This is a genomic window from Desulfuromonas versatilis, from assembly GCF_019704135.1.
GTDB lineage: Bacteria > Desulfobacterota > Desulfuromonadia > Desulfuromonadales > NIT-T3 > Desulfuromonas_A > Desulfuromonas_A versatilis.
Window position 1 is genome coordinate 3,595,023 of sequence record NZ_AP024355.1, and the last position, 223,364, is coordinate 3,818,386.

Consider the following 223,364-nt stretch of genomic DNA (forward strand, 5'->3'; position numbering starts at 1 on the left):
TGCCGGGCGGGAGATTTCCGTGGAAGAGATGGTTTCCAGAATCGCCGCACCTCTTGATTCGGCCTAGCCCGGCGCGGGATAATGCAGGTAAGGGACGATTGGAATATCGGCCCGCCTTGGCGTCCACAAGTGAGAGTGTCAATGGAGTTGGGGGTTGAAACTCGGGCGCTCTGCAGCCTGCTGGCCTCGAAACAGGTTAAACATGTCGGGGCGGCGCCAAGGAACCCTCCCGATAATTGAAAAGCCCGGCGGTTTCGCCGGGCTTGGTTGGTTATTTAAGGTCTTATTCGTTCTGGTCAAACGTCAAAACCGGCGGGACTCGCCCCGTCAGGGCGAGTTACTTTTCTTGCATGCCCAAGAAAAGTAACCAAAAGAAGGGCACCCGGCTCCTGGCCCGCCTGCGGCGGGTTCCCTGCGCCGCGCAGACGTTTTGCGGCCGGGCAAAAACTCGCTTCGCTCAGACATTTGCCCGGCTTTTTCGCAAAACGTCCACTCCGCTCCGGCTGCGTCACACGGGGGAGATAGCCCAACCACCAGGAATCACTCCCCCACCGGCAGGTTGACCGTCAGCAGCACCAGGTCCACATCCCCGGTGTTGCGGTAGCCGTGGGAGGTTCCCGCCGGGACCTGGGCCACGCGGCCTGGGGAGATGGCATAGGTTTTGTCGCCCAGCCACCCCACCCCCTCCCCCTCCACGAACCAAAACAGGTGGTGATAGGGGTCCGCATGCCGCGCAAACTCGCCGCCGGGCTCAACCCGGGTCAGCATGAGTTTGAGGCCTCCCGCGGCGGCAGCGTGCAGGGGCTTGGCGCTGACCCCGGTGGTAAGATCCTGCCGCAGCCGCTGCCAGCCCAAGTCATCGAGATCGAAAACCCTGGCCTCCATGCTTTGCCTTCCCCTTGGCCGCTCAGCCCATGAAGGTTTCGCGGTCTTTCTCGAACAGCTCCCTGAATTCCAGCAGAGCCTGGTTGACCTGCTCGTACTCCAGACCCAGGGCCCGAACCCCGGGGATCGCCCCCAGGTCGATGGATTTGTCCGGGGCCCGACGACCGAGTCCCAGGCGCAGACAAAAATTGTCGGCGATGTTGACGGTGGCCATCAGCCGGTATACCGCCGGATCCTCCCCGGGAACCATCGCCATGTCGGAATGATGACGCACCGCATAGACCAACGATTCGGCGATGTGCCATTTGCGCAGCACCGCCTCGCCGATCACCGCGTGCGAATAGGGGAAGTAGCGCCGCTCCAGCTCTTCGAGGGACCCTTCCCCATTGTAGGCCTCCTGGATCATCTGCAGGAATTTGACGCCGTCCATGTTGTTCATCACCAGCTTGCCGATATGCCGGAACAACCCGCCCAGGAACGCCTCTTCCGGATCGGCGGCGCGAAAGCGCAGGGCCAGCAGCCGGGCGGCAATGGCACCACCGATGGCGTCTTCCCAGAGCATCTTCTCCATCAGGCCGAAGGAGCGGTTGAGCCCTTTCATGCTCGAGGCGAACACCAGGCTCTTCAGGGTGCGCTCGCCCAGCACCACGATGGCCCGGCGCAGGGTATTGACCTGCTTCTGCATGCTGTAGAAGGAGGAATTGGCTATTTTCATCACCCGGGCCGAGACCGCCGGATCCAGGGAAATGGCCCGGGCCAGGTCCTCGGCGCTGGAGTCGGGGTCCTGGGTGATTTTGACCACCTTTGCCGCCACCACCGGCATCGGCGGAAGATCGCTTACGGCGTTGACGACCGATTGAAGTTCGCTCTGCATGGTCGGCGCAAATCCCTCCGGAACATTGATGTGGTCCTCCTCGAACCCACCCGGGACTTCGGGGGGGGGCGATCCCGTGGTCAAATTTCCGACCGACCTGGGCCGTAAGGGGGCCTGCATTTGGATTTGCAATTTTACTGCCAAAATGCCGTATTATTTTCGCGGATTTTGCCTGTCGGCATCAGGGCCTGGTCTTCGCACCGGCCTGGGTCTGCGCCTCCTTGGGCAGCAGCACCCAAAGCCAGCCGGCCTGCTTGGTGCGGCCGGCGTAGCTGCCCGCCTCTTCGCCCAGTCCCCAGAAAAAATCGGCCCGCACCCGGCCCTTGATCGCCCCGCCGGTGTCCTGAGCCGCCATCAGGCGCCGCAGCGGACCGCCGCCGCCCGGCCAGGTTGTGGCGATAAAGACCGGTGCCCCCAGGGGGATAGTCCGCGGGTCGACGGCCAGGCTGCGCCCCGGGGTGAGCGGCACCCCGAGGGCTCCGGGAGGCACCTGGACCCCGGGGTCCAGTTCGCGAAAGAACACGTAGCTGGGGTTTTCACCGAGCAGTCCGGCGACGCTTTCGGGGTTTTGCCGGGCCCATTCCTTGATGTTCTGCATCGACATCTGGTCGCGGGTCATGGCTCCGCGCTCGAGCAGCAGCTTGCCGATGGAGCGATAGGGGTGGCCATTCTGGTCCGCGTAATTGAGCATGATCTTCTCGCCGCCCGGCAGGCTGATGCGCCCCGACCCCTGGATGTGCAGGAAGAACAGCTCGACGGGGTCCTCGACCCAGAACAGTTCCTTGCCCGCCAGGGGCTGTTGCGGCCCGTCGATCACCGTCCGGTCCCAGTAGGGCACCACCTTGCGCCCCACCACCCGGCCGCGCAGCCGGTAATCGCCGAGTTCGGGGTAGACGCTGCGCAGATCGATGACCAGCAGGTCGTCGGGCAGCCCGTAAAGCGGGTACTTATGGCGGGCTGTGGGCATCCGGCTCCCTTTGAGTTCGGGGACGTAATAACCGGTGATCAGCCCAGAACCCGTCCCGTCGACATTGCGCACCTGGTGGGGGGTGAAATACTGCTCGAAAAACCTCTGCACCGCACCCGGATCGACGACGTTCACCGCCTTCGCCGCGCTGCAGGCCGACTGGAACTGGGGGCGGGACTTCAGCCCCTGGCAGCTTTTCAAAAACGCCTCCAGGGCCGGACCCGGTTCCGGGTCGGGCCAGCCGTCGACCAGCTCCCAGGGGACCGGGGTAAGGGCCGGCACCACCACCTGCGGCACCGGCGGTGGCGGCGGCGCAGGCGGAGCCACCTCGGGAGCCAGGGTGCAGGAGGCCAGGCACAGCAGCACAAGGGCAGGAAGAATCGCGATAAACCGGGGGACGGGACGACGGCCACAACCAGCGGGCATGCAGGGAGTCCTCGCAAGGCAAAGGGTTCACGAGGGGAAACAATAGCCGCTTTTCAGGAGCCCGTCAAACGGATCGACTCGTGACTCGTGATTCGTGATTCGTGACTCCTGTCTTTCAAAGCATATCTACCGGGTCGACGTCGACGGCCAGGGCCACCCCCGCGGGGATCTTGCGGCGCAGGACATCGAGGCGTACCAGCAGACGGCGCAGCGGGGGGCGGCGGGGGGCCTTGAGCAGCACCTGCATGCGGGTCTTGCCCCGCAGCCGGGCCAGCGGGCAGGGGGCCGGGCCGAGCACCTCGGCCTCCCCGGCGTCGTCCGCCAAGGCCTCGGCCAGGGCAGTCGCCGCCGCATTGACCCGCCCCGGGTCGTTGCCGGCCAGCACCAGGTTGACCAGGTAACCGAAGGGGGGGTAGCCGAGCTCCTGGCGAAAGGCGATCTCCTGCTCGTAGAACCCCTGGTAGTCGTGCAGGGCGGCACACTGCAGGGCGTAATGCTCGGGGGCAAAAGTCTGGATATAGACCCTGCCGGGCAGCTCGGCGCGCCCGGCGCGGCCGGCCACCTGGGTCAGCAGGGCGAAGGTCCGCTCGGCGCTGCGGAAATCGGGGAAGTTCAGCGACGAGTCGGCCCCCACCACCCCGACCAGGGTCACCCCGGGAAAATCGTGTCCCTTGGCGATCATCTGGGTGCCGATCAGGATATCCACCTCGCCCCGGCTCATCCGCTCCACCAGCTGCTGGTGGGAGCCCTTGCGCGTGGTCGAGTCGCGGTCCATGCGGGCGATGCGGGCCTGGGGAAACAGCGCCTCCAGCTCCTCCTCGAGCCGCTCGGTGCCGGCCCCTTCGGGGGCGAGGCCGCCGCCGCTGCAGCGCGGGCAGAGCTCGGGGGGCGCCTGGCTGAAATCGCAGTAGTGGCAGCGCAGCCGCCGGGACTTCTGGTAATAGGTCAGGGTGATTTCGCAGTTGGGGCAGCGGAAGCTCTGGCCGCAGTCGCCGCACAGCAGGTAGGGAGAAAAGCCGCGCCGGTTAAGCAGCAGCAGCGCCTGCTGGCGCGCCTCCAGCACCTCGCCCAGGGCCGCCACCAGCGGGGCCGAGAGCACCCCTTCGGGGCGCTGCTGGACCAGGTCGACCAGCTCAACCGCAGGCAGGGGACGCTCCTGGGCGCGTGCGGCCAGCGGCAGATAGCCGCTTTGCCCCTCGCGGGCCCGGTGAAAGGTGGTCAGCGCCGGGGTGGCGCTGCCGAGCAGCACCAGGGTCTTGCTCATCTGGCCGCGCAGCAGGGCGAGGTCCCGGGCATGGTAGCGAAACCCCTCGGCCTGCTTGTAGCTCGCCTCGTGCTCCTCGTCGACGACGATGACACCGAGCCGCTCCAGGGGGGCGAAAACCGCCGAGCGGGCGCCGATGACGATATCGGCGGCACCGCGGGCGATGGCCCGCCAGGCATCGTAGCGCTCGCCGTCGGAGAGCCCCGAGTGCAGCACCGCGATGCCGGTGCCGGCGGCGGCGAAGCGGGCTCGGAAGCGCCCCACCAGCTGGGGGGTCAGGGCGATTTCCGGGACCAGGACCAGGGCCCGGGCCCCCCGCTGCAGGGCCGCGGCGATGATCCGCAGGTAGACCTCGGTCTTGCCGCTGCCGGTCACCCCGTGTAGCAGAAACGGCGCGAACCCATCACCCAACTTGGCCCGCAGCTGCTCCAGCGCCCGGGCCTGGTCGGGGGTCGGTTCGAGTTGCGAATCGGGCGGCGGGGGCTGGTCAAGGAACGGGTCGCGCAGCCGCTCGCCGCTCTCCTCCTCGAGAAAGCCCAACTCCACCAGCCGCCGCAGCGGCGCGTGGGGCGCGGCGAAGTGTTCGCGCAGCTCGCTCAGGGCGACCTGCCCCCGCTCCCGCACCAGCTGGCAGATCTGCCGCTGCCGGGCCCCCGGCGGCTCGTCGCCGCGCGGCGCGGCGCGGTAGAAGCGCTCCTGCAGGATGCTGACCTCGGCGCCCCGCCCCGATAGCCCCGCCGGCAGGGCGGTGCGGATCACCTCTCCGGGGGGATGGCAGTAATACTCGGCGGCGCGCAGGAAAAAATCGATCATCGCCGGCGGGAACAGGGGCGCCTCGTCGAGCACCTCGGCGACCGGCTTGAGGCCCTCCGCCTCCCCTTCGGCCACCCCCAGCAGGTAGCCGACCACGCTGCGCCGGCCCAGCGGCACCCGCAAGCGCACCCCGACCCGGGCCCGCTCGCGCAGCTCGGCGGGCAGCAGGTAGGAGAGCAGCTTGTCCAGTGGCGCCGCCACGGCCACGGTGGCGACGAGCGATGGTTTCACCAAGGGAAGGTCCTCGAAGGGGCTGGGCAGACCGGCGTGAAATTATGCACCGGGGGCGAAAAAAATGCAAAAGCCAAGGGGCCGCCCCCGTGGACGGCCCCTTGGCCTTGCAGTCAGCGGCGATGCGGCGGCTCAGGCCTGGGTCAGGGCCTTGCCCACCTGCTCGCCGAAGTCACGGCACTCCTGGATGTCATGGTCGGTGGGCTTGAAGCGGTAGGTCAGCCCCGGCACCGGCAGGGAGTACTTGAGCCCCTTGAGGCGCTCCTCCACCAGGTTCACCGCCTCGCCGCTCCAACCGAAGGAACCGAACACGGCGCCCAGCTTCCCCTTGGGGGTCACCGAGGAGAGCAGCGACAAAGCGTTCCAGACCGGCGGGGGCGCGTCGCGGTTGATGGTCGGGGTGCCCACCACCAGGGCGTCGCAGCGCTCCAGCTCGCTGCGCAGCACCTGGGTGTCGGCATCGATCAGGCTGTACTCGGCCACCTCGACCCCCTGGGCCTGCAGGCCGGCGGCCACCGAGCGGGCCATCTGCCGGGTGTTGCCGTGGGGCGAAAGGGTCAGCACCAGGGCCCTCTTGGCCGCCGAAGCGGGCGGGGCGGCGGCCAGTTCCTTGTAGCGGGCGATGGCCGCCTTGGGGTGGCTGCGCAGCACCGGCCCGTGGGAGGGGCAGACCAGCTCGATGGGCAGCCCTTCGACCTTGGCCACCGCCTCGCGGATCTTCTCCTTGAAGGGGCGCATGATGGTGTCGAAGTACTGCTCGAACTCGGCGGTGAAATCCCCGGCTTCGTCGTTGTAGAGCTTGTCGCTGCAGTAGTGGGAGCCGAAGGCGTCGCAGGAGAAGAGGATGGCGTCCTCCACCAGGTAGGTGAACATGGTGTCGGGCCAGTGCAGCGAAGGGGCGAGGATGAAGCGCAGCGTCCGGCCGCCCAGGTCGATCTCCTCGCCTTCGGCCACCGGGTGGGTCTTCATCGGCTGCTCGAAGAGCTGCTTGAGAAAGTTCTCCCCGGGGCGCGTGCAATAGACCTCGATCTCGGGGTTGAGCTCGAGCAGCCGCCCCAGCGCCCCCGAATGGTCGGGTTCGGTATGGTTGACCACCACCAGGTCGATCTGCTCCAGCGGCACCAGGCTGCTCAGGTTCTCGATAAAGGCCTCGGTATAGGGGGCCTTGACCGTGTCGATGAGAGCGGTCTTGCTGGTGCCGCGCACCAGGTAGGAATTGTAGCTGCTGCCGTGGCGGGTGGGGAAGAGCTCGTCGAATATGCGCAACTCGGGGTGGCGTGCCCCCAGCCACGTCACCCCCGGTTTGATTTCGATAGGACCGGCCATGAGAAACATCCTTTCTGTGTCATTCAACTAAATGACCGCTTTGGTCATTATGAAAGATTACCCCAGAAAATCGAGGCTGGCAAGCACCTGGCCGCTACCAGATCGCCCCGGACAGGGTTGGGTTAATAGCCCAGGTATTTGAGCAGGCCCTCGACCTCCCCCATCAGGCTGGCGAACCCCTCGCCGCTCAGGCTCTGCGCTCCGTCGCACAGCGCCTTTTCCGGCTCGGGATGAACCTCGACCATGATCCCGTGGGCGCCGGCGACCAGCGCCGCCTTGGCCATCACCGGCACCAGCGGGCGCTTGCCGGTGGCGTGGCTGGGGTCGACGATGATCGGCAGATGGCTCATCTGGCGGATCAGCGGGACTACCGACAGGTCGAGGGTGTTGCGGGTGGCCCGCTCGAAGGTGCGGATGCCGCGCTCGCAGAGGATGACCCGCTCGTTCCCCTCGGCCAGCAGGTATTCGGCGGCGGCAAGAAACTCCTCGATGGTGGCGCTCATGCCGCGTTTGAGCAGCACGGGGAAACCGCTGCGGCCGGCCTCCTTGAGCAGGTCGAAGTTCTGCATGTTGCGGGCGCCGATCTGCAGGATGTCGGCGTGGCGGCAGACCGCCTCGAGCTGGTCGATGCGCATCACCTCGGTGATCACCGGCAGCCCCTCGGCGTCGCCGGCCTGGCGCAGCAGTTTGAGCCCCTCGACCCCCAGCCCCTGGAAGGAGTGGGGCCCGGTGCGCGGCTTGAAAGCGCCGCCGCGCAGCACCTGCCCGCCGGCCGCCTTGACCTGGCGGGCGGCGTCGAGCATCTGCTTTTCGTTCTCGATGGAGCAGGGCCCGGCGATGACCACCGGCCGCTGACCGTCGCCGAAGCGCACCCCGGCGGCCTCGACCACCGTCGACTCGGGATGAAAATCCCGCGAGACCAGCTTGTAGGGCTTGCTCACGTGGATGCACTCGCGCACCCCGGGCAACTCGCGGATGGTGGCGTCGTCCACGTAGCCCTGGTTGCCGAGCACCCCGATGGCGGTGCGTTCGCTCCCCGGGATCGGCTTGGCCTCCAGGCCCATGACCTCCACGGCCTTCTGCACGGCTTTGACCTGCTCTTCGGTGGCGTTGTGGTCCATGACGATAAGCATGGTTGGTAGCTCCTTTTGGCGGTAACGAATCTTATTTGCCAGGCTGAAAGCCCGTGGGCCGCGACCGATCGGACAGATCAGACCGATCGGTCGGATCTGTCGGGTCCGCTGCGGCCCGGTTCGCATCCCCCGAGCAGGGCAGTCACTCAGCGCCCCTTCAGGTATTTCTCCAGCCTTTCGGTGGCCTCGCGCAGCTTTTCCATGGAATTGGCGTAGGAGAAGCGCAGGTAGCCCTCGGCGCCGGGGCCGAAATCGATGCCCGGGGTGACGGCGACCCCGGTCTGCTCGAGGATCTCGCGGGACAGGGCCAGCGAATCGCTCCCCAGGTGGCGGGCGTCGGCCAGCACGTAGAAGGCGCCGACAGGCTCGAAGCCGATCCCCAGGCCGAGCTGGCGCAGCCGCTCCACCAAAAAGCGCCGGCGCCGGTCGTAGGCTTCGCGCATCTTCTGCAGGTCGGCGTCGCAGCGGGTCAGCGCGGCGATGCCGGCGCGCTGCACGAAGTTGTTGGCGCAGATCAGGAAGTTCTGGTGCAGGCTCTGCAGGGCGCGCATGCAGCCCGGCGGCGAGATCAGGTAGCCGAGCCGCCAGCCGGTCATGGCGTAGGCCTTGGAGAAGCCGCCCAGCACGAAGGCCTCGGGGGTGAATTCGAGGATGCTGCGCTCCTCGCCGGCGTAGGTCAGGCCGTGGTAGATCTCGTCGGAGATCACCGGCACCGGCAGCTGGGCCAGCTCTTCGAGCCAGGCCGTGGGCATCACCGAGCCGGCCGGGTTGGAGGGGGAGTTGATCAGCACCCCGCGGCTGCGGGGGCTGAGCATGGCGCGGACCTGTTCGGGGCGGGGCTGGAAGCCGTCCTGTTCGCGGGTGCGCAAAAACCGCGGCACCCCGCCGGGGAAGCGGATGAAATTGGCGTAGCAGGCGTAGCCGGGGTCGGAGAGGATGATCTCGTCCCCCTCTTCGAGCAGCGCGGCGAACAGCAGCAGCATCAGCGGGCTGGTCCCCGAGGAGACCAGCACCTGGGCCGGGTCGATCTCGACCTGGTAGCGGCGCCGGTAGAAGCGGGCGATCTCCTGGCGCAGCTCCAGCAGCCCCAGGGAGTGGGTATAGGAGGTCGCCCCGCCCCGGATCGCCGACACGACCTCCTCGGTCACCACCTCCGGAGTGGGAAAGTCGGGCTCGCCGAGGCACAGATAGATGATGTCCCGGCCTTGGGCCTCGAGTTCCTTGGCCCTCTCCATGAGTTCCATGGCCAGAAACGGCTTGACCTCCCGGGCCCGCCGGGAAACAGGGATCGCCATCAGCATCCTCCATCGTCTGCCAGGATAAACAGGCATCAAGAGTAGCCCCGGCCGATCCAGAATTCAACCACTTTCGCAATCATCTTTTTCCACCGGCTTTTGCATCTGCGGCTTTGCCTCGGGAAAAATTTTCCTGTATCCTGAGTCCTGCTGCCAGCCAGCCTGTGAATGGATTTTGCCCCGGCACCTGCCGGGGGATATTGCCGAAAGGAGCTTCACCCCTATGAACCTGAAGAGTTTTGCGGCCGTCTTCGCAGCGGCCGGACTGACCCTGGCGCTCGCCGGGACGGCAAACGCCGTCGATAACGAGGCCCGTGCGCGGGAACTGATCAACGCCCTCGGCTGCAAAGGGTGCCACCAGTTCAACGGCGAGGGCGGCAACCTGGGCCCGGCCCTTGACCAGGTCGGCGCCCGCCTGACCAGCGGCCAGCTGCGCGCCAAGCTGGTCGACCCCAAGGCCAGCGTGCCGACCTCCATCATGCCCTCCTTCAGCCACATGGCCGAGGAAGACCTCAAGGTCCTCACCGAGTACCTGGCCGGCCTCAAGTAACCCCTTGCCGGGCCGGGGGAAACCACCCCCGGCCCGGCCCGCTCGCGGTTGCACAATTCCGCGGTTCGTGGTACTTTCCGCGCCGAAATTCCCAGGAGGAACCCGCACCATGACCCAGCGGATGCTTGAAATCACGTCCCCCAACTTCATCCCCGAGGAGCGTCTCGCAGAAATCGACGATTTGCGAACCCTCTTCGGCAACGACCGCCCCCTCGTCCTGGAGATCGGCTGCGGCATCGGCGATTTCATCGCCCAACTGGCCGCCGGCGACCCGGGACGAAACTACCTGGCCATCGACATCTACAACAAGGGGTGCCTGAAAACCTGCCGCAGGATCGACGAAGCCGGCCTGCAGAACGTGCGGGTGCTGCGCATGGAGGCCCGCTTCCTGCTGGCTCGCCACCTGAGGGCGGAGACCCTGAGCGCGGTCTACATCAATTGCCCCGATCCCTGGCCGAAAAAACGCCACCGCGGACGGCGCCTGGTCAACCGCGAATTTCTGCAGACGCTGCTCTACTACCTGGTGCCGGAGGGGAACCTTTTCTTCTGCACCGATTTCGTCGACTACGCCGAGGACGTGGCGGCCCTGCTGCCGACGCTGGAGGGCTACCGCAACGTGCTGGCGGAACCCTTCGCCCTCGAGCTCGCCGGCTATCCGCATTCCAAGTACATGCGCCGCTTTCTCGAGCTGGGCCAGCCGATCCACTTCGTGCATCACCGCAAGGCTCCCGGGTTCAGGGCCGACGAATCCCTGCTGCCCCCCGTCACCCAGGGGTTCAGGGTCCGCTGGCAGCAGGTGGAAAATGGATAGGTATCTCAGCAAGGCGGTGGCCGGCACCGGCGGCACCATCAAGGAGAGCCCCGAAGACTTCCGGGTCGAGGAAATCCCTCTCTACCTCCCCTGCGGCGAGGGCGAGCATCTCTACATCGAGGTGGAAAAACAGGGGCTGACCACCTTCGACCTGCTGCACCAGCTCTCCAGGGCCCTCGGCGTCAAGGAGCGGGAGATGGGCTACGCCGGGCTCAAGGACGCCCGCGCCACCACCCGACAGACGGTCTCGGCTCCCGGAGTCGCCCCCGAACGGGCGCTGGAGGTGCAGATCGAGGGGGTGCGCATCCTCTCCGCCAGGCGTCACCGCAACAAGCTGCGCCCCGGCCACCTGGCCGGCAACCGCTTCGAGATCCGCATCCGCGACCCCCGCGAGGGGAGCCTCGAGGCCGCCCGGGATGTCCTGCACATCCTCGAGAGCCTCGGGGTGCCCAACGCCTTCGGTGAACAGCGCTACGGCAGCTTCGGCAACTCGCACCTGATCGGCCGGGCCATCCTGCTGCGCGACTTCGCCGAAGCCATTCGCCAGATCATCGGCGACCCCGCACAGATCAAGAACCAGCGCTGGCGCGAAGGGGCCGAGCGCTTCGCCGCCGGGGATCTGCGCGGAGCCCTCGAGGCCCTGCCGGGCAGGCTGCGCGACGAGCGCCGGTTGGTGCACATCCTGCTCGAAGGGGGCAGCGCCGAGGCGGCGGTGATGGGCATGCCGCGCAAGCTGCTGCGGCTCTACCTTTCGGCGATCCAGTCCCACCTCTTCGACCGTATCGTCGCCATGCGCCTGGACAGCCTGGAGACGCTCTGGCCGGGAGATCTGGCCTACAAGCACGACAACGGGGCCTGCTTTGCGGTGACCGACCCGGCGGCCGAACAGCCGCGGGCCGAGCGTTTCGAGATCAGCCCCTCGGGCCCGCTGTTCGGCTGCAAGGTCACCCTGGCCCGCGGCAAGGCGGGGATCCTGGAGGAAAGCCTGCTCGAAAAGGAGGGGCTCGCCCTGGAAAGCTTCCGCATTGGCCAGGGGCTGACCATGGAGGGCGAACGCCGCGCGCTGCGGGTCCCCCTGCAGGAGCCCGGCGTTCGCCTCGATGGAGCCGACCTGGTGCTGAGCTTCGCCCTGCCCCGCGGCAGCTACGCCACCAGCGTGCTGCGCGAAATCATCAAGCCCGGACAGGAATCGGCCGCGACCTAATCTTCGGCTTGGCCTTTCTGCGACAACCTGCTAAGATCACAAAGCAAACAAGGTTCTGAAACAGGCTCGAAGAGGGTAGCGACGCTCGGACAGCGGAGTCCCGGAACCAGAATTCAGAATCCAGCAGAGGCCGCCTTTCTGCTTTTCATCTGACTGCTGGCTCCTGACACCCCCTGGATTCTGATTTTCAAGCCCGCGCTCGGATGTCAAGGAGGGGACCATGGACAAGCAGCAGGCGCCGCCCGACCCACCCGCCAAGGACTACCGCGTCAATTTCTTCCGCCCCCGCCCCGGCTTCATGCGCCAGAAGGTGCGCTACACCTGGATCCTGCTGATAAGCTGGGCCTTCTTCACCTTCGGCTTCCAACTGTTGCTGCTGCTCACCCAGCGCAAGGCGGACGGCACGGGGCGGCTGACCGAGACGGTGGTGCTCGGTTTCCCCCTCCACTACCTGTTCTCCGGGCAGTTCATCATCGTCTGGTTCATCGTCCTGTGCCTGCTGTTCAACCTGTTCGTCGACCACCTCACCAAACTCTACCGAAAGCGCAAATAGGGAGCGCCCATGGACGCTGAATCCGTCAAGCTGGTTCCGGCCCTGTTGCTGTTCGCCACCCTTGCCCTGTTCGTCCTGGTCGGCCTGGCCAGCCGCTCCTCCCGGGGCGAGTATTACCTGGTCAGGGGCCCTTCCATCGGGCGCATGGGGATCGGCGCGGCCATCGCCTCCAACTGGATGAGCGCGGCCTCGTTCCTGGGGATCGCCGGGGTGTTCTACCTCAAGGGCTACCTGGCCTTCGCCTATGTCATCGGCTGGACCGGCGGCTACGTGCTGCTGCTCATCCTGATGGCCTCCCAGATCCGCCGCTTCGGCAAGTACTCGGCGCCCGATTTCGTCAGCGCCCGCTACGAATCGGGCGCCGCCCGCGCCCTGTCGGCGGCCATCACCATCCTCATCTCACTGGTTTACTGCGTGGCCCAGTACAAGGGGATCGGCCTGGTCTTTTCCTGGATGTTCGGCATGGACTACAGCGCGGCGCTGCTCTTCGGCACCGCCGTGGTCATCTCCTACCTGGTCCTCTCGGGCTCCCTGGGGGCTTCGCGCAACCAGCAGTTCCAGTATGCGGTGATCATCGTCTCGTTTTTGCTACCGCTGATGCTGGTCGCGAAAAAACTCGGATTCTCCTGGACGGATCCCCAGTTCGGCTACGGCGGCGCCCTGCGCGAAGTTGCCGCAGGTTCTTCGGCGTTCGCCATCGCCCCCTGGGCCTACGACAGCGCCTTTCACTGGATGGCCCTGTGCTTCACGCTGATGGTGGGGACCGCCGGACTGCCCCACGTCCTGTCCCGTTTCTACACCGTCCCCAATCCCCGCGACGCCCGCTGGAGCGTGGTCTGGGGGATCTTCTTCATCGGCCTGCTCTACTGGAGCGCCCCGGCCTATGCCACCTTCGCCCGGCTCTGGGAAACCAGGCAGGGCGTCGCCGTCGCCCCGGAAACCGCCGCGGCGATGGCCGACCTGGTCGTCGTCAAGGCGGTGGAATGGGTGGGCCTCTCCCCCTGGCTGCTGGGAGTGATCGCCGCCGGGGCCATGGTCGCGGCCTTTTCCACGGTCACCGGCCTGCTGATCACCGGGGCCAGCGCCTTTACCTACGACATCTACTACCGGATGATCAACCCGCGGGCCAGCGAACGCGCCCGCATGCGTATCGCCAAGGGCACCACCCTGGTGCTGGCGGTGTTGGTGCTGGCCGGCGCCGCCAACCCCCCGGGGATGATCGCCGAGATCACCGCCGTGGCCTTCGCCCTGGCCGGCAACACCCTGTTCCCGGTGTTCCTTCTGGGAATCTGGTGGGATCGGACCAACAAGCAGGGAGCCATCGCCGGCATGGCCACCGGCATCCTCATCACTTTCGGCGCCCTGCTGCTGGGCGACGCGATCCCCCTGATCGGGAACCTGTTTCCGCCCACCGGCTCGGCCCTGCTCGGGGCTCCGCTGGTGATCCTGGTTATGATCGGTGTCTCGCTGGCCACCCCGGCGCCCCCGGAGCAGATCCGCAGGTTTCTCGCCGAGGAGGTCCACGGCCCCTGAGATGCGCCGCGGCGCATTGACAGCGAAGCGCCGCTCTGCTAAAAAGACCTCGCCCAAAATGTTGTTTTATGCCTGGAGAGCCTTTGGCAATGAAACTGGTCCTGTCAGCCGGCAGCCTCTATACTCTGCCCCTGGAGAAGGCGTTTGAAATCGCCCGGGACACCGGTTTCGACGGCCTCGAGGTCATTATCAACCACGACTTCGGGCTCTCCGACAACGTCGGCCTGATCCGTGCCGTTCAGCAGATCCTTCCCGTCTGCTCGCTGCACGCCCCCTTTTTCGAAATCGACGGCTGGGGCAACAAGATCAGCCAGCTGCAGCGCACCGCCGAACTGGCCATCGAAACCGGCATCCCGCTGATCAATTTCCACCCCCCCTCGTGGATGGGGATGGAGTTGGGATTCTGGCGCTGGTTCAACAGGGTGAAGGACTACCAGGCCGAGGTCGGCCAGGGTCAGGTGATCATCACCCTGGAGAACATGCCGAGCACCGGCATGTTCGGCAGCAACCCCTACCTGCTGGGCCACACCTCGCGGATGATCCAGTTCATGGAGGAGAAAAATCTCTACCTGACCTTCGACACCGCCCATATGGGTTCTTCAAAGGCCAACTTCCTGAACGATTTTCATCAGTTTTACAACTCGGGAAAAATGCGCAACATCCACTTTTCAGACTATGGATACGGCAAGGAACACCTGCTGCCCGGCCACGGCGTGCTCCCGCTGACCCGCTTTCTCAACCATCTGCGCGAGACCGGCTACAACGAAACCCTCACCCTCGAACTCTCCCCCCATGAGTTCCCCGACAGTGAAGCGGGGATTCGCGAGAGCCTGGCGGAAATTTTCGAATACCTGTGCCAGGAGACCCGTTTCCAGGAGCGGCCTCGGCACGGGATCGTTCACCAGGCGGCAACAGCCGACTGAGCCCCGCAGCGGCGGATAGGCACGCCGAAAACAAAAAGCCCGGCCGGACGGCAGGGCTTTGGCGGGCAAACGCTGAGGAAGGGGTAAATCAACGCACGATGTAAACCGAGCAGCGCGCCTGGGAAGCCACCTTGGCCGAAACGCTGCCGAGCAGAGCGCGCCGCACCCGCCCGGAACCCGAGGAACCGATGACGATGACGTCCATCTCGTGCTCTTCGGCAAATGACAGGATCTCTTCCGCCGCCTCGCCGTATACCACTTCGCTGACCAGGGGGACGTCGGCTTCCCGGGCCGCCTTCTCCACCACATAGAAGATTCGCTTGCGGGTCTCTTCCCAGTCCGGCCGTTCGGTAGCCGGGGGGGATGGGAAAAAATCGGTGAATGAGGGGGTGCGCATGCTGGGGAGCACCAGCATGGCATGGACCTTGCTTTTGAAGCGCGTGCCCGAGGCCGCCGCAAGGCGTACCGCCTCTTCTGCGGCCTTGTCCGACTGGGGTGAGCCATCGATGGCGACCAGGATTTTTTTGCTGAGGTTGAGCATCATCCCCTCCCGGGCTGGCAGTGCCTGCTAATTTAATGGATCGGAACCCGCCTGTCAACGGCAACGCCTGCGCCCGGATGGCGGAAAACGGAGGGATAAGACTCCACAGATATTGACTTTTTTAAAACAACATTTTATAGTTCTTGGGCCGAAGGAAATCCAGGACCGGCGTATCCCGCCGGTCCCCGGGCATCCGCCAGGCAAAACGGTCATCACATCTCGCAAATAATCCCATTACACTTGACATTAAAGGTGAAATCAATAAGATGAAGGCGGCCGATCTGCTGCAATAATCCAAAGAGGGAAGATATCACCATGGCTAAGAAAGATAAATCGGAATATATCATCCAGGCGGTCTCCCACGCCCTCGATCTTCTGGAGCAGTTTCATGGCGATGTGGACGAGCTGGGGGTCACCGAACTGAGTAAACGTCTCAAGCTCCATAAAAACAACGTCTTCCGCCTGCTGGCCACCCTCGAGTCACGCGGCTATATCGAACAGAACAAGGCTACTGAAAACTACCGCCTGGGGCTGAAATCCCTTGAGCTCGGCCAGACCTTCATCAAGCAGATGGGGCTGTTACGCCAGGCCAAGCCGATCCTCGACCGACTGGTGGGCGAATGCAACGAGACCTCTTACGTCGCCATCTTCAAAGAGGGGCACATCGTGTACCTCGACGTGGTCGAAACCGACCTCACCGTGCGGGTGGTGTCCCGGGTAGGCTCCCGACTGCCGGCCCATTGCACAGCCGCGGGCAAGGTCCACCTGGCCAACCTCTCCGACGAGGAACTCGAAGCGACGCTGCCCAGGGGGGAGCTCAAGGCCTTTACTTCGAGCACCTTCACCGACCGCGCCAAGCTCAAGCAGGAGCTCAAAAAGGTCGCCGACCAGGGGTATGCCATCGATGACGAGGAACTCGATCCGGGCGTGCGCTGCGTTGCCGCCCCGATCCGCGACTACACCCGCCGCATCGTCGGCGCGGTATCCATCTCCGGGCCATCGATGCGCTTCTCCGACGAACGCATCGAGAAGGAGCTGATCCCCCTGGTGCTCCAAGCCGGTGAAGACCTCTCCACGCGACTCGGCTTCCATAAATAGCCAGCCGAAAAATCCCCCTGCCTGCAGGGGGATTTTTTTTGCCTGCCTCCTCCCCCATCCCCCTTGCCGACCCGATCGACGGTTATTGACAAGCCCTGCCGAACTGCTAGAATTTTTTCAAAATCCTTAAGGATTTCAGAGCGAAAGGGCGTTTAATGTCCCTTCGGGAGGGGGCTGCGGCCCCGCAAGACAGGCCGGCGGCCACTATCAGCATTGAAAATGAACGGCGCAAGGGCCTGGCCGCGGGGGTCACCCGGGAGGAGAACCTCCCCTTCCTGCGAACCCCCTCCGGTTCGGCGCGAGGCGGGGTGCTTCTGGTTCACGGCTTCACCGCCTCGCCCTGGGAAATGCGCAGCCCCGCCGAGGCCTTGGCCCAGGCGGGCTTTCTCTGCCATGCGGTGCGCCTGCCGGGACACGGGACCACGCCGGAGGACCTGGCGGGCCGCAGCTGTGAAGAGTGGCAGGAGGCGGTGGAGCGCGGCTATCGATTGCTGGCCGAACAGACCGACCGGGTTTACGGGGTCGGCATGAGCACCGGCGCCCTGCTGTTGCTGACCCTGGCCGAGATCCGGCCCCTTGAAGGGGTGGTGCTGCTCTCGCCTTTCCTGCGGCTTCGCCATCGCCTCGCCCCAGGCGCCGGGCTGCTGCGGTATTTCCTGCGCTTCCAGAAACGCAGCCTCCCTGCCGAACTTGCTCCGTACTACTACGAGCTGCGCCCGGTCAACGGGGTTTACCAGCTCTACCGCCTGGTGCGCAAGGTGCGGCGTCTGCTGCGCGGGTTGCGCCTTCCGGTTCTGGTCATCAACGCCAGGGGCGACTCGACCATCGACCCGGCCAGCGGCGCAGAGCTTTACCGGCGCCTTGGCAGCACCACCAAGGAGCATCATTTGCTCGGCGAGGAAGTTTCCCACATCCTCACCACGGAGGAAAACCCGCGGCTGGCGGAAACGCTGAAACTGATCAGCGGTTTTCTCGATCGGCTGGACCGGCTGCGGGGCCCCGGCCGGTGAGTTGGCTCCAGAGCGCCTGGACCTGCTGCCTGAGCTGCTCGAGCGAGCCGGAATTATCGATAAGGTAATCCGAGCGCGCGGCCTTTTCGGACTGGGGCATCTGGGCAGCAATCCTCGCCTGGGCAGCCTCAGGGCCGCTGCGGTCCCGGGCCATCAAGCGATTCAATTGCAGGCGCTCGTCGATGATTACGCTGAGCACGGCATCGACCCGCCCTTCGGCGCCCGCTTCGAACAGCAGCGGCGCCTCGTAGACGACCAGCAGGGGATTTTGCCGGCGCAGTTCGGCAAGGCGTTTTTCCGCCAGCGCGGCGATGGCCGGATGGGTGATGCGGTTCAGGTCCTGCCTGGCGCGGGGGTCGGCGAAGACGATGCGGGAGAGGGCGGCCCGGTCGAGGGTGCCGTCGGCGCAGAGGACCTGGGGGCCGAAGCGCTCGACCAGCTGCCGCAGGGCGGGCGTCCCGGGCAGAACCGCCTGGCGGGCCAGTTCATCGGCACTCACCACGATGGCCCCCAGCTCCCGGAATACCTGCGCCACGGTACTTTTGCCGCTGGCTATGCCGCCGGTAACGCCAAGTATCATGACCACTCCCACCTGCAGGCGCCGCTCTTCGTCGGGGTGACCACCCGGGGCGCCGCAACTTCCGAGCATCATAGCAGAAATGGGATCAGTGAAAAACCCTTCTCCGAGCGAGGTGACTCATGAGTGAATTCAGGACTATTCCCCAGATGGTACTCGGCCTGGCCGCCCGCCGGAATGAGCGCACCGCGCTGCGTTTCAAGCGCGGCGGCGCCTATCATGACGTCTCCTGGAGGGCGCTTGAGCAGAGCATCCGGGCTTACGCCCGGGGGCTGGCGGCCCTGGAGGTCGCTCCGGGCGAGCGGGTCGCGATCATGTCGCCCAACTGCCCCGAGTGGATCTATGCCGACCTCGGCGCCATGTCGATAGGAGCCATTACCGTCCCCGTCTACCATACCGAGGGGACCTCGGCCATCGTCTACATCCTGCAGAATTCGCAGAGCCGCATCCTCTTCGCCCACTCGGCGACCGCCGCCGCCGAGCTGGCAGCCAGGCTCCACGAGGTTCCGCAGCTGCAGCGAATCGTCCTGCTCGAAGGGGAGTTCGAACACCCCCGGGTCACCCCCCTGGAGCGCTTTCTCCGCGACGGCGAGCAGCAGAAGGCCGAACGGCTCGAACAGCGTATGGCCGCGCTCGACCCGGAGGCGGTGGCGACACTGGTCTACACCTCCGGAACCACCGGCCAGCCCAAGGGGGCCATGCTGACCCATCGAAACATCCTGGCCAACGTCGAGGCCGCCCTCTCGGTGTTCAAGATCACCGACCAGGATCAATGCCTATCCTTCCTCCCCATGTCCCACGTCTTCGAGCGGGTCGACGGCTACTACCTGATGCTGCAGGTGGGGACCGTCATCGCCTTCGCCGAAAGCATCGACACGGTGCCGGCCAACCTCCAGGAGGTCCACCCGACCTTGGCGATCAGCGTGCCGCGGCTGTTCGAGAAGATGTACGCCCGGGTCATGGAACGGGCCCTGTCCGGGCCCTGGCTGAAGAAGCAGCTGTTTTTCGGCGCCCTCAAGGCGGGTCGGGCCTACGTCCGCCAGACCCAGGCGGGGCAGCAACCGAGCGCGCTGCTGGCCCACCTGGTGGATCTGGGGCGCAAGGTCGTTTTCTCCAAGCTCAGAGCCCCGCTGGGCGGCCGCATCCGCTTCTTCATTTCCGGCGGCGCCCCCCTGAGCCGGGACATCGCCGAATTCTTCCTGGCGGCCGACATCCCCATCTACGAAGGGTATGGCTTGACCGAGACCGCCGCAGGCATCGCCGTGAACACCCCCGAGGCCCATCGCCTGGGAACCGTCGGCAGGCCCTTTCCCGGGACCGAACTGCGCATCGCCGACGACGGCGAGATCCTGGTCAGGGGACCGGGAATTTTCAAGGGCTACTGGGAGGACCCGGAACGAACCGCGGAAGCTTTCGAGGGGGACTGGTTCAGGACTGGGGATATCGGCAGCGTCGACGAGGACGGCTACCTGAAGATCACCGACCGCAAAAAGGACCTCATCGTCACCGCCGGAGGCAAGAACATCGCCCCGCAGTTTCTGGAGAACCTGGTCAAAGCCGACAAGTTCTTCGCCAACGCCATGGTCTACGGCGACCGTAAGCCGTTTCTGACCGCGCTGCTGGTGCCGAACCTGGAGAATCTCGAGAAATATGCCCGGGCCAACGACATCCCCTTTCTGAACCACTGCGACCTGGTGACCCACCCCAAAATTCTCGAGCTGGCGCGCACCCGCCTCGAGGCAAAGCAGGAGAACCTCCCCGGGTACCAGCAGATCAAACGTTTCACCCTTCTCTCCGGGGATTTTTCCAAGGAGCAGGTAACGCCGACCCTGAAGGTCAAGCGCAGGCTGGTCACCCAGCACTACCACCAGGTGCTCGAAGAGATGTACCAGGCCAAGGACCACGGGGTCCACGACAGCGGATTCTGCATTGTCGATGCCGAGCGCGAGACCAGGGGGTGAGGTTTCGGGGCGGAGCGGCTGCCGGAAGCTAAGGTGTTTACTTTTGTTCGGCGGAAGGATATTTTAATCCGCATATGAAAGAGGATTTCACAGGGGCGGACGGCGAATCGGCCAATCAGGAGTGGCTCAAAGGGGTGGAGAATGCCCTGGCGGGGCTGGTCAAGCTCGTCAAGGCAATCGGTTACTACCCCCCGGGGCATCCGGCGCTGAAGGCGGCCGTCCAGGCAGCCGCGGGGCTTTTCGAGCCGCTGCTGGGCGCCGGGGAGAACCTGGCCCTCGGGGTACGTCGGGAGGGCTTTTTGCTGGGCGAGCGCCCCCTCACCCCGCAAAACCCGATGCTGGCCAAACTCGCCTCCCTGCTGTTTGCCCGCCGCATCCAGCGGCTCACCATCCTGCCCGATCTCACCCCGGAGGACCTGCGCGCCTTCGCCCGCTGCATCAGCCTGGAGAGCGCCGAGATCCAGCGGCTGGGGGGGATTCAGGAACTGCTGTACAACGCCCGGGTGTCCACCCTCTGGGTCAACGAAACCGACCTGGCCAAGATTTTGGCGCAGAAGGAGATCCTGGAAGCCCAGAAGAAGCTCCACGGCGAGCAGCAGGATGAAGAGCCCCTGTCCGCCCGGGGGCCAACCCCTGCCGCCCGGAAACGGGATCTGCAGACGGTCCTCGCGGAACTTCGCACGGCCACCTCCGACGCCCGCTATCGCCAGCTGCTGCAGGAGTTGGTCCCCCTGCTGCGCATGAGCCTGAGCGAAGCCCCCCCTTCGCTGGTGGTGGGGGCGCTTGTGCTGCTCTGCCGGAACAGCTCCACCCCGGCGGCCGGCAAGTCACGCAGGGAATATTCCTTGCATGCCCTGAATCAGCTCCTGGGCAAGGAGCTGACGGACTTCTTGCTCGACCAGCTGTGCGGCCGCAGCACACCCGAGAAACTACGCGACGCGGTCTTCCACATCCTGGTGTATCTGCGCGAGAAGGTCGTCCCCGAGATCATGGAGCGGCTGACCGAGGAAGGCGAGGCCCGCGCGCGCAAGATCCTCTCTGCCGCCCTGGTCCGCCAGGGCCGCGCCGCCGTGCCGATCCTGATCGAGCATCTTGCCGATCCGCGCTGGTTCGTGGTGCGCAACGCCGTAGGCATCCTCGGCGAGATCCGCGACCAGGGATCGGCAGCGCACTTCGCGCCCCTGCTCCACCACAAGGAGCCGCGGGTGCGCAGGGAGACCCTGCGGGCCCTCACCCGCATCGGCGGCCGCAATGCCATCGACATCCTGCTGCACACCGTCGATGAGGAGGAGGGGGACCTGCGCCGCCAAGCCCTGCTCTGCCTGGGGGCGATTAAAGACGGCGAGGCGATCCCCACCCTGGTCAAGCTCGTCCAGAAGCCGGACCTGATGCTGGCCAGCATCGAGGACAAAAAAGCCGCCATCCGGGCCCTGGGGGAAATCGGCCATCGCGACGCGGTCCCGACCCTCTCTTCCATTCTGCGCCGACGCAGATTTTGGCGCCGCTCCCGCTGGGACGAGCTGCGGCTCTACGCAGCCCAGGCCCTGGGGGGGATCGGTGACCCGGAGGCGAGCGCCGTTCTCGAAACCGCAGCCAACGGCCGTCCAGCCGAGGTGGCACGGGCAGCCTCCCAGGCGCTGAAGCAGATCCGCCCACTGAGCGAACATGAATCCTGAACTCTGCCGACAAATGGTCCAGGCGATGGCCGGGGCCTACAAGGGGCTGCGGCTCTATCCGCTGCAGCACCCGGCGATCGAACGCCTGCTCGAAGGGCTGCTGAACAGCCTGGTTCCCCTGTTCGCCGAGGAGCGACCGGTGCGGATGGGGCTGCTCGAGGGAGTGCTGTTTCTCGAAGACCAGCTGTTCAGCGAGGGCAGTCCGGCAGCCGAAGAACTGGCTCGGCTGCTGCAGATGCTCGAGCTGGAGGGGCTGGAGTTTCACCCCAACATCGGCATCGGCGAACTGCGCAGCTTTCTGGGCATCCTCAAAGATGGCGGCGGCAAGGGCGAAACCTTCCAGGACACCCTGACCGACCGCGGCATCCACAACATCCGCGCCTGCCTGCCCCAGTCCACCGAAGAGGACGAGGAGGATCAGGCCCCGCGCAAGGTCTACGGGCGGGCCCTCAAGGTGGTGGACAAGATCTTTCAGGACATGCGCCTGGGCAAGATCCCTTCCTCCACCGAGGCGCGGCGGGTGGTCAAGAGCATGGTCAAGCTCACCCTCGCCGATCCCCATGCCCTGTTCGCCCTGTCGATGCTCCGCGATTACGACAACTACACCTTCAACCACTCGGTGAACGTCTCGGTCATCGCCCTGGCGGTGGGCCGGGCCTGCGGCCTGGACGAGGAGCAGCTGCGCACCCTCGGGCTGGGCGGGCTGCTGCACGATCTTGGCAAGCTGATCATCGACCGGCGGATCATCACCAAACCGGGGCGCCTGACCGACGAGGAGTTCGCCGAAATTCGCAAGCACCCCCAGTCGGGGGCGATCATCGTGCGCCAGATGGAAGGCATTTCCCAGGAAGTCATCGACATCGTCCTCTGCCACCACCTGCGCTACGACCGGAAAGGCTACCCGGAAGACGCCCGCGGCCGAAGCATCTCCCCCCTGGCCGACATGGCCGCCATCGCCGACACTTACGATGCCATGACCACCCTGCGCTCCTACCAGCACCCCATGACCCCCCGCAAGGCCACAGCCAGGTTGCGGGAGCTGGGGGGAACGGTTCTGCATCCCAGGTACGTCGAACTCATGATCAATGCCCTGGGCCCCTACCCGGTGGGGAGCCTGGTGCGCCTCGACAGCAACGAAATCGGCCTGGTCATCCGGGTCGACACCCGACAGCCGGACACCATCGACCTGAAAGTCCTCTTCGACGGGGATGGCGAGCGCCTGGCCGAGCCCGTGGTTCGCCACCTCCCCGGCTCCCAGTCCAAAAGGATAATCGCGGAAGTCGATCCTTTCTCACGCGGCATTGAGGTCGGGGAATTCTTCTGAGCCCCCCTTCAAGGGCCCCAGGAAACAGAAAACCCCGCCTCCGAAGAAGCGGGGTTGGCCTTTGATCCAGCGCCGGGCGCGCCCGGCGGCATCCTCCACAGCGCCTCTGCGGCGCTCTCTCATCCCTCGATCCTGAGCTTGCCCAGGGCCCTCACCGCCTCGCGGCGCACCGCGGGACGCGAATCCTTGGCCAGGGGAATCAGGAACGGCTCCGCCTCGCCGGCGCCCAGGGCACCGAGGGCGCGGACGGCGCTCTTGACCAGTTCGAGGTCCGAGGCTTTCAGGGCGGCGCCCAGGTAGGGCACCAGCCGCGGGTCTTCAAAATGCCCCAAGGCCTCGGCGGCATGCACCCGCACGGCCGGGTGGGGGTCCTTCAGGTGCTTGACCAGGCCCCCGAGGGTCTTGGGGTTCTTCTTTTTGCCCAGCACCTGGATGGCCGCGGCCCGGATATCCGGATCGGCATCCTTGAGCTGCTCCATCAAGGGAGCGAATACCCGGGGCGAGGCGACCCGCTCCAGGGCGAGGATGGCCTTGACCCGCTGGCCGCGGTTGTCGGACTTCAGCGCCTCCAGGACCTGCCCCAGGCCCATGAGGGCCTCGAGCTGTTCCAAAGCGCCGGCAGCGGCCAGGCGCACGCCATCGTCCGCGTCGGTCAACGCCTCCTTGAGTACTTTTCGCCGTGCATCAAGCGTGCTCAACGTTGCATCCCTTTCATGTCAGGGATGAACGTTAGCAGAATTGGCCCCTGGGCGCAACGAATTTGGCCCCGGCAGGCTCCTGGAGCCTCCTTGCGCCGGCCGCTTTTCGCTTCGGCGCCCGCAGTCCATGCCCGGCTACCCCTCCCAGAAATGGTAATGGGTGTTTTCCGAGAGAAACTGCACACATTCCCGCAGGGTCCCGCGAAAATCGATGCTCTCCCAGCGCTCCCGGTTGTGGAAATACTCCAGACGCCAGACCCCCTGCTTGTCCGTCGGCAGCAGCCTGGCGAACCGATCGTCACCCACCAGCAAATGCAGTTCCCCCTCGTCGGCGCTCACCCGCAGCCCTGCCAGCCGCGGGTCGCGCTTGAGGATCTCCCTCGTCTGCCTGAGAAGCTCTTGCATGGCCATCGCTCCTTGGTCGCCCCGCAAAATCGTTGAGGACCTGTTGAAAGCTCTGCCAGGTCAACGGCTTGCGCGCCCACCCGTTTGCAACTCACGAGTTCATAATCAAGTAAAACCCCCAACCGCGGAGGGGTCAAGGGGGCCCCGAAAAAAGCGTCCGCGCCCTCGGTCGACCAGCTTCGGCACCGGCTGTCGCCATGCGGCTACGCCGCCGGCAAACGCCCCCCTGCCCTCCGCCCGGGCAGTTCGGACACCGCCAGGCGATTACCACGGCCGTAAGTCTGTCGGCCAAAACCGACGGTTTCTGGACGGAGTCGGAGCCAGCAAGGATCAGCGGAAACGGTCCAAAGAGCCAAACCACTGAAATAGTTTGCAAATACCATCCGGCACATGAGTTGCTATTGAAAAACGGTCAACCCAACACCTCCATCAGCCAAAGGATGACGCCATGCGCCTTAAAACCCTTCTGTCCGTCCTGCTCGCCCTGCAGCTGCTGAGCGCCGGCGCCGCCCTGGCCGCTACGCGCTACGTTTCCGATGAGCTGACCATCACCCTGCGCCGCGGCAAGGGCAATGATTTCAAGATCCTTAAAATGCTCAAGGTCGGCACCCCCCTCGAGGTGCTCGACGACGACGGCCAGTGGGCCCAGGTGCGCGAACCCGGCGGCACGACGGGCTATGTGCTCACCCAGTTCCTGACCGGCGAACCCCCCAAGGCGATGGTCGCCGCCAACCTGGAGAAAGACAACGCCCGGCTGGCCGAAGAACTGAAGCAGGTCAAGGAGAGCTACAAGGACGTCGACACCCTGGTCAACCGCTTCAAATCCCAGATCGGCGAACTTGAGACGGGCAAGGGGCAGGCGGAAAAAGGCCTGGAGGAATACCGGGGCAAGTACGAGAAGCTGCGCGAGGAGGCCCGAAACGTGGTCAAGCTGCAGGATGAGCGGGACCAACTGGCCAACGAAAACCAGCAGCTGACCACCGAAGTCAACGCCCTGCGCGCCGAGCGCAACTCGGTGCTGCGCACCGCGATGATCAAGTGGTTCCTCGCCGGCGGCGGGGTGCTGTTCTTCGGCTGGATGGTCGGCAGCATCTCGCGGAAAAAGGCCAAGAGATCATCGCTGGGATGGTGAGAATCGCAGATTTTTCCTGACGACCCTGCCTGCGAAAAACAGAAACGCCCCCCGAGTGCGGGGGGCGTTTCTGTTTTCGTTTTCGGGTGATCGTACTGCCGCGTCTCAGAACGGAATATCGTCGTCCGGGTTGAACGGCGGCTCTTCGTAGTCGTTGCGGCTGGGCTCGGAGCGCTGCTGCTGAGGGCGCTGCCCCTGGCCGCCACCCTGGCCGCCTTGACCGCCACCGTAGCCGCCCTGGCGGGACTCGCCGCCGCGCTGATAGTTGTTGTTGCCGCCGCCCTCTTCGCCGGCGCGACCGAGCATCTGCATCTGGTCGGCGACGATTTCGGTAGTGTAGCGCTTGTTGCCGTCGCGGTCGTCGTAGGAGCGGGTCTGGATCTTGCCCTCGATGTAGACCTGCTTGCCCTTGTGCAGGTACTTGCCGCAGATTTCCGCCAGCTGGCGCCAGGCGACGATATTGTGCCACTCGGTCTTGTCCACCCACTCGCCGTTGCGATCCTTGTAGCGCTCGGAGGTGGCCAGTGAAAATGTGGCCACGGCGGCGCCGGAGGGGGTGTAGCGCAGTTCGGGGTCTTTGCCGAGATTTCCTACCAGAATTACCTTGTTGACCGACATGGGGGTCGCCTCCCTTGCATAAATTGACCCCGAGTCTAACCTGAATCCTTCGGAACTGTAAAGCCCTTTCCCCCCGGCGGCCGGCGAGGCCGGCGAAAAGGTTTGACTCCCCCCCATGACTTCCGTAGACTAACTGTTTTCAACAGCTTGCGGAGAACTTGCGGATGTTGCGCACGATTTTCTTCTTTGTCACCTTCATACCCTGGACCCTGTTCGTCATTTTCACCGGCGTGCCCCTCTCCTTTCTCAGCCCCGACTACCTGCACAACTACGCCAGGTTCTGGGCGCAAGTCGGGCTGCGCCTGGCCGGGGTGCGGCTCAGCGCCGAGGGGCAGCAGCACCTGCAGCAGGGGCAGCCGGTGATCTACATGCCCAACCACCAGAGCAACTTCGACATCCTGGCGCTGTTCGCCAGCCTGCCCGGGCAGTTCCGCTGGCTGGCCAAGGAGGAGCTGTTCCGGATCCCGCTCTTCGGCTTCGCCATGCGCCGCAGCGGCTACATCCCCATCGACCGTTCCGACCGCAAGAAATCGATGCTGAGCATGAAGGAGGCCGCCCGGCGCATCAGCGAGGGGGCCTCGGTGATCGTCTTCCCCGAAGGGACCCGCTCCATGGACGGCAAGCTGCTGCCGTTCAAGAAGGGCGGCTTCATGCTCGCCTTGCAGGCGGGGGTGCCGGTGGTGCCGGTGGCCATCACCGGCAGCCGCGACATCAACCCCAAGCACAGCCGCTGGATCCAGGGCGGCCATATCCAGGTGCGGATCTTCCCCCCGGTAGCCGCGGGCCAGCAGGCCGCCGCCGATCGCGATGCCTTCATGGAGGCGGTGCGCCACCCCATCGCCACGGCGGTGGGGGAATAAAACAGGATCAAGGCCAAAGGAAAAAGGTTCAAGGTGGAACAGAGCGAAGCAAAATCAGGGCTCGCTGCGGAGCTGCATCCCGACGCGGTGCGGGTGATCGCGCTGGGCGGGCTGGGGGAGATCGGCCTGAACATGATGGCCATCGAGTGCCGGGGGAGCATCCTGCTGATCGACTGCGGGCTGATGTTTCCCGAGGCCTACATGCTGGGGGTCGACCTGGTCATCCCCGACATCTCCTGCCTCAAGGAGCGCACCGGCGACATCGTCGGACTGGTGCTGACCCACGGCCACGAGGACCACATCGGCGCGATCCCCTTTCTTCTGGAGAACCTGGGGTTTCCCACGGTCTACGGCACCCCGCTGACCCTCGGCCTGGTCAAGGGCAAGCTCGAGGAGCACGGCCTGCTCAGCCGCTCCAGCCTGCAGGCGGTCTCCCCCCGGCAGAGCGTAGAGTTGGGCCCCTTCTCGGTGGAGTTCTACCGCGCCGCCCACTCCATCGTCGACGGCGCCGGCCTGGCCATCCGCACCCCGGCCGGGCTGATCGTGCACACCGGCGACTTCAAGCTCGACCCGACCCCGGTGGACAACCAACCCACCGACTTGGGGCGCCTGGCGGCCTACGGCGAAGAGGGGGTTCTGCTGCTGATGTCGGACTCGACCAACGTCGAGCGCGAGGGGCACACTCTCTCCGAGCGGGTGGTCGGCGAGGCCTTCAGCCAGATTCTTCCGACCTGCCGCGAGCGGGTCATGGTGGCAACCTTCTCCTCCAACATCCACCGCATCCAGCAGGTAGTCAACGCGGCGCTGGCCTGCGGCCGCAAGATCCTGGTCAACGGCCGCAGCATGGTGGCCAACATCGCCATCGCCCGCCAGCTCGGCTACCTGTACATCCCCGACGATGCCCTGATCGACCTGCGGCAGATGCGCGAGCTGCCCCGCGACAAGGTGCTGATCATCACCACCGGCAGCCAGGGCGAGCCGCTGAGCGCCCTGTCGCGCATCGCCATGGACGACCACAAGCAGCTGCAGCTCGAACCGGGGGACACGGTCATCCTCTCCTCCAAGTTCATCCCCGGTAACGAAAAGGCGATCTCCGACCTGATCAACCACCTCTACCGGCGCGGCGCCGAGGTTTTCTACGAGACCACCAGCGAAGTGCACGTCTCGGGGCATGCCAGCCAGGACGAGTTGAAGCTGGTGCTCGGGGTGGTCAAACCGCGCTACTTCGTGCCGATTCACGGCGAGTACCGCCACCTGGTCAAGCACGCCGCCCTGGCCCGCGCCATGGGCATCGCCGCGGAAAACGTCGTGGTACTGGAAAACGGCCAGCCGCTGATTGTTTCCGACAACGGCCTGCGCCGGGAGGAGAAGGTGGAAACCGGCCGGGTCTTCGTCGACGGCAAGGGGGTGGGGGATGTCGGCGTGATGGAACTGCGCGACCGGCGCCACCTGGCCAACCACGGCATGGTGCTGGTGTTTCTGGCCCTCAACCAGTCGAGCGGCGAGATCCTCTACGGCCCCGAACTGCTCACTCGCGGCTTCGTCCCCGAGGAAGAAAGCCAGGCGTTTCTCGCCCAGGCCCGCGACGTGGTGCGGGAGATGCTCACCGAACACAGCCTGGAGGCCCTCTCCGACTGGGAAGAGCTGCGCATCGAGGTGCGCAAGGCCCTGCGCCGCTTCTTCAACCGCACCATTCAGCGCCGACCGCTGATTTTGCCGGTGATTCTGGAATTGTAATATAGGGGCAGACCTGTGTGTCTGCCCCACCGTGGGCGCACAAGCAGGTGCGCCCCTACCCCCGAACAGGCATTATTATGACCCTTCTCCAAGCGCTGTTCCTCGGCCTGCTTCAGGGCCTGACCGAGTTTCTCCCCGTTTCCTCCTCGGGACACCTGGCCATCGCCCAGCATTTCATGCCGGGCTTCGAACAGCCGGGGGTGCTGTTCGACGTAATGCTGCACGTCGGAACCATGGTCGCGGTGCTGCTTTATTTCCGCCGTGAAGTCGGCAACCTGCTGGTCTCCCCGTTTCGCAGAGACGAACAGGCCAGGCTCTACCGCCGGCTGCTGGCCCTGCTTGCCGCCGGTTCGGTCCCCACCGCGGTCATCGGCCTGACGTTCAAGGACTTTTTCGAGGGGCTGTTCCACAACCTGACGGTGGTCTCGCTGATGCTGCTGGTGACCGGGACCCTGCTGTTCCTTTCCGAGCGCTTCCGCCGCGACGGGCGCAAGCAGGATCAGCTCACTCTGAGCGACGCCCTGGTGGTCGGCACCGTGCAGGGTATGGCCATCGTCCCGGGGATTTCGCGCTCGGGCTCGACCATCGCCGCGCTGCTGCTCAAGGGGGTGGACGGCGAGACCGCCGCCCGCTTCTCTTTTCTGCTCGCGTTGCCGGCGGTGTTCGGCGCCGCCCTGCTCTCGCTTCGCGACCTGCACGCGGTTGCCGATGGGCAGCTCCCCGTCTACCTGGCTGGAACGGGTATTGCATTTCTCGCAGGGCTGGCCTCCATCCACCTGCTGCTGGGGGTGATCCGGAAAAAGCGGCTGTTCACCTTCGCCCTGTACTGCTGGGCGGCGGGAAGCCTGTTTTTCTGTCTGTCGATGTGATAAAAAGGCGGGAAAAAGGAAAAAGGCACAAGGATAAAGGGCAAAACCAGAAGGGTGAGTCCTTTGTCCTCGGGCCTCGATCCTTTATCCTTAGAGGTTTTCATGGCTAAAGAACCGGCACCATTTCTGCGCGAACACATCAAAAAGGAGATCTGCGGGGTCTGCTGCCTGGCCCTGGGGATCTTCCTGCTGCTGTGCTTCGTCTCCTTCAACAACAGCGACCCCTCCTTCAACAACAACCTGCATCCCCAGGCCGTCAAGAACTTCGGCGGGGTGGTCGGAGCACACCTGGCCGACCTGCTGTTTCAGCTTTTCGGCCTGCCGGCCTATCTGCTGACCCTGGCCTTTCTGCTTTTCGCCTGGCGATTGCTCAAGTTCCGCGACGTCAAGATCCGCTTCTACAAGGTCGGCGCCTTCCTCATGCTGCTGGTCTCCCTCGACGGCCTGGTGGCGCTGCGCCTGCACAAGGTGCAACTGGGGTCGCAGACCATTAACGAAGCCGGCGGCGCCGTGGGGCGGCTGCTGGTCGACACCCTCTCGGCCTGGCTCAACCTGACCGGGGCGGCGATCTTCCTGAGCGTCTTCTTCCTGGTCTCGCTGATGCTGGTCGCCCGCTTCTCCATGGTGCTGTTCCTCGAGGGGGTGCTGGGGCGCTTCGGCGGCTTCCTCGAGCGGCGCCGCGAGGCCCACGCCGCGTTCAGGGCGCACCGCAAGGAACAGAAGCAGAAGAAAAAGGAACTGGAGATTTCCGCCCCCATCATCATCCAGCCCGAACCCAGGCACCTGCCGGCGCCGCCCAAACCGGCCAAGAAGAAAAAAGGCAAGGAGAGCGAATCGCCCCAGGAGTCCTTCGAGTTTCTCGAGGTTTCGGGCAGCTACCACAAGCCGCCCACCACCCTGCTCGACCACGATGGTGACCCGCCCAAGGCTGTGGACAAGGACAGCCTGATGATGAACGCCCGCATCCTCGAGAGCAAGCTCAAGGACTTTAACGTGGAAGGCGAGGTGGTCGAGGTCAAGCCCGGGCCGGTGGTCACCATGTACGAGTTCTCGCCGGCCCCGGGGGTCAAGGTCAACAAGATCGCCAACCTCTCCGACGACCTCTCCATGGCGCTTAAAGCCCTGTCGATCCGCATCGTCGCGCCGATCCCGGGGCGCGGCGTGGTCGGCATCGAGATCCCCAACAAGGACCGCGAAACGGTCTACCTGAAGGAGATCATCGATTCGGAAGAGTTCCAGAAATCCGGCGGGCGGCTGCCCATGGCCCTGGGCCACGACATCTTCGGCCGCACCGTGGTCGCCGACCTGGTAAAAATGCCCCACCTGCTGGTGGCCGGCTCCACCGGCAGCGGCAAGTCGGTCTCCATCAACACCATGGTGCTCTCGCTGCTCTACCGCGCCACCCCCGAGGACGTGCGCATCATCATGGTCGACCCCAAGATGCTCGAGCTCTCCATCTACGAGGGGATCCCCCACCTGCTGCTGCCGGTGGTGACCAACCCGAAGAAGGCCGCCCTGGCGCTGAACTGGGCGGTGCGGGAGATGGAGCGGCGCTACAAGCTGATGAGCGACAAGGGCGTGCGCAACATCGACGGCTACAACAAGAAGATCGCCAAGGAAGAGAAGGAAAAGGAGAAGTTCAAGGCCGAGGGGAAGGTGCTGGTCGAGACCGTCGAGGCCGAGTTCGAGGAGGAGCTGCCGCCGGTGGAGATCGCCGAGGGCGAAGAGCTCGACCACGGCCACCTGCCCTACATCGTGGTCATCGTCGACGAGCTGGCCGACCTGATGATGGTCGCCGGCCGCGAGATCGAGGAATCCATCGCCCGCCTGGCGCAGATGGCCCGCGCCGCCGGCATCCACCTGATCCTGGCCACCCAGCGCCCGAGCGTCGACGTCATCACCGGCCTGATCAAGGCCAACTTCCCGACCCGGATCTCCTTCAAGGTCTTCTCGCGCACCGACTCGCGCACCATCCTCGACTCGATGGGCGCCGAGACCCTGCTCGGCATGGGCGACATGCTCTACCTGCCGCCGGGAACCGGGGCGCTGCAGCGCGTGCACGGCGCCTTCGTCTCCGAGATCGAGGTGCAGCGGGTGGTCGACTTTCTCAAGAAGCAGGGCGAGCCCGAGTACGACAAGAGCATCCTCGAGGCCCCGCCCTCGGGCGACGGGGGGAGCGGCGACGAGGACGAGGAGTACGACGAGAAATGGGACGCGGCCCTGGCCCTGGTCGCCGAGACCCGGCAGGCCTCCATCTCCATGCTGCAGCGACGCCTGAGGCTGGGCTACAACCGCGCCGCGCGGATGATCGAGAAGATGGAGCAGGAAGGGATCGTCGGCCCCTCCGACGGCACCAGCCGCCCCCGCGAGGTGTTCGTCAACAACATCCCGCAGCCCTGAAAAATCTTATTCACCGCGAAAAACGCCGAGAAGGCCTGATGAGGGATTTCTTGGCGTTTTTGTGTTTTCGGGTAAAAGAAAAAACTTAAAGGCAATTGGCCACGGATCAAATCTGATAAAATCTGACTTAAAAACAAAACCTTGAACCTTGGTTTTTGATTTAGTTCAGGCCTTATCAGATTTGATCAGACTTTATCCGTGGCTAAATAGATTTTTCGGGGTTCCCCATGAACCGCCTGCGCGACATTCTTAAACGCATCGACGGCAAGGGCTACAAGGCCTACAAGGACTTGACCGGCAGCTACGATTTCGGCGAGTTTCGGCTCGGCGTCGATCACGTGCAGGGCGACCCCTTCGCCGCCCCGTCGCGGATTTCGGTCTACGTCGCCGCCGCCCAGGCGGGCCTGCCGCCCGAACTGTTCGCCACCCCTGTGCGCCGAATCGCCCTCGAGGATTTTCTCGGGCGGGCGGTGGCCGCCGCCATCCGCCAGTGCGTCCGGGGGCGGCGCGGCATCGGCAAGAGCGGCGAGATGGCCATCGCCACCAGCGGCCAGCAGGTGCTGGTGCGCAACGCGGTGCTGATCGCCGAGGGCGCCGTGGAAGCGCGGCTGACTCTGGGCCTGCCCGCCGCGGGGCGCACCATCCGCGGCCGCGACGCCGAGGAGATGCTGTTTCGCGAGCTGCCCGAGGTGGTGCGGCGGGCGCTGTTCTATCCCAGCCTCGATGCGGATAAGGCGCGCCGCCACGTCGAGTCGGTGGAGGACCAGCAGGCCCTGCGGGACCAACTGGCCAAGCAGGGGCTGGTCGCCTTCGTCGCCGACGGGGCGATCCTGCCGCGCCGCTCGGGGATCGATGACCGCCCCCTGCCGCAGGACGCAATCCCGTTTCGCGCACCCGAATCCCTGGCTCGCACCCTGGTTCTCCCCAATGCCGGGGAGGTGCGCGGCATGGCCATCCCCGCCGGGGTCACGCTGATCGTCGGCGGCGGCTTTCACGGCAAATCGACCCTGCTGCACGCCCTCGAGCGCGGGGTCTACGACCACATCCCCGGCGACGGCCGCGAACGGGTCGCCAGCGACCCGGCGGCGGTGAAGATCCGCGCCGAGGACGGCCGTTCGGTCTGGGACGTCAACATCAGCCCGTTCATCGACAACCTGCCGCTGGGTCGGGACACGGTGCGCTTTTCCACGGAAAACGCCAGCGGCTCCACTTCTCAGGCGGCCAATATCATGGAGGCGCTCGAATGCGGCGCCGGCGTGCTGCTCATCGACGAGGACACCTCGGCCACCAACTTCATGATCCGCGATGAGCGGATGCAGCAGCTGGTCACCAAGGACAAGGAACCGATCACCCCCCTGCTGCACCGGGTGCGCGAGCTCTATGACGAGCACGGCGTCTCCACGGTCATCGTCATGGGCGGCTCGGGCGATTATCTCGAGGTGGCCGACCGGGTCATCATGCTCGACAGCTACACCGTCCGCGAGGTCACCGCCGAGGCGCGGCGCATCGCCGGCGCCCCGCGGGTCAGGCCCGAAACCGCCGGGGCGCCGCCGCTCGACCTGCAGCCGCGCCGGGTGCCCACCGCCGCCATGCTCAACCCCGCCCGCGGCCGCCGGGAGGCGAAGATCGACACCCGCGGCCTCGACACCCTGCTCTACGGCGAGCACAATATCGACTTGGGCAACGTCGAACAGCTGGTGGATCTCGGCCAGGTGCGGGCCATCGGCCTGCTGATCAAGTTTTTCGCCGAAAACCAAGCTCAGGCGAGCACAACCCTGGCCGAGGGCCTGGCCAGCGCTCTGGCCGCGATCGAAGAGGGCGGACTGGACCTGCTCCCCCCCTGGAAAACCGGCGACCTCGCCCTGCCCCGGCTTTTCGAACTGGCGGCGGCGGTCAACCGCATCCGCCCCTGAGGCAGCCATGCATTACCTGGCCTACGGCTCGAACCTCCACCCCCTGCGCCTGCAGCGGCGCATCGGCGACTGCCGGCTGCTGGGCACCGTCGAACTTGCCCGGTGGGACCTGCGGTTCCACAAGCGGGGCCAGGACGGTTCGGGAAAGTGCAACCTGCTGTTCACCGGGGCCCCGGGCGACAAAGCCTGCTGCGCCCTGTACCGGATCGCCCCGGAGATGAAAAAAACGCTGGACTTTTTTGAAGGGCTGGGTAAAGGGTACGAGACGGGGACTTTTCACCTCGAATTTAAGGGACAACCCATCGAGGCCTTTACCTACCTGGCGATGGATGGCTACGTCAACGCCTCGCTGCGCCCCTTCGACTGGTACCTTGAGCTGGTGCTGCTGGGGATGGAGTACTGCGCTTTTCAGTCTGACTACACCGAACGGTTCGCGGGGATCGAAACCATCGCGGACCACGATCTGGTGCGGGTGAAGGAGCACCGGAAACTTTTGCAGCAGATCAAGGAATTCAACAAGAATTCATCCCCGAATCTTCTCCCGGATGGGCTCTGAGCAGGGGGGCACTGCCGGGAACAGAATCTCACCACGAAGAGCACGAAGAAAAACAACCTCTAAATTTTTCCATGTCCTTCTTCGTGCCCTTCGTGTCCTTCAGCGAGCCAAGCGAGCGGGTGGTGAAACCAGGCTCCCAAGAGACTTATTGCCTGTGTGCGATGGCCGAAATTGGTTGGCCGAGCTCTCCCGAAACCTCTATCTCTAGCCCATCTTACCTGTTGAGCTAGGCTCACTTGCCATGCAAAGGAGGTATCCATGACCACGAAAAAGACCGTTTTCATCACCGGCGCCTCGGCCGGGTTCGGCGCGGCCTGCGCCCGGGCTTTCGCCGGGCAGGGGCACAAGCTGGTGCTGGCCGCCCGCCGCGAGGAGGCCCTGCGGGAGCTGGCCGCGGAGCTGGGCAAAAAATGCCAGGTCCACACCCTGCGTCTCGACGTGCGCGACCGCCGGGCGGTGCAGGCGGCGGTGCAGGGACTGCCGGAGGACTTTAGCGAGGTCGACGTGCTGATCAACAACGCCGGTCTGGCCCTGGGCCTGGAGCCGGCCCACCAAGTCAACCTCGACGACTGGGAGGTGATGGTCGACACCAACATCAAGGGGCTCATGTACTGCACCCGCCTGCTGCTCCCCGGCATGGTGGAGCGCAACCGCGGCCACATCGTCAACATCGGCTCCACCGCCGGCTCCTGGCCCTATCCCGGCGGCAACGCCTACGGCGCCACCAAGGCCTTCGTCGAGCAGTTCTCGCGCAATCTGCGCACCGACCTGCTCGGCAAGCGGGTGCGGGTGAGCTGCATCGCCCCGGGGATGGCCGAGACCGAGTTCTCCAAGGTCCGCTTCAAGGGGGACGAGCAGAAGGCCGCCGGGGTCTACGCCGACACCGAACCGCTGAGCGCCGAGGACCTGGCGGGAATCATCCTCTGGGTGACCAGCCTGCCGCCCCACGTCAACATCAACACCCTGGAGGTCATGTCGGTTTTCCAGAGCTGGGGCCCGCTCGCGGTGCATCGTCAAAGAGAATAGCCATTCCCGCAATTTACGTTGACCTTTCCGAAGCAAGGCCGGTAGTATTCACCCATGCCGCATTCGCAGCGGGCACCGCAATGCGTTTCGCAAAAAAAGCCGGGTCAAAGGCAATGGAGCACGGAGCAGATCTGAAAAGGCGGGATAAAATCTGAGTTTCAGGCGAAGGCTGAATATTCTCACTCAATTCGCCTTCAAGGGCTGTTTTCAGGTTGCGAACAGGTTGCTTTAAAAAATTCAAAGGGGAGATGAATGCCTGAATTCGGCTTGCAGCACCTGGCCATGCTGGCGGTGCTGCTGTTGGTGATCTACGGCGTTATCATGACCATCGACGCCATCCGGCGGCCCGGGCGCCAGTTCAAGGTCGGCAGCAAGTCGTTCTGGATCATCCTGCTGGTCATCTCCAACCCGTTTATTTCGAGGTATTTCGGCAGCCAGTTCCTGCTGCCGGGGCTGGTGGTCTTCCTCGCCGCCAGCATCGGCTACCACGTGGTCAACCTGTGGAAAAACCCCGTCAGCCGCGGGAAGAAAAATTCATCCGGGAGATGAGCGACTCCAGGAAGCCAGGTGCCAAGCCCATGAGCCAGAGCATTTCCCTGCACTACGAATTGACCGAAAAAACCTGGCGCCAGTTCTACGAAGCGCACTACGCCGCGGATCATCACCTGAAGATCCGCTTCTATTTCGGCGCCGCCATGGTCCTCATCGGCTCCATCGGCCTGGGGGGGCTGTTCCCCAACAAGTGGGTGAGTCTGGCGACCCTGCTCTTCGGGTTGTACTGCGTGCTTTCCCGGCAGATCTTCGCGGCGAAATCCATGCGGGGCCTCAAAGGAAACCAGGAGCTGCTCGGGGAGATGTCCATCCGCATCGATGAAACCGGCATCTCCGGCCAGGGACCGGCCTCGAAATTCAAACAGTCGTGGACCAGCATCATCGGTTACCGTCGGGCCAGGCCCGGCTTCATGTTTTACCTGGAAAAAGACCTGTTCTTCTTCATCCCCCGCGCGGCCCTGGCGGGCGACGATGAGCCCCGCCTGCTGGCGCTCATCGATGCCGTCAAGCTCAAGCGGCTGCCGGGCTGAGTGCCGGCCCTTTTTGCGGGCCCGCTCCGCCTCGTGGTATCCTGGCGGTGTAACAAACCACGGACGCGGAGGACCCAATGTTGGAAGGAATCATCGCGGGGCTCCTGATCTGGACGCTTCCCGCGGCCATCGGCTGGACTTGGCACTTGTTGAGCCTGGCCCTGCGGCAAACCAAAAACTGAACCACCCGGCCCCGAGACCTGGCCGGCCCCTTCAAGGCCCCTGGCGCGGGGGAAACCACGGGAACCACGAGCTTTGAATCAGCCGACCGATACCGACATCCCCAAGCGTGACCCCGGCTTGAAAAGCCTGCGCCGTCGCCGCTGGTTTCTTTGGGGGACGATCCTGGTCTACCTGCCGGCGATCTGGACGACGCTCGAACTGACCCACTCGGATCGCGCCGCCGGCAAGGTGTTCGCGGTGTGGCTGGTGCTGGTGCTGGTGGCCAGCGTGCAGGCCGCCTTCGCCCGCTGCCCGGCTTGCGGCAACCATTTTCACATGAACGGCTTCACCCCGCTCTACCTGCGCCGCTGCCTGCATTGCGGGCTGCACATCAGCGGCAGGGTCCGCAACAAGAAGTCCTAGCACGGAGGAAATTTCCCTTGCCCCTGACTTGGCTCATCCTGCTGGTGCTTGCCGGAATCGTCAATTTTGTCTTCAGCTTCCTGATCCTGAAAGAGGTGGCCGGAGAGAACGCCAAGGTGAACTATTTCGAAATCCGCTGGCAGGTGCACAAGCATCTGAAAACCTACAAATCGGCGACCCGTGCCAAAACCGGACGCGTAGGTTCGGCCTACTACGGCTACCTCGGCAGCCTGGGGCTGCTCATCGCCTTCGCCCTGCTGCTGCTCAACTCGCTGGGTCGCTGAAGGGTCGAGTCCGGCCTCCCCGGGAACACCTCTTTGGAGAAACAACCATGCAGATTTGGGTCGATGCCGACGCCTGCCCGAAACCGGTGAAGGAGATCTTGTTCCGCGCCGCACAGAGGGTGCGGGCCCCGCTGATCCTGGTGGCCAACAAGCCGCTGCGCACCCCTGCCTCGCAGCACATCCGCACCATCCAGGTGGCCGCGGGATTCGACGTCGCCGACCAGCGGATCGTCGATCAGCTGCAGGCAGGCGACCTGGTCATCACCGCCGACATTCCCCTGGCGGCGCAGGTAATCGAACGCGGCGGGCACGTGCTCGACCCCCGCGGCGAGGCTTACACCCGGGACAACATCCAGGAACGCCTGACCCTGCGCAATTTCATGGACGAGCTGCGCGGCAGCGGTGTGGATACCGGCGGCCCCGCGGCCTACAGCCAGAGCGACCGCCAGGCCTTCGCCAACCGGCTCGACAGCTTTTTGACCCGCCATCTCGGCGCCTGAAGCGCCGCCCCCCTCCCCGGACCCCATGGACCGCTCGTCGAAAAACCGCCTGACCGAACGCCAGCTGGAACTGTTTCCCGGCGCCACCCTTTTCGAGCGCATCGCCAGGGCCGTCTGCCACGCCGGCTGCCTGCCGCGCAAGGAACTCTACGAGGCCTGGGAGGTGGCCCGCCGGGTGCGGCGCCGATTCCGGGGCGGGCGGGTGGTGGACCTGGCCTGTGGTCACGGGCTGCTGGCCCACATTCTGCTGCTGCTCGACGACAGCTCCCCCGAAGCGCTGGCCGTGGATTGCCGCATCCCGGAAAGCGCCGCCAGGCTTGCCGGCGCCCTCAGCGCCCAATGGCCGCGATTGGCCGGCCGGGTGCGCTTTGTCCAGAGCCCCCTTGAAGATGTCCCTCTCCAGGCCAACGACCTGGTCGTTTCGGCCCACGCCTGCGGCCCCCTCACCGACCTGGTGCTGGGCCGGGCCGCGGAGGCCGGCGCGCCGCTGGCGGTGCTCCCCTGCTGCCACGACCTGGAGCGCTGCGACACCGGCGGCCTGCTCGGCTGGCTCGAGGGCCCGCTGGCCGTCGATGTCGTGCGAGCCGCCAAGCTCAGTGCGGGGGGATACCAGGTCGTCACCCAAAAGATCCCCGGCGACATCACTCCGAAAAACCGCCTGCTCATGGCCTGGCGCCCCTGAGGAAGGGGCCGCGTCTTGCGGCGCCCGCGCAAACGCGCTAATCTTGGCCGATGAAACCCTGGCTGGTCTACATCCTGCGCTGCGCCGACGGAACGCTTTATACCGGCATCACCAACGACCTGGAGCGTCGCCTGGCCACCCACGCGGCAGGGCGCGGCGCCCGTTACACCCGGGGGCGGCTCCCGGTGGAACTGCGCTATTGCGAGGCGGCGCCCTCGCGCGGCGCGGCCACCCGCCGCGAGGCCGAGATCAAAAGGCTGCCCCGGCGCGCCAAGCTGGAGATGACCGCCGCTCCGGCACCAGGCCGAGACAGGTTGGAATATCCCCCCCTTCAGGAGGCAGACATGTTCCGCAAACAAGACTCCCGGGGCTACTCGACCCCCATCGCCAAAATCCGCCAAAAAACCCTGGTCCACGGCGAAAAGACGCTGCTGGCCGAGTTCCGGCTCGACAAGGGGGCGGTGCTCCCCGACCATCGCCACCCCCACGAACAGACCGGCTACCTGGTGACAGGACGGATGGAGCTGACCATCGGCGGCCAGCCACACCTGGTCGAACCGGGCGATAGCTGGTGCATCGCCGGCAACACCCCGCACAGCGCCCTGGCGCTGGAGGATTCCGTCGCCGTCGAGGCCTTCTCGCCGGTGCGCGAGGACTACCTGCCGCAGGGAGAATAGTGTCCCGCCCCGCTACTTCTGGCGCAGCAGTTCGCCTACCGCCCTGTCGATGAAGAACACGCCGCTGCCGGCCTCGCCGATGATCTTGATCTTGTCGAGCACCTGCTGGAAGAGGTACTCCTCCTCGTGCTGCTCGGCCACGTACCACTGCAAAAAGTTGAAGGTGGAGAAATCCTGCTCCTTAAAGGCGGCGGCTACCAGTTCGTTGATCTTGCCGGTGATGAAGCACTCGTGCTCGTAGACCTTCTGGAACAGCTCGCCCACCGACTTGTATTCGCTCGGCGGCGCCTTGATCTCGCCGATCAGGGCCATGGCGCCGGTTTCGTTGACGTAGTTGAACAGCTTGTGCATGTGCCCCATCTCCTCCTCGGCGTGGGCGCGCAGAAAGGCATGGCAGCCGTCGAGCCCCTTGAGGTCGGCCCAGGCGCTCATCTGCAGGTAGAGGTTGGAGGAGTAGAACTCGAGGGTGATGTGCTCATTGAGCCGCTTGACCATGTTCTTGCTCAGCATAATACGCTCCTTTCGTAATGCCTGATTCCGCGGGTTCAAGGCGGGAAAAGAGGGGAAGTGCGCTATTGCCGGGTCCAAATGCACGGATCAGGTAATCGTCGTTCCCGCCTGTCAGTCCAGTATACGCGGCATTCGCCTCCCCGCCAGCGCGGGCCTGGCGAAGCCGACGAGCAGCGGCCTGAGCCGCCACCCGGACAGCGGCCCTTCCGCCACGTCTTGACTTTTCGGCAACCGCCGCAGGAAAATGACGAGAGTTGCCCTGGGCCGTTAACTTGGGCCAGTCATTTTTTCTTCCGCCCGGCGGACCTGTTTAACCTAACCCCCTATAGACAAGGCATCTGGCTCCATGCTCGATTTCGAAGAACTGGAAAAAGGCTTCACTGAAGAGGAGGCGATCGCCGAGGCGAGTCGCTGCCTGCAATGCAAAAACCCGCTCTGCGTGCAGGGCTGCCCCATCCATAACCGCATCCCCGAGTTCATCCAGGCGATCCGCTCGCGCAACTACGCCGAGGCGATCAAGCTGATCAACGAACGCAGCAACCTGGCGGTGATCTGCGCCCGGGTCTGCCCGCACAGCGACCAGTGCGAGGGGGCCTGCGTGCTCGACAAAAAGGGCAAGGGGATCAAGATCAGCAAACTGGAGCGGTTTCTCGCCGACAAGGAGATGGAACTCTCCCTCAACCGGGTCATGGAAAAGGTGGCCGTGATCGGCAGCGGCCCCGCGGGCCTGACCGTCGCCGGCATCCTGGCCAGGGAGGGGTACCGCGTCACCGTCTTCGAAGCCCGCCCCCTGCCCGGCGGGGTGCTGCGCTACGGCATCCCCGAATACCGGCTGCCCAAGCAGATGGTCGACAAGCAGATCGAGATCATCCGCAACCTGGGGGTGCGCATCGACACCGGGGTGGTGATCGGCGAGGCGCTGACCCTCGACCAGCTCTTCAGCATGGGCTACAAGGGGATCTTCATCGGCACCGGGACCGGCCTCTCGCGCAAGCTCGGAGTACCGGGCGAGGATCTGCCGGGCTCCATGCAGGCGATCTACTTCCTGGAGACGGTGGAGCTGGTGCGCGAGAGCCGCCTGCCGGCCAGCCACCTGCCGATCCGCGAGGGGGACCGGGTGATCGTGGTCGGCGCCGGCAACGTGGCGGCCGACGCCGCCCGCACCGCCCTGCGCATCGGCGCCGCCTCGGTGGACGTGGTGGACATCATGGCCGAGAGCGAACGGCGCGCCAGCGACAAGGAGTACTTCGAGGCCCTCCATGAGGGGGCGAAATTCCAGTTTCAGACCAGCGTCGCGCAGATCCACGGCGACAGCCGGGTCACCGGCGTCACCCTGCAGGGCTTCGCCCCGCGCCAGATCGTCGACGGCCAGAGCCGGTTTTTACCGATTCCCGGCAGCGAGCGGGAGCTGCCCTGCGACAAGATCATCGTCGCCATCGGCCAGAAACCCTTCGCCCGCATCGTCTCCACCACCACCGGGATCAAGACCAACGAGCGGGGATATGTCCACACCCAGGCCGAACCCCACTACGGCATGACCACCCGCCCCGGAGTCTTCGCCGCCGGCGACGTGGTCCACGAACCCCAGACCGTCATCCTGGCCATGCGCGAAGGGCGCCGCGTCGCCGAGGCGATGGACACCTACCTGCGCAGCCTGCACCTGTAAAGCGCATCGCCGCGGCAGCCCGGAAAATTTCACCCCATCCCCACCACGACCCTCCCCTTGAAGGGGAGGGAGCTCAACCAAGCAGCGCTGGTGAAGACCTACAAAAAAAGCCCGCACGCGGCGGGCTTTTTTATTTGGTTTCGACTTACGGCTTACGGCTCACCCCTCGGTCAGCACGTGCTCCTCGTAGAGCTGTTCGACCTTGACCTTGTGCCCCTTTTCGACGTCGGCGAAGACGCGCAGCACCTTCTCCAACTCGGGGTCCTGGGCGGCATCGGCGGCGGCGGTATAGAGCTGAAAGGCGTTTTCCTCGGCCTTCATGGCGAAGATGAGAATCTGCTGGTAGTTGAGGTTCGGCTGCAACTCCACGTCGACCAGGTACTTGTCGATATTCATCGCGGGAATGGTGACCGCCTTGTACTGCTGGGCCTTCTCGACGCTCATCTGGCCGAACACTTCCTTGTGCCTGGCCTCTTCGGCGGCCATCGACTCGAACATCTTGCGCGCCGCGATGCTGGTCGACATGCCGGCGGCGGTTTTATAGAGCTGGAAGGCCTCTTCCTCCTTCTTGACGGCGAAGCGGATCACTTCATCAAGGGTCACAAACGCCATGGAGTTCTCCTTCGGCAGTCCCCCGAAAATCGGGGGCCGGTGATTCTCACTACAGGGGAAATGGCTTCCCGGGGCGAAATGCAAGGTTACCGCATCTGCGGCGAATGGCAACCCTGGCCGGCAAAATGGCCCGGTGGCCAACATGGCGCTTCCCCTGGCCCCGCTGAGGCTGCTACTATGGAGCAGTTGCAACGCCGCGATTGCCAACCGCCCCGAACCAGCCCACACACGAGGATCGCCCCGACCATGGACCCCCATCTGCTGGCCACCTACCTGCTCGCCATCACCGTGCTGACCGTCACCCCGGGGCTGGATACCCTGCTGGTGATCCGCAACACCGCCAGGGGCGGCCTGCGCGACGGCGCGGTGAGCAGCCTGGGCATCTGCTCGGGGCTGTTCGTGCACGGCGCGGTCTCGGCGGTGGGCATCTCGGTGATCCTGCTGCAGACCGCCTGGGCCTTCAGTTGCCTGAAACTGGCCGGGGCCTGCTACCTGGTCTGGCTGGGGGCGAGCAACTGGCGGGACGTCCTGCGCCGCCGCTCGGCGCTGGCCGGCAGCATCGAGGCCGCCAGGGCCGGGGAGTTCAAGGCCCTTCGCTCGCTGAAGGAAGGGTTTCTGTCCAACGTGCTCAACCCCAAGACGGCCGTCTTCTACCTGGCGTTTCTCCCCCAGTTCATCGACCCCTCGCGCTCGGCCCTGGCCCAGTCGCTGCTGCTGGCCGGCATGCACTTCGCCATCGCCATGCTCTGGCAGTGCCTGCTGGCGCTGATGGTCCGCCAGGCCCGGCAGTGGCTGCTGCGCCCCGCCGCCAACCGGATGTTCGGCGCACTGACCGGGTCGGTGCTGATCTTTCTCGGCCTGCGCCTGGCCGCGGCCCGCTGACCAGCCAAGGAGCTTCCATGACCTTCGAACCCATCGGGGTGGTGCACAGCCCCTTCAAGACCATCGAGGAGATGCCGATTCAGCCGGCCGGGGCCGACGCCGTGGCCGGGACCATCGAAATCCGCCCGGATCTGGTCGAAGGATTGCGGGATCTCGACGGCTTCTCCCACCTCTTCGTCATCTATCATTTCCACCAGGTCCGCCAGACCCAGCTGACCGTGACCCCCTTTCTCGACACCAGGCCCCACGGCGTGTTCGCCACCCGGGCCCCGAAGCGCCCCAACCCCATCGGCCTGTCGGTGGTGCGGCTGGCAGGCATCGAGGGGAATTTGCTGCATATCGAAAACCTGGACATGCTCGAGGGCACGCCGGTGCTGGACATCAAGCCCTTCGTCCCCGAGTTCGACCAGCCCGAGCAGGTCAGGACCGGCTGGCTGGAGGCCGCGCGCGGCCGGGTGCTGAACCAGAAATCCGATCGCCGCTTCGAATAGGCCCGATCCCCCTCTCCCCGGAGAAGCCGCCCATGCCGACCCGTGCCGAGACCCTGGAGAGCTGCCGCGACGCCCTGACCGCCAACGGCTTCGAGGCCTTCCTCGCCCCGTCCCCGCAGCAGGCGGCCGAGCTGTTCTTTCAGGAAATCCTGCCGAAACTGCGGCCGCAGACGGTCTCCTGGGGCGATTCGCTGACCCTGGAGACGACCGGCGTGCTGCAGCGGCTTGAGGGGCGGGCGGGGATCGAGCTGATCAAAAGCTTCGAGCAGGGGGTGCCCTGGCGGGAGATCATCGAGCGCCGGCGCCGGGCCCTGCTCAGCGACCTGTTTCTGACCGGAAGCAACGCCGTTACCGGTTGCGGGCAGCTGGTCAACCTCGACATGATCGGCAACCGCACCGCTGCCATCGCTTTCGGGCCGAAGAAGGTGGTCATCTTCGCCGGCCGCAACAAGCTGGTTCCCGACCTCGAGGGCGCCATGGCGCGGATTCGCCACCACGCGGCACCGGCCAACGCCGGCCGTCACCGTTTCGCCACCCCCTGCGCCACCACCGGCCACTGCCACGACTGCACCTCGCCGCAGAGGATCTGCAACAACTGGTCGGTGATGGCCAAATCCTATCCGCAGGGGCGCATCAAGGTCGTTCTCATCGACGCGGAGTTGGGATTGTAAGCCTGCCAAAATCGCCCGGGAGGCCTTATGAAAAAGCTCTCTGCCAGCCTCGGCCCGTTCATCGCCGGCGCCGCCCTGGTCGCCGCCCTGGCGGCCATGGTCGCCATCTGCCTCCATTCCCTGGAGGAGATCCACTACCTGAAGCGCTTTTTCCCCCGTGCATTTACCGTCCAGGAGGTCTTTTACGCCAGCGCCGTGGAGTTGGTCAAAGTCCTCATCCTGCTGATCCCCCTGCTGACGGTCATCGGCCTGGCGCTCTATTTTCTGCGCCATCGGGGCGGAAAATAACCGCGGCGGCGCCCCGGAAAACGCAAAAGGGAGAGGCCTGGGCCTCTCCCTTTTGACGTTTTGCAGCGAATCGAACCGATTACATGAATTCGGCGCGGCGGTTTTTGGACCAGGCGTCTTCGGTGCTCCCCTGCAGGGCGGGGCGCTCTTCGCCGTAGCTGATGATCTGGATGCGGTCGGCGCTGACGCCGAGGGTCACCAGGTAGTTGCGGGTGGCCACGGCGCGACGCTCGCCGAGGGCCAGGTTGTAAGCGTCGGAGCCGCGCTCGTCGGTGTGGCCTTCGATGGTGATGCGGGAGCCGGCATTGGACTTGAGCCACTGGGCGTTTTTCTGCAGGGTGGCGCGGGCCTCGTCACTGAGCAGGACCGAATCGAACTCGAAGTAGATCGCCTGCATGCCGGTCTGGGCGTTGCCGACCATCAGGTCGCCGGTGGCGTTCTGGTTGAAGTTGCTGTTTTTGCTGCTGTCCTGGGTGTCGGCGAGAGCCGGCTGAGCAGTGGGCAGGGTTTCGGTCACTTTGGGTTTTTTGGCGCAACCACTGGCCAGCAGGGCGCAGCAGAGGGCGAGAACCAGGGATACAGTCGCTTTTTTCATTGTGATGCAGTCCTTTCTTTTCTGTCGTTCGACGGTTGAGTTGGCGGCCTTGCCGCACTGGAAAACGGGTTTGTATATTATCGGGCGAGACGTTCCGGCGGCGACAATCGCGCGCGTCCAGGAACGACGACGGCCGGCGGCGGCACTGCCGCCCGCCCGATGGGTAACTCTGTCTGTCGGTTGAAATGGGGCGCCGATTTCACGGCGGTCCCTGGCCGGAGGGGCCTAGGCTGGTGGTATGAACGATTTGAGATAGACCTCGGGAAGGGCCTCCACGGGGGCGGGGAGGTAGACGGTCGGGGTCTGGGGGACGAACAGGGGGGGCGAGAATATTTCCACCACCACGGGCGCGTCGCTGAGAAAGCGCTTGTGCTTGAAGCCGGGGGCACCGGGCTTGATGTCACCGTCCGCGATATAAGCGGTCTGCGAGATGTACTGCTGAACCGGTTCAACAAAAACCGGATGGCTCACGCTCCCCAGGCGAATCGCCAGCAGAGCGAGGACCAGAATCAGTGCACAACCTTTTTTTGACAGCGGACGAAAATGCATGGCAACGATACAGTAAATATAAGGGGCATGGCGGCAATCGGCGCATAATAAAATCCCTTTTACAATCTTTGTCAACAGGAATTTTACAAGCCGCATCCTGCCTGCATTCGCGGCCGCAAAAAGTGTCCGGCAGCGGGCCGCCGCCGGACAAACTCGTCTTTTCCCGTGCCCCGCAGCCAAGTGCCCCCGGAGCAACCCCCGAGGGGCACTGGAAAAAAATGGGCCGGCTCCCCTGCCCGGAGCGGGCCCGTTTTCCCTCCTGCATTCAATCCGCCTACCTTCCTGTCACGGCAAACCACGACCCAGTGGGCGAGGTGACAAACACCAACGGCGCGAAGCAGGGATCGGGCAGATCGAGCAGGGCCCTGATCTTGGCATCCCCGTTGCGCGGGTCACCGATCATCCGGGTGTCCTGCATCTGGGTGAACACATTTTCCACCACCACGGTTTCATCCTCGCCGAAAGTCAGGCAGCTGACCGCCGCGAGGAAGAATGCCGCCGGGTTGAACCCGAAGCCGGGCTCGGTGTCGGGGATGATCAACCCCTCCACCTCGACTTCGAGCATGCCGTTGGCCTTCAACTCGCCCTCGGCTTCCTCCAGCACCCAGGGGCGGCCCCCACCGTTGATCTCGCGGATGGGGTTCAGGTCGCCCAGAAACGGTCCGCTCACCCCGACCATGGATTCAAACTCGAGGATTTCCGTGTCATCATTGAACTCGTCGTCCATCTGTGCAAATGCTGCCGGTCCGGCGAATGCCAGACAAAGCAGCATCGTACCTACCCAGAACATCAAGCGTCTCATGATTTTCCTCCTCTCTTCAGCACGTGCCCGGTTGAGGAACGTTCCCAGGCGCATAACCTGCCGGGCAGGCGTCCTGATTCACATTCTACACCCGAAGGGATTTCTAATACAGACCAGGAGAACCCACCGCCGGGAAACAGGTGCGCCATTTTTTTGACTTACCCCCTGCAACCGGCCTCCCAGGGCAGCCAGCAGCCGTCCGCGGGGCGAATTCTGGAAAAATCGCCTACCGCTTTTCAGCAGGTGCAATTCTTGCTTGTCATTGAATACCGTTTCCCCGAATCTAATTCCAATCCCCCGAAGGGGCCCGGCGAGGTGGGCGCGTGGAGCAAAATATCATCATCAAGTTCCTGGACGGCCAGACCATCGAGGCGACGCTGGCCGAGCCGTTGAAATCATCCAGCAGCGACGCCGAGGTGACCCTCAAAGAGAACGGCATCCGTCTCTGCTATTCTCTCTACGACATCTGCTGCATCTATCTGCTGGGCAAGGCCAACTGGTCGATGCCCCCGCAGCCGAACGAGGTCCTCGAGGAGGTGGAAACCACCACCGGCGACTACTACCAGGTGCGCACCCACGGCAACAAGAAATCGCCCAACGGTTTCTACGGGTTCCCCACCGACCGCGACGCCCCCTTCAAAAGCATCTTCTTCTGCACCAACGGCGTGCGCATGCGGCACCAGCAACGGCCGCTCGGCGACATTCTGCAGGAGCAGGGGGCGGTGACCCCCAAGGCCGTCAAGGAGGTGCTCGAAGAACAGAAAAAGCTGCGCGAGAAGAAAGTCGGCGAGATCCTCGCCGAGGCCAACAACCTGCCCCAGGAGGCCGTGGAGAACACCCTTTCGAGCGCCAATCAAAGCGGCAAGATCCCGAAAAACGCGCGCATCGGCGACATCCTCATCGCCGCCGGCCTGGTGACCCGCGAGCAGGTCGAAGAGGCCTTGTCGAGTCAGCAGCAGGGGAAGAAAAAACGGGTCGGCGAACTGCTCATCGACAAGGGGCTGATCACCGAGGACCAGCTGCTCACCGCCCTGGCCACCAAGTTCGGCATGCGCATGGTCGACCTGGAGAAGGTATCCCCCAGTCCCGAAGCGCTCAACGCCATCCCCTTCGAAACCGTCCGCCAGCTCAAGATCCTGCCCCTCGAGGCGCACCGCAACCGCCTGGTGGTAGTCACCTCCCAGCCCACCGACCCCACCATCGGCGACAGCCTGCGCTTTTCCACCAACCGCAGCATCGAACTGGTGGTGGCCAACAGCAAGCAGATCGAAGCGGCGATCCAGAACTACTACGTCAAGAGCGAGGACCAGGTCCAGGACCTGATCAGCGAGATGTCCGACGACATCGTGACGGTGGAGGAGGAGGCCTCCGACGACGCTCGGTTCAGCGAATCGGACTCGCAGATCATCAAACTGGTCAACAAGCTGCTGCTCGAGGCCTACCAGAGAGGGGTTTCGGACATCCACGTCGAACCCGGCATGGGCAAGCAGCCGGTAAGGGTGCGCTACCGCATCGACGGGGTCTGCCAGATCGCCCACCAGATCGCCGCCACCTACCAGAACGCCATCATCTCGCGCATCAAGATCATGGCCAAGCTCGACATCGCCGAGCACCGCAAGCCGCAAAGCGGCAAGATCCTGCTGCGCCAGGAAAGGCGGATGCTCGAATACCGCGTCGAGGTCACCCCCACCGTGGGCGGCAAGGAGGACGCGGTGCTGCGCCTGCTGGCCAACTCCAAGCCGCTGCCGCTGGACAAGATGGGCTTTTCCACCCCCAACCTCAAAGGGTTTCGCGAGATTCTCGCCAAGCCCTACGGCATCATCCTCTGCGTCGGCCCCACCGGCTCGGGCAAGACCACCAGCCTGCACTCGGCCCTGGGGCACATCAACACCGCCGAGCGCAAGATCTGGACCGCGGAGGACCCGGTGGAGATCACCCAGCAGGGGCTGCGCCAGGTGCAGGTCCATCCCAAGATCGGCTTCACCTTCGCCGAGGCGATGCGCTCGTTTCTGCGCGCCGACCCCGACGTGATCATGATCGGCGAAATGCGCGACCCCGAAACGGCCAAGACCGCCATCGAGGCCTCGCTCACCGGCCACCTGGTGTTCAGCACCCTGCACACCAACAGCGCCCCGGAAACCGTCGTGCGGCTCATCGAGATGGGGATGGACCCGTTCAACTTTTCCGAGGCGATGCTCGGCATTCTCGCCCAGCGCCTGACCCGCCGGCTCTGCCCCGACTGCCGCGAGAGCTACCAGCCCAGCCGCGAGGAGTACGACGAGCTGGTGCGCGCCTACGGGGCGCGGCGCTTCATCGAGCACGCCATGCCCGACTACAGCGACGAACTCACCCTGATGCGCAGGGTCGGCTGCCCCAAATGCGACAAATCGGGGTACCGGGGGCGCATCGCCATCCACGAACTGATGCTCGGCAGCGAGGCGATCGGCGACGCGATCAAGAAAAACATGCAGGTCAACCAGCTGCGCACCCTGGCCATCGACGAGGGGATGCGCACCCTGCGCATGGACGGCGTCACCAAGGTGTTCCAGGGGCAAACCGACCTCGAGCAGATCCTGCGCGTCTGCGCCTGAACCCGGCTCCCGACAACCCTTCCCGGCGGCCCCCGTGGGCCTGCCCGCCCCCGGTCCCCTTGCCGGGGGCTTTTTTTTTCGAAAAATTTTTTGAAATCCCCCTTTGGGTTCGCCCCCATTTCCCCCTTTGAAATCTCCCCAATCACCTGTTATCCTTTCGGTTCGCCAGAGCTTTTTTCATCCGGAGCACTCAATGAATGCCAACGAGCTGAAAACCCTGCTGACCGCCCTGAGCGCCGGAGAGATTTCCGTCGCCGAGGGGCTGGAAAAGCTGCGCACCCTCCCCTTCGAGGATATCGGCGTGGCGATGATCGACCACCACCGCGAACTGCGCCAGGGGGTCCCCGAGGTGGTGCTGGGCGAAAGCAAGAGCGCCGGGCAGGTCTTTTCCATCGTCGAGTGCATGGCCGAGCGGGGCCGCAACATCCTGGTGACCCGCCTCGGCGCGGATAAGGTCGAGCCGCTGCTCACCCGCTTCCCCGACGGGGAGTACGACCCCGACGCGCGCACCTTCTGCCTGGTGCAGAAGCCCATCGAACCCCTCGGCGCGGGCAAGGTCCTGGTGGTCTGCGCCGGCACCTCGGACCTCCCGGTCGCCCGGGAGGCGGCGGTCACCGCCCGCATGCTCGGCAACGAGGTGGACGAACTGGTCGACGTGGGCGTGGCCGGCATCCACCGCCTGTTCGCCCGGGCCGACCGGCTGCGCGAAGCCACGGTGGTCATCGTGGTGGCCGGCATGGAGGGGGCGCTCCCCTCGGTGATCGGCGGCCTGGTCTCGGTGCCGGTGATCGCCGTGCCCACCTCGGTGGGCTACGGGGCCGCCTTCGGCGGCGTCGCCGCGCTGCTCGGCATGCTCAACTCCTGCGCCAGCGGGGTGACCGTGGTCAACATCGACAACGGCTTCGGCGCCGCCTTCGCCGCCAGCCGCATCAACCGCCTCGGGGGGCCGAAACCTTGAGCATCCTGTATCTTGACACTTTTTCCGGCATCTCCGGCGACATGTTCCTCGGGCTGATGACCGATCTGGGCGTATCGCTGGAGCAGATCGAGGCCGAGGTGAAAAAACTCCCGGTCCAGGGCTACCGGCTGTCCTGCCGCCGGGAACAGCGCACCGGCATCGAAGGGACCCGCGTCGAAGTCGCCTGCGAGGAGCAGCACCACCACCGCACCTGGGCCGACATCGACCGCATGCTCGCCGAAAGCCCCCTGCTGCCGCCGGTGCGGGAGCTGGCCCGGCGCATCTTCCGGCGCATCGGCGAGGCCGAGGCCAAGGTGCACGGGGTGCCGGTGGAAAAGGTCCATTTCCACGAGGTCGGCGCCGTCGACTCCATCGTCGACGTGGTCGGCGCTGCCGCCGCCCTGCAGCTGCTGGGGGTCGAGCAGGTGCTCTGCTCGCCCCTGCCCATGTCCCGGGGCATGATCAAGACCGCCCACGGCATCTTCCCCCTGCCCGCCCCGGCAACTGTCGAGATCCTGAGCGGCTGCCCGGTCGTCGACGGCGGCTCGGACCGCGAACTGGTCACCCCGACGGGAGCGGCCATCGCTGCCGAGATCGCCGGCTTCGGACCGCTCCCCGAGATGACCCTGGAGCGGGTCGGCTACGGGGTCGGCGGCCGCAAGCTGGCCGACCGCCCCAACCTGCTGCGTGGCCTGCTGGGCAGGGCGAACCCCGGCGCGGAGCTGGAAACCGACCGGGTCACGGTGCTCGAGACCCATCTCGACGACGCCAACCCCGAATGGCTGGGGGCACTGCTCGAGAGCCTGCTCGCCGCCGGCGCCCTCGACGCGGCCTTCGCGCCGCTGCAGATGAAGAAAAACCGCCCCGGGGTCCGGGTCACGGTGGTGGCGCCGCCGGCCGAAGCCCCGGCCCTGACCCGGCTGCTGCTGCGCCAGAGCAGCGCCATCGGCGTGCGCAGCTACGAGACCCGCCGCTTCAAGCTGCGCCGCGAAGCCCGCACCGTCACCACCGACCTGGGCGAAGCCGAAGTCAAGCTGCTCTTCGAGGGCGAGAAGCTGGTGCGGGTCACCGCCGAGTACGAAAGCTGCCGGGCCCTGGCCGCGAAGAGCGGCCTTCCCCTGCCGGAGGTCTACCGCATCGTCGAACGCGCCGCGGACCTGGCCTTCCCGACCACTGACCACTGACCACTGGATACTGCCTTTATGCGCCGCTTCATCCTGTTTCTCTCCAGCAACGCCGGGCTCGGCTATTCTCCCTTCGCCCCCGGCACCGTAGGCACCCTGGCCGGCATCCCGGCCTTTTTCCTGCTCGCCCCCCTGCCGCCCTGGCTGTACCTGACGACCTGGCTGGGGCTGCTGTTCCTCTCCTTCTGGGCCGCGGGGGAAGCGGGCAAGATCTACGGGGTGGTCGACGACGGGCGCATCGTCATCGACGAGCTGGTGGGCTACCTGGCTACCGTAGCCTTCCTGCCCTTCTCCTGGAGCGCGGCCCTGCTCGGTTTTTTCCTCTTCCGCTTTTTCGACATCGTCAAGATCCCCCCGGCCCGCTGGTTCGACCAGAAGCTGAAAAACGGCTACGGCGTGGTCCTCGACGACGTGGCGGCGGGCATCTACGGCGCGATCGCACTGCGGTTGGTGCTGTATTTCATGGATTGATGGCCCGTGCGGGGTGGATACAACCAGGGGCCAAGGGCTGGGGGTAAGGGGTTGGTGGTTTTACGCTTTACGCCTCACGCTTTACGCCTCACGAGGCCTTTAAAAAGGGACGAACATGGGTGATCGATTCGCGGTACTGACCATCGGCGACGAACTGCTCAACGGCGAGATCGCCGACACGAACACGGCGCTGATCGGCCGGATTCTCGGCAGCTGCGGCTACCTGCTGCGGGACTCGCTGACGGTCGGGGACGTGGAGCCCGACATCGAGGAAGCGCTGCTGTACCTGGCCAGTTGCCGTGACGTGGTCATCGTCAGCGGCGGGCTGGGCCCCACCGAGGACGACCTGACCGCAAGGGCCGCCGCCGGCGCCTTCGGCAGGCGCCTGGTCCTGAACGACGAAGCGCTGGGCCTGATTCGCGACCATTTCCAGGGGCTCGGACTGGACATGCACCCCCGCAACGAAAAGCAGGCCCTGCTCCCCCAAAAGATCCGGGTACTGCCCAACGCCCGGGGAACCGCGCCGGGGTTCCTGCTGCAGCATAACGGCAAGGACCTGTTCTTTCTGCCGGGGGTTCCCGAAGAGATGGAAGCCATGCTGCAGGCCTCGGTCCTCCCCCTGCTGCGTGAGCGGGGCGGCGGCTCGCTCCCCATGCAGGAGCGGGTGCTCAAGGTGTTCGGCCTCTCGGAACCCAAAACCGAGGAACTGCTCAGCCGCGCCGGGCTCCCCGAGGGGGTGCAGGTCGCCTTCGGGGTCGACTTTCCCCTGGTGGCGGTGAAGCTGCGGGCTTCGGGCAAGAGCGCCGAGGAGTCGCTTGACCGGGCCGAACTGCTGGCCCGCAGGGCGCTCGACGAGTTCGTCGTCGCCGTGGGCGAAGAAACCCTGGCCGGAAACGTCGCCCGAATGCTGACCAATGCCGGACTGAGCCTGGCGGTGGCCGAATCCTGCACGGGGGGGCTGATCTGCAGCATGCTCACCGACATCCCCGGTGCCTCGGCATTTCTGGAGCGGGGCGCGGTGACCTACGCCAACTCGGCCAAGCAGCAGTGGCTGCAGGTCCCGGCCCAGACCCTGGCCGAGCAGGGCGCGGTCAGCGAGGCCACGGCCCTGGCCATGGCCCGGGGCATTCGCCTCGCCGCCGGTACCGATCTTGGCCTGGCCGTGACCGGCATCGCCGGCCCCGAAGGGGGAACTGCGGCCAAGCCCGTGGGGACCGTGTTCATCGCCCTCGATGCAGAGGACCAGCCCAAGGTCAAGGGATACCGCTTCGCCGGAGGAAGGGAAAAGATCCGCCGGCTGAGCGCGATCATGGCCCTGGAATGGCTGCGGCGCTTTGCCGCCAGCCGGCGGGCGGACATTTGACCAAACCCTAATTCCTATCCCTGGCAGGCACTTGCAGGCTTTCCCCGACCCGAACCCAGAGTTGCAGGTAAGGGAATCGCCCCCCCGACGCTTGACCGAAAGAACTTTTCGTGGAAAAATTCAAGCCTTAGCCTGAATCGGAATTCTCTTCCGCCCCCCTCGACCAACCTCCGGGACGGCAAGCGGGCAGCAGGTGAGATGGAGAAGCTTTGATGGCCAGCCGACGGAAGGACTACCCTCTGCGCAGGATTCTTGCGCTGTTCGCCGCAGGGGTGGCGCTGGCCGGGTGCGTGCTGTTCTACCTCCATCGCAGCGAACGCCAGGAAACCATCCGCAACCTGACCCGCCAGCAGGAGTTGATTGCCACCCAGGCGGGCACGTCCATGGGCCAGCTCCTGCAGCGACTGCAATCCGGCCTGCACCGGCTTTCCGCCCATGAGGAGCTGCTCGCTGATCCACGCCAGGCAGCGGCTCAGCTGGAAATTCTCGCCCAGAACTACCCCGGCAGCGTGCTCAAGGCCCTCTGCCTCAGGGACCAGCAGGGCAACATTCTCGCCGAGGCTCCCCCCAACATTCTGAGTTCGAGCGGTTTCCCGGTCCACCTTCTGGCAGGCACCGACGGCCCAAACCTGCCGCCGAATCCGCTCCAGGTGAACGGCGAAGCGATCCTGGTGCTCAACCAGCCGATCACCCGCCCCAACCAGCCCCCGCTGGCGCTCAAGGCGCTGGTTGACCTCGCGGGGCTGAAAAACGCCGGCCTGGCCAGCCTGGGCCTGACGGCATCCCCGGGCTTTCTGGTGGACCATTCGGGGATCTTCCTGGAGCACGCCGAACCCGAGCTGGTGGGCAGACTGGTCTCGGAGATCGTCTCTGCCCGGGACAACCCCCAGCTGTTCCATGCCCTCTCGGCCATGGTGCAGGGCGAGCGGGGGACGGCCCTGATCCGGGAGAACACGCCCATTGTCGCCCGAGTGCTTGGCCAAACCGGCGCCCCCAGGCTGCTGACCCACGTTCCCCTGCAGATCTCCGGGCGAAGCTGGTCCCTCGGCCTGACTCCGCCCCGGGAGATCCTCGACACCGTCGGCGGCGGCGCCAGCCTGTTCGGATCGGCCATCTTCGCGGTGCTGGGCCTGATCACCCTGTTGACCATTCCCCTGTGGAAGGTGCTCGGCGAAAACGGCCGCCTGGCCCTGCAGAGCCGCCAACTGCGGCGGGAGAACCTGCACCTGCAACAGGCCCTCGAGAACACCGAGCGACGCTGCCAGCAGCTGCTCGACAACGCCGGCGACGCCATTTTCTATATCGACCCGCACACCGGCGCCCTCAGAGAAATCAACACCCGGACCGTGGAACTGCTCGGCTACACCGCCCAGGAGATCCGCGCCCTCTCCCTCTCGGTGCTGTTTCCCGGCTCCCAGCACCGACGCTATTTGAGGCTGGTGAAAAAAGTCCTGACCCATGGCTACGGGGAGGAGAGTTCCCTGGTATTCCGTTGCAAGAACGGCCGCATGTTCACCGGCGCCGTCCATGCCCGGCTCGGCGAACTGGGCGACGAGCAGGTGGTGCACGGCGTGCTGCGCGACATGACCGAATTCAAACGCATCGAGCGGGAACTGCGCCAGCGCAACCAGGACCTCACCCTGGTCAACGAAATCGCCCATCGTGCGGCGGGCAGCCGCGAACTCAAGGAGATGCTCGACATCATCCTGCAGGAGGTGATCCGCAACTTCACCGGGGAAGGCGGGGGGGTCTACCTGGTGCGCCACGAAGGGACCGACCTGGAGCTGGTCTCCCACCAGGGGATCGACGAGTCGGTCCTGCAGGAGCTGCGCAAGCTTGCCCCCGGCGAGGGCCTTGCCGGCCTGGTCGCGCGCAGCGGCCGGCCGCGCTCTTCGGTGGATCTGCAGCGCGACAACCGGCTGCGCAGCGAGGCGGTGCGGGCCGCCGGCTGGCGGGGTTTCCAGGCGGTCCCCCTGGTGAGCAACGAGAAAACCGTCGGCGTGCTGTTCGTCTTCTACCGGGCGCAGCGTTTTTTCAGCCGTGAAGAACTCAACCTGCTCAAGGCCATCGGCAACCAGGTGGGCACCGCGGTGGAGGGGGCGGGGCTCTTCGATGCGCTGCAATGGCAGAACCGGCTGACCCAGGCGAGCAACCGCGAGTTGGAACTCTCCCGGCAGCAGCTGCGCCACCACCTGCGCAGCCTTGAGGAGGCCAACCGCAAGCTGGCCCAGGTCGACCAGATGAAGAGCAACTTCCTGACCCTCGCCTCCCATGAACTGCGCACCCCGCTGACCTATGTGCTGGCGGGGGCCGAGCTGCTCGAATCGCTGCTCGGTTCCCGCCTCAATGGCGAGGAAGTCCGCGTGCTGGAGGCGGTCCGCCAGGGGGGCAAACGTCTCGAGGAGATCGTCCAGGATCTCCTCGAGGTGGCCCGGGTCGAATCCCAGGACATCAACCTGAGCCGGGAAGCGGTCAACCTGCCGCTGCTCATCGAAGACATCAGCAGGGAATTCGAGCCGGTGTTCAGCAAACGCGGGCTCTCCTTCAGCGTTGCCGATATCCCCTGGCCGCTGGAGCTGCGGGGAGACTCCCAGCATCTGGGCAAAACCTTTCGCCGGCTGGTGGAAAACGCGGTCAAGTTCACCCCCGAGGGGGGGCACATCGAAATCCGCGGCGCGCTCTGCAGCTCGGAGGAAATCAAAGGGCGCGAAAAGGACCTGCGCTGCTTCTCTCCGGTTTTTTTCCAGGGGGTCCCCGACCGGCCGCTGCTGCAGCTGACCGTGCAGGACACCGGGGTGGGGATCAATCCGGAGGACCAGATCAAGGTGTTCGACAAGTTCTACGAAGTGGGAGACATCAGCGGGCATTTCACCTCCCGGACGCGCTTCGGCGGCAAGGGGGTCGGCCTCGGCCTGGCCCTGGTCCGCGGAGTCGTCGAGGCCCACGGCGGCATGGTCTGGGTGGAAAGCGGCAATCCCGGCCCCTCGCGTGGCAGCGCTTTCCATGTTCTGCTGCCTCTGGCTACCGAACCGGCCATGGTCGGGTCGCGCAGCTGACCCTCAGCCGCCGGCTATCCGCCAAGGAGACGCACCAATGCGGATGATCCGTTCCTTCGTTGCCATCCCGCTGCCCGAGACCCTCACCCGAGAGGCGGCCCAACTCGGCAGCAAACTGTCCGGCGAGCTCCGTGGAATCAGCTGGGTCAAGCCCGAAGCCATGCACCTCACCCTGCGTTTTTTCGGTGATATTCCCGAAGAATCCCTTGAAAAAATAGGGAAAGTTATGCTATCGGTAGGGAGTTTACACGCCCCCTTCCACATGGAGGTGGGCGGGCTCGGCGCCTTCCCTTCGGCATCCCGGGCCAGGGTCTTCTGGCTGGGGATCGAGGCAAGTTCGGCACTGGCCGATCTTCACACAGCCCTGGAAGCAGGCTTCTCCGACATCGACATGCCCGGGGACGGCCGGCCCTTTACACCCCACCTGACCCTGGGACGCAATCGCGGCCGCCCTTTGCCAGCGCGGGAAATCCTTGAGAAATACGCGGATTTCTCCTGCGGGTCGGTGACCGTCGACCGGATAGTCCTCTTCGAGAGCCGGCTCCACCCCACTGGGGCCAGGCACCTGCCGGTCAAAACCGTTTACTTGGAAGAGCCGCGCGCAGAGTGACGAGGGGGGCGCCTTGTCCCCTTCGTCCCACACCTTATCCAGCAGGGAGATCGCAGTTATGGCGGACAAAAACCGCAGTCAGGCCATTGACCTGGCCATGAGCCAGATTGAAAAACAGTTCGGCAAGGGGAGCATCATGCGCCTCGGCGAGGATTCCGCCCTGCCCAACGTCCAGGCGATTTCCACCGGCGCACTCTCCCTCGACATCGCACTGGGCGTCGGCGGCGTCCCCCGTGGCCGCATCATCGAAGTGTTCGGCCCCGAATCCTCGGGCAAGACCACCCTGGCCCTGCATATCGTGGCCGAGGCGCAGAAGAAGGGGGGTATCGCCGCCTTCGTCGATGCCGAACACGCCCTGGACATCCACTACGCCAAGAAGCTCGGCGTCAAGACCGACGACTTGCTGGTCAGCCAGCCCGACACCGGCGAGCAGGCCCTGGAGATTACCGAGGTGCTGGTGCGCAGCGGCGCCATCGACGTGCTGGTGGTCGACTCGGTGGCCGCGCTGACCCCGCGCGCCGAGATCGAGGGCGAGATGGGCGATTCGCACATGGGCCTGCAGGCCCGGCTCATGTCCCAGGCGCTGCGCAAGCTCACCGCCATCATCAGCAAGAGCAACTGCTGCGTCATCTTCATCAACCAGATCCGCATGAAGATCGGCGTCATGTTCGGCAACCCCGAGACCACCACCGGCGGCAACGCCCTCAAGTTCTACGCCTCGGTGCGCATGGACATCCGCCGCACCGCCTCGCTCAAGCAGGGCCAGGACGTGATCGGCAACCGCACCCGGGTCAAGGTGGTCAAGAACAAGGTCGCTCCGCCCTTCAAGGAGGCCGAGTTCGACATCATGTACGGCGAGGGGATCTCGCGGGTCGGCGACCTGGTCGATCTCGGCGTCGAGTGCAACGTCATCGACAAGAGCGGCGCCTGGTTCTCCTACGGCAGCGAGCGCATCGGCCAGGGGCGCGAGAACGCCAAGCAGTTTCTGCGCGAGCATGCCGAGACGGCGGGGGAAATCGAGGCCAAGGTCCTCGAGCATTACGGTCTCGGCCAGCCGGTTGCGGCCGTCGAGGGCGCTTGACGAAAAGGGGGTCTGCGCATGGAGCTGAATGAAATTCTCGCCGTCGCCCTCAAGGCCAAGGCCTCGGACATCCACCTCAAGGCCGGCCTGCCGCCGATCTACCGCATCGACGGTCAGCTGCGGCCCCACCCCAAGGCGCCGCGGCTCAGCCCCGACGCGGTGCGCAGCATGGCCTTCGGCATCATGAACGAACGCCAGCGCTCGCGCTTCGAGGAGGTTCACGAGGCCGACCTGGCCTACGGCGTGCCGGGGCTGGGGCGCTTTCGCGTCAACGCCTTTTCCCAGCGCGGTACGGTCTCCATGGTCCTGCGCACCATCCCCTTCGACATCCTCGGCCTCGAAGAACTGAACCTGCCGCCGGTGCTGAAAAAGATCGCCGCGGAAAACCGCGGCCTGGTGCTGGTGACCGGCGCCACCGGTTCGGGCAAGTCGACCACCCTGGCGGCGATGATCGATTTCATCAACGCCAACCGCAGCGCCCACATCGTCACCATCGAAGACCCCATCGAATACCTGCACCGCGACAAGAAGAGCATCATCAACCAGCGCGAGGTCGGTTTCGACACCGAGGGCTTCGACGTGGCGATGAAAAGCGCCCTGCGCCAGGACCCCGACGTCATCCTGGTCGGCGAGATGCGCGACTACGAGACCATCGAGACGGCGCTGACCGCCGCCGAGACCGGCCACCTGGTGCTCTCCACCCTGCACACCATCGACGCCACCGAAACCGTCAACCGCATCGTCTCCACCTTCCCCCCCTACCAGCAGAGGCAGATCCGCCTGCAGCTCTCGGCGGTCATCCGCGGGATCATCTCCCAGCGCCTGGTGCCCCGGGCCGACGGCAAGGGGCGGGTGCCGGCCATCGAGGTCATGGTCTCCACCGCGCGCACCCGCGAGCTGATCGACGACAAGGAAAAGACCAAGCTGTTGCGCGAGGCGATCCAGCAGGGGTATGTCTCCTACGGCATGCAGACCTTCGACCAGTCGCTGATGCAGCTGCTGAGCAAGAAGCTGATCACCTTCGACGAAGCACTCCTGCAGTGCTCCAACCCCGACGACTTCAAGCTCAAGATGTCCGGGATCTCCTCCACCTCGGACCTGTCCTGGGACGACTTCCAGAAGGAGGAAGAGGCGCCCAAGACCGAGGAGGAGCCGCAGATCGAACGGTTCTGATGGAAGGCAGGGGCGGCCCTGAGCCAGGCGCGAAACGCCAGGATCCCTACGCCACGGCCCTGCGCCTGTTGGCCGCTCGCGACCTGAGCAGCTTTGAACTGGCCGCGCGGCTGCGCCGCAGGGGGCATGCCGACGAGCAGATCGACCAGGTGCTGAAGCGCTGCCGGGAACTGGGCTACCTCGATGACCGCCGCTACGCCGAACAGCGGGCGCGCAGCCTGCAGAGCAGCGGCAGGGCGGTGGGCCGGCGACTGGTGGCCGAACTGAAAAACCGCGGCCTCAGCGATGCCGAGGCCCAGCGGGCCCAGCAGGCCGCCGGGGAGGAATTCGCCGAGGCGCAAGTGCTGCGCGAGCTTTTCGAGCGGCGCTATCCCCGCTTCAGCTACCATCAGGCCGACGAGCGCGAGCGACGCCGGGTGGTGAATTATTTTCTGCGCCGGGGCTTTCCCCTGGCGCTGGTGCTGAGCACCTTACAAGACCAAGACGAGAGGTAGGCGACACACCCCATGATGACCGGTAAAGAAATCCGCAGCCGTTTTCTCAAGTTCTTCGAGGACCGGGGCCACACCATCGTGGCATCTTCTTCGCTGATCCCGCACAACGACCCCACCCTGCTGTTCACCAACGCGGGGATGAACCAGTTCAAGGACTGCTTCCTCGGCAAGGAAAAGCGCGCCTACGTACGCGCCGCCACATCGCAGAAATGCGTGCGCGCCGGCGGCAAGCACAACGACCTGGAAAACGTCGGCCGCACCGCCCGCCATCACACCTTTTTCGAGATGCTGGGCAACTTCTCCTTCGGCGATTACTTCAAAAAGGAAGCCATCGCCTACGCCTGGGAGTTTCTCACCGTCGACCTGGGCCTCGACAAAAGCCGCCTCTACGTGACCGTGTTCACCGACGACGACGAGGCGGCCGACATCTGGCACGAGCAGGAAGGGGTGCCGCGCGAGCGCATCTACCGCTTCGGCGAGAAGGACAACTTCTGGTCCATGGGCGACACCGGCCCCTGCGGTCCCTGCTCGGAGATTTTCTGGGACAACGGCCCCGAGGTCGGCTGCGGCAGCCCCGATTGTGCCGTGGGCTGCGATTGCGACCGCTACATGGAGATCTGGAACAACGTCTTCATGCAGTTCGACCGCAGCGCCGACGGCAAGCTCACTCCGCTGCCCAAACCTGCCGTCGACACCGGCATGGGGCTCGAGCGGATCACCACCGTTTTGCAGGGGGTCAAGTCCAACTACGACACCGACCTGCTGCGCGGCATCATCGCCTTTATCGAAGAGCTCTCGGGCAAGCGCTACGGCGCCCAGGCCGACAACGACGTCTCGATGCGGGTCATTGCCGACCACAGCCGGGCCACCGCCTTTCTCATCGCCGACGGCGTACTGCCCAGCAACGAGGGGCGCGGCTACGTGCTGCGGCGCATCATGCGCCGCGCCGCCCGCCATGCCAAGATGCTCGGCTTCAACGAGCCGGCACTGTACCGCTCGGCCCGCTACGTGATGGAGTCGATGTCCGGCGCCTACCCCGAGCTGATCGAGCGCATGGACTACGTCGCCAAGGTCGTCAGGAACGAGGAGGAGCGCTTCATCCTCACCCTCGACAACGGCCTGCGCATCCTCAACGACGAAGTCGCCAAGCTGAAAAAAGCCGGGCAGAAAGTCATCCCCGGCGAGGTGGTGTTCCGCCTCTACGACACCTTCGGCTTCCCCGTCGACCTGACCGCCGACATCGTCGAGGGCGAAGGCTTCACCCTCGACGAGGCTGGCTTCGAAGCCTGCATGGAAGCCCAGCGCCAGAAGGCCCGGGAGCACTGGAAGGGCTCGGGAGAGGAGGCGGTTTCCGGCATCTACCGCCAGCTGCGCGAGCAGGGGGTTGCCAGCGAGTTCAGCGGCTACGGCAAGCTGACCGACTACGCCCCGATCAAGGCCATCCTCAAGGACGGCGCGCCCGTCGAGGAGGCCCGCCAGGGCGACAAGGTGGAGATCGTCACCAGCGTGACCCCCTTCTACGGAGAATCGGGCGGCCAGGTGGGCGACCGCGGCGAAATCAGCACCGGCGCGGCCAAGGTCCGGGTGAAAGACACCCGCAGGCCGCTGCCCGACCTCATCGTCCACATCGGCGAAGTGGTCTCCGGCACCCTGAAAAACGGCGAAGCCGCCGACCTGAGCATCGACGGCGCCTCGCGCCAGGCCACCGCCCTCAACCACACCGCCACCCACATTCTGCAGGCGGTGCTCGTCGAGGTGCTCGGCGACCATGTCAAGCAGGCCGGTTCGCTGGTCACCCCCGAGCGGCTGCGCTTCGACTTCATCCACTTCTCGGCACTGAGCGCCGAGGAGATCGCCCGCATCGAACGCGAGGTCAACCGCCGCATCCGCGAAAACCAGCAGGTGGAAACCGAGGAGATGGAGACCGAAAAGGCCATCTCCGCCGGCGCCACCGCCCTGTTCGGCGAAAAATACGGCGAAGCGGTGCGCGTGGTGCGGGTCGGCGACTTCAGCATGGAGCTGTGCGGCGGCACCCACGTGCACGCCGCCGGCGACATCGGCCTGTTCAAGATCCTGCAGGAGACCGGCATCGCCGCGGGGGTGCGGCGCATCGAGGCGGTGACCGGCGCCCGCGCCCTCGAGCTGGTGCAGCACCAGGAAGAAGCCGTGGGCCGGATCGCCGCGCTGATCAAGAGCGACCGCAATCTCATCGAAACCCGCCTGCAGAAGATGCTCGAGCGGCAGAGGGAGCTCGAGCGCGAACTCGAGTCTCTGCAGAGCCGGCTCAACGCCAATGCGGCCGGCGACCTGCTCTCCGGCGTCAAGGACGTGGCCGGCGTCAAGGTGCTGGCGGCGCGCATCGAGGGCGGCGACGCCAAGGGGCTGCGCGAGCTGGCCGACCAGCTGCGCGACAAGCTCGGCTCGGGCCTGGTGGTGCTCGGCTGCGCCGAACAAGGGCGGGCCAACCTGCTGGTCGGCCTGACCAAGGACCTGGCCGGGCGCCTGCACGCGGGGCAGATCATCAAGCCTTTGGCGGAAATGGTCGGCGGCAAGGGGGGCGGACGCCCCGACCTGGCCCAGGCCGGCGGCAGCCGCCCCGAGCAGCTGAGCCAGGCCCTCGATTCCGTGGCCGAGCTGGTCGCGGGCATGCTCGCGGGATAATTGCCGGTCCCGAAGCAATTAACCTCGAACCTGCTATACTGAACATCCCCGAGCCCGGCTCCACGGTGGCGAAGTCCTGGCGACTTCAGCGCCACCGCCTGGCTGCCGGGCCGGCACCTTCAGCCACCGATCAAGGAGACCCGCTTGCGACTGGCAGTTGAGAGAGAACTGCAGCTCCAGCAGAAGATCGAGGACAAGACCATTCTCGTTGTCGACGACGAGGCGGTGATCCGCGAATTGTGCAGCAAGGTGCTCAAGGGCTATCGGGTCCTGCAGGCCGAGGATGGCGAGGCGGCGCTCGGGGTACTGGAGGGCGAACGGGTCGACGTGGTGCTCACCGATGTCATGATGCCGCGGCTCAATGGCCTCGACCTGCTCAAGGCGGTCAAGGACAAGGATCCGAACAAGGCGGTCATCATCATGACCGGGTACGCGGAAAAGGACATCATCCTGCGGGCGCTCAAGGCCGATGCCGACGATTTCATCAGCAAGCCCATCAATCTGCTTCAGCTCAAGACCACCATCGAAAAGGTTCTTGAGAAGCTCGCCCTTAAGGAGGAGCTGGTCCACCTCAAGCGCATCGACCAGTTGAAGACCGACTTTCTGGGGCTGATCTCCCACAAGCTGAAAACCCCGATAACCGCCATCTCCCTGTTCATCCAGAACCTGGCCCGCGGCCTGGATGCCCCCCAGGACCCCGGCTTCCAGAAGACCCTCTCGCTGATCCTCGAGGAGTCCAGGTACCTCGGCTACCTGATCAAGGACTTGCTCTACTACAGTGAAACCGTCCTCCAGGAGGGCCCCCCGTTCCTGAGCCGGATCAACCTGCGCGACCTGGTCAACACGGCGCTCAACCAGCTGGCGTTTTCCGCGGCCAACAAGCAGCTGGCTCTGACCAGCGAACTGGACGGGGAGTTGCCTGAATTGGAGGTGGACCGGCGGAGAATCGGCTTTGTGCTGCGGGCCCTGCTGGAAAACGCCATCAAGTTCACCCCCGCCGGGGGGGCCATTTCGGTGAGCACCCAGGTCAGCGAAGACCGTATCAAGGTCATCTTCCGCGACACCGGCGCCGGCATCCCCCAGGATGAACTGCCCAAGATTTTCGAAAAGTTCTACCAGGTCGATCCGGAAAAGACCGGCCAGGTGCGGGGCTTCGGCCTCGGGCTGTTCTATGCCCGCCAGTTTGCCCAAAGTCACGGCGGCAGCATCCAGCTGACCAGCGAACCGGGACTCGGCACCGAAGCGACCCTGGTCCTGCCGCGCTGAGCGATAGCTGGAACCTCCCCCATCCGCAGGGCTGAAACCAGGGTCCAGAGCTGAAATTCACCGGGTCGGGCCGGACCAAAACAGGGAGCAGGATCGAAATGCCGCAGCCGCGGCATTTTTCTTTTTTGGATTAGAGTTTGGTGCTATATATGCTATATTTCCCTTTTTGCCCGGGACAAGTTTAAGTAATCCAGCAAAGGAATCAGGATGTTCAAGGGAACCACCATCGTCTGCGTGCGCAAAAACGGTGAAGTCGCCCTGGCCGGGGACGGCCAGGTGACCCTCGGCAACACGGTTATGAAGCACACCGCCCGCAAGATCCGCCGCATGAGCGGCGACAAGGTCCTGGCCGGCTTCGCCGGCAGCACCGCAGACGCCTTTACCCTGTTCGAGAAATTCGACGCCAAGCTGCAGGAGTACCGCGGCAACCTGGCCCGAGCCGCGGTGGCCCTGGCCAAGGACTGGCGCACCGACCGCATGCTGCGCCGTCTCGAGGCGCTGCTGGTGGTGGCCGACGCCGAAACCACGTTGATCCTCTCGGGCACCGGCGACGTCATCGAACCCGACGACGGCATCGCCGCCATCGGCTCCGGCGGCGCCTTCGCCCTGGCCGCGGCCCGCGCCCTGCTGCAGCACTCGGAGCTGCCCGCCCGGGGCATCGTCGAGGAGGCGATGAAGATCGCCGCCGGAATCTGCATCTACACCAACGACCAGATCCTCGTGGAGGCCCTGCCGTGACCAATTTCACGCCCCGGGAGATCGTCTCCGAGCTCGACCGCTACATCGTCGGCCAGAAGGACGCCAAGCGTGCCGTGGCCGTGGCCCTGCGCAACCGCTGGCGCCGCCAGCAGGTTGCCCCGGAGCTGCGCGACGAGATCGCCCCCAAGAACATCATCATGATCGGTCCCACCGGGGTCGGCAAGACCGAGATCGCCCGGCGCCTGGCCAAACTGGCCCAGGCCCCCTTCGTCAAGGTCGAGGCGAGCAAGTTCACCGAGGTCGGCTACGTCGGCCGCGACGTCGAAAGCATGGTCCGCGACCTGGTGGAGCTGGCCATCATCATGGTCAAGGAGGAAGAGGCCCAGGCCGTGCGGCTCAAGGCCGAGGATTTGGCCGAGGAGCGTCTGCTCGACCTGCTGCTGCCCGGCGAAGCCGCCAGCGCCTCCAGCGAGGGCAAGCCCGTCGAAGGGCGCGAGGCGACCCGCGAGAAGCTGCGCAAGCTGCTGCGGCTCGGCTCGCTCAACGACCGCTACGTCGAGGTGGAGACCCAGGAGTCGAAGATCCCCATGATGGATGTCCTCACTCCCCAGGGTTCGGAGGAGATGGGGATCAACATCAAGGAGATGTTCGGCAACATCTTCCCCAAGAAGACCAAGCGCCGGCGCATGAAGGTGGCCGAGGCCCGCGAGATGCTCATCGCCGCCGAGGCCGAGAAGCTGGTGGACATGGAGAAGGTCCAGGCCCTGGCCAAGGAACGCACCGAGCAGAGCGGCATCATCTTCATCGACGAGATCGACAAGATCGCCAGCCGCGAGGGGGGCCACGGCCCCGAGGTTTCCCGCGAGGGGGTGCAGCGCGACATCCTGCCCATCGTCGAGGGGAGCACGGTCAACACCAAGTACGGCCCGGTCAAGACCGACCACGTCCTGTTCATCGCCGCCGGGGCCTTCCATGTCGCCAAGCCCTCGGACCTGATTCCCGAGCTGCAGGGGCGCTTCCCTATCCGCGTCGAGCTCGAGAGCCTCGGCGAGGACGACTTCGTGCGCATCCTCTCCGAGCCGAAGAACGCTCTGGTCCGCCAGTACATGGCGCTGATGGAGACCGAGAACATCCGCCTGGAGTTCGGCGAGGATGCGGTGCGCGAGATCGCCCGCACCGCCGCCGTGGTCAACGAGCGCACCGAGAACATCGGCGCCCGGCGCCTGCACACGATCATGGAGAAGCTGCTCGAGGATCTCTCCTTCGACGCCCCGGAAATCCGCGACGAGCGCATCGCCATCGACGCCGAATACGTGCGCAGGCGCCTCTCCGAGATCGTCAAGGACGAGGATCTTTCGCGCTACATTCTGTAAAACCGTGAACTGTGGACTGTGGTCAGTGGTCAGTCTGGTTTCCTGCCCTCCCCGTCCACTGAGCACTGATCACTGACCACGAGGTTTCAAACATGCAGGAAATCATCAACAAGGCCAAGACGCTGATGGAAGCGCTGCCGTGGATCCGCAACTTCTACGGCAAGACCATCGTCATCAAGTACGGCGGCAACGCCATGGTCGAGGAGCACCTCAAAGTGGGATTCGCCCGCGACATCATCATGATGAAGTACATCGGCCTCAACCCGGTGGTGGTGCACGGCGGCGGGCCGCAGATCGGCAAGGTGCTCAAGGCAATGGGCAAGGAGTCGCGCTTCATCCAGGGGATGCGGGTCACCGACACCGAGACCATGGACGTGGTCGAGATGGTGCTCGGCGGCAAGGTCAACAAGGAGATCGTCGGCAACATCAACCGCCACGGCGGCCGCGCGGTGGGCCTCACCGGCAAGGACGGCAACCTGATCGTCGCCCACAAGATGGAGATGACCGCGGTCAACCCCGACACCCTGACCCCCGAGATCATCGATGTCGGCATGGTCGGCGAAGTCGAGTCGATCAACCCCGAGATCATCACCGGCCTGGAGAACGCCAACTTCATCCCGGTCATCGCCCCGGTGGGGGTCGGCCTCAGCGGTGAGACCTACAACATCAACGCCGACCTGGTGGCCGGCCGCGTCGCCGGCGCCCTCAAGGCCGAGAAGCTGATCCTGCTCACCGACGTCGAAGGGGTCAAGGGCAAGGACGGCAGGCTGATCTCCACCATCGACGTGCAGAGGGTCCCCGACCTGATCAACGACGGCACCATCACCGGCGGCATGATCCCCAAGGTCAACTGCTGCGTCGACGCCGTGGAGGAAGGGGTGAAAAAAGCCCACATCATCGACGGCCGCATGGAACACGCCTGCCTGCTGGAGATCTTCACCGACAAGGGGATCGGCACGGCGATCGCGAGGTTTTAAAAACCAGGTATCAGGTTTCAGTTGTCAGGCCTCAGGTTTTTCTGAATCCTGATTCCTGCCTCCTGAGACCTTCTTTATTTCATATTCAGGATTCGTCTATGAGCGCATCGAATGACTGGATCGCCCGGGCCGACCGGCGCATCATGAAGACCTACGGCCGCTACCCGCTGGTGGCGGTGCGCGGCGAGGGATGCCGGCTGTGGGACGCCGACGGCAAGGGCTACCTCGACTTTCTGGCCGGGGTCGCGGTGAACAACCTCGGCCACTGCCACCCCAAGGTGGTCGCCGCCCTGCAGCAGCAGGCGACGCAGTTGCTGCACTGCTCCAACTACTACCACATCCCCAGCCAGATCGAGCTGGCCGAGATCCTCTGCGAGCACTCCTTCGGCGAGCGGGTGTTCTTCTGCAACTCGGGGGCCGAGGCCAACGAGGCGGCGATCAAGCTGGCGCGCAAGTTCAGCCGCGAAAAACACGGCGAGGAGCGCTACGAGGTTATCACCGCCGTGGCCTCCTTCCACGGCCGCACCATCGCCACCATCAGCGCCACCGGCCAGGAGAAGGTCAAGGCCGGCTTCTCGCCCATGCTGCCCGGCTTCAAGTACGTCCCCTTCGGTGACATCGAGGCCCTGCGCGCGGCGCTCACCCCCAGCAGCTGCGCGGTGATGCTCGAGCCGATCCAGGGCGAGGGTGGGGTCAACGTCCCCCCGCCCGGCTACCTGCGCGCGGTGCGCGAGCTGTGCGACCAAAACGGCCTGGTGCTGATCTACGACGAGGTGCAGGTCGGCTGCGGCCGCACCGGCAAGCTCTTCGCCCACCAGCACGAGGGGGTGGAGCCCGACCTGATGACCCTGGCCAAGGCGCTGGCCGGCGGCCCGCCCATCGGCGCCCTGGTCGCCCGTGAGGAGCACGCAGCGACCCTCGGCCCCGGCACCCACGGCTCGACCTTCGGCGGCAACCCGCTGGTCACCGCCGCCGGCGTGGCGGCCATGAAGGTGCTGCTCGAGGACGGCGTGCTGGAGAACTGCGTGACCATGGGCGAGTACCTGCGCGGTCGCCTGGAAGAGATGAAAAGCCGCTACGGCTTCGCCAGGGAGGTCCGCGGCCAGGGGCTGATCCTCGGCATGGAGCTCTCCATCGAGGGGGGCGAGATCGTCAAGACCGCCCTCGAGCGCGGGCTGCTGATCAACTGCACCGTCGGCAGCGTGCTGCGCTTCGTGCCGCCACTGACCGTCACCCGCGCCGAGATCGACGAGGCGCTAGAGATCCTCGACGGCATCCTTGCCGAGATTGAGAACTGATAGATTATTCACCACGAAGGGCACGAAGTTCACGAAGAAAACCTTTTTATGACTTTAACTTCGTGTCCTTCGTGATCTTCGTGGTCCTTGAAATATCGGATTAAGACCACAGGAGCATTTCGTGAAAAAAGACTTTCTCTGCCTGACCGACTGGAGCCTCGAAGAACTGGAACAGATCTTCGCCCTGACCCGCGAGCTGAAGGAAAAGCAGAAGCGCGGCGAGGAGCACCACCTGCTCAAGGGCAAGACCCTGGCGATGATTTTCGAGAAAAGCTCCACCCGCACCCGCGTCTCCTTCGAGGTGGGGATGTATCAGCTCGGCGGGCACGCCCTGTTCCTGCACTCGGGCACCACCCAGCTGGGCCGCGGCGAGCCGATCAAGGACACCGGCCGGGTCATGGCCCGCTACTGCGACGGTATCATGATCCGCACCTTCTCCCAGCAGGGGGTCGAGGAACTGGCGCGCTGCTCCGAAGTGCCGGTCATCAACGGGCTCACCGACATGTATCACCCCTGCCAGCTGATGGCCGACCTGTTCACCGTCATCGAGCACAAGGGCAATTACCGCGACCTGGCCTACTGCTGGATCGGCGACGGCAACAACATGGCCAACAGCTGGATTAACGCCGCCACCGTGTTCGGCTTCGAGCTGCGGGTGGCCACCCCCAAAGGGTACGAAGCGCACCCCGAGGTGGTGGAGCGGGCGAAGAAGCTCGGCGCCAGGGTCCTCTACACCAACGACCCCGCCGAGGCCGCCCGCGGCGCCCATGTGCTCAACACCGACGTCTGGGCCAGCATGGGCCAGGAGGCCGAGCAGAAGCAACGCGAGCAGGCTTTTGCCGGCTTCCAGATCAACGCGGATATCGTCAAGCTGGCCGATCCCGGGTGCATCGTCCTGCACTGCCTGCCCGCCCACCGCGACGAGGAGATCACCGACGAGGTCATCGAGGGGCCCCACTCGGTGGTCTTCGACGAGGCCGAGAACCGGATGCACGTGCAGAAGGCGATCATGGCCACGCTGCTGGGGTGATTATCGGCACCGGGAGTTGGCGACCTTTCAGCAGACTCCCATTCACTGACCACTGACCACGGCTTTTCATGACCATCACCTGCCCGCACTGCGGATTTTCCAAAGAGATCGCCCCGGAGACCGTCCCCGAGCGGTCGGTCAAGGTGACCTGCCCCAAGTGCCGGCAGGCCTTCACCTTCGAGGGGCGCCCCCAGCCGGCGCAGCAACCTGCCGCATCGGCCGAGCCGGAACAAGGGGCCGGCCCGATCCGCCCCGAGGAGGACGCGGCCGCCCCCGGTCCGCGGCGCACCTGCCCGGCCTGCGGCCTGGAGCAGCCCGAGGGCGAGAGCTGCCTGGGCTGCGGGGTGGTCTTCGCCCGCTGGGAGCAGCGCCGGCAGCAGCTCGGCAGCGAGGCCGCCGCACCGCCGGGCGCCGAGCCCCACCTGGAACCCGCGCCGGAAATGCTGCCCAAGGCCGGCTTCTGGATCCGCGTCGGCGCCGCCCTGATCGACTCGATCCTGGTCGGGGTTCTGCAGTTCACGCTGACGCTGCTGTTCAACCTACTGATCCGCAACGCCGGCAACGGCACCTCCGAGTTCCAGGTGGCGATGGCGACCATCGTTTCGCTCTTCACCATCGCGGTGAGTGTCGGCTATTATGTGTTTTTCACCGGCTACTGTGGGCAGACGCCGGGCAAGATGGCGGTGCGCATCAAGGTGATCCGCACCGACGGCAGCGCCCTCAGCTACGGCCGGGCCTTTTTCCGCGAGGTGCCCGGCAAGTTCATCTCGGGGATCCTGCTCGGCATCGGCTACCTGATGGTCGCCTTCGACGCCCAGAAGCAGGGACTGCACGACCGCATGGCCGACACCTATGTGATAAAGCTGTAAGGAGATGGGAGCTGGGAGTTGGGAGTAGGGAGGTTTTCTCCTGGCTCCTGACTCCTGGTTCCTGGCTCCTGATTCTCAACCAAGGAGACAATCATGTCCAGAAAAGGTAGCGTTCAAAAGGCCGTCCTCGCTTATTCGGGCGGACTCGACACCTCCATCATCCTCAAGTGGCTGGTCGAGGAATACGGCTGCGAAGTCATCGCCTACTCGGCCGACCTCGGCCAGGGCGAAGAGCTCGATCACATCCCCGAAAAGGCGAAGAAAACCGGCGCCAGCTCCTGCCACATCCTCGACCTCAAGGAAGAGTTCGCCCGCGACTTCGTCTTCCCCATGTTCCGCGCCAACGCCATCTACGAAGGGCGCTACTTCCTCGGCACCTCCATCGCCCGGCCGCTGATCGCCAAGGCGCAGATGGAGATCGCCGCCAAGGAAGGGGCCGACGCCGTCTCCCACGGCGCCACCGGCAAGGGCAACGACCAGGTGCGCTTCGAGATCGCCTACTACCACTTCAACCCGGGGATCAAGGTCATCGCCCCCTGGCGCGAGTGGGACATGAAGAGCCGCACCGCCCTGGAGGACTACGCACGCAAGCACGGCATCCCGGTGCCGACCAGCAAGAAGTTCCCCTGGAGCTCGGACCGCAACCTGCTGCACATCAGCTTCGAGGGCGACATTCTCGAGAACCCCTGGGCCGAGGCCCCCGAAGAGATGTACGTGCTGACCAAGCGCCCCGAGGACGCCCCGGACCAGCCCGAATACGTCGAGGTGGAATTCGAGAAGGGCAACGCGGTGGCCGTCAACGGCGAGCGCCTCTCCCCCGCCAAGCTGCTGGCCAAGCTCAACGAGTTGGGCGGAAAGCACGGCATCGGCCGGGTCGACCTGATGGAAAACCGCTTCGTCGGCATGAAGAGCCGCGGCGTCTACGAGACCCCCGGCGGCACCATCCTCGAGGAAGCGCACCGCGGCGTCGAGTCGATCACCATGGACCGCGAGGTCATGCACCTGCGCGACTCGCTGGTGCCGCGCTACGCCGCCATGATCTACAACGGCTTCTGGTTCTCCCCCGAGCGCAAGGTGCTGCAGGCGCTGATCGACGAGAGCCAGCAGACCGTCAACGGCAAGGCCCGCATCAAGCTCTACAAGGGGCACTGCCGGGTGGTCGGCCGCGACTCGGCCAGCGACAGCCTGTTCAACGTCGACTTCGCCACCTTCGAGGCCGACGAGGTCTACAACCAGGCCGACGCCGAGGGCTTTATCAAGCTCAACGCCCTGCGACTGCGCATCGCCGCCATCCAGAGGCAGAAAAAGTAAGTAAGGAGTTAGGCGTGAGGGGTAAGGCGAATCGGTCTTACTCCTCACTCCTCACCCTTCACGCCTCACGAGTTGTAAATGGACTTCTCCAAGCAGCACATCAAAACCTCGGTCGTGGCGGTCGTCATCGATGAGAACGAGCGCGTGCTGCTGACCCGCCGCTGCATCCACCCCTTCTGCAGCCTGTGGGTGATGCCGGGGGGGAAGATCGACCACGGCGAATCGATCCTCGAGGCCCTGCACCGCGAGGTGCGCGAGGAGGTCGGCATCGAGGTCAAGGTGGAGAAGTTGGTCGACGTCTACGAGCACATCGGCGTGGGCGAGAAAAAAGACCACTTCGTCATCCTCTACTACCGCGCCCTGCCGCTGAGCTTCGAGTTGACGCCCAACGGCGCCGAGTGCACCGAGGCCGTCTGGGCCGCCAAGGAGAGTCTGCCCGCCATGCCCATGCCCCCCGGAGGGCGCCACATCCTGACCAAGCTCTTCCCCGAACTGCCCTGGGGCGAGGTCGCCTTCCCCGAGGGGGCGCTGGAAGAGGAGATCCCCGGGGCCCCGCTGCGCGCCGCCGAAGACGCCTGAAGCGATGTTCGAAATCGTCGAAAAACCGCTCAACCTCCAGTTTCCCCTCGGCCACCATCTGCACTGCATGGTCAGCCAGATCCCCAACCACCTGGGGATGGCGGATTTTGCCTGCCGCCTGGAAGACCCGGAGGAGAAATGGCGCCAGGTCCGCTCGATCCTCGAACTGATCGCCGAGGGTGCCGGCAACCTGAAGAAATGCCACTTCCTGGTGCTCCCCGAGTCGGCCATGCCCTCGGCCCGGGTTGCGGATGCGCTGGAACTGATCGACGGGGGCTTTCCCGCCAACACCGTCACCATGTTCGGCGTGGAGCACGTGCGCCTGGCCGAGTACCGCGATTTTCTGCAGGAACACGCCGAGGACAACGCCGAGGCCCTGGCCTCGGTGCTCAAGGACCTCGACTCGGGCGACATCGAGGACATCCCCGTCAACTGGGCGGTCACCGCCGTCAAGGAGGCCGATGGCAGGTTGCGGGTCTTCCTGCAGGCCAAAAGCCACCCCTTCGTCGGCGAGGAGAGTCTCGATTCGGTCCACGACCTCTACCGTGGCAAGGTTTTTCCCCTGTTCCGCTGCCAGCCGGTCTGCTTCAACTTCATGCCGTTGATCTGCCTCGACTATGTTTACCGCGACCTCTACCAGTCGAACATCAGCGCGATCATCGAGAAGGCCAACGAGCTGTTCTTCCAGAGCCGCCAGCGCCTCGACCTGCTGGTGGTGCTCGAGTGCAACCCCAAGCCCGAGCACCCGGCCTTCCGCGACGTGGTCAACGGCTTCTACGGTGAATACCTGGCCTACACCCCCGGGGTGCGCGACACCATCACCGTGTTCTGCAACACCTCCGAGACCACCCGGGGGCTCAAGGGGAGCGAGACCTCCAATTTCGGCTACTCGTCGGTGATCATCCACAAGAGCCACAAGATCGGCCCGGTGGAGCACCCCGAGTTCGCCAGCGACGATTTCGGCGGTCTGCCGGTCTGCCGGCTGCGCTTCGGCACCCGCACCCGCCTCTACTATTTCAACCTCCCCCTGTTCCACGAGCTCGACCCCCGCACCACCCGGGTGCCGCTGAAAATCCACGGCATCTACCAGCCGATCGGCGAGTCCTGGCGGCGGGTCGAGAACGAGGACGAGGAGGAGTGAACGGGAAACCACCCTCACCCTGACCCTCTCCCTGAGGGAGAGGGGACTTTTTTACGGAGCACACAGCATGAGCGAAAAACCCTGGGCTGGCCGCTTCACCCAGCCGACCGACAAGTTCGTCGAGGAGTTCACCGCCTCCATCGATTTCGACAAACGCATGTACCGCTACGACATCCAGGGCTCCATCGCCCACGCCAGGATGCTCGCCAAGCAGCAGATCATCGCCGCCGCCGAGGCTGAGACCATCATCGGCGGGCTCGAGGGGATCCTCGCCGACATCGAGGCGGGCAACTTCGAGTTCAAGGTCAGCCTCGAGGACATCCACATGAACATCGAGGCGCGGCTCATCGAGCGCATCGGCCCAGTGGGGGGCAAGCTGCACACCGCCCGCTCGCGCAACGACCAGGTGGCCACCGACGTGCGCCTCTACCTGCGCGACGAGCTCAAGGAGATCCTCGGCTACCTCGACAGCCTGCAGGAGTCGCTGCTCGGCCAGGCCGAAGCCAACCTGGCGGTGATCATGCCCGGCTACACCCACCTGCAGACCGCCCAGCCGGTGCTCTTCGCCCACCACATGCTGGCCTACTACGAGATGGTCAAGCGCGACGCCGGGCGCATGGCCGACGTGCTGAAGCGCCTCAACGTGCTGCCGCTGGGCGCCGGCGCCCTGGCCGGCACCACCTTCCCCATCGACCGCGAGTTCGTCGCCGAGCAGCTCGGCTTCGACGGGGTGACCCGCAACAGCCTCGACTCGGTCTCCGACCGCGACTTCGCCCTCGAGTTCTGCTCCGGCGCGGCGATCCTGATGATGCACCTCTCGCGGCTCTCCGAGGAGCTGATCCTCTGGTCGAGCGCCGATTTCAACTTCATCGAGCTCACCGACGCCTTCTGCACCGGCAGCTCGATCATGCCGCAGAAGAAAAACCCCGACGTCCCCGAACTGGTGCGCGGCAAGACCGGCCGGGTCTACGGCAACCTGATGAGCCTGTTGACCCTGATGAAGTCGCTGCCGCTGGCCTACAACAAGGACATGCAGGAGGATAAGGAGCCGCTGTTCGACACCATCGACACGGTCAAGGGCTCGCTGAAGATCTTCGCCGACATGATCGCCCAGATGAAGGTCAGGGCCGAGAACATGCGGGTGGCCGCCGCCCGCGGCTTCTCCACCGCCACCGACGTCGCCGACTACGTGGTGCGCAAGGGGATCCCCTTCCGCAACGCCCACGAAATCGTCGGCAAGACGGTGCGCTACTGCATCGAAAACAACAAAGACATCCCCGAGCTGAGCCTCGAGGAGTTCAAGCAGTTCTCCGAAGCCATCGAGGCGGACATCTACGACTACGTCACCCTCGAGGCCTCGGTCAACGCCCGCCGCGCCACCGGCGGCACCGCCCGTGAAGCGGTGGAGCGCGAGATCAAGCGGGCCCGGGACGAGCGGAAAAAGTAGTAGAACACTCCAGGCGCTCTGTGCGCCTTTGCGTGAGATGGATTCCATGGCTTTTCGATTACCCCTCCATTTATTGCTGCTGTCGCTGCTGCTCTCGCTGCTGCTGACGCTTGCCGGCTGCGGCAAGAAAGGCCCGGTGCGGCCGCTGCGCCAGCCCCTGCCCGATGCCGTGCAGCGCTTCGAGGTCCGCCAGCTCGGGGCGCGGTTCCTGCTTGCCTGGGACCTGCCGAAGATCAACCAGGACGGCTCGGAACTGACCGACCTGGAGGGTTTCCGGGTCTTCAAGATGAAGTTTAACCCCGCCGATGACTGCCCCGAGTGCCGCGACACCTCGGTGCTGATGCAGGAGGTGGACATCGACTACCTGCGCAAGGCCACCCGCATCGGCGACCGCTTCTACCTCTGGGACACGGAAATGGAGACCGGCTCCGGCTACCAGTACCGGGTGGCCCCCTTCAACCGCAAGGGGCGCGAGGGGCAGCCGGCGCTGGTGCGCGTGCTGTTCCTCCCCTCCCCGCCGAGCCCCATCAATCTCGAGGCGGCGGGCAAGGACAAGCTGGTGAGCCTGCGCTGGCAGCCCATCGACGACCCGCGCCAGGGGGCCGAGGCCCTCGGCGTCAACCTGTATCGGCGCACCCCCGATGCCCCCTTCCCCCCCACCCCGCTCAACCGCGAGCCACTCAAAGAGGGGGCCTTCGACGATTTCGCCGTGGAGAACGGCCAGCAGTATCTGTACGCGGCCAGAAGCGTGGTGCGCCTGGGGCGCAGGGTGCTCGAAAGCGGCCTTTCCGCCACCGCCTCGGCGGCCCCCCAGGCAGGCCGCTGAGCGGCAAGGCGGTCTTTGACATTGCCTGGGAGGTATGCTACCAATGTCTTTTTACCGGCCCGGATAACGCCTTTTTAACCGGCCCTCGACTTCGTTAATTGCAACGCTTCACATAGTTTTCAATCACTCTGGAGGAGACACCCATGTTCACAGGTTCCATGGTCGCCATCATCACCCCTTTCGACAGCCAGGGGCGGTTCGATGAGGAGCGCTACCGGCAGCTGATCGAGTTCCAGCTCGAAAACGGCACCGACGTCATTGTCCCCTGCGGCACCACCGGCGAGTCGGCCACCCTCAGCTACGAGGAGCACGACCGGGTCATCCAGGTCTGCATCGAGCAGGTCAACAAGCGTGTGCCGGTCATCGCCGGCACCGGCTCCAACGCCACCGCCGAGGCCATCGAGCTGAGCCAGCACGCCAAGGAGATGGGCGCCGACGGCGTCCTGCTGGTCTCCCCCTACTACAACAAGCCTTCCCAGGAAGGGCTCTACCAGCACTACAAGGCGATCGCCGAGGCCGTCGCCATCCCCCAGGTGCTCTACAACGTGCCCGGGCGCACCGGCATGAACATGGAGGCCAAGACCACCATCCGCCTGGCCGAATTCGCCAACATCGTCGCTATCAAGGAGGCCTCGGGCAACCTCACCCAGGCCAGCGAAATCCTGGCCCAGGCCGGCGACAAGATCGACGTGCTCTCCGGCGACGACTTTCTCACCCTGCCGCTGATGGCCTGCGGCGCCAAGGGGGTGATCTCGGTCACCGCCAACATCATGCCCAAGCAGGTCAAGGCCATGGTGGCCGCCGTTGACAAGGGGGACTGGGTCACCGCCCGCAAGCTGCACCTGCAGCTGCTCGAGATGCACAACACCATGTTCATCGAGTCCAACCCGGTGCCGGTGAAGACCGCCGCCGCGCTGATGGGCAAATGCGGCGAGCAGGTTCGCCTGCCGCTGGTGGCCATGCAGCCGGCCAACCTGGAGAAGCTCAAGGCCGTGCTGAAGAAGTACGAACTGATCTAATATCCGTGACTGGTAACTGGTGATTGGTTATTGAAAAACCTATTACCCATTACGAATTACCCATCACGTTTCTCAAGAGGATTTCCATGATCAGAGTTGCCGTCACCGGCGCCGCCGGGCGGATGGGCGGGCGCATCGTCACCGCCATCAAGGAGGCCGATGGCCTGGAGCTGGCTGGCGCCGTCGAGCGCCCCGGCCATGACATGATCGGCCAGGACGCCGGGCTCATCGCCGGCTGCGGCGCTTCCGGAGTCAAGATCTCCGGCAGCCTCGAGGAGGCCCTGGCCAACGCCGACGTGCTCATCGACTTCACCTTCCCCGAGGTCACCCTGAAAAACCTCGAGGTCTGCGCCCGGCTGGGCAAGCAGGTGGTGATCGGCTCCACCGGCTTCACCCCCGCCCAGCGCGCCGAGGCCGAAAAGGCCGCTGCCAAGATCCCGGTGGTGCTGGCCCCCAACATGAGCGTCGGCGTCAACGCCTGCTTCAAGCTGCTCAAGGAGGCCGCGGGCATCCTCGGCGAAGGCTTCGACGTCGAAATCGTCGAACTGCACCACAACAAGAAAAAAGATTCCCCCTCGGGCACCGCCGTGCGCATGGGCGAGGTGGTCGCCGAAGCCCTGGGGCGCGACTACAACAAGGTCGCCAACTTCCACCGCGAGGGGATGTGCGGCGAGCGCACCAAGGAAGAGATCGGCATGCAGACCGTGCGCGGCGGCGACATCGTCGGCGAGCACACCGTCTACTTCATCGGCATGGGCGAGCGCATCGAAATTTCCCACCGCGCCATGAGCCGCGACATGTTCGCCCGCGGCGCCGTGCGCGCCGCCGGCTGGCTCAAGGGCAAAGCGGCGGGGATGTACGACATGCAGGATGTGCTGGGGCTGAAATAAATAATTCGCCTTTGCCCCTGATTGCGCTTTTGACCTTCCCCCCCCTTTGAGTGCAGCCGAACGGAAGTCTTTTAATCCGAGGCATTCGGGGACGAATGTCCGAAGCCCGAAGGGCAAGTTTTCGTCCCCGTCGGATTAAAAGACTGGAGTGAGGGAACCCCGAAGGGGCAAACGGTGGGGGTGCCCTTCTTTTGGTTACTTTTCTTGGGCAAGCAAGAAAAGTAACTCGCCTGGCGGGGCGAGTCCCGCCGGTTTTCCGGCAGAGCTCCTCCCCCGGGAGCCGGAACCGGAAACCGCGGGCGCTGCGCCCCGCTCCCCGCCTTCCTTTCTTTTGCTCGCCCAAAAGAAAGGAAGCAAAGAAAAAGGCGTCTCCTGCGGAGGGCATGACTGGCGCGGCCCTGGTACCACGTATCAACACAGGTGGAGATGGGATCGACGGTACTTCGTGGCACCTCCCCCCGGCCGAACCAGTGAGCAACCTTGGACCGGTCATCCACACCGGGACAGGCTGCAGCCGGGTTGTCGGTTCTAAAAACCTTTTAGCTATTTACACGTTAATCGTCATGCCGGTTTCTATTGAACCGGCAATCAGTTTCGAATCGGACGTTTCTGAATCCAACATAAAAGGAGTTTTTGAATGGCCCGCATCAACGACAACTATCTCAAACTCAAAGCCGGCTACCTGTTCCCCGAAATCGGCCGCCGCGTCAAGGCTTTCGCCGCCGCCAACCCCGGCGCCCAGATCATCCGCCTCGGCATCGGCGACGTCACCCGCCCCCTGGCCCCGGCGGTGCTCAAGGCCTTCCACGACGCCGTCGACGACCTGGGCACCAGCGACCGCTTTGCCGGCTACGGCCCCGAGCAGGGCTACGACTGGCTCTCCCAGGTCATCATCGACAAGAGCTACAAGCCCCTCGGCGTCGAGCTGAAGGCCAGCGAGATGTTCATCTCCGACGGCTCCAAGTGCGACTGCGCCAACATCCTCGACATCTTCGCCCTGGACAACGTGGTGGCCATCGGCGACCCGGTCTACCCGGTCTACAACGACACCAACGTCATGGTCGGCCGCACCGGCGAGGCCGACGCCAAGGGCTACTACAAGGGCATCGTCTACATGCCCTTCACCGAAGAGAACAACTTCGTCCCCGACCTGCCCAAAGAGAAGGTCGACATCATCTACCTCTGCTTCCCCAACAACCCCACCGGCACCGTCGCCAGCAAGGACGAGCTGAAGAAGTGGGTCGACTACGCCAACGCCAACGACGCCATCATCTTCTTCGACGCCGCCTACGAGGCCTTCATCACCACCCCGGGCATCCCCCACTCAATCTACGAGATCGAAGGGGCCAAGAAGTGCGCCATCGAGTTCCGCAGCTTCTCCAAGACCGCCGGCTTCACCGGCGTGCGCTGCGGCCTGGTGGTCGTCCCCGAAGAGCTGATGGGCACCACCGCCAGCGGCGAGAAGTACAGCTTCAACAAGCTGTGGAACCGCCGCACCACCACCAAGTTCAACGGCGCCTCCTACCCGGTGCAGAAAGCCGCCGCCGCCGTCTACTCGGATGAAGGCTGGAAGCAGACCAAGGAGATCATCGACTACTACATGGACAACGCGCGGATCATCCGCGAGGGCCTCAAGGCCGCCGGCATCACCTGCTACGGCGGCGTCGACGCCCCCTATATCTGGCTCAAGACCCCCGAAGGGCTCTCCAGCTGGGACTTCTTCGACAAACTGCTCAGCGAGTGCCACGTGGTCGGCACCCCCGGCTCGGGCTTCGGCCCCTCGGGCGAAGGCTACTTCCGCCTGAGCGCCTTCGGCGACAAGGAGAAAGTCGTCGAGGCGGTGGAGCGGATCAAGAAAAAGTGGGGCAAGTAAGTTGACGAAACAAGAAGGGCGGCCGGTTTGGCCGCCCTTCTTGTTTTTGGCGAGATATAGGCGTCTCGGCTACCCCCATATCTCGCAACCGCGAGACATGGTCCAGATTTTCCCTTCCTTATTTCAAAAACACTTTTGGGATCTGGGTCAGGTCTTGCGCTGCTGCTTTTATGGCAAAGACCTGTCCCTTCCTACTGACAAACCGGCAGAACAATCGGCACAAGCCTCCCTCCCACGCACCAGTATTGCCAAATAATTTATTTCATGCTAAATAGTTAGCATATTTATTAGATCGGCATTAATATCGGCAAAGGCATGGTGACTCCATGTACGACAAGCCCTCCCATATGGAGCCGTTGCTCCCCGTCGCGACGGCCGAGCTAGCAGACCTGGCCCGCGAAGTCGTGGCCCGCTCTGCCGCCCTCGGCGGCCAGCTGCACCCCCTCAGCCAACAGCCGGTTGTCGAGCTGCTGCGCCTGATCAACAGCTACTACTCAAACCTCATCGAAGGGCACAGCACACACCCGTTTGACATCGAGCGAGCCATGCGCCAGGACTATTCCACCGACCCTGCTCGGCGCGACCTGCAACTCGAAAGCCTGGCCCACATCCGCTGCCAGCAGGCCATCGAAACCTGGCTGCAGAACGACCCGGCCCTCAATGTCGCGGGAGCCGACTTCCTCTGCCGCGCCCATCGGCTGTTCTACGATCAGCTTCCCGACGAGCTGCGCCGGGTGAGAGACGACGAAACAGGCGAGGTACTGGAGGTTGTCGGCGGCGAACTGCGCCGGCGGGAGATCCGGGTCGGTCGGAACATCGGGCCGGTCGCCACCGCGCTCCCCGCCCTGCTCGATCGGTTCGCCAGCTTCTATCGCAGGGACGCACACCACGGCGTGATGCCGATTATTGCCGCGGCGGCCGCACACCACCGCCTGATGTGGATTCACCCCTTTCTTGACGGCAACGGCCGGGTGGCGCGACTGTTCACCGACGCCTGTTTTCAACAGCTGCCCCTTCCGGGCTACGACCTCTGGAACCTGAGCCGCGGCCTGGCCCGGCGGCGAGACGACTACATGGCGGCCCTGACCTGGGCCGATGCGCCGCGCCGCAACGATTACGATGGCCGCGGCAACCTCTCTAGCGAAGGCCTGGCCCGCTTCTGCCGCTTTTTCCTCGAAGTCTGCCTCGACCAGATCGCCTACATGCAGGAGGTGTTGCAACTCGACACCCTGCTGGAGCGCATCCACGGCTATGTTCAACTGCGCGCGGCCAAAATCGCACCGCCGCCCAAACCGGGCAACCCGCCCCTCAAGCCCGAGGCGACCTTCATGCTCCAGGAAGCGCTGCTGCGCGGGGAAGTGGGGCGCGGCGATATGATCCGGGTCTCCGGGTTGGCGGAACGCACCGGAAGGATGGTGCTCAGCCAACTGCTCGACGAAGGCCTGCTCGTCGCCAGCATGCCCAAAGGTCCGGTGCGGCTGGCCCTGCCCACACTGATCGCCGGCTATCTGTTTCCAGATCTTTACCCGGCACAGATTGGCGGCTAAAGCAAGCAATGGCTCCGGACCTTACCTTTTTGCCATCGCTGGAGACATCCGGATGAGCCCTCAGCCACGCTACCCAATCCCGGCCGCCCGCTTCCGTTGTGAAATCGAGGTGGAACGCAGCCGCTTCATCACCACGGTTCAGCCGGTGGCCTCGGCGAGCGAGGCGCAGGCCTTTGTCGCCGAACTCAAAGCTGAATTTCCCGATGCCAACCACAACTGCTGGGCCTACCTGGTCGGTCCGCCAGGCAGCACCAACCAGATCGGGCTGAGTGACGACGGCGAGCCCCACGGCGTCGCCGGTCGACCAATGCTGACCACCCTTCAGCACAGCGGCCTGGGCGACACCGCGCTGGTGGTGACCCGCTACTTCGGCGGCATCAAGCTCGGCAAGGGCTGGATGGTCAAGGCCTACACGGCAGCCGCACAGACGGCACTCGAACAGGTGCCCCGCGCCGAGCGCATCGCCTGGGTGCAGCTTCGGGCGACCTTTGATTACGCCCTGGTGACGCCCCTCGACCGGCGCCTGGCCGAGTTCGAATGCGAGACCCTCGCCACCGACTATACCGATAAAGTCAGCCTCCGGCTGCGCCTCCCCGAGGAGCAGGAGGCCCGGTTTCGCAGGATGTTTGCCGATCTGACCGCTGGGCAAGGGGTGCTGGACACGGTTTAGCGATGATGGCGACTTAGCAGTTGACCTTCGGGGCTGGGGTCAGGTCTTGAATTGCCACATTCTCAAGGAGCTATTGAAACACACCTCATTATTTTCGTTGCTGGCTTCCCGCAATAGCATTAGCATACCCGCCGTTCCCGGATACCCCCTTCGGCTGGAAGGAAACAAGCAAACAATCCCCGGGCTTTCCAAAGCATTAAAATATGTATTATGTCCCCGAATTTTGAAAACCTGACCGCCCTGATCCATCAGGCAACCGGAGCCAGCGGCATTCAGCCGATTGAGGTGATCCAGCAACTTTGGAGCGGCTACGGAACCATCGTGCGTTACGGGTTGACCGGCTCGCATCGAAAGCGGGTGGTGGTCAAGCATGTCCGGTTCCCCGATCAGGTCAACCACCCCCGCGGCTGGAACAGCGATCGCTCGCACCAACGCAAACTGCGCTCCTATGCTGTGGAAATAGCCTGGTACTCTCGCTGGAGCGCCCGCTGCGGGGCCGACTGCCCGGTCCCCCAATGCCTGGCGGTGGAAACCCGCGGCGACGAGATCCTCATGGTCCTCGAGGATCTTGACGAAGCGGGCTTTTCCGAACGCCGGGAGACCGTCACCGAAACCGAACTCCGCGCCTGCCTGGGCTGGCTGGCGGCCTTTCATGCCACCTTTCTCGGATGCCAACCGGAGGGGCTGTGGGAGCAGGGTACCTACTGGCACTTGGAGACCCGCCCCGACGAGCTTGCGGCCCTGGACGATCTGCCCCTCAAAAAGGCGGCCACGGCCATCGACAGGCTGCTGCGTGACAGCCCCTACCAGACCCTGGTCCACGGCGATGCCAAGCTGGAGAACTTCTGCTTTTCACCCGACGGAGCACGGGTCGCGGCGGTCGATTTTCAGTATGCGGGCGGGGGCTGCGGGATGAAGGACGTCGCCTATTTCATCGGCAGCTGCCTGAGTGAAGAAGAGTGCGAGCGGCTCGAACCCTGGCTGCTTGATACCTATTTCACGTCGCTGCGTCAGGCCTTGGCCCGCCTTCGGCCGTCCGTCGACGCCGGGGCTGTGGAAGCGGACTGGCGGGGGCTTTTTCCGGTGGCCTGGACCGATTTTCATCGTTTCTTGAAGGGCTGGAGCCCCGACCACTGGAAGCTCACCAGCTACAGCGAACGGATGGCCCACGCGGTGGTGCGCGCCGTCAACGCAGCCCCAGGGGGGTAAGCCCTCCCCCCCCCAATCTTTACCCGATCTTTACATCCCCGTTAACCGCGCTTTAAACACCTCCGCTATACTTCCATCATGCAAAACAGACGAACAGCCAACCGGAGGTGCTCATGAAAACCCTGGCAATCACGATTCTCAGCGTAACCCTGGTGATGCTCGGCTACGTCGCCCACAGCCTGAGCATGGACAAGGGGATGAAGCAGGCCGAGGAGATGGCCGCTTCGCCATCAATGCCGCAGGAGCAGATGCAGATGGCGGCGGATGCTATGATGAAGGGCGAGATGAAGAGAGAGCGGACCCCGATCCCCAGCGACGAGGAACTGCGCAGCCGGCTGACCCCGCTGCAGTACAAGGTCACCCGGCAGGACGGCACCGAGCCGCCGTTCAAGAATGCCTACTGGGACAACCACCAGCCGGGGATCTATGTCGACATCATCTCCGGGGCGCCGCTGTTCAGCTCCACCGACAAGTACGATTCGGGCACCGGCTGGCCGAGCTTCACCCGGCCGCTGGACCCCGACCAGATCGTCGAGAAGGAAGACCGCAGCTTCTTCACGGTGCGCACCGAGGTGCGCGGCAAAGACTCCGACGCGCACCTGGGGCACGTATTCAATGACGGCCCGGCCCCGACCGGCCTGCGCTACTGCATCAATTCGGCGGCACTGCGTTTCGTCCCGGCCGCCGAGCTGGAGCAGAACGGCTACGGGGAATACGCGAAGCTGTTCAAATAAGTCAACCGCGCTACCTCTGCACGGAGGAGGTTCTATGAAAATCGCCAAGCTCCTTTTCCCGTTGACCCTTTCGCTGGTGTTCGCCGCCAACGCCCAGGCCGCCAAAACCGTTCTGGCCGGGGGGTGCTTCTGGTGCATGGAGGCGGATTTCGAAAAACTCGCCGGAGTGACCGACGTGGTCTCGGGCTTTACCGGCGGCACGCTGAAAAACCCGACCTACAACGGCAACCATCAAGGGCACTATGAGGCGGTGGAGATCACCTACGACCCGCAGAAAGTGAGCTACCGGCAGCTGCTCGACTACTACTGGGTGCATATCGACCCCTTCGACGCCGGCGGGCAGTTCTGCGATCGCGGACACAGCTACCTCAGCGCCATCTTCGTCGCCAACGACTCCGAAAGGGAGATCGCCGAGGCCTCGAAAAGCGAGGTGGCGGCGAAGTTCCCCGATCGGAAAGTGGTCACGCCGATCCTCGATGCCTCGACCTTCTACCCGATAGCCGGCGAGGAAAGCTACCATCAGGATTATTACAAGAAGAACCCGGTCCGCTACAAACTCTACCGCTGGAACTGCGGACGCGACCAGCGGCTCCAGGAGATCTGGGGCGACAAGGCCGCCCATTAGGACGTCCGCTGCCGGCAGACGTTCCGGGGTACCCGCTGCGGGTACCCCGGGATCCCCGCCCTTCCCCTTTCATAACGAAATAGCGTTCCCCCCGTTTTTGATTGCCAGCGGTTCCCGATAGCGCTAGCATTCCCGCCGATCCCGAATCGCATAATTTAATCCCAACCGCTCAAGCGCCGCACCCCGCCCGGCGCGCCGGCTTGCAGCCCGATCTCCCGAGATGACCCAGGACACCCCATTCACCTTTCGCCCCATCGGCATTCTGCGCTCCCCCTATGCCCGGCGCATCGACGCTCCCCACCAGGGCACGGTGGTGGAAGGCACGGCGACCGGGGAGGTGGCGACCGCCACCCTGGAGCTGCAGGACTGGCTCGACGAGCAGGTCATCCAGGACCTGGAGGGCTTCGACAGGCTCTGGCTGATCTTCGCCTTTCACCTGAGCGAGGGGTGGAAAAGCCGCGTCAAGCCGCCCCGGGGCGGACCGAAGCGGGGCGTTCTCGCCACCCGCGCCCCCCATCGCCCCAACCCCATCGGCCTGTCGGCGGTGGAGCTGGTCAAGGTGGAGGCCAAGACCCTGCACCTGCGAGGGGTGGACCTGCTGGACGGCACGCCGGTTCTGGATATCAAACCCTACGTCCCCTACGCCGACGCCTTTCCCGGCGCCAGGGCCGGCTGGGTCGATGAGCTGGATGCCAGGCTGGGGCGCAATTTCGCGCCGGGGTTGCGAAAGCCCCGGTAGTCGAGGCGGGCCGGACGGGGCTTTCGCGGCCCAAGCAAATTCGGAGAGCGAAGTGCCCACGGCCTCGTAAGCGCGGGACACAATACCGAATTTAATGCTCGCCTGACTCGCCACAGGGCCTCCAGTTCATTTAATCGGGCACCTATACATGCCCTGGGGCTGCGTCCTATTTGCCGACTTATGCGACGACAAGCCTCCCCGACCCAGCCCGGGCTTGCTATACTTGCGAGGAATTTTCCCCCGTCAATCCTCGCCCAAGGAGAATCTGGATGAACAAACTGACCTGGTACGGCCACGCCACCCTCGGCCTTGAGACCGGCGGGCACCAACTGGTGATCGACCCCTTTTTCACCGGCAACCCGGCCGCCTCGGCCAGCGCGGAGCAGGTCTCCCCCGACTTCATCCTGGTCAGCCACGGCCACGGCGACCACGTCGGCGACGCCCTCGCCATCGCCCAGCGCACCGGCGCGCTGGTGATCAGCAACCACGAGATCGTCACCTGGCTCGGCAAGCAGGGGCTCAAGAAGGTCCACGGCCAGCACCTCGGCGGCGGTCACCGCCACCCCTTCGGCTACCTCAAGCTGACCCTCGCCCTGCACGGCTCGATGCTCCCCGACGGCTCCTACGGCGGCAACCCCTGCGGCTTTCTGCTGACCACCAACGATGGCAAGAAGATCTACACCGCCCAGGACACCGGGCTGTTCGGCGACATGCGGCTGATCGGCGAGGAGGGGCTCGAGGTGGCGGTGCTCCCCATCGGCGACAACTACACCATGGGCCCCGACGACGCCCTGCGGGCGGTGAAGATGCTGCAGCCCAAGACGGTCCTCCCGATCCATTACAACACCTTCGAGCTGCTCAACCAGGACGCCCAGGCGTGGAAGAAACGGGTTGAGGGCGAGACCGGGGCTCGGGTGGTGGTGTTGAAACCGGGGGAGAGTTTCGAGTTTTAGGGGGCCGGGAAAAGGGGCGCCGGTTGTCTTTTGAGGTTTTTCGCCTTTTCCCCAGCAGCGTCGGTGTTTGCAACTGCTTCCTCGGCTGCCGACCGGGAGCGGCGGCCTGGTGTTGTTTCTCCCTCCTGAAGCAAATCCCCCCACAACGAAAGGCTTCCTTGTGCATCCCCCATCGGCTGCTATAATGTTGACCAAAATGGTTGCATTTCGTTGCCATTTTTTGCAAAGGAGAGCTGAAATGAAAACATACAAATGCTCAAGCTGTGGAGTGATTTCCGACGAGCGGGACCACCTCTGCAAGCCCGAGAAAAACGCCAGCCGTGCCGACTACTGCGGCTCCGGTCCGGAAAAGATCAGCCAGATGTGCGACCAGATGGATCAGAACCTGAAATACCAGTGCTTCACCTGTGGCAGACCGACCGACAAACCCGACCTGGTCTGCAACCCGACCCCGATCCGCTGACCCGGGCCCGGCACCCCCCACCGCCCCACCAGGCCCGGCACGGCCCCGGCAAGTGCCGACGACCACAGCGGCATGGTGGCGGCAACGGCAACCAAGCCCGCGGAAGCAACGATCTTCCGCGGGCTTTTTTCCGGCGGATCACACAGCACTTCGTTCCGGCACAGGAGGGCAGGATGAAAACATTGCCACACGGCAACCGGCCGGCTCCCCCCGGCCCGCAACCCTCAGGGTGGCCGTCATGATTCCCGAAATCAGGAGGGTGGCCGTTCACCAGGCGGGGCACGCGGTGGTTCAGGCCCTGGTGGGCCGAGGTCGCTTCACCCCCGCCCGGGTCACTCTGGGCGTGGAATATTGGCGGGGCCTTGCCGGCTGCGGCGAAGCAGCCCTGGACCAGGAAGTATCCCTGGGACTCTATGAGTTCGGCCTGGTGACCATGGCCGGCATCGCTGCCGAACAGCGCTACCTGGAACTGGGGCCGCCGGCCACCAACCCCCTGGTCGCGCTGAGCGATCTGGCTGAATGGCGGGAAGAGGCCTGGAAGGTTTTGCAGAACCACGCCCGGGCCCGGCTGGTCGGCCTCAACGTGATGCGCAGGCTGCAGCAATGGATGGCCGATGGCGCCACCTGGCAGGTGATCGAGCAGCTGGCCGACGAACTGCTGGCCACCGGCAGCGTCGAGGGAGCGCGCCTGCAGGGAATCCTCGCCCCATTGACCGGCGGCGCAGCCAGGAAAAACACCGCAGCCGCAGCCCCCGTGCCATGAAACTGCTGATGATCTACAGCGACCGCTTCGCCTGGCGCACCGCCGAGAAGGGGCTGGAGAGCGCCGCGGAATTGAGCGAGGAACGCAGCCTCGAGAACGTGCTGGTGGGGTGGATCCATGCCGAGGCCCAGGACGAGGCGGACCCGGGCAAGGTCGAGACCAAGCTGGTAAAAAACCTCAAGTGGGGCGCGCGCAAGAACGAGACCACCCGCATCCTGCTCCACTCTTTCTCCCACCTGGCCGAAACCAAGGCCGCGCCCGAGTTCACCAGGGCCCTGCTCGAGCGCACCGAGGCCCGCCTGCAGGCCGCCGGCTACCAGACCTGGCAGACCCCCTTCGGCTATTTCCACGACCTCGAACTGGCGGCGCCGGGTAAATCCGCCGCACGCATTTTTGCCAGCTTCTAACATCCGCCGCAACTGTACCCCGAGGCTTTGCAAAAAACCCTTTCGGGTGGCCGATAGGTATATTCGATAGCCCTGACGCCATCCAGGTGGTAGCATTACCCGTCCGCAAGAATTTCCCCAGGCGAACAATCCCGACCCCAGGAAACCCGATGCAAGAAAATCGTCCAGAGTATTCGTCCGAATTTCCGCCGGCCTCCCTTGAACTTGAGGGGGAAACCCGGCCCTATTCACCGGATGGCCCCACCTCGCCTCCGACGGCCCCCCAGCCCCGAGTTGGCGGGGGACTGCGCCGCTTCGGCTATCTCGGCCTGCTGCTGGTTTTCGTTTTCAGCAAGCTCAAGTACCTTGGCCTGCTGCTGCAGGTCGGCAAATTCAAAACCTTCATCAGCATGCTGGTCAGCATCTGGGCCTACGCCATGTTCTGGGGCTGGTCCTTCGCGGCGGGGTTCGTGGCGCTGATCTTCATCCACGAGATGGGGCACGTGCTGGCCCTGCGTCTGATGGGGGTGCCCGCCTCGGCCCCCATGTTCATCCCTTTCGTGGGGGCGCACATCGTCATGAAGCAGATGCCCAAAAACGCCTACGTCGAGGCGGTGGGCGCCTACGGCGGACCGCTGCTCGGCACCCTGGGGGCCATCGGCTGCGTCGGCATCGGCAGCGTCACCGGAAACCTGTTCTGGTACGCCCTGGCCTCGAGCGGTTTTCTGCTCAACCTGTTCAACCTGCTGCCCATCTCGCCCCTGGATGGCGGGCGGATCATCGGCGTCATCAGCCCCAAGCTCTGGGTGCTGGGGCTGGCGGGGGCGGTCGGGCTCTTCTACCTGACCTGGTCGCCGATCATCGCCCTGATCCTGATCCTCGGCAGCTACCAGGTCTATACCGCGTTCAAGCAGTCCAACGCCGAGCGTGCGCGTTACTACGCCGTCCCCCTGGGCAAGCGCATCGCCATGGGGGCGGCCTTTCTGCTGCTGCTGGCGGCCACCTCCATCGGCATGCTGCTGATGCAGATCCCCCTGCAGGGCCTCTGACCGCGGCGCGGGCAGGGGGCGCCGGGTCTTTCTGCCTGGCTTATCGCGGCATTTTTGTGTACATTTTCCCCTGAGCTCAGTTCCGGACCCAGGCTCAAGCCGCCGAGGAGATCAGGATGCGAATGAAACCCAATCGAATCGTGCTGTGGATCTGCCTGCTTCTGGTTGGCGGTTTTCTGGTGACCAGCCTGGCGAGCTACTTCGTCTCCCGGGCGTCGCTGCGCCGGGAGATCGACCAGAACACCCTGCCGCTGACCAGCGACAACATCTACTCGGAGATCCAGCGCGATCTGCTGCGCCCCATCTTCATCTCCTCGCTCATGGCCCACGACACCTTTTTGCGCGACTGGATCCTCGACGGCGAGCAGGAGCCCGAGCGCATCAGCCGCTACCTCAAGGAAATCCAGAGCAAATACGACACGGTCACCAGCTTTTTCGTTTCCGAGAAAAGCCGGATCTACTATCACTCCAACGGCATCCTGAAAAAGGTCGATCCTGCAGAAGAGCGCGACCGGTGGTATTTCCGGGTCAGGGAAATGGCCGCCGAGCACGAGATCAACGTCGACCCGGACATGGCCAACCGGGACGCCATGACCATCTTCATCAACCATAAGGTCTACGACTACGCGGGCAATTACCTCGGCGCCACGGGGGTCGGGCTGACGGTGAGCGCGGTCAAGGCCCTGATCGAAAGCTACCGCCAGCGCTTCAACCGCGACATCTTCTTCGTCGATCCCCAGGGGAAGCTCACCCTGAGCAGCACGGCCTTCGCCGGCAAGGGGCAGAGCCTGCAGCAGATCCCCGGCCTCGCGCCGCTGGCCGAGACCATCCTCGGGGGCGACTCCCTGGCCCTCAATTACCAGCGGGACGGCCGGACCGTTCACCTGAACACGCGCTACATCAAGGAGTTCGACTGGATCCTGCTGGTTGAGCAGGACGAGGGGCGGGCCCTGAGCAAGATCAATCACGCCCTGATGTTCAACCTCGGGATCTGCGCCCTGGTCACCCTGGTGGTGCTGCTGATCACCTACCGGGCCCTGGCCTCCTACCAGCGCCGGCTCGAGGATTGGGCCGCCACCGACAAGCTTACCGGGGCCTACAACCGCAAGGGGATCGACTCCTTCTTCGACCAGACCCGGGCCGACTGTCAGCGCAGCGGCTCGGCCATTTCAGTGATCCTTTTCGACCTCGACCATTTCAAGCGGGTCAATGACCACCATGGGCACCAGGCAGGGGACGCGGTCCTGCAGGAGGTGGCCAGGCGGGTGAGAGCCGAGGTGCGCGAATCGGATCTCTTTTTCCGCTGGGGGGGAGAGGAGTTCCTGCTGCTGCTCAAGGGGTGTCCCCTGGAAAGCGCCCTGGAACTGGCCGAAAAGGTCCGCGCGGCCATCGGCACCCCCCCGCTGAGCTACGAAGGGCAAAAGATCCCCATGACGGCGAGCTTCGGGGTGGCCGAGTTCCTGGGCGGCGAGGATCTTGATTCGTTGACCCGGCGGGTGGACCAGGCCCTTTACCAGGCCAAGGCCAAGGGGCGCAACCGCGTGGAGAGTTCCCCCGATCAGCCCCGGATGCCAGCCGCGGCCCAGGTCGGGATAGCGGCCCAAGGCTAAACCAGGCGAACGGGCGCCCTTACTTCAGCTGCGGGTGGCCAGGCTTCAACTGTCAGGAAAGGATTAATCCCATGCTCAAAGCCATCCGTCTGATCGCCATCCTCGGTCTGCTGGCCTTGCTCATCGGCTGCAGCCGGCTGACCGTCGAGAACTTCAAAAAGATCAAAACCGGCGCCGAGTACGATGAGGTGGTACAGATCCTCGGCAGGCCCGACAGCTGCTCCGAGGCGCTGTTCGTCCGCAGCTGCGTCTGGGGCGACGAACAGAAAAACATAACCGTCGGGTTCATGAACGACAAGGTGATCATCGCCACCAGCAATAACATCCGCTGAGCGAAGACCCGCCCAACCGATTCCGAGGGTGGTTTAGGACCCGACCGGGTTCCGCCATCCCCCCTTCACCAAGCGCCACCCCCTCCGCCGAGCCAGGCCGTAGCTCCACCTGGTGCGGGAACGACATTTGCAGGCCGCTCCACCATATTGGGCCTGCAATGTCCCCCGCCTGCCGAGGAGGCTGCCATGAGCTCTGTCCGACCCCCACAACCGCTTCCGGCCGAAGTGGCCGCAGCCCTGGACCGGGGCGATAAGATCGAGGCGATCAAGCTGCTGCGCGAAACCCGCGCCATCAGCCTGAGCGAGGCCAAGCGACTGGCCGATGCCTACCTGACCGGCAGCGCCTGCGGCGCCCGGTCCGCGGGCGAACCATTGCCGGCCGAGGTGCTGGCCGCCCTGCAGGGCGGGCGCAAGATCGAGGCGATCCGGCTGCTGCGCGAAACCCGCGGGATCGGCCTGAAGCAGGCCAAGCAGTTGGTCGAGGCCCAGCAGGGCCCCCTCCCCTCCGGCGCCGGGAAGCGTTCCTGGAAAAGTTTCCTGACAACTCTGGCCGTGGTGGCCGCCTTCGGCTGGGCCCTGGCCACCAGCGTCGATGCCATCAGCAGCCTGATCGTGCTGGCCAATCTAGGCGGCTACCGGGCCGAAACCTTCACCATCGGCGAACTGCGCCACGACCTGCTCGACGAAGGGGGGCTGCTCTGGGGTTTTACCGGGCGCATCGCCGGGCGCGACGAGCGGCTCTACGCCCCCGACCTGGCCGAGGCGAAAAAACTCGGATTCAGGGGACTAAAGCGTCTCTACCCTCCCGGCACCGAGGTCCCGGCCTGGTACAATCCCCAAGTCACCGCCACCCTGTTTCAAGGGCGCACCCTGCGGGTCATCCCCCACACCCCCGACCTCAAGGACTCGGAATTGAAACGCTTCGGGCGGTGGGTGGTCAATGGTCTGCTGCCATTTCTGCTGGTGCTGTTTCTGACCCGGAGGCGCGACCGTTCCCCTTAGCCTTGAGAGGACTTCACTGCTCAGTCAGAGGATCTGCCAGGTATCGTACAGCAGATCCACAAAACCCAGGGTCAGGGCCGGCGCCGCGCCGGCCCTGACGGCGGACAGCGTTTATCCGCGCAGCCGAGCCTGGCCGCCTTGGGGAAGAGAATGTTGTTTTCGAGGTGGACGTGTTTGTGCAGATCGTCCTCGAACTCGCGCAGCTTCTGGTAGGTGACCGCGAAGGTGTTGCAGACACCCTCCGGTACTCCATACCCCTTGGCGAGGTCGCGGATGGCATGGACGGCGTCGCCGATTTCCTGGTGTTCCTGGTCGAGCTTAACCAGCGAGGCCTGAATCGTCGCCACATCGGCAGCCTCCGGCGCATGGCCGGCCCTGGTGGAGGCGTCAATCCGCTTGATTGCCGGGAAGAGCACTTCTTCCTCCTCGCGCAGGTGGGCCGCCATGTCCGTGGCGATCTTGGCGAATATGGCCGCGATCTCGATCACCTCGGGATGGTGGGCGCCATGGACCTGGGCGATCTTGCTGGCGTAGGCCGCGATCTGTCCGGTATTCTCGTTAAGATAGACGTGGTGGGTGTTGACGATGTAATCGGCGAGAAACGGCAGTGCCCAGGCTGCGTAGTTCTGGCTGCTGCCGACGGCGGCGCTTTTCGCCCCGGCAATCTCCCGCAGCAACTCGCCCAGGTCGAGCCCCTGCTCCCGGCAGATGGCGCCGAGGGCAACCTTGCCACCGCAGCAGAAATCGATGCCGTGGGCCTCGAAGACCCTGGCGGTCCGGAAGTCGTCGGCAACAACCGCGCCGACCGTGGTCTGCGCCGAAGGGATCATGCGTGCACTCGTTGAATCGTTCATGGCGTTTCTCCTTTGTGGTCAGCGGCCCGTGCCCTGCTCGGCGGGCTGGATGATTTCAGCGTAACGCGAAGCCCCCGCCGAGAGCCTTGACCGGGATCAAGAAACCAGGATCGCCCTCCCCACTCGGCGCCTCCGGCCAACTCCCTTGTTGTACCGCCGCGCACGATCCTCTATAGTCAGGCGCGGAAACCAAACCTGCGGGAGAACCGAACATGGAGATCGACCCGGACGCGCTGCGCCACCTGATAAGCCACCGAACCGAGGAAATTGAGGAGTATGTGTCCGGAACCGGCTATCTGCCGAGAACGGTCATCGGCGTGGCCACCTTTTTTCTCGACAACGATGGGAACACCGACCTGCTGACCGCCAAGCAGCAGGTGACCTTTGCAAGGTTTCTCAAGCCGCTGCTGGAAGCGCGCCCCCGGCAACAGGCAGGCGACGACTGAACCTTCGCGGGGAACGCAAAGAAGTGCGGGGAGGGGGGAAAACGGGGGCTTATTTCAGGGCGCTGAGCCCCATCAATGCTACGACTGGGACCACCTTGGCGAAACCGGCCTCCTTGAGCCGCCTGGCGGCCTGGTCCATGAAGCTGCCGCCGCGTTTGGCCAGATACGGGTTGCCCGTGTAATGGAACAGCGCGCCGCGGCGCTTCAGCACCCGGTGGATTTCCCGGTAGAAACGCTCGCCGTAGAGCTCCCCGGCGAGGGAGAAGCGGGGCGGATCGTGGATCACTACATCGAAGGATTCGGCCGCGAGGCCGCGGATGTAATCGTCGATATCAGCGTGAACCAGCTGGATGTTGGCGCCGAAGATCCCCCGCGACCAGGGGTTTCTCGCGCGCAGCGCCATCACCGTGGTGCTCTTCTCCACCGAAACCACCTCGCGGGCGCCGAGCCGGAGCGCCGCCGAGGCCGCGTAACCGAGCCCGCTGCAGGTATCCAGCACCCGGCTCCCCTTTTTCACCACCTGCGCGGCCATCTGCCCGGCGCTCTCGAAGGGGTCGATCCCCTTGGAGATGTGCATCTTCACCCCGCTGATCTCCAGCAGCGGCGCCCCCTCGGTGGGAACCAGCTTGTAATACCCCTCGCCCCGGGCCTCGAGCACCTCGAGGCGGCCCTGTTCGAGGCAGAAGATCCGGTTTTCCCGGCCCGCAATCCACTCCAGCTCCGCTTTGTTCAGGCGGTTATCGGCACCGAGAATAAGCCCCTCGGAATCGAGGGGCAAGCTGGTCCGGGAGATGTTCAAGTCGACGGAAATCTCGACACTCGGCAGACCCCGGGTCATGGCCTGGAGAATCTGGCGGGCCAGCTCGGCGTGGAAATACCAGCTTGGCTCGCTCATCGGCGACTTGCCTCGCGAGAAACGATGTTGGCTGTTTGCGATCTGAGGTCGAAAACGACCCTGGCCTGGCCGGATCTCAGCTGGGCGAGCACCTGGGCCACCTTGTCCTCGAGGGAGCAGCCGGCCTCGGCCCAATCCGCCCCGTCGCGCGAGACGAACTCGCGGATCAGGTTGCGCAGCGTCTGCGGGTTGAGTTCCTGGTGCGGAACCTCGATCCCCTCTTCGTTGTGATCGGTCGCATTCTTCTGAGTCAAACGTCTCCTCCAAGGGAAATATCTTCGCGTATCCAGACAGCCGTAGTGTAGCAACTTCGGGTAGAAAATTCTTGTTTAGGTTTTTTCATGCCGGCGCCTGCAGTTGCCTTTTGGCCGGAGGTGTGGTTGACTGCCCTGAATCGGACTCTTTCGCACTTCAAGCTACGGGGTCCCGAAGCGCAGGGCTTCACTGCGCAACCACGAACCAGGGAGGATTCATGCAGGATTGGGATTGGGGCAAGGACGGCAAGGAGGTGGAGCAGAAAATCATCCAGCTGGCCGACCGCGTCAAACGCTTCCGGCCACCGGGGGCGGGCCTGGCTTGGGTGGTATTGTTGGTGCTGCTGTTCATCGGCGGCAGCAGCAGCTTCTACCAGGTCGGCACCGAGGAGACCGGGGTGCTGCTGCGCTTCGGCCGCTTCAGCGGGTTCGCCGAGCCGGGGCTGCACTTCAAACTCCCCTTCGGCATCGACCGGGCCTACCTGGTCAAGACCGGGCGGGTGCTCAAGGAGGAGTTCGGCTTTCGCACCGTCCAGGCCGGGGTGCGCACCGCCTACTCGAAGAAGGACCTGGACGAGGAATCCCTGACCCTCACCGGGGATCTGAACGTCAGCGACATCGAATGGATCGTCCAGTACCAGATCGCCGACCCCTACAAGTTTCTGTTCCGCATCAACGCCCCCGAAGAGACCATCCGCGACATCTCCGAGGCGGTGGTGCGCAAGGTCGTCGGCAACTCCAACGTCACCGAAGTGCTCACCACCGAGCGGGCGGTGCTCGCTTCGGCTATCGAAAAGGAGATGCAGGGGATTCTCAACGCCTATGACATCGGCGTGCGCATCGTCACCGTCAAGTTCCAGGACGTCAATCCGCCCGAAGCGGTCAAGGCCGCCTTCAACGAGGTCAACGAGGCCGAGCAGCAGAAGGAGAGCCTGGTGTTCCAGGCCCGAGAGCAGTACAACCGCGAGGTCCCCAAGGCCAAGGGGGTGGCCAACGCCACCATCCAGGAAGCCGAAGGCTACGCCATCGAGCGCATCAACAAGGCCGAGGGGGAAACCAACCGCTTTCTGGCGCTGCTTACCGAGTACAGCAAGGCCCCCGAGGTGACCCGGCGGCGGCTCTACCTGGAGACCCTCGAGGAGGTGCTGCCGAAACTGGAGGAGGTCTACGTGATGGATAAACAGGGGACTGCCGCGCTGCCCCTGCTGCCGCTGCGCAGCGACAAGAAAGGAGGGGCCGCCCAATGAAACAGTCAATCCTCATGGTGGTGATCGTTCTGGTCGCTCTGACGGGCTTTAGCGGGCTGTTCGTGGTCGAGGAGGGCGAGCAGGCCCTGGTCACCCAGTTCGGCAAGCCGGTGGGCGACATCAAGCAGGCCGGAATTCATTTCAAGACCCCTCTGCTGCAGGAGGTGCGCCGCTTCCAGAAGCGGATCATGAAATGGGACGGCGACCCCAACCAGATCCCGACCAAGGACAAGAAGTACATCTGGGTCGACACTACCGCTCGCTGGCGGATCGTCGACCCGCTGCTGTTCTTCAAGACCGTGGCCACCGAGCGCGGCGCCCAGAGCCGCCTCGACGACATCCTCGATTCGGTGGTGCGCGACGCGGTTTCCGGCCACCTGCTGCTGGAACTGGTGCGGGGCAAGGAGTACAAGGCCCCCGCGGGGACCCGCGAGGTGATCGACCTGGAAGGGATACCGGTCAACAGCGAGGATCTGATCGGCCGCGAGCAGATCCTCGCCGACATCCTGCAGCAGGCCCGCGCCAGCACCCCCGAATACGGCATCGAGCTGATCGACGTGCAGATCAAGCGGATCAACTACGTCGAGCAGGTGCGCCAGCGGGTCTACGAGCGGATGATCTCCGAACGCAAGAAGGTGGCCGCCCAGTACCGTTCCGAGGGCGAGGGGGAGAAGGCCGACATCCTCGGCCAGATGCAGAAGGAGCTCAAGGCCATCGAATCCGAGGCCTACCGCCGCTCGGTGGAGATCCGCGGCGCGGCCGACGCCAAAGCCGCCGGCATCTACGCCGCCGCCTACGGTCGCGACGCCGATTTCTACGCTTTCGTCCGCACCCTCGAGTCCTACCGCAAGGCAGTCGGCGACAACGGCCGGCTGGTGCTCTCCACCGACGCCGAGTTCTACCGCTACCTGCAGCGCTCACGCTAGCAGCCCGCCACCCTCGCCCCGAAAGCCCCTCTCCCTCAGGGAGAGGGCCGGGGTGAGGGCGGTTCCATTCCCTCCCCCTGTCCTGCCTGCTTGAACCCCGCCTTGCGGCTGCTAACCTTTGAGCATAACCAACCCGGCCGGCTTCGCCGGCCGGGCACTCGGGCTCCGATTTGCCAACATACCGGAGAAGGGAGCAACCATGAGCGAAAAAACCTTTCAGGACCGCGCGGTGGGCGCCATCATGGGCGCCTTCATCGGTGAGTCCCTGGGGATGGGGCCGCACTGGTATTACGACCTGGCGGAGATGCGCCGCGACTACGGCGACTGGATCGACGGCTACACCGCCCCCCGGCCCGGCCGCTATCACGCCGGGCTCAAGGCCGGCCAGCTTTCCCAGCCGGGGTTCATCCTGCGCATGCTTCTCGACTCGCTGGTCAGCTGCGAGGGATACGACGAGGTGGACTTCTGCCGCCGCCTCGACCAAGAGTTGCTGCCCCTTCTCGACGGCACCCCGGTCAACGGCCCGGGCGGCTACACCAGCCAGTCGATCCGCGAGTTGTGGCGCCAGCGGCTGCAGCGCAGGCAGCCCTGGGGGCGCACCGGCGGCCACGCCGACACCACCGAGGCGATCGAGCGCACCCTGGCGCTGGCGGTGCGTTACGCCCGCGAGCCCGCCCAGTTGGCCGCCGCCGTCACCAGCAACACCATCCTTACCCAGGTCGACGAGACGGTGGTTTCCATGACCGTGGCCTACGGCGCGGTGCTGGGGCTGCTGGTGCAGGGGCACTCCCTGGACGCGCGGCTCTCGGGCAGGCTGATGCAGCAGGTAAAAAGCGGCGCCCTGCCGTTTCACGCGGTGACCGGCGACAACCTGCAGCCCCCCCGCCCGGGCGACCCCGACCCGCCGCGCGCCGGCCGCTTCGCCTCCCCCGACGCGCTGCTGACCCCCTCGCACATGGCGGCGGCCGCCGCCGACCCGCAGATCCGCATCGAACCGGCCTGGAAGGTTGCCATCGTCTACGGCATGCCCTGCGCCATCTACCACCAGCTGCCGGCGGCCTACTACCTGGCCGCCCGCTTCCGCGACGATTTCGAGGCCGCCGTGCTCCACGCGGTCAACGGCGGCGGCCAGAACCAGGCCCGCGCCATGCTGGCCGGCGCCCTGGTCGGCGCCCAGGTGGGCCTGGCGGGTATACCCGAACGCTTTCTGGACGGGCTCGAGGAAACTCAGACGCTCTGCCGGCTGGCCGAGACCCTCGCTTCCCAGGCGAACTCCTGAGCAGGAGTGGTCGAGAAGCCCCTGGGGCGCGAACCCGCCCCCTGCTGTCAGGCAACCGGGACACAGCCCGGTGAGTCGCAGCGAACCCGGAGGTTTTAAGCCTTGCGTCGTCTGAAAATCACCCACCTCACCGAATACCGATACTCGGTCCCCGTCACCCTGCATCCCCACACCCTGCGGCTGCGCCCCCGGGAAGGGCCCGAGGTGCATATCGAATCCTCGGCCCTGACGATCTTCCCCGCGCATAGGGTCAAGTGGCACCGGGACGTTCTCGACAATGCCGTGGCCGTGGTCGAATTTCTCGAGGCGGCGCAAACCCTCTCGATAACCAGTGAAGTGGTCATTCAGCATTACCTGGAGAATCCGCTCGATTTTCTCGTCGCGGACTACGCCGTCAACTACCCTTTCCACTATGCACCCCAGGATCTGCCAGATCTGACCCCCTACCTGCAGCTGGTCTACCCCGAGGACCAGGGGGCCATCCGCAGCTGGCTCGACCAGTTGGGCCTGGGCTCGCCCGCCATGCAGACCTATGCTCTGCTCGATCGGTTGAGCAAAACCATCGCCAGCCAGTTCGCTTACACCCTGCGCGAAGAAATGGGGGTGCAGTCCCCGGCGCAAACCCTGGCCTGGGGCCGTGGGTCCTGCCGCGACTTCGCCGCGCTGTTCGTCGCGGCCTGCCGCTGCCTGGGCCTGGCCAGCCGCTTTGTCAGCGGCTATGGCCACCTGCCCCACTCGGAGCAGTGGTCCACCACAACCCACGCCTGGGCCGAGGTCTACCTGCCCGGGCCGGGCTGGAAGGGCTTCGACCCGACCGGCGGCGAGGTAACCGGCAGCCGCCATATCCCCGTGGCGGTGGCCCGCCGTCCCGAGGCGGTCCCCCCGGTGGCCGGGAGTTTCTTCGGCATGACCGGGCCGCCACCGGCCCTGATCGTCGATGTCAGGGTGGTGGCCTTCTGAGCAGGCGGGCGCGGCGCGGATGGTCTGAGGGGAACAGGGTTCACTTGCGTCCTTGAACGGCGGCGCGCGATCCTATATAGTCCCCCCAAAAGCCCCATCAACCTCGCCGGAGCCCCAAACATGGACATCGACCTGGACGCGCTGCACAACCTGATTACCAACCGCATCGACGAGATCGAAACGATCGTCAGCGGAACCGGCTATCTGCCGAGAACCGTCATCGGCGTCGGCACCTTTCTGCTGGACAACGAAGGGCATTTCGATCTGCTGACCGCCAAACAGCAGGTCACTTTCGAGAAGTTTCTCAAACCACTGCTGGAAGCATCCGGCGACCAGCGCAGAACCGAGGACTGACCCGTTACGGCCCCGGAGGGGGGGACGGGGCGGCAATCCTGGCGGAAAAAAGTCAGGTTACCAAGAGCAAACCCTCCACCTCATCAACCCACCGGGCAGCCGGCCCACCAGGGAAAATCACCCCGCCCCACTTTCCAGGCGACGGAGAATTGCAGACGGCAGGCAGATTTATTCAGGCAAAAGGGCGGCCGCAGGGCCGCCCTTCAGATTTGGACCGCGGAAGCCTTCCCCCCGGTTACAGCAGCAGGTAGATCAGCGGCAGGGTGCCGAAAGAGAAGATGATCCCGAGCCCGACCAAGGCCACGGCCAACTCGGCCTCCATCCCTGCCGCCACCGCCAGGGCGCCAGCGGTGACCATGGGAGGCATGGCCGCCTCGAAGATGGCGATGTCCGTCGCCAGCCCCTGCAACCCGAGCAGGCGGCAGACGGCGAGCGCTGCAAGCGGGGCGAGGCACAGCTTCACCCCCAGCCCGAAGCCGAGCGGGGCGAGCACCGAGCGGCGCAGCCGCCAGCGCAGCTGCAGGCCGATGGCGGTCATCACCAGCGGGGTCAGGGTGCCGGCGACATCCTGCAGGGCCGCCACCAGCCGTTCCGGGTAAGGCCAGCCACGCAGAGCCAGCCCGGCGGCCAGCGCCACCGTGGGGGGAAAGAGCAGCACCCGCCGGGCCACCGCCGGCAGGTTGAGGCCGCCCTCCTTGCCGTAGAGGGCGAGGACCAGCGACCCGAAGGTGGCGAAGATCAGCATGGTGCCGATCTGGTCGTAGATGATCAGAAAGGGGACCCCCGCCGCGCCGAAAAAGGCCTGCACCATCGGCACCCCCATGAAGGAGGTGTTGCCCACCGGCACCACCAGCAACAGCACCCCCGTGGTAGCCCGCGGCCAGTTCCAGGCCCGCGCCGCCGCCAGCACCAGCAGCACCGAGAGCAGCAGCATCCCCCAGGGGACCACCGCGGCCACCAGCACCTCACGGTTGAAGCTCAACTGCGGGACCTTGAGCAGGATCAGGGCCGGCAGCGAGACGTACAGCGCGAACATGTTGAGGACCTGGGCCGAGTCGGCCGGGAAGGCCTCGAGGCGCCGGAACAGCATCCCCAGGGTGACGAACACCCCGATCAGTACGAAGTTATCCATGGCAGGTTAATCCGCGCCCCCGGGTTCCGGCTCAGGGGACAGCGATCAGCCCTTTCTCCCGCAGCTCGGCGAGCAGCGCCTCGCCCTGGGCGAGGCTGTCGAAAATGATCGCGGAGGTCATGGTGGCCGAGGTGACCGCGTCGATCTTGGGGTCGAATGGGGGCGGCGCGCTGAGGTAGGTCCCGACCACGCGGCGGCGCATGATTTCCACCTCCGCGGCGGTCCAGACATGGTTCTTGTACTTGGTCAGGTGCAGCGGTTCGAAGCCGACCACCTTTCCCGTCGGCTCGAAAACGTAGATGAAGTGCACGTCGTGGCAGATGTCGCAGACCGCGCTGCGGCTGGTCACTTCGGCGAACAGGCGGCGGCGCTCCTCGCCCTGCTGCATCAGCGCGGTGTAGACGCGGCGGCCGCTGCGCAGATCAAGGGGCATGACGTTGAGGATCCGCCCGCCGGTGTTGATAAAGGCGTTGCGCACCCGCAAATCCAGCTCCTGTTCGGAGAACATGGAGGTCACGGCGCTGCGCACCTTCACCGCAGCCTCCCCCTGGCGACGCAGTTCCTCGAGATCGGCGCCGGCCAGGCGCTGCAACTCCGCCAGCAGCTGTTCATGGTCGAAGTTGGTGCCGAGGTGGGTGCCGGCCACCACCCCCTCGCTGCCCGGGCGATCCTGGCGGACGTAGATGGAAAACGGCGTGGCCTGCCCGCCCAGGGCGCGGTAGATGGTGAAACGCGGATCGGGCAGCACCGGGAAGCGCACCTGGAACTTCTCGACAAAGGCGCCGACCTCCTCGGGGACGTTGCCCACCGCCACCGCCAGCAGCTTGATCCGGCCGCGGGTGGCGGGGTTCTCCTCGATCAGCTCGACCAGCCGGTTGTAGGGACGGGTCTGCATCTGGCAATGCAGGCAGTGCACGTTGAGCAACTCAACCAGCACCAGTTCGGCCTTGACCCCGCTCAGCGCGAAGCTCTCCCCCGGGGCAATGCCCAGGTAGTCCCTGGCCTCGGCCTGCGGGGGCACCGGCAGGGCCACCTCGGGAAAGCGATCGCCGAAGGCGATCAGCCGCCCCTGCTGGGCAGAGGCGGCGCCGGCGAGGCCGAGGGTCGCCAGCACCAGCAACAAAATTATCGAAAAACGACCTGCCATCCTATCCTCCCTGGTAAATTGCGGCGCCGACCATCCAAAGAAGACGCCTGAAACACTCGATTTCACTAGCTTCGAAAGCTGCCTGGGCACACTTGCCCCGCCTCCCGGGGATCCCGCAAGAGAACCGGAAAGCGGTTTTTTTTCTCCCTGGCCTGGCTAAACGGAGCCGTCTCCGGTATCCTCTTGCCGCAAACGCCCCTTCGGACCATGCATTTTCTGTCCCCCGACCCAAGGACATCTCCATGACAGCCGACGCCAAGATCGACATCAACGCCCTGGAAAAACCCTGGGAAAACCTCCACGAGCTGGTCACCGCCGGCGAGGCGGAGCCGCTGCTGGCCTTTCTCGACCTGATGAGCCCCACCGAGACGGCCCTGGCCATCTCCCGCCTGAGCTCCGAGGACCAGAGCCGCCTGCTGACCCTGCTTTCCCCGGCGGATGCGGCGGAGGTGCTCGAGGACATCTCCGAGACCCAGGCGGCGGACATGATCGAGGAACTGTCACCGGCCCACGCCGCCGCCATCCTCGAGGAACTCGACAGCGACCACATCGCCGACCTGCTGGGGGACATGGACGAGGACAGCGCGGCGGCCATCCTCGACAACATGGCCCCCGAAGAAGCCGAGGAGGCCCGCCAGTTCCTCGAATATCCGCCCGATACCGCCGGGGGGCTGATGATCTCCGAATGCCTCGCCTACCGCGAGGAGCAGCGCATCAGCGACGTGCTGACCGACCTGCAGGCCAACCGGGAAACCTACGCCGACTACAACGTGCAGTACCTCTACGTGACCGACGAGCGGCAGCGGCTGCGCGGGGTGCTGCGCATGCACGATCTGCTGTTTCCCGTGCACGCCGCGCCGCTGAGCCAGCTGATGATCCGCGACCCGCACAAGGTCCGGGTGGACGCGGGGCTGGACCGGCTGCGGGACTTTTTCGAGGAGCACCGCCTCTTCGGCGCCCCGGTGGTGGACGAGCAAAACCGCCTGCAGGGAGTGGTGCTGCCCGAAGCGGTGGAGGAGGCAGGCCGCAAGCGTTCGGTCAGGCAGTTTCTCGGCCTCAGCGGCATCATCGGTGGCGAGGAATTCCGCAGCATGCCGCTGCTGGTGCGCTCGGGCCGCCGCCTGTCGTGGCTGAGCCTGAACATCGTGCTCAACATCATCGCCGCCAGCGTCATCGCCATCTACCAGGACACCCTGGCGGCGGCCATCGCCCTGGCGGTGTTTTTGCCCATGGTCAGCGACATGAGCGGCTGTTCGGGGAACCAGGCGGTGGCGGTCAGCATGCGCGAGCTCTCCCTCGGCCTGGTGCGCCCCGGCGAGTTGCTCCGGGTCATGGCCAAGGAGGCGAGCCTCGGCGTCGTCAACGGCCTGGCCCTGGGCCTGCTGCTGGGGGCCGTGGCCTTTTTCTGGAAGAACAACTACTACCTGGGGCTGGTGGTCGGCGGCGCGCTGGCCGCCAACACCCTGGTGGCCGTGACCCTCGGCGGGCTGCTACCGCTGCTGCTCAAGCGCCTGAAGATGGACCCGGCCCTGGTCTCCAGTCCGCTGCTGACCACGGTCACCGACATGGCCGGCTTCTTTTTCGTGCTCAGCTTCGCTACCGCGGTCCTGCCGCGGCTGAGCGGGGGGTGAAAAACCCGGGAATCCAGGAGCCAGAATCCAGAATTCTGAAAACTCATTGCCGAATCAGCAGACAGGCGAACTCGGTGAGTTTGGTCACCCCGCGCTGCTGCAGCCCCTGGTGGGTCGGCAGGGCATCCTCCTCGGCCAGCAGTTCCACGGCAAAGGCCGGGTGGAAAAGCTCGCGGATCTGCGCGATGGGCACGGCGAAGGGCGGGCCTGCGGCCTGCTGCTGGTCGTAGTCGTAACTGACCAGCAGCACCCGGCTGCCGGAGGGGAGCAGTTCGGCCATGCGGGCGGCGTAGGGGCCGCGCATGGCCGGCGGCAACGCCACCAGCGAGCCGCGGTCGTAGGCGGCCCTTGCCCCGCCGAGATGGTCCCGCGAAATGGCGAACAGGTCTCCGCAGAACACCTCGATTTCCCCACTGCGGTAGTGGCTCAACTCCGCACCAACCTCCTGCCGGGTGACGGCCAGGCGGTTTTCGGCGAAAAAGGCCTCGACCCCCTGCCGGCTCAGCTCCACCCCGACCACCCCGGCCCCCTGGCGGGCAAGCCAGAGCAGATCCGGGCTCTTGCCGCACAAGGGGACGAAAACCCGCTCACCGGGGCCCGTTTGCAGGCGGGAAAAAAACCGCCGCAGGTAAGGGTGCTCGCTGGTCATGTGCCAGCCGAGCTCATTTTTCTCCCAGCGGTTGATCCAGAACTGCTTGTCCATCCATCCTCGCTTGATTTCGGTTGTTTCGATCCAACCCCGACCGCTGTTCCTGGCGGCCGCGGCGATTTTCCCATGAGCTGATCCCCGGTACTTTGCCGGAATTTGTTCTGCGTGCCACGACCGGATGGGCAAAGCTGGCATCATTCATGCTCTGAATCGCTTAACCTGCCCCTGTGCGTCATATTCTACAGAGCTTGTCACCCAGCGAGGCCACCTTGGAACGCTTTATCGCCAGACAGCCGATTTTCGACCGCAAGCAGAAGATTTTCGGCTACGAACTGCTGTTTCGCAGCGGTCTGGAAAATTACTTCGACTGCCCCGACTTCGACGAAGCCTCCTCGCGGGTGATCGCCGACAGTTTCCTGCTGTTCAGCATCGACGAGATGACCGACGGCACCCGCGCCTTCATCAATATGACCCGCAACATCCTGGTCAAGGACTACACCACCGTGCTGCCGCGCCAGACGGTGGTCGCCGAAATCCTGGAGACCATCGACCCGGATGAGGACCTGATCGGCGCCTGTCGCCGGCTCAAGAACGCCGGGTTCACCGTCGCCCTCGACGACTTCGTCTACCGGCGCGCCTACGAGCCGGTTTTCGAGTACGTCGACATCATCAAGGTCGATTTTCTCGCAACCCCTCTGCCGCGCTGCGGGGAACTCGCCGAGGCCCTGGCCCCCCGCGGGATCAAGCTGGTGGCCGAGAAAGTCGAAACCCAGGAGGTCTTCCAACAGGCGCTGGGGATGGGGTACGACTACTTCCAGGGGTATTTCTTCAGCAGGCCGGTCATCGTCTCACGCCGGGACATCCCGGCGAGCAAGCTCCATTACCTGCGCATCCTGCGCGAGATCAACTCGCCAGAAATGGACTTCCGCCAGCTCGAGCAGACCATCCACGGCGAGGTTTCCGTCTCCTACAAGCTGCTGAAATACATCAATTCGGCGGCCTTCGGGCTGCGCCGCCGGGTCACCTCCATCGGCCAGGCCCTGGCGCTGCTGGGGGAGAACGAGATCCGCAAGTGGGCCTCCCTGCTCGCCCTGACCAACCTGGCCCTCGACAAACCGGACGCCCTGGTGGCCTGCGCTCAGGTGCGGGCCAAACTGTGCGAGCTGCTCGCCCCCGCCGCCGGGCTCCAGGCGCGCACCGCCGAATGTTTCCTGATGGGCCTGTTTTCCCTGCTCGATGCCATCCTCGACCGGCCGATGCCGCAGATTCTCGCCGAGATCCCCATGGAGGAGGACATCCGCCGGGCCCTGCTCGGCGAATCCAACCCGCTGCGTCAGCTCCTTGACCTGGTCGTCTCCATCGAGCGGGGGGATTGGGCTCTCATGGAGGAGCTGGCCACAGGCCTGGGGCTGGCGAAAACCCCGCTCCAGGAGTGCTTCATGACGGCCATCCGCTGGGTCCGTCAGACCTCGAGGATCTGAGTTCTCCCCGCCGGCCTTTGACCCAGGCCCCAACCCTGCCATAATATGTGCTGTAGAGCCGCACAACGGCAGAGGGGAGAAGCCGGCAATGCCCGAGGATATTTTTCAACAGGAGCTGAATCGCCTGCGCCTTGAGCCGTTGAACCAGGTCGCCGCGCTCAAGCTCAAGCAGGCGGGGATCGCCGACCACCCGGCGGTTCTGCCCGTTTTCCGCCTCATGGAATGGGGGCTGGCGACCGGCAGCACCCTGGCCCAGGTGCGCACCGCCCGCGAGTTGCTGCGCCTGCGCCACCAGCGCGACCAGCGCAGCGCCCTCGACTACCTGCTGGCCAACATCCCCGGGGGGCTGCCCGATCTGCACCGGCGCCTGCTGCGACTGCCTCCCCGGAGCGCCGCCCAGACCCTGCTCGATCTGCTCGATCTGCGCCTGAAGGCGGACCCGAAAAATCCCTACCCGGCGGGCTAGGACCTCGGAGGCGGCTCTGAAAAACCCCCTTAAAGGAACAGCAGCAGGCTCAGCGCCATCACCACCATTCCGCCGATCAGCCCGTAGAGCGAAAAGTGATGCTTGCCGTACTCACGGGCGGCGGGCAGCAGTTCGTCGAGGGAGATAAAGACCATGATCCCCGCCACCCCGGCGAACAGCACCCCGAAAAGCACGTCGGTCATGAAGGGGAAGAGCAGGAAATAGCCGACCAGGGCGCCCAAGGGTTCGGCGAAACCGGAGGCGAAGGAGAGCAGAAACGCCCGACGGCGGCTGCCGGTGGCGTAGTAAACCGGGATGGATACCGCGATCCCCTCTGGAATGTTGTGGATGGCGATGGCTACCGCGATGGGCAACCCGAGCTGGGGGTCCTTCATGGCGACGGTGAAGGTGGCCAGCCCCTCGGGGAAGTTGTGAATGGCGATGGCCAGCGCCGAGAACACCCCCATGCGCAGCAGCCGGGGGTCGAAGTGCTCCTGGCGACCGTTCTGCAGCTCTTCGATGCGGTGCATTTCATGGGGGTTTTCGTAGCTCGGTACCAGCTTGTCGATCAGGCCGATCAGCAGCATACCGCCGAAAAAGGCCAGGACCGTGCCCCAGGAGCCCATGCGCAGCCCGACCTCGTGCGACATGGCATCACGAGCCTTGGCGAAGATCTCGACAAAGGAGACGTAGATCATGACCCCGGCCGAAAAACCGAGGGCGACGGCCAGCAGCCGGGTATTGGTGCGCTTGGCGAAAAAGGCCGCCGCGCTCCCCACCCCGGTGGCCAGGCCGGCGAACAGGGTCAGGCCGAAGGCCCAGAGCAAGTTCCCCTCGAACATTCCCTCCACTCCTGAAAGAGATACCGCAAGGCAATCCGGGTCAATATAGCATGGATTGCCGGCGATAAAAGCCCTTAACTTGAACTGCAGGACCCAGAGGTGACATATCCATGAGAAAACCAGGCGGCATCTTTGCCCTCGCCCTGTTGCTGCTGTTGGCGATCCTCGGCTGCGACAGGACCCCTCCCCTGTCTCCCCTGGCCCCGGAAGCGGTGGTGCTGGCCTTCGGCGACAGCCTGACTTTTGGCACCGGGGCACCGCGGGGCCAGGCCTACCCCGACGTGCTCCAGCAGCTGCTCGCTCACCGGGTGGTCAATGCCGGGGTTCCCGGGGAGGTATCGACCGAAGGGCTGAAGCGCCTGCCTACCATCCTCGCCGAGTATCGGCCCGCCCTGCTTATTCTCTGCCACGGCGGCAACGACCTGCTGCGCCGCCACGATCTCGCAGGGATCGAGGCGAACCTGCGCGCCATGATCGAACTGGCCCGGGCCGATGGCATCGAGGTGGTGCTGCTGGGGGTTCCCCAGCCGGGACTTTTGGTGCGGCCGCCCGATTTTTACCAGCGGATCGCCGCCGAGTATCGACTGCCCTACGATGGCGAGATCCTGCACCAGCTGCTCACCGACCGGGCCTTGAAAAGCGACACCATCCACCCCAACGCCGAGGGTTACCGCAAGCTTGCCGCGGCCCTGCATGAACTCATCGAAAATGCCCAGGGGGGTTGATCGCTCCGCCCGGCTCAGCGCGGGGTCAGCACCAGGTCGAAGGTGGCCGCCGCCGTTCCGGGGGCGGGGTAGTGCTGGGTGACCAGCGGCCTGAATCCCTCGGCCCGCACCAGCATGTGAATGTGGGGAGGCCGCCCGCCGTAGGCGGGAGGGAAATCGCTTTCGAAACGATAGCTGCCTGCGGCGTCGGCATAGATGGTTGCCCGGTGTCCGTCGTCGTAGCGCCCGGCCGGACCCGCCAGCCAGAGCTCGATCTGCGCTCCGGGAACCGGGGCACAGTCCAGCGCCGAGCGGACGCTGCCGCCCAGCAGGTAGCCCGAACCGACCCTGGCGCGCAGCGGCGCCCCGGGTTCGTAGAAAGGCCCCAGGGCATCGGGCCGGGTCGGCTCGCAGCGCACCGGCTCTTCCGCTGCCGGGCTGCCGGCAGCCAGGAGCAGCAGCAAAATGGGCGCTAGCAGATTTCGCATCCTGATCTCCATGAGATCACTATACCACCGCGCCGGCAGCCCGCCAGGTCAGGAATAGACCGGGTTCTCCTGCTCGGCAACGCGGATGAAGGTGGTGCGCTTGGTCAGCTCGCGCAGCGCCCCCGCCCCGACGTAGGTGCAGGCCGAACGCAATCCGCCGAGGATGTCCTTGACCGACTCCTCGATCGGCCCGCGATAAGGCACCTCCACCGTCTTCCCCTCCGAGGAGCGGTATTCCGCCACCCCCCCGGCATGCTTTTCCATGGCCGTGGAGGAGCTCATGCCGTAGAACAGCTTGTACTGCTGCCCACCGCGCTCCACCAGCTGCCCGCCGCTCTCGTCGTGACCGGCGAACATCCCGCCGAGCATGACGAAATCGGCCCCGCCGCCGAAGGCCTTGGCCACGTCCCCGGCGCAGACGCAGCCGCCGTCGGAGATGATCCGCCCCCCCAGGCCGTGGGCGGCGTCGGCGCATTCGATGACCGCCGAGAGCTGCGGGTAGCCGACCCCGGTCTTGACCCGAGTGGTGCAGACCGAGCCGGGCCCGATCCCCACCTTGACGATATCAGCCCCGGAGAGCAGCAGCTCTTCGACCATCTCCCCGGTGACCACGTTGCCGGCGACGATGGTCTTGTCGGCGAAACTCTGCCGCACCCTGGCCACGAATTCCACAAAGGCCTCGGCATAACCGTTGGCCACGTCAATGCAGATGAACTCGATCTTTGGATGGTTTTCCAGGATCTGGCTCAGCCGTTCGAAGTCCGGGTCCGAGGTCCCGGTGCTGGCCATGATGCGCTGGTAGATGTCCGCGTCTTCCTGGGCCAGAAACTCGCCCCACTGGGCCACGCTGTAATGCTTGTGGATGGCGGTCAGCATCCCGTGCCGGGCCAGCACCCTGGCCACCTCGAAAGTCCCCACCGTGTCCATGTTGGCAGCGATCACCGGCACCCCGGTCCATTGCCGACGGCTGTGCAGAAACGTGTAGGTGCGTTCGAGAACCACCTGGGCTCGGCTTTTCAGGGTGGAGCGCTTGGGCCGGATCAATACGTCCTTGAACCCCAGCTTCAGATCACTTTCGATGCGCATGGCGGCTTCCTTTCCGTTGGCAGGTTCGAACATCTCGATTGTTTCCGCTCTTGCAGCCAGAATACCAATTTTTTCAGGTGAATACCTGAATTCGTGAGTTTAGAGCGGGCAAGGGCCCGAGCCGCTGGCCCGCTTGCAGAAATTATCCGGGCCGGGGCGACTCCCGGCGGCCCGGCCAAGCCCGCCCGCTGCCCTGTTGCGCCGGAAATTTGACCCGGTCTATCCTGCCCCGCTCGTCCTTCTGACACCGACAACCGCCTAGGGAGCACGCCGGAAGTTATACCCAGGGGAAACGAGCCCCTCCATCTTCCTTTTGGAATGGTATTTGCGTATTCATTGGTTTTGATCCCAATCGTCCGCACCCTCGGAACCCCAAGGGCAGAGGCGTGCCAGTCCCTACCGTCAGAAACTGACTGGCTGAGCCTGAGCTGAATAAGAGAGAATATGCAGATGTCCTTTACCGGTGATTTGGAACACCTGTCGATTGTCGATGTTATCCAGCTGCTGAACTCCACGCGCAAATCGGGGACGCTCTGCGTCCGCGGGCGTAAGGCGGAGAACCAGATCGTCTTCAAAAACGGCTTTCTCGTCGGCGCCAACCACTCCAACACCGGGCTGCGCATCGGCAACATCCTGCTGGAGATGAAGGCCATCACCGCCGAGACCCTGGAGCGGGCCCTGGCCGGTCAACAGAGCGCGGGAGATGGCCGGAAGCCCCTGATCGCCACCCTCGTCGAGGGGGGCCTGGTCAACAGGAAGGCGGCCCTGAAGGGCCTGGAGAGACTGATCCAGGTCACGGTGGTCGAGATGGTGAGCTGGCGCCGGGGGACATTTTCCCTGGACGTCGACAACCTGTCCATCTCCGATGAATACCGCTATTTCCCGGAGAACCTCCACCAGGAAATCTGCCTGGATGCCCAGATGGTGTTGATGGATGCCCTGCGCATCTACGACGAGAAGGTGCGTGACGGGCTGATCGTCGAGGACGAGGAAGACGAGGAGGACGGGGATGACGAGGAGGCGGTGGTGCTGGAGGAAGCCCAGGAGCAGGTAGGGTCTTTCCTGTCCGCCGAGGATCTGGGGCTGGCGGACCTCGACCTGCTCGAGAAAAAAATCCCCGAGACGTTCTCCGGCCTGGAGGTCTTCGATCCCTGCAAGCTTCATCGCCAGAAAATCAGTGAAACCATCCCGGGGGCGACGCCCGAAGAGCAGGAGGCCCTGATCGACTTTCTGTTGCGCAGCCAGGCTCCCGCCGGCTGTGGCGACACCCCCCTCAGGCCCCTTGGCAAAAACCGGGGAATCGTCCTGTTCAGCCAGGACGAATTGCTGGTTCACACCGTCATGACCACCTGCAAGCAGGACGGCATGCTCATATTCGTCGCCGCGGAACCCGCCGACCTGGATCCGATCATCGACCAGTCGCTCTCCAAGGGGATCGTGCCGGTTCTGGTTTTCGATGCCCCCGGCGAAGGGCCCGGAGGCCAGTCGCGGGAGGCAATGGTCCAGCTTCGCCGGCAGAAAATAAGGAAATACTCCCGGATCACCCTGATCCAACTGGCGCCGCCCGGGGAGGGAGAGTTCGCGCTGCAGGCTCTTCGCGACGGGGCGCGTGCGGTGCTGCCCAAGCCGGCGCAAATAAACGCAGCGGGCTTCGTGGCCGGTTTCATCCTGTTTCTGGACACTTTCCGGGAATACCTGAAGGGGTATTTCCTCGAACAGGAGCAAAAGCTGTCGGGCCGGTTCCGTGACGGCATCTCCCGCCTGCGGGATCTCAAGGAAGCCCCGGAGGTTTCCCTGGCGATGCTCGGCTTCACCGCCGAGATGTTCGAACGGGCGCTGACCTTCGTGGTGCGCAAGGAAGAACTGATGGCCGAAAGGGGCATCGGCATCGGGAGACCCAAAGACCGGGGAGCCGGCGCGCCGCTGCGGTTTACCGTTCCGCTGGCGGGCTCCGGGCAGCTAAGCGAGGTGATCGAGAGCGGCGGCTGTTTCTTCGGCGAGGCCGCCGACGGGGCGATCAGGGACCAGGTATTTGGGGAAATCGGCGCCCCGGCCTCCCCGCATATCCTGCTGCTGCCGCTGAAAGCCCGGGGCAGGACCATCGCCGTCACCTATGCCGATTTCGGAGACAGGCCGGCTGCGCCGGTGCAGTTGGAACTGCTGGAAATCCTTGCCGGCCACGCCGGTACGGTTATGGAAAACTGCCTTTACCGCAAGCAACTGGAGAAAATCGCACCCTGAGCCTCGGCCCCGCGCCGAGCCGGAGCAGATCAAGACAAGGGGACGTTCATGGACTCGAAAACCTTCAACCAGATTTTGGAAATCGCCTTCGAAAAGCGCGTCTCGGATGTGCACTTCGAAGTGGACAATCCGCCTTTTTTCCGGGGCCGCGGTCAGCTGATCCGCTCCAAACTGGCCAAGCTGACACCCAAAGACACGGAATTCATCGCCACCAGGATCATGGAGCAGAACGGCCGCAAGCTCCCGGAAGATTTCAAGGAATTCGACGCCTCCTACGCCCTGTCCAACGGCGGACGCTTCCGGGTCAGCGTGTTTCGGCAGCGCGGCCACATCGGCATCGTCATGCGGGTCATCCCCCCCAACATCGGCACCTTCAAGGAGCTGAAGCTGCCCGCGGTGCTCGCCGAAATCGTCAAGGCCCCCAACGGCCTGATCCTGGTCACCGGCCCCACGGGCAACGGCAAGTCGACGACCCTGGCTTCGATGCTGCGCCACATCAACGAGACCTACAGCTACAACATCATCACCATCGAGGATCCCATCGAATTTCTCTTCACCTCGCAGAAAAGCTGCATCATCCAACGCGAGGTGGGGATCGACACCGAGAACTTCAGCAGTGCCCTGAAGGCCGCCCTGCGCATGGACCCCGACGCGATCATGGTCGGTGAAATGCGCGACCTCGAGACCATCGACGCCTGCATCAAGGCGGCCGAGACAGGACACCTGGTCTTCTCAACCCTGCACACCCAGAACGCGGCCTCCACCATCAACCGCATGGTCGGCTACTTTCCGCCCGACGCCCAGGAAATCATCCGCCAGCGCCTGGCGGACATCCTGGTCGCCACCGTCTCCATGCGCCTGATCAAGGACAAGACCGGCGAGCAGGTCATCCCCGTAGTCGAGGTGATGCGCACGACCACCACCATCCAAGCCTGCATCCGCGAGGGGCGCCTGGACGAAATCAAGAAGCACATCGAAAACGGCAGCGTCCAGTACCACATGCAGACCCTCGACCAGCACCTGCTGCAGCTCTGCCAGCGCAACATCATCACCCTGGAGAGCGCCAAGCGGGTCACCAATTCGATGGACTTCGAGCGGATGCTGACTTTCACCTGAGTCTGGACCGGAAAGGGGCGGCCATGAATGCGCTGAAAAATCTGTTGAAGGTGTGCGCGGTGCTGGCGGCCGTCTCGCTGCTAGCCTTTGGACTCTACCGGGTCGGCAAGAAGGAGCACTCCCCAAGCAAGTACTCTCATCCGATCACCCGACCGGGGGGGCACTGGTAATCGGTAAGAACCGGGGGGGGCAGGCCAATCAGGCCCGCCCCCCCTTTTTTGCGCCCTGCGGGGGGAGCAGCAAGGTCAGCAGCGCGCCGCAGGCGGTGAGCGCCGCGGCGGCCAGGAAACTGATGGTGAAGCTGCCGGCCGCTTCGGCCGCGAGCCCGGCGGCGCCCGGGCCCAGGGCCTGGCCGATGGCGAAGAATACGGTGATCAGGGAGAAAGCCGCCGGAGCGCGGGCAAGCCCCAGGTAGTCGCCCACCGCTGCCGCCATGATGGTCGGGATGGCAAAGGCCGAGAGGCCGTACAGCATCACCGAAAGCAGCAGGGCTGCTTCGCCCGCCGCGGAACCGGCCAGCAGGTAGGCCAGGGTCTGGATGGCAAAGACCACTCCCAGCCCGCCCCTGCGGCCGACCCGGTCGGAAAGCGTCCCGAAGCCGACCCCGGAGAACAGGCTGAAAAACCCCACCCAGGACCAGAACATGCCGGCCCTGGCCTCGGCAAAGCCGAATTCCACGACCATGGTGGTCACGATGAACGTGCCATAGACCATGTAGGTGGCCCCGAAAATATGGTAGAGCAACCCCAGCTGGGCCAGGATGCGGCCGCTGCCGGCCTCCCTCTGCTCCTCGACCAGGGCAGTCGGCAGGGGAACTTTGCGCCCAACGGGTTCCAGGCCCATCTCCGCCGGGTCGTTGCGCACCAGGACCGCCGCCAACAGGCCGGCCGCCAAGGTGATCAGCCCCAGCACCAGCCAACCGGTGCGCCACCCCTGGGGGCCCAGCAGGCGGTTCAGCCACGGGATCAGGATCCCGGAGAAGATGATGGCCGCGCCGTTGCCCATGACCATCATCCCCGCAGCCCGCCCCCGGCGCTCGCGCCGGAACCAGTGAGAGACCAGCACCATCACCGGGATGTTGGCAAAGCCGCTGCCGACCCCGACCAGGGCATACAGGAACACCACCGGCAGCAACCCGTGACAGATGCTGATCCCCAGCATGCACAGGGCAATCAGCAGCAGCCCGAAAACCATCGTCGCCCGGGGCCGCCAATGCCTGATCAGAAGCGGAGCCAGGGCCACGGAAACCAGGTACCCGACAAAATTGCCGGTGCGGGTCCACCCCATCTGGTCATAGCTCAGGCCGAGCCCCTCGCGCATGGCCGGCAGCAGCATGCCGAAGGCGAAACGGGCCAGCCCCAGGCAGGCGAAAAGTGTCAGGGCACCGGTAAGTACGATCACCCAGCCGTAGTGAAACGGCCAGCGGGAAGACTTGTCAATCATGAGGACTTCTGCGAGCAGAGATAAAAAAAGCCCCGAAGTTGCCTTCGGGGCTTTTTGAGTGCGCTAATGCTGTACGAAAAATCAGATTTTCCGCACGTTGGCGGCCTGGGGGCCCTTGGCGCCCGACTGAACGTCGAAGCTTACGCGCTCGCCCTCGGCCAAGGACTTGAAGCCTTCGGACTGAATCGCCGAGAAGTGCACGAAAACGTCAGGACCGTTGTCCTGCTCGATGAAACCAAAACCTTTTGCGTCATTGAACCACTTAACTTTACCTTCTGCCATTTTCTGCTCCTTTTGCTCGCTCAATTCCTGTTGAGCCTTTTTTGCATGCGTGGTTGAACAAGACGCCAAAGAAAAAACCGCAGGGCCCCATTTGCCTGTGCGGCTTGCCTTCTTTTTTTCATGGACCGGCCCTTCCAGCCCGGCGTCCCATCCCTTACCCAGCATGCCTAACTTTTTGTTTTATATGACAGGTATCCATCAAAAAGCAAGATGTTTTTTTCTTAACTGGTATTTTTTTAGAACATTATTTTTCCAACCCCTTACTGGGCTGGTTGTTTCCGGTCCCGCGACGCGAGCGCCCCGAGGCGCTGCGCCCGCGACCGCCGCCCTTGCCGCCTCGGCCGGGGCGGGGGGAGTCCCCCGCTCGGCGAGGTTGGCCGGCCGCGTTCTCTTTGGCAGACACCGGGGCGGCCCGGCGGGGCCGGCCCGCGGGTCCTTCGGCCCGGGGGGGCGCGACGACCGAATAATCAAAACCAGCCAGGAGGCGTCGCTCGAGAGCAGCGCCGAGGACCTTTTCGATAGAACGGACCATGCCGGCGTCCTCGCCGGTCACCAGGGTGAAGGCATCGCCACTGCGCGCGGCCCGGCCAGTGCGGCCGATGCGGTGGATGTAGGCCTCGGGGGTGTCCGGGATGTCGTAATTGATGACATGGGAGACCTGGCTGACGTCGATGCCCCGGGCGGCGATATCGGTGGCCACCAAGATCTGGAACGTGCCGCTGCGGAACCCGTTCAGGGCTTCCTGACGGCGATTCTGGGACAGATTCCCCTGCAGCGAGGCCGCCCGGTACCCGGCTTTGCCGAGCTGTTCGCCGAGACGCTTGGCGCGGTGCTTGGTGCGGGTGAATACCAGCACCGACTCGGTATCGGTGTGCTGCAGCAGCTCGAGCAGCAGAGGGGTCTTCAGATGCTGCTCGACGGGGTAGAGGGCATGGCTGACGGTGACCGCCGGGGCCACGGTGCCGACCTGCACGGTAGCGGGGTCGCTGAGCACTTCATGCGCCAGCTTGCGGATCTCTTCGGGCATGGTGGCCGAGAACAGCAGGGTCTGGCGCTGGCGCGGCAGGCTCTTGAGAATCCGCCGGATGTCTGGGAAAAAGCCCATGTCGAACATCTGGTCGGCCTCGTCGAGCACCAGCACTTCGAGCCTGGAGAGGTCGATGGTCCCCTGGCCGATGTGGTCGAGCAGACGCCCCGGGCAGGCGACGACAATTTCCGCCCCGCGCCGCAGTTTTTCCACCTGGGGGTTAATCCCCACCCCGCCGTAGACGGTGAGGCCGCGCAGGCGGGTCTGGGCACCGAGGCTGCTGATCGATTGGTGGATCTGCTCGGCCAGTTCGCGGGTCGGGGCAATGACCAGAGCGCGGACATGGCCGCGCGGCCCTTGCATCAACCGATGCAGGATCGGCAGACCGAAGGCCGCGGTCTTACCGGTGCCGGTCTGGGCCAGGCCCATGACGTCGCGGCCCTGCATGACCATGGGGATGGCCCTGGTCTGGATCGGGGTGGGGGTGGTGTAGCCGGCAGCGCTGACGCCTGCGGCCACCTTGGGGTGGAGCTGAAATGCATCGAAATTGATCAAATGTTTGAATCCTTAATGATTTTCAGGAACTACAAAAAAAGCCCCGGGAGACATTCCGGGGCTTACGATGGCTTCGTTTTTTCCGGGAACAGCTTGAACTGGAGCCACCATACCAGCAGCGGGGAAGCGCTGTCAAGGGCCGGCAGCGGAGCAGGGTCTCAGCAGGCAAATTTGCCTTGTGCCGGGTCGATCTGCTAGGGTAGCTAGATAAATCCAACGCCAGACACAAAGGAGACAGCATGGCACAGCTTAAAAACGGCGACACCGCCAAGGTCCACTACACCGGAACCCTGGCCGACGGGACGGTCTTCGACAGCTCCCGCGAGCGCGACCCCCTCGAGTTCACCGTGGGCGGGGGACAGCTCATCAAAGGGTTCGACCAGGGCGTCGTCGGCATGACCGTGGGCGAAACCCGCACCGTGAACATCCCCGCCGAGCAGGCCTACGGCCCGCACCGCGAAGAGATCGTCATCGCGGTCGAGCGCAGCCAGCTCCCGCCGGGGCTGACCCCCGAGGTCGGCATGCAGCTGCAGGCCCAGGGCGGCGACGGCCAGCCGGTCATGGTCACGGTGACCGCCGTCGACGAGCAGAAGGTGACCATCGACGCCAACCACCCGCTGGCCGGCAAGGATCTGTCCTTCGAGATCGAGTTGGTCGAAATCGTCTGACCAATTAGAAGCCAGGAACAAGCAAAGGCGGCCCCTCGGGGTCGCCTTTGTCGTTTCAGCCTTTGGCCAGTGGCGGGTCAGGGGCGCTTCAGACGGATCCCCTCGCCGCTCAGCTCGAGGCGGCCGGCCTTGTAGAGCCCGCCCACGGCCTTTTTGAAGGTCTTCTTGCTCATCCCCAGCACCTGGCGAACCTGCTCCGGCGGGCTGTGGTCGTGGAGGGGGAGCGAACCGCTCTTTTCCAGGGCGGCGAGAATGACCGCCATGGCCCCCTCGGTCTCCTCCTTCCCCCCCTTGCGCAGGGTGACGTCGATCTTGTTGTCCTCGCGGAGGTGCTTGACCACCCCCTTGAGCCGGTCGCCGCGCTTGAGCCCGCTGCGGATCTCGTCCTTGTAGAGCAGCCCCTGGTAGAGGTCGTTGACGATCACCTTGGCTCCCAGGTCGGTGAACTGCCAGAGAATCAGCTCGACCTCCTCCCCCTCGCGCAGGTCGATCTGCTCGGCCTCCAGGCACTTGTCGATGCGCGCGGTGCCGACCAGCCGCCCCAGGGAGTCGAGGCAGATCTTTACCAGGTACTTGCGCCCGACCTGCATCCGCTCGGGCTGCTCGCCGAAGGGGACCAGCAGGTCCTTTTCCATCCCCCAGTCGAGAAAGGCCCCGAAGGAGGTGACCTGCCTGACCTTGAGCAGGGCGAACTCCCCCTCCTGGGCCAGGGGGCGCTTGAGGGTGGCGACCACGTCCCCCTCCTTGTCGCGGCAGAGAAACACATCGAGCCGCTTGCCCGCGGCGGCCCCGGTGGGAACTTCCGCCTTCGGGAGCAGGATCTGGTGGCGGCCGGCCTGCAGCCAGGCCCCCTTCTCGTCGAGGTGATTGATTTTCAGGGTATTGATGCGTCCGATCTGGTACATGGTGCCTCTCAGGCTGCCCGGCTGTCGCGGCCGGTCTTGTGCAGGTAGTATTCGTAATCCCCCTCGTAGACCCGCATTTCGCCGTGGTCGATCTCGAAGACGCGGCCCACCAGGGAGCGCAGGAAGTGGCGGTCGTGGCTGACCAGCACCACGGTGCCGGCGAACTTCTGCAGGGCCTCGAGCAGGATCTCGCGGGACTGGATGTCGAGGTGATTGGTCGGCTCGTCGAGCACCAGCAGGTTGATCGGCCGCGCCAGCAGGGTCGCCAGCACCACCCGGCTCTTCTCGCCGCCGGAGAGCTTGTCGATGCGCTTGTCGACGTCGTCGCCCTGGAACAGGAAGGCGGCGCAGAGGTTGCGCACCACGCCGATGGAGGCCTGGGGGATGGCGTCCTGCACGGTCTCGAAGACGGTCCGTTTCGGGTCGAGCACATCCATGGCGTGCTGGCTGAAGTAGCCGAGGTTGACGCTGGCCCCCAGGTTCACGGTTCCCGAGGTGGGCTCGGTTTCGCCGGCGAGCACCTTCAGGAAGGTCGACTTGCCGGCGCCGTTGACGCCGACCACGGCGATCTTCTCCTGGCGCCGGATCAGCCCCGACACCCCGCCGAACACCGACTTATCGCCTCCCTCGGGGAGCTGCCAGGTCTTGGCCAGGCCCTGCATGGCCACCACGTCGTCGCCGCTGCGCGGCGGTTCGGCGAACTCGAACTTGATGGTCTTCTGCTCGGGCGGGATCTCGATGCGTTCGATCTTCTCGAGCTTCTTCACCCGCGACTGCACCTGCGCCGCGTGGGAGGCACGGGCGGCGAAACGGGCGATGAACTCCTCTTCCTTGGCCAGCATCTCCTGCTGGCGGCGGTGGCTGGCCAGCAGCTGCTCGCGGCGGATCTCGCGCTCCCGCAGGTAGAAATCGTAGTTGCCGCTGTAGGTGGTAACGGTCTTGTTGGCCACCTCGACAATGGTGGTGACAATGCGGTTCATGAAGTCGCGGTCGTGGCTGGTCATCAGCAGCGCGCCCTTGTACTCGCTGGCGAGCCACTCCTCGAGCCAGACGATCGACTCGACGTCCAGGTGGTTGGTCGGCTCGTCGAGCAGCAGCACGTCGGGGTTCAGGGTCAGAATGCGCGCCAGGGCGATGCGCATCTTCCAGCCGCCGCTGAAGCTCTCCACCGGCCGGTTATAGGCGTCGGGACCGATGCCGAGGCCGGTGAGCACCGCCTGGGCCCGGGCCTCGAGGTCGTAGCCGCCGCGGTGCTCGAACTCCTCCTGGGCGTCGCCGTAGCGCTCGAGCAGCGCCGCCAGTTCGTCGTCCCCCATCGGCTCGCACATGGCGGCCTCCATGGCGCGGATCTCCTCGCCCAAGGCCACCGTTCTGGCCGAGGCGGCCATCACCTCTTCGAGGGCCGAGCGGCCCGACATATCGCCGACATCCTGCGAAAAATAGCCGATCACGGTCTTCTTGGCGCAGGAGATCTGGCCGTTGTCGGGCTCCTCCTCGCCGGTGATCAGGCGGAATATGGTGGTCTTGCCGGCCCCGTTGGGGCCGACCAGCCCGTTGCGGGAACCGGGCAGGATCTGGAAGCTGGCGTCCTTGAAAAGGACCTGGGAACCGTGCTGCTTGGATATGCTGGTCAGGTGGATCATGTTGAAACTCCGAAGAAAAAAAGTGCCGCACTGTTAGCACGTTGGGCGCTTTTCTGCAAGGTTAAAACCGAAAGGGACGACCAACGGGCCGTCCCTCCTGTTTTTTCCGCCGGATTTTCCGCTGCCGCCACCCGGCTGAGACTCAGCCGAAAGAACAGACGTACTCGGCGATGCCGCTCTCCACGACGATTTCGAAAAATGAGTTGCCCGGCACGTCGAACCAGGTGCCGGCGGCGAAGCCGATCCAGTCGCCCTGGCCGGCAAGACGCACCCGGCATTCGCCGGCGATGATCTCCATGCGCTCGGGTGCGGCGGTGTCGAACTTGAAGGAACCGGGGAAGATCAGGCCGAGGGTCTTTTTGCTGCCGTCGGCCAGGGTGAGAGCGTGGCTGACCACCTTGCCGTCAAAGTAGATATTGGCCTTGCAGGCGACGGTGACGTTGGCGAACTGCTCGGGGGCGCTGTAGCTCATGGGACTCTCCTGAGATGATGATGGATTGCGCGATCCGGCTTAGTTAGCACAAGCTGCACATCCGCGCAAGCGGCAATGCCGTAGCCCCTGAATACCTCTTTAGATGGAGCTGAAAACAGCCTCCACCTGCACCTGGTAGGGCTTGGGGGCGTAGGCGCGGTAGACGACGCTCCCGGAATAGGCCAGCAGGGTTCTGAGCCGGTCGAGGTTCACCGGGTGGGTGACGTAGCCCAGGGCCTCCTCGGCGGAGAACCAGCCGAGCTCCAGGCTTTCCTCGCTCGGCCTGAGCTCGCCGCCCCGATAGTCGGCGAGGAAATTGAAGATGATCGAAGCGGGCGAGGCGGTCATCGACCAGACCGCCGCCAGCGGCCCCAGGTTCATCTCCACGCCGGCCTCCTCGAGTACCTCGCGGTGGGCGGCAGCGACCAGGTCCTCTCCCTCCTCCACCCGCCCCTGGGGGATCTCCCAGCCACGCCGCGGGTGGCGGATCAGCAGCACCTCCCCGGCCCGGTTGCGGATCAGGCAGCCGACCACGACGACGTGTTTGGGATGTTCCATCTTCCCCTCCTTCTTATTTGGGCGGCAGCGACAGGGCGTAGGCCACGCCCCGGGCCACCCAGGCCCGCAGCTCGGCGTCGGCGGCGCAGCCCGGCGGGGCGACCTGCACCCAGCCGGTCATCGGCCGGCCGGTGAAATCGAAAACGCCCGCGTGGGGCAGTTCGAGGGCCGCGCCGTATTTCTGCGGACCGACCCGCACGATGAGCAGGTCGCGCACGATTCCGCAGGCCATGTTGCCGTGCAGCAGGTAGCAGATGCCGCCAAACATCTTCTTCTCCACGTACCCGTCCCGCTCGATCAGTTCGGCCCGCACCCGGCCGGCCAGCGTCTCGTCGTAGGCCATGACATGCTCCTTTTTTCGTTCCCACCGGTCCTATAATTCTACCCGTACAGCCGCCGGGTTCCAACCATTGGCAAACCAGGCCCGTTGACAGAAAAACATATTATGTATAATTATAAACAGAAAGAAGCTGTGAACGGAAAGGAAATCTCATGCCACTGGCACATCGGCAGGAACCGGAGACCATCGACCTGGGCAGCGTGGAAAGCCGGCGACAGCTCGCCACCCTGGTGATGAACCTCTTCGACCGCTGGGGGCTGAGCACCAACGACCAGCTCAACCTGCTCGGCCTCAGCCCCACCAGCCGCGCGCTGCTCACCCGCTACCGCAAGGGCGAACCGCTCCCCGGCAGCCGCGACGTGCTCGACCGGGTCGGCTGGCTGCTGGCCATCCACAAGGCACTGCGGCTGCTCTACCCCCGCAACGAGCAGCTGCGCTACAGCTGGGTCAGCCGCCGCAACCAGGCCTTCGCCAACCTCGCGCCACTCGAGGTGATGAAGAAAGATGGGATCATCGGCATCGCCAAGGTCTGCCGCTACCTCGATTTTCAGCGCGGCCGCTGATGAAGGGGCTATATGGGAAAACCCGCGATCTCGACGGGGATCTGTACCGCAACATCGTCTCGCTGCGCCAACCCGAGGATCTGTTCGACGACCTGAGCGGCGGCGATCCGGAGCTCTCGGCGCTGGCCTGCGAAGCCGAGATGCGCATTCGCGGCGAAATTCCCACGGGCATCATCCACCGCGGCTTACACTACACCACCGCCATCGGCTATCCCTTCGAGACCGAACCGTTCATGGCCAGCCGCTACGGCGACGGAACCTACGGCCTCTGGTACGGGGCGCTCGAGCTGGAAACCAGCATCTACGAGACCGTCTACCACACGGTGCTCGACATCGCCGGCATTGAAGGGGTCGACGAGCCGGTCTACCGCGAGCGGGCCGTTTACCTGGTGCACTGCCGGGCACTGCTCATCGATCTCTCGGCAAAGCGCAAGGAATTCCCCCTGCTGGTCGCCGACGAATACGCCTTCACCCAGGAGATCGGCCGGCGCATCCACCGCGAGGGGCACCCCGGCCTGCTCGCCCCCTCGGCCCGCTGCGCGGGGACCAGCGCCGTCATCTTCAACGAGGCGGTGCTGCACAGCCCCCGTCCGCACTGCTTTCTCGGCTACCGCTTCGACCCCGGGCGGATGGAGGTTGCGGTGGAGCGCGAGCCGGGGCAGGTGCTGCAGGTCATCGACGCCCGGCCGTGGGCACGGTGAAAACGCATATCCGCAGTTTTTCTGGAAAACGCATTTGGGCCTGCTAGGCTATAAAATGGATATTCTACCCCGCCCCGTGTGACGCCGCCGGAGCGAAGTGGACGTTGGGGAAACCCGCGCCCTTCAAGGCGTCCGCTAAAGACCTTATCCACCACGAAGAGCACGAAGGACACGAAGGAAGAACTGCAATGCTTTTCTTCGTGAACTTCCTGTCCTTCGTGGTAAAAGAGAACCTGAAGTCACAATTAATACCGATTTGTAAAAATAGGATTCAGCAAAAGAATTCCCGAAACAGCAGTTTTTTTACGATTCCGTGTCCCCAGGAGTCCTCCATGGCCCGCAAGATCTTCATCGCCGCCACCGGTCAGAACAGCGGTAAAACCACCGTCAGCCTGTCGCTGATGCACCTGGCGCAGAAAAAATACAAAAAGGTCGGCTTCATGAAGCCGCTGGGGCCCAAGCCGGCGGTGCTCAACGGCGTCGACGTCGACAAGGATGCGGCGCTGATGGCCCAGGTCTTCAAGCTGACCCGCGATCTGCGTTACATGTCGCCGGTGGTGGTCCACCCCCATACCACCCGCCAGGTACTCGACGGCCAGCTCGACCCGGGCGAAATGCGCCAGCGGATCGTTCACGCCTGCGCGGAACTGGAGAAGCGCTGCGAACTCATCATCATCGAGGGGTCGGGGCACCCCGGGGTCGGCTCGGTGCTCAGGCTCTCCAACGCCCATATCGCCAGGATGCTCGATGCCCCGGTGCTGATGGTGACCGGCGGCGGCATCGGCAACGTCATCGATTCGGTCTACGCCAACCTGGCCATCTTCGAGAAGCAGGGCGCCGAGGTGCGGGCGATTCTGCCCAACAAGCTGATCCCGGAAAAGCGTGACATCACCCTCGACTACCTGCGCCGGGCCTTCGCCGGCGAACCCTTTCCGGTGCTGGGCGGCTTCAACTACCAGCCGGTGCTGGCCAACCCGACCCTGGGGCGCATCGGCCGGATTCTCGACCTGCCGCTCAACGGCAACAAACGCGAAGCCAAGCGCATCGTCCACCACGTGCAGATCGGCGCCGCCTCCACCCAGCGAGTGGCCGAGTTGCTCAAGGAGGCGACGGGGCTGATCGTCACCAGCAGCCGGGACGAGCTGCTGGTGACCCTGGCCAACATGTACCAGATCCCCGAATACCGCGAAAAGATCGTCGGCCTGATCATCCCCGGCATCCTGCCGGTGAGCAAGATCACCCAGCAGATCCTCGACCGCAGCAACATCCCCTACCTGAGGGCCCAGAAACACACCACCGCCGAGCTTTACAAGCTCATCACCGAGGACGTCTCCAAGCTCACCGCCGAGGACACCGAAAAGCTCGACCTGGTCCGCTCGCTGGCTGAGTTCCGCTTCGATTTCGACACCCTGGACGAACTGTTCGCGCCCCGCCCCGGCTGATTATCCCCCCCCCCGGAGGAGGGGGAGAAATACCAGCCCATTTATTTTTTCCAACATCGCCCCTGTGGCCCCTTCAATTTTTTCCGGCTTTCGGCTATACTCCAATTTCTGAAAAATCAACCCCCCAACAAGGAGTTATTAAATGAAAGTCGGGATTGTCGGTTGGCGCGGCATGGTCGGGTCGGTCCTGATGCAACGCATGCAGGAAGAGAACGATTTCCAGGGGATCGAGCCGGTCTTCTTCTCCACCTCGCAGGCCGGGCAGCCTGCGCCGATGGGCGCGGGGACCCTGAAAAAGGCCGAAGACATCGCCGAGCTGAAGAAGCTCGACGTGATCATCACCTGCCAGGGGGGGGATTACACCAAGGCCGTTCACCCCGAGCTGCGCAAGGCCGGCTGGCAGGGGTACTGGATCGACGCCGCCTCCACCCTGCGCATGGCCGATGACGCCGTCATCATCCTCGACCCGGTCAACCGCCAGGTCATCGACAAGGCCCTGGCCGGTGGGGTCAAGGACTATATCGGCGGCAACTGCACCGTCAGCCTGATGCTGATGGGTCTCGGCGGGCTGTTCCGCGCCGGGCTGGTGGAATGGGTCAGCTCCATGACCTACCAGGCCGCTTCGGGCGCCGGTGCCCCCAACATGCGCGAGCTGCTCAGCCAGATGGGCGTGCTGCACGGCTCGGTGGCGTCGCTGCTCCAGGATCCGGGGTCGGCGATCCTCGATATCGACCGCAAGGTCACCGAGCAGCTGCGCGGCAACGAGCTGCCGAAAAAAGAGTTCGGCTTCCCCCTGGCCGGCAACCTTCTGCCCTGGATCGACCGCGAGGTCGAGGATGGCCAGAGCCGCGAGGAATGGAAAGGCTACGCCGAGACCAACAAGATCCTCGGCGCCGAAAAGCCGATCCCCGTCGACGGGCTCTGCGTGCGCGTGGGCGCCATGCGTTGCCACAGCCAGGCGATCACCATCAAGCTGAACAAGAACGTGCCTATTGGCGAGCTCGAGGACCTGATCAGCAACGACAACCAGTGGGTCGAACTGGTCCCCAACACCAAGGCCGACAGCCTGGCCCGGCTGACCCCCGCCGCGGTCTCGGGCACCCTCAGCGTACCGGTGGGGCGGCTGCGCAAGATGAAGATGGGCCCCCAGTACCTCTCGGCCTTCACCTGCGGCGACCAGCTGCTGTGGGGCGCCGCCGAGCCGCTGCGGCGCATGCTGCGCATCCTGCGCGAACGCAAGTAAGCGGCGGACATTCTCCGCGCCCAGGCACCAGCAACGGGGCAGGCCCTTTTCGGCCTGCCCCGTTTTTCATCGCCCCCCCTGCCCTCCGGGTTCGCCTCGCAACCCGCCCCCGACCCTGCCGCCCGCCCTGCCCAAAGGATAAATTCCTGCTATCTTTAAACAGGAAGCCGATGCCTGCCGACCGCATCGAGAGCCGGAACCTTCAACCCCTATCTCCCGGAATTCCCAGGGAAGGTGCCCGGCCGGAGTTCAGCGATTCGTGTTTAATCTTTGGGAGGGTCGGCACTGACGAGGATCAAGCGAAATGAAAGAGGACTTGCGCGATACGGGCAGCGACGCCAGGCGCGCCATGGACCTGGCCGAGACGGCGCGGGAGGCCCAAGGACAAAAGCCGAGCTTTCTCGGTGAGCTATTCATGGGGCGGCTGCACAACGAGTTGCTGTTTCCCTGGCCCGAGCAGGAGCCGGCGGATAAGGCCGCCGGCGACGCGCTGCTTCAGAAGCTGCGCGCCTTTTTGCGGGAGCGGGTCGATGCCGACCGCATCGACCGGGAAAAGAACGTCCCCGCCGAGGTGATCGAGGGGCTCAGCCAGCTCGGCCTGTTCGGCATCAAGATCCCCGGGCGCTACGGCGGGCTGGGGTTGAGCCAGCGCAATTACCACCGCATTCTGCACCTGGTGGCCAGCCACTGCGGGTCCACGGCCCTGCTGCTGTCGGTCCACCAGAGCATCGGCGTGGCGCAGCCGCTGCTGATGTTCGGCAGCGAGCAGCAGAAGGGGCGCTACCTGCCCCGGCTCGCCGCCGGCGCACTCAGCGCCTTCGCCCTGACCGAGCCGGGGGTCGGCTCCGACCCCTCGCAGATGACCACCACCGCCACCCTCAGCGAGGACGGCTCGGCCTGGCTGCTCAACGGCCGCAAGCTCTGGACCACCAACGGCCCCATCGCCGAACTGCTGATCGTCACCGCGCGCAGCAACGACCCGGCCGCCGCGCGCCCCGAGATCAGCGCCTTCATCGTCGCGGGCAACTCGCCAGGCCTCAAGGTCGAGCACCGCTGCGATTTCATGGGGCTCAAGGGGATCCAGAACGGGCTGATTGCCTTCAACGACGTTCGGGTGCCCAGGGAGGATCTCCTGGGCGGCATCGGTGAAGGGCTGCGCCTGGCGTTGCGCACCCTGAACGTCGGCCGGCTGTCGATTCCCGCCTTTTGCAGCGCGGTGATGAAGCACGGTCTGGCCATCTGCCGCAACTGGGGCAACCAGCGGCGCCAGTGGGGGGCCCCTATCGGCCAGCACGAGGCCGTGGCAGCCAAGATCGCCCGCATCGCCGCCGACACCTATGCCGTCGACAGCCTGGCCTGGCTGGCGGCCTCCTACCAGGACGGCGGGGGGATGGACCTGCGCCTGGAGGCGGCGGCCGACAAGCTCTTCTGCAGCGAGGCGATGTGGCGGGCTCTGGATGCCACCCTGCAGGTGCGCGGCGGACGCGGCTACGAAACCGCCGACAGCCTGCGCGCCCGAGGCGAACAGCCGATGCCGGTGGAGCGGATGCTGCGCGACGCCCGCCTCTATCTGATCGGCGAGGGGACCAGCGAGATTTTGCGCCTGTTCATCGCCCGCGAAGCCCTCGACCCCCACCTCGAGGCGACCGGGATCACCCCCCTGAGCAACCGGCTCGATCTGCAAAAAGCGCTGCGTTTCTACCCGCGCTGGTACGCCGGGCTGCTCTGGCCCGGCCACGCCTATCCCGAAGGGCTCGCCATCCCCGCTTTGCTCAAGGGGCACCTGCGCTACCTGCACCACGCGGCCCGGCGGCTGGGTCGCGACCTGTTTCACATGATGCTGCGCCACGGCAGCGGGCTGCAGAAACGGCAGCTGGTGCTGGGACGCATCGTCGATACCGGCGTGGAGCTGTTTGCCATGGGGGCCGCCCTGTCGCGGGCGCTCAGCCCCCAGGCCCCGCCGGGGGCCGCGGAACTGGCCGACAACTTCTGCCGCCAGGCGCGGCGGCGCATCGCCGGCTATCGCCGGGCGCTCTATCTCAACCAGGACCGCCGCAATTACGCCCTGGCCCGCTCGGTGCTGGCCGGAGATTTGGCCTGGCTCGAGGAGAACATCCTTTGCACCTGGCAGGATGAGCCTGCCGCAGGCGGGGGCGCGGAGCGGCGCTGAGGCCGCCCGGAGCTCCCAGCGCGCCATGGAGGAAGACCGATGAACCTGAAACTCGAGGATAAACTGGCGATCGTCACCGGCTCCACCGACGGGATCGGCAAGGCCATCGCCGCCCGCCTGGCGGCCGAAGGGGCCCAGGTGGTGATCAACGGACGCAACCGGGAGAAGGCCGAACGGGTCGCCGCCGACCTGGGGCACCCGGGCAGGGTGCATGCGGTGGCCGCCGACCTCTCCGGCGCCGAAGGGGTACGGGGGCTGTTCGCGGCGGCCCGCAAGATCGCCCCCATCGACATCCTGGTCAACAATTTCGGGATTTTCGAGCCCAAACCCTTCGAACTGATCAGCGACGAGGACTGGCTGCGATTTTTCAACCTCAACGTGCTTTCCGCGGTCCGCTGCTCGCGCGAGGCCATGGGCGGGATGCGCGAGCGGGGCTGGGGGCGCATCCTGTTCATCTCCAGCGAGTCGGGGATCAACATCCCGGTGGAGATGGTCCATTACGGCATGACCAAGACCGCCCTGCTCGCGGTCAGCCGCGGCCTGGCGAAGACCCTGGCCGGGACCGGGGTGACGGTGAACGCCCTGTTGCCCGGGCCGACCTGGACCGAAGGGGTGGCCGAATTCGTCGGGCGCCTGGCCCAGGAGCGGGGCATTGCCGTGGAGCAGATGAAAGAGGATTTTTTCCGCAGTGCCCGGCCCGGTTCGTTGATCAGGCGCTTTGCCGCCCCCGAGGAAGTGGCCAACCATGCGGCCTACCTCTGCTCGCCGCTGGCTGACGCGACCACCGGCGCCGCTCACCGGGTCGACGGGGGGCTGGTCGACAGCTGCTGCTGAGCGCAAGGAGGGTGAGTTCCCATCTGGGGTCCTCCCCCCAAGGTTTCAAACTGTTTACCTTGGGGCAAGGAGTCTGCTATTGTGCGGAACATGCCGATGGCTGGGCCCGGCAAAAAAGGCCATGATCCCCCGATTCAAGGAGAAACGCCCGTGGAAGCAGCAACCAGCAAGTGCAGTTCCGCCGAGACCTGCCCGCCCGTCGACCTGAGCGGGGACGCCGGGTGGGTCGCCTTCGATGCCCCTTCCCTGGTGGGTGCGTCGCTGCGGTTCGTCTCCGGCGAACCCGACGGGAACCGTTATCGGGTCCGCTATTACCGCGACCCTGACCAGCAGTTGCGGGCGCGCATCTGGTTCGGCCCCGAGACCGAGGGGCCGCCCGGCCATGCCCACGGCGGCGCCATGGCCGCGGTCCTCGACGAGGTGCTCGGCCTGGCCGCCTGGGCGGCGGGCTACCCGATCGTGGTGGGCAACCTCAACGTGAGCTTCCGCAACCTGCTGCCGCTGGAGCAGGTGGTGACCATCGAGAGCGAAGTAATCTCGACCGAGGGCCGCAAGGTGATGGTGCACGGGCGGATCTGTTCCGGCGAGACGGTATTCGCCGAAGCCGAGTGCCTGTGCATCACCATCCGCGGGAAGTGACCCGCAGCCGCCCCGCCCCGCCCCCGGGTCGAAGGCGCCCCCTGAGTTGGAGCGAAGAGTGCCCATCCGCGTTGGCGGGTGGGCACTTTTCGTTTGCCCGCCGCGCCCCAGATCCGGCCCCGGTTCGCCCCGTCCGCGGGGAGCGTTATAATGAGGTATCGATGCCATCCGGGCCGGGCGCCGGCGAGGGCTATTTATGAAAAACATACGTCCCCAGCTTCCCACCTTCAGCGAAGACATCCGGCTGCTGGTCGCCACCCTGCCCGAGCCGCTGCAGGCCGCCCTGCTGCGGCTCGATCTCGACAATCTGCTCGAGGTGGTGATGGATCTCGGCCGGCCCCCCGAGGCGCGTTTCGCCGGGGAGGTGGTGCGGCTCGCCGAGCAGCCGGTCGACCACGAGGACCTGGCCCACGTGACCGACCTGGTGGGGGAATTCGGCAGCGACAACCGCGCCGGTATCGAGCGCACCCTGCACCGCATCTCGGCGATCCGCAACCGCAAGGGGCAGATCATCGGCCTGACCCTGCGCGTGGGGCGGGCGGTGCTCGGCGGCATCGAACTGCTGCGCGACCTGATCGAAACCGGGCAGAGCCTGCTGATCCTGGGGCGGCCGGGGGTGGGCAAGACCACCAAGCTGCGGGAGATGGCCCGGGTGCTCGCCGACGATCTGCACCGTCGCGTGGTCATCGTCGACACCTCCAACGAAATCGCCGGCGACGGCGACATCCCCCACCCCGGCATCGGCGGCGCCCGGCGCATGCAGGTCCCCCAGGTAGAGCGCCAGCACGCGGTGATGATCGAGGCGGTGGAGAATCACATGCCCGAGGTAATCATCGTCGACGAGATCGGCACCGAGGCCGAGGCGGGCGCGGCCCGCACCATCGCCGAGCGCGGCGTGCAGTTGATCGGCACCGCCCACGGCAACACCCTGGAGAACCTGATCAAGAACCCCACCCTCTGCGACCTGGTGGGGGGCGTGCAGGTGGTGACCCTCGGCGACGAGGAGGCCCGCCGGCGGCGCAGCACCAAGACGGTGAGCGAGCGCCGCGCTCCGCCGACCTTCGACATCGTGGTGGAGATGATCGATCGCGACGAGGTGCTGGTGCACCCCGACACCGCGGCGGCGGTGGACCAGCTGCTGCGCGGCGTCGCGCCGCGCGGCGAACGCCGGGAGCAGGCCGCCAACGGCCAGATCCACGTGGAGGTGCGCGAAGCCGCCCCCGAGATGCTGCCCGACACCGAAGAAGAACGGTCCGGCTACCGGGGTCCGGCACGCATCTACCCCTACGCCCTCTCCCGCGAACTGCTCGAAAGGGTGATCCGCAGCCTCGACCTCAACGCCCGCACCGTGGGCGGACCGGAGCAGGCCGACTTGATCCTGGCGCTGCGCTCGCGCAGCGACGACCTGCGCCTGCGGCGGGTGGTGGAGAAGACCGGCGCCGCGCTGCACTTCATCAAGCGCAACACGGCCAACGAGATGCGCCGCCTGCTGGAGCGTGCCTTTCACGTTTTGGAAGGGATCGAGGGGGACGAGCTGCACGAAATGGTGGCCGAAACCGAGGCCGGCATCCGGCGCGCCCTCGCCGAGGGGGTGGAGGTCAAACTGGCGCCGCGCCGGCCGGCCCTGCGCAAGATGCAGCACCGGCTCATCGCCGGCCGCGGCCTGCTCGCCGAGAGCAGCGGCAAGGAGCCCAAACGCCACCTGGTCATCCGTCCGGGCGGCGGGGAGTAAACCCCGGCCCTTTGCCCGAGAGTTTGGGTGGTGCCGAACAAAGCATCATGCATGCCCCTGCTTTTCCGTTTATCGGGAAAATCCAAACGCAACGCTGCAACATTCATGGCTTTTTCACCGTGCCTGGGAAGAGCATCGTTCAGGAGGGGTGTCAGTTCATAGCCTAATCCCTGGAAGGTTAGGGATACGGTTTTTTCTGTATAATGTCCTTAAATGTTGCAAAGAATCCGAGAACTCCTGCCGCCGGCGACGGGTTCCTGTTTATCGGCCCCTCTGGCAGAGCCCGATCCGGGGCGGGAGAGAGAACAATCCATGGACGTCACCAAGAAGATTCTCCGCAATGCACTGGGCATGGCCCGCGCCCTGAAAGCTCGGGCGATCCTGGTATATGCCGACGTGTTTGCCGGCGTGGCCGAGTTGGCGGCCTTTTTGGAAGAGAGTGCCGGTCAGATGGTGGTGGTTGTCACTCGGGAGCGCGAGACCTACCAGCGGCTCAAGGAAACCTCGGCCCAGGTCATCCTGGTTCCGGCGGTGCGCCTGACCCGACTGGGGCAGATCAAAATCGCGGTGCTGCTGGGGTTATCCCGCTCCATCTTCGAGCAGGGTGATCGCCTGATCTGCCTGACCGGGATATCTGCGGACCAGGCCGTGGACACCATGGTCTTTCTCGAAGTCGGCGAGGAATACGAAATATTTTCCATGGGCGAACACGATGGCGAGGGGGCCCAGGTCAATCCCCTGGTCTTCGAACGGGTCCTGGATATCGCTGTGGCCCTCGGCTCCCAGGGGCGCGAGGGAAAGCCGGTGGGGACGATCTTCGTTCTTGGCGACACGGAAAATGTCCTGACCCACAGCACCCCTCTGGTCCTCAACCCCTTTCATGGTCACTCCGAAGAAAAGCGCAACGTCCTCGATCCGGCGCTGACCGAGACGGTCAAGGAATTTTCCGCCATTGACGGCGCCTTCGTTATCCGCGGCGACGGGTTGATCGAGGCGGCGGGAGTTTACCTGAAGCCGTCCGAGTTTGGGGAACAACTGCCATGGGGGCTGGGCACCCGGCACAAATCGGCCGCTGGCATCACCGCCACCACCTCGGCGGTCGCGGTCGCCGTCAGTGCATCCACTGGGACGGTAACGGTCTTTCGCAACGGGAAGATCCTGATCGAGGTGGAACGTCTCAAGCCCATCGGCTCGATCAGTACCGGCAAGGGAGAAGCTTAGCCATGGAAATCGTACTGGTTCTGACCATCCTGGCGGTCGCTGTCATACTGTTCGCCACCGAATGGATCCGCATGGACCTGGTCAGCCTGCTGGTGCTGCTGGCGGTCGGCTTGACCGGCCTGGTCTCGGTGGAAGAGGCCTTTTCCGGCTTCAGCAACCCGGCGGTGATCACCGTGGCGGCCATGTTCGTGATCAGCGCCGGCATCGCCAGCACCGGCGCCACCGGCAAACTGGGCGAAAAGCTTCTGCAGGTGGCGGGGGCCAGCGAAACCCGCCTGATCATCGTCATCATGCTCACCGTCGCCTGCTTTTCGGCCTTCATCAACAATATCGGCTCCACCGCCGTGCTCATGCCCCTGGTGATCTCCATGGGCCGCAAGGCGCACATTCCCCCCTCCAAGCTGCTCATTCCCCTGGCCTTCGGCTCGTTGATGGGCGGGGTCTGCACTCTCATCGGCACCCCGCCGAACATCCTGATGAACGCCCTGATGGAGCAGTACAGCGGGGAGAGCTTCTCCATGTTCGACTTCACTCCGGTCGGGGTGGCGATCCTGATCGCCGGCACCCTTTATATGGCCTTCATCGGCCGGCACCTGCTGCCGACCCGCAAGGCGGGGACCCTGACCGAAGCCTACCAGGTCAAGGAGTACATCACCGAGGTGGAGATCCTGGAGGGCTCCCCTTTGGATGGCAAGGCGATCTCCGCCAGCGGGTTGGAGAGCGACTTCAATCTGAAAGTGCGGGCGATTTTACGGGAAAAGGAAAAGATCCCCGCGCCCCGCCGTAACCGCAAGCTGCGGGTCGGTGACATCCTGTTCCTGGAGGGCAACCCCGAAGGCATTCTGAGAGTCCGCAAGAAGAAGGGGCTGCAGGTGGTCCCCGAGCGGGACAACCCGACCGACATCGAGTCGCAGGAGGAGATTGTGGTGGTGGAGGCGAGCCTCACCCAGCAGAGCGAACTGGTGGGCAAGACCCTACGCCAGGTGCGCTTCGCCGACAGCCACGGGCTGACCGTGCTGGCCCTCTGGCGCGCGGGGGCGCCGGTGGTCAAAAAGGTCGACCATGTGATGCTGCGCGTCGGGGACGTGCTGCTGCTGCAGGGCCGCGAGGAAAAAGTCCTGTACCTGGGCAGGCAACGGGGATTTCTGCTGTTGGGCGGGGTGCCCAGCGTCTCCTACTATCCCCGCAGGGCCCCCATCGCCCTGCTCACCCTGGTCGGGGTGATCGTCCTGGCCGCTTTGGGGATTTTGCCCATCATGCTCTCCGCCACCCTGGGGGCGGCGGTCATGGTGCTCACCCGCTGCCTGACCCTTACCGAGGCCTACGAGAGCATCGACTGGTCGATCATCATGCTGATCGCCGGCACCCTGCCCCTCGGCCTGGCCATGGAGAACAGCGGCGCGGCCCGCTTTCTGGCCGACCAGATCATCACCGGCGTCGGCCCTTACGGCCCCTGGATGGTGCTCGGGGCGGTGTTCCTGATCACCTTCGCCCTGACCGAGGTCATGAGCCACGCCGCCGCCGCGGTGCTGGTTGCACCCATCGCCTTCAACACCGCCGTGGATCTGGCCGCAAGTCCAAAACCTTTCTTCATGGCAGTGGCCATTGCCGCCTCCTCCTGTTTCATGACCCCCATCAGTCACCAGTCCAACGCTCTGGTCATGGGCCCGGGCGGCTACCGGTTCTTCGACTACACCAAGGTCGGCACGGCACTCAATTTCGGCATCTGGATTCTGGCCACCGCCCTGATCCCCCTGGTCTTCCCCTTCTGAGGGCGCCCGTTATGGACACCGAAATCGAAGCCGCAGACCGACGCCGGTTCCCCTCTGTAAGAGCATGGACAGGATGCTACAATTAATCAAGGCTTATAAAGTAACTATGTTTGGCCCGCCATAAGGAGAACGCTCATGCCCTGGGAACCGGAATTCTGGACGGAAACGCTGCGTCGGATTCTTAGCGAGATCATGGCCTGGCTTCCAACCCTTGGGGCCGTGCTTCTCTTGCTTATTGTCGGCTGGGGGGTGGCCCGCCTGGTGCAGGCCATCCTCGCTGGGCTCCTGCGCCGACTGCGACTCGACCGACTGGCGGAACGGGCGGGCGCCACCCGGTTTCTCAGGGACATGGGGATGGAGCCCTCCGCATCGAAGCTGATCGCCCGACTGGTGTTCTGGCTGGTGCTGCTGGTTTTCATCCTGGCGGCGGCCGAAAGCCTGGGAATGCGGGGAGTGACCGATACCCTGGAGGAGCTGGTCGCCTATCTGCCCAGGGTGCTGGCCGCGGGACTGATTCTGCTGCTGGGTGGGCTGGTGGCCCGTGTAGTGGGGAAAGCGCTGGGGGCCTCGGCGGGGCAGGCCGGGATCAAGGGGGGGCTGGCCCTGGGGCAGGCAGTCCGGTACGTCATCCTGATCTTCGTCGTGGTGCTGGCCCTGGGGCAGCTGGGGGTGGAGACCATTCTGCTGGTCACCACCGCGACCGTCCTGATCGCCTCTGCGGCCCTGGCTCTGGCGGTGGCGTTTGGCTGGGGCAGCCGCGACCTGGCCCGTAACATCATGGCCGGGCTGCACGCCCGGGAGGAGTTCGCCCCCGGCCAGATGCTGAGCGTTCAGAACTACACCGGCCGACTGGAGAGCATCGGCCCCATCAAGGCGGCGCTCGAAACCGAAGCCGGCCGGGTGTCGCTGCCCAATTCCGTGCTCATCGAGGAGGTCGTCATCATCCTCGCTGAGGATAAGAAAACGTCATGACCGAGAATCATGTCGCTGCCGCCGATTATGTTGGGGGGCGCCTGTCCCCCGAGGAACTCCGGAGGGCCGACGCCCATTTGACCGAGTGCGCCCGATGCCGAAGGGCGGTGGCTGCCTTGCGCGGAAGACGGGCCGACGGCATGGGTTCCAGTTTGCGCCGCTTTGCCGGTCGCCTGCTGGTGGGCGAGCTGACCTTTCTGGAGCCGCTGTTGCGCCGCCTGCCGTTTCGGGCCGGGCCAAAGGAAGAGGGCGAAAACGCGGAGCTCGAGCCGATCCGGGTACTGAAACCCCGGGCCAAAACCGGGCTGCGGGGGGGCGCCGCCCTGCTCGGACGTTTCGGCCTGGTACTGGCGATCACCCTAGGCGTCCTGCTGCTCCCCACCCCGCCGGGCCTTTCGGCCGAGGGGCACCGCGCGCTGGCGGCCTTCGCCTTTACCGCAGCCATCCTCGCCCTGGAACCGGTTTCCCTGCCCATCGCCGCGCTGATGGTCCCCCTGGCCCAGGTGGCCCTGGGGGTGGCCACCACCCCCCAAGCCCTCGAAACCTTTTCGAGGCCGGTGGTTTTTCTCATCCTCGGCAGTCTGTTTATGGCCGAGGCGCTGCGCAAGCACGGCCTGACCCGCCGGCTCGCCCTGACGGTCATCGTCGCCTCGGGCGGGGGGGTGAAAATGGTGCTGCTGGGGCTGATGGGGCTGGCTGCGGTGTTTTCCATGTGGGTCGAGAACACCGCCACCGCCGCCATGCTCATCCCCGTGGCCATGACCATCTCCAGCCAAGTCGAAGACCCGGAGGAGGCCCGCGCCCTGCTGGTGCTGCTGGTGCTCGGGCTGGCCTACAGCGCCAGCCTCGGCGGCATGGCGACGATCATGGGCGCCGCCCCCAATGCGGTGGCCTCCAGCTTTCTGGCGCAGATCGGCCCCTGGACCTTTTTCGACTGGATGAAGTACGGCCTGCCGGCCTTCCTGCTGATCTTCCCGCTGACCTGGTGGGTCCTGGTCAAGCTGGCCCCGGTACCGGTCAAGCGGCTCGACGTGCAGCCGGCCCGCCAGCAGGTCAAGGAGATGGGGCCGATGAGCCGCACCGAGCGGGAGATCCTGCTGCTGCTGGCCGCCGCCGCCATCCTGTGGATCGGTGGGCCTACCTTCGAAGCGGCCCTGGGCCTGCCCTCGACCCTGCTCTCCTCGGCCATGGTCGCGGTCATTGCGGTCTCCTATCTGGCGGTGCGCGAGATCATCAACTGGGAGGATCTCAAGGGGGTGAGCTGGGGGATCTTCCTCATCATCGGCGCCGGCCTCTCCCTTGGCGAAACCCTGACCCGCAGCGGCGTCACCGACTGGTTCGCCGCCCTGCTCAGCCCGGTGATCTCCGAGGCTCCCCTGCTGGTGAGCCTGGTGCTGCTGGTGTTCGTCTCGGCGCTTTTGACCAACCTGCTCAACAACACCACCATCACCGCCGTGTTTGTACCCATCCTGATCAGCCTGGCGCGGGACAACCCGGCCTTTGATCCGGTGCAGCTGGTGCTGCCGGTCACCCTGGCCACCACCTTCGGCTATTCGCTCCCCTCGGCCTCGGGGCGCATGGCCCTGATCGCCGCCACCGGCATCCTCACCCGCACCGAGATGATGCGCTACGGTCTGATCATCACCCTGATCAGTTCGGTGGCCCTGGCCCTGTTTTTTTACGCCCTGGCACTTCTGGGCTGGATCTAGCGGGAGAACCCACGATGCGCGTTCTAATTATCGGCGCCGGCCGCACCGGCGCCAAGGTCATCCAGCAGCTGCAGAAAAACCCTGATATCGTGATCCTGACCGCCGACCCGCGCAAGGAACTCTTTGCGGTGGAGCAGGGGATTATCGAGAAGGTAGACATCCGCGAGGCCCTGACCCCCCTGACCCTGGCACATGTGCTGGAAAAGACCACGCCGGACCTGGTATTGCTGGCCATGCCGACCGAGGATATGGGTCTGGGCAGAGCCCCCGGAATGGACATCCTGGCCGGGGCGTTGCGCGAGGAGTTGGCCGCCCTGGCCAAGGTCCCGGTGATCGAGGTGGCCAGGGCGGTGCGGTGATGGCAGCCGTTTTCGACACGGGCCTGGATCCTTAGGCTGTTGCGGCCAGCGGGCCTGGTGAGGGTGGATGCCCGGCGGAATTAAGCTGGGGCAGTAGAAGCATTCTTGAATCATCGAGGCTGTCCAATTCCCAGAAAACCCGCGACCTGGCGGAAATAGGCGTCGAGATCTTCCTCGACCAGGTAGCGCTCGGGGCCCGGGGGGAGCGTCACCTCGCCGCGATTGACGACGATGATCGGCGCCTGCGTCCCGTAGGGAAGGTAGGACGCCGGGGTGACCTGGAGGGTGGAGCCAAGGACCAGCAGCAGATCGCAGCGGGCCACCAACTGTTCGGCCTGCGCGAAGCCATTGACCAGTTCGCCGAAGAACACGATGTCCGGTTTCAACGCCCCGTTGCAGGAGGCGCAGGCGGCTACCGGCGGCGACGGGCCGCTGAGCATGGCCTTTTCCCACCACTGGTAACTCAGGTCCCGATAGCGCCTGCCGCACCCCGTGCAGGTGGCGGAGCGGTAGGAGCCGTGCAGTTCGACGACCCGGCGGCTGCCGGCCAACTGGTGGAGCATGTCGATGTTCTGGGTGATGACACCCGAAAGGCGCCCCTGCTGCTCGAGCGCGGCCAGAAAGCGGTGGGTGAAGGTCGGCCGGATCTCCCTCACCGCCGCCACAAAATCCCGGGAGAACTCGTAAAAATACTCGGGCGTACGATGGAACCAGCGGATCTCGAAGACCATTTCGGGGTCGTAGCGGCGGGTCACGTAGAGCCCCCGGGGCCCGCGGAAATCGGGGATCCCCGCCGCGGTGGAGATCCCCGCCCCGGTCAGGGCGACCACGGTATTCGCGTTGCGGATCATCTCGGCACAGCGTTCCGCTTCCAGGCTCAAAATTTTTCCCATCTGTCCCCCTCTCGCCGATTCACCCGTTGCGGAGGTGCTCCACCCGGCAGGGACCACCTCAGCAACGGGTTCTGAACAGCGAAGAACCAGCCAAAAGTCAAAACCAATTCCCGGCGTGGCCTGCCGACCGATTCTGCCCCCACAGGGGGCGTCTTCAGGCAGCTATTGCCGGACGAGTTTGTGCCACGGAATATATAATCGTGCTATTTTCTCCTTGCAACTTCGCGGCGCCAGCCTTATGGTGTTACAAATGTAAAACACGTAACACGACCAGGAGCAAATCCCTATGAAAGCTGCCCTCCTGCTGCTGGCCCTGCTGCTCGCGGCCACCCCGGCGCCAGCCCACTTCGGGGCCGTCATCCCCGCCGACGATATCCTCACCCAGGACGACGAAAAAGTTTTGAACCTCCAGGTGAAATTCATCCACCCCCTGGAAGGGCACTACATGGAGATGGCCAGGCCCCGGCGCTTCGGCGTCCAGCACGGCGGGCAGCAGACCGATCTGCTTGCCAGTCTCCAGCCGGCCAGAGGGGGCGGCCCCGAGCAGGAAGAAACGTTCACCTTCTGGAACGCCGAGTTCCAGGTCCGCCGCCCCGGGGACTACACCTTCTTCGTCGAACCCACACCCTACTGGGAACCGGTGGAGGACAAGTTCATCCTCCACTATACCAAGGTCTGCGTCAACGCCCTCGGGCTCGAAGACGGCTGGGATCAGCCCCTTGGCCTGGAAACCGAGATCATTCCCCTCTCCCGCCCCTACGGCCTGTGGACCGGCAACCTGTTTTCCGGCCAGGTGCTTCTCAAGGGCCAGCCCGTCCCCTTCGCCGAAGTGGAGGTGGAATACCTCAACGCCTCGCCGGACAACCCCGCGACCATCCACCCGCCGGCCGATCCCTACGTGACCCAGGTGGTCAAGGCCGACGCCAACGGCGTTTTCCACTACGCCATGCCCAGGGCAGGCTGGTGGGGGTTCGCCGCCCTCTCCGAGGCCGATTGGACGCTCAAGCAAGAGGACCAGGAAAAACCCGTGGAGATCGGCGCCGTCATCTGGGTGCACACCATCGACATGCACTAGGGAGTTCGACCCGCCGTAGTTTCCCCGGCGCCCGCCACCACATCCTGCGAGGGAAAAGGGGGCGGCCGGCGCCCACCGGAGTGATAGAGACCCGCCATGAAGAACCTGCCGCGCATCTGTTGCCTTGCCCTGCTGTCGCTATTGTTGGTGGCCGGCACCGCCCTCGCCCACAAGGTCAACCTCTTCGCCTACGTCGAAGGAGGGACGGTCTATACCGAAAGTTATTTCCCCGACGGATCCAGGGTGGGCGGCGGGAAGGTCCAGGTCTACGACGGCCAGGACAGCATGCTGCTGGAAGGGACGACCGACCAGGAAGGCCTGTTCAGCTTTCCGGTGCCGAAAATCGACGATCTGACCATCGTGATCGAGGCGGGCATGGGCCACAAAAACAGTTTTCGGCTGAACAGGGCCGAGCTGGAGGGGGGCAGATGAGCGGGTTGCGCCGTGTATTGCTGTTGTCGGTTCTCGCCCTGGCCCTGCTGGGCCCGGCCCGGACGGCAGGGGCCGAGGAGGCTGGCGCCCGGGACGGGGCGGCCGCCGCGCAGCAGGACAACGAGAAACTCTCCGCTGAACTGCGGCGCATCCACCGGGAGATCGCCGCCCTGCGCGCGGACCTCGACAAACCGGGGATGGAGGACGTGTTTGCCGGCCTCGGCTATATCTTCGGCCTGTTCGGGGTGGCGGCCTTTGTCGCCTCCAGGCGAAAAGGGGAGTAGCCGATGCATATCTCCGACGGTGTTCTGCCCACCTCGGTGGCGATCGGCAGCTATCTGCTCAGCGCCGGCCTGGCCGCCTGGAGTGCCCGCCGCACCCGCAGCGCCGACCTGCCAAGGGTCGCGGTGGTCAGCGCGGCCTTTTTCGTCGCCTCCTTGATCCACGTCCCCTTCGGCCCCACCAGCGTGCATCTGCTGATTCCCGGCTTGGCCGGCGCCCTGCTCGGGGCCTCGGCGTTTCTGGCCATTGGCCTGGGCCTGCTGCTGCAGAGCCTGCTGTTTCAGTTCGGCGGCCTGACCGCCCTGGGCGCCAATGCCCTGATGATGGGGATCCCGGCGCTAGCCTGCGGCTGGATCTTCCAGCACTTCAAGGGGCAGGGGCGCAAACGCCAGGCCACTGTCGGCGGCCTGGTCGGGGCCCTGGGGACAGCCCTCTCGGCGCTGGTTCTGGCGCTGCTGCTGATCAGCGGCGGGGAGGATTTCCTCGGCGTCGCCAAGATCGCCCTGCTTGCCCACCTGCCGGTCTTCGTCATCGAGGGGTTGGTCAGCGCCTTCACCATCGGGTTTCTCGCCCGGGTCAAGCCGGAGCTGCTGGAGCCCGCCTTCCTGCGCGGGGCCGGGGAGTTCCATGACTGAGGTCGCCCGCATCGCGTTGCCGCTCTGGCAGATCCTGCTGCTGCTGGTGCCGCCGGCCCTGCTGGCGGCGGCGCTGGCCGGGCTGCGCTACCTGGGCCGCAGCCGCCGGGAGCGCAGCGAGGAGCGCGATTGGTCGGTCCCGGCCCTGGTGCAGGGGAGCGGCAACTCGCCCTTCCATCGTTGGGACGTGCGCTGCAAGCTGGCCACCCTGCTGGGCTACGCCTTTATGGTCGCCTCGCTCCAGCAGCTGCCCTCGGCCCTGGCGGCGGTGGCGCTTTCGGCGGCGGCCCTGGCGGTGGCCCGCACCCCCCTGCCCCGGGTGCTGCTGCGGCTGCTGGCGGTGTGCGGTTTTCTCGGCATGCTGCTGGTGGTCATGCCCTTTTCCGCCCCGGCGCATCCGGGGGATACGCTGCTGATCTTCGGCGGCCTGGAGGGCCTCGGCTTCAACCTGCGCGGCCTGCAGCTGGCGGGGACCATCGCCGCCAAGGGGGTGGCCATCGCCCTGCTCAGCGAGCCGCTGTTCGCCACCGCCCCGCTGCCGGTGACCCTGCACGGCCTGGCGCGCCTGGGAGCCCCGGAGATGGTCGGGCAGATGGTGCTGCTCAGCCACCGCTACCTGCACGTTTTCCGCCACGAGGCGCAGCGCATGGCCGCGGGCATGCAGGTGCGCGGCTTTCGCAAGCGCACCAGCGTCGCCACCCTGCAGGCGGTGGCCAACTTTCTCGGCATGCTCTTCGTACGCAGCTTCGAGCGGACCGAGCGGGTCTTCGAGGCCATGCAGGCCCGCGGCTATCGCGGCCGGTTTCCCGAGCCGGCCGAGCTGCGCCTGCGGCGAAGCGATCTGCTGCTGGGCGCGGCCTGCCTGGCTCTGGGGATCACCCTGGTCGCTTTCGACCGGCTGTGGTTCTAAGGAGAAGTGCCGTGCACGAACTGAACCGCCCCACCCCACTGCCGAGCCCCGCCTCCGCCCTGTTTGCCCTGCGCGGTCTCGGTCACCGCTACCCGGACGGCACGGCGGCCCTGCAGAGCGTCGACCTGGAGGTGGCGGCCGGGGACCGCATCGCCCTGGTCGGCCACAACGGCTCCGGCAAGACCACCCTGGTCAAGCTGCTCTGCGGGCTGCTGAGGCCAAGCGCCGGCACCCTGGAGTACAAGGGGGAGGCGCTTCGCGGGCCCCACCTGGAGCTGGCCCGCCCGGAGATCGGCCTGCTTTTCCAGGACCCGGACGACCAGCTGTTCGGCCATACCGTCCTCGACGACGTCGCCTTCGGGCCGCGCAACCAGGGGCTTTCCGCGCCCCTGGCCGAACAGGCGGCCCGCCGCGCGCTGCAGCAGGTGGACCTGCTGCACCTGGCCTTCAAGGCGCCGCACAACCTGAGCTTCGGCCAGAAAAAGCGCGCGGCCCTGGCCGGTCTGCTGGCCATGAACCCGCAGGTGCTGATCCTCGACGAGCCGACCGCCAATCTCGACCGCCGCCAGGAGGAGCTCTTTCTGAGCCTGCTGCGGAATTTTCCCGGGACCCTGATCTGCATCAGCCACGACCTGATCTTCCTCTACGAGCTCTGCTCGCGGGCAGTGGTGCTGGACGCCGGGCACGTGCATCACGATTACACCCTGCGCGAGCTGGTCACCCAGCGCCAGGCGCTGCGCGAACACGGGCTCGACTTTTCCTTCCGCTTCACCCTCGCCCCCGACGCAGCCGCACCGCCGGCCGCGGACCCTCCGGCCCCGTCCCAGCAGACAACCGCCGAAGTGCCCCCCCTGGTCGCCCTGCGCGACTACCGCTATCGCTATCCGGACGGCACCCAGGCGCTGCGCGGTCTGGACCTGGAGATCCGGCCCGGCGAGCGGCTGGCCATCGTCGGCGAGAACGGTGCGGGCAAGACCACCCTGCTCTCCTGCCTGCTCGGCCTGCACCAGGGGCGCGGCAGCTTCAGCCTGGCGGGAAGGCCGGTCAACCGCAGGCGGCGCCGGGAGCTCTGGCGGCAGGTGGGGATGGTCTTCCAGGACTGCGCCGATCAACTTTTCTGCCCGAGCGTCGCCGAGGAGGCGGCCTTCGGTCTGCGTCAGCTCGGCTACCCCCAGGAGGAGATCCGCCAGCGGACCGCCAAGGCCCTGGCCCGGGTGCGCCTCGAGGGGTTCGAGGAGCGGGTTCCGCTGCATCTCTCCGGGGGCGAGCGCAAGCGCCTGGCGCTGGCCTGCGTGCTGGCCATGGAACCGCAGCTGTTGATCCTCGACGAACCGACCGCCGGACTCGATCCCCAGGGGGAGGAACTGCTGCTGGAGATCCTGCGCGAGCTCGACTGCACCCTGCTGCTGGTCAGCCACGACATGTTTTTTATCGGCGAGTTGACCCGGCGAACCCTGGTGATGCACCAGGGCCGGATCGTCGGCGACCTGGCCACCGCCGAATTTTTGCAGGACGGCAGCCTGGCCAGCCTCAACGGCCTGGCCTTCACCTACCGGCAGCGCTGCAGCAGCGCTATCCGCGGACTGCAGCACGCCCACGAGCACAGCCACCGGCACCGGCACCTGCACGAGCATCGCCACCGGCACGGCAGCCTGGAGCACAGCCACCCCCACGAACACGAGCATGAACACCACCACCAGTTTGTCCATGCCCATCCCCCGGGGCATGGCGGCCACGCCCATCCCCCCCGGAGCCTGCATGACCACGAGCATCCCGGCCACGAGGAGGAAGAGCACGACCATGAGCACGGCCCGGACTGAGCCGGGGCCCTTGAACACCTCCCCTTGCGAAGCGATCGCGGGCGGATAAAATTGGAGTTCGTTGGACAACTCCAGGGAGGGTGCCTATGCCGACCTACGAATATCGCTGCCGCAAGTGCCAGAAGGATTTTGTCGAGGTCATGAGCATGGCCGAGCACGACCAGGCGAAAATCCAGTGCCCGGCCTGCAAGAGCGGGGAAGTCGCCCAGCAGTACTCGGTGTTCTATGCCAAGACCAGCAAAAAAAGCTGACACCTGAACCAGCCGGGGGGCTTGCATGCCGGGCAGGAACCAAAACCGGGACCGCACCCTCAGCATCTTCCTGTGCGGCGATCTGATGACCGGCCGCGGCATCGACCAGATCCTGCCCCACCCCGGCGACCCGCGCCTGCATGAGCCTGTGGTGGAGGATGCCCGGCGCTACGTGGAGCTGGCCGAAAGGGCCCACGGTCCGATCCCCCGCGGCTGCGTTTTCGCCTATCCCTGGGGCGACGCCCTGGCCGAGCTGCAGCGGCGTGCGCCGGATCTGCGCCTGGCCAACCTCGAGACCAGCATCACCGTCAGCAACGATTATTGGCCGGGCAAGGGGATCAACTACCGGATGCACCCGAAAAACGCGCCGGTACTCTCCGCCGCCGGCATCGGGGTCTGCGCCCTGGGCAACAACCACGTGCTCGACTGGGGTTACGCGGGGCTGGCGGAGACTCTTCGCGTTCTGGACCAGACCGGCATCCGCCACGCCGGAGCCGGGGCCTCCCGGCGCGAGACCGAAGCGCCGGCGGTGGTGGCGCTGCCCGGCAAGGGCCGGGGGCGGGTACTGGTGTTCAGCTTCGGGGCCGCGAGCAGCGGCATTCCCGGCGGCTGGGCCGCCACCGACGACCGGGCCGGGGTCGCCCTGCTGCCGGATTTCTCCGCAACGACCATCGAGCAGATCCGCAGGCGGATCGCCGCCGCCAGGCGCCCCGGCGACCTGGTCATCGCCTCGCTCCACTGGGGCGGCAACTGGGGCTACGCCATCCCCCACCCGCACCGCAGCTTCGCCCACCGGCTGATCGACGAGGCCGGCGTCGACCTGGTCCACGGCCACTCCTCCCATCACCCCATCGGTATCGAGGTCTACCGGGAGCGGCTGATCCTTTACGGCTGCGGCGACCTGCTCACCGACTACGAGGGGATCGCCGGCTACGAGGAATTTCGCGCCGATCTGGGCCTGCTGTATTTCGCCGAGCTCCACCCCAGAACCCGAACCCTCGCCGCCCTGGAGATGGTGCCGCTGCAGACCCGCAACTTCCGCCTGCAGCGCGCCTCAAAGGCCGACGCCCGCTGGCTGATGGAAGTGCTCAACCGCGAAGGCCGGGGGTTGGGAACACGGACTGAGATAACGCAGGAGAACGCACTCAGGCTTCTCTGGGAATAATTACGTTTCCCATCGGAAAATCCCTCCCCCCTTTGAGTTCGCCGATTACTTTTTCCCTTGCAAATCCCCGCCGACCGATTTCTAATTCTTCTGAAGAATCAACCGGATAAACCCCCAGCGGAGCATCTACCGTGGAATTCACCTTCAAGCCGGTCGGCATCGTCCGCTCCTGCTTCAGCGAAAAATTCGGCATCCCCCGCCAACCGTCCCTGGTTCCGGCGGCCCGCGCCACCCTCGAGCTGCTCCCCCCCTTCGACCGCCCCGAGGCGCTGCGGGGCCTGGAGGGGTTCTCGCACCTGTGGCTGCTGTTTGTTTTTCACGCCTGCCCGCCCCACGACGGCAGCCTCACCGTGCGCCCGCCCCGCCTGGGCGGCAACCGGCGGCTGGGGGTGTTCGCCACCCGCGGCACCCACCGCCCCAACCCCATCGGCATGTCGGTGGTCGAGCTCGAGGGAATCGACTGCGAGGCCGAGCGCTGCAGCCTGCGCATCCGCGGCGCCGACCTGCTCGACGGCACGCCGGTGCTCGACATCAAGCCCTACCTCCCCTACGCCGACAGCCTCCCCGGGGCGAGCGGCGGCTTCGCCGAGGCGGCCCCTCGCCCCAGCCTCGAAGTCGCGTTCACCGAGGCCGCCCAGGCCCAGCTTGCCGAACTCGAGCCCGGCCGCCCTGCCCTGCGCGAACTGATCGTCCAGACCCTGCAATACGACCCGCGCCCGGCCTACCGGCAGGGGCAGGACGACACCAAGGTCTACGGCATGCGGCTCTACGACCTGGATGTGCGCTGGAATGTGGAGGGGAAAATTGTCAGCGTCGTGGCAATCGAACCGGCCTGAACCAATCTGGACAGAATTTTCAAACCCTGTTACTTTGAGGCATTCGATTTCCCACCGTCAATCAAGGAGATCCGCCATGAGCAGCGCCGAAAAAACGCCCCTCTCCTGCGCCAAGTGCAGCGCCCTGTGGCAGAAGCAGGGGACCACCAACTGCTGGAGCGACCCGAAAAGCCGCCCCGGCCGGCCCGGCTACTGCCCCTCGCAGCGCGAGGCGCAGGTCATCGAGGAATCGTTCAGAAAGTACACCGGCGACAGCGAGGACGCCAGGCTGGCCCGAGTGGCCGCCGAAGTCGAGGGGCTCTGCTACCAGCCGGTGCCCGGCTCCGATGCGGTCAACGCCCGTTGGACCCGGGTCGAGGACACCATCGCCCTGGCCAAGCTGATGGGCTGGAAGAAGATCGGCATCGGCACCTGCATCGGCCTGCTCGAGGAGAGCAGCCGCCTCTCCGACATCCTCAGCGCCCAGGGCTTCGAGCCGCTCTCGGTCTGCTGCAAGGCCGGCAGCATCGACAAGCTCGAACTCGGCATCCCCGAAGAAGCCAAGGTGCGCCCCGGCACCTTCGAGCCGGCCTGCAACCCCATCGCCCAGGCCCGGCTGCTCAACCAGTCCAAAACCGACATGAACATCATCGTCGGGCTCTGCGTCGGCCACGACATGCTCTTTGCCAAGTACTCCGAGGCGCCGACCACCACCCTGGTGGTCAAGGACCGGGTCACCGGCCACAACCCCGCGGCGGTGCTCTACGGGCAGAACTTCTATTACAAGCGGCTGCAGAAACAGCTGGTGATCAAGGTTGATTAGGCGAATCGGGCTGCTTGCCGCCCTGCTGTTGCTGCTGGCCTTGCAGCCGCTGGGAGCGTCCGAAAGGGCCAGCGCCACGATTCCACTGGATGGCGCCCCCCTGCAGGCGATCGAGCTGCGCACCTTCGACGCCTGGGGCGGAGGCTCCCCGCTCGCCAGCTACCGCCGCGACGGGGAGGCAATCCGGGCCGAGCTGGACCTGGGGGTGGCGGACCGCCTGGAAATCATCCTGCACCCGGCGGCACCGGGCAACGAAAGATTACGCATCAGGCAGCAATATGAAACCAGCCTGACCCTGATGGACGAAGGTCCCCACATGGATCTGCTCGATTGGACCCACTTCGTTTCACCCTGGGTGGAATTGGAAGCAACCCCCGAAGGAAGCTTTATCATGCCGATCCCGACGAGCAGTAAATTCCCAGCTGTAAACACAGAAGAGATCGTGGCCGCGGTAGAAACAGAATCGGCGCAGTGGGAAAAGGAAGGTTACCAGTCAGGGGAACGCTGGATCAATCTGGCCAGGCAGTGCCGGGGGCCGAACGACTACCCTTGCGGCGTGGGTTTGAGCCTGATCCGCCTGAACATCGAGGTCCTGGACCAGGGAGCCTGGCGCACTCTGGAGCGGATTGAGCTTAGCCTGCCCATGGGCTGCTGAGCGACGGGTGCGGCAGATTGCCGATTATTCACGGGCTGCAGAAAACTTTTCCTTTCAGCCCTTTTTCATCCCTGGCCCCTCGCAGGTTGCCGAAACGAACCGGACCACCTCACGATAGTGAGCTGGTGGGGGTCTGGTAAATCCATAGGCAGAGCAGGGATTAAAAATCTTAAGCAACCGACAGGAAAGGCCCCGCCGGGGAATGCACGGCGGGGCCCTTGAGATTTGAGAGTGCCCGAACTGGTGAATTGACGGAAAGATGGTAAATCCTCCTTTTTCCCGTCAATAAACAGTGAATTTCCAAGTGTAGGGCGCAACCGAATTCCCGTCGGGATCGGTCACCGCGCTGCTGACGTTGGCGGTGTAAATGCCACCCGATGTCAGTGAGGAGGCGGGTTCGAAGGTGGCCGACTGGTCTTCCGCATCGTAGCTGACCGTTCCTGTCACACGATTTCCGCTCTCATCCTCTGCCCAGAAAGTGTCTTCATTAATTGTTGTGGCGACCATCGCTTCACTGAAAATGGCCATCACGACCGTGTCCGGCAACACGTCGGAGGTCCCCGCAGGCGGCAAGGTGGCCACGATTTGCGGGGTGGTGTACACCGATACGCGGGTCCACGCCGAAGATCCGACCGCCCCAACCAGGGACGCTGTCACCGAGATGAGGCTATCGCGCTCCTCAAGGTCGGAGAGCTGGACCGTCCAGGAGTCTGTGGTGGGATATGAAACGGTGCCTACCGTCGCCGCGGGGCTCACCGCCACATCGACTTCTGCTCCCAGGCCCCTGCTGCCCGCCAAGGTGAGCGTGGTGTCGTCGCGGGGGGTCAGCGGACGGTCGACGGTCAGCGGGACGGCGGTTTCCTCCCGGACAATGGTCAGGGATTTTTCCTGGGTCTGCGGGTTGATGGCCGTATCCTCGGCCTCAATGGTCACCGTGTGGCTGCCGTCCTCCAGTGCCGCGGATTCGGGAATAGCGAAGCTCCAGTGAATTCCGTCATATACCACGGGCACTTCGATTGCTTCCCCGTCCAATTCGATCGAGACGATGCTCCCCCCTGGAATCAGCGTTCCGTAAACGCTGGGTGTCGATTCAGCAGTTATGGTACTTACCTGGTCTAGCCTGACGATGTCATAGGTCAGGGAAAAGTAGAGAATGCTGGTATTTCCCCGCTCATCCCCGGCATTGACCGTGACCGTGTTCGTGCCCGGTTCCAGATCGGCCACCGTACAGCTCCAGATCCCGTTCTCGATAGAAACATCACCGACTTCAGCGGAGGAGTCAACGCTCACCTCGATATCTGCGCCAGTTTCGATTGTCCCGGAAAGGGTCTTTTCTCTCTCGAAGGTCGATGGGCTCAATGCGTTCAGGGTCACTTCCGGAGGCGTTAAATCATCATCGCTGCTGCTTCCGCAGGCGTTCAAGCACACCAGTGAAAAAAGGGCAATCAGGCAGATGAGATTCATCGGGGGCCAATCAGTTCTCTTCATCGGCAAGGTCTCCTTGCATGGATTGATGTCATTACCGCAGGACGACCCGGAAGCCCGTTTGGCCGTTTAGATTGAAGGGGTAATCCTGGTCGCGGGCAGCGGTGCGCAGGTCATCTGCCGAGCTCGTGTAGCTTCCGCCGCGCACAACTCGGGTATCGTAGTTGTAGGGCTCCCCATCGCCCCCGGTCGCGCTGCCGTCACTCGGGGGTTCCGAGCCGGAGAGGTTGACCGGGTTGCTTGACGAACTGCTGCTGTAATATGCCTCGTCGTACCAGTCCCAGCACCACTCCCGAACGTTGCCGGCCATATCCTGCAATTCCCAGGTATTGGATGGGTAGCTTCCGGCAGTGGTCACCCGCCCGAGCGAACTCCCGCAGTCGTAATTGGCCTTTTCGCAGCTCAGCGTTCCATCGTCGCTGGGATAGTCGAGTTCATCTTCGCCCCCCGCAGCATATTCCCACTCCGCCTCCGTCGGCAGGCCCATGGCGACGCCGTAGACCTCGGTGTAGAACCTGGTGAACGCATAGGCCCCGTGCCAGGAGACAAAAGTAACCGGCCAGTTCTCATAACCGGCCTCCGCTGAAAAGACGCCGTCCTCGTAAATGATATGGCAGGCGTTGTCGGGGTCTTCTCCGTCGGCGGCGGCACCCTCGAGGTCAAGGTACAAGTATCCGACATAAGTCCCGACGGCGCCGTAAACCTTGCTGGCGGTGGCAAACACATACCCCTCTTCCAGCGCATCATTCAGGTAATCGGCATATTGGGCGTTGGTGATTTCGGTCTGGCTTATCTGAAATGCATCGAGGTTGACCGTATGAACCGGTGCTTCCTCGGGATGCAGGGGATCATCAAAAGTCCCCATGAAAAAATGTCCCTCGGGGATGGTTATCCAGGTGATGCCGCTGACCGTGGCGTCATCGTCGTCGCTGTCTGAGCCGCACCCCCAGAAAATGGTTGCTGAAACCACCAGAAAGACCAGAACCAACCTTCTGAATTTCACTTAATTTCCTCCTTGATTGTTTTCGTGCCAGGTGTAATGCCCCATGGAGTAGAGGCCGGCGGCCGATTGTGCTGTGTAAGATGAAGAGATCAGCCTCGGGGGAGCGGTTGGACTGGTGAGACAAATTTGCCCATGACCCAACCATGGTGTCCGCCCGGCAATCGCACGTAATACCAGCCGAGCGCATTTCCCACCACCGACAGGTGAACTCCCTGCGAAACCTGATGAACCACCGGATTCTCTGCCCCGGGGCCCGAGCGGACATTCAATACAGCCACCTGCACAATTACCTCGTGGCCCTCCGCCAGGGGTTCGGGGGTGGGGGCCTCTACGACCATGTAGCCTCCGGGCAGCTGGCGATAGTAGACGCCGCCGGCCAGGAAAAAGGTCGTGCCGCCTAAAGTGACAGTCGAAAAGCCGCTCGGAAGAACGTTGACCACCGCTCCAATCGGGGCTGTGACGGCCACGTATCCGCCGGGCTTTCCCCGGTAAAAGCGGCCGCCATGGACGAAATACTTGGTTTTCCCAACATGGATGACTTTGTGTCCGGCCGGAAGCCTTTTTACGAATACTTCAACTCGATGAGGTGGTGAAGCCGGCCCGCCGGCCAACGCTTCGCCCGGGCCGGCCAGAAGCGGCAGAAATAACCAGGCCAGCGTCAGGAAGGACCCTATTGTCCACCCTAATTTCTTTTTCATGGTGAGGATCCTTTCTCCGACTTTGGAAAGGGCCCCGGGAACAGGGTTTTCCTGGGGCCATTGTCAGGCGAGTTTCCATCCATCGTTTCCGGATGGACACCAGGCTAATTGCCCCGGCTTCCCTGCCATTGCCACCGCGGCCTCGGAAAGCACCCTCCGCAACGGCGACCAGTTGCCCGCTTCGCTCCTGGCAGATGGCCTTCACGGTATCGCCGCGCCGGTTTTCAAACGGCACCGGATCTCCTGCACTCTTGTCCTTGCAGGCGTCAATCGCCGCCTGGGGAGGGCCCTGCGGACGACGGCCGTCCGTCGAGCCGCCAAAGGCCCATCCTGCCGCTGGCATCATGGCGAGCAAACCGCCAGGGCAGTTGCTTTTCTCATCTTTCCTGCGCACATTTTCATCTTGGGGCACTATTTCTTGAGGGGGCTGTTGCCTGGCAACGGTTTTTGAAGAAAGACCCGAAAAATCCGATCGCCCACCGCCTTTCCCTTTTCAGCAGGCTTGGCGGCCCAACCGGAAGCAGATATACACAATCCTTTCTAAAGCAGGGGTTAAGAGTAGGGCGTCCCAGGTAAAGATATGCAAAGGAGAAAACCCTTTTCTTTACATTTCTTAACAGCCCAGCTGAAGCTCTTGCGGTGAGGACGGGGAAAATGAAGGATATCCGCTTGGGAAGGGGTTGGGGAAAGGTCAGAGGATCTTCCATTGCCGGGTTTTCTGGTCATCAGGAAATGGCCCCGAGGGCGTTTTACCCGGTGGCCATCATTTTGCTGGCAACAATGCAGGGTCACCGCTGCAGCTTGGGCAGAGGGATTTTTGCCTTCACCTGCTGTCGGGATCCAATGCCATGCCACCCACAAGGTTGAAATCCCCGAAATGACGGCGACGCACTTCATGCCAAAAGTCGCATCGTATGCCTGGATGACCATGGTGGCGGACGAAATTATTATTGACAGCATCGGTCATCAATGAATATCATTCTGAAAAAATGGAGCAACAGCGAATGATCGACGATATTGACCTGCAGATTCTGCACATACTTCAGGAAAAAGCGCGGATCCCCAATGCCGAGGTGGCCCGCCAGGTGGGCATGGCCCCGTCGGCGGTGCTGGAGCGGATCCGCAAGCTGGAGGACCGGGGGATCGTCGAGGGCTACGAGGTGCGCCTCAACCCCAGCCACTTCGGCCAGCAGCTGGCGGCCTTCGTCTTCGTCGAGGCGAGCCGCGCCGGCAACGGCCGGCTGGCGGGGGAGCTGGCAAACCTCACCGGAGTGCAGGAGGTCCACCAGGTTGCCGGCGAGGACGGCTACCTGGTCAAGCTGCGGGTGGCGGGCACCGAGGAGCTGGGACGCATCCTGCGCGACGAGTTCGCGGCCATCGAGGGGGTGCGCAGCACCCGCACCCACGTGGTGCTGTCGACCACCAAGGAAACCCGGCGCATCGACCTGGAACGCGCCCAGACCACGCCCTAAAGTAATCGAACATCAATTGGATATAGAACAGAACTGAAACCCACTTTCCCCAAGGAGAACCCTGACCATGCCCATGTCCGAATCGTTCAAGCAGCGGCTGTTCCCGGTGGTCAAGCAGATCGCCGAGCACTACGGCACCCCCTTCCACATCTACGATGAGGCCGGCATCCGCGAAACCGGCGAGAACCTGAAAAAGGCCTTCGCCGGCATCGAGGGGTTCCGCGAGTACTACGCGGTCAAGGCCCTGCCCAACAAGCGCATCCTGCAGATCATGAAGGAGCTGGGCTTCGGTTTCGACTGCAGCTCGATCCCCGAGCTGATCCTCAGCCGCGAGCTGGGCGGCCGCGGCGAGGACATCATGTTCACCTCGAACAACACCAGCATCGAGGAGTTCCGCTTTGCTGAAGCAGACGGCGGCTGCATCCTCAACCTGGACGACATCTCGCTGATCCCCAAGGTTCCCGAGTTCCCCGAGCTGATCTGCTTCCGCTACAACCCGGGACCGCGGCGCACCGGCAACGTGATCATCGGCAACCCCGTCGAGGCCAAGTACGGCGTCACCCACGAGCAGGTGGTCGAGGCCTACCGCCAAGCCAAAGAGCGCGGCGCCAAGCGCTTCGGCCTGCACACCATGGTCGCCTCCAACGAGCTCGACTACACCTACATGGTGGAGACCGCCCGCATGGTGCTGGAGATCGCCGAGCTGGTGGAGAAGGAGCTCGGTATCCGCTTCGAGTTCGTCAACATCGGCGGCGGCTTCGGCATCCCCTACAAGCCCGAGCAGCAGCCGCTGAACATCGCCGCCATGGCCAAGGAGATCACCGCCCAGTTCGAGGCCTTCAAGGCCCGCCACGGTTACGCCCCGCGCATGTACATGGAGAGCGGCCGCTTCATGACCGGCCCCCACGGCGCCCTGGTGACCACCGCCATCAACCACAAGGACACCTACCGCAAGTACGTCGGCCTGGACGCCTGCATGTCGTCGCTGATGCGCCCGGCCCTCTACGGCTCGTACCACCACATCGACGTGCTCGGCAAAGAGAACCAGCCCAAGAGCGAGGTCTACGACGTGGTCGGCTCGCTGTGCGAAAACAATGACAAGTTCGCCATCCAGCGCGAACTGCCCCCCATCGAGGAGGGCGACCTGGTGATCCTCCACGACAGCGGCGCCCACGGCCACGCCATGGGCTTTCAGTACAACGGCCGGCTGCGCCCCAAGGAGCTGCTGCTGCGCGAAGACGGCAGCGTGGAGCTGATCCGCCGCGCCGAGACGGTGGAAGACTATTTCGCCACCTACAACTTCCAGCCCGACGCCTTCACCCCCGCCAAGGGGTAACCCGAAGACGCCGGCATTCTCTCCGGGGTCGGCCGCATTCGGCCGGCCCCGGTTTCATTCATGCCGCCGAAAAAAAATGAAGGCCGCTTCCCACCGGGAAACGGCCTTCGCTGGTTGCGAACGCCGCAGCGCCCTTCCAGCCCCTCCTGTTGCAGACATTACACACCTGCTGTGGCGCGATTACCGCGGCAGCCCCTCCTGCTGCTGACTGACCGCCACAGCCGGTTGAGAATTTTTTGCCTTCCAGATCATTCTAGTTGCCACCAATGTCAGCAGGCTCCCCAGGATCAGGATCAGCGCCGTCGGCAAGACATTGCGCCAGAAATGATATCTAACTTTCTGCAAAGACTTGGCAAACGACCTTGCTCCGGTCCTGGGTCGGCGTTCCTTCCAGATTTCAATGGCCAACGATTTCATAGCATCACCCTCCTGCCGCAGCCAGGCATCCCGCATTTTTCCCAGCGCTCCGGCAAATTTATTAACACAATCTTATGCAAATAGGGTGCCCGGCATCGGCCGCCCGACCAGGCAACTATTGACAAATAAGCGCTGCCGGGTTATTGGAAAACATTCACGCCGGTCCCGTTCGCAGGCTGGCGCTGTTTTCATGCCATGTGGCCGATGCCGGGGCGGGGGATGGATTCCCATAAATTTCAACAATTTTTCGTCGAACCGCGGGTAGTCAGGATCGAACTGCCCGTAAAAGGCCCGGAAAGCATCTTCAACTGCCGAGTCAGCCTGGCCGAGGACGCTCAGCTCGAGGTGCTGTTTCCACCTGGCAAACTACCCCTCGGACAATTGCGCCGGGGCTTCCGCGGTGTCCTGCTTTGCAAGGGGGAGATGGGGGTATTCACCCTGGTGGTCGCAATTGAAAAAATCCGCGACGACCGTCACCTGCAGATCAGCGTGGTACAGGCAAGCTCCCCTGAGCAGAAGCGGGATCATTTTCGTGTCGATGCCCAGATTCAGCTGGCCTATTGGCCCCTGGACGCCCCGCCCGGCTACCAACCCCCCGTCCCGGTCAAAGTCAACATCGGCGGCGGCGGTCTGCGCATGCCGATCGAGAAACCGCTGCCTAAGGGGACACGCCTGGGCATGCTGCTGATTCTCCCTTCCGAAAAGGAACATCTCATCGAATGCTGCGCCGAGGTGGTACGGCTGTTCCAGCGTTCCAACGGCACCCGGGAGGCCGCTGTGAGTTTCTTCGATATGCGTCTGAAGGACCAGGACCGCATCACCGCTTTCTGCTTTGACCAGCAGCGGCATCTGCTGCGCACGAAAGTCCGCATCCTCTAGCCGGAATAGGCCCCCCCTCCCCCACCTTGACTCAGCTCCCGGTTCCAATCAGGCCCGAAGGCCTCTGCGACTCTCTCCGGGAAAATTGGTCCATGCGCTGCGGCCGCCTTGTGGAAATGGTTTCTTATGTTAATGATTAGCTTAGGCTAACTATTTTTCAAGGGAAAGGAGCGAATCATGTCGGTAGCCAAGGTCATCGAAATCCACGCGGAGGGCAAAAGCATGGAGGACGCCGCCGGTTCGGCGCTGAAGGAGGCGGCCAAAACCGTCGACAACATTCGCAGTATCTACATCCAGGACATTCAGGCCATTGTTGAGAACAACCAGATCGTCAAATACCGCGTCAACGCCAAATTGACCTTTGTGATCAAGGGCTGATTGGCCCCGCCTACCTCCTGCAGTTGTCATATCCGGGTGAAGCCCCCAGGGTTTCACCTGTTTTTCTGCCGTCTCCGCACCCGGAAGAATGGTGGAACCACGGCTGCCGCCAGGTATTTCTTGTCTATGCGAAGTGAAAGCGCTAAAATAGCGGCGAATTTCCTGTAAACCCGTGACATGCCCCGTGAGTACCATGACAACCCTGGCCAAAACCATCTGCAAGCTGATCCCGGTTTTTTTCCTGTTTTTTTCCACAACCAGCAGCATCCTCGCCGCAGGTCCCCTCGAACCGCCCCTGAACCAGGCGGTTCGCGAGTCGCTGCGGGTGCGCCTCGAGACCTCCGTGCCCACCCAGGGGCTGTCCGCCGCGGGCGACAGCCTGCTGGCCACCGCGGCGCTGCCCGAATTCTACCAGCAGCGGCTTTTCCACCCCGCCTGGATCCACGATGGGCGCCCCGGAGAGGCGGCAGCCGAAATTTTGGAGGCCATCCGCCAGGCCGACCTGGAAGGGCTGGTTCCCGAGCATTACCACCTGGAGGCCATCGAGAAACTGCTGGCCCGGATTTCCGCCGACATCGCGGTACCGCTCAACATGAGCGGTGCGCTGGCCGACCTCGACCTGCTGCTGACCGATGCCTTCCTGGTTTTGAGTAGCCATTACCTCAACGGCCGCATCAACCCGGCCACCGTGGACCCTGAATGGCACGCCCGGCGCAACCAGACCGACCCGGTGCCCCTGCTGCAGAGTGCCCTGGAAACCGGCCGCATCAGGGAGACTCTCCAGGGACTGCTACCCGGGCAGGCTGAATATGCCGGGCTTCGCCAAGCTCTGGAGCACTACCGCAAGATCGCCGCTGCAGGCGGGTGGCCGCGGATTGCCGAGGGCGTCAAACTGCAGAAAGGCGACCGCGGCCCCCGGGTGGCCGCGCTGCGCGAACGGTTGGCGATCACCGCCGATCTCGATGCGGAACTCGTCCATGGCGACATTTTCGACAGCGCGCTGAATGAGGCGGTGCTTCGCTTTCAGAGGCGCCACGGCCTGACCGACGACGGCGTGGTGGGCAAGGGGACCCTGGCGGCCCTTAATCTGCCCGCCGAGGACCGGGTCCGGCAGATCGAGGTCAACCTCGAGCGCTGGCGCTGGCTCCCCCGCGATCTGGGCGAACGGCATATCCTGGTCAATATCGCCGACTTTCACCTCTGGGTTCGCGAGAAAAGCGACGTGGTACTGGAGATGAGGGTGGTCGTGGGCAAACCCTACCGGCGCACCCCTGTTTTCTCGGGGCGCATGACCTACCTGGTGCTCAATCCCTACTGGCAGGTCCCCCACAAGCTCGCCGTGGAAGATATTCTGCCAATGGTCAAGAAGGACCCGAACCACCTGGAAAAAATCAACATGAAGGTTTTCCAGGGGTGGGGCGCCGACGCCAAGGCCATCGACCCCGCCACCATCAACTGGCGCGAGCTGCACCGCAAACGCTTCCCCTACCGGCTGCGCCAGGATCCGGGGCCGATCAACGCCCTGGGGCGCATCAAGTTCATGCTCCCCAACCAGTACGACATCTACCTGCACGACACGCCTGCCAAGGAGCTGTTCCGCAAGGACACGCGCACCTTCAGCTCCGGCTGTATCCGCCTGGAGAAGCCGCTCGAACTGGCCGAATACCTGCTGCGGGGCAGCCGCCTCGAGGGGCGGCAAGCTATCAGTGACGCCCTGCAGGGTGCCGTCGACCGCATTCAGCCGCTGCCCCAGCCGATTCCGGTTCATCTGTTATACTGGACCAGTTGGGTCGAACAGGACGGCACCGTCCAATTCCGTCAGGATATTTACGAGCGCGACCAGGTCCTCGACGCCGCGCTCTCGGCAACACCTCCCGCCCCCGAAGCCTGACCGGGAGATTCTCAGTCCGCCGAGGCGCTGCCGCTGGAGAGTCGAACATGTACCAACCACTGCAAATCGGCAGACGTTTCTGCGTCCTCCCCCCCGGCCAGGGCTGGGACACTCCGGGCAGCATCCCGCTGTTCATGTTGCGTGGCCCATTCGGCTCGGGCCTGCATGAGACCACCGCCAGCTGCCTGGAAATTCTGGAAAAGATCGAGGGCCTGGCCGGAAGCCGGGTTCTGGACCTGGGGTGTGGGACGGGGATCCTGGCCATTGCGGTTCTCAAGTTGGGCGCCCGGGAGGCACAGGGGATCGATATCAATCCCGAAGCGGTGGCCGTGGCCGCGGAAAACCGCCGCCACAACGAACTGGAGGGGAGACTGGAGCTGGTCACGGGGGTGCTGGAAGACGCCGCGCCGCAGAGCTTCGACCTGGTCATGGCCAATATCCACTGCGACCTGCTCATCGACCGGGCCGGCGAACTGCTCAGCCGGGCGCGCCCGGGGGGGAGACTGCTGCTATCGGGGATGCCCCTGGAATACCAGGATGCGATCTGCCAGGTCTACCAGCAACTGGGTTGTCGACTGCTGGAGCGGCGCCAGATGAGCGAATTTGCCTCGGTTTTGCTGCAGCGGGGCCAGAGCTGCTGAGACGCCCGCCGAAACAACAAGCCGCCCCCCGGTATGGGGAGCGGCTTGCCGGTTTGTCCCTTCAACAACTCAACGGAAACCGCCAGGGCGGAACCCTGGTGCAACCGCTCAAGTCTGTTCCTCGCAGTTCTGCATTGCCCAGTTCTGGTGGCGACCATCAGTCTCGACCTCGAAATTAATCCCTGAACAGGCAACAATCTTCCCGGTCTGATGGGTGACCTGATGCTCTACATGACGCTCCTGGCCATTCTGCACGGCCTGACAGATCGATGTGAATCGCTGGCTCTTCATAGTCGCATCCTTTCCTTAATGGAGAAAATCAGCAGACATTCCTTCCTTGCCAAGCGGCGGACGCCCTTGGCGTCCTGTTTGCTACTTTCCGTCTATTATAACCGCATCGGGGGCGTTGAAGGAAAGCCCCCCGCGCTGATGGTACTATGAATACAGATACTGAAACCTGGAAACCGCCCCAGGGAGGAAACGGAAAGATGAAACGAACGCGACTGGCCCGGGCCTGGAAATTCCTGCTCTGCCTGATGCTGACGCTGACGGCGGCCGGCGGGACGGCGCAGGTCTTCGGGCAGACCGGCATGGCTCCGCGGGTCGGCACCTTTCTGGTGGCGGCCGAGGCTATTAAGGACCCACGCTTCCAGCAGACGGTGATTCTGCTGGTTCGCCACGACCTGGGCGGCACCGTCGGACTGGTGGTCAACCGGCCGGCCGTTGTCGCTCCCCAGAAGGTACTGCCCGAACTGCCCGAACAGTTTGCCGGACTTTTTTTCGGCGGACCGGTGTCACCGCTCCGCCCCATGGTCCTGCTGCGCAGCAGCAACCCTCCGGCCGATTCACTGGCAGTTCTGGAGCGAACCCACGTGGTCGGGCTTGACGAGGTGCTGCGCCACCTGACCGGGGGCGGACGCCCCGGCGAGTTGTTCCGCATCTACCTGGGGTATGCCGGCTGGAGCGCCGGCCAACTGGCCCGGGAAATCTCCCGCGGCGACTGGCAGGTGGTTGCGGGCGAGGAAAAGGCCATTTTCGAGGAAGATCCCGCCGGGCTCTGGGAGCGGTTGCACCAGGCCGGAACCATCATCACCATCTGAAATCGATACCTGTCAACCGGCCGCCGTCCCCGCGGTCGCCCACCGGAGCCAGCATGCACGCCCTGGAGCAGTTTGTCCAATCCCTCAACGATTCCGAGCGAAAGATTTTCACGGGCCTTAATTCCCCCGCCGAAATCCAGGCCTTCCTCGATACGGTCCCCTACAGCACCGAACCGGTCTACCGCTGTCCGCGCCAGGTGCTGCGCGACAGGCTGGCCCACTGTTTCGACGGGGCCCTGTTCGCCGCTGCCGCCCTGCGGCGGCTGGGGCATGCACCGCGCATCATCGACATGGTGGCCGAGCGCGACGACGATCACCTGCTGGCCGTCTACCGCCAGGGGCCCTGCTGGGGTGCGGTGGCCAAATCGAACTTCGCCGGTCTGCGCTATCGCGAACCGGTCTACCGCACCCTGCGCGAACTGGTCATGTCCTACTTCGAGCTCTACTACAACACCGCCCGGGAAAAGACCCTGCGCAGCTACACCGTCCCCCTCGACCTGGGCCGCTTCGACGCCGAAGGGTGGATGATCGACGATCAGCCCCTCGAGCGAATCGCCGACCGGCTCGACAGCATCCGCCACGTCACCCTTCTTACCCCCGCCCAGGCAAGGGCATTGCAGCCGGTGGACCAGCGCAGCTTCGAGGCCGGGCTGCTGGGCTCGGAGGCCGCCGGGTTGTACGATCCCGAAACGGCCTGAAATCTCGGCCCCGAGGGGGCGGTTATGCTAAAATAAAGGTGAAAAAACGCTCTTTGAAATCTCTGGGATGACCGGTTCCGGACAGCGGTGGCTTCGCCAGCACCATGAGGCAGCATCCTCCGGCAACTCCCCGGTGTGTCGACCCGCCCGACCCGGGTTGCCTGAAGGGGTTTTCTGGGGGAGATCGTTTGGACATACCACGCGAATTGCCAGCGCGGGCCGGCATCACCGGAGATTGTATTCAGAGCCGTTGATTGCTATAATTGAATCAGGCAGAAAGAAAAAAAGGCGTTCTTTGACAGTTTCCGGGCAAGGTATTTCCCGGTGCGGCCTTACGGAAAGACGGTTCCTCAGGGATACCCGAAAACCGTGCCTTAACTGCGGCAACCGCGATCCTGACCTGCAACACACCAGCCAGGGATCACGGGTTGATCCGCAGGCACCAGGGAAAAACCTGAACCCGGCAGAGAGAAGCCGACACCGCGCGGTCTAACGACGGAAGCCGTATCCTCCCATCCGCCGGGGCAGAATGGCCCCAGAAAAAGACCGTCCACGAAAGGTGCAACGCCAAGTCGGGTCACTAAAGAGCCGGCAAGGCGCCTCCCAGTAAGGTTCGAGTCGACGGATTGGAATAAAGCTGGCCGTGGCGGTAACGGTTTCTCCCTTGAATCGAAAAAAGCCCTGTTCTTGCACAGAACAGGGCTTTTTTGCGTTTCCCGGTACGCTTGGTCCTGCAAGCCTGGGATAATAAATCAGCTGGTCAATCCGGTTCGGATCAGCCAGGAGCCGCCGCGAGGGGTTTACCCGAGCCGGGCGCGGGGGCAAGCAGCTCATCGACCGGGGTGTACTCCAGGCCGAAGGCTTCGGCCACGCCCCGGTAGGTCACCTTGCCGCAGGCGACGTTGATCCCCTCCTTGATGTGCGGGTTCTCCCGCGCCACCTGCTGCCACCCCTGGTTGGCGATGGCCACCGCGTAGGGCAGCGTGGCATTGGTCAGGGCCACCGTCGAGGTCAGCGGCACCGCGCCGGGCATGTTGGCCACGCAGTAGTGCAGCACCCCCTCCACGCTGTAGGTCGGCGCGCCGTGGGTGGTCGGCCGGGAGGTCTCGAAGCAGCCCCCCTGGTCGATGGCCACGTCGACCAGCACCGCGCCCTGTTTCATGGTCGTGAGCATTTCGCGGGTCACCAGCCTGGGCGCTTTGGCGCCGTGCACCAGCACCGCGCCGATCACCACGTCGGCCTCCTGCACCAGCTCGCGGATGGCCGCCGGCGAGCTCATCATCGGGAAGCAGTTCTTGGGCATGATCTCCGAGAGGTGGCGCAGCCGCTCCAGGTTGGTGTCGAGCAGGTAAACCTTGGCGCCCAGCCCGCAGGCCATCTGCGCCGCGTGGGTGCCGACCACCCCGCCGCCGATCACCAGAACCGTGGCCGGCGCCACCCCGGGGACGCCGCCGAGCAGGATGCCGCGGCCGCCCTGGGCCCGCTCGACGTACTTGGCCGCCTGCTGGGCGGCCATGCGCCCGGCCACCTCGCTCATCGGGGTGAGCAGGGGCAGCGAGCCGTTGGCGGCGGTGATGGTCTCGTAGGCGATATCGATCGAGCCGGTCTTGAGCATGGCCCGGGTCAGCTCTTCGGAGGCGGCGAAGTGGAAGTAGGTGAAGAGGATCTGCCCCTCGCGGATCATCCCGTACTCGGAGGGCTGGGGCTCCTTGACGTGCATGACCATCTCGGCGCGCCGGTAGATCTCTGCGGGGGTGGCGACGATCTCGGCGCCGGCCTCGAGGTAAGCCTGGTCGCTGAAGCCGCTGCCCACGCCGGCGGCACTCTCCACCAGCACCTTGTGACCGTTGCTGCTCATCACCTCGACCCCGGCCGGGGTCATGCAGACGCGGTTTTCCTCGGCTTTGATTTCCCTCAGCACCCCAACGATCATCCCTTTGCTCCTTTTTTCGGGTGAATGCAGGCGGATTGCCCGATCTATGTTTAACGTCGTTCTATCGTCTTAATTGAGCAAAGGGCTTGCCAATTACGATGCCGCCCCTGGAGTACCCGTGCAGAGAAAATTTCACGGACCGCTGCGCAAACCCCAGAAGCGATGTAATTTGCTGAATTTGGTTGAATATTGGGACAAGGAGATTACTCGAGGGCGGGTCGCGGAACAATTCGATTCGGGTTGGGAAATGGAACGTGCCGGGCAAGCCGGAACAGTGAGGATGGCAACAAATCGTGCCATTCGTGATGCCAACCTCCTCCAACAGACTGGCATGGCGAGGCTTTTTATTGGCGGAAAGAATTCCTGCCATTGGTTCATTTTTTTGTCAAACGAGTTTCCGGCCTTTGCTGCCGACTGCGGATCGAGTGGGTGCGGGCGGCGGGCAAGGCTTCCGGAGTAGCGGCGTTCCCCCGGTACGGAAAGGGGCCTGGCCCTGCCGATTTGCTCAGGGCTTTTTCCGCTGCCGGTAGGCCTGGGCGATGCCGCCGCCGGAAGTCTCCCGGTAGAGGGGCGGCAGGGCCTGGCCGGTCTCCTTCATCACCCGGACGATCTCGGTGAAACTGATCTTGTGCACCCCGTCGGAGAGCAGGGCGAACTGGCAGCAGGCCATGGCGCGGGCGGCGGCGTGGGCGTTGCGCTCGATGCAGGGGATCTGCACCAGCCCCTGGACCGGGTCGCAGGTCAGGCCCAGGTGGTGCTCGATCCCCATCTCGGCGGCGTATTCGATCTGCCGGATGCTGCCGCCGTAGAGCTGGGTGGCGGCCGCGGCCGCCATGGCGCAAGCGGTGCCGACCTCGCCCTGGCAGCCGACCTCGGCCCCCGAGATGGAGGCGTTGTGCTTGACCAGGTTGCCGACCAGTCCCGCGGTGGCCAGGGCGCGGACGATTTTCTTCGGGCCGCAGCCCAGCGCCTCATCCAGATGGCGCAGCACCGCCGGCAGCACCCCCGAGGCGCCGCAGGTCGGGGCGGTCACGATGACACCGCCGGAGGCGTTCTCCTCGGCTACGGCGTAGGCGTAGGCGCAAAGCAGCGCGTTCTGCCTGAACTCGGGACCGTAAAGCGCGGCCTTGCGGTAAAAGGCATGGGCCTTGCGGGCGAGCCCCAGCCCCCCGGGGAGCACCCCCTCGGCCTGCAGGCCCCGCTCGATGGAGTCGCTCATGACCCGCCAGGCCTCCTCCAGAAAGCCCCAGATCTGCTTCCCCTCGCAGGACTCCAGGTATTCCCAGAACGCCTCGCCGGTCTCCGCGCAACGCTCGAGAACCTGGTCCATGGTCTCCAGGCAATCCACGGTCCGCGGGGTGTGTGCGATCCCCTCCCCTTTGAGCGCCCCGCCGCCGACGCTGTAGACGTCCCAGCTGCGCAGCACCTCCCCCGAGGCGCCGAGCGCCTCGAAGCGCAGAGCGTTGGGATGCAGGGGGAGTTGTTCTTCGGGTTTCCAGACCAGGGTCAGTCTTCGGCTGCCGAAGACCTCCTCCAGGGCCCGGTCGGTCAGGTGGCCGCGGCCGGTGGCGGCCAGGGCGCCGAACAGGGTCACCCGGTAGCATGCCGCATCGGGAACCTGCGCCAGAAACAGCTCGGCCGCCTTGCGCGGCCCCATGGTGTGGCTGCTGGAGGGCCCGGTGCCGATGCGAAACAGCTCTCTGATCGTTTCCATGACTGGCACCTCTTTCGGGCAGAGCAGGGCACTTCCGACTGTCGCGACAAAATCCTCAGGTCATCTTAGCACAGCGCGCAACCGTCAATCCCACCCGTTGCGAATGTCGCTCGACCCGAAACCGAGCTTGGCAACCAGGTGCCCGGCGAGTTGTCCGGCGACTTTGTCCTGGGACACCGCTCCGGCCAGATCCCGCAGCTGGGTCATGCGCAGCCCCTGGTAGCCGCAGGGGTTGATGCGCGAAAAAGGCTCCAGATCCATATCGAGGTTCAGCGAAAGGCCATGGAAGCTGCAGCCGCGCTGCACCCGCAGCCCGATGGAGGCGATTTTGGCCCCTGCCACATAGACGCCGGGAGCGCCCGCCCGGATCGCCGCCTGCACCCCGTAACCGGCGAGAGTGGCGATGATCGCCTCCTCGATCCCCGCCACCAGCGAGCGCACCGTCAGCCCGCGCCGCTTGAGGTCGATCAGCAGGTACCCTACCAGCTGGCCGGGGCCGTGATAGGTCACCTGCCCGCCCCGGTCGACGCTCACCACCGGAATGTCGCCGGGAGCCAAAACATGCTCGGCCTTTCCCGCCCGTCCCTGGGTGAACACCCGCTCGTGCTCCAGAAGCCAGATCTCGTCGGGTGTCTGAGCGTCGCGGCCGTCAGTGAAGGTCTGCATCCGCTGCCAGACCGGTTCGTAGGGCTGGCGGCCGAGGTGGCGGAGGATCAACGGGAGGCTGGTTTGCTGGGGGTGGCGCTCTGCATCGGTTGTTTGATCTGCCATCGAGGCACCTTTTCCACCAAGGCCGGGGTCAGCTCATGGGCTGCTGAGCGGCCTTTACCAAAGGGAATCAGAACACTTGGATTCCCGGACTCCGGGGACAGACACTTAACCACTTATGAATTGGGTATACTGCCCCCGAAGTCCTCGATTTCACAAGACGCGCCCCCTTGGGGTTTCCGCGCTTAGGTTGCGGCGGTTGGCGGGGGGGGGATCACCTCTCAAGGCGTTCAATATCACTTTATAATGGGTCGCCAGATTAGCTAATGCAACAATAATTATGCCTGTAGCATAGTAGACGAGCATCCACTTGACTTCTGTCCTCAGAAAGAATTCTGCGAATAGAGCACCAAGCATCGCTCCCAAGCCATACAGGCTGTTAAAAGCGAATAGGCGAAGAAAATTTCCATGCCCTTCTTTCTTGAAAACAAGGATCAGGCAGTTAACAAAGAAAGCTAACATCGCGAAGCCAATGACAAAGCCTGTTCCTATCCTGAAGAATGTGGGATCTATTCCAAGGGGCTTTGCCATATCTTCAAATGCAGCAACAGATACAGGCCATGCCGCAAACTTGGATATGGTGAACCTTGTTAGAATAAAACCTGCCAAGAAATTCATTATAATTAACAATATTTTCACAATTAAACCGAAAATATGGGCAAACTGTTTCTTCATATTTTGCTGTTTCCTTTTCGAGAGCTTTTAGCTCTTCCACGATTTCTGATGGGCCGGCACGCAAGGGATAGTCCGCAGCGACAAAGGCAAAGCCGCCCGCCTTGGGGGCACCTGCAACGATGCCGGATGCACTTGGCCTTTGCAGGTCTGCCAAAATGGTGCTTTTTATTTCCTCTGAAAACGCAGCAAATTTTTCTTCGGGGAGCGTCGCTTCCACCGGGATCATGGACTTGTTCAAGCGAAGTTACGGCCTCTTCGTCACAAGATCGAAAACTTCGAGAAGTGCGTTAACGGGTTGTGCCCCTTTCATGCTGTATTGGTTATTGATCACCAAATAAGGAACACTTCTTACGCCCTGAGAACTTACACTGTTTATCTGCTCTTTGACTCTGGCCTGGTCATCGCCGGCGGCAAGTTTCTGTGCCACGATAGTCGTATCCATCCCGACCTCTCCTGCGATTCGTACCAACACGTCATGGTCACCGATGTTTTCGCAGGCTACATGGTGGGAATAATAAAGTTTTTCGGCTAAAACATGGGTATCGACACTTGGGTCCTGCCCACCCCAATACATCAGAGTGTGGGCTGCAAGAGTGTTCGGAGCCATCGCCTCCGGATCAGAACAAAACGCAATATCTTCACCAGCGCCGACCCTTCTGTGATGCTCCAGTATCTTTTTGTCGCTTTCTTCGCCGAACTTGTTGCGATAGTATTCCCAGCGGTTACGACCCTCGCGCGGCATATTGGGATTCAACTGAAAGGGTATCCAGTTTATTGAAAAATCGATATTCGGCCGCTGCGCCATGGCCTGATCCAAACGTCGCTTACTCACATAACACCATGGGCAGGCAAAGTCGTAGACCTTCGTTATAGTGATCTTTTGTTTCTGCGTTTCGGCAATGCTTGCAGGCTTTAATTCTGCCCCACCAAAGGCCGAGAGGCAGCAAAGAGCCAGAGAGATCATCACGACCAAGCCAATTGTCACTCTTTTAACAGTCAATGTATTACTCCACATAGATGTCATGGTTTTTAATGGTCTAAAATACGGCTGAAATACGTCGCCAATTGTCCATGAAAACACCAACTGACCTCTGCGCCAATCTTTTCAAAAGGGAATGTGTTTCCAATGGATTGCTCGAAGTTGTTAGACGATCGAGAATGACAGTTTGACGGAATTTCTAATCGAATTGGCGACAATACAGCCGCGTTCCGCAATGGTAACAAGCTTATGCAGAAGGTCTTTATCCGAATACTGTCCGCCAACCCTCAAGTCGATTGCGGTAAAGCGCTGGGGAGAATCAGCCAGGGTGGCAACCACCTCCACGGTCAATTCGCCCACCTTTTCCTCTCGGGTCTTGACCGCGGCAAGAAGGTTGCTCATAAAACACCCACCGAGCCCCAACAAAAACAGTTCCCCACCCATCGCCCCCTGGTCAGTCCCCCCCTTGGCTTCCGGGCGGTCGCACAGGACGGCATGCTGCCTTGCGGTACCCTTGGATGCGCTGGCAGATACCTGGTTTATCACCACTTTGACTTCTTGGGACATTTTTCCTCCTATCCGTTTTGAAGAGGCGGACCTGATCGTCCGCTGTGAATTCTGGGCTTGAATAGGGGGACAGAGTGCAAATTTTCTCCGTGGAATTGGTACTATGTCCCCTGTTTGATTATGTATAGACAGCCGGGGATACTACGCCTTCATCCGCTCGGCCAGATCGACCAGGCTGCTCACCGTAATGGTCGGCTCGATCCCCCAGGGATCGAAAACCGCGTCAGCAGAGCGCTGCACCCAGGCCGACTTCATCCCCGCCGAAATCGCCCCGATGACATCAAACGGATTGCTGGAGATCAACCACGCGCACCCGCCCGAGGCTTGCGACTGTCTTAAAAAATGGGCATAGACCGCGGGGCTGGGCTTGAAAGACTTGAGGTTGTCGACACTGACGAGATCGAGAAACAGCTCGCGGATGGTTGCCGCACGCAACAGTCGCTCGAGCGCAGCCACCTCACCGTTGGAGAAAGCAAAAAGCCGAAAACCCGCCTCCTTCAGCAGGGTCAAGCCTTGCTTGACGTCATCAAATGCCGGAAGTTCCCGGTAAATGTCCAGCAACTCGCTTTTTTGCTGCCGGGTCAGCGGTGTCTTGTAGAAATCGCAGGTGTAATCGAGGGCCTGGCTTGTGCAGACGGCAAAGGGTTCGTAGTTCTGCATGAGCCCGCGGCGGAACGAGTATTCGAGCTGTTTGTCTCGCCAGGTTTGCGAAAAAGCGTGTGCCCTGTCGCCAACCAGCCCTTCCAGGGCGGCGAGCACGCCGTGGGTGTTGATCAAGGTTCCGTACACATCGAATGCCAGAGTTGTCGCCATGGAGATCTCCGTATTATTGCAAGAAATCAACGCTGTTCCATCCCGCTTGGTTTTCAGTATAGATGGACCTTTTCACTTTACGAGAGACTCAAGCTTGTTGGCGATTTTTCGGCCCAGGTCCTTGGCGGCATCCAGTGCAATCTGCTGTTCTTCAAACCTTTGAATCCCGTAAGAGTCAACAGTCGCATCCGCTCCGTAGAGCATCTTGATGCCGTCCATTTTGCAGGTAGCGCTATTGCCGCACTTGATGCAAGGCACGTTGCCTTCAATTTTGACGGCACCGACGAAGTCCATGCCTTCTTCCATCATAAAAAACTGGATGGCATTTATTCCCATCTGGCACGCTGGCGGCAGCAGCTCATGTTCGTTGACCACGCAGGAGGCAACCACCGCGGCGCCCAGCTTGCCTGCGAGATACCCATGGTTGTGGCGCAGCGGATACAGCCGCTCCAGAAAGGCCTTGGTCCGGGCATCCAGCGTTGAGTAGGGGGTAAACCCACCGACGATCAACACATCGGCCTGCTTGATTTTCTCCGCAATGGCAATCCCGTCATCCTTGATCACGCATCGGTTCGTTGCGACGCAGCCAAGGCAGCCCTTGCAGGGTGCGACGGTGTAATCCGAGAGCTTGATAAATTCGGCGTCGCCGCCTGTTGCCTCCATCAGCAACTTGATCGCACGATCGGTATTGCTGTTCTTGATCGGCGAACCTGAAACTCCAATGATCTTCATGCTTATCCCTTCAAGGGTAAATTTCAACTCGAAACTCTGTCCGCTTATCGGCCAACCCAGCCTGCTGCCTTGTGCCCTCAGGGTCCCGAGATGCGGAATCTGAGTTGTGCGACTATCCGCACCGAAGCGCGCAGTGCGGCCGCCTCAAAAGTCAACCTCCACCTCCAGAGATTTCAGAAAGTCGTTGGAGGCGGTGATGGGAGGGTATGGTTTTTTGTATCGCGACTCATTGCGTTTATTTGTTCCACTCATATTTCCGAAATACTGCATCGACGGGTGTCTCGGCAATGGCGTTCACATAGTTGCTGATCACTTTTTGCGACAGGCCCAAGATGATTTCCAATAACTGACGCTGTTGGTAACCCGCAGCATAAAAGGCCTCGATTTCGCCATCCGTTAAACGCCCGCGATTACGGACCATAGCGAGGGTTGTGTCATGCAGCACCTGCAGTTTTTCGCTGGGCATGGCGGTTCGATTCCGCAACGCCTCCGTCAAGGCCGGGTCAACCTTCATCATGTGAGCAATCCCGGTATGGGCTGGCACGCAGTAGTGGCACCCATGTTCCACATTGATGGTCTGCCACACGACGGTGAGCTCCTCGTTGTTGAACGACGAATCGACAAACAGCTTGTGAAGCATATGATAGCCTTCGAGCAGACCGGGAGCTTCGGCTAAAACGCCATGCAGGCCGGGAATCCTGCCGAAGTTTTTCAGGGAATTCTTCAGGAGGGGCTTGCTTTGCTCAGGGGCGGAATCGATAGTATGAATCTTGAAAGTGCTCATTGATCTCTCCTTTTTCAGAACGCACGTTCTGATTTGGGGTGAAAAAAGGGCCAGTCTATTACCCTGGGGCCTTTGCCGTGATTTGTTGGTTATTTCTTCAGAATCGAGAGGGCAACCGCAACCATCGATTCGAGGGTTTCTTTATCACGTCCCGTTTTGCCCTGCACCATCAGGCCGTTGGCGAAGGTGAACAGAAACGCGGCGAGTGTACGGCAGTCCTTTTCCTGGGTGATCTCTCCATTTGCTTGGGCTGCGACCAAATTCTGGCAGAAGAGCTCTTCGACACGGGACAGACTGTTTTTAACCTGAAGGAAGGCCTCTTCTTCGAGAAGCTCCTTCTCGATGGCGCTGTTGACCAGCAGGCACCCGGGGCAATCACTGGAAGCGGCGTGATCGCTCATCCTGCGAAAAAAGGCCTCTATATTCTCAATGCACAGGGGTTGCCGGCCGAGGAGGCGGCGACCCTCACTGTTCAGCCTCAGGACGTAGTTGTCGATGCATTCCCGGAACAGGCCTTCCTTGCTGCCGAACTCCTGGTACATGCTGTGCTTGTTGAGGCCGGTCGCGGCGACCAGATCGCTCACCGCGGTACCCTTGAAGCCTTTGACCCAGAAGACCCGGGTCGCAGCGTCGACAACTTCTTCCCTTTTGTATTCCTTGTTTCTGGCCATTGCAGTTCCTTTTGTAGCCATACTAGACCGATCGTTCTGAAATGGTCAAGGGGAAATTTCAAAGATGGCGGGCGGAACCGCCCCGGGAGGCTGTTCAGGACCGGAGAGATCGCTTCTCCAGAGTTTCAGGCGACATGTAAAAATGCCCCCCCCCCTGGCGACATCGAGAATTGGCCGACAGGTTCGATCTGGTCAAGGCCGAACTGCTGAAGCAGGATGCATCAATTACGACCGACCCCACTGTGGAGTCGATTATGTTCTTAGATTTATTGAGAACTGTTTTGACGCAACTTGCGAGAATGGCGAGGTGCTGGTTTTTTGGTTCGGAAGGTGGTTTTCAGATTTCCATACTTTTGAGATTTCACATTTTTTTCACATTATCTTCACGGCCGGTTCACGTCCTCTGACTTAATTTTAAGCCATGTCAAAAAAAGACGTTTGACCCGAGGAGTATAATATGCGCATAGCGAGGGCTTTCCATTCACAGCATTGGATCCAGAGCTATCGGCAGGGGCCTTCTTATCCTTGCCTTGGAAGCGTTTGACTATTATACAAGAAGGCATATCAACCACGCCCCGGAGGAAAAACATGGCGCCAAATATCAGACTACTCATCATCGAGGACAATCCGGACATTGTAGAAAACTTGACCGATTTTCTGGAATCAAAAGGCTATATTCTGGATTTTGCCATGGATGGCATCGGCGGGCTTCACCTGGCCCTGACCCAGGACTATGACGTCATTGTGCTGGATCTTATGCTGCCGGGTATGGACGGTATCACCCTCTGCCAAAAACTGCGTCAGGAGGCGGACAAGCAGGTGCCGGTGATCATGCTCACGGCCAGGGACACTCTGGATGACAAGCTTCTCGGTTTTGAATCCGGTGCCGACGATTACCTGGTCAAACCCTTTGCCTTGAAAGAGTTGGAGGTCCGCATCAAGGCGCTGGCAAAAAGACGGGCGGTCGAAAACAAAGTGCTGTCCATCGCCGACCTGCGCATGGATCTCGGGACCTTTGAGGTCTACCGTCAGGGGAAGAAAATCGATCTGAACAACACCTGTGTCGCCATTTTAAAGCTGCTCATGGAATCGTCCCCCAATGTGGTTTCCCGCAAAGAGCTGGAATACAACCTTTGGGGGGACATGCCGCCGGGCAGCGATGTGCTGCGCAGCCACATGTACACCCTGCGGAAACAGATCGATAAACCCTTTGGCCATGCCCTGATCGAAACCGTCCACGGCATCGGTTTCAGGCTCAAGGAAACATCATCATGAAATTTTACCAGAGCATCCGCATCAGGATCGTGGCCGGGATTCTTTTGTTCGGCACACTGCTCATTTTCTTTCATGCCGGTATCACCTTTATTGTTGTGCGCAATAACACATCAAAAATGATTACCAATCTCATTGAAACGGAGATGGATTCCTTTCTATATAAATATGAAAAAGACCACGCAACCCCTTTGCCTCACTCCAAATACATTGATGTGTATAAAGGGGTTGAAGCGGTGCCGGAGGAATTCAGAGCTCTGGTAACTGGGCTGCCATCTGGTGTTCACACCATTGCTGATCCCAATAAGAGGCATCCGGTCTATGTGGGGGTCATGGAACTGTCGGGCAATGATGTTCCTTATTTTATGTTTTTCCAAGGCAGGGAGTTCCTCGAGGAAAATGCCTGGCTATACCCCGGCCAGGTCCTGATGATTTCTCTGGCCCTGTTGCTCATTCCGGGCATCCTTCTCAGTTATACCACCTCGCGTATGCTGTTTGCACCGGTGGTGACCCTCATGGAGCAAATCAAGGGCCTGAACCCTGAAAATATCCCGGCCCGGTTTACTCAAAAACATGCCGACAATGAAATCGGCATTCTGACGCGGACCATCGAGACCACCATGAACCGCATCAACGCCTTTATACAGCGGGAAAAGCAGTTCACCCGAGATGCCAGCCACGAACTCAGGACCCCACTGACCATTGTCAAAGGGGCGGTAGAAATCATGGAGACGCAGCCGGAGTTGGAAACAAATCCTTTATTGAAAAAACCTTTGAAACGGATTTCAAGATCAGTACAGGACATGGAGACGACCATTAATACCTTTCTTTGGCTGGCCCGGGAAGAGAGTGAAACGGCGGAACTCTGCCGGGTGGAGCCGGTGGTCAAAAAAGCGATTAGCGATAACCAGTACCTGTTAGAAAACAAGGTGGTCCAGGTGCAGATCGATGTCCGCAAGGACAAGTCGGTCAGGGTCAAGGAAGAAATTCTTTATATCGCCGTCACCAACCTGATCCGTAATGCCTTTCATTTTACCTCCCAGGGTTCGGTGATCGTGACCATCGACGACACCTCTATCGGAATTGCCGATACTGGTGTGGGCATCGAAGCGGAGAAGCTTGATGCGGTCACCCAAGCCCATGTCAAAGGGGAGAAGAGTCAGGGCTTCGGCTTGGGGCTCAGCATTGTCTCCCGCCTGTGTAAGCGTTTTGGCTGGCAACTGATCATCGAAAGTGAACCGGACCAAGGCACCCGGGTGCGGATCATGTGGCAGGATGGCTGAAAACAATCCTTGTAGTTTGCCTCATTGTTCTGTATTCCTCGCAACTTTTTAAGCCTCCGGAGAGAAACATCTCGGAGTCACTCCCCCCGACAACCGCGAGAACCCTTTTCCCCTGTCTTTCCCCTACAAAATTTTAAATTTCACATCTTTTTCACATTCTTTTCACGGCCCGTTCACGCCTTCAGAGTTACGCTTTGTCAGTGATTGGCAAAAATGGTTTTGGTCCTCAATTCTCGTTATGCACTTCGCAGCAAACTACGGGATGAATATCGGCACTATTTTATGAACCGCGACACAAAGAAAAAGAGGTGGTAACGGTATGAAGCTAAAAACAAATAATATGGCTATGGTCATCTCGCTGGCGGTAATGCTGTTCCTCGGAGCCTGTACGGAACAGCCCCAGGATGTTGCGGTTGAACGTGGCCCTGTGGAAGTTGACGTTGTCACTCTTAAAGCCCAACCGACTGAAGTGAAGATGGAGTTGCCCGGTCGGACAACCGCCTTCCGGGTCGCTGAAGTTCGACCTCAGGTGTCCGGAATCATTCAGAAACGCTTCTTTACTGAAGGGAGCGTGGTCAAGGCTGGAGAACTTTTGTATCAGATCGATCCCGCTGTCTATCAGGCAACCTTCGACAGTGCCAAAGCGGCTCTTGCCAAGGCCAAGGCCGTTGAGCATTCCGCCCGGCTAAAGGCCGAAAGGTACGCCACTCTCGTTCGAACCAAAGCGGTCAGCGAATTGGATCAGGTAGAGATCGAGGCCAGCTGGAAGCAGGCCGTCGCAGATGTCGCTGCTGCCGAGGCGGCCATGAACAGTGCCGCTATTGATCTCGATTACACCCGGGTGACCGCTCCGATAAGTGGGCACATCGGGAAATCGATGATCAGTGAAGGGGCGTTGGTCACGGCCCAGCAGAGCACAGCTCTGGCAACGATCCAGCAGTTGGATCACCTCTATGTTGATGTGACGCAATCAAGTACAGAATTGGCCCGCATAAAGAGAGATCTGTCGGCCGGGACACTGGATAGCGACGAAAACGCCAAATCCCAGGTGACCATTTTGCTGGAGGATGGATCGGAATACGAGCAGCCTGGAACGCTAGAATTCTCTGATGTAAGCGTCGATCAATCAACCGGATCTGTCACTTTGCGTATCGTTGTTGCGAACCCGAATGAGGATTTGCTTCCCGGGATGTTTGTGCGCGCTCGTATCTCCAGCGGAGTGAGGCAGGACGCGATTCTCATCCCTGCCGCAAGCATCAGCCATAACAATAAAGGCGAAGCCTATGTGATGCTGGTGAACAATCAATCTCAAGTTGAAAGTCGGATTATCCAGAGTGGGCGCAACATGGGGGATCAGGTACTTGTGAATGAAGGTCTTGCCAATGGTGAACAGGTTATCACCGCAGGCTTACAGAAGGTTAAGCCTGGGATTACGGTCAAAGCGTTTGAGCTGAATGGATCGCTAACCGGTAAGTCTGCTCTGAATGTTAATCAGGCTGCCTCTCTAGCAAAAGCGGAGTAAAGATCATGGCTGGATTTTTTATAGAGCGCCCCATTTTCGCCTGGGTTATCGCTATCGTCATTATGCTGGCGGGTGCCTTATCGATTACGCAGTTGCCGATTTCCCAATATCCCTCAATAGCACCACCGGCGGTTCAGATTACTGCTTCATATCCTGGTGCGTCAGCCAAAACGATCGAAGAAAGTGTCACTCAGGTTATCGAGCAAAACATGAGCGGGCTCGATCATCTGATGTATATGACGTCCAAAAGCTCTTCTTCCGGTAGCGCAACAGTGACCCTGACATTTGAGTCTGGAACCGATCCAGATATCGCCCAGGTCCAGGTGCAGAATAAACTGGAACAGGCGACGAGCCAGATCCCTCAAGCCGTGCAGAACCAGGGCATACAGGTTGCTAAATCCAATTCGACCACCTTGATGGTCGTCTCTCTGGTCTCCACCGACGGCAGCATGGCTGAAACTGACCTCTCAGATTATATGGTCTCCTCACTTAAGGATCCGTTGAGTCGCGCTGAGGGCGTCGGCAGTATTCAGGTTTTCGGAAGCCAATACGCTATGCGTATCTGGCTTGACCCGAACAAGCTGAATAGCTTCCAGTTGACTCCCGCTGACGTCAGTGCCGCGATCAGCACGCAAAATAGCCAGGTCACTGTTGGTAACCTGGGCGGGCTTCCGGCTGTTGCGGGCCAACAGACCAGCGCCAGTATGATGGCTCAGACGATGCTGAGCTCACCTGAGGAGTTCGCCAACATCCTGCTCAAGGTCGGTACCGACGGGTCCCAGATTCGCCTGGGTGATGTTGCCCGGGTTGAGCTCGGCGCAGAGAGCTACGATGGGGTTGCGGCATACAACGGGCAACCGTCAGGCGGCCTGGCTGTATCGTTGGCAACGGGAGCCAATGCTCTGGATACCGCCCAGGCGGTGCGCGCTAAAATTGCCGAGTTAGAACCCTTCTTGCCAAGCGGTGTCCAGGTTGTCTATCCATACGACACGACGACATTTATCCAAATTTCCATCGAAGAGGTCGCGCATACACTGGTTGAAGCCATTGTCCTGGTTTTTCTGGTTATGTTCCTGTTTCTGCAAAATTTCAGGGCGACCCTCATTCCGACGATTGCGGTGCCGGTTGTTCTCCTCGGCACATTCGGGGTCATGTCGGCATTTGGTTTTTCAATCAACACCCTGACCATGTTCGGGCTGGTCCTGGCGATTGGCCTTCTTGTCGATGATGCCATTGTTGTGGTTGAAAACGTGGAGCGAATCATGGTGGCAGAAGGGTTGTCGCCTCTGGAGGCAACCAAAAAATCCATGAAGCAGATTACCAGCGCCCTAGTCGGTATTGCCCTGGTCCTTTCTGCCGTTTTTGTCCCCATGGCTTTTATGGGGAGTTCAACCGGTGAAATCTACCGCCAGTTTTCCGTGACCATTGTTTCGGCCATGGTCCTTTCTGTTCTGGTTGCCCTGATCCTTACACCGGCCCTTTGTGCGACACTTTTGAAACCGCCATCAGCGGGTGATCATAGTAAGAAGGGCGGATTTTTTGGTTGGTTCAACCGCATGTTTTCGAGGGGCAGCGAGCGGTACAGCGGCAGCGTCGGCTACGTCGTCAAGCGCGCTGGCAGGTTCAGTCTTCTCTATGTTCTGCTGGTTGCCGGGATGGGCTTTTTGTTCACCACCCTGCCGACGTCATTTATTCCCGATGAGGACCAGGGGCTTTTTCTTACCATGGTTCAGCTGCCGACAGGAGCAACTCAGCAGCGGACGGTGGCCGTGCTTGATAAGGTCCGGGAGTACTATGCCTCCCATGAGGAGGAAAACGTTGAATCGGTGTTTACCGTGGCAGGATTCAGCTTTTCCGGTAGTGGGCAGAATATGGGCATGGCGTTTATCAAGTTGAAGGATTGGGACGAGCGAAAAGACCCCGGTCAGGATGTTAATGCCATCATCGGCAGGTCTATGGGGGCATTCTCGCAGATCAAGGAAGCACAGATCTTTGCCTTCAACCTGCCGTCTATTCAAGGCCTCGGTACATCAACCGGCTTTGACTTTTACCTGCAGGACCAAGGTGGCCTGGGACATGAGAAATTGATTGAGGCAAGAAACCAGTTGCTGGTGGAGGCCGCTCAGAATCAGGGTCTTACCAGTGTTCGTTCCAACGGCATGGAAGACTCGCCGCAGTATACTGTCGATATCGATTTTGAGAAAGCTATGGCTCTGGGCGTTTCGGTAAACGATATCAACACGACCCTGTCCACCGCCTGGGGGTCCAGCTATGTGAATGATTTTATAAACAATGGCCGGATCAAAAAAGTCTACCTTCAGTCCGAGGCCGAATATCGCATGCAGCCTGAAGATCTTGAGCAGTGGTATGTCCGCAACACTGACGGTGATATGGTGCCTTTTTCAGCCTTTACCACCGGTCATTGGGAGCTGAGTTCTCCGCTTCTTGAGAGGTATAACGGCAACTCTGCTGTCGAAATTGTGGGGGAAGCCTCGGCGGGAAATTCCAGCGGTGAGGCCATGGCCACAATTGGTCAACTGGTGTCTCAATTGCCAAGTGGTATCGGCTATGAGTGGACCGGCTTTTCCTATCAGGAGCAAAAAGCAGGTTCTCAGGCCCCGGCCCTGTATGCGGTTTCTTTTCTGATCGTTTTCCTCTGTCTTGCGGCATTGTATGAGAGCTGGTCGGTGCCGTTTTCCGTTATGTTGGCTGTTCCGCTGGGGATCCTCGGTGCTCTGGCGGCGACATCTCTGCGTGGTATGGAAAATGATGTGTATTTCCAGGTCGGGCTGCTGACAACGATGGGATTATCCGCCAAAAATGCCATCTTGATCGTCGAATTCGCCAAATCGCAATATGACAAGGGTGTTGATCTTGTCTCGGCAACAGTCGAAGCCTGCCATATGCGACTGCGGCCAATACTGATGACGTCGCTCGCTTTTATGCTCGGTGTCTTGCCACTTGTGCTCAGCACCGGTGCCGGTGCCAACAGCAGGCAGGCTATCGGTACTGCCGTATTCGGCGGCATGCTGTCGGCAACCGTTCTGGCCATCTTTTTTATCCCCCTCTTTTTTGTCGTGGTCATGCGACTTTTCAAGAAACGCCGGGCAACCCAGACGGCGGTTGTTTTGGCCAAGGAGTGCTGAGAATGAATAACCGATATAAAAAACTCGCAGCCGCGATTGCACTTTTCGCTTTGAGCGGCTGCGCCATGGCGCCGCAATACCAACGACCGGAAATGCCGGTAGCCGACACCTTCGCAGAGAGAAATATATCCGCTGCGCCTTCCGCTGAAGAAGGTGTGCCGACAAAAAGTGTTGCCACTCTTGGCTGGCGCGATGTTTTTATCGATCCTGCGCTGCAGCAACTCATTGAGACGGCATTATTGAATAACCGTGACCTTCGTGAAACAGCGCTTAACGTCGCGTCGTATCAGGCCCAGTATCGTATTCAGCGTTCCGCGCTGTTGCCGAGCGTGGACGGTTCAGGTTATGGGACCAAGCAACGTAGCCTCACCGGGACAAGTCTCAGCACGAGTGAAGCCTACTCGCTTGAAATTGGGGCCACAGCGTATGAATTGGACTTTTACGGTCGCATCCGAAGCCTCAAGGACCAGGCTTTAGAGCAATACCTAGCCATGGAAGAAACGCAAAAGAGTGCGCAGATCAGCCTCATTGCTGAAGTTTCCACGGCCTATTTCACCTGGCTTGCAGACCGTGAGCTGTTGCAGATTTCCGAAGATACCCGAAAGGTTGAGGAAGGCTCCTATGAGCTGATTGTGCAACGGGTCGATGCCGGGATTGCCAACGAACTCGATCTGGCCCAGGCGCGCACCAGTCTGGAAACGGTGAAGGCCAACCTGGCAATGTATCGCAGGTTGGTTGCTGAGGATCTGCATTACCTGACCTTTCTGGTCGGAACATCCCTGCCGGATCGTTTGCAGGAGGCAAAAGGTCTTCTGAGTAGCGTTGCCCCTCTTTCGATAATCCCAGAGGATCTTTCCTCAGAGGTCTTATTGCAGCGACCGGATATAATGGCTGCCGAGCATGAACTCAAGGGGGCAAACGCCAATATAGGCGCAGCCAGAGCCGCATTTTTCCCAACTATCAGCCTGACCGCATCGGCCGGTGTTATCAGCACCGATCTTTCGAATCTTTTTGACGGTGGTTCCGGTGCCTGGGCATTTACCCCTTCTCTGAGTGTTCCGATATTTAATTCCGGCAAACTCAGAGCGGAACTTGATGTGGCGGAGGTGCAAAAAGAAATCTATGTTTCCCGCTATGAAAATGCCATTCAGAGGGCATTCCAGGAGGTTGCCGATTCACTGGTCGGGATAAAAACCTATGAAGAACAGGTTGTTGCCCAAAAAGCGAACCTGGCCGCAAATGAGCAATATTTCAACCTTGCACGAAACCGTTATCAGGAAGGTGTCGACAGCTTCCTCACCTTACTGGATGCCCAGCGATCGCTTTATAGCTCAAAGCAGGCGTATCTCAGCCTGACGCTTGCCCAACTGGAGAACCAGGTGGATCTCTACAAAGTTCTCGGTGGTGGGGTGAAAGAATATACGGAATAGCAGAAGGGATAGCGCCGAGATAAACGAAAGAAGAGGCGTTTAAATAAGGAGAACAGATTTGAAATTTCGACAAAACATTTCCGGAAGGGAGTGACCCTTCTCTTTCTGGCGCTGATAAGTGCTTTCCCCCCCGCTCTCAACAGATCGGGGTCGGGGATCGGGGTCGGGCTTCCAAGATGCCAAGTATCGGCGGCGGGGTTGCTTCCTATAATTCACGAAATTCCGGTCGCTCGATAGCCCAGCCTGAAATCACCAGGTTGGGCTTTCTTGCATTTTGCCCCGCAATAGGGTCTTAAATCACCTAGGAGGCTGTCCGACAATAGGGCCGAAGCGAAAATCCAGAAACTTGAGAACAGATTTTGGGTCGTTTGAGAGCTCATAGCCATAGCTATGGGCCGAAAAGGAATCGAAATATGGGCCAAACAGCTGGGTTTGCAGCCGGTCTCTCATTGTCGGACAGCCTCCTAGCACTTATCAGCCACCCCGCGGAAGGTTCAGGGCAATTATGGCCGGGTGGGTTTGGCCGATACTGTCTCGATGGTTTTGCATAAAAACAGGTGGCGGATTCCGGTGAAAATAAGCACTGACACATCCCCAGGCGCTATTCCCACTAGCCAAAAGCGCCGTCGTCCAGAATCCCTCTTGCGATCAACCGCCTTAAAATCCCCGCGGTCTTCTGCTTGAGCATATCCCGCAGCAGCCGGGCCGCCGGTGTCAGCAGCTGCCGGCTCGGGCAGATGAGCCAGAGCTCCTTCGGGGTCGGTTTGAACTCGGGCATCAGGCTGACGACATTCCCGGCCAGCAGATCCTTGGAGACGTCGAGGCAGGACTTGACCGCCACCCCCTGGCCGGCAACGCACCAGCGCCTGACCAAGTCGCCATCGTTGGAGGCGCGGTTGCCGCTCATCTTGACCTTATACTCCTGGTCGCCCTGCGAAAAGCTCCAGACGTCGTGAATCATGTCGTGCAGCTGGTAGAAGAGCCCGTTGTGGGCCGCCAGGTCTTGGGGATGCTGGGGGGTGCCGTGCCTGGCGAGGTACTCCGGTGAGGCGCAGAGCACCCCGGGGGCGTTGCAGATCTTGAAGCCGTAGAGGTTCGCTTCGGTGGGCGGGCCGTAACGCAGGGCCAGGTCCACCGCATCGCGGTAAAAGTCGATCAGGCTGTCGCTGATGTTCAGTTTCAAGCGGACCTTCGGATGGGTCTCGGTGAATTCATCGAGCCAGGGAAGCACCAGGTTCCGGCCCAGGTCCGAGGAAATGGCGAGGCGCAGCTCCCCCTCGACCAAGGCCAGGTCCTCCCGCATCTTCTGCTTGGCCTGTTCCAGTAACAGCAGCGCCTGTTCCACCTCGGGGATATACCGCTCCCCCGCGGGGGAGAGCCGCAGCTGCCGGGTGGTGCGGATGAACAGCTCCGTCCCCAGGGCGCTTTCCACCCGCTTGACGGCCGCGCTGGCGGTTGCGGGCAGCATTTCCAACCGGGTCGCCGCGGCGGTTATGCTGCGCAACTCAGCCACCTTGAGCACAACCTGGAGATCTTCCAGAAGCATATTTTCAAATCTCCCTTGATAATGTTTCAATTATTGCCCGGTTTATCCCGTGACAGTCAAGGGCTATGCTGTCCTCAGATGACGAACCGGCTGGAAGGATTCCGGCCATCAACCACTTGGAGGACGATTATGAAAGCAGTTGGCTATACGCAATCCCTGCCCATCACCGATCCTGAATCCCTGATCGATATCGAGCTGCCCCAGCCCATCGCCAGCGGCCGCGACCTGCTGGTCAGGGTCAAGGCGATCGCCGTCAACCCCGTCGACTACAAGATCCGCCAGAGAGTTGCCCCCGCCGCCGGGGAAACCAAGGTCATCGGCTGGGATGCCGTGGGCGAGGTGATCGCCACCGGCGAAGCGGTGACCAGCTTCAAGCCCGGCGATATGGTCTATTACGCCGGCGAACTCAACCGCGCGGGGAGCAACGCCGAATACCAACTGGTCGACGAGCGTATCGTCGGCTTCAAGCCCAAAAGCCTCTCCAACGCCGAGGCCGCCGCCCTGCCCTTGACCGCCATCACCGCCTGGGAACTGCTGTTCGAACACCTGGAACTCCAGCAGCAAGCCCCGGATGCAAAAGAAAAATCCGGCGAGGTGCTGCTGGTGGTCGGCGCGGCTGGAGGCGTCGGCTCGATTCTGCTGCAGCTCGCCAAAGCCATCACCGGGGCGACGATCATCGCCACCGCCTCGCGGGAGGGCTCGCAGGCTTGGGTGAAGAAGCTCGGGGCCGATCATGTCGTCGACCACAGCCAGCCGCTGCAGCCGCAGATCGAGGCCCTGGGCATCGGCCAGGTGACCCACGTCGCCAGCCTGACCCATACCGATTCGTACTTCGAGAGCTACATCGCGCTGCTCGCGCCCTTTGGCCGCATCGCCATGATCGACGATCCGGCGAAGCCCCTGGAGGTGATGAAGATGAAGCCCAAGAGTCTGTCGCTGCACATCGAGTTCATGTTCGCCCGCTCCATGTTCCAGGCGGCCGACATGGACGAGCAGAGCAGACTGCTGAACCGCGTCGCCGACCTGATCGACCGGGGCTATATCCGGACCACCGTCGGCAAGCACCTCGGCGCCATCAACGCCGCCAACCTGAAAACCGCCCACGCGGAGCTTGAGTCGGGAAAATCGATCGGTAAGATTGTTCTGGAAGGATTTTAAAACCAGGAGGAAAAAAATGGATGCAATCGAAATGATCCAGGAGCGCCGCAGTGTTCGCAAGTACAAGGATGAAAAAGTCGTCCGGAAGAAGATGGAGGAGATCATCGAGATCGCCCGCTGGGCGCCGTCCTGGGCAAACACCCAGATCGCCCGTTATACGCTGGTGGATGATGCAGAAACCATCGCCAGGCTCGCCGCCGAAGGGGTTCAGGGATTCTCCTACAACCTCAACACCCTGAAGCGTGCCCGCGGCGTGGCGGTGCTGAGCTTTGTCAAAGGCAAGAGCGGCAGGCTGGAAAAATATGGCGATTTCGACAGCTCAAACCCACATTTCTGGGAAGCCTTTGACGCCGGCATCGCCTGCCAGACCTTCTGCCTGGCCGCCCATGCGAAGGGGATCGGGACCTGCATCTTCGGCGTCATCGACGATGAGTCCATTTCCCAAATCGTCGGCCTGCCGGAAGAGGAGACCGTCGCGGCGCTGATCGTCTATGGCTACCCGGACGAGAAGCCGGCACCGACCCCGCGCAAGCCGGTGGAGGAGATCCTCAGGTACCTGTAACCACCAATGGACTGAAGGAGGCTGAAGCATGTCCCTATTGACGATCGTCGCGCAGATCACCGCCAAGGCGGACAAAGTCGATTTGGTCCGGGCAGAGCTGGAGAGGAAGATTAAGATGATCAGGATGAAAACGTTACTATCCCTCGCACTTATAAGCGTCGCGACCACCGCCTTCGCCAGCTCGCAGGTCGCAGCCGAGTCAACCAACAAGGTTGTCCTGAAGTCTGAGGTCAAGTGGGACCATCTCAACCCCAAACGTGGCGACCTGGCCCCGAAGGCGGGCACTCTTTGGGGGGACCGTAACGGGACGGGCCCCACAGGCTTTCTTCTTAGGCCACCAGCCGACTTCGAATCACCTCCTCATATTCACAATGTGTCTTACCGGGGAGTGGTGATTCGCGGCCTCTTTCACAACGATGACCCGACTGCAGCCAACATGTGGATGCCTGCAGGGTCTTTCTGGACACAGCCCAAAGGAGAAGTGCACATTACCGCTGCCAAGGATACTGACACTCTGGCCTACATAGAGATCGAGAAGGGACCGTATCTCGTCCTTCCTAAGGAGGAAGAGTTTGACAGTGGAGAGAGGCCGGTCAACGTCGACGAGTCGAACATCGTCTGGCTGGACGCCGCGGACATCACCTGGGTCGATCAGCCCGGTGTCTCATCCTCTGGCGACGGCCCCAAGGTCGCCTTTCTCTGGGGCAACACGCAGAAGGGTCAGCTGAACGGGACCTTTATCAAGCTGCCGGCCGGATTTGCAGGCAAGATCAATAGCCACGGCTCAACCTTCCGCGCTGTCATCATCAAAGGTCAACCGCAGTACCAGCTGAGTAAAGCAGACACCAAGACCTTGGAGCCGGGCAGTTATTTCAGTTCAGAGGGTGAGTCGGTGCATCAGGTCTCCTCCGCAATGGCAGAGGAGAGCATCATCTACGTACGCACGGATGGCAAGTATGAGGTCATCCCGACGCAGCCCAAGAAGTAACCGAGCCGGATTTTCGCAATCACCATGATTCTCCGAGAATTGGGAATCTGGTGATCATTGGCAAAGCACCTGACCGCCTGACTGCCGCTGGCGGCGCGGTCGAGGTCCTCATCACTTCGAACGCGATGACGCACATCGCATAATCAGCAAAACGTCGAGGGGACTTGAATCCACGGATCAAGTCCCCTCGCTGCACTCATGCGCCACCCCAACCGCCATCGCCCCCCTTGAATGGGCCATGCTGCCGACTCTCTCGCCCCTGGGCGCTGGTTCTGCTTCGCAGGGGCGGCAGTGATGATCGGCCCGGCCACTCAGCCCAGCGGCAGGGTCGAGCTGTTCTTGATCTCTTTGACCGAGATCTGCGACTGGACGGAGTTGACTCCGGGGATGTGTCGAATCATGGTGATGCGTTCAGAAAACTCGTCCAGATCGCGGACAACCATCTGCAGCAGGTAATCGACGTTTCCGCTCACGCAGTGGCACATCTGCACCCAGTCAAACCCCTTGACCGTTTGCTCAAACTGGTTTGTCAGCTCGATGTTGTGGCTCGACAGGGAGACTTGAGTAAACACCACCACGCCAAAACCCAGCTTGCGGCGGTTCAGCACCGTTCGATATTCCTCGATGTAGCCCCCTTCCTCCAGGTTTTTCCAGCGCCGCCAGCAGGGCGTTTCACTCAAGGCCACCAACTCCGACAGCTTGCTGTTGCTGATCCGTCCGTCTTCCTGGAGCCGCTTCAATATCTGTAGATCGATGTCATCGAGCGACAATTTAGGAGAATCTTTTCTGTCCTTGCCCATTCCTGCAAAGTCCTTTTCCTTTTGATGGCTTTTGCAGTGTATTTAGCAAGGACATTTCCAGAATGTCAAGCTAATCTCTCCATAGGTATCAACCCACAACAGTGCGAGGGAACTATGGACCTGGTGCAAGGATTAGTAATTCTGACGCCGATACATCTTCTGGCGACGGCCTCTCCCGGCCCCGAGTTCATGCTCATCTCCCGGGAGGCCCTATCCCATGGCAGAAGGGCAGGCTTGCTCTGCCTTTTCGGGACCATGCTGGGACTGCTGATCCATCTTGGTTATTCGGCCTTCGGCTTTGCCGTGCTCATCGCGAGTTCATCTGCCGCCCTCTGGGGAATCCGGGTGCTTGGCGGTAGCTACCTGATCTACCTTGGGTTCAGCGCCCTGAGGGCCCGACCGGCCCGGGCAAACGATGGCCTTGCCGAAGGGAGTGCTTCAGCCGTTTCGGCAAGCAGCATCCGAAAGGGATTTCTCTGTGATCTGCTGAACCCAAAAGCTCCGATCTACTATGTTTCCCTTTTCACCTTTGTTCTCTCCCCCGAGATGCCCGGCTACCAGGTCGCCGCCTACGGGGCATGGATTCTGTTGATTCATTTCAGCTGGTTCTGCATGGTCGTTCTGCTGCTGTCAAACCCGGTCGTGAACCTGAAATTCCGCAGCATCAGCCATTGGATCGACCGCGTGCTGGGAGGGGCGATGGTGGCGATTGGCTTGAAGATTTTGACAACGGTGGGCTGATCCTTCGCGCTGTAGACTGCGGCTGCGATTTCCCTCGCAAGAGAGAGCCTGATAGGAGGCGGCATCCCCCTTTCGGGCAGAGGCAACAGGAATTCCCCACCACATCACCCAACAGGGTAACCGGAGAATTCAATCATTCTTCGGCGACCACGACTACCGTGCCAAAATTTCCCTGCTGTCCGAATGATGCCGCAAGTGCTCGGTCGACATCTGGGCCTTTTGCCTGATGCCGAACCATGTGCACCCGATTGCCGTTCCCGAAAGTGAAGACTCGTTGCGCCGCGGAATCGGCGAGGCCCATCGTCGTTGCAGCCGCATGATCATCTTCCGGAACAACTGGCGAGGACACCTCTGGCAGGGTCGCTTTGCGTCCTCCTCTATGGAGGAAACCTGTCTTCTGGCTGCGGCCCCTTAAATCGAGGTAAATCCGGTCGTTTCCGGCCTGGTGGAAAATGCGGCAGCCTGGCCGTGGAGGAGGGGCAGGCGCACTTGACGGCAACGGATAATGGTCTGGTCACCGTTTCACCACTTTGGGAAATGGCAGGAGATTGGCAATTGTTTCTGGCTGGATCGGCTGCTGAAGAACAAATCAACGAGATCAGGATGCATGAACGCACCGGCAAACCGCTTGGATCAGAGGGACTTGTCGATAGGCTGGAGACGTTCCTCGACCGCCCGTTTAAGCGGGGCAAGCCGTGGCCGAAGTGAAAGGCAATCAAGTAAGGGGGCCCCGGATGGCCCGGACGAGCAGCCGGCACCGGCCCCGCGCAAACCGGCGGAAAACCTCCTCAGGTTTATTAAAAAAGGACGGCCTGTTCATGGAGAACAGGCCGTCCTGCGTCGAAGGCAGCACAAGGTCAGACTATGGGGCGCCTCCAACGGCACCTAATGCGGCTTGCAATGCTTCCACCGTGACTCCCAGCGTGGCTGCCGCCGCCCCATAGTCCGGCTCACCCTGGGTGGGATCACCCAGCGCGGCCAGCAGCGCTGCTTCTGTGACACCGAGTTGTTCCGCGGCAACGGCAAAGTCGGGCGGGCCGCCAGCATTGCCTGCTGCATTATTGCCGGTATCGCCGTCGGGAAATGAGACAACTCTCGTCGCATCATAGCCTCGATAAGTACCTGGATCGCCATCTGGTGTTTTTGTCACATTACCACCGCGAACCAGGCGCACATGGTGGTAAAAGGCCTCGATACCCGAGCCATCGGAGACCTCTTCCGCTTTGGTGTCGAAAACGATCGAACCTGCACCATGCAAGTCGTATCCGTCCGGGTCGGTATTATAGCCGGCGGCAAGGACCCAGGCATAGGTGTAGCCGGGCAAGTAAACCGAACCGGTGTCGGTGGTCCCTTCTGCAAAGGCCTCGATATAGGGATTGGTCGTACTCGACCAGTAAAACGGATAATCGGCCTGACCCTTGATATTCGTGAGTTTTGAAAGGTTGAACACGCTGGTATCCATGGCCGGGAAGACACCGGAGTAATCGGCAATGCTCTGCAATTCCTTGGCATTGGGCAGACGCCAGTCATCGTAACCGGCAATGGTGGCGTTCTCGGCATAGGCCAGAGCCGCTTCCCAGTTGATCGCCTCGCCGTTGTCGTCCTGTGACCACATCAGGCCGGTTGCATTATCGCTGACGGTACCGTCGCCGTTATCGATGAAATCGTTGATGCCGTACTCGGCGCCGCTGACACAGCGGACGAATCTGCGACCGCTCATTGCCTTGATGTGCCCGGTCCAGTCGTTGACAATGAAAGCGGGATCACCCTGCACCTGCTCGTTCTGATATTCGCTTTCGACCAGGTAGAGGTTGCTCGTCCATGAATGATGCCGCCCCATATCTGAACCATCGCCAACGAGATGGAAGTAGTCGGTATCGACCCAGGGCCACCCGGTCGAAAAGTCCCTGATGGACCAAAGTTCCTTGACGTTTGGTAAGCGCCAGTTGGTGATACCGCCTGCCTCAAGGGCTTCACAGTAACCCGAAGCGTCCGACCAGGGCATGGAATAGCTTGATAGCTCCTGGGTCCAAACCAGGCCGGTAATGTTGTCGGTAATCGTCCCGTCGCCGTTGTCGGTGTAACTGGGAGTATTGCCGGTGTATTGTGCATCCTGCCCATAAAACGCTTCGCCTTCGGCCGGCCCTTCGATGAGGTCGCTGTTGTCGTAGCAGGTGCCCTGTCCGGTATCGACGATAGGGTAGGCCATGGCAGATGCTCCGGTCGAGTTAACCGCCTGAACGTCTGTCCCCCCCCCGTCCGAACCACATCCAGCATGCAGAGCAAACAGGCTCAGCAGTAACACATTGGAGATTAGAGACTTCAGTTGTTTTGTCATTCTTTTCTCCTGAGTGAATTTTTAAGAACGATTTTTTCGATCATTTCGGGTTGCGGCGAAGTCCGTTGGAGAGCCTGGATTGAAAATGTGGAGGGAAAATGAAAGAAATGTGAAATACTCCGATACTCAGAACCTTGAGGAACTCTACCAACTCGCGACCGTCTCGCCGGCAGCTATGCGAAGAATGACGGCTGGTGGTTTTTGGCTGCAGGGTTTCGATCTCCTGGATCGTTTCCTCGATGCATCGAAAGCAACGGCGAAAAACGATAGATTTTTCCTCATCCTTCAACAAGAGAAAAGCCCGCCAAATTAGCCTGGCGGGCTTTTCATGTCTTATGGGCTGTGCTCTGTGGGGCTGGTTTATCGCTGATTCTTTTGGTGAATTGTTTTTCTGTGGGTTGCCCTTACAGAGGTTGCGATCGCTCCCTCCTGCCGATTTTCGTCAGAAAACCGCTCATGGTTCGACGGCGGACAGGTGCAAAGGGCAGTGCTGAGGCGACCAAAGGTCCTGTCACTGGAGGCAATCCCCGACAAGGGGCGGTGGTTTAGGGAGGTCGGATTCGCCAAGGGCCTCACGAAGGTCACCCTCGATGGTGAGGGCAATAGCCGTAAGGGGCAGGTCGTTGGGAAAGAGTCCGAACGGTTGTTCGAGTGCGTCGCCCAAAGCGTCGAGCCCGAAAAAGGTGTAGGAGATAATGCCGACGACGAAGGGAGTCATGAAGCCAAGGCTGTCAACGAGGCCAAAAGGAAGAAGGAAGCAGTAAAGATAAGCCGTGCGGTGCACCAGCAACGTGTAGGCAAAGGGGATGGGGGTGTTCTTGATCCGTTCGCAACCGCCGAGGATGCCTGCCAGGCTGTCAAGGTTTTGGTCGAGGCTGGCAGCGAAGTAGGGATGGGTGCGCTTCTCGGCAAGGCAGCGGCGCAGTTCGTTACCAAGACTCTCCAGGATGAAATTGGGCTTGTTGCGGGCGCGATCTGTCCGCTCCCTCTCATTGGCTGGCAACAAGGGTGCCAGGTCCTCTTTAGGGCAGGATTCCCTGAGGTGATGGCGCAGGGCGTGGGTGAACGCGATCACCCTGTAAACCATCTTTCTCTGCAGGGGCGAAGGACTGGGGGGTGTGCCGCCGGTATCGACAAAGGTCAGGATCTGCCGGCACAGATTGCGGCTGGTGATGACCAACTGCCCCCAGAGCTTGCGCCCCTCCCAATAGCGGTCGTAACTGGCGCTATTGCGAAAACCGAGAAAGATGGCCAGGGCGATGCCGATAAGGCTGAAGGGGACGGGGGTCATGGTGATCTTGAGCCGAAAAAGGGTGCCGTGGGTCAGAGTAACGGCAAGGGCCAGCAACATGGTTACCAAAAGCTTGGCTTTAATTTGCTGGAGAATCGATCCACGATAAGTGAAAAAGAGGCGCAGGCCGGAGGGGCGTTGGCAAACGATCATGGTCTAATCCTTGGGGCAGATCACGTCCGCCCCCGGGGATGGAGGGGGCAGACCAGGAAAACATGCCTGTTTAAATACTCCTGCCCTTAAGGTGGGTCAAGCGCTTATTGCGATCGACCTGAATGCGGTTCGGAAAAGGGGCCAGGGTCTCGGGCCTGAACGATTGAAATACCCGCCACCTATTTTCGGGAAACGGCCTCACCGGGGGTGAGGGGGGGGTAATCACCGGGCCTGTCCCCAGCGTCAAGACCGGGCAACTGTTCCAGGATTTCCAGTATATAGCTCAGAACTGCCCCGTCCTCCTCGCTGAACATGTTTCGGGCCAAGGTTTCCATAATTTCCCGCTCCTCTTTCAGTGCCAGTTTCACGTCCTGAGACAATCGCAAAAGGATATCCCGGGATTTGAGCAACTGATCATCCGACATCCGCTGCAGGGCCGACTCGAGAACATGAAGCTTTCCGGCGGAACCGACGCCCGTGCTCTTAGGCAAATATGGCGGAGAGGGTTTGATGTCCATTGCGTTCATAAGACTATACCTTGACTCCAGGGATCAGCAGTACAATCGACCATCAACCAAAAGGCATCGGTCAGCATTTGGCAGTCGCTGATCAGCTCCGTCTCAATTCGGAAGGTTCCGAAGCCACTGAGCTTGATTGTGCCAAAATACCCTCCCCCCCAGGGGTCGAGCCTGGCCATTTGGTGGTGGCCCTGGGGTTCGATCAGGCTGAAGATCACTTGGGCACCCCGCACCCGCTGTCCTTCAGGGTCGGTTATGTACAGCATCAACTGCTTTGATTGTGGTTGGAATCGGCCGTTCGCATAACGGGTTGCCCCGATGGGAGCTTGGCCGCCGTTGGCTGATTGTCCTTTGCCCGGAAGGTCCAGGATGAGATAGGTGAGCCGATATCCTTCCGTGGTCGAGGTGTAAATATTTTCGCCAAGGGAAAGGGATTTCCGCTCCTGGCATCCCGCCTCCCCCCCCCAAGGGGAGTTGAATTTCGTTGCGTCCGCACAACTGATGCGCAGCTTTTGGGAATCGAACGCCATCATCTCTTCTCCATTTTCTGCAATTATCCAATTAAACCCAGATAAAGCATTTGGCCACGGATCAAATCTGATCAATTCGGATTTTCAAGGCCTTAAAGAACAGAAACAACAACGCAAAGGGTTATCCCTGAAAAACAGGAATGCCTTTGATTTATCAGATCTCATCTGACTTTATCCGTGGCTGATTACCGTTTTTTAGGTTAAACCGCCCTTACGAGCGGTTTCACAGCGAAATGAAAATCGTCGAGCAGCATCTGGCGGGATTTCACTACAACGGTTTCAATCCTCAGGGTGCTGGATGACCTCCCATTCAACCTGAGGGCATAACCTCCGTTTCTGGGCGTGGCTTCCGCCAGAAGATTGGTGCCCTGCGGATCGATTACAGTGAAGATGACCTGGGCATCCTCTACCGGCTCGCCCTCGGGGTCGGCAACAAACAGGACCAATTGCGGGTCAATGTCTCCATCTCGGTCTTCCAGGAAATAGGTCAACAGGAAGCCTTGATGGGTGATGGCGCGAACCGCCTGCTCTGAAATGGGGGTTTTCTCCAGACGTTCCACCCTAGAGGCATAGGCAGGCAGGGCCTTTGGTCCATGGCCGGTAAGCGTCATCAAGGTATGGAAAATGTGTTTCATCGTGTTCTCCTTGGTTGGAAAATTTTTTTCACCCAGCAATCACAAGGTTGTCGACAATTCGACGATCTGTCCGGCGCGATAAACTTTGACATCGAAGGTACTGCCCGCCTGCAGCTGGTTTAAAATCAGGTGGACCTGGTCGGCAAACGCCCGGTCACCGGTGATCTGAACCCCTTCCATTTCCAGAATGATGTCGCCGCCGACCAGGAAATTTTTGTCGTTAACCGTGGCCGGGGATTGCCCCTGATGCAGACCAAGCTTTGCCGCCGGAGAGCCCTCGGCCACCTGCTGCACCAGAAGACCGGCGGTCTGGGGCAGATTGAAGACCTGCGCCAGTTCGTCGGTGAGCAAAAAGCTGGTAAGCCCCGCCCAAAACGATTGTTCCTCGAGAAGCATCCGCTTGGCGACATTGGAAGTCACCACGAACCCCAGCCCCTCGAAGCCGCCGGACTGACTGAGAATGCGACTGGCGATGCCGACCACCTTGCCCTCCATGTCGAACATGGGGCCGCCGGAATTACCCATGTTGATGGCCGCGTCGGTCTGCAGCATCTCCAGCGAGGTCTGGTCTCCGGAACCGTTCTTGGGCCGGTGCCGGGCACTGACGTAACCGGCGGTCAAGGTCCGGCCAAGACCGTAAGGATTCCCTATGACAAACACTTCCTCGCCGATTTCGACGTGGTCCGAGTCTCCGAGTTCGGCCGGGGAAACCTCGTCGGGGACCATGTCCAGCTGCAGCAGGGCGACATCGGCCTCGGGCGCCGAAGCGATGACCCGTGCCGGGATGATCTGCCCATTCCAGAACTCCACGCCGACCGCATCGGCGGTATGAACGACATGGGACGCGGTCAATACTTTGCCGTCGGCAGAAACCAGGACCCCTGAGCCGAGTCCTTCGGCACTGACCAGCCCGTCGCGTTTTTTCTGGGACATCTGTTTTTCGACCGTATGCACCACCACCACGGAGTGGTTCACCTGTTTATAAAGTCCGCTCAGGGATTGCGCATCGGCCCGGGCGGTCGATCCGAACAGGACCAGGGTAATCAGGACCATGATCCATACCACCTGATAAAGATCCTTAGTCATGGGATGACTCCTTTCCCTTGCGATTGTCAATGAACGGCATCGATGCGGATTTGGAGATTTGCCCCCTGTTCGAGCCGGGTCCCGGGCAGATTGTGGACGTACCGTTGATCGGTGGGGATGGTGAGGGCATTGAGTTTTTCCACCAGGTGTCTTAACTGTTGCGAACCGATAACTTGATTTTTCATTTGGGTCTCCCTTCTTCGAGTATTTCGATCCTGGGAGGTCGGCGGATGGGAAGGCATGCACCGAGCTCCCTGTTTCGAAGTGTTCCGATGATCTGGACCTATTTATAGTTTGTAAAGATGGAAGAAGAGTGGAGCAAATGTGGTTCAATTGTGGAATAACCGGGGGGAGGAAGACCGGGCCATGTGAGGCACAAATGAATAGGGCGCTGACCAGGGCTTTGCGGCCCAGGCGTGGGGAGACCCGAATTGGGACCGGCGGACCGTGACCATCAGTCGATGTCGCAGAAGGCTGCGAGCAGAACGCTCAAGACAATAGCGATAAACAGTTGAAAAGCGAGCACAGGTGTCATGTCGGGCTCCTTGTTGGCCAAAGAAAATGATCGGTCGCACACCCTTTTTCTTCATGTCCGGAAGGATGAAGCCGAATTGAGGAGCAAATGTGGTAGAAATAAAGATTTTTTCGCCAAGCAGGGAGGTAATGCGGCTGCCTGATGTGGCCCGGAGGGAGGGCAAAGACGTTGAGGTGCAGGCGGGGGGCGGCTGCCGACTTTGGGCGCCTGCGGCGCCACCCCCTTAAAAGCCAATGCTTATCATCTCATCTATAATAGAAGCTAAACATGCGGGACCTGCAGCTAAGGGGATTAAACCGCCAGACAATGCAGGACAACCCAGGGGGTTGCGGATACGGCATGGCTACCGTAGACATTGCCGCCGCCTTAATTCCGAGCAATAAGGAGCTGAAAATGCAGACACTTCGATCCGCATCATTGAGTCGTTTCCTTGTTCTACCCGTGCTGCTGATGGCAGCATTTCTCACCACGTCCACCCTGCACGCTGTCGAGAAAGATGATTCTCCGCCGCAACTGGGGCTTTATCTGGAAGGGGTCGCCTACCCGTTCCCGGTTCACCGGTACCAGTTCACCAGTCAGGGGCATGACCTGCAGATGGCGTACATGGATGTCCAACCCAAAGACGCGCCTCTGAAGAACATCCTTCTGCTGCACGGCAAGAACTTCAACGGGGCCTATTTCGGGCAGCTGGCTGGCGATCTGCAGAAAGCAGGCTACCGGGTGATCATCCCCGACCAGCTTGGCTTTGGAAAATCCTCCAAGCCCCTGCCCTACAACTACACCTTCCAGCAGCTGGCGCTCAATACGCACAACCTGCTTGAATCACTCGGCATTGATAAAGTGACCGTCCTGGGCCACAGCATGGGCGGGATGCTGGCGACACGTTACGCCCTGATGTACCCGGATCAGGCGAACGAACTGATCCTGATGAACCCGATCGGGCTGGAGGACTGGAAAACGGTGGTACCGTACCAGAGCCTGGACCAATGGTATGAAAGCGAGTTGAACAAAACCGCCGAGAAAATCCGGAAATACCAGCTGGCAAGCTATTACGACGGCAAGTGGAAGCCCGAGTATGACGCGTGGGTTGACCTGCTGGCCGGTGTAATCTCCAGCCCCGGCTATCCGCAAATGGCCAAAACGCAGGCGCTGCTTTATGACATGATCTTTACCCAGCCGGTGGTGTACGAGTTCCCGCTGGTCAAGAGCCGGACGCTGCTGCTGATCGGTACCCGTGACCGCACGGCGCTGGGCAAGAATCTGGTCAGCCCGGAGATCGGCAAAACCATGGGTCTGTATGAGAATCTTGGCAAAAAAACCGCAGCAGCCATCCCCGATGCGACTCTGGTTGAGTTCGACAATGTCGGCCACCTGCCGCACATTGAAGCCTACGAGCGAATGCTGCCGCCACTGCTGAAGTGGCTGGAAAACTGACCCGCTGGCCTGCAAAGCATGAAAAAACCCGGCCTCTTGTTGGCAAGCGGAGGGCCTTATCGTATTGAAAACCATCCAATCCCGCACAAAAGCCCCTTAGCTCTCAATGGGTTAGGGGGCTTTCTCTGGCAGGGAAAATCTTTTTTGAGCCGATCTGCTTATGCTCGCCTAGTTTTTTTCTGTGCCATGTGTGTGCCCCTATAGAACACGAAAAACCCTCAATCCACTGATTGGGAGTTCTACCATAACACGCTACATTTTGGGCCAGGCACAGAGAACTCGGACTGAATGCTGGCCTTAAAGCAATGAAGGCGTTAAATTTTCAAGGAATTTACGGCCGCTAAGCGTCACCGATAAGCGGCATCCATATTTATCTTTTATGTAACCCTCAATGCTTACAGTTAGCTAAATGTTCAAACCGGAGTATTCGGTTTTTTCAGACCCTCCCTGAGGAGTTCTTTTATTTTCCTTTCAAACCATTCATAACGCATTGGCAGTATCCGGTGCTTTTTCCTGGCTAGAAATAATTCGTCATAGATGGGGATTTTTAACGGGACGACATAGAGCAATGCTTGCTGTGGAAATTGATGAACGGCCATTTCAGGCAATACCGTGAATCCAAGGCCTTCGGCTACCGGCACCAATATCTGGTTTATCTGATTGATGTAGCCTTTCTTGCTTAACTTACCGACGCTATGGAATTGCTCCCCAAAGTTGGCGCTCAACAGACGGTCAGCATAGTGAGCGCCATCAGGGTGATCAATAAAGCCAATCTCTTTCAGCGCGTCAAAATTCTGGGCCTGAGAAGCATAGTCACTCGGTAGCACAAGACACAAAGATTCAAAACCAAGCGACTCAAACACCAGCTCAGTCGAAGGTGAAGGCTGGGTGACAATACCCAGATCAATTACATTTTGTAATAGGCTCTGAATGATTCGCTCGTTTGGTGCTCCTTCAATGGCGACCATCAGTCCAGGATGAATTTTTTGTCTTTTCAGAAAATGTGGATAGAGAAAGGTCGCCATGGCCCCCGAACAGGCAATGCGGCATTCCCCCTTATGTGGGTCATCAAACCGCAACTCCCTGTAGAGTTGCGCTTCTTCTTGACGTCTTTTGCAGCCAAACCGGTACAGGATTTCTCCTTCGCGGGTTAACTCAAACCGTTTCCCGATTCGGTTCAACAGAAGAACCCCCACCTGTTCCTCCAGCTTCTTAATCTGCTGGCTAACGCCTGGCTGGGTCATATGCAGCTTTTCGGCAGTTTGGGTGAAATGACCCACTTCAACCAAAGCGAGAAAGGTGTGCAGCCATTGTTGGTTAATCATCGGAGCAGCCTTTTGATAACGTTACATTACCATCTTCATAATATATGATAATTTTCAATTTTCAACCCCGCGGGCTATAGTGGCTCCAACAACGGAGAGATAAACCACAGACCAAAGGAGTTGACCATGGCTAGTTCATATCCACGCACATTTTCACATATCGGCATTTCGGTACCAGACCTGGAGGCCGCTGTAAGGTTTTATACCGAGGTGCTTGGTTGGTATCTGATTATGGAACCGACCGACGTTGTCGAGGACGATAGCGCGATCGGCCAAATGTGTACCGATGTTTTTGGGGCCGGGTGGGAGAGATTTCGCATTGCCCACCTGTCAACAGGAGATCGCATCGGTGTCGAACTGTTTGAATTTAAGAACCAAACGAATCCGGGAGACAATTTTGAATACTGGAAAACCGGAGTCTTCCATTTTGCGGTTCAAGATCCCAACGTCGAGGAATTGGCCGAAAAGATCGTCGCCGCCGGCGGCAAACGACGGATGAAGGCACCGCGTTACTACTATCCGGGAGAAAAACCGTATCGCATGATCTACATGGAAGACCCGTTCGGCAATATTTTGGAAATCTACAGCCACAGTTATGAACTGCATTACTCGAGCGGCGCATACCAATAAGCCCACAAAGTCTATTGAATTAAAACGGCAAAATCATGGGAGTTTAAGCGGCTCGCCGCTGTCAGTCTGGGTCTTTGGTTGACAGGCGAGCCGCCTCCCATAAAATGGTACAGGCTTCAAATCGAGGCCAGTCTCTGCACAATTTTACAGGTTCTGAGCGTCTCCTCGTTGGAGAGAATCGATATAAATCGGCTACTTGCAAAGGCGGATCACAAATTCGAATCGGGGAAAATTGATAACCAATTGAATTTATTCATTTAAACGTTGAAACACTACTGCATTGAAATAACAGACATCAGCATCAGTGATCTTTCCCATAAATTACCATCTCTAGAACAAAGAGCGGCCCTGCCTGAGAACCAGGCAGGGCCGCTCCCATTTGTTGTCCCTCAAAGCATTTCCCTGCTTTGCCTTAGGATTTACGGGCCTCTCACCAACAGGAAAACCATCTCGATACAGTGTAAATTCCGAGACCGTGTCTCCTTGCTTGAATCCGCCAAGGACGCCCTTAAGGACAAAACGATTAAGGGGTTTCCTGCTCTTGAATGCACGAAAGCAAATTCACGACTGAATGCTCACGGGTTCAGGTGCTCTATTTGACGCAGGGGAGAACATACTGAATTCGAGCACGATACACAGGGGCTGATGTCATTCATAGCGCAAGGCATCGATCGGATTGAGATTGGCGGCTTTGCGGGCCGGGTAGAAGCCGAAAAACACTCCGACGGCCCCGGTGAAAAGCACGGTCATCATCACAACGGCGGGGTTTAAGACCGCGCTGATGCCCAGCAATCTGCCGACGCCCCAGGCTGCGCTCAAGCCGGACAGGATTCCGATCAGGCCGCCGAGCAGGCTGAGGATGGCGGCTTCGATGAGAAACTGCGCTAAAACATCGAGCGGCCTGGCGCCAATGGCGAGGCGGATGCCAATCTCCCGGGTGCGTTCGGTGACCGAGACCAGCATGATGTTCATGATGCCGATCCCGCCGACGAGTAACGAAACCCCCGCGATGGAACTCAGCAGCAGCGTCAGGGTGCCGGTGACCCGGGTGGCGATCTCGATAATCTCCGTCTGGTCGCGAATCTGGAAGTCATCCTCAGCACCTGGAGCCAGGCGGTGTTCACTGCGCAGCAAAGTGGTGAGCTGGGCCTTGGCGGCATCCATTTGCTCCTCGCTGAAGGCGCTGGCGGAGATGTCCTGGATGTTCTTGCCGTTACTCAAGCGGTACAGGACGGTGGCGTCAGGCGCGAGGATGATATCGTCCTGATCGTTGCCCATTGCCGATTGGCCTTTCTCCGCCAATACGCCGATCACCTTGAAGGGGACATTGCGAATCCGCAGGTTCGACCCCACGGGGTCCTGATCCGGAAAGAGTTCATCGGCGACGGTCTTGCCAAGCACCGCAACCTTTGCCCTGGTTTTGCACTCGCGATCGCTGAAAAACGATCCGCTGGCGATCTGATAGTTGCGGATCGACAGATATTCCGGCGCGACACCGATGACACTGGTATTCCAGTTGTTGTTGCCGGCAATCACCTGGCCATTGGCGCGGATTTCGGCGGAGACCCAACGCAGCAGGCTGCCATCCTTCTCCAGGCGGACGACATCGTTCATGGTGAGGCTCGCCCGGCTGCCGGCCCCGCCGCGAACCCCGCCTGACTGTGCGCTTCCCGGGCGCACCATGAGTAAATTCGTTCCCAGGGAAGCCACATCGCCCTCGATATCTTTTTGTGAACCCTCCCCCAGGGCGACCAGGGTGATCACCGAAGCGACGCCGATAATGATCCCGAGCATGGTCAAGAGGCTGCGCATCTTGTTGCGGGCAATGCTTTTCAAGGCGACGAAGACCAGCTTGCGCCATTTCATGAGGCGCCCCCTGCATCGGCAGCCGCAAGATCTGCTGCAGCGTTGCGAGGATTGCCGATCGCTTCGTCCCGCAGCAGCAGGCCGTCGCGTAGCTCCACCAGTCGGCTGGCGTAACAGGCGACCTCCGCTTCGTGGGTGACCATCACCAGGGTCAAGCCTTCCCGGTTCAGCTCCTGGAACAGGGCAAGGACCTCCAGGGTCGTGCGGCTGTCAAGGTTGCCGGTCGGCTCGTCTGCCAGTATAAACGCCGGCTGGGTCACCAGGGCGCGGGCAATGGCGACCCGCTGTTGCTGTCCGCCGGAAAGCTGGTTCGGTTCATGGTCGAGGCGATTCCCCAGCCCGACGCGCTTCAATGCGGCAATAGCGCTCTGACGAGGATTGGCGATCGTGCGGTGCCGATCATAGAGCAAGGGCAGTTCCACATTCTCCAAGGCCGTGGTGCGGGGCAGCAGGTTGAACCCCTGAAACACGAACCCGATCTTGGTATTGCGCAGGTCAGCGAGTTGCCTGCGGTTCAAGCCTTCGACGGTCACCTCTTCAAAGCTGTAACTGCCGCTGGTCGGGGTATCGAGACAGCCAAGAATGTTCATCAGGGTCGATTTTCCACTTCCGGAGCTGCCCATGATGGCAACGAATTCGCCACGGCAAATACTCAACGAGACCCCGCCCAAAGCCTTCACCTCGACATCGCCGAGGGAAAAGACTTTGCGGATATGAGAGAGCCTGATTTCGGCGCTCATGGTCGAGGCCCCCCTGGACCCGGACCAGGCCCTGAGCCCTGTCCTTGTCCCACCAGGCCAAACAGAGAAAAACCGCGATCAGGGCCAGAACCATCCTCTTTCTGTTGGAAGCCGATGGCCACCCTCATCCCTTCCTCAAGGGCCCCGCCGGTGACCTCGGTGACCAGTCCGTCGCTCTGTCCGGTGGTGATGTTGACGGGCCGCAACCGTCCACCATCCTCAGGGCAAAATACCTGACTAGCCCCTGCCTTGGCATTGACCGATGCCCTGTCAAACCTGGAGTCCGGTTTGAAATTCAGCGCGGCAACGGGCACCAGAAGTGCGCTTTTGGCTTGATGGACAAGGAAATCAACGGTTGCGGTCATCCCTGGCATCAGTCGCCTCGATTCGTTGCCTGCTTCGACTATCACGGTGTAGGTCACCACGTTATCGACGGTTTTCGGCTGCAGCCGGATTTGCCGAACGGTTCCGACAAAGATCTGCTCCGGATAGCTTTGCACCGTAAAACGCACCGGAAGCCCCTGGCGAATCTGACCGATGTCGGTTTCGTCGACCTGGGTTTCGATCTGCATGCGGGATAGATCTTCGGCGATCAGGAACAGGGTGGGGGTGCTGAGGCTCGCCGCCACCGTCTGCCCGGCATCGACGCTGCGATCGATGACCGTGCCGTTGATCGGCGAACGGATCACCGTATGCTCAAGATTGATCCGGGCTTGCTGCAGGTTGGCTTCCGCCGATTGCAGAGCGGCTTTGGTCGTATCGACCGCCGTGCTGATGGGGAGAAACTCCTGTTCCGAGATGTAGCCCTTGGCAAAGAGCGGGGCATTGCGCTCGAACTCGGCCTCTGCCTGCGTGAATTCCGCCCGGGCTTTGAGCACGGCTGCTTTGGCATTGTTGACCGAGGCGTTGAAAAGGGCCTGATCCAGAATGGCTAAGACCTGCCCTTTTTTGACCTGGTCATTGTAATCGATCAGCAGTTTTTCTATCGTCCCGGAAACCTGGGTGCCGATTTCCACGGTTTCCACGGCAGCGAGAGTCCCGGTGCTGGAGACGATGATCTCAAGGTCTCCCCGGCTCACCTGAGCGAACTTGACTAAGGGTGGTGCCCCGGGCGGTCCCTGCTGGGCGAAGGCCCACCAGGCAAGAATCACCAGGGTCAGAGCCCCGATAAGCGCGACCCCTGCTTTGCTCACTCGTGAGAGTTTTCGTATCTTCATTCTAAGTTTTCTCCAGCTCCAGGGCAGCGAACACCGGCTCCATGTCCCCAAGATAGTAGGCAAGCGCAATCTCTTGAGTCACCAGGCTGTGTCTGGCCTGTATCTGGTCAAACGCTGCGGTTACGTATTGAGTCCGTGCCTGGGTGAGTTCCACCAGGGTCGATGCGCCCACCCGGTAGCGCTCCTCATAGGCTTGAAGCGATTGACGGGCAGAGATGAGCTTTGTTTCGACAACCTCGACCTGTTTCTGCGTGGTTCGATAGTCTTGGAGAGCCTGTGCTATTTCGAGACCGACCTGGAGTTCTTTTTCCCTGAGCGTTAATTGCTCATTGCGCTGCTCTATGGTGGCCTTGGCAGTTTCGGTGCGGGTCAGGTAGCGGTCGAAAAGTGGGACTGAAACAGAGATCCCGACGGTGGCGCTCGGGTTGTCATCCATAAACTGGTCTGAAAAGCGGCTCTCTTCATTGAGGCTGGTGTAATCGGAGGCCAAGCTGGCAAAAAGGTCAACTTTGGGCAACCGACCTGCCCGGGCCTGGCGTACCTGCTGCCCGGCCGCTTCGATTTGTCGCTGCTGCGCTTTAAGATCGGAGCGGTTCGCCAGCGCGAGAAGAGTCATCTGGTCCAGATCTTCATCTGCTAACGGCAGGGACAGCTTCTCGAAATCGGGTGTGGCGACCTGGTAGCGGGTCGTTGGTGGCAGTCCCAGGGTTTGCATCAGGACCAGTTTGCTGTCGTTGAGGGTACGTTTTGCTTCCAGCAGGTCCAGTTCTGCCTGTTTGGTTTCCGCCTGCTGCTGGTAGAGATCGCTGAGCGCCAGGTTGCCCGCCTGATAGAGGTTCTCGATACGCTCCAACAGCTTGCGGTTCTCTTGCAGATTTTCCTCTTCGACCTGGATCAATGCCTGATCCGTTAACACCTGGATGAAACTGGAAATCGTTTCGAAAGCCAGGGCCTGTTCTTCTCGGGAAAGGGTCTCCCGCCCGGCACCCAATTCCAGTTCGGCGCTTTTGAGGCCGGCGATGTCGGCGAACCCGTTGAACAGGTTAACCGTTGAGGACAGCTCGGTGTTGATGGATGAATAGTTGCGATTTTCATCCTGGCCCGTGGTTTGCTCGTACGCCTTATCGAAGTGCTTCGATCCGGTGGCTGTGATTTGAAGGTCCGGATAGAAATTGGTCCGCTGCTGAGAAGCAGAAATTTCCGCACTCGCCACCGCATTGGCTTGCCGATTCAAGCCGGGATTGTTCTTCAATGCGATGAGCACAGCCTGTCCAAGAGAAAGAACCTGCTTGGCTGGAATCTCGCAGTCTCCCCGGCTCGGCAGGGCCAGAACAATGAAAGTGATGAGCACTGTAGGCCAAACTCGAAAACCCGTCGCCCGTATCCTGTCTTTCTTATCCATGATCCTTATCCAACCTAATTCCTGACCAGCAGACGGCTACTGCCGGTCAAGGGCCAGGTCTTTTATGCCGGCCAGCTGCCAAAAGGCTGTTTTTCCAGCCTCATCTCGCCGTTTTCCCCCTGGGAGATGTTGATCCAGGCGTTCCAGTTCGTGTTGTCGAGCTCGGGGTAATCGAGGCGGTAGTGACTGCAGCGGCTCTCCTTGCGCATGATCGATGCCTTGAGCTTCATCTCGGCGTTGATGATCATGTTGGCTGTCTCGTGGGCCAGCCGCAGCTCGTGCATATCGGCCGCCCGCAGCATCGGCAGGTGATGATCGCGCAGCTCCTCGACGTAGGCCAGGGCCGCCTTCAGCAGACTCTCCTTTTTGATGTAGAGCACGAAGTTGGGGATCATGATCCCCTGCAGGGTCTGGGTGACCCAGGCGGGGCCGTAGCCCTTGTCCCGCTTCAGCGGCGCGAGGATTTCTGCTTCAACCGCCTTTTGTTTCGCTGCTGGAATAGTGGCAAGGGCGACCTTTTGGCAGTACTTCGCCGCAGCTTCCGCGGCAATCGCCCCCTGCACGGCCGACCCCGCCAGAGAAGAACCGATCTGGGTGTAAATGCCACCGGCCATGTGGGAGCCGAGGGCATCCCCCGCGGCCCAAAGCCCCGGGATGGTGGAGGCCCCGGTCTCATCCATCGGCACCAGCCCTTCCGCCTTGTGGATCGACATCCCGGCCGAAGAACCACCGACCGAGCTGCTGTGGGCCATTCCGGGAGGAGGACCGCCCGGCCTGTCCTTGTCGCCGCCGGGAGGCGGGCCGTCCGGTCTGTCCTTGTCACCGCCGGGAGGCGGGCCGGGGCGGCGCTTGTTTTCGCTGAACTCCGCCGGGCGGTAAGGACCGCCGCTGATCTTTTCGCCGTCGCCACCGCGCCCCGGAGGCCCCATGGCCAGCGGACCGCCTTGGACGTAGGCGCGATAGTTCATATCCACCCCCAGGTCATGGCGGATTCCAACCCCCGTGACCCCCGGTTTGCGGTCGAACATCCCGTGCCAGCCGTCATAGCAGGCCGCCGCGTTGGTCGCCTGGCCGACATGGCCGTCGTTCCACTCCTTGCCGGTCACCTTGGCGCCGATTTTGTAGGCCATGACCGTGCCGTCGTGGGTCAGGTCGCAGATCGGAAAGCCGTTGGGCTTGAAGCCGCCGGCGCCGCAGCAGAGGACGACGCTCTTGGCTTTGAAAATATGGACCTTGCCCGCATCGAAGCTGAAACCGGCGGCACCGGCGATGCGCCCCTTTTCCTTGATCAGGTGGGTGATCATGACCCGCTCGATGACCGGGATGTTGCGCTCTTTGAGCGGTTTGCTGAAGGCGTTGAAGTAGAGGGGCGAATCGAAGAACCCCCACTCCCTGAGTTCCTTGACCCGGGCCAGCGAGTGCTCGGCCAGCTGCCGGGTGAAGACCGGGTTGTTGGTGCCGAGGGCCGAGCGGGAGACGCTGGCGACGAACTCCTCCAGGCTCACGTCCTCCTTGGCCGCATCGTAGGCGAAAATCCCCTTGGCAAACGGGGTCTGCCCCGAGGAGCCGAGGCGCCCCTTGGAGACCATCAGCACCCTGGCGCCGGCATCGTGACCTTTGACCGCCGCAAACAACCCGGCCATGCCGCCGCCGACCACCAGGATATCGGTTTCATGCTCTTCAAGGCTGATCCCATCGACATCGATCTCCCGGATATTGGCCTCGGCTTCCCGGCCCATGGCCGAAAATCCCATGGCCGCCATGGCCGCAAGGCCGGCGGTGCCGCCGGCAACCGCCATAAAACTGCGCCGCGACATTCCACTGTTGTTCTTCTGGGTGTTCATCTTTTTTCCCCCTCGGGTTGTTCTTTGGCGGCGTAGCTCTTCAGCAGCAGATAGATTCCGCCTGCCGACAGCAGCACAACGAACACGGCCATGGCGCTGTCGGCGTGACGGCCGAGATCGAGGGCATGCAAAGCAGCGCTCACCACACACAGCAGGGCCAGTACGCCGTGAACAATCCGCCAGGTTGGATAGGTGAGCGGCAGCTGCTTGCGCAGCAGGGCGCTCAGGCCGAGGAGCAGCATCAGGCACCAGGCGCCAAGGCCGAACAGGATTCCCGAACTGGAGGTGGTGGTAACGATGGTTCTGAACGCTTCGCCGGGGGCAAGGCCCGCCTCGAAGTATCTGGGCACCACCAGTAAAACCGGGTGCACGAGCAGCACCGGCACCGCCGCGTAGCCGATGAGTTTATGCCAGCGCAGCAGCTTGGCGGCGCCGATCTTCCTCACCGCGGCCCGGTTGGGCCTGGCAAGGTAGAAAAGCCCGATCATCAGGCCGAAGGCCAGGATGGTGAGAACCGAAAGCGATTCCTTCAGCGGCGTGCGCCCGGGATCGCCGGCGGCGGCCCAGATCAGCAGCGGCCCACCGCTAAAAACCGCCAGAATCTGCAGCTGGACATTGTTTTTTAGATATTCAGTCATCTTCATCCCCAAGAGACGACCACCGGAATCGACTTGTCCGGAGTAATGCTGATGGCATCCACCGGGCAGTACATGCGGCACAGGTGGCAGATCTGGCAATCGGCCGGATACTTGATGAACGCCTTGCCTGACTTCCGGTCTGGCCGGATTACGTCTGTCGGGCAGGTCTTGATGCAGGTCCCGCAACCGATGCAGCCTCTTATCTGTTTTATCGCCATGAACTTCCTCCTTGGCCCTGGGTTGAAGGGCGCCTTGCCGCTCTACCCTCGTTGATCTCACAAGCCCCTCCTGATTAGAACCGCAATGCCTGTCAGCACCAGGCATTGCGGTTTTTTCGCTGCGGTGCTGCCCTGTGGCGGCTACCTGCCCTGGGGTGCATTGTCAGGCACGGCCACCAGCTGTCCCTCCACTTCCTGGCAAGTGGCCTTCAGGGTGTCACCACGCCGCCCCGTGAATTCCACACTGTCCCCCGCGCTCTTGCCCTCGCAGGCGGCGATCGCTTCCGGCGGCGGGCCCTTGGGGCGCCCCTGCCCCTGCTGATCGGCCGCGAAGGCGACCATCGGCATCAGGCAGATCAGACCGGTGATCAAGGCGAGTTTGAACTTGGCTGATTGTTTCATTGTTGTACTCCTTTCGGTCTCTCGACCTCGTTTGGGTTTGGTTGGTGGTCAAATTAGCCGGCGAATGTGGAGCAAATGGGGAGGAAATGTGAAAAGTCAGAGATGGGCAGAAAAAAACCCGAATCCGCCGGAATATTGATTGGCGGATTCGGGTCAAGGAAAGCCGTCGGGACAAACTTCAGCTGCAGGAGCTAGGCTGTCAGCTCAAAAGCCGTGTAATCTTTGCCACTCCCGGTTTGACTTTGCAGATATTCGATCAATTCTCCGAGGGTGTCGCCCCCCGCATTGGCCGCGTACGCCGAACTGACCTGCTGCGGCGGAGGCGGGGGTGGCGCCATGCCGGATTCACCATTTTCGCCACCGATGATTTCGGCCGGATTGAAACCCTGGCTCGACAACAGGCCGTACAACTCCTCTCCGCTGAGAGAGCCGCTCTGGTCTTCGTCGAAGGTGGTAAGCGCCTCTTCGACATTCAGGCTGTTGCCGGTGATCTTTTCGATCCCCGCGGCGAGGGTTTTCAATTCGGTAGCGGATACCTGTCCATCGCTGTCGGAATCGGCCACCTTGAAGACATCCCTGTCCGGTGGCGGCGGTTGTCGCTGCATGCTACTGGCACTCATCATCGACATGGTGCTGTTCATACCTACACTGCTGATCATCTTGACCTCCAAAATTAAGGTGTTGGCTGACCTCCGTTTGCCGAGGGACTCCCCTTGCCTGCCGTATCGGCAGGGGCTGCAGGGAAGATTGTGGTGAAATTGTCAGCCGGATGTAAAAGTTTGTAACGCGCTTTGAGCGGCGCTCAGGCCGACAAACTTGCCGACAACTATCGAACAATGAAGTCATTGATCAAGTTCAGTATGAAATTAATTCTAAATGGCTTTTTTATGACTATGTCAAAATGATCTCCAGCTAAATCGACAGAACCAGTCAATGCAATGACCGGCACCTCTTCCTTGATGTATTTTATGTGCCTGGCCAGAGCATTGCCATTTATCCCTGGCATGCAGATGTCAGTCAGGACGAGGTCGAAAATCTCACTATCTGACCTGGCCATGGCATCTTGACCGTCGCTGGCGGTGACCACATCGAAACCACATCTGCCCAGACCTGCCTTGAGCAGTTGCAGGATGTCCTCACTGTCGTCAACAACGAGAATTCTGTAGTTAGATCCATCAGCTTTTTTCCTAGCCAGCTGCGATTCCATGTGCATGCCTCTATAGGGTGGGAGGTGACATGCTGCTCATGCAACCACGGCAGCACGCCAGTCCATTTGCCGCAAATCCCTTAACCGGCGGTGAACACTCGTCAGCGGGGTCCACCACCTCTGGGCCTTTTGTCAGGCACAGCGACCAATTGACCGTCCTGCTCCTGGCAGGTCGCCTCAAGCGTTTCGCCCCGGCGGTCGGTGAATTTGACGCTGTCGCCAGCGCTCTTGCCTTCACAGGCCGCTATCGCTTCGGGGGGTACGCCATGAGGACCGCGGCCCTGACCGTTGCCAGCACAGCCGATGGTGAGAGCCAAGGTCGCGAGGACGGAAAGTAACATGGTTGCCTTGAGTAGCTGTTTGTTCATCATGAACCTCCTTGTTGTCGGGTACTTACGATTAACCTCCTGGCTGACGTCCGTTTGCCGGGGGACTTCCGTTGCATGCCGCATCGGCAGGGACGGCAGAGAAGACTGTGGTAAAATTGTCAACCGGATGTAACAGTTTGCAGCGCGCTCTGGTCGTGGTTCAGGCCGACAAATTGATAGCCGACGCCGCGAACGGTTTTCAGCAGGACAGGGCGCAGAGGGTCATCGCCGATCTTTCTGCGGATTCGTGAGACATGCATGTCCACACCGCGATCATAGCCGTTGTACGGCGCATGGTTGAGTTCGGCATAGAGTTCCTCCCGGGAGACGACAACCCCGGCCCTGAGTACCAGGGCCCAGAGCAGATCGAACTCGACGGTCGACAGCTCAGCGGCACGCCCGGCGACGTAAGCGTCCCGCCGGCCAGCGTCGATCAACAATTCGCCAAAACGGTACAGGGTGGAAGGGTGGCGAGTGCCGAATCGCCGGAGGAGCGCTTTGATCTGCGCGGCAATCAAATGGCCAGCCTCTGAACTGGGCAGCGCGAGATCGGCCCCCAGGCTCAGAGCCAGCAGCCGCAGGTGGACAGCGCTGCCCTCCATGACGCAGACCAGCAGGCCCTGGTAGCTTGCACGTAGCTCGCGACAAGCCGCCAGAACGGCTATCCCTTCTGCATGGCCATCAAGAAGAACCAGTTGCGGCTGCTCTTTTTCAAGCGCATACATAACCTGCTCCGGCGCCACCTGAAAAATCCGGCCGGCCGCATCCTTCAGCAGACACGCCATCGTCTGGCGAAATTCAACCCGCGGTGAAACCAGCAGTAGGGTTTCGGTTTTCATCAAGCCACTCCTTTTTCTGAGAAGATCCAGGCAACGGGCTCCGGAACGACTTGCAGGTGAACTCCCTGGATCATCCATCTTTTCATCAGATGCGTGCCGTCGCCAGGCATTCGGCATCAGCTCCACGCATCGCGGACCAGAAGGACATCGGCTCCCCGCCTTCGCCCGGAGGCCCGCCATTTTGTTCCTGGCTGACAGGATGGACCCGAATTAAGGAGCAATTGTGGAGGAAATGAGGATAAAATTCGGGAGCGCGGATCGCGAACGGGTGCCGCCAGGTTATCCTTTGCAGCGAATGCATATTTCTTCCACATTCGTCGGCTAGCCTGTATTCACGACACGCCAAACAAAGGAAGCAGCATGCACCTGCCGATCAAATACAAACTGTTTTTCACCCTGCTGCTGACCAGCTGCCTGGTCTCCGGCGGGATGTTCCTGTTCATCCAGTGGAACTTCGACCGCGGCTTTCTCAACTATGTCAATCAGCAGCAGCTCGCCGAAATGGAGGAGCTCATGCCGCGCCTGGCCGAGGAATATGCCCGGCAAGGCAGCTGGCAGGTCATCCAAGACAACCCGAGGGTCTGGGAAAAGCTGCTGCTCTCCGGCCGGGATAACCGGGGGCCGGCCCCGAAAGTCCCGCCCCCGCCCGGGCCGGCGCTGGGGCCGCCCCCGGGCAAGGGCGCGCGCCTGGCGCTGTATGACGCCGACCGGCAAATCATCATCGGCCCGCCCGATCTGCCGGCGACCAACCTCAAGCCGGTAGCCCTGGAGGGGCAGACCATCGGCTACCTCTCGCTGGTTCCGCCCCAGGAGCTCTCCGAGGCCGGCGACCTGCTGTTTCTTGAGCAACAGACCCAATCCTTCGCCCTGGTCGCCCTGAGTGTAGCGGTGCTTTCCCTGCTCATCAGCTTTCCCCTGACCACGCAGCTGCTGCGGCCGATCAAGGCGCTCACCACCGGCACCCGCAAGCTGAAGGCAGGGCAATATCAGACCCGAATCCAGGCCGCCGCCCGCGATGAACTGGGACAGCTCTGCAACGATTTCAACAGCCTCGCCTTCACCCTCGAGAAGAACGAGCAGGCCCGCAAGCAGTGGGTTGCCGACATTGCCCATGAACTGCGCACCCCGCTGTCGGTCCTGCAGGGAGACATCGAGGCCCTGCAGGACGGAATACGGGAAGTCGGCCCCAAGACCCTGGGCGCCCTGCACGATGAAGCCCGGCATCTCACGCGGCTGGTGAACGACCTCTACGAGCTGTCGATGTCCGACATTGGAGCCCTCGACTACAAGATGCGCCGCATCGACCCGCTGGCCCTGTTCCGGGAGGCCGCCGCCCAGAACGAGGCGCGCTTTGCCGCCAAGGGCCTGGAGCTGCGCCTCGACCTGCCCAACCAGAGCTGCGTGATGTCTGCCGATCCGGACCGGCTGCGGCAACTGTTCACAAACCTGCTCGAAAACAGCCTGCGCTATACCAAGGCTCCGGGCCTGCTCGAAGTCAGCGCCACAAACAGCGGTCAGAGCCTGCGGATCGACTTTGAAGACACCCCACCGGGCATCGATCCCTCCCAATATGAGAGGCTTTTCGAACGCCTCTACCGCGGCGAACAATCACGCAGCCGCGCCACCGGGGGAGCCGGCCTCGGGCTGGCCATCTGCAAAAACATCGTCGAAGCCCATCGTGGCGAGATCAACGCCGGCCCCTCGAAGCATGGCGGGCTGCATATCCGCCTCGACCTGCCTCTTTCCACCGGAGAATTCGCATGAAGGAACGGATACTGATCGTGGAAGATGAAGAACGGCTGGCCGACCTGCATCGCGACTATCTGCGGCAGGCCGGCTACGAAACCGATTGGCTGGCAAGTGGGGAAACGGCCGTGGAATGGGTGAAAGAAAACCGGCCGAACCTGGTACTGCTCGACCTGATGCTGCCAGGAAAAGACGGGCTGGAGATCTGCAAGGAGGTCCGCCGGTTCAGCGATGTGCCGATCATCATGGTGACTGCGCGCGTCGAAGAGATCGACCGGCTGATCGGTCTGGAGCTGGGCGCGGACGACTATATCTGTAAACCCTTCAGCCCGCGCGAAGTGGTGGCGCGGGTCAAAACGGTTTTGCGCCGCAGCTCTCAACCTTCGCGGGAAGACACTCAAACCCTTTTATCCCTGGACGAAGAGAGCTATCAAGCGACGCTGGTGGGGGAAAAACTCGATCTGACGGCCCTCGAATTCAAGCTGCTGAGCATTCTCGCCAACAAGCCCGGCCGTATTTATTCACGCGATCAGTTGATGGACCTTCTCTACAGCGATCAGCGTATCGTCTGTGATCGAACCATCGACAGCCACATCAAGAAACTCCGGAAAAAAATTTCCGCCGCCGCTAAGGGCGTTGAGCTGATTCACTCCATCTACGGCGTCGGTTACAAATACGAACCCATTTGAACCTTTTTTAGTTTTTCACGCCGTCTCATTTCCTCTCCAAACCAAGATCGTGCTTCTTCATCTTGTTCAGCAGCGTGGTGTGGGAGACCCCCAGCTGGCGGGCCAACTGGCGGATGCTGCGGCACTTCTCGAGGGCGGCGCGGAGAAGCTGCTTCTCGTAGCGCTCCATCAACTCCGGCAGGGTTTCGCCCTCGCCCAGGCGGGCCAAGGTCGGACCGCCGGCCTGCATGGCCCGGCCGAGTTCGGCGCCGAAGAGGATGCAGTCGACGCCGATCTGCTCGGAGTTGCTCAGGATGGCCGCCCGCTCGACCACGTTGCGCAGCTCGCGCACGTTGCCGGGCCAGTGGTGGCGAGTCAGCTTGGCCAGGACCTCGGCGGAGAGGGTCTGGGTCTTCTTGCCGAGCCGCGCGTTGAAACGGAACAGGAAATGCTCCACCAGCAGGGCGATGTCCTCGGGCCGGCCGCGCAGCGGCGGGATGTGGATGGGAAAGACGTTGATGCGGTAATAGAGGTCCTCGCGGAACTGGTTCTGCTCCACCAGCCGCTCGAGGTTCTTGTTGGTGGCGGTGATGATCCTGGCGTTGACCGGCACCTCGGTGGTCCCGCCGATGCGGCGCACGCACCCCTCCTGGATCACCCGCAGCATCTTGGCCTGCAGGTTCAGGGGCATCTCGGCGATCTCGTCGAGAAAGATGGTGCCCTCCCTGGCCACCTCGAACAGACCGGGCTTGCCTTCCTTGCGCGCCCCGGAAAAGGCCCCGCCGACATAGCCGAACAGCTCGCTCTCCAGCAGCTGCTCGGGCAGGGCCGCGCAGTTCAGCGGCACGAACTGACCGCCGCGGCCGCTCTCGGCGTGAATGGCGCTGGCGAAGAGCTCCTTGCCGGTGCCGCTTTCGCCGCGAATCGAAACCATGGCGTCCGTGGCCGCGATCTTCTGGGCGAAGGCGATGGCCGCCTGGATCGCCGGGCTCTGCCCGACCATGTCGCCGAAGGTGTATTGCTGTGGCTGGACCACGGCGTTGGCCAGCTCCTTGACCTCCTTCATGTCTTTGAGGATTTCCACGGCACCGACGATGCGTTCGCGGGAGTCGCGGATCGGCTTGCCGGTGGCGAAGAACTGGAACCGCCCCCGGGCGCTGATCAGGTCGCGTTTTCGGTTGAGGTAGGTCTTCCCCGTCAGGCATTCGGTCAGGGCGGTGGAGAATTTCAACTCGCCCAGCGGCCTGCCGAGCACCTGGCTGGCGTCACAGTCGAGAATCTCCTGGGCCACCCGGTTGATGGCGGCCACCCGACCGTCCTCGTCCACCGCGAGGATACCGTCGCTGATGCTGTCCAGCACCACCTGGAAACGCTTCTCGCGCCGCTCCTGGGGAAGGGTCTGGATCGTCGCGATTTCCAGCATCCCAGGGATGGTCCGCAGCCGCGTCAACAGCCCCTCGCGACTCAGGGCCGGGTCGTCGCAGCGCACCTCGAGGTAGACGATCGCCTGCCGGTGCTGCACATCCACTTCCATGGAGAGGATGCTCGCCGCCAGCTCGGCCATGCGGTTGGCGATATCGGCGACGATGCCGACTCGGTCGGAAAAAAGAATCCTCAATTTCATGTTTCGGCGTCACCTCCAAGGCGGAATGGAGAACTGCCGCCAGTTTACCCTGAACCAGGCCTACGGCCAACAACTCAATGGTTTCGTCCAGTTCGCAGGATTTCACGGATAAATTCAAAAGTTAATATATTCAATAATTGACATGCAATAAAACATCTGTTAGGTTCGTTCTCGCATCCATCCTCAGCAAAAGGAGCCATTGCCCATGCAGGATAATAAGCGCCGCATTGTGATCGTCGGTGGGGTGGCCGCCGGAATGAAGGCTGCCTCACGGCTGCGCCGCCTCGACCCCGAGCTCGAGATCACCGTGCTGGAACGGGGCCGTCGGGTTTCCTACGGAGCCTGCGCCCTGCCCTATTATATCGAGGGTCTGTTCGAAGAGCTGGATGAAGTCATGCAGACCCCCGCCGGGGTGTTGCGCGATGCCGAATTTTTCCGCAAGGTCAAAGGCTTCGAGGTGCGCCCCGGCACCGAGGCCCTGGCCGTCGACCGCGCGGCGAAAAGGGTCCGCATCCGCGACCTGGCCTCGGGGACCGAGTCGGTCCTGCCCTACGACGCCCTGGTGTTGGCCACCGGCAACCGGCCGATTCTGCCGCCGCTGCCGGGGATCGACCTGGCCGGGGTGCATCCCCTGAAAAGCCCCGAGGATGCCGAGCAGCTCATGGAGCTGGCGCAGCAGGCCCGCCACGCGGTGATCGTCGGCGGCGGGCTGATCGGCCTGGAGATGGCCGAGGCCCTGCGCAAGCGGGGGATCGCCGTAACCCTGCTGGAGATGAAGGACCAGGTGCTCGCCTCGGCCCTCGACTTCGGCATGGCGGCGCTGGTCCACCGGGAGCTGCGCAAGAACGGGGTGGATCTGCGCCTTTCCGAAGCGCTGCAGCGCATCGAGGGGGAAGCGGGAAAGGTGACCCGGGTGATTACCGCAGCCGGAAGCTACCCCGCCGACCTGGTGGTGATGGCCATCGGCGTGCGCCCCGAGGTCAGCCTCGCCCGCGAGGCGGGGCTGGAAATCGGGCCCACCGGTGCCATCGCCGTCAACGAGCGGCTGCAGACCTCCGACCCGGCCATCTTCGCCGCCGGCGACTGCGCCGAATCGACGGATCTGCTGAGCGGCAAAAAGGTCTACGTCCCCCTCGGCTCCACCGCCAACAAGCACGGCCGGGTGGTCGCCGACAACCTCTGCGGCCGCGAGGAGCGCTTTCCCGGCATCCTCGGTTCGCTGAGCGTCAAGGTGTTCGATCTCAACGTGGCCCGCAGCGGCCTCTCGGAGGAGGACGCCCGCCTGCTCGGCAGGGACCCGGTCACGGTGCTCGCCTCGGCTCCGGATCGCGCCCACATCTATCCGGGGGCCAAACCGGTCATCATCAAGCTGGTCGCCGAGCGCGCCAGCCGCCGGTTGCTGGGAGCCCAGGTTCTCGGCTCCGGGGCCGTCGACAAGCGCATCGACACCCTGGTTGCGGCCCTGACCCTGGGGGCCAGCGTCGACCAGTTGGCCACCATGGACCTGGCCTACGCGCCCCCCTTCGCCTCGGCCATGGACCCGCTGATCCAGGCGGCCAACGTGCTTCGCAACAAGCTCGACGGCATCGCCGCCAGCCTCGATCCGCTGGAAGTCCAGCAGCTGCGCCAGCAAAACCGTGACGCACTGCTGCTGGACGTGCGCTCCCCTGCCGAGCACGCCGAGATCCGCATCCCCGGCGCCACCCTGATCCCTCTCGGCGCCCTGCGGGCCAGGCTGGCGGAGTTGCCCCGGGATCGGCAGATCATCCCTTTCTGCAAACTGAGCCTGCGAGGATACGAAGCGCAACTGATCCTCCAGGCGGCCGGCTTCGAAAAAGTGCGCTTCATGGAAGGCGGGATCCTCGCCTGGCCCTTCGAGCTGGAGACGGGTCCGATCCGCGAACCCGCAACACCCGAGGGAGCGATCGAGCAGGTGGCCTGAGCCCTTTTTCTCTGCCCCCCCCGAGCCCCGGAACCGCGCGTTATCCTTTGCGCATTGGATTCCGGGGCTTTTTTATCCTGAAAAAATCAATTGGCCACGGATCAAATCTGATTAAGTCTGATCTTCAAAGACCCAAAGAATTCAGCCCCAAAACCCACAGGGCTAAATTCTGAATAAATACCAGGACTTTGTTTTATCGGAATTTATCCGACCCTACCCGAGTCCAATTGCCGTTTTTAGGTTTATTGCTTTCAAGGCTCAAAAGGTTAAGTTAGAATTTGACAGAAGCCCCATCATTCGAAATCGCCCGTTCTCCCCATCAGCTGCAGGCATCGATCATGAGCTTTGTCTTTTTGAACGGAAAATTCGTCCCGGCCGAGGAGGCTGCGGTTTCGGTATTCGACCAGGGGTTTCTGTACGGGGACGGGATCTTTGAAAGCTTCCGCTCCATTGGCGGGCGCCTTTACCAGTTTTCCCATCATTTTGCGAGGCTGCAGCAATCCGCCCAGGCCCTGGTCTATCCCACCACCTTCCGGGAGCGGGAGTTGGAGAAGATTCTGCTCGAGCTGCGCGAGATGAACAACCTGGAAAACGCCTACTACCGGGTCACCGTGACCCGCGGCACGGGGGAGATCGGCTTCAGGCGCGCCATCACCAACGACCTGACTTTTTTGATCATCGCCAAGGAGTTCCGGGGGTTCGAAAGCAGTTACTACGACGAGGGGATCGCCCTGCACGTGGCGCGAACCCGCAGAAACGCCCCGGAGGCGATCAACCCGAAGATAAAATCCATCAGCAACCTCAACAGCCTGCTGGGCAAACTCGAGGCCAAAGATGCCGGGGCCTTCGAGGTGATCATGCTCAACAACAGGAACCACGTCTGCGAGGGCGCCTCATCGAACATCTTCTGGACCAGGGACAACTGGGTGTTCACCCCCGACGCCTCCACCGGGCTGCTCGAAGGGGTCACCCGCGCGACGATCATGCGGCTCTGCGAAGAGAAAATGAACCTGCGGGTGATCACCGGGGAATACCTGCTGCAGGACCTGAAGTTCTCCAACGAGGTCTTTATCAGCTCCACTTCCCTGGAGGTCATGCCGGTGGTGAAGGTCGACGGTTTCACCATCAACCAGGGGCTGGTCGGCCCCATCGCCCGGCGGCTGCGAGAAGAACTGCACCGGGATATGGGCATCGTGCCTTGAGGAATTCGTAAAAAGCCTTTTCACCACGAAGTGCACGAAGGACACGAAGAGAGGCAAAAACCGGATTTTGACTTCGCGATCTTCGCGGTAACATTTCAGGTCTTTGCGCGCTTTGACTCCCAGAGCACCGGCCCCACCTCCGAGCTGTAGCGCTCGACGAATTCGTCCAGCTGTGCTTTGGTCAGGTGCAGTTTCCCTTCGGGCAGATCGATTTCGTTCTGCTTGTCGGTTATCAGTGCCTGGAAAAGCCGCTCAGCCTCGCCGTGGTCCTTCAGGCAGTGGCTGATGAGCCGGGGGACCACATCCTCGTCCTTGATAACAGTGTTCATGACCATCTCCTTTTCCATCGGGGGCGGCAGCACCCTGCCGCCCCACGCCAACACTTTCTATCATTGTAAAGGGTTTTGTCCCGCGGACAACCGGGCCAGGCCGCCCGCGCCCGCGGGCTATCAGGCGCACATGCGGTAGTCGCAGACCCGGCAGCGCCACTCGTCATAGACGGTGCTGTAATAGATGGAATTGCCGATTCCGGCGGCAAACCCCAGGCCCTGGATGTCGAACTGCCCCCAGCTGCCGCAGCGCGGGCAGCTGCCGGTATCCTGGTGGTGGATGCGGTGCCCGAGGGACCACTCCAGAAGAACCACCTTTTCTCTGACCAGCGTCTCGTACTGCTCCTTGTTTTCGTACATGAGGTTATCCCTTTGCCGGTAAGATATAGACAGATACGGAGTCCGTTGGACCGACTGTTTGTTTTGACGGATAATCCTATTATAAACCCTTGCCTATTCCCCGGGAGCCGGCAGGGGAAAACCATCGAAAATTTCGTTGAAATCCAACCCGGCAGCTCCTACAATGGCAGCCCCCCGGCGTCTTGCCCCGGGGCCGCTCACCAGACCAAGAGGAACGCCGTGAAAACCTATGTCCTCGCCGCCCCCGGCGTCATCCAGTGCCACGAAGGCCCCTCCCCGGTTCCCGGGCCGGGCGAGTTGCTGCTGCAGGTGCGCGCCGCGCTGACCTGCGGCACCGACCTGAAGACCTGGCGGCGCGGCCATCCCAAGATTCCCCTCCCCTCGCCTTTCGGCCACGAGTTCTCCGGCACCGTGGCGGCAGTCGGCGAGGGGGTGACGGCCTTTGGCCCCGGCGACGCGGTGATGGCGGTGCACACCGCCCCCTGCGGGGAATGCTTCTACTGCCGGGCCGGCCAGGAGAACCTCTGCGAGTCGATCATGGAGACCAAGGTGCTGGGCGCCTTCGCCGAGCAGATCCTGCTGCCGGCCCATATCGTCGCCCGCAACGTGTTCCACAAGCCGCCGCAGCTCTCCTTCGAGGAGGCGGCGTTCCTCGAGCCGCTCGCCTGCGTGGTCTACGGCTGCACCGTGCAGCCGCTGCGCCCGGAGCAGACCCTGGTGATCATCGGCGCCGGCCCCATCGGCCTGCTGTTTCTGCTGCTGGCCAAGGCCCGCGGGGTCAAGCGGGTGATCGTCACCGGCCGCCGCGAGGGGCGCCTGGAGCTGGCCCGGCGCCTGGGCGCCGAGCTGGCCATCAACGTCGACCGCGAGGACGCCATCCCCCGCATCCTGCAGCTCACCGAGGGGCGCGGCGCCGACCAGGTCATCGAATGCACCGGCCGCCCCGAGGTCTGGGAGGCCACGCTGCAGATGGTGCGGAAAGGGGGACGGGTGCTGCTGTTCGGCGGCTGCCCCTCGGGAACCCGGGTCAGCTTCGACACCGGGCGGCTGCATTACGACGAGATCACCCTCGACGGGGTCTTTCATTTCACCCCCGCCGCCGTAGCCGAGGCCCGCGAGCTGCTGGTTTCCGGGGCCATCGACGTGGCCCCGCTGATCAGCGAGCGGCTCCCCCTGGGCCGCCTGGAGCAGGCCCTGCAGCGGCTGCAGCGGGGCGAGGGGCTCAAATACGCCCTGATCCCGGAGGACTGAAGATGACCCTGCCGATCCCCGACACCATGGCGGTGGCGATGGTCCACGACTTCGCCGACATCCGCATCGAACAACGCCCGGTGCCGGCCATCGGCCCCCGCGAGATCCTGGTTAAGGTGGCGGCCTGCGGGGTCTGCTCGGGCGACGTGATGGACTGGTACATCCGCGCCAAGGCCCCCCTGGTGCTCGGTCACGAACCGGCCGGCACCGTGGTCCAGGTCGGGAAAGAGGTGAAGGATTTCGCCCCCGGCGACCGGGTGTTCATGCACCACCACGCCCCCTGCTTCGTCTGCGAACGCTGCCGGCGCGGCCTCTACTCGCTCTGCCCGACCTGGAAAAAGAGCCAGCTGGACCCCGGCGGCATGGCCGAGTACGTGCGCGTCGCCGAGGTCAACCTGGCCGATACCCTCAAGCTGCCCGAGGGGGTCTCCTTCGCCGGTGGCACCCTGGTCGAGCCGGCCGCCTGCGCGGTGAAGGGGATCAGAAAATCCGGCCTGCTGCCCGGCGAGACGGTGCTGGTCACCGGGCTGGGGGTAATGGGTATGCTTAACATCCTGGTGGCCCGCGCCTACGGTGCAGCGCGAATCATCGCCGCCGACCTGGTTCCCTGGCGTCTGCAGAAGGCCCTCGAGCTGGGGGCGGACGCCGTGGTCGACGTCTCGCGGGACAATCTGGCGGAAAAGGTCGCCGAATTGACCGGCGGCGGCAAAGCCGAGCGGGTCATCGTCGGCCCCGGCACGCCGCGGGCCATGGCCGAGGGGATCCGCGCCTGCGCCCCGGGCGGAACGGTGCTGCTGTTTACCCCCACGCCGCCCGGGCAGATCCTGGAACTCGAGCCCCACTTCCTCTATTTCAACGAAATCACCCTCGCCTGCTCCTATTCCTGCGGCCCCTACGACACCCGCGAGGCCCTGGAGCTGATCGCGCGGGGGGCGATTCGCCCCGAGCAGCTGGTCACCCACCGTTTTCCCCTGCAGCGGGCCGGCGAGGCCTTCGCCACGACGGTGAAAGGCGGCGAATCGCTCAAATCCCTGGTCGTTCTCGAGGAGGGCGCATGACCGACGAAAAGCAGAGCCCCGGCAGCTGCGACTGGGTCCCCGGCGAGGGACGCGAGGCCACCAGCGGCGCCAGCTGCGACTGGGCCGGAGCCCCCGCCGAAGGCGCCGACAACCGCAGCGCTTTCTACCGTTTTTTGCCCGACTTCAGCTGGGAGGGGGTCAAGCGCGAGGAGTACAAACCCGAGGCCGGCGGCTGGGCGGCCATCGCCCGTAACGTGCTGATCGGCAATCGCGGCGAGAGCGCCCGCTTCGATCTGCGCTATTTCGAAATCGCCCCCGGCGGCAACTCGTCGCTGGAAAAGCACCGGCACGAACACGTGGTGGTCGGCATCCGCGGCCGCGGCCAGGCGCTGATCGCCGGCGAGGTGCGGGAGGTCGGCTTTCTCGACACCCTCTACCTGGCCCCCGACGACCCCCACCAGTTGCTCAACCCCTTCGAGGAGCCCTTCGGCTTTTTCTGCATCGTCAACCACGAGCGCGACCGCCCCCGGCCCCTCGATGCCGATGAGCTCGCCAGGCTCCATGCCGGACCGGCGGGAAAGCTGGTAAAACCTTGAACGGGAGAGGCATTTGCCTCTCCCCCTTGCTGATTCTTCCTCCCTCGAAACCCACCGAACCATTGCCTGCGCACAAAAAAGCAGATAGCATTGTTTTAATGTCATCTGCAGCTCACCCCATCACAGGCAAAGCATGAACTATCGCTTTTCGGATATTGTCGACGTCCCCACCGTCCAGGCTCTGATGGAAAGCCTCTGGCAGGCCTCGGGCATCCCGGTGGGGATCATCGACACAAGCGGCACCATTCTGGTGGCCACCGGCTGGCAGGACATCTGTACCCGCTTCCATCGGCGAAATCCGGACTCCGCCAGCCGCTGCCGGGAGAGCGATGCCTTCATCCATGAACAACTGCGCAAGCCGGGAACGCTGCCCGAAGGCGGCTTCATCGAATATCACTGCCGCAACCAGATGGTCGATATCGCCGTGCCGATCATCATTGAAGAAAAGCACCTGGCCACCCTGTTTCTTGGCCAGTTCTTCTACGAGCCCCCGGATAAAGAGGTTTTTCGCAGGCAGGCGCGGGAGTTCGGCTTCGACGAAGCCGCCTACCTCGCCGCGCTGGAAGAGGTCCCCATATTCTCCCGCAAGCGAGTGGAAGACATCCTCGATTTCCACACCCGCTTCGTCGACCTGATCGTGCAGATGGGGGTGCAGAAGCTGCGCCTGCTAGAGTCCATGGCGGCCCAGCGCGAAAGCCAGGAGAAATTCAGCACGGTCTTTGACCACTCGCCCCACCTGATCGGCCTGCTCGAACCCGACGGCACCCTGCTTGAGGCCAACCGGGCGGCCCTCGAGCTGGCCGGTGCGGAGCTTGGGGAAATCCGTGGCCGTTTTTTCGGGGATACCCCCTGGTGGGACCACTCGCCCATGGAGCAGGCGCGCCTGAAGGAGTACCTCCAGACCGCCGCCGGCGGCTCGCGGGTGCGGGCCGAAACCACCAATCGCGCCGCCAACGGCGAACTGCGCCATATCGACCTGTCCATCACCCCGGTGCTCGATGCCGCCGGCCAGGTCGACCTGCTGATCGCCGAGGGGCACGACATCACCGAACGCAAGCGGATGGAACAGGCCCTGCGCGAAAAAGAGGAGCGTTACCGCAGCCTGTACAACAACACCCCGGTCATGCTCCACAGCATCGATCCCGAGGGGCGGCTGCTCAGCGTCAGCGACTTCTGGCTGGAAACCATGGGCTACACCCGCTCGGAGGTGCTGGGGAGAAAATCGACGGAGTTTCTCACCGAGGAATCCCGGCACCTGGCCGGACAGCGCCTGAGCGAATTCTTCCGCACAGGCCTGACGAAGAACGTCCCTTGCAGTTTCGTTAAGAAAAGCGGCGAGGTCATCGACGTGCTGCTTTCGGCCATCGCCGAGCGCGACAGCCAGGGGCGCATCCGGCGCAGCCTGGCGGTGATGGTGGAGATCACCCAACGCATTCGGGCGGAGCGGGCCCTGCGTGCGGCCCACCGGCAACTGGAGGACATCATCGAATTTCTCCCGGACGCCACCTTCGTCATCGACCGGGACAAGAAAATCGTGGCCTGGAACCGCGCCCTGGAGGAAATGACCGGGATAAAAAAAGCGCAGGTCCTCGGCCAGGGGAACCAGGTCTACTCCCGGGCCTTCTACGACCACCAGCGGCCGATTCTCATCGACCTGGTCGGCACCCCCGACCCGCGGGCCGCCGCCAATTACGATTTCGTCGAGCGGCGGGGCGATTCGCTGCTGGCCGAGGTGTTCGTCCCCTCGCTCTTCGGGGGCCGGGGCGCCCATGTCTGGGTGATCGCCTCGCCACTGCTGGATCAGGATGGCAACCAGGTCGGGGCCATCGAGTCGGTGCGCGATATCACCGACCGCAAGCAGGTGGAAACTAAACTGCGCCAGGCGGTGGTCGAAGCCGAAGAGGCCCGGGACAAGATCGACGCCATCCTCAAATCCGTCTCCGACGGGCTGATGGTCACCGGGCCCCTGGGCCGGGTGGTGCTTATGAACGGCCCGGCGCAGCAACTGCTCGGGGTCGAGGCTGCTGAGGTGCTCAACAGACCGATCAAGGAGGTTCTCGACAACCAGGCCCTGGTCAGCCACATTGAAGCCATTAGAGAGGGGAGCGAAACCGGCGGTCCGGCCATCGAATGGGAGCAGTCCACCCCCGAGCCGGGGGAAGTGCGCACCATTTTGGCCAGATCCTCCACCATCCGGGCCAAGGAGCACGCGGGGACCGGGGTCATCAGTCAACTGCAGGACGTCACCCGCGAACGTGTCCTGAGCCGGATGAAAAGCGAATTCATTTCGACGGCCGCCCACGAACTGCGCACCCCCCTGACCTCCGTCAAGGGCTTCTCAGAACTGCTGCTGACCGACCAGGGACTCAACGAGCAGCAAAAAAGGGATTTTCTCTCCTTCATCCACGAAAAGGCCCTTACCCTGGAGCGAATCATCGACGACCTGCTCGACCTGAGCAGGGTGGAGTCCGGCCGGGTCATCCACCTGGAGAAAAAACCCTGCGACCTCGTGGCGGTTCTGCGGCGCCTGGTGTCCCAATACCGGCAGGAGTTCAAGGACCGCCAGTTCGAAACCGACTTCCCGAGTGTTTCCAGGCCGCTGTTGATCGACCAGGGAAAGATCGTTCAGGTCCTGGAGAACCTGCTCAGCAATGCCGTGAAATTTTCCCGAAGCGGAACGCGGATCAAGGTCGGCTGCGACATCAGGAATTCTTCCTGGCGGGTTTCGGTTCAGGACGAAGGGATCGGCATGTCGGCGGAGCAGCTCGAGAGGGTGTTCGACAAATTCTACCGTGCCGATGCCTCCACCACGGCAGTCAGCGGCCTGGGTCTGGGGATGGCGATCGCCAAAAGCATCGTCGAGGCCCATTCCGGTGAGATCTGGATCGAGAGCGAGTTGGGCCGAGGCACCCGGGCGGTCTTCACCCTGCCGCAGGCGAATGCTCCGCTCAACTGACCACCGCAAAGAACCAGGCGGGCGGCGAGTCCCCTGGAAACCCTTATCACTGCCCCCCCGAAGATGAAATTGCGCCTTCGAGTATCTCCGACCCTTCTCAAATATGCCCTGCTGCAGGTCCCCGAACTGGCCCTGCTGGCCACGGCGCTGCTGCTGGTCGATCATTGGAAGCCCCTGCCGGGCTGGCTGTTCTGGGGAGTGCTCGGCCTGTGGCTGGCCAAAGACATGGCCCTTTACCCCCTGCTGCGCAATGCCTACGCCCCCCAGGACCCGGCCACCAGCGACCCGATGGCCGGGCTGCGGGGCATCGCCCGCGAACGGCTCGCCCCCAGCGGCTACATCCTGGTGCGCGGGGAGCTCTGGCAGGCCGAAATTCCCGAGGGGGCAGCGGCCATCGAAGCCGGCACCCAGGTTAGAGTGCTCAGGACGCGGAATCTTACCCTGCTGGTGGAGCCTGCCGATGCGCCGCCGGCCTCCCCGCCCCGGCAACCCTGAGCCACCCGGATCATCCGGGCCCCGAACAGTTGCTCCGAGTCCAAGCCGCCGGCAGGTCTCAGTGGTTTTTTTTGAGGGGGGAAAAAAGACGCCGGGCCGGCGTCTGCAGTGAAGGTTGGATCAGCGGAGATTCAGACCTGCTGCAGGGTGGGCTGGCCGGAGCCGCCGAACAGGCGCCGCAGGGCGGTAAAAGGGTCCAGCCGGCAGAGATTGACCGGGCGGTCGGCGCCGTAGCAGCGCTCCCCGAGATGGACGCAGGCAACCTCGCCGCTGACCACATAGTGGTCAAACCGCGACTGAACCGACCCCTTGCGACATTCCACCTGCACCGGGCACTCGATGATCAGCGGGGCCTCCGCCACCTGCCCCCGGGTCAGGGAAAAACCCGGTTCAGTGAGGATATCGAAATTTTCGTCGGCCAGGCGCTCCAGGAAGCCGACCTGGGCCAGATGCGCATCGGTGGGGAGGTTAATCGCAAAATCCCCCGTAGGGAGGAAATCACATTTGAGCCCGCCGCGGCACTGGAAGGAGAGGGAGAGCCGCGAGGGACGGGAGCAGACAATGCCCACCCAACCGACGGGAATCCCCCGGGGGCGACCGTCCGGGGCCAGGAAAGTCAGCAGCGCCGATGGGGTGGGGAAAAATGGCGGTTCGGATTGGGAGGGTGCTTCCATGAGCGGCCTCGGGTCGTTTGTGTCCATCAAGTTAACCATTAATCGGCCCATTCTCAAGCCCCGGAACCCAAATAATTCTTGACAGGACTTGTCGAGTTTACTATTAATTGAATAACCACATCCTGGAGGATAATGACCATGAAATTTTCAACCAAAAGTCGCTACGGCTTACGCGCCCTTTTCGATATGGCCTATCATTCCGGCACCCTGCCGGCCCAGATCAAGGACATATCGAGGCGACAGAACATTTCTCCCCGTTATCTCGAGCAGATCTTCCAGGATCTCAAGAAAGCGGGCTTGATCAAAAGTCGCCGGGGCCCCCAGGGCGGCTACTTTCTGGCCAAGAAGCCCGAGCAGATCACCGTTCGCGACATCATCCTCGCGGCCGAGGGTGAGCTCTATGTGGTTGCCTGCACCAAGGAGTCCAAGGGTTGCAAGGACCGCTGCGAATTCGACAATAAATGCGTCACCCAGAATATCTGGCGCGAAGCCAACAACCGGCTCAATGAATATTTCAACTCCGTCACCCTGAAAGACCTTTGCAACAATGGCAAGGAACTGGGCCTGGAGAAGGAACTGGACCATCGCTTCATGTATTTCATCTAGCAAATGACCGATTATCGCTCCTAAGGAGGGCAAAATGCCGAAGACCATCAGCGATAACCCCCTCGGACAGGTTTACAACACTCCCCTGGTTCGTATCAACCGACTGGCGGGAGGGGACTGCGCCGCGGTCTGGGGCAAACTCGAGGCCGCCAACCCGGGCGGCAGCGTCAAGGACCGCATCGCCCTGGCGATGATCGAGAAGGCCGAAAAGGACGGCTGCATCAAGCCCGGCGACACCATCGTCGAACCGACCAGCGGCAACACCGGCATCGGCCTCTCGCTGGTCTGCGCGATCAAGGGCTACAAGCTGATCCTGACCATGCCCGACACCATGACCCTCGAGCGCCGCCGGTTGCTCGGTGCCTACGGCGCCAACCTGATTCTCACCCCCGGCGCCCAGGGGATGCGCGGAGCCATCGATAAGGCCGAGGAGATCGCCAAGGCCAAGAAGTGCTTCATGCCCCAGCAGTTCAAGAACCCCGCCAACCCGTGGGTGCATGAGCAGACCACCGGCCCGGAAATCGTTCAGGCCCTCGAGGGCAGGGTCGACGCCTTCGTCGCCGGGGTCGGCACCGGGGGGACCATCACCGGCGTCGGCCATGTGCTGCGCAGGCACAACCCCCAGGTGCACATCGCGGCGGTGGAACCCAGCGACTCGCCGGTTCTCTCCGGCGGCGACCCGGGCCCCCACAAGATCCAGGGGATCGGCGCCGGCTTCGTCCCCGAAGTGCTGGACACCTCGGTCTACCAGCAGGTGCTCACCGTCAGCAACGACGAGGCGATGGCCACCGCCCGGCGGTTGGCCCGCGAAGAGGGGATCTTCGTCGGCATCTCCTCGGGAGCCAACGTGTTCGCCGCCCTCAAGGTGGCGAAGAAGCTGGGCCCCGGCAAGAACGTGGTCACCATGCTGTGCGACACGGGAGAGCGCTACCTCTCCACCGGCATCTACGACTGATCGGCTGGATCTCCAGCGCGAGAAAGGCCGGCGGGTTTCCCTGCCGGCCTTTCTCATGTTGAAGTCCCCAGCCGGTTGTTGTAACCTTTTCAGGTCAACCCGTTAATGAATTCAGGCGCCTGCATGCGCCTGTCGACTGGAAGCAATGAATATCGAGCAAAAATTCGACACTCTGAAGAACCTGCTGCGCGAGATGGGCTCAGCGGTGGTCGCCTTTTCCGGCGGCGTCGATTCCACCTTTCTGCTGCGGGTGGCCTGCGACGTGCTCGGCCCCGACAAGGTCGTGGCCCTGACCGCCACCTCGCCGACCTACCCCCAGTTCGAATTCGAGGAGGCCTGCAGGCTCGCCGCCGCCTTCGGCGTGCGCCAGGTGGTGGAGGAGAGCAACGAACTGGAAATCCCCGGCTTTGCCCAGAACGACCGCCGCCGCTGCTACCACTGCAAGAGCGAGCTGTTTTCCATCTGCCGCGACAAGGCCCGGGAACTCGGCTGCAAGGAGATCCTCGACGGCTCCAACGCCGACGATTTGCAGGATTTCCGTCCCGGGCGCGATGCCGCAAAAGAGCTGCAGGTGCGCTCGCCGTTGCTGGAGGCGGGCCTGAGCAAGGACGAAATCCGCCAGCTGAGCCGCCGGCTCGGCTTGCCCACCGCGGAGAAGCAGGCCTTCGCCTGCCTCTCCTCGCGCTTTCCCTACGGCACCGAGATCACCGCGGAGCGCCTGACCCAGGTCGACCGCTGTGAAACCTTTCTGCGCCACCAGGGCTTTCGCAACTACCGGGTCCGCTACCACGGAGAGACCGCCCGCATCGAAGTCGCGCCGCCAGAGATCCCGCGGATGCTCGATGCGGCACTACGCGAGGCGATCGTCGCCGAGTTCAAGGCGGCCGGGTTCACCTATGTCTCGCTCGACCTGCAGGGCTACCGCACCGGGAGCATGAATGAAGTAACGCCGTAAACCTTCGCTCCGGCTTCGGAACGGCCCCGCAGTCCCCAGGAGGAACCATGAACCGCGACAGTGCCCTGCTTGCCGTCTGCTTCTGCGCCGGGCTGCTCGGCGCCCTGGCCAACAGCATCGCCGCCTGGCTCGCGGGCTCCTGGGGCATCACCGCGCTGGCCGGCGTCGCCCTGGCCCCCGAACTGAGCAAAGCCTGGCTCTACCCGCGGCTGGTCTGGGGGGGAATCTGGGGCCTGGCCTACTTCATCAGCGTCAAGCGCCCCCGCACCCGCCGCCACTGGGTGCGCAAGGGGCTGTGGGTCAGCCTGCTGCCGAGCCTGACCCAGCTGCTCTACATCTTTCCCAAGCACACCGCCTTCGGCCTGCTGGGCCTCGGCCTGGGCAACCTCACCCCGCTGTTCGTGATCCTGTTCAACCTGGTCTGGGGATTTTTCACCGGCTTCTTCACCCGCCTGCTCTGGGGGCGGGGATGAGTACCTTGCCCCTGCGCCTGGCGCGCCCCTGGCTGGCCCTCGCCCTGCTGGTGCTGCTGCTTGCCGCCTGCCGGGCGGATGGCCGGGAACTGCGCGGTGAAGTATTGTGGATCTACGATGGCGACACCCTCAAGGTCGAGGGGGTCGGCAAGGTGCGGCTGATCGGCGTCGACACCCCGGAGCGGGGGGACTCGGACCGCGACAACTTCTTTGTCAAGCTCGGCATTCCCAAGAAAAACCTGCGCAAAGGCTCAGGCGCGGCGCTGCATTTCAATATCGCCAACGTCAAAGGGAAAACGGTCAAGCTCACCTTCGACCGCGAGGAGAAAGACCGCCACGGCCGCACCCTCGCCTACCTCACCCTGCCCGACGGCCGCCTGCTCAACCGCCTGCTGCTCGAAGAGGGATTGGCCGTGGTCTACCGCCGCTTCGACTTCCGCTACAAGGACGACTTTCTCGCCGCCGAAGCCGAAGCCAAGCGCAAAGGCGTCGGGCTCTGGGCGAGGGATCCGTGATCCGTGATCCGTGATCCGTGATTCGTGATTCGTGATTCGTGACTCCTGAATTCTAGCCCTTCTCTTTTCCCAGTTCCCGCTTCACGAAATTGAGCGTTCCGCCGGCCAGCAGGTGCTGGCGCTGGCGGTCCGAGACCTCGAGCAGGGTCGTCACTTCTTTGCCATCCACCTTGACCGGGATTTCCGTGTCGCCCTGCTCCAGGCGGCGACGGATGTCGGGAAACTCAACCTTCTTGCCTTTTTCGAAGAGCTGGTAATCGGCCGGATTCTTGAAGGTCAGCGGCAGAATGCCGAAATTGCAGAGGTTGGCCTTGTGGATGCGGGCGAAGCTCTTGACGATCTTGGCTCGCACGCCCAGAAAGCGCGGCGCCAGCGCGGCGTGCTCGCGGCTCGAGCCCTGGCCGTAGTTCTCGCCGCCGATCACCACCACGTTGCCCCGGGCCTTGCATTCCTTGTGAAAGTCGGGGGCGATCTGGTAGTAGACGAACTCGCTGATCGCCTCGATGTTCGAGCGCAGCGGCAGCACCTTGTTGCCCGCCGGCATGATGGTGTCTGTGGAGATGTTGTCCTCGACCTTGATCACCACCTCGGCGGAAAGAGAATCGGGGAGCGGATCGAAGTGGGGCAGCGGCCGGATGTTCGGGCCCCGCTGCACCTCGGTCTGGCGCAGCTCTTTTGAGGGAAAAACAATCGATCCCTCGTCGACGATGTACTTCTGCGGGTCGGCGACCCGTGGGTATTCCATCTCCTGGCCCAGATCTCGCGGATCGGTGATCGCCCCCTTGAGGGCGGCGGCTGCCGCGGTCTCCGGCGAGCAGAGGTAGACCTGGTCGCCCTTGGTCCCCGAGCGCCCGGGGAAGTTGCGCGGGAAGGTGCGCAGGCTCACCTGGCCGGTGCCCGGCGCCTGCCCCATGCCGATGCAGCCCAGACAGCCCGACTGGTGGATGCGCGCCCCGGCCATCAGCAGCGCCATCACCCCGCCGTGTTCGGCGACGTTCTCCAGCACCTGGCGGCTGCCGGGGTTGATATGAAAGTAGGTCTGCGGGTGATGGCGGCGCCCTTCGACGATTTTCGCCGTCACCATCAGGTCGCGAAAAGAGGAGTTGACGCTCGAGCCGACGATCACCTGCTCGACCTTGGTCCCTGCAACCTCGCTGAGCCGCTTGATGTTCCCCGGCGAGGACGGGCAGGCGATCAGCGGCTCGACCTTGGCCAGGTCGATCTCGTCGTGCTCGTCGTAATCCGCCCCGGGATCGGCGGCGAGTTCCTCCCAGGCGTCGCCCCGGCCCTGGGCCACCAGGTACTCGCGGGTGCGCTCGTCGGAGGGGAACACCGTGGTGGTGGCCCCGACCTCGGTCCCCATGTTGCCGATGGTCTCGCGGTCGGTGGCCGAAAGGGTCTTCACCCCCGGGCCGTAGTACTCGATGATCCTGCCCACGCACCCCTTCACGTCGTAGCGGCGCAGCATCTCGAGGATGACGTCCTTGGCGCTGACCCAGTCGGGCAGCTGGCCGGTCAGCTTCACCCCGAGCACCTTCGGGCAGGGAAAATAGTAGAGCCGCCCGGCCATGGCCATGGCCACGTCGAGCCCGCCGGCGCCGATGGCCAGCATCGACACCCCGGCCGCGCCGGGGGTATGGCTGTCGGCGCCGAGCATGGTCAACCCGGGCCGGCCGAAACGCTCCATGTGCACCTGGTGCGAGACACCGTTGCCCGGCAGACTGAAATGGATGCCGTAACGGGCGCAGGCGCTCTGCAGGTAGCGGTGGTCGTCGGCGTTCTTGTTGTCGGTCTCCAGCAGGTTGTGGTCGACGTACTGGGCGCTCAGCAGGGTCTTCACGCCCTCGAGGCCGAGGGCCTCGAATTCGAGCATGGCCATCGTGCCGGTGGCGTCCTGCAGCAGGGTGTGGTCGATTTTTATGCCGATCTCCTCGCCGGGGATGAGCTTGCCTTCGACGAGATGGGCCTCGAGAATTTTCCGGGTAAGATTTCTGGGCATGACGTCCCCCTTTTCTTGATCTTCTTACCCTTGAATTTTATCAGAAAAAAGCGGGAGAAGTCCCTTGGGCAGGGCCCTCGCCGGCTGCCGCCGACGAGAAAGGCGGGCGGGAAAAGCAGGGGGCGGGCAGCCTTTCTGACTGCTTGCCCCCCGCGAAACTCAGTAACGGAAGGGAAATCCCGGCCGTTTGAGAAGTTCCTTCCATTTCTGCCAGGCGGGAGGCAGCAGCAGGCTCTTGAAACCTGCTCCTGCGCATTCGGTGGTCATGGAGGCCCCGGTGTCCATCCCCACGGCCCGGGTTTCCAGGGGTGCGGCGTCGATATCCTGCACGATGGGCGAAAAATGGCCCGGAACATCCTCCAGGCTGGAAGCCGAAGCGTCCCCAGGCATCCCCAGGGAACAGCCGGCCATGTCGCCCTGGGAGTCGAGGCTGAGCAGCCAGACGTTGAAGCCGTGGCGGATGTCGCTTTCGGCCACCCCGAAGGTTTCCGTGTCGCCGGCGGCCAACAGGCCGCCGGATGTGGCCAGAACCGAGGAGAAGGTATCGGTACGCTCCCCGCCGTAGGTTCTCTGCCAGAGGAGGTTCCCCTCGCCGTCGAGCTTCACCAGCCAGCCATCGAACTCCATTCGGCCGGCGAGCACATAGCCGTCTCCACTCGAGGCGGCCGCGGCGAAACTCTCCCGCTTTTCGCTGCCGATGGTTTTCTGCCAGAGCACGTTGCCGGCCAAATCGAGCATCACCGCCCAGCCGTCTTCATTGAAATCCGCTGCCGAACTGCGTCCGCCGATAAGCAGATAGCCGTCTTCGCTCGGCACTACCGCGCCGAGCGACTCGCCGTCGGCTTCGTTGCCCAGCACCATCTGCCACTGGAGATTGCCGGCCGGATCGAGTTTGGCCACCCAGCCGTCGGAGGACAGTCCCAAGGGGAAAAGGGCGCGGGTGCTGCCGACGACGATAAACCCGTCGGGCACGCTGCGAATCTCCCGAATACCGGTGGCGCCGTCATCCCGGCCATAGGTCTTTTGCCACTGGATGCTGCCGTCGCCAGCCAGCCTGACCACCCAGGCATCGCGAAAGCCCTCGCGGAATGAGTCGGTCTCGCCGGCCAGCACGACTCCGTCGAGGGTGTTGCTGACGGAGGTGAACAAATCGCGGCCACCTCCCCCGAATGCTTGCTGCCAGACAGGCTGGCCATCATGACCGAAGGCGACAACCCAGCCGTCCAGCCGCCGCTCGGGAAAATAAAAGGTCGATCCGGCGGCCACCGCCCCGTGGGAAGTTGGCTGCACGGAAAGAAACGCGTCACTCCAGGCGCCGATAAAACTCTTCTGCCAGAGCATCCGGCCGTGCCCGTCGAGCCTGGTCAGCCAGGCCTTGTCAAAGAGGAAATCCCCATCGATCCGTTGGGCGGTACCGGCCAGCAGGTGGGCTGCGCCGATGCTGCGCATATCGAAGACCCGCTCGTCCATCGGCGCGCCGTAGGTATGAACCTGTCCCGCCGCCAGCCCCGGCTCGGCCGCCCAACAGCCGAGGGCATGAAACACCACCAGCGCACCCGCCATCGCCCCCATCCATGACACGAAACCCCTCATCGCCATATCCTCCTTGATAAAGGCTTGCCGCCGACCCGTAGCAAGGGTAGGCAAGTTCAAAACTACCACAGCAAAACCGGCTGGCAACGGACCACGGCTGCAACTTTAGCATGAGTTTTTTCGCGGCTTTACAGCAAGATATCGATATCACTAAGTGTTTTTCACAAAAAAAATCTCATCCTCTCGGGACAGCTCCTCGCCGTGCGCCAGGCATCGATGCCTGCCCACCGGCGGTTGCAATTGGCTCCGGCATCTGCTAGAAAAAAAGACTCACATTAATCCAAGGAGTTATCATCCCGATGGAGACGCTCGAAACCCTTTGGCAGCAGACCGTGCTGGGCATCAGCGCAGGCCGCTACGCCGCCGCCTTCGCCGTGCTGTTGCTGGCCCTGGTGGCCAAGAAGTTTCTCGCCCACCTGTTCACCCGGCTGCTGAAGCCCCTGGCCCAACGCACCGAAACCCGTTACGACGACGAGCTTATCGCCGGCATCCAGAAACCCGCCGAGCTGCTGGTGGT

At 62.9% G+C, this 223,364-nt stretch carries 226 protein-coding genes and 2 pseudogenes (2 of these 228 cut by a window edge); 149 read left to right on the plus strand and 79 right to left on the minus strand.

The features are described 5' to 3' along the window. Positions 1-67 carry the 3' portion of a shikimate kinase gene (locus DESUT3_RS16105; protein WP_221249491.1) on the plus strand. Its footprint begins 458 nt before the window's first position, so the window shows 67 of its 525 coding nt (coding positions 459-525); its start codon lies off the left edge, out of view; the stop codon is at positions 65-67. Positions 68-540: 473 nt separating this feature from the next. Here the strand turns inward: DESUT3_RS16105 and DESUT3_RS16110 are convergent, their stop codons facing one another. From DESUT3_RS16110 to DESUT3_RS16140, 7 genes are all read right to left on the minus strand, one after another. After that, a complete protein-coding gene (locus DESUT3_RS16110) occupies positions 541-885 on the minus strand; it encodes a cupin domain-containing protein (protein ID WP_221249492.1) in 345 nt (114 codons plus the stop codon). A gap of 22 nt (positions 886-907) precedes the next feature. Beyond that, positions 908-1,759: an HDOD domain-containing protein gene (locus DESUT3_RS16115; protein ID WP_221249493.1), complete on the minus strand. Its 852-nt coding sequence runs from the start codon at positions 1,757-1,759 to the stop codon at positions 908-910. Between the two features lie 181 nt (positions 1,760-1,940). Then, positions 1,941-3,152, minus strand: a complete 1,212-nt coding sequence (gene mltA / locus DESUT3_RS16120; RefSeq protein WP_221249494.1) for a murein transglycosylase A — start codon at positions 3,150-3,152, stop codon at positions 1,941-1,943. Positions 3,153-3,267: 115 nt separating this feature from the next. Then, positions 3,268-5,460 carry a replication restart helicase PriA gene (gene priA, locus DESUT3_RS16125; RefSeq protein ID WP_225911539.1) on the minus strand — a complete coding sequence of 731 codons (2,193 nt, stop codon included), beginning with the start codon at positions 5,458-5,460 and terminating at the stop codon, positions 3,268-3,270. 132 nt (positions 5,461-5,592) lie between these two features. After that, a complete protein-coding gene (locus tag DESUT3_RS16130) occupies positions 5,593-6,786 on the minus strand; it encodes an FprA family A-type flavoprotein (RefSeq protein WP_221249496.1) in 1,194 nt (397 codons plus the stop codon). 122 nt (positions 6,787-6,908) lie between these two features. After that, complete coding sequence (gene aroF, locus DESUT3_RS16135) at positions 6,909-7,919, minus strand: 3-deoxy-7-phosphoheptulonate synthase (protein WP_221249497.1); 1,011 nt, start codon at positions 7,917-7,919, stop codon at positions 6,909-6,911. A gap of 146 nt (positions 7,920-8,065) precedes the next feature. Continuing rightward, positions 8,066-9,214: a pyridoxal phosphate-dependent aminotransferase gene (locus DESUT3_RS16140; RefSeq protein WP_221249498.1), complete on the minus strand. Its 1,149-nt coding sequence runs from the start codon at positions 9,212-9,214 to the stop codon at positions 8,066-8,068. Positions 9,215-9,437: 223 nt separating this feature from the next. On the opposite strand from DESUT3_RS16140, the gene DESUT3_RS16145 reads away from it, so the two are divergent. The 6 genes from DESUT3_RS16145 (at position 9,438) to DESUT3_RS16170 (ending at position 14,788) form a co-directional block, all read left to right on the plus strand. Next, positions 9,438-9,764: a c-type cytochrome gene (locus DESUT3_RS16145; protein WP_221249499.1), complete on the plus strand. Its 327-nt coding sequence runs from the start codon at positions 9,438-9,440 to the stop codon at positions 9,762-9,764. A 109-nt stretch (positions 9,765-9,873) separates the two neighbouring features. Further along, a complete protein-coding gene (trmB, locus tag DESUT3_RS16150) occupies positions 9,874-10,575 on the plus strand; it encodes a tRNA (guanosine(46)-N7)-methyltransferase TrmB (protein ID WP_221249500.1) in 702 nt (233 codons plus the stop codon). Next, the gene (gene truD / locus DESUT3_RS16155) at positions 10,568-11,779 is read left to right on the plus strand and encodes a tRNA pseudouridine(13) synthase TruD (protein ID WP_221249501.1); all 1,212 of its coding nucleotides are present in this window, start codon (positions 10,568-10,570) and stop codon (positions 11,777-11,779) included. Before trmB ends, truD begins: the two co-directional genes overlap by 8 nt. A 220-nt stretch (positions 11,780-11,999) precedes the next feature. Further along, positions 12,000-12,332 carry a DUF4212 domain-containing protein gene (locus tag DESUT3_RS16160; RefSeq protein ID WP_221249502.1) on the plus strand — a complete coding sequence of 111 codons (333 nt, stop codon included), beginning with the start codon at positions 12,000-12,002 and terminating at the stop codon, positions 12,330-12,332. A gap of 9 nt (positions 12,333-12,341) precedes the next feature. Beyond that, positions 12,342-13,865, plus strand: coding sequence for a sodium:solute symporter family transporter (locus tag DESUT3_RS16165; protein ID WP_221249503.1), 1,524 nt, complete (start codon positions 12,342-12,344; stop codon positions 13,863-13,865). Positions 13,866-13,954: 89 nt separating this feature from the next. Continuing rightward, on the plus strand, positions 13,955-14,788 hold the full coding sequence (locus DESUT3_RS16170; RefSeq protein ID WP_221249504.1) for a sugar phosphate isomerase/epimerase family protein: 834 nt from the start codon (positions 13,955-13,957) through the stop codon (positions 14,786-14,788). A gap of 88 nt (positions 14,789-14,876) precedes the next feature. Here the strand turns inward: DESUT3_RS16170 and DESUT3_RS16175 are convergent, their stop codons facing one another. After that, positions 14,877-15,332 (minus strand): universal stress protein, encoded by a 456-nt coding sequence (locus tag DESUT3_RS16175; protein WP_225911540.1) that lies wholly within the window; start codon positions 15,330-15,332, stop codon positions 14,877-14,879. Between the two features lie 312 nt (positions 15,333-15,644). On the opposite strand from DESUT3_RS16175, the gene DESUT3_RS16180 reads away from it, so the two are divergent. Beyond that, positions 15,645-16,427, plus strand: a complete 783-nt coding sequence (locus DESUT3_RS16180) for an IclR family transcriptional regulator (protein WP_221249505.1) — start codon at positions 15,645-15,647, stop codon at positions 16,425-16,427. 155 nt (positions 16,428-16,582) lie between these two features. Then, a complete protein-coding gene (locus tag DESUT3_RS16185) occupies positions 16,583-17,437 on the plus strand; it encodes an alpha/beta hydrolase (protein WP_221249506.1) in 855 nt (284 codons plus the stop codon). On the opposite strand, the gene coaE is transcribed toward DESUT3_RS16185, so the two are convergent. Next, the gene (coaE, locus tag DESUT3_RS16190) at positions 17,388-18,017 is read right to left on the minus strand and encodes a dephospho-CoA kinase (RefSeq protein ID WP_221252579.1); all 630 of its coding nucleotides are present in this window, start codon (positions 18,015-18,017) and stop codon (positions 17,388-17,390) included. The two genes, DESUT3_RS16185 and coaE, sit on opposite strands and share 50 nt — an antisense overlap. Before the next feature lie 119 nt (positions 18,018-18,136). Between coaE and DESUT3_RS16195 the strand changes: the two genes are divergently transcribed. From DESUT3_RS16195 to DESUT3_RS16205, 3 genes are all read left to right on the plus strand, one after another. Then, the gene (locus DESUT3_RS16195; RefSeq protein ID WP_221249507.1) at positions 18,137-19,975 is read left to right on the plus strand and encodes an AMP-dependent synthetase/ligase; all 1,839 of its coding nucleotides are present in this window, start codon (positions 18,137-18,139) and stop codon (positions 19,973-19,975) included. A gap of 74 nt (positions 19,976-20,049) precedes the next feature. Continuing rightward, the gene (locus DESUT3_RS16200; protein ID WP_221249508.1) at positions 20,050-21,651 is read left to right on the plus strand and encodes a HEAT repeat domain-containing protein; all 1,602 of its coding nucleotides are present in this window, start codon (positions 20,050-20,052) and stop codon (positions 21,649-21,651) included. Beyond that, entirely contained in the window at positions 21,641-22,975 is a 1,335-nt protein-coding gene (locus DESUT3_RS16205) for an HD-GYP domain-containing protein (protein WP_221249509.1), read from the plus strand. Before DESUT3_RS16200 ends, DESUT3_RS16205 begins: the two co-directional genes overlap by 11 nt. A 119-nt stretch (positions 22,976-23,094) precedes the next feature. Here the strand turns inward: DESUT3_RS16205 and DESUT3_RS16210 are convergent, their stop codons facing one another. Next, positions 23,095-23,673: a HEAT repeat domain-containing protein gene (locus DESUT3_RS16210; RefSeq protein WP_221249510.1), complete on the minus strand. Its 579-nt coding sequence runs from the start codon at positions 23,671-23,673 to the stop codon at positions 23,095-23,097. 135 nt (positions 23,674-23,808) lie between these two features. Further along, positions 23,809-24,078 carry a hypothetical protein gene (locus DESUT3_RS16215; protein ID WP_221249511.1) on the minus strand — a complete coding sequence of 90 codons (270 nt, stop codon included), beginning with the start codon at positions 24,076-24,078 and terminating at the stop codon, positions 23,809-23,811. A gap of 448 nt (positions 24,079-24,526) precedes the next feature. On the opposite strand from DESUT3_RS16215, the gene DESUT3_RS16220 reads away from it, so the two are divergent. Further along, positions 24,527-25,210, plus strand: coding sequence for a TIGR04211 family SH3 domain-containing protein (locus DESUT3_RS16220; RefSeq protein ID WP_221249512.1), 684 nt, complete (start codon positions 24,527-24,529; stop codon positions 25,208-25,210). 105 nt (positions 25,211-25,315) lie between these two features. Here DESUT3_RS16220 and DESUT3_RS16225 read toward each other — a convergent pair whose 3' ends face one another. Further along, on the minus strand, positions 25,316-25,828 hold the full coding sequence (locus DESUT3_RS16225) for a single-stranded DNA-binding protein (RefSeq protein ID WP_221249513.1): 513 nt from the start codon (positions 25,826-25,828) through the stop codon (positions 25,316-25,318). A 164-nt stretch (positions 25,829-25,992) separates the two neighbouring features. On the opposite strand from DESUT3_RS16225, the gene DESUT3_RS16230 reads away from it, so the two are divergent. From DESUT3_RS16230 to DESUT3_RS21365, 15 genes and pseudogenes are all read left to right on the plus strand, one after another. Then, entirely contained in the window at positions 25,993-26,688 is a 696-nt protein-coding gene (locus tag DESUT3_RS16230) for a lysophospholipid acyltransferase family protein (protein WP_221249514.1), read from the plus strand. 33 nt (positions 26,689-26,721) lie between these two features. Next, positions 26,722-28,425: a ribonuclease J gene (locus tag DESUT3_RS16235; protein ID WP_225911541.1), complete on the plus strand. Its 1,704-nt coding sequence runs from the start codon at positions 26,722-26,724 to the stop codon at positions 28,423-28,425. Between the two features lie 77 nt (positions 28,426-28,502). Continuing rightward, complete coding sequence (locus DESUT3_RS16240) at positions 28,503-29,294, plus strand: undecaprenyl-diphosphate phosphatase (RefSeq protein ID WP_221249515.1); 792 nt, start codon at positions 28,503-28,505, stop codon at positions 29,292-29,294. A 102-nt stretch (positions 29,295-29,396) separates the two neighbouring features. After that, positions 29,397-31,694 (plus strand): DNA translocase FtsK, encoded by a 2,298-nt coding sequence (locus DESUT3_RS16245; RefSeq protein WP_221249516.1) that lies wholly within the window; start codon positions 29,397-29,399, stop codon positions 31,692-31,694. Positions 31,695-31,921: 227 nt separating this feature from the next. Further along, the gene (locus DESUT3_RS16250; RefSeq protein ID WP_221249517.1) at positions 31,922-33,607 is read left to right on the plus strand and encodes an ABC-ATPase domain-containing protein; all 1,686 of its coding nucleotides are present in this window, start codon (positions 31,922-31,924) and stop codon (positions 33,605-33,607) included. A 7-nt stretch (positions 33,608-33,614) separates the two neighbouring features. Continuing rightward, positions 33,615-34,163, plus strand: a complete 549-nt coding sequence (locus DESUT3_RS16255; protein ID WP_221249518.1) for a gamma-glutamylcyclotransferase family protein — start codon at positions 33,615-33,617, stop codon at positions 34,161-34,163. 258 nt (positions 34,164-34,421) lie between these two features. Beyond that, positions 34,422-35,189, plus strand: coding sequence for an SDR family oxidoreductase (locus DESUT3_RS16260; protein ID WP_221249519.1), 768 nt, complete (start codon positions 34,422-34,424; stop codon positions 35,187-35,189). Positions 35,190-35,441: 252 nt separating this feature from the next. After that, entirely contained in the window at positions 35,442-35,738 is a 297-nt protein-coding gene (locus DESUT3_RS16265) for a hypothetical protein (protein WP_221249520.1), read from the plus strand. A 29-nt stretch (positions 35,739-35,767) separates the two neighbouring features. Further along, complete coding sequence (locus tag DESUT3_RS16270; RefSeq protein WP_221249521.1) at positions 35,768-36,271, plus strand: YcxB family protein; 504 nt, start codon at positions 35,768-35,770, stop codon at positions 36,269-36,271. A 255-nt stretch (positions 36,272-36,526) separates the two neighbouring features. Continuing rightward, positions 36,527-36,856, plus strand: coding sequence for a hypothetical protein (locus DESUT3_RS16275; RefSeq protein ID WP_221249522.1), 330 nt, complete (start codon positions 36,527-36,529; stop codon positions 36,854-36,856). A 17-nt stretch (positions 36,857-36,873) separates the two neighbouring features. Next, the gene (locus DESUT3_RS16280) at positions 36,874-37,140 is read left to right on the plus strand and encodes a hypothetical protein (protein ID WP_221249523.1); all 267 of its coding nucleotides are present in this window, start codon (positions 36,874-36,876) and stop codon (positions 37,138-37,140) included. A gap of 47 nt (positions 37,141-37,187) precedes the next feature. Next, a complete protein-coding gene (locus DESUT3_RS16285; RefSeq protein ID WP_221249524.1) occupies positions 37,188-37,640 on the plus strand; it encodes a YaiI/YqxD family protein in 453 nt (150 codons plus the stop codon). Between the two features lie 25 nt (positions 37,641-37,665). After that, a complete protein-coding gene (locus tag DESUT3_RS16290; RefSeq protein ID WP_221249525.1) occupies positions 37,666-38,322 on the plus strand; it encodes a methyltransferase in 657 nt (218 codons plus the stop codon). Positions 38,323-38,372: 50 nt separating this feature from the next. Beyond that, positions 38,373-38,618, plus strand: a pseudogene (locus DESUT3_RS21360) (GIY-YIG nuclease family protein); the annotation flags it as partial. Beyond that, positions 38,604-38,999 (plus strand): cupin domain-containing protein, encoded by a 396-nt coding sequence (locus DESUT3_RS21365; protein ID WP_404827052.1) that lies wholly within the window; start codon positions 38,604-38,606, stop codon positions 38,997-38,999. The pseudogene DESUT3_RS21360 and the gene DESUT3_RS21365, both read left to right, overlap by 15 nt. A gap of 12 nt (positions 39,000-39,011) precedes the next feature. On the opposite strand, the gene ftnA is transcribed toward DESUT3_RS21365, so the two are convergent. After that, the gene (ftnA, locus tag DESUT3_RS16305) at positions 39,012-39,509 is read right to left on the minus strand and encodes a non-heme ferritin (protein WP_221249526.1); all 498 of its coding nucleotides are present in this window, start codon (positions 39,507-39,509) and stop codon (positions 39,012-39,014) included. Between the two features lie 346 nt (positions 39,510-39,855). Between ftnA and DESUT3_RS16310 the strand changes: the two genes are divergently transcribed. Next, the gene (locus tag DESUT3_RS16310; RefSeq protein WP_221249527.1) at positions 39,856-41,175 is read left to right on the plus strand and encodes an NAD(P)-dependent oxidoreductase; all 1,320 of its coding nucleotides are present in this window, start codon (positions 39,856-39,858) and stop codon (positions 41,173-41,175) included. A 159-nt stretch (positions 41,176-41,334) separates the two neighbouring features. Here DESUT3_RS16310 and DESUT3_RS16315 read toward each other — a convergent pair whose 3' ends face one another. Next, positions 41,335-41,787 carry a ferritin family protein gene (locus tag DESUT3_RS16315; RefSeq protein WP_221249528.1) on the minus strand — a complete coding sequence of 151 codons (453 nt, stop codon included), beginning with the start codon at positions 41,785-41,787 and terminating at the stop codon, positions 41,335-41,337. A gap of 246 nt (positions 41,788-42,033) precedes the next feature. Between DESUT3_RS16315 and DESUT3_RS16320 the strand changes: the two genes are divergently transcribed. Genes DESUT3_RS16320 through DESUT3_RS16335 form a run of 4 tightly spaced genes read left to right on the plus strand, consistent with a single transcriptional unit; the run spans position 42,034 to position 44,119 of the window. Further along, positions 42,034-42,669, plus strand: coding sequence for a LysE family translocator (locus DESUT3_RS16320; protein ID WP_221249529.1), 636 nt, complete (start codon positions 42,034-42,036; stop codon positions 42,667-42,669). A gap of 17 nt (positions 42,670-42,686) precedes the next feature. After that, positions 42,687-43,160 (plus strand): tRNA (N6-threonylcarbamoyladenosine(37)-N6)-methyltransferase TrmO, encoded by a 474-nt coding sequence (tsaA, locus tag DESUT3_RS16325; RefSeq protein ID WP_221249530.1) that lies wholly within the window; start codon positions 42,687-42,689, stop codon positions 43,158-43,160. 32 nt (positions 43,161-43,192) lie between these two features. Further along, positions 43,193-43,831: a lactate utilization protein gene (locus tag DESUT3_RS16330; protein WP_221249531.1), complete on the plus strand. Its 639-nt coding sequence runs from the start codon at positions 43,193-43,195 to the stop codon at positions 43,829-43,831. Between the two features lie 27 nt (positions 43,832-43,858). Then, positions 43,859-44,119, plus strand: a complete 261-nt coding sequence (locus tag DESUT3_RS16335; RefSeq protein WP_221249532.1) for a hypothetical protein — start codon at positions 43,859-43,861, stop codon at positions 44,117-44,119. Between the two features lie 79 nt (positions 44,120-44,198). Here DESUT3_RS16335 and pal read toward each other — a convergent pair whose 3' ends face one another. The 3 genes from pal to DESUT3_RS16350 all read right to left on the minus strand — a co-directional run bounded on the left by pal (position 44,199) and on the right by DESUT3_RS16350 (position 46,065). After that, the gene (pal, locus tag DESUT3_RS16340) at positions 44,199-44,714 is read right to left on the minus strand and encodes a peptidoglycan-associated lipoprotein Pal (RefSeq protein WP_221249533.1); all 516 of its coding nucleotides are present in this window, start codon (positions 44,712-44,714) and stop codon (positions 44,199-44,201) included. A gap of 225 nt (positions 44,715-44,939) precedes the next feature. After that, positions 44,940-45,185 (minus strand): hypothetical protein, encoded by a 246-nt coding sequence (locus DESUT3_RS16345; RefSeq protein ID WP_221249534.1) that lies wholly within the window; start codon positions 45,183-45,185, stop codon positions 44,940-44,942. 352 nt (positions 45,186-45,537) lie between these two features. Continuing rightward, the gene (locus DESUT3_RS16350) at positions 45,538-46,065 is read right to left on the minus strand and encodes a hypothetical protein (protein WP_221249535.1); all 528 of its coding nucleotides are present in this window, start codon (positions 46,063-46,065) and stop codon (positions 45,538-45,540) included. 323 nt (positions 46,066-46,388) lie between these two features. Here DESUT3_RS16350 and DESUT3_RS16355 point away from each other — a divergent pair, with 323 nt between their 5' ends. The 40 genes and pseudogenes from DESUT3_RS16355 (at position 46,389) to DESUT3_RS16550 (ending at position 90,387) form a co-directional block, all read left to right on the plus strand. Further along, on the plus strand, positions 46,389-48,656 hold the full coding sequence (locus tag DESUT3_RS16355; protein ID WP_221249536.1) for a GspE/PulE family protein: 2,268 nt from the start codon (positions 46,389-46,391) through the stop codon (positions 48,654-48,656). A gap of 193 nt (positions 48,657-48,849) precedes the next feature. Beyond that, positions 48,850-49,614, plus strand: coding sequence for a nickel pincer cofactor biosynthesis protein LarB (gene larB / locus DESUT3_RS16360; protein ID WP_221249537.1), 765 nt, complete (start codon positions 48,850-48,852; stop codon positions 49,612-49,614). Beyond that, positions 49,611-50,798 (plus strand): nickel pincer cofactor biosynthesis protein LarC, encoded by a 1,188-nt coding sequence (gene larC / locus DESUT3_RS16365; protein WP_221249538.1) that lies wholly within the window; start codon positions 49,611-49,613, stop codon positions 50,796-50,798. The genes larB and larC overlap by 4 nt, the downstream gene beginning before the upstream one ends. An 18-nt stretch (positions 50,799-50,816) precedes the next feature. Next, entirely contained in the window at positions 50,817-51,269 is a 453-nt protein-coding gene (locus tag DESUT3_RS16370; protein ID WP_221249539.1) for a phosphatidylglycerophosphatase A family protein, read from the plus strand. A gap of 115 nt (positions 51,270-51,384) precedes the next feature. Beyond that, positions 51,385-52,632, plus strand: coding sequence for a CinA family nicotinamide mononucleotide deamidase-related protein (locus tag DESUT3_RS16375; protein ID WP_221249540.1), 1,248 nt, complete (start codon positions 51,385-51,387; stop codon positions 52,630-52,632). 212 nt (positions 52,633-52,844) lie between these two features. Continuing rightward, a complete protein-coding gene (locus tag DESUT3_RS16380; protein WP_221249541.1) occupies positions 52,845-55,688 on the plus strand; it encodes a sensor histidine kinase in 2,844 nt (947 codons plus the stop codon). A 37-nt stretch (positions 55,689-55,725) separates the two neighbouring features. Continuing rightward, complete coding sequence (gene thpR, locus DESUT3_RS16385; RefSeq protein ID WP_221249542.1) at positions 55,726-56,298, plus strand: RNA 2',3'-cyclic phosphodiesterase; 573 nt, start codon at positions 55,726-55,728, stop codon at positions 56,296-56,298. Positions 56,299-56,356: 58 nt separating this feature from the next. Beyond that, complete coding sequence (gene recA / locus DESUT3_RS16390; protein ID WP_221249543.1) at positions 56,357-57,379, plus strand: recombinase RecA; 1,023 nt, start codon at positions 56,357-56,359, stop codon at positions 57,377-57,379. 18 nt (positions 57,380-57,397) lie between these two features. Continuing rightward, entirely contained in the window at positions 57,398-58,552 is a 1,155-nt protein-coding gene (locus tag DESUT3_RS16395) for a type IV pilus twitching motility protein PilT (RefSeq protein WP_221249544.1), read from the plus strand. Then, a complete protein-coding gene (locus DESUT3_RS16400) occupies positions 58,552-59,046 on the plus strand; it encodes a regulatory protein RecX (RefSeq protein WP_221249545.1) in 495 nt (164 codons plus the stop codon). Before DESUT3_RS16395 ends, DESUT3_RS16400 begins: the two co-directional genes overlap by 1 nt. A 15-nt stretch (positions 59,047-59,061) precedes the next feature. Beyond that, positions 59,062-61,707, plus strand: a complete 2,646-nt coding sequence (gene alaS / locus DESUT3_RS16405; protein WP_221252582.1) for an alanine--tRNA ligase — start codon at positions 59,062-59,064, stop codon at positions 61,705-61,707. 144 nt (positions 61,708-61,851) lie between these two features. After that, positions 61,852-62,973 carry a hybrid sensor histidine kinase/response regulator gene (locus tag DESUT3_RS16410; RefSeq protein ID WP_221249546.1) on the plus strand — a complete coding sequence of 374 codons (1,122 nt, stop codon included), beginning with the start codon at positions 61,852-61,854 and terminating at the stop codon, positions 62,971-62,973. A 207-nt stretch (positions 62,974-63,180) separates the two neighbouring features. After that, on the plus strand, positions 63,181-63,711 hold the full coding sequence (gene hslV, locus DESUT3_RS16415) for an ATP-dependent protease subunit HslV (RefSeq protein ID WP_221249547.1): 531 nt from the start codon (positions 63,181-63,183) through the stop codon (positions 63,709-63,711). Further along, positions 63,708-65,045: an ATP-dependent protease ATPase subunit HslU gene (gene hslU / locus DESUT3_RS16420; RefSeq protein ID WP_221249548.1), complete on the plus strand. Its 1,338-nt coding sequence runs from the start codon at positions 63,708-63,710 to the stop codon at positions 65,043-65,045. The genes hslV and hslU overlap by 4 nt, the downstream gene beginning before the upstream one ends. A 92-nt stretch (positions 65,046-65,137) precedes the next feature. Beyond that, on the plus strand, positions 65,138-66,022 hold the full coding sequence (gene argB / locus DESUT3_RS16425) for an acetylglutamate kinase (protein ID WP_221249549.1): 885 nt from the start codon (positions 65,138-65,140) through the stop codon (positions 66,020-66,022). A gap of 98 nt (positions 66,023-66,120) precedes the next feature. Then, a complete protein-coding gene (locus DESUT3_RS16430; RefSeq protein WP_221249550.1) occupies positions 66,121-67,320 on the plus strand; it encodes an acetylornithine transaminase in 1,200 nt (399 codons plus the stop codon). A gap of 121 nt (positions 67,321-67,441) precedes the next feature. Next, the gene (gene argF, locus DESUT3_RS16435; RefSeq protein WP_221249551.1) at positions 67,442-68,350 is read left to right on the plus strand and encodes an ornithine carbamoyltransferase; all 909 of its coding nucleotides are present in this window, start codon (positions 67,442-67,444) and stop codon (positions 68,348-68,350) included. A gap of 68 nt (positions 68,351-68,418) precedes the next feature. After that, on the plus strand, positions 68,419-69,219 hold the full coding sequence (locus DESUT3_RS16440) for an RDD family protein (protein WP_221249552.1): 801 nt from the start codon (positions 68,419-68,421) through the stop codon (positions 69,217-69,219). A 93-nt stretch (positions 69,220-69,312) separates the two neighbouring features. Next, a complete protein-coding gene (locus DESUT3_RS16445; RefSeq protein WP_221249553.1) occupies positions 69,313-70,530 on the plus strand; it encodes an argininosuccinate synthase in 1,218 nt (405 codons plus the stop codon). 78 nt (positions 70,531-70,608) lie between these two features. Further along, positions 70,609-71,109 carry an NUDIX domain-containing protein gene (locus tag DESUT3_RS16450; protein ID WP_221249554.1) on the plus strand — a complete coding sequence of 167 codons (501 nt, stop codon included), beginning with the start codon at positions 70,609-70,611 and terminating at the stop codon, positions 71,107-71,109. A 4-nt stretch (positions 71,110-71,113) separates the two neighbouring features. Beyond that, positions 71,114-72,250 (plus strand): hypothetical protein, encoded by a 1,137-nt coding sequence (locus DESUT3_RS16455; RefSeq protein ID WP_221249555.1) that lies wholly within the window; start codon positions 71,114-71,116, stop codon positions 72,248-72,250. A 67-nt stretch (positions 72,251-72,317) separates the two neighbouring features. Continuing rightward, the gene (gene argH, locus DESUT3_RS16460; RefSeq protein ID WP_221249556.1) at positions 72,318-73,697 is read left to right on the plus strand and encodes an argininosuccinate lyase; all 1,380 of its coding nucleotides are present in this window, start codon (positions 72,318-72,320) and stop codon (positions 73,695-73,697) included. A 46-nt stretch (positions 73,698-73,743) separates the two neighbouring features. Beyond that, positions 73,744-74,523 (plus strand): fibronectin type III domain-containing protein, encoded by a 780-nt coding sequence (locus DESUT3_RS16465; RefSeq protein WP_221249557.1) that lies wholly within the window; start codon positions 73,744-73,746, stop codon positions 74,521-74,523. A gap of 143 nt (positions 74,524-74,666) precedes the next feature. Next, a complete protein-coding gene (gene dapA / locus DESUT3_RS16470; RefSeq protein ID WP_221249558.1) occupies positions 74,667-75,542 on the plus strand; it encodes a 4-hydroxy-tetrahydrodipicolinate synthase in 876 nt (291 codons plus the stop codon). An 86-nt stretch (positions 75,543-75,628) separates the two neighbouring features. Continuing rightward, positions 75,629-76,432 (plus strand): 4-hydroxy-tetrahydrodipicolinate reductase, encoded by an 804-nt coding sequence (dapB, locus tag DESUT3_RS16475; protein WP_221249559.1) that lies wholly within the window; start codon positions 75,629-75,631, stop codon positions 76,430-76,432. Positions 76,433-77,069: 637 nt separating this feature from the next. Then, complete coding sequence (locus tag DESUT3_RS16480) at positions 77,070-78,305, plus strand: LL-diaminopimelate aminotransferase (protein WP_221249560.1); 1,236 nt, start codon at positions 77,070-77,072, stop codon at positions 78,303-78,305. 326 nt (positions 78,306-78,631) lie between these two features. Further along, positions 78,632-79,852, plus strand: coding sequence for a Fic family protein (locus DESUT3_RS16485; protein ID WP_225911543.1), 1,221 nt, complete (start codon positions 78,632-78,634; stop codon positions 79,850-79,852). 52 nt (positions 79,853-79,904) lie between these two features. Continuing rightward, entirely contained in the window at positions 79,905-80,522 is a 618-nt protein-coding gene (locus DESUT3_RS16490; RefSeq protein WP_221249561.1) for a YigZ family protein, read from the plus strand. A 210-nt stretch (positions 80,523-80,732) separates the two neighbouring features. Then, positions 80,733-81,731: a phosphotransferase gene (locus DESUT3_RS16495; RefSeq protein ID WP_221249562.1), complete on the plus strand. Its 999-nt coding sequence runs from the start codon at positions 80,733-80,735 to the stop codon at positions 81,729-81,731. Positions 81,732-82,039: 308 nt separating this feature from the next. After that, positions 82,040-82,465: pseudogene (msrB, locus tag DESUT3_RS16500) on the plus strand (peptide-methionine (R)-S-oxide reductase MsrB); the annotation flags it as partial. Positions 82,466-82,499: 34 nt separating this feature from the next. Further along, positions 82,500-83,090, plus strand: coding sequence for a peptide-methionine (S)-S-oxide reductase MsrA (gene msrA / locus DESUT3_RS16505; protein WP_221249563.1), 591 nt, complete (start codon positions 82,500-82,502; stop codon positions 83,088-83,090). A gap of 220 nt (positions 83,091-83,310) precedes the next feature. After that, positions 83,311-83,829, plus strand: coding sequence for a tRNA (N6-threonylcarbamoyladenosine(37)-N6)-methyltransferase TrmO (gene tsaA / locus DESUT3_RS16510; protein WP_221249564.1), 519 nt, complete (start codon positions 83,311-83,313; stop codon positions 83,827-83,829). A 269-nt stretch (positions 83,830-84,098) separates the two neighbouring features. Further along, the gene (locus DESUT3_RS16515; protein ID WP_221249565.1) at positions 84,099-84,782 is read left to right on the plus strand and encodes a metal-dependent hydrolase; all 684 of its coding nucleotides are present in this window, start codon (positions 84,099-84,101) and stop codon (positions 84,780-84,782) included. 238 nt (positions 84,783-85,020) lie between these two features. Beyond that, entirely contained in the window at positions 85,021-85,245 is a 225-nt protein-coding gene (locus tag DESUT3_RS16520) for a hypothetical protein (RefSeq protein WP_221249566.1), read from the plus strand. Between the two features lie 238 nt (positions 85,246-85,483). Continuing rightward, complete coding sequence (locus DESUT3_RS16525) at positions 85,484-86,008, plus strand: hypothetical protein (RefSeq protein ID WP_221249567.1); 525 nt, start codon at positions 85,484-85,486, stop codon at positions 86,006-86,008. Further along, complete coding sequence (locus DESUT3_RS16530; RefSeq protein ID WP_221249568.1) at positions 86,005-86,415, plus strand: threonyl-tRNA synthetase editing domain-containing protein; 411 nt, start codon at positions 86,005-86,007, stop codon at positions 86,413-86,415. Before DESUT3_RS16525 ends, DESUT3_RS16530 begins: the two co-directional genes overlap by 4 nt. 149 nt (positions 86,416-86,564) lie before the next feature. Further along, on the plus strand, positions 86,565-87,443 hold the full coding sequence (locus DESUT3_RS16535) for a site-2 protease family protein (RefSeq protein WP_221249569.1): 879 nt from the start codon (positions 86,565-86,567) through the stop codon (positions 87,441-87,443). 122 nt (positions 87,444-87,565) lie between these two features. Continuing rightward, positions 87,566-89,053, plus strand: a complete 1,488-nt coding sequence (locus tag DESUT3_RS16540; RefSeq protein WP_221249570.1) for a sensor domain-containing diguanylate cyclase — start codon at positions 87,566-87,568, stop codon at positions 89,051-89,053. 71 nt (positions 89,054-89,124) lie between these two features. Beyond that, positions 89,125-89,385, plus strand: a complete 261-nt coding sequence (locus tag DESUT3_RS16545) for a DUF3862 domain-containing protein (RefSeq protein WP_221249571.1) — start codon at positions 89,125-89,127, stop codon at positions 89,383-89,385. A gap of 186 nt (positions 89,386-89,571) precedes the next feature. Next, positions 89,572-90,387 carry a ribosomal protein L7/L12 gene (locus DESUT3_RS16550; protein WP_221249572.1) on the plus strand — a complete coding sequence of 272 codons (816 nt, stop codon included), beginning with the start codon at positions 89,572-89,574 and terminating at the stop codon, positions 90,385-90,387. 71 nt (positions 90,388-90,458) lie between these two features. Here DESUT3_RS16550 and ric read toward each other — a convergent pair whose 3' ends face one another. Next, positions 90,459-91,241 (minus strand): iron-sulfur cluster repair di-iron protein, encoded by a 783-nt coding sequence (ric, locus tag DESUT3_RS16555; RefSeq protein WP_221249573.1) that lies wholly within the window; start codon positions 91,239-91,241, stop codon positions 90,459-90,461. 212 nt (positions 91,242-91,453) lie between these two features. On the opposite strand from ric, the gene DESUT3_RS16560 reads away from it, so the two are divergent. Next, positions 91,454-91,687 (plus strand): hypothetical protein, encoded by a 234-nt coding sequence (locus DESUT3_RS16560; protein WP_221249574.1) that lies wholly within the window; start codon positions 91,454-91,456, stop codon positions 91,685-91,687. A 49-nt stretch (positions 91,688-91,736) separates the two neighbouring features. On the opposite strand, the gene DESUT3_RS16565 is transcribed toward DESUT3_RS16560, so the two are convergent. After that, on the minus strand, positions 91,737-92,582 hold the full coding sequence (locus tag DESUT3_RS16565; protein ID WP_221249575.1) for a class I SAM-dependent methyltransferase: 846 nt from the start codon (positions 92,580-92,582) through the stop codon (positions 91,737-91,739). Next, complete coding sequence (locus DESUT3_RS16570; protein ID WP_221249576.1) at positions 92,579-92,836, minus strand: YheU family protein; 258 nt, start codon at positions 92,834-92,836, stop codon at positions 92,579-92,581. The genes DESUT3_RS16565 and DESUT3_RS16570 overlap by 4 nt, the downstream gene beginning before the upstream one ends. 218 nt (positions 92,837-93,054) lie before the next feature. Here DESUT3_RS16570 and hflK point away from each other — a divergent pair, with 218 nt between their 5' ends. The 5 genes from hflK to DESUT3_RS16595 all read left to right on the plus strand — a co-directional run bounded on the left by hflK (position 93,055) and on the right by DESUT3_RS16595 (position 97,602). Further along, a complete protein-coding gene (gene hflK / locus DESUT3_RS16575) occupies positions 93,055-94,083 on the plus strand; it encodes an FtsH protease activity modulator HflK (RefSeq protein ID WP_221249577.1) in 1,029 nt (342 codons plus the stop codon). Next, on the plus strand, positions 94,080-95,009 hold the full coding sequence (gene hflC / locus DESUT3_RS16580) for a protease modulator HflC (RefSeq protein WP_221249578.1): 930 nt from the start codon (positions 94,080-94,082) through the stop codon (positions 95,007-95,009). Before hflK ends, hflC begins: the two co-directional genes overlap by 4 nt. Positions 95,010-95,208: 199 nt before the next feature. Next, the gene (locus DESUT3_RS16585; protein WP_221249579.1) at positions 95,209-96,288 is read left to right on the plus strand and encodes an ADP-ribosylglycohydrolase family protein; all 1,080 of its coding nucleotides are present in this window, start codon (positions 95,209-95,211) and stop codon (positions 96,286-96,288) included. 102 nt (positions 96,289-96,390) lie between these two features. Next, the gene (locus tag DESUT3_RS16590; protein WP_221249580.1) at positions 96,391-97,248 is read left to right on the plus strand and encodes a transglutaminase family protein; all 858 of its coding nucleotides are present in this window, start codon (positions 96,391-96,393) and stop codon (positions 97,246-97,248) included. Positions 97,249-97,368: 120 nt separating this feature from the next. Beyond that, on the plus strand, positions 97,369-97,602 hold the full coding sequence (locus tag DESUT3_RS16595) for a hypothetical protein (RefSeq protein ID WP_221249581.1): 234 nt from the start codon (positions 97,369-97,371) through the stop codon (positions 97,600-97,602). 235 nt (positions 97,603-97,837) lie between these two features. Here the strand turns inward: DESUT3_RS16595 and DESUT3_RS16600 are convergent, their stop codons facing one another. Together DESUT3_RS16600 and DESUT3_RS16605 are read right to left on the minus strand one after the other, a co-directional pair. Then, positions 97,838-98,734 carry an AEC family transporter gene (locus DESUT3_RS16600; RefSeq protein WP_221249582.1) on the minus strand — a complete coding sequence of 299 codons (897 nt, stop codon included), beginning with the start codon at positions 98,732-98,734 and terminating at the stop codon, positions 97,838-97,840. A 31-nt stretch (positions 98,735-98,765) separates the two neighbouring features. Next, on the minus strand, positions 98,766-99,881 hold the full coding sequence (locus DESUT3_RS16605) for a TlpA family protein disulfide reductase (RefSeq protein WP_221249583.1): 1,116 nt from the start codon (positions 99,879-99,881) through the stop codon (positions 98,766-98,768). Between the two features lie 242 nt (positions 99,882-100,123). On the opposite strand from DESUT3_RS16605, the gene mgtE reads away from it, so the two are divergent. After that, complete coding sequence (mgtE, locus tag DESUT3_RS16610; protein WP_221249584.1) at positions 100,124-101,512, plus strand: magnesium transporter; 1,389 nt, start codon at positions 100,124-100,126, stop codon at positions 101,510-101,512. Positions 101,513-101,555: 43 nt separating this feature from the next. Here mgtE and DESUT3_RS16615 read toward each other — a convergent pair whose 3' ends face one another. Continuing rightward, on the minus strand, positions 101,556-102,215 hold the full coding sequence (locus tag DESUT3_RS16615; RefSeq protein ID WP_221249585.1) for a thiopurine S-methyltransferase: 660 nt from the start codon (positions 102,213-102,215) through the stop codon (positions 101,556-101,558). A 215-nt stretch (positions 102,216-102,430) separates the two neighbouring features. On the opposite strand from DESUT3_RS16615, the gene DESUT3_RS16620 reads away from it, so the two are divergent. Next, positions 102,431-103,642, plus strand: a complete 1,212-nt coding sequence (locus DESUT3_RS16620; RefSeq protein WP_221249586.1) for an EAL and HDOD domain-containing protein — start codon at positions 102,431-102,433, stop codon at positions 103,640-103,642. An 88-nt stretch (positions 103,643-103,730) separates the two neighbouring features. After that, positions 103,731-104,108 carry a hypothetical protein gene (locus DESUT3_RS16625; protein WP_221249587.1) on the plus strand — a complete coding sequence of 126 codons (378 nt, stop codon included), beginning with the start codon at positions 103,731-103,733 and terminating at the stop codon, positions 104,106-104,108. Positions 104,109-104,137: 29 nt separating this feature from the next. Here DESUT3_RS16625 and zupT read toward each other — a convergent pair whose 3' ends face one another. Beyond that, positions 104,138-104,950, minus strand: coding sequence for a zinc transporter ZupT (gene zupT / locus DESUT3_RS16630; RefSeq protein WP_221249588.1), 813 nt, complete (start codon positions 104,948-104,950; stop codon positions 104,138-104,140). 110 nt (positions 104,951-105,060) lie between these two features. On the opposite strand from zupT, the gene DESUT3_RS16635 reads away from it, so the two are divergent. Beyond that, a complete protein-coding gene (locus DESUT3_RS16635; RefSeq protein WP_221249589.1) occupies positions 105,061-105,675 on the plus strand; it encodes an arylesterase in 615 nt (204 codons plus the stop codon). A gap of 14 nt (positions 105,676-105,689) precedes the next feature. Here DESUT3_RS16635 and DESUT3_RS16640 read toward each other — a convergent pair whose 3' ends face one another. Continuing rightward, positions 105,690-106,142: an intradiol ring-cleavage dioxygenase gene (locus DESUT3_RS16640; RefSeq protein WP_221249590.1), complete on the minus strand. Its 453-nt coding sequence runs from the start codon at positions 106,140-106,142 to the stop codon at positions 105,690-105,692. A gap of 48 nt (positions 106,143-106,190) precedes the next feature. Beyond that, positions 106,191-107,228, minus strand: coding sequence for a GMP reductase (locus DESUT3_RS16645; protein WP_221249591.1), 1,038 nt, complete (start codon positions 107,226-107,228; stop codon positions 106,191-106,193). 450 nt (positions 107,229-107,678) lie between these two features. Here DESUT3_RS16645 and DESUT3_RS16650 point away from each other — a divergent pair, with 450 nt between their 5' ends. Genes DESUT3_RS16650 through DESUT3_RS16660 form a run of 3 tightly spaced genes read left to right on the plus strand, consistent with a single transcriptional unit; the run spans position 107,679 to position 110,755 of the window. Continuing rightward, a complete protein-coding gene (locus DESUT3_RS16650; protein ID WP_221249592.1) occupies positions 107,679-109,469 on the plus strand; it encodes a DUF4388 domain-containing protein in 1,791 nt (596 codons plus the stop codon). A gap of 48 nt (positions 109,470-109,517) precedes the next feature. Then, positions 109,518-110,585 carry a type IV pilus twitching motility protein PilT gene (locus DESUT3_RS16655; RefSeq protein WP_221249593.1) on the plus strand — a complete coding sequence of 356 codons (1,068 nt, stop codon included), beginning with the start codon at positions 109,518-109,520 and terminating at the stop codon, positions 110,583-110,585. Positions 110,586-110,608: 23 nt separating this feature from the next. Continuing rightward, positions 110,609-110,755 (plus strand): hypothetical protein, encoded by a 147-nt coding sequence (locus DESUT3_RS16660; RefSeq protein WP_221249594.1) that lies wholly within the window; start codon positions 110,609-110,611, stop codon positions 110,753-110,755. Positions 110,756-110,783: 28 nt separating this feature from the next. Here the strand turns inward: DESUT3_RS16660 and DESUT3_RS16665 are convergent, their stop codons facing one another. The 3 genes from DESUT3_RS16665 to DESUT3_RS16675 all read right to left on the minus strand — a co-directional run bounded on the left by DESUT3_RS16665 (position 110,784) and on the right by DESUT3_RS16675 (position 113,889). Next, complete coding sequence (locus DESUT3_RS16665) at positions 110,784-112,028, minus strand: MFS transporter (protein WP_221249595.1); 1,245 nt, start codon at positions 112,026-112,028, stop codon at positions 110,784-110,786. Positions 112,029-112,109: 81 nt separating this feature from the next. Next, entirely contained in the window at positions 112,110-112,310 is a 201-nt protein-coding gene (locus tag DESUT3_RS16670) for a cold-shock protein (protein ID WP_221252585.1), read from the minus strand. A gap of 244 nt (positions 112,311-112,554) precedes the next feature. Beyond that, entirely contained in the window at positions 112,555-113,889 is a 1,335-nt protein-coding gene (locus tag DESUT3_RS16675) for a DEAD/DEAH box helicase (protein ID WP_221252586.1), read from the minus strand. 242 nt (positions 113,890-114,131) lie between these two features. On the opposite strand from DESUT3_RS16675, the gene DESUT3_RS16680 reads away from it, so the two are divergent. Next, positions 114,132-114,560, plus strand: a complete 429-nt coding sequence (locus DESUT3_RS16680) for an FKBP-type peptidyl-prolyl cis-trans isomerase (protein WP_221249596.1) — start codon at positions 114,132-114,134, stop codon at positions 114,558-114,560. 77 nt (positions 114,561-114,637) lie between these two features. On the opposite strand, the gene DESUT3_RS16685 is transcribed toward DESUT3_RS16680, so the two are convergent. The 5 genes from DESUT3_RS16685 to DESUT3_RS16705 form a co-directional block, all read right to left on the minus strand. After that, entirely contained in the window at positions 114,638-115,465 is an 828-nt protein-coding gene (locus DESUT3_RS16685; protein WP_221249597.1) for a CvfB family protein, read from the minus strand. An 8-nt stretch (positions 115,466-115,473) separates the two neighbouring features. Further along, entirely contained in the window at positions 115,474-117,108 is a 1,635-nt protein-coding gene (locus DESUT3_RS16690; RefSeq protein ID WP_221249598.1) for an ABC-F family ATP-binding cassette domain-containing protein, read from the minus strand. Between the two features lie 142 nt (positions 117,109-117,250). After that, the gene (gene ppnP / locus DESUT3_RS16695) at positions 117,251-117,580 is read right to left on the minus strand and encodes a pyrimidine/purine nucleoside phosphorylase (RefSeq protein ID WP_221249599.1); all 330 of its coding nucleotides are present in this window, start codon (positions 117,578-117,580) and stop codon (positions 117,251-117,253) included. Between the two features lie 99 nt (positions 117,581-117,679). Then, complete coding sequence (locus tag DESUT3_RS16700; protein WP_221249600.1) at positions 117,680-118,138, minus strand: NUDIX hydrolase; 459 nt, start codon at positions 118,136-118,138, stop codon at positions 117,680-117,682. Between the two features lie 13 nt (positions 118,139-118,151). Next, entirely contained in the window at positions 118,152-118,481 is a 330-nt protein-coding gene (locus tag DESUT3_RS16705) for a TfoX/Sxy family protein (protein WP_221249601.1), read from the minus strand. Positions 118,482-118,630: 149 nt separating this feature from the next. Here DESUT3_RS16705 and DESUT3_RS16710 point away from each other — a divergent pair, with 149 nt between their 5' ends. From DESUT3_RS16710 to DESUT3_RS16770, 13 genes are all read left to right on the plus strand, one after another. Continuing rightward, positions 118,631-119,041 carry an antitoxin Xre/MbcA/ParS toxin-binding domain-containing protein gene (locus DESUT3_RS16710; protein ID WP_221249602.1) on the plus strand — a complete coding sequence of 137 codons (411 nt, stop codon included), beginning with the start codon at positions 118,631-118,633 and terminating at the stop codon, positions 119,039-119,041. Continuing rightward, the gene (locus tag DESUT3_RS16715) at positions 119,041-119,742 is read left to right on the plus strand and encodes an RES family NAD+ phosphorylase (RefSeq protein ID WP_221249603.1); all 702 of its coding nucleotides are present in this window, start codon (positions 119,041-119,043) and stop codon (positions 119,740-119,742) included. The genes DESUT3_RS16710 and DESUT3_RS16715 overlap by 1 nt, the downstream gene beginning before the upstream one ends. A 332-nt stretch (positions 119,743-120,074) precedes the next feature. Further along, entirely contained in the window at positions 120,075-121,184 is a 1,110-nt protein-coding gene (locus tag DESUT3_RS16720) for a phosphotransacetylase family protein (RefSeq protein WP_221249604.1), read from the plus strand. A gap of 142 nt (positions 121,185-121,326) precedes the next feature. Beyond that, a complete protein-coding gene (asd, locus tag DESUT3_RS16725) occupies positions 121,327-122,427 on the plus strand; it encodes an aspartate-semialdehyde dehydrogenase (RefSeq protein WP_221249605.1) in 1,101 nt (366 codons plus the stop codon). A 304-nt stretch (positions 122,428-122,731) separates the two neighbouring features. Beyond that, entirely contained in the window at positions 122,732-124,597 is a 1,866-nt protein-coding gene (locus DESUT3_RS16730) for an acyl-CoA dehydrogenase family protein (protein ID WP_221249606.1), read from the plus strand. A 39-nt stretch (positions 124,598-124,636) separates the two neighbouring features. Continuing rightward, positions 124,637-125,431: an SDR family NAD(P)-dependent oxidoreductase gene (locus DESUT3_RS16735; protein WP_221249607.1), complete on the plus strand. Its 795-nt coding sequence runs from the start codon at positions 124,637-124,639 to the stop codon at positions 125,429-125,431. A gap of 150 nt (positions 125,432-125,581) precedes the next feature. Then, positions 125,582-126,070 carry a PaaI family thioesterase gene (locus DESUT3_RS16740; RefSeq protein ID WP_225911545.1) on the plus strand — a complete coding sequence of 163 codons (489 nt, stop codon included), beginning with the start codon at positions 125,582-125,584 and terminating at the stop codon, positions 126,068-126,070. A 196-nt stretch (positions 126,071-126,266) separates the two neighbouring features. Further along, complete coding sequence (locus DESUT3_RS16745; protein ID WP_221249608.1) at positions 126,267-127,802, plus strand: R3H domain-containing nucleic acid-binding protein; 1,536 nt, start codon at positions 126,267-126,269, stop codon at positions 127,800-127,802. Between the two features lie 312 nt (positions 127,803-128,114). Further along, entirely contained in the window at positions 128,115-129,023 is a 909-nt protein-coding gene (locus DESUT3_RS16750) for a DNA integrity scanning protein DisA nucleotide-binding domain protein (protein ID WP_221249609.1), read from the plus strand. 2 nt (positions 129,024-129,025) lie between these two features. Then, positions 129,026-130,795 (plus strand): SLC13 family permease, encoded by a 1,770-nt coding sequence (locus tag DESUT3_RS16755; RefSeq protein WP_221249610.1) that lies wholly within the window; start codon positions 129,026-129,028, stop codon positions 130,793-130,795. Between the two features lie 135 nt (positions 130,796-130,930). After that, positions 130,931-131,767, plus strand: a complete 837-nt coding sequence (locus DESUT3_RS16760; RefSeq protein WP_221249611.1) for a mechanosensitive ion channel family protein — start codon at positions 130,931-130,933, stop codon at positions 131,765-131,767. After that, on the plus strand, positions 131,764-133,476 hold the full coding sequence (locus DESUT3_RS16765) for a DASS family sodium-coupled anion symporter (protein ID WP_221249612.1): 1,713 nt from the start codon (positions 131,764-131,766) through the stop codon (positions 133,474-133,476). Before DESUT3_RS16760 ends, DESUT3_RS16765 begins: the two co-directional genes overlap by 4 nt. 14 nt (positions 133,477-133,490) lie before the next feature. Continuing rightward, on the plus strand, positions 133,491-133,835 hold the full coding sequence (locus DESUT3_RS16770) for a nucleoside-diphosphate sugar epimerase/dehydratase (protein ID WP_221249613.1): 345 nt from the start codon (positions 133,491-133,493) through the stop codon (positions 133,833-133,835). Between the two features lie 110 nt (positions 133,836-133,945). Here DESUT3_RS16770 and DESUT3_RS16775 read toward each other — a convergent pair whose 3' ends face one another. After that, positions 133,946-134,728 (minus strand): SIR2 family NAD-dependent protein deacylase, encoded by a 783-nt coding sequence (locus tag DESUT3_RS16775; RefSeq protein ID WP_221249614.1) that lies wholly within the window; start codon positions 134,726-134,728, stop codon positions 133,946-133,948. A gap of 286 nt (positions 134,729-135,014) precedes the next feature. Between DESUT3_RS16775 and DESUT3_RS16780 the strand changes: the two genes are divergently transcribed. From DESUT3_RS16780 to DESUT3_RS16830, 11 genes are all read left to right on the plus strand, one after another. After that, positions 135,015-135,803, plus strand: coding sequence for a DUF4198 domain-containing protein (locus tag DESUT3_RS16780; protein ID WP_221249615.1), 789 nt, complete (start codon positions 135,015-135,017; stop codon positions 135,801-135,803). A gap of 96 nt (positions 135,804-135,899) precedes the next feature. Beyond that, positions 135,900-136,235, plus strand: a complete 336-nt coding sequence (locus DESUT3_RS16785; protein ID WP_221249616.1) for a carboxypeptidase regulatory-like domain-containing protein — start codon at positions 135,900-135,902, stop codon at positions 136,233-136,235. Beyond that, positions 136,232-136,519 carry a hypothetical protein gene (locus DESUT3_RS16790; RefSeq protein ID WP_221249617.1) on the plus strand — a complete coding sequence of 96 codons (288 nt, stop codon included), beginning with the start codon at positions 136,232-136,234 and terminating at the stop codon, positions 136,517-136,519. The genes DESUT3_RS16785 and DESUT3_RS16790 overlap by 4 nt, the downstream gene beginning before the upstream one ends. 3 nt (positions 136,520-136,522) lie before the next feature. Further along, complete coding sequence (gene cbiM / locus DESUT3_RS16795) at positions 136,523-137,152, plus strand: cobalt transporter CbiM (protein WP_221249618.1); 630 nt, start codon at positions 136,523-136,525, stop codon at positions 137,150-137,152. Continuing rightward, positions 137,145-138,062 (plus strand): cobalt ECF transporter T component CbiQ, encoded by a 918-nt coding sequence (cbiQ, locus tag DESUT3_RS16800; RefSeq protein WP_221249619.1) that lies wholly within the window; start codon positions 137,145-137,147, stop codon positions 138,060-138,062. The genes cbiM and cbiQ overlap by 8 nt, the downstream gene beginning before the upstream one ends. An 11-nt stretch (positions 138,063-138,073) precedes the next feature. After that, positions 138,074-139,882 carry an ABC transporter ATP-binding protein gene (locus DESUT3_RS16805; RefSeq protein WP_221249620.1) on the plus strand — a complete coding sequence of 603 codons (1,809 nt, stop codon included), beginning with the start codon at positions 138,074-138,076 and terminating at the stop codon, positions 139,880-139,882. An 86-nt stretch (positions 139,883-139,968) separates the two neighbouring features. Continuing rightward, positions 139,969-140,133, plus strand: coding sequence for an FmdB family zinc ribbon protein (locus DESUT3_RS16810; RefSeq protein WP_221249621.1), 165 nt, complete (start codon positions 139,969-139,971; stop codon positions 140,131-140,133). Positions 140,134-140,158: 25 nt separating this feature from the next. Next, positions 140,159-141,298 (plus strand): CapA family protein, encoded by a 1,140-nt coding sequence (locus DESUT3_RS16815; RefSeq protein ID WP_221249622.1) that lies wholly within the window; start codon positions 140,159-140,161, stop codon positions 141,296-141,298. A 131-nt stretch (positions 141,299-141,429) separates the two neighbouring features. Continuing rightward, the gene (gene tsaA / locus DESUT3_RS16820) at positions 141,430-142,134 is read left to right on the plus strand and encodes a tRNA (N6-threonylcarbamoyladenosine(37)-N6)-methyltransferase TrmO (protein WP_221249623.1); all 705 of its coding nucleotides are present in this window, start codon (positions 141,430-141,432) and stop codon (positions 142,132-142,134) included. Between the two features lie 76 nt (positions 142,135-142,210). After that, complete coding sequence (locus DESUT3_RS16825) at positions 142,211-142,936, plus strand: DUF1847 domain-containing protein (RefSeq protein WP_221249624.1); 726 nt, start codon at positions 142,211-142,213, stop codon at positions 142,934-142,936. Continuing rightward, positions 142,929-143,591 (plus strand): hypothetical protein, encoded by a 663-nt coding sequence (locus DESUT3_RS16830; protein WP_221249625.1) that lies wholly within the window; start codon positions 142,929-142,931, stop codon positions 143,589-143,591. The genes DESUT3_RS16825 and DESUT3_RS16830 overlap by 8 nt, the downstream gene beginning before the upstream one ends. A gap of 282 nt (positions 143,592-143,873) precedes the next feature. Here DESUT3_RS16830 and DESUT3_RS16835 read toward each other — a convergent pair whose 3' ends face one another. From DESUT3_RS16835 to DESUT3_RS16845, 3 genes are all read right to left on the minus strand, one after another. Continuing rightward, entirely contained in the window at positions 143,874-145,079 is a 1,206-nt protein-coding gene (locus DESUT3_RS16835; protein ID WP_221249626.1) for an Ig-like domain-containing protein, read from the minus strand. A gap of 31 nt (positions 145,080-145,110) precedes the next feature. Continuing rightward, positions 145,111-146,079 (minus strand): formylglycine-generating enzyme family protein, encoded by a 969-nt coding sequence (locus DESUT3_RS16840; protein ID WP_221249627.1) that lies wholly within the window; start codon positions 146,077-146,079, stop codon positions 145,111-145,113. An 89-nt stretch (positions 146,080-146,168) separates the two neighbouring features. Next, positions 146,169-146,777: a DUF6515 family protein gene (locus DESUT3_RS16845; RefSeq protein ID WP_221249628.1), complete on the minus strand. Its 609-nt coding sequence runs from the start codon at positions 146,775-146,777 to the stop codon at positions 146,169-146,171. A 706-nt stretch (positions 146,778-147,483) separates the two neighbouring features. Between DESUT3_RS16845 and DESUT3_RS16850 the strand changes: the two genes are divergently transcribed. The 3 genes from DESUT3_RS16850 to lysA all read left to right on the plus strand — a co-directional run bounded on the left by DESUT3_RS16850 (position 147,484) and on the right by lysA (position 149,585). After that, on the plus strand, positions 147,484-147,750 hold the full coding sequence (locus tag DESUT3_RS16850) for a hypothetical protein (RefSeq protein WP_221249629.1): 267 nt from the start codon (positions 147,484-147,486) through the stop codon (positions 147,748-147,750). Between the two features lie 31 nt (positions 147,751-147,781). Next, positions 147,782-148,249 carry an Lrp/AsnC family transcriptional regulator gene (locus tag DESUT3_RS16855; protein WP_221249630.1) on the plus strand — a complete coding sequence of 156 codons (468 nt, stop codon included), beginning with the start codon at positions 147,782-147,784 and terminating at the stop codon, positions 148,247-148,249. A 67-nt stretch (positions 148,250-148,316) separates the two neighbouring features. Continuing rightward, the gene (gene lysA, locus DESUT3_RS16860) at positions 148,317-149,585 is read left to right on the plus strand and encodes a diaminopimelate decarboxylase (RefSeq protein ID WP_221249631.1); all 1,269 of its coding nucleotides are present in this window, start codon (positions 148,317-148,319) and stop codon (positions 149,583-149,585) included. Positions 149,586-149,765: 180 nt separating this feature from the next. On the opposite strand, the gene DESUT3_RS16865 is transcribed toward lysA, so the two are convergent. Beyond that, entirely contained in the window at positions 149,766-150,002 is a 237-nt protein-coding gene (locus DESUT3_RS16865) for a hypothetical protein (protein WP_221249632.1), read from the minus strand. Positions 150,003-150,221: 219 nt separating this feature from the next. Here DESUT3_RS16865 and DESUT3_RS16870 point away from each other — a divergent pair, with 219 nt between their 5' ends. The 4 genes from DESUT3_RS16870 (at position 150,222) to DESUT3_RS16885 (ending at position 153,791) form a co-directional block, all read left to right on the plus strand. Next, positions 150,222-150,881: a PilZ domain-containing protein gene (locus tag DESUT3_RS16870; protein WP_221249633.1), complete on the plus strand. Its 660-nt coding sequence runs from the start codon at positions 150,222-150,224 to the stop codon at positions 150,879-150,881. A 177-nt stretch (positions 150,882-151,058) separates the two neighbouring features. Beyond that, positions 151,059-151,259 (plus strand): dodecin family protein, encoded by a 201-nt coding sequence (locus DESUT3_RS16875; RefSeq protein ID WP_221249634.1) that lies wholly within the window; start codon positions 151,059-151,061, stop codon positions 151,257-151,259. A gap of 193 nt (positions 151,260-151,452) precedes the next feature. Then, a complete protein-coding gene (locus DESUT3_RS16880) occupies positions 151,453-153,150 on the plus strand; it encodes a L,D-transpeptidase family protein (protein ID WP_225911715.1) in 1,698 nt (565 codons plus the stop codon). A gap of 47 nt (positions 153,151-153,197) precedes the next feature. Next, positions 153,198-153,791, plus strand: a complete 594-nt coding sequence (locus tag DESUT3_RS16885) for a 50S ribosomal protein L11 methyltransferase (protein ID WP_221249636.1) — start codon at positions 153,198-153,200, stop codon at positions 153,789-153,791. A gap of 108 nt (positions 153,792-153,899) precedes the next feature. Here the strand turns inward: DESUT3_RS16885 and DESUT3_RS16890 are convergent, their stop codons facing one another. Beyond that, positions 153,900-154,082, minus strand: coding sequence for a hypothetical protein (locus DESUT3_RS16890; RefSeq protein ID WP_221249637.1), 183 nt, complete (start codon positions 154,080-154,082; stop codon positions 153,900-153,902). Positions 154,083-154,279: 197 nt separating this feature from the next. On the opposite strand from DESUT3_RS16890, the gene DESUT3_RS16895 reads away from it, so the two are divergent. Further along, positions 154,280-154,891, plus strand: a complete 612-nt coding sequence (locus DESUT3_RS16895) for a YqgE/AlgH family protein (RefSeq protein ID WP_221249638.1) — start codon at positions 154,280-154,282, stop codon at positions 154,889-154,891. A gap of 53 nt (positions 154,892-154,944) precedes the next feature. Beyond that, a complete protein-coding gene (locus DESUT3_RS16900) occupies positions 154,945-155,589 on the plus strand; it encodes a hypothetical protein (protein WP_221249639.1) in 645 nt (214 codons plus the stop codon). Positions 155,590-156,364: 775 nt separating this feature from the next. Here the strand turns inward: DESUT3_RS16900 and ald are convergent. The 11 genes from ald to DESUT3_RS16955 form a co-directional block, all read right to left on the minus strand. Further along, positions 156,365-157,522 (minus strand): alanine dehydrogenase, encoded by a 1,158-nt coding sequence (gene ald / locus DESUT3_RS16905; RefSeq protein ID WP_221249640.1) that lies wholly within the window; start codon positions 157,520-157,522, stop codon positions 156,365-156,367. A 505-nt stretch (positions 157,523-158,027) separates the two neighbouring features. Beyond that, entirely contained in the window at positions 158,028-159,236 is a 1,209-nt protein-coding gene (locus DESUT3_RS16910) for an L-serine ammonia-lyase, iron-sulfur-dependent, subunit alpha (RefSeq protein WP_225911546.1), read from the minus strand. An 84-nt stretch (positions 159,237-159,320) separates the two neighbouring features. Next, the gene (lipB, locus tag DESUT3_RS16915) at positions 159,321-160,007 is read right to left on the minus strand and encodes a lipoyl(octanoyl) transferase LipB (RefSeq protein WP_221249642.1); all 687 of its coding nucleotides are present in this window, start codon (positions 160,005-160,007) and stop codon (positions 159,321-159,323) included. 150 nt (positions 160,008-160,157) lie between these two features. Then, positions 160,158-160,535 carry a hypothetical protein gene (locus DESUT3_RS16920; protein WP_221249643.1) on the minus strand — a complete coding sequence of 126 codons (378 nt, stop codon included), beginning with the start codon at positions 160,533-160,535 and terminating at the stop codon, positions 160,158-160,160. A gap of 4 nt (positions 160,536-160,539) precedes the next feature. Then, the gene (locus tag DESUT3_RS16925; RefSeq protein ID WP_221249644.1) at positions 160,540-160,917 is read right to left on the minus strand and encodes a hypothetical protein; all 378 of its coding nucleotides are present in this window, start codon (positions 160,915-160,917) and stop codon (positions 160,540-160,542) included. Between the two features lie 6 nt (positions 160,918-160,923). Beyond that, positions 160,924-161,643, minus strand: a complete 720-nt coding sequence (locus tag DESUT3_RS16930) for a DsbA family oxidoreductase (protein ID WP_225911716.1) — start codon at positions 161,641-161,643, stop codon at positions 160,924-160,926. A 180-nt stretch (positions 161,644-161,823) separates the two neighbouring features. Next, positions 161,824-162,225: an OsmC family protein gene (locus tag DESUT3_RS16935; RefSeq protein WP_221249646.1), complete on the minus strand. Its 402-nt coding sequence runs from the start codon at positions 162,223-162,225 to the stop codon at positions 161,824-161,826. Positions 162,226-162,366: 141 nt separating this feature from the next. Then, positions 162,367-163,038, minus strand: coding sequence for a haloacid dehalogenase type II (locus tag DESUT3_RS16940; protein WP_221249647.1), 672 nt, complete (start codon positions 163,036-163,038; stop codon positions 162,367-162,369). Between the two features lie 72 nt (positions 163,039-163,110). Beyond that, a complete protein-coding gene (locus tag DESUT3_RS16945) occupies positions 163,111-163,770 on the minus strand; it encodes a flavodoxin family protein (protein ID WP_221249648.1) in 660 nt (219 codons plus the stop codon). A 235-nt stretch (positions 163,771-164,005) separates the two neighbouring features. Continuing rightward, the gene (locus DESUT3_RS16950; protein ID WP_221249649.1) at positions 164,006-164,554 is read right to left on the minus strand and encodes a carboxymuconolactone decarboxylase family protein; all 549 of its coding nucleotides are present in this window, start codon (positions 164,552-164,554) and stop codon (positions 164,006-164,008) included. An 89-nt stretch (positions 164,555-164,643) separates the two neighbouring features. Beyond that, positions 164,644-165,225, minus strand: a complete 582-nt coding sequence (locus tag DESUT3_RS16955) for a TetR/AcrR family transcriptional regulator (protein ID WP_221249650.1) — start codon at positions 165,223-165,225, stop codon at positions 164,644-164,646. A 600-nt stretch (positions 165,226-165,825) separates the two neighbouring features. On the opposite strand from DESUT3_RS16955, the gene DESUT3_RS16960 reads away from it, so the two are divergent. The 5 genes from DESUT3_RS16960 (at position 165,826) to DESUT3_RS16980 (ending at position 173,878) form a co-directional block, all read left to right on the plus strand. Further along, positions 165,826-166,500, plus strand: coding sequence for a response regulator transcription factor (locus DESUT3_RS16960; RefSeq protein WP_221252588.1), 675 nt, complete (start codon positions 165,826-165,828; stop codon positions 166,498-166,500). Continuing rightward, the gene (locus tag DESUT3_RS16965; RefSeq protein ID WP_221249651.1) at positions 166,497-167,780 is read left to right on the plus strand and encodes a sensor histidine kinase; all 1,284 of its coding nucleotides are present in this window, start codon (positions 166,497-166,499) and stop codon (positions 167,778-167,780) included. Before DESUT3_RS16960 ends, DESUT3_RS16965 begins: the two co-directional genes overlap by 4 nt. Before the next feature lie 319 nt (positions 167,781-168,099). Next, entirely contained in the window at positions 168,100-169,302 is a 1,203-nt protein-coding gene (locus DESUT3_RS16970; RefSeq protein ID WP_221249652.1) for an efflux RND transporter periplasmic adaptor subunit, read from the plus strand. 5 nt (positions 169,303-169,307) lie between these two features. Continuing rightward, on the plus strand, positions 169,308-172,448 hold the full coding sequence (locus DESUT3_RS16975; protein WP_221249653.1) for an efflux RND transporter permease subunit: 3,141 nt from the start codon (positions 169,308-169,310) through the stop codon (positions 172,446-172,448). Positions 172,449-172,450: 2 nt separating this feature from the next. Further along, complete coding sequence (locus tag DESUT3_RS16980; RefSeq protein ID WP_221249654.1) at positions 172,451-173,878, plus strand: efflux transporter outer membrane subunit; 1,428 nt, start codon at positions 172,451-172,453, stop codon at positions 173,876-173,878. A gap of 610 nt (positions 173,879-174,488) precedes the next feature. Here the strand turns inward: DESUT3_RS16980 and DESUT3_RS16985 are convergent. Then, positions 174,489-175,424: a LysR family transcriptional regulator gene (locus DESUT3_RS16985; RefSeq protein WP_221249655.1), complete on the minus strand. Its 936-nt coding sequence runs from the start codon at positions 175,422-175,424 to the stop codon at positions 174,489-174,491. Positions 175,425-175,553: 129 nt separating this feature from the next. Between DESUT3_RS16985 and DESUT3_RS16990 the strand changes: the two genes are divergently transcribed. The 3 genes from DESUT3_RS16990 to DESUT3_RS17000 all read left to right on the plus strand — a co-directional run bounded on the left by DESUT3_RS16990 (position 175,554) and on the right by DESUT3_RS17000 (position 178,132). After that, positions 175,554-176,582, plus strand: coding sequence for a zinc-binding alcohol dehydrogenase family protein (locus DESUT3_RS16990; protein ID WP_221249656.1), 1,029 nt, complete (start codon positions 175,554-175,556; stop codon positions 176,580-176,582). A gap of 16 nt (positions 176,583-176,598) precedes the next feature. Then, positions 176,599-177,144, plus strand: a complete 546-nt coding sequence (locus DESUT3_RS16995) for a nitroreductase family protein (protein ID WP_221249657.1) — start codon at positions 176,599-176,601, stop codon at positions 177,142-177,144. A 124-nt stretch (positions 177,145-177,268) separates the two neighbouring features. After that, the gene (locus DESUT3_RS17000) at positions 177,269-178,132 is read left to right on the plus strand and encodes a DUF4437 domain-containing protein (RefSeq protein WP_404827053.1); all 864 of its coding nucleotides are present in this window, start codon (positions 177,269-177,271) and stop codon (positions 178,130-178,132) included. 311 nt (positions 178,133-178,443) lie between these two features. Here DESUT3_RS17000 and DESUT3_RS17005 read toward each other — a convergent pair whose 3' ends face one another. Continuing rightward, positions 178,444-178,932: an Lrp/AsnC family transcriptional regulator gene (locus DESUT3_RS17005; protein WP_221249659.1), complete on the minus strand. Its 489-nt coding sequence runs from the start codon at positions 178,930-178,932 to the stop codon at positions 178,444-178,446. 114 nt (positions 178,933-179,046) lie between these two features. Here DESUT3_RS17005 and DESUT3_RS17010 point away from each other — a divergent pair, with 114 nt between their 5' ends. The 3 genes from DESUT3_RS17010 (at position 179,047) to DESUT3_RS21005 (ending at position 180,381) form a co-directional block, all read left to right on the plus strand. Next, on the plus strand, positions 179,047-179,673 hold the full coding sequence (locus DESUT3_RS17010) for a LysE family transporter (RefSeq protein ID WP_221249660.1): 627 nt from the start codon (positions 179,047-179,049) through the stop codon (positions 179,671-179,673). A gap of 226 nt (positions 179,674-179,899) precedes the next feature. Further along, positions 179,900-180,088, plus strand: a complete 189-nt coding sequence (locus DESUT3_RS21370; RefSeq protein WP_264082175.1) for a transposase — start codon at positions 179,900-179,902, stop codon at positions 180,086-180,088. Positions 180,089-180,162: 74 nt separating this feature from the next. After that, positions 180,163-180,381 carry a hypothetical protein gene (locus DESUT3_RS21005; RefSeq protein WP_225911548.1) on the plus strand — a complete coding sequence of 73 codons (219 nt, stop codon included), beginning with the start codon at positions 180,163-180,165 and terminating at the stop codon, positions 180,379-180,381. Positions 180,382-180,535: 154 nt separating this feature from the next. On the opposite strand, the gene DESUT3_RS17020 is transcribed toward DESUT3_RS21005, so the two are convergent. Then, positions 180,536-182,011, minus strand: a complete 1,476-nt coding sequence (locus tag DESUT3_RS17020) for an Lcl C-terminal domain-containing protein (RefSeq protein WP_221249661.1) — start codon at positions 182,009-182,011, stop codon at positions 180,536-180,538. A gap of 109 nt (positions 182,012-182,120) precedes the next feature. On the opposite strand from DESUT3_RS17020, the gene DESUT3_RS17025 reads away from it, so the two are divergent. After that, positions 182,121-182,324, plus strand: coding sequence for a hypothetical protein (locus tag DESUT3_RS17025; protein WP_221249662.1), 204 nt, complete (start codon positions 182,121-182,123; stop codon positions 182,322-182,324). A gap of 198 nt (positions 182,325-182,522) precedes the next feature. On the opposite strand, the gene DESUT3_RS17030 is transcribed toward DESUT3_RS17025, so the two are convergent. The 6 genes from DESUT3_RS17030 to DESUT3_RS17055 all read right to left on the minus strand — a co-directional run bounded on the left by DESUT3_RS17030 (position 182,523) and on the right by DESUT3_RS17055 (position 186,409). Then, on the minus strand, positions 182,523-183,455 hold the full coding sequence (locus DESUT3_RS17030; RefSeq protein ID WP_221249663.1) for a bestrophin family protein: 933 nt from the start codon (positions 183,453-183,455) through the stop codon (positions 182,523-182,525). Between the two features lie 179 nt (positions 183,456-183,634). Then, positions 183,635-183,982: a hypothetical protein gene (locus DESUT3_RS17035; RefSeq protein ID WP_221249664.1), complete on the minus strand. Its 348-nt coding sequence runs from the start codon at positions 183,980-183,982 to the stop codon at positions 183,635-183,637. Further along, on the minus strand, positions 183,979-184,506 hold the full coding sequence (locus DESUT3_RS17040) for a hypothetical protein (RefSeq protein ID WP_221249665.1): 528 nt from the start codon (positions 184,504-184,506) through the stop codon (positions 183,979-183,981). The genes DESUT3_RS17035 and DESUT3_RS17040 overlap by 4 nt, the downstream gene beginning before the upstream one ends. A 197-nt stretch (positions 184,507-184,703) precedes the next feature. Beyond that, positions 184,704-185,138, minus strand: a complete 435-nt coding sequence (locus DESUT3_RS17045) for a hypothetical protein (protein ID WP_221249666.1) — start codon at positions 185,136-185,138, stop codon at positions 184,704-184,706. 39 nt (positions 185,139-185,177) lie between these two features. Further along, complete coding sequence (locus DESUT3_RS17050) at positions 185,178-186,224, minus strand: S1C family serine protease (RefSeq protein WP_221249667.1); 1,047 nt, start codon at positions 186,222-186,224, stop codon at positions 185,178-185,180. Between the two features lie 26 nt (positions 186,225-186,250). Further along, on the minus strand, positions 186,251-186,409 hold the full coding sequence (locus tag DESUT3_RS17055) for a hypothetical protein (RefSeq protein ID WP_221249668.1): 159 nt from the start codon (positions 186,407-186,409) through the stop codon (positions 186,251-186,253). Positions 186,410-187,152: 743 nt separating this feature from the next. Between DESUT3_RS17055 and DESUT3_RS17060 the strand changes: the two genes are divergently transcribed. Beyond that, positions 187,153-188,193, plus strand: coding sequence for an alpha/beta fold hydrolase (locus tag DESUT3_RS17060; protein ID WP_404827054.1), 1,041 nt, complete (start codon positions 187,153-187,155; stop codon positions 188,191-188,193). 413 nt (positions 188,194-188,606) lie between these two features. On the opposite strand, the gene DESUT3_RS17065 is transcribed toward DESUT3_RS17060, so the two are convergent. After that, on the minus strand, positions 188,607-189,518 hold the full coding sequence (locus DESUT3_RS17065; protein WP_221249670.1) for a LysR family transcriptional regulator: 912 nt from the start codon (positions 189,516-189,518) through the stop codon (positions 188,607-188,609). A gap of 126 nt (positions 189,519-189,644) precedes the next feature. Here DESUT3_RS17065 and DESUT3_RS17070 point away from each other — a divergent pair, with 126 nt between their 5' ends. Continuing rightward, positions 189,645-190,148: a lactoylglutathione lyase family protein gene (locus DESUT3_RS17070; RefSeq protein WP_221249671.1), complete on the plus strand. Its 504-nt coding sequence runs from the start codon at positions 189,645-189,647 to the stop codon at positions 190,146-190,148. Positions 190,149-190,796: 648 nt separating this feature from the next. Here DESUT3_RS17070 and DESUT3_RS17075 read toward each other — a convergent pair. From DESUT3_RS17075 to DESUT3_RS17130, 12 genes are all read right to left on the minus strand, one after another. Then, on the minus strand, positions 190,797-192,014 hold the full coding sequence (locus DESUT3_RS17075) for an ABC transporter permease (protein ID WP_221249672.1): 1,218 nt from the start codon (positions 192,012-192,014) through the stop codon (positions 190,797-190,799). Then, positions 192,011-192,754, minus strand: a complete 744-nt coding sequence (locus DESUT3_RS17080; protein WP_221249673.1) for an ABC transporter ATP-binding protein — start codon at positions 192,752-192,754, stop codon at positions 192,011-192,013. Before DESUT3_RS17080 ends, DESUT3_RS17075 begins: the two co-directional genes overlap by 4 nt. After that, the gene (locus tag DESUT3_RS17085; RefSeq protein WP_221249674.1) at positions 192,751-193,971 is read right to left on the minus strand and encodes an efflux RND transporter periplasmic adaptor subunit; all 1,221 of its coding nucleotides are present in this window, start codon (positions 193,969-193,971) and stop codon (positions 192,751-192,753) included. The genes DESUT3_RS17080 and DESUT3_RS17085 overlap by 4 nt, the downstream gene beginning before the upstream one ends. A gap of 1 nt (position 193,972) precedes the next feature. Continuing rightward, positions 193,973-195,373, minus strand: coding sequence for a TolC family protein (locus DESUT3_RS17090; protein ID WP_221249675.1), 1,401 nt, complete (start codon positions 195,371-195,373; stop codon positions 193,973-193,975). Between the two features lie 62 nt (positions 195,374-195,435). Further along, positions 195,436-197,217 (minus strand): FAD-dependent oxidoreductase, encoded by a 1,782-nt coding sequence (locus DESUT3_RS17095; RefSeq protein WP_221249676.1) that lies wholly within the window; start codon positions 197,215-197,217, stop codon positions 195,436-195,438. Further along, entirely contained in the window at positions 197,214-197,855 is a 642-nt protein-coding gene (locus tag DESUT3_RS17100) for a ferric reductase-like transmembrane domain-containing protein (protein ID WP_221249677.1), read from the minus strand. The genes DESUT3_RS17095 and DESUT3_RS17100 overlap by 4 nt, the downstream gene beginning before the upstream one ends. A 2-nt stretch (positions 197,856-197,857) precedes the next feature. Beyond that, a complete protein-coding gene (locus DESUT3_RS17105) occupies positions 197,858-198,073 on the minus strand; it encodes a 4Fe-4S dicluster domain-containing protein (RefSeq protein ID WP_221249678.1) in 216 nt (71 codons plus the stop codon). A gap of 141 nt (positions 198,074-198,214) precedes the next feature. Then, positions 198,215-198,475 carry a hypothetical protein gene (locus DESUT3_RS17110; RefSeq protein ID WP_221249679.1) on the minus strand — a complete coding sequence of 87 codons (261 nt, stop codon included), beginning with the start codon at positions 198,473-198,475 and terminating at the stop codon, positions 198,215-198,217. 191 nt (positions 198,476-198,666) lie between these two features. Beyond that, the gene (locus tag DESUT3_RS17115; protein ID WP_221249680.1) at positions 198,667-199,116 is read right to left on the minus strand and encodes an EF-hand domain-containing protein; all 450 of its coding nucleotides are present in this window, start codon (positions 199,114-199,116) and stop codon (positions 198,667-198,669) included. Between the two features lie 185 nt (positions 199,117-199,301). Beyond that, the gene (locus DESUT3_RS17120) at positions 199,302-199,682 is read right to left on the minus strand and encodes a response regulator (RefSeq protein WP_221249681.1); all 381 of its coding nucleotides are present in this window, start codon (positions 199,680-199,682) and stop codon (positions 199,302-199,304) included. 101 nt (positions 199,683-199,783) lie between these two features. Continuing rightward, positions 199,784-200,053 (minus strand): hypothetical protein, encoded by a 270-nt coding sequence (locus DESUT3_RS17125; protein WP_221249683.1) that lies wholly within the window; start codon positions 200,051-200,053, stop codon positions 199,784-199,786. Positions 200,054-200,169: 116 nt separating this feature from the next. Next, a complete protein-coding gene (locus tag DESUT3_RS17130; protein ID WP_221249684.1) occupies positions 200,170-200,889 on the minus strand; it encodes a response regulator transcription factor in 720 nt (239 codons plus the stop codon). Between the two features lie 360 nt (positions 200,890-201,249). Between DESUT3_RS17130 and DESUT3_RS17135 the strand changes: the two genes are divergently transcribed. Both DESUT3_RS17135 and DESUT3_RS17140 read left to right on the plus strand, forming a co-directional pair. Continuing rightward, positions 201,250-202,653, plus strand: coding sequence for an ATP-binding protein (locus DESUT3_RS17135; RefSeq protein ID WP_221249685.1), 1,404 nt, complete (start codon positions 201,250-201,252; stop codon positions 202,651-202,653). Beyond that, the gene (locus tag DESUT3_RS17140; protein WP_221249686.1) at positions 202,650-203,324 is read left to right on the plus strand and encodes a response regulator; all 675 of its coding nucleotides are present in this window, start codon (positions 202,650-202,652) and stop codon (positions 203,322-203,324) included. Before DESUT3_RS17135 ends, DESUT3_RS17140 begins: the two co-directional genes overlap by 4 nt. Positions 203,325-203,349: 25 nt before the next feature. Here the strand turns inward: DESUT3_RS17140 and DESUT3_RS17145 are convergent, their stop codons facing one another. Beyond that, on the minus strand, positions 203,350-204,927 hold the full coding sequence (locus DESUT3_RS17145) for a sigma 54-interacting transcriptional regulator (protein WP_221249688.1): 1,578 nt from the start codon (positions 204,925-204,927) through the stop codon (positions 203,350-203,352). Positions 204,928-205,132: 205 nt separating this feature from the next. Between DESUT3_RS17145 and DESUT3_RS17150 the strand changes: the two genes are divergently transcribed. Together DESUT3_RS17150 and DESUT3_RS17155 are read left to right on the plus strand one after the other, a co-directional pair. Beyond that, a complete protein-coding gene (locus DESUT3_RS17150) occupies positions 205,133-206,869 on the plus strand; it encodes an FAD-dependent oxidoreductase (protein WP_221249690.1) in 1,737 nt (578 codons plus the stop codon). 338 nt (positions 206,870-207,207) lie between these two features. Continuing rightward, positions 207,208-208,071 carry an aminotransferase class IV gene (locus tag DESUT3_RS17155; RefSeq protein ID WP_221249691.1) on the plus strand — a complete coding sequence of 288 codons (864 nt, stop codon included), beginning with the start codon at positions 207,208-207,210 and terminating at the stop codon, positions 208,069-208,071. A 95-nt stretch (positions 208,072-208,166) separates the two neighbouring features. On the opposite strand, the gene DESUT3_RS17160 is transcribed toward DESUT3_RS17155, so the two are convergent. Then, on the minus strand, positions 208,167-208,400 hold the full coding sequence (locus tag DESUT3_RS17160) for a hypothetical protein (RefSeq protein WP_221249692.1): 234 nt from the start codon (positions 208,398-208,400) through the stop codon (positions 208,167-208,169). A gap of 120 nt (positions 208,401-208,520) precedes the next feature. Next, positions 208,521-208,760, minus strand: a complete 240-nt coding sequence (locus DESUT3_RS17165; RefSeq protein WP_221249694.1) for a hypothetical protein — start codon at positions 208,758-208,760, stop codon at positions 208,521-208,523. 219 nt (positions 208,761-208,979) lie between these two features. Between DESUT3_RS17165 and DESUT3_RS17170 the strand changes: the two genes are divergently transcribed. The 5 genes from DESUT3_RS17170 (at position 208,980) to DESUT3_RS17190 (ending at position 215,077) form a co-directional block, all read left to right on the plus strand. Continuing rightward, positions 208,980-210,011 (plus strand): zinc-binding dehydrogenase, encoded by a 1,032-nt coding sequence (locus DESUT3_RS17170; RefSeq protein ID WP_221249695.1) that lies wholly within the window; start codon positions 208,980-208,982, stop codon positions 210,009-210,011. Between the two features lie 2 nt (positions 210,012-210,013). Next, positions 210,014-211,069 (plus strand): alcohol dehydrogenase catalytic domain-containing protein, encoded by a 1,056-nt coding sequence (locus DESUT3_RS17175; protein ID WP_221249696.1) that lies wholly within the window; start codon positions 210,014-210,016, stop codon positions 211,067-211,069. Next, positions 211,066-211,626, plus strand: a complete 561-nt coding sequence (locus DESUT3_RS17180) for a cupin domain-containing protein (RefSeq protein ID WP_221249698.1) — start codon at positions 211,066-211,068, stop codon at positions 211,624-211,626. The genes DESUT3_RS17175 and DESUT3_RS17180 overlap by 4 nt, the downstream gene beginning before the upstream one ends. A 133-nt stretch (positions 211,627-211,759) precedes the next feature. Further along, entirely contained in the window at positions 211,760-214,582 is a 2,823-nt protein-coding gene (locus DESUT3_RS17185; protein WP_221249699.1) for a PAS domain S-box protein, read from the plus strand. 69 nt (positions 214,583-214,651) lie between these two features. Then, on the plus strand, positions 214,652-215,077 hold the full coding sequence (locus DESUT3_RS17190) for an NfeD family protein (RefSeq protein WP_221249700.1): 426 nt from the start codon (positions 214,652-214,654) through the stop codon (positions 215,075-215,077). 131 nt (positions 215,078-215,208) lie between these two features. Here DESUT3_RS17190 and DESUT3_RS17195 read toward each other — a convergent pair whose 3' ends face one another. Then, on the minus strand, positions 215,209-215,751 hold the full coding sequence (locus DESUT3_RS17195; RefSeq protein ID WP_221249701.1) for a flavin reductase family protein: 543 nt from the start codon (positions 215,749-215,751) through the stop codon (positions 215,209-215,211). A 138-nt stretch (positions 215,752-215,889) separates the two neighbouring features. On the opposite strand from DESUT3_RS17195, the gene DESUT3_RS17200 reads away from it, so the two are divergent. The 5 genes from DESUT3_RS17200 (at position 215,890) to DESUT3_RS17220 (ending at position 219,255) form a co-directional block, all read left to right on the plus strand. Next, positions 215,890-216,357: an RrF2 family transcriptional regulator gene (locus DESUT3_RS17200; RefSeq protein ID WP_221249702.1), complete on the plus strand. Its 468-nt coding sequence runs from the start codon at positions 215,890-215,892 to the stop codon at positions 216,355-216,357. A 34-nt stretch (positions 216,358-216,391) separates the two neighbouring features. Further along, a complete protein-coding gene (gene cysK / locus DESUT3_RS17205) occupies positions 216,392-217,312 on the plus strand; it encodes a cysteine synthase A (protein WP_221249703.1) in 921 nt (306 codons plus the stop codon). 145 nt (positions 217,313-217,457) lie between these two features. Beyond that, positions 217,458-218,267, plus strand: a complete 810-nt coding sequence (larE, locus tag DESUT3_RS17210; protein ID WP_221249704.1) for an ATP-dependent sacrificial sulfur transferase LarE — start codon at positions 217,458-217,460, stop codon at positions 218,265-218,267. A 47-nt stretch (positions 218,268-218,314) separates the two neighbouring features. Next, positions 218,315-218,740 carry a hypothetical protein gene (locus DESUT3_RS17215; protein ID WP_221249705.1) on the plus strand — a complete coding sequence of 142 codons (426 nt, stop codon included), beginning with the start codon at positions 218,315-218,317 and terminating at the stop codon, positions 218,738-218,740. Then, the gene (locus DESUT3_RS17220; RefSeq protein ID WP_221249707.1) at positions 218,737-219,255 is read left to right on the plus strand and encodes a thermonuclease family protein; all 519 of its coding nucleotides are present in this window, start codon (positions 218,737-218,739) and stop codon (positions 219,253-219,255) included. Before DESUT3_RS17215 ends, DESUT3_RS17220 begins: the two co-directional genes overlap by 4 nt. 52 nt (positions 219,256-219,307) lie before the next feature. Here DESUT3_RS17220 and DESUT3_RS17225 read toward each other — a convergent pair whose 3' ends face one another. After that, the gene (locus DESUT3_RS17225; protein ID WP_221249708.1) at positions 219,308-221,254 is read right to left on the minus strand and encodes an aconitate hydratase; all 1,947 of its coding nucleotides are present in this window, start codon (positions 221,252-221,254) and stop codon (positions 219,308-219,310) included. A gap of 159 nt (positions 221,255-221,413) precedes the next feature. Then, positions 221,414-222,847 carry a PQQ-like beta-propeller repeat protein gene (locus tag DESUT3_RS17230; protein WP_221249709.1) on the minus strand — a complete coding sequence of 478 codons (1,434 nt, stop codon included), beginning with the start codon at positions 222,845-222,847 and terminating at the stop codon, positions 221,414-221,416. A gap of 299 nt (positions 222,848-223,146) precedes the next feature. Between DESUT3_RS17230 and DESUT3_RS17235 the strand changes: the two genes are divergently transcribed. Then, positions 223,147-223,364: the beginning of a mechanosensitive ion channel family protein gene (locus DESUT3_RS17235; protein WP_221249710.1), read on the plus strand. 901 nt of this gene lie beyond the right edge of the window; 218 of the gene's 1,119 nt are visible here — the first part of the coding sequence; the start codon lies at positions 223,147-223,149; the stop codon falls past the right edge of the window.

Bases quoted from the DNA above. Each gene is read 5' to 3' on its own strand.
- DESUT3_RS16110 (WP_221249492.1), bottom strand. From the start codon at position 885: ATGGAGGCCAGGGTTTTCGATCTCGATGACTTGGGCTGGCAGCGGCTG.
- DESUT3_RS16115 (WP_221249493.1), bottom strand. From the start codon at position 1,759: ATGCAGAGCGAACTTCAATCGGTCGTCAACGCCGTAAGCGATCTTCCG.
- mltA (WP_221249494.1), bottom strand. From the start codon at position 3,152: ATGCCCGCTGGTTGTGGCCGTCGTCCCGTCCCCCGGTTTATCGCGATT.
- DESUT3_RS16130 (WP_221249496.1), bottom strand. From the start codon at position 6,786: ATGGCCGGTCCTATCGAAATCAAACCGGGGGTGACGTGGCTGGGGGCA.
- aroF (WP_221249497.1), bottom strand. From the start codon at position 7,919: ATGCTTATCGTCATGGACCACAACGCCACCGAAGAGCAGGTCAAAGCC.
- DESUT3_RS16140 (WP_221249498.1), bottom strand. From the start codon at position 9,214: ATGGCGATCCCTGTTTCCCGGCGGGCCCGGGAGGTCAAGCCGTTTCTG.
- DESUT3_RS16145 (WP_221249499.1), top strand. From the start codon at position 9,438: ATGAACCTGAAGAGTTTTGCGGCCGTCTTCGCAGCGGCCGGACTGACC.
- trmB (WP_221249500.1), top strand. From the start codon at position 9,874: ATGACCCAGCGGATGCTTGAAATCACGTCCCCCAACTTCATCCCCGAG.
- truD (WP_221249501.1), top strand. From the start codon at position 10,568: ATGGATAGGTATCTCAGCAAGGCGGTGGCCGGCACCGGCGGCACCATC.
- DESUT3_RS16160 (WP_221249502.1), top strand. From the start codon at position 12,000: ATGGACAAGCAGCAGGCGCCGCCCGACCCACCCGCCAAGGACTACCGC.
- DESUT3_RS16165 (WP_221249503.1), top strand. From the start codon at position 12,342: ATGGACGCTGAATCCGTCAAGCTGGTTCCGGCCCTGTTGCTGTTCGCC.
- DESUT3_RS16170 (WP_221249504.1), top strand. From the start codon at position 13,955: ATGAAACTGGTCCTGTCAGCCGGCAGCCTCTATACTCTGCCCCTGGAG.
- DESUT3_RS16175 (WP_225911540.1), bottom strand. From the start codon at position 15,332: ATGATGCTCAACCTCAGCAAAAAAATCCTGGTCGCCATCGATGGCTCA.
- DESUT3_RS16180 (WP_221249505.1), top strand. From the start codon at position 15,645: ATGGCTAAGAAAGATAAATCGGAATATATCATCCAGGCGGTCTCCCAC.
- DESUT3_RS16185 (WP_221249506.1), top strand. From the start codon at position 16,583: ATGTCCCTTCGGGAGGGGGCTGCGGCCCCGCAAGACAGGCCGGCGGCC.
- coaE (WP_221252579.1), bottom strand. From the start codon at position 18,017: ATGATACTTGGCGTTACCGGCGGCATAGCCAGCGGCAAAAGTACCGTG.
- DESUT3_RS16195 (WP_221249507.1), top strand. From the start codon at position 18,137: ATGAGTGAATTCAGGACTATTCCCCAGATGGTACTCGGCCTGGCCGCC.
- DESUT3_RS16200 (WP_221249508.1), top strand. From the start codon at position 20,050: ATGAAAGAGGATTTCACAGGGGCGGACGGCGAATCGGCCAATCAGGAG.
- DESUT3_RS16205 (WP_221249509.1), top strand. From the start codon at position 21,641: ATGAATCCTGAACTCTGCCGACAAATGGTCCAGGCGATGGCCGGGGCC.
- DESUT3_RS16215 (WP_221249511.1), bottom strand. From the start codon at position 24,078: ATGCAAGAGCTTCTCAGGCAGACGAGGGAGATCCTCAAGCGCGACCCG.
- DESUT3_RS16220 (WP_221249512.1), top strand. From the start codon at position 24,527: ATGCGCCTTAAAACCCTTCTGTCCGTCCTGCTCGCCCTGCAGCTGCTG.
- DESUT3_RS16225 (WP_221249513.1), bottom strand. From the start codon at position 25,828: ATGTCGGTCAACAAGGTAATTCTGGTAGGAAATCTCGGCAAAGACCCC.
- DESUT3_RS16230 (WP_221249514.1), top strand. From the start codon at position 25,993: ATGTTGCGCACGATTTTCTTCTTTGTCACCTTCATACCCTGGACCCTG.
- DESUT3_RS16240 (WP_221249515.1), top strand. From the start codon at position 28,503: ATGACCCTTCTCCAAGCGCTGTTCCTCGGCCTGCTTCAGGGCCTGACC.
- DESUT3_RS16245 (WP_221249516.1), top strand. From the start codon at position 29,397: ATGGCTAAAGAACCGGCACCATTTCTGCGCGAACACATCAAAAAGGAG.
- DESUT3_RS16250 (WP_221249517.1), top strand. From the start codon at position 31,922: ATGAACCGCCTGCGCGACATTCTTAAACGCATCGACGGCAAGGGCTAC.
- DESUT3_RS16255 (WP_221249518.1), top strand. From the start codon at position 33,615: ATGCATTACCTGGCCTACGGCTCGAACCTCCACCCCCTGCGCCTGCAG.
- DESUT3_RS16260 (WP_221249519.1), top strand. From the start codon at position 34,422: ATGACCACGAAAAAGACCGTTTTCATCACCGGCGCCTCGGCCGGGTTC.
- DESUT3_RS16265 (WP_221249520.1), top strand. From the start codon at position 35,442: ATGCCTGAATTCGGCTTGCAGCACCTGGCCATGCTGGCGGTGCTGCTG.
- DESUT3_RS16270 (WP_221249521.1), top strand. From the start codon at position 35,768: ATGAGCCAGAGCATTTCCCTGCACTACGAATTGACCGAAAAAACCTGG.
- DESUT3_RS16285 (WP_221249524.1), top strand. From the start codon at position 37,188: ATGCAGATTTGGGTCGATGCCGACGCCTGCCCGAAACCGGTGAAGGAG.
- DESUT3_RS16290 (WP_221249525.1), top strand. From the start codon at position 37,666: ATGGACCGCTCGTCGAAAAACCGCCTGACCGAACGCCAGCTGGAACTG.
- DESUT3_RS21365 (WP_404827052.1), top strand. From the start codon at position 38,604: ATGACCGCCGCTCCGGCACCAGGCCGAGACAGGTTGGAATATCCCCCC.
- ftnA (WP_221249526.1), bottom strand. From the start codon at position 39,509: ATGCTGAGCAAGAACATGGTCAAGCGGCTCAATGAGCACATCACCCTC.
- DESUT3_RS16310 (WP_221249527.1), top strand. From the start codon at position 39,856: ATGCTCGATTTCGAAGAACTGGAAAAAGGCTTCACTGAAGAGGAGGCG.
- DESUT3_RS16315 (WP_221249528.1), bottom strand. From the start codon at position 41,787: ATGGCGTTTGTGACCCTTGATGAAGTGATCCGCTTCGCCGTCAAGAAG.
- DESUT3_RS16320 (WP_221249529.1), top strand. From the start codon at position 42,034: ATGGACCCCCATCTGCTGGCCACCTACCTGCTCGCCATCACCGTGCTG.
- tsaA (WP_221249530.1), top strand. From the start codon at position 42,687: ATGACCTTCGAACCCATCGGGGTGGTGCACAGCCCCTTCAAGACCATC.
- DESUT3_RS16330 (WP_221249531.1), top strand. From the start codon at position 43,193: ATGCCGACCCGTGCCGAGACCCTGGAGAGCTGCCGCGACGCCCTGACC.
- DESUT3_RS16335 (WP_221249532.1), top strand. From the start codon at position 43,859: ATGAAAAAGCTCTCTGCCAGCCTCGGCCCGTTCATCGCCGGCGCCGCC.
- pal (WP_221249533.1), bottom strand. From the start codon at position 44,714: ATGAAAAAAGCGACTGTATCCCTGGTTCTCGCCCTCTGCTGCGCCCTG.
- DESUT3_RS16350 (WP_221249535.1), bottom strand. From the start codon at position 46,065: ATGAGACGCTTGATGTTCTGGGTAGGTACGATGCTGCTTTGTCTGGCA.
- larB (WP_221249537.1), top strand. From the start codon at position 48,850: ATGAATGCCAACGAGCTGAAAACCCTGCTGACCGCCCTGAGCGCCGGA.
- DESUT3_RS16370 (WP_221249539.1), top strand. From the start codon at position 50,817: ATGCGCCGCTTCATCCTGTTTCTCTCCAGCAACGCCGGGCTCGGCTAT.
- DESUT3_RS16375 (WP_221249540.1), top strand. From the start codon at position 51,385: ATGGGTGATCGATTCGCGGTACTGACCATCGGCGACGAACTGCTCAAC.
- DESUT3_RS16380 (WP_221249541.1), top strand. From the start codon at position 52,845: ATGGCCAGCCGACGGAAGGACTACCCTCTGCGCAGGATTCTTGCGCTG.
- thpR (WP_221249542.1), top strand. From the start codon at position 55,726: ATGCGGATGATCCGTTCCTTCGTTGCCATCCCGCTGCCCGAGACCCTC.
- recA (WP_221249543.1), top strand. From the start codon at position 56,357: ATGGCGGACAAAAACCGCAGTCAGGCCATTGACCTGGCCATGAGCCAG.
- DESUT3_RS16395 (WP_221249544.1), top strand. From the start codon at position 57,398: ATGGAGCTGAATGAAATTCTCGCCGTCGCCCTCAAGGCCAAGGCCTCG.
- DESUT3_RS16400 (WP_221249545.1), top strand. From the start codon at position 58,552: ATGGAAGGCAGGGGCGGCCCTGAGCCAGGCGCGAAACGCCAGGATCCC.
- alaS (WP_221252582.1), top strand. From the start codon at position 59,062: ATGACCGGTAAAGAAATCCGCAGCCGTTTTCTCAAGTTCTTCGAGGAC.
- hslV (WP_221249547.1), top strand. From the start codon at position 63,181: ATGTTCAAGGGAACCACCATCGTCTGCGTGCGCAAAAACGGTGAAGTC.
- argB (WP_221249549.1), top strand. From the start codon at position 65,138: ATGCAGGAAATCATCAACAAGGCCAAGACGCTGATGGAAGCGCTGCCG.
- DESUT3_RS16430 (WP_221249550.1), top strand. From the start codon at position 66,121: ATGAGCGCATCGAATGACTGGATCGCCCGGGCCGACCGGCGCATCATG.
- DESUT3_RS16440 (WP_221249552.1), top strand. From the start codon at position 68,419: ATGACCATCACCTGCCCGCACTGCGGATTTTCCAAAGAGATCGCCCCG.
- DESUT3_RS16445 (WP_221249553.1), top strand. From the start codon at position 69,313: ATGTCCAGAAAAGGTAGCGTTCAAAAGGCCGTCCTCGCTTATTCGGGC.
- DESUT3_RS16450 (WP_221249554.1), top strand. From the start codon at position 70,609: ATGGACTTCTCCAAGCAGCACATCAAAACCTCGGTCGTGGCGGTCGTC.
- DESUT3_RS16455 (WP_221249555.1), top strand. From the start codon at position 71,114: ATGTTCGAAATCGTCGAAAAACCGCTCAACCTCCAGTTTCCCCTCGGC.
- argH (WP_221249556.1), top strand. From the start codon at position 72,318: ATGAGCGAAAAACCCTGGGCTGGCCGCTTCACCCAGCCGACCGACAAG.
- DESUT3_RS16465 (WP_221249557.1), top strand. From the start codon at position 73,744: ATGGCTTTTCGATTACCCCTCCATTTATTGCTGCTGTCGCTGCTGCTC.
- dapA (WP_221249558.1), top strand. From the start codon at position 74,667: ATGTTCACAGGTTCCATGGTCGCCATCATCACCCCTTTCGACAGCCAG.
- dapB (WP_221249559.1), top strand. From the start codon at position 75,629: ATGATCAGAGTTGCCGTCACCGGCGCCGCCGGGCGGATGGGCGGGCGC.
- DESUT3_RS16480 (WP_221249560.1), top strand. From the start codon at position 77,070: ATGGCCCGCATCAACGACAACTATCTCAAACTCAAAGCCGGCTACCTG.
- DESUT3_RS16485 (WP_225911543.1), top strand. From the start codon at position 78,632: ATGTACGACAAGCCCTCCCATATGGAGCCGTTGCTCCCCGTCGCGACG.
- DESUT3_RS16490 (WP_221249561.1), top strand. From the start codon at position 79,905: ATGAGCCCTCAGCCACGCTACCCAATCCCGGCCGCCCGCTTCCGTTGT.
- DESUT3_RS16495 (WP_221249562.1), top strand. From the start codon at position 80,733: ATGTCCCCGAATTTTGAAAACCTGACCGCCCTGATCCATCAGGCAACC.
- msrA (WP_221249563.1), top strand. From the start codon at position 82,500: ATGAAAATCGCCAAGCTCCTTTTCCCGTTGACCCTTTCGCTGGTGTTC.
- tsaA (WP_221249564.1), top strand. From the start codon at position 83,311: ATGACCCAGGACACCCCATTCACCTTTCGCCCCATCGGCATTCTGCGC.
- DESUT3_RS16515 (WP_221249565.1), top strand. From the start codon at position 84,099: ATGAACAAACTGACCTGGTACGGCCACGCCACCCTCGGCCTTGAGACC.
- DESUT3_RS16520 (WP_221249566.1), top strand. From the start codon at position 85,021: ATGAAAACATACAAATGCTCAAGCTGTGGAGTGATTTCCGACGAGCGG.
- DESUT3_RS16525 (WP_221249567.1), top strand. From the start codon at position 85,484: ATGATTCCCGAAATCAGGAGGGTGGCCGTTCACCAGGCGGGGCACGCG.
- DESUT3_RS16530 (WP_221249568.1), top strand. From the start codon at position 86,005: ATGAAACTGCTGATGATCTACAGCGACCGCTTCGCCTGGCGCACCGCC.
- DESUT3_RS16535 (WP_221249569.1), top strand. From the start codon at position 86,565: ATGCAAGAAAATCGTCCAGAGTATTCGTCCGAATTTCCGCCGGCCTCC.
- DESUT3_RS16540 (WP_221249570.1), top strand. From the start codon at position 87,566: ATGAAACCCAATCGAATCGTGCTGTGGATCTGCCTGCTTCTGGTTGGC.
- DESUT3_RS16545 (WP_221249571.1), top strand. From the start codon at position 89,125: ATGCTCAAAGCCATCCGTCTGATCGCCATCCTCGGTCTGCTGGCCTTG.
- DESUT3_RS16550 (WP_221249572.1), top strand. From the start codon at position 89,572: ATGAGCTCTGTCCGACCCCCACAACCGCTTCCGGCCGAAGTGGCCGCA.
- ric (WP_221249573.1), bottom strand. From the start codon at position 91,241: ATGAACGATTCAACGAGTGCACGCATGATCCCTTCGGCGCAGACCACG.
- DESUT3_RS16560 (WP_221249574.1), top strand. From the start codon at position 91,454: ATGGAGATCGACCCGGACGCGCTGCGCCACCTGATAAGCCACCGAACC.
- DESUT3_RS16565 (WP_221249575.1), bottom strand. From the start codon at position 92,582: ATGAGCGAGCCAAGCTGGTATTTCCACGCCGAGCTGGCCCGCCAGATT.
- hflK (WP_221249577.1), top strand. From the start codon at position 93,055: ATGCAGGATTGGGATTGGGGCAAGGACGGCAAGGAGGTGGAGCAGAAA.
- hflC (WP_221249578.1), top strand. From the start codon at position 94,080: ATGAAACAGTCAATCCTCATGGTGGTGATCGTTCTGGTCGCTCTGACG.
- DESUT3_RS16585 (WP_221249579.1), top strand. From the start codon at position 95,209: ATGAGCGAAAAAACCTTTCAGGACCGCGCGGTGGGCGCCATCATGGGC.
- DESUT3_RS16595 (WP_221249581.1), top strand. From the start codon at position 97,369: ATGGACATCGACCTGGACGCGCTGCACAACCTGATTACCAACCGCATC.
- DESUT3_RS16600 (WP_221249582.1), bottom strand. From the start codon at position 98,734: ATGGATAACTTCGTACTGATCGGGGTGTTCGTCACCCTGGGGATGCTG.
- DESUT3_RS16605 (WP_221249583.1), bottom strand. From the start codon at position 99,881: ATGGCAGGTCGTTTTTCGATAATTTTGTTGCTGGTGCTGGCGACCCTC.
- mgtE (WP_221249584.1), top strand. From the start codon at position 100,124: ATGACAGCCGACGCCAAGATCGACATCAACGCCCTGGAAAAACCCTGG.
- DESUT3_RS16615 (WP_221249585.1), bottom strand. From the start codon at position 102,215: ATGGACAAGCAGTTCTGGATCAACCGCTGGGAGAAAAATGAGCTCGGC.
- DESUT3_RS16625 (WP_221249587.1), top strand. From the start codon at position 103,731: ATGCCCGAGGATATTTTTCAACAGGAGCTGAATCGCCTGCGCCTTGAG.
- zupT (WP_221249588.1), bottom strand. From the start codon at position 104,950: ATGTTCGAGGGGAACTTGCTCTGGGCCTTCGGCCTGACCCTGTTCGCC.
- DESUT3_RS16635 (WP_221249589.1), top strand. From the start codon at position 105,061: ATGAGAAAACCAGGCGGCATCTTTGCCCTCGCCCTGTTGCTGCTGTTG.
- DESUT3_RS16640 (WP_221249590.1), bottom strand. From the start codon at position 106,142: ATGCGAAATCTGCTAGCGCCCATTTTGCTGCTGCTCCTGGCTGCCGGC.
- DESUT3_RS16645 (WP_221249591.1), bottom strand. From the start codon at position 107,228: ATGCGCATCGAAAGTGATCTGAAGCTGGGGTTCAAGGACGTATTGATC.
- DESUT3_RS16650 (WP_221249592.1), top strand. From the start codon at position 107,679: ATGTCCTTTACCGGTGATTTGGAACACCTGTCGATTGTCGATGTTATC.
- DESUT3_RS16655 (WP_221249593.1), top strand. From the start codon at position 109,518: ATGGACTCGAAAACCTTCAACCAGATTTTGGAAATCGCCTTCGAAAAG.
- DESUT3_RS16660 (WP_221249594.1), top strand. From the start codon at position 110,609: ATGAATGCGCTGAAAAATCTGTTGAAGGTGTGCGCGGTGCTGGCGGCC.
- DESUT3_RS16665 (WP_221249595.1), bottom strand. From the start codon at position 112,028: ATGATTGACAAGTCTTCCCGCTGGCCGTTTCACTACGGCTGGGTGATC.
- DESUT3_RS16670 (WP_221252585.1), bottom strand. From the start codon at position 112,310: ATGGCAGAAGGTAAAGTTAAGTGGTTCAATGACGCAAAAGGTTTTGGT.
- DESUT3_RS16680 (WP_221249596.1), top strand. From the start codon at position 114,132: ATGGCACAGCTTAAAAACGGCGACACCGCCAAGGTCCACTACACCGGA.
- DESUT3_RS16685 (WP_221249597.1), bottom strand. From the start codon at position 115,465: ATGTACCAGATCGGACGCATCAATACCCTGAAAATCAATCACCTCGAC.
- DESUT3_RS16690 (WP_221249598.1), bottom strand. From the start codon at position 117,108: ATGATCCACCTGACCAGCATATCCAAGCAGCACGGTTCCCAGGTCCTT.
- ppnP (WP_221249599.1), bottom strand. From the start codon at position 117,580: ATGAGCTACAGCGCCCCCGAGCAGTTCGCCAACGTCACCGTCGCCTGC.
- DESUT3_RS16700 (WP_221249600.1), bottom strand. From the start codon at position 118,138: ATGGAACATCCCAAACACGTCGTCGTGGTCGGCTGCCTGATCCGCAAC.
- DESUT3_RS16705 (WP_221249601.1), bottom strand. From the start codon at position 118,481: ATGGCCTACGACGAGACGCTGGCCGGCCGGGTGCGGGCCGAACTGATC.
- DESUT3_RS16710 (WP_221249602.1), top strand. From the start codon at position 118,631: ATGCCACTGGCACATCGGCAGGAACCGGAGACCATCGACCTGGGCAGC.
- DESUT3_RS16715 (WP_221249603.1), top strand. From the start codon at position 119,041: ATGAAGGGGCTATATGGGAAAACCCGCGATCTCGACGGGGATCTGTAC.
- DESUT3_RS16720 (WP_221249604.1), top strand. From the start codon at position 120,075: ATGGCCCGCAAGATCTTCATCGCCGCCACCGGTCAGAACAGCGGTAAA.
- asd (WP_221249605.1), top strand. From the start codon at position 121,327: ATGAAAGTCGGGATTGTCGGTTGGCGCGGCATGGTCGGGTCGGTCCTG.
- DESUT3_RS16730 (WP_221249606.1), top strand. From the start codon at position 122,732: ATGAAAGAGGACTTGCGCGATACGGGCAGCGACGCCAGGCGCGCCATG.
- DESUT3_RS16735 (WP_221249607.1), top strand. From the start codon at position 124,637: ATGAACCTGAAACTCGAGGATAAACTGGCGATCGTCACCGGCTCCACC.
- DESUT3_RS16745 (WP_221249608.1), top strand. From the start codon at position 126,267: ATGAAAAACATACGTCCCCAGCTTCCCACCTTCAGCGAAGACATCCGG.
- DESUT3_RS16750 (WP_221249609.1), top strand. From the start codon at position 128,115: ATGGACGTCACCAAGAAGATTCTCCGCAATGCACTGGGCATGGCCCGC.
- DESUT3_RS16755 (WP_221249610.1), top strand. From the start codon at position 129,026: ATGGAAATCGTACTGGTTCTGACCATCCTGGCGGTCGCTGTCATACTG.
- DESUT3_RS16760 (WP_221249611.1), top strand. From the start codon at position 130,931: ATGCCCTGGGAACCGGAATTCTGGACGGAAACGCTGCGTCGGATTCTT.
- DESUT3_RS16765 (WP_221249612.1), top strand. From the start codon at position 131,764: ATGACCGAGAATCATGTCGCTGCCGCCGATTATGTTGGGGGGCGCCTG.
- DESUT3_RS16770 (WP_221249613.1), top strand. From the start codon at position 133,491: ATGCGCGTTCTAATTATCGGCGCCGGCCGCACCGGCGCCAAGGTCATC.
- DESUT3_RS16775 (WP_221249614.1), bottom strand. From the start codon at position 134,728: ATGGGAAAAATTTTGAGCCTGGAAGCGGAACGCTGTGCCGAGATGATC.
- DESUT3_RS16780 (WP_221249615.1), top strand. From the start codon at position 135,015: ATGAAAGCTGCCCTCCTGCTGCTGGCCCTGCTGCTCGCGGCCACCCCG.
- DESUT3_RS16785 (WP_221249616.1), top strand. From the start codon at position 135,900: ATGAAGAACCTGCCGCGCATCTGTTGCCTTGCCCTGCTGTCGCTATTG.
- DESUT3_RS16790 (WP_221249617.1), top strand. From the start codon at position 136,232: ATGAGCGGGTTGCGCCGTGTATTGCTGTTGTCGGTTCTCGCCCTGGCC.
- cbiM (WP_221249618.1), top strand. From the start codon at position 136,523: ATGCATATCTCCGACGGTGTTCTGCCCACCTCGGTGGCGATCGGCAGC.
- cbiQ (WP_221249619.1), top strand. From the start codon at position 137,145: ATGACTGAGGTCGCCCGCATCGCGTTGCCGCTCTGGCAGATCCTGCTG.
- DESUT3_RS16810 (WP_221249621.1), top strand. From the start codon at position 139,969: ATGCCGACCTACGAATATCGCTGCCGCAAGTGCCAGAAGGATTTTGTC.
- DESUT3_RS16815 (WP_221249622.1), top strand. From the start codon at position 140,159: ATGCCGGGCAGGAACCAAAACCGGGACCGCACCCTCAGCATCTTCCTG.
- DESUT3_RS16825 (WP_221249624.1), top strand. From the start codon at position 142,211: ATGAGCAGCGCCGAAAAAACGCCCCTCTCCTGCGCCAAGTGCAGCGCC.
- DESUT3_RS16835 (WP_221249626.1), bottom strand. From the start codon at position 145,079: ATGAAGAGAACTGATTGGCCCCCGATGAATCTCATCTGCCTGATTGCC.
- DESUT3_RS16845 (WP_221249628.1), bottom strand. From the start codon at position 146,777: ATGAAAAAGAAATTAGGGTGGACAATAGGGTCCTTCCTGACGCTGGCC.
- DESUT3_RS16855 (WP_221249630.1), top strand. From the start codon at position 147,782: ATGATCGACGATATTGACCTGCAGATTCTGCACATACTTCAGGAAAAA.
- lysA (WP_221249631.1), top strand. From the start codon at position 148,317: ATGCCCATGTCCGAATCGTTCAAGCAGCGGCTGTTCCCGGTGGTCAAG.
- DESUT3_RS16865 (WP_221249632.1), bottom strand. From the start codon at position 150,002: ATGAAATCGTTGGCCATTGAAATCTGGAAGGAACGCCGACCCAGGACC.
- DESUT3_RS16870 (WP_221249633.1), top strand. From the start codon at position 150,222: ATGGATTCCCATAAATTTCAACAATTTTTCGTCGAACCGCGGGTAGTC.
- DESUT3_RS16875 (WP_221249634.1), top strand. From the start codon at position 151,059: ATGTCGGTAGCCAAGGTCATCGAAATCCACGCGGAGGGCAAAAGCATG.
- DESUT3_RS16880 (WP_225911715.1), top strand. From the start codon at position 151,453: ATGACAACCCTGGCCAAAACCATCTGCAAGCTGATCCCGGTTTTTTTC.
- DESUT3_RS16885 (WP_221249636.1), top strand. From the start codon at position 153,198: ATGTACCAACCACTGCAAATCGGCAGACGTTTCTGCGTCCTCCCCCCC.
- DESUT3_RS16890 (WP_221249637.1), bottom strand. From the start codon at position 154,082: ATGAAGAGCCAGCGATTCACATCGATCTGTCAGGCCGTGCAGAATGGC.
- DESUT3_RS16895 (WP_221249638.1), top strand. From the start codon at position 154,280: ATGAAACGAACGCGACTGGCCCGGGCCTGGAAATTCCTGCTCTGCCTG.
- DESUT3_RS16900 (WP_221249639.1), top strand. From the start codon at position 154,945: ATGCACGCCCTGGAGCAGTTTGTCCAATCCCTCAACGATTCCGAGCGA.
- ald (WP_221249640.1), bottom strand. From the start codon at position 157,522: ATGATCGTTGGGGTGCTGAGGGAAATCAAAGCCGAGGAAAACCGCGTC.
- DESUT3_RS16910 (WP_225911546.1), bottom strand. From the start codon at position 159,236: ATGGAAACGATCAGAGAGCTGTTTCGCATCGGCACCGGGCCCTCCAGC.
- lipB (WP_221249642.1), bottom strand. From the start codon at position 160,007: ATGGCAGATCAAACAACCGATGCAGAGCGCCACCCCCAGCAAACCAGC.
- DESUT3_RS16920 (WP_221249643.1), bottom strand. From the start codon at position 160,535: ATGGCAAAGCCCCTTGGAATAGATCCCACATTCTTCAGGATAGGAACA.
- DESUT3_RS16930 (WP_225911716.1), bottom strand. From the start codon at position 161,643: ATGATCTCTCTGGCTCTTTGCTGCCTCTCGGCCTTTGGTGGGGCAGAA.
- DESUT3_RS16935 (WP_221249646.1), bottom strand. From the start codon at position 162,225: ATGTCCCAAGAAGTCAAAGTGGTGATAAACCAGGTATCTGCCAGCGCA.
- DESUT3_RS16940 (WP_221249647.1), bottom strand. From the start codon at position 163,038: ATGGCGACAACTCTGGCATTCGATGTGTACGGAACCTTGATCAACACC.
- DESUT3_RS16945 (WP_221249648.1), bottom strand. From the start codon at position 163,770: ATGAAGATCATTGGAGTTTCAGGTTCGCCGATCAAGAACAGCAATACC.
- DESUT3_RS16950 (WP_221249649.1), bottom strand. From the start codon at position 164,554: ATGAGCACTTTCAAGATTCATACTATCGATTCCGCCCCTGAGCAAAGC.
- DESUT3_RS16955 (WP_221249650.1), bottom strand. From the start codon at position 165,225: ATGGCCAGAAACAAGGAATACAAAAGGGAAGAAGTTGTCGACGCTGCG.
- DESUT3_RS16965 (WP_221249651.1), top strand. From the start codon at position 166,497: ATGAAATTTTACCAGAGCATCCGCATCAGGATCGTGGCCGGGATTCTT.
- DESUT3_RS16970 (WP_221249652.1), top strand. From the start codon at position 168,100: ATGAAGCTAAAAACAAATAATATGGCTATGGTCATCTCGCTGGCGGTA.
- DESUT3_RS16975 (WP_221249653.1), top strand. From the start codon at position 169,308: ATGGCTGGATTTTTTATAGAGCGCCCCATTTTCGCCTGGGTTATCGCT.
- DESUT3_RS16980 (WP_221249654.1), top strand. From the start codon at position 172,451: ATGAATAACCGATATAAAAAACTCGCAGCCGCGATTGCACTTTTCGCT.
- DESUT3_RS16985 (WP_221249655.1), bottom strand. From the start codon at position 175,424: ATGCTTCTGGAAGATCTCCAGGTTGTGCTCAAGGTGGCTGAGTTGCGC.
- DESUT3_RS16990 (WP_221249656.1), top strand. From the start codon at position 175,554: ATGAAAGCAGTTGGCTATACGCAATCCCTGCCCATCACCGATCCTGAA.
- DESUT3_RS16995 (WP_221249657.1), top strand. From the start codon at position 176,599: ATGGATGCAATCGAAATGATCCAGGAGCGCCGCAGTGTTCGCAAGTAC.
- DESUT3_RS17000 (WP_404827053.1), top strand. From the start codon at position 177,269: ATGAAAACGTTACTATCCCTCGCACTTATAAGCGTCGCGACCACCGCC.
- DESUT3_RS17005 (WP_221249659.1), bottom strand. From the start codon at position 178,932: ATGGGCAAGGACAGAAAAGATTCTCCTAAATTGTCGCTCGATGACATC.
- DESUT3_RS17010 (WP_221249660.1), top strand. From the start codon at position 179,047: ATGGACCTGGTGCAAGGATTAGTAATTCTGACGCCGATACATCTTCTG.
- DESUT3_RS21370 (WP_264082175.1), top strand. From the start codon at position 179,900: ATGCCGAACCATGTGCACCCGATTGCCGTTCCCGAAAGTGAAGACTCG.
- DESUT3_RS17020 (WP_221249661.1), bottom strand. From the start codon at position 182,011: ATGACAAAACAACTGAAGTCTCTAATCTCCAATGTGTTACTGCTGAGC.
- DESUT3_RS17030 (WP_221249663.1), bottom strand. From the start codon at position 183,455: ATGATCGTTTGCCAACGCCCCTCCGGCCTGCGCCTCTTTTTCACTTAT.
- DESUT3_RS17035 (WP_221249664.1), bottom strand. From the start codon at position 183,982: ATGAACGCAATGGACATCAAACCCTCTCCGCCATATTTGCCTAAGAGC.
- DESUT3_RS17040 (WP_221249665.1), bottom strand. From the start codon at position 184,506: ATGATGGCGTTCGATTCCCAAAAGCTGCGCATCAGTTGTGCGGACGCA.
- DESUT3_RS17045 (WP_221249666.1), bottom strand. From the start codon at position 185,138: ATGAAACACATTTTCCATACCTTGATGACGCTTACCGGCCATGGACCA.
- DESUT3_RS17050 (WP_221249667.1), bottom strand. From the start codon at position 186,224: ATGACTAAGGATCTTTATCAGGTGGTATGGATCATGGTCCTGATTACC.
- DESUT3_RS17055 (WP_221249668.1), bottom strand. From the start codon at position 186,409: ATGAAAAATCAAGTTATCGGTTCGCAACAGTTAAGACACCTGGTGGAA.
- DESUT3_RS17060 (WP_404827054.1), top strand. From the start codon at position 187,153: ATGCAGACACTTCGATCCGCATCATTGAGTCGTTTCCTTGTTCTACCC.
- DESUT3_RS17065 (WP_221249670.1), bottom strand. From the start codon at position 189,518: ATGATTAACCAACAATGGCTGCACACCTTTCTCGCTTTGGTTGAAGTG.
- DESUT3_RS17070 (WP_221249671.1), top strand. From the start codon at position 189,645: ATGGCTAGTTCATATCCACGCACATTTTCACATATCGGCATTTCGGTA.
- DESUT3_RS17075 (WP_221249672.1), bottom strand. From the start codon at position 192,014: ATGAAATGGCGCAAGCTGGTCTTCGTCGCCTTGAAAAGCATTGCCCGC.
- DESUT3_RS17080 (WP_221249673.1), bottom strand. From the start codon at position 192,754: ATGAGCGCCGAAATCAGGCTCTCTCATATCCGCAAAGTCTTTTCCCTC.
- DESUT3_RS17085 (WP_221249674.1), bottom strand. From the start codon at position 193,971: ATGAAGATACGAAAACTCTCACGAGTGAGCAAAGCAGGGGTCGCGCTT.
- DESUT3_RS17090 (WP_221249675.1), bottom strand. From the start codon at position 195,373: ATGGATAAGAAAGACAGGATACGGGCGACGGGTTTTCGAGTTTGGCCT.
- DESUT3_RS17095 (WP_221249676.1), bottom strand. From the start codon at position 197,217: ATGAACACCCAGAAGAACAACAGTGGAATGTCGCGGCGCAGTTTTATG.
- DESUT3_RS17100 (WP_221249677.1), bottom strand. From the start codon at position 197,855: ATGACTGAATATCTAAAAAACAATGTCCAGCTGCAGATTCTGGCGGTT.
- DESUT3_RS17105 (WP_221249678.1), bottom strand. From the start codon at position 198,073: ATGGCGATAAAACAGATAAGAGGCTGCATCGGTTGCGGGACCTGCATC.
- DESUT3_RS17110 (WP_221249679.1), bottom strand. From the start codon at position 198,475: ATGAAACAATCAGCCAAGTTCAAACTCGCCTTGATCACCGGTCTGATC.
- DESUT3_RS17115 (WP_221249680.1), bottom strand. From the start codon at position 199,116: ATGAACAGCACCATGTCGATGATGAGTGCCAGTAGCATGCAGCGACAA.
- DESUT3_RS17120 (WP_221249681.1), bottom strand. From the start codon at position 199,682: ATGGAATCGCAGCTGGCTAGGAAAAAAGCTGATGGATCTAACTACAGA.
- DESUT3_RS17125 (WP_221249683.1), bottom strand. From the start codon at position 200,053: ATGATGAACAAACAGCTACTCAAGGCAACCATGTTACTTTCCGTCCTC.
- DESUT3_RS17130 (WP_221249684.1), bottom strand. From the start codon at position 200,889: ATGAAAACCGAAACCCTACTGCTGGTTTCACCGCGGGTTGAATTTCGC.
- DESUT3_RS17135 (WP_221249685.1), top strand. From the start codon at position 201,250: ATGCACCTGCCGATCAAATACAAACTGTTTTTCACCCTGCTGCTGACC.
- DESUT3_RS17140 (WP_221249686.1), top strand. From the start codon at position 202,650: ATGAAGGAACGGATACTGATCGTGGAAGATGAAGAACGGCTGGCCGAC.
- DESUT3_RS17145 (WP_221249688.1), bottom strand. From the start codon at position 204,927: ATGAAATTGAGGATTCTTTTTTCCGACCGAGTCGGCATCGTCGCCGAT.
- DESUT3_RS17150 (WP_221249690.1), top strand. From the start codon at position 205,133: ATGCAGGATAATAAGCGCCGCATTGTGATCGTCGGTGGGGTGGCCGCC.
- DESUT3_RS17155 (WP_221249691.1), top strand. From the start codon at position 207,208: ATGAGCTTTGTCTTTTTGAACGGAAAATTCGTCCCGGCCGAGGAGGCT.
- DESUT3_RS17160 (WP_221249692.1), bottom strand. From the start codon at position 208,400: ATGAACACTGTTATCAAGGACGAGGATGTGGTCCCCCGGCTCATCAGC.
- DESUT3_RS17165 (WP_221249694.1), bottom strand. From the start codon at position 208,760: ATGTACGAAAACAAGGAGCAGTACGAGACGCTGGTCAGAGAAAAGGTG.
- DESUT3_RS17175 (WP_221249696.1), top strand. From the start codon at position 210,014: ATGACCCTGCCGATCCCCGACACCATGGCGGTGGCGATGGTCCACGAC.
- DESUT3_RS17180 (WP_221249698.1), top strand. From the start codon at position 211,066: ATGACCGACGAAAAGCAGAGCCCCGGCAGCTGCGACTGGGTCCCCGGC.
- DESUT3_RS17185 (WP_221249699.1), top strand. From the start codon at position 211,760: ATGAACTATCGCTTTTCGGATATTGTCGACGTCCCCACCGTCCAGGCT.
- DESUT3_RS17195 (WP_221249701.1), bottom strand. From the start codon at position 215,751: ATGGAAGCACCCTCCCAATCCGAACCGCCATTTTTCCCCACCCCATCG.
- DESUT3_RS17200 (WP_221249702.1), top strand. From the start codon at position 215,890: ATGAAATTTTCAACCAAAAGTCGCTACGGCTTACGCGCCCTTTTCGAT.
- cysK (WP_221249703.1), top strand. From the start codon at position 216,392: ATGCCGAAGACCATCAGCGATAACCCCCTCGGACAGGTTTACAACACT.
- larE (WP_221249704.1), top strand. From the start codon at position 217,458: ATGAATATCGAGCAAAAATTCGACACTCTGAAGAACCTGCTGCGCGAG.
- DESUT3_RS17215 (WP_221249705.1), top strand. From the start codon at position 218,315: ATGAACCGCGACAGTGCCCTGCTTGCCGTCTGCTTCTGCGCCGGGCTG.
- DESUT3_RS17220 (WP_221249707.1), top strand. From the start codon at position 218,737: ATGAGTACCTTGCCCCTGCGCCTGGCGCGCCCCTGGCTGGCCCTCGCC.
- DESUT3_RS17225 (WP_221249708.1), bottom strand. From the start codon at position 221,254: ATGCCCAGAAATCTTACCCGGAAAATTCTCGAGGCCCATCTCGTCGAA.
- DESUT3_RS17230 (WP_221249709.1), bottom strand. From the start codon at position 222,847: ATGAGGGGTTTCGTGTCATGGATGGGGGCGATGGCGGGTGCGCTGGTG.